Raw genomic sequence first — 230,686 nt, 5'->3', positions numbered from 1 at the left:
AATAGAACATCTTTTAATAAATGGAGAGAAGCATATTGGATAAATAGAAGTAACGATTTTTAATTTAGATTTATGGACATTTATAGTAAAATAAAATTATTAATTAACAATAATGCAAACATTGTTGATTTTAGTGAGTTTGGTCATGGTGTATCCGATGAGTGGATTGAAAAGGCAGAAGCTAGAATAGGTATTAAATTACCTCCTTCCTACAAGTGGTGGCTAAGGAATTATTCAGGAGGTCAAATCTGTGGAGAAGAAGTTTATAGTATATATGAAATAGATTTTGATGAAGTTGTTGGAGGAGATATAGTTTATATGCATGAAACTAATCTAAGAAATGGATTGATTAATAGTCATCAGTTAGCTATATGTGAAAATGACGATGAAACCTTCTATTTTGATTTACTTAGTATTGATAACAATGGAGAGTATAGTATATACTCAGATATTCAAGGACAATATGCTATTAATTTTATTGAATTCTTAGAAAACAGAATTAAATACTTTAGCTTATAATTCCATGGGCTCTCTCACCCAGATAGTCCAAGCGTGCACGAACCGCTGGTGCGAGCGCTCCACTCCTATCCATTTTAAAAGAAAATAATGTAAACACAACCCGCTTGCAGCAATGTGAGTGGGTTTTTGTGTATTAAAACTTTCTCTTCTTAAAATATATCATAAATTTGTTAACGGTATACTGGAAACCGAACGAACAACTGTTCACATTTCTGATAGCCTGTCCCGATTTTGTATCGGGAATAAAGCTAAAATTGCCACAGTTGACAAAAAGACAGTAGACCAAAGTTCTTTGATAGAAAATCCAACTGCTATAGTTCGATATCAATTGGATAATCACCTTGGTTCTGCAAGCCTGGAATTGGATGAAAATGCTGATATTATTTCTTACGAGGAGTACCACCCTTTTGGAACTACCTCATACCGAAGTGGCCGAAGCGAGACCGAAACCTCTCAAAAGCGCTACAAGTATGTAGGTAAGGAAAGAGACGAGGAAACTGGACTCTACTATTATGGTTTCCGTTATTATGCCGCCTGGATTTGTAGGTTTGTGAGTGTGGATCCTTTGCAGTTTGATTATCCGCATTATAATCCTTTCCAGTATGCCGGGAATAAACCGATTTCTTATATTGATTTGGATGGGTTGGAAGAAGCAATATCCGATAATAAAATAGATCCGGTTGATAACCCACGTATTAGAAATAATAGAGCAAGTAATCTAGATGTTCCCAATCGAGTTAGGTTAGATGGAACAACCTATACACATACTGGTTTTGATTATGTTGCACCTGTTGGAACAAATATTAAATCAATTAATTTCGGTAAGGTTGTTAATGTATATGATAACTCAAAAGGAGGAGATTATGGAATGTCTGTAATGATTGCTCATTACAAGATTGTCCAAAAAGTAAGAGAAGTATCAGTCTTAAATGAATTTGGAGAGACTGAACAAGCTCTACAGATATATGATAAAAAAGAGATTGCTTATTATTCTTTCTATTCTCATTTGAGTTCAACAGCTGTAGAGGTTGGCGACAATGTAAATCAAGGTACTATAATTGGACAATCTGGCATGACTGGAAATGCTTATACTACCGATGTAAGTCAACAACATTTACATTTTGAGACATCAACTGAAGTATATACATCAAGTAGGGGCCAAATGATCCCAACTAGATCTTCAAGGTTTAGTCCAAATAAGGTGGTTGCGACGGAGTTTTATAAATACGGCAATGGTAATTCAGGTACTTCAAGTGTATTTTCAGTTAATAAAAGTGGAGATTCTAAATTAATTAAGTACTGGCCATATAAATATGGGGAAAATAAAAATATGACTAATTTCAAGGTACTTTCTCCACCTAAAAATACAGCAAAATTTTTATGGTATCTTTCAAGTGATTATAATCCTACCCATGGAGATGAACCTTTTAAATAGAATGATATCAATTATATATTATGCAATCAGAGATAATAGTTATGAACAAAAGCTTACAATTACTTATACTCTTGCTAATGTCACAAGTATCATACTCACAAGTTGACATTATAAAGAAGTTTCAGAAAGGAGATACAATCAGATTAGTATCACATGATCTATTAATTAGTCTTACGGATAAGGTTGATTTTAAAACGTCTTATGATGATCAAAAAGTACGTGATTCCTTGAAAATATATCATAATAATCACCACCAAGCTGCTATTGCTTTTGAGAATTATAAGTTAAAATTTGACTCAAACTTTGTAAGTCGACGCAATGATAGCTTGTTTGTAAAATTGGAAAATAAAAGGTGGCATTCTGTTCATGTAAACTCTGGAGACGGATACGAAGAAGTAAGGTACAATTATGAGAACTATTTTTACAGACAAGGTTTTTATTTCATTAGAATTCAATACCCAGAAGGGAATGGATATAAATTAATAGATAATAAATCAGGAGAATCAACTTATCTGTTTGGAGATATCTATTTTAATAATGAAGCAAGTTTGGCAGTTTCGATAAATTGTGATATTGAAACTGGGTGCTCCCACAACGGAATACAATTATTTGATTTTTCAAATATAAAGCCTGACTTAATTCTAAAATATTCACCTGAATGGTGGGGGCCAACAAAGGTAAATTGGCTATCAGATGACGAATTGATTGTAGAAATTGAGGCCATGACATATGAAAATAAAATGTGGATGACTAAATTAATATATATAAAATTAAAGTTTTTGCCCAGATAGTGCCCCCCGCTGCCGCACGAATCCTTTCGTGTGGTTATAGCTAAAGTAAAACAAATACAGCCTGGCAGAAATGTCAGGCTTTTTTGTATTCATGAATTTATGTTACTTTAATACTCTAATTGTTTCCAAACTAAGTCATGTAATGAGTAGAAATTATAAGTTCAAAAACCCGGAAGGAGTTTATTTTGTAAGCTTTGCAGTAATTGAATGGATGTAATTAATCTTTTCATCTATAACCACCCTGTTGAAGAAGGACTGGTAACATTTCAGGAAGAATACATCTTTAGCAGTGCTAAAGATTATAGAGGCGAAAAAGGAACATTGGAAGATATTATTGTTGTAATGTAACAGCCACACGAAAGGATTCGTGCGGCAGCGGGGTGCAGCACAGCAAGCTGGCTTAAAAAAGATCCCGTATAAAATTGTTAAACCTACTGATATAATGCCTGGATCTAAAAAAACTTGGGCCGAAGCTTTTAAAAAGCGTTTTAATGACGTTAGAAATGTTGAAGCAGGTGGTATTGTACCTAATGGAGGTCTAAAATCTCAACCAATAATAAAACAATAAAATCATTCTTAAGATGGAAAAAATTTTAAACTTTGTAGATAATTTAGAGTGTCCAGCAATAAATGGAATAACTTATAGTGATGGTAGAGTTATACCTGTTAAATTAATAGTTGATTGGGAATCTCCTATCAATTATAAAATTGAGTTGGAGAAGGAATCATCAATCAAAAAAATTGCTAAAAACAAGGGTCTAAGATGGAATGATTGTGCTGTTCTAAGTAACCTAACAAATATTGAAAAAGGGATTGAAATATTTGCAGGAGAAGGAGATTATGGAAGTGATGGATTTTTGGCAGTAATCAACTTAACTAATAAAAAACTAAAGTGGATAGCATTTTTTGATTTCTCAAATCCATTTAATCAACTTAGTCTGAATGGAGATGTTATTTATGCAGTTAGTACGAATAATTGTATTTGGAAGTTCCCTTTAAATTCCCCTTCACAATTTACAATTGAGAGTATTTAAAAGATATTTTTTTTATTATCTCCCCGCTGCCGCACGAAACAAAGTTCCATGAAATCTGCTTTACTCATTGACAAGAGATCTTTTTGTGACGAATTTGCCTCAGCACACTGACGAGAGCATTTTTTTTGTATCAAAATTGTCATTACCGATTGACGAGAGCAAATTTTTGTCGCGAAATCGGCTTTACCCATTGACGAGAGATCTTTTTTGTGACGAATTTGCCTCTGCACACTAAAGAGAGCATTTTTTTGTATAAAAATTGCCATTACCGATTGACGAGAGCAAAATTTTGATGCTCTGAACCGCTCCCGAGTCTGAATTTTCAAATTCTTGATAGGCTGGCGCAAGAAAAAGGATCAAGCGAAAAACTTGTGGGGACTATATGTTTTATGCATAAATTTTAGAAAGCCTGAACAGGAAAAATTCAATTTCTCTCACACCTCTAAAAGCAGTTCTGAAAGCCTTAATTTTTGCATTAAAAGATTCTGCTGAAGCATTTGTACTTCTATTTTCAAAATAGTTCAAGATTCCGATATAGTGAGTTTTAATAGAGTTTGATACTATTCGAAAGGATTTCATTCCAGCCTTTTCGACCTGGTCATACCATTTTGCTAACTTGGCGTATGCTACACCTTTATCCTTTGTTCTTGAAAAAATGTTTTTTAAGGCCTGACTCAAATCATACGCTTTCTTTAGTTTAGGATATTTCTCAAATAGAATGCTGGCCCTAAATCTTTGAGAATCGCTCCATTTGTAAGGGGATTTGAACAATAGAAAACGACTACGAACCAACAACTGTCTCAAAGTATCTCCATTGGCAAGTAAAGTATTCTGATAAGCTACACCTTTGGTTTTGGCATATTTTATCGCCTTATTTTCTTTGTCAATGGCTTTCCATCTGTAATCAATTCTTAATTCCTGAACAGCATCATTGGCTAGTTTTTGAACGTGAAATCGGTCGATAACCACCACAGCCTTAGGAAAACATCGACGTACAACTTTATTCATTGAAGCAGCCATATCCAAAGTGATTTCTTTAACCGAACATCGCTTTTCCCACGGGATTTTGTGCAATATTTTTATGATATTAGCTGACTCCGTGCCTTTGATCATGGCAACCAGGCAACCTTTCTTGCCTTTGGCAGCCTTGTTGGTCACAATGGTATAAAGCTCTCCATTGGAAAGAGATGTTTCATCAATGCTTAAATACCTTCCAAAGTTTTTAGCAAACAAAACCCACTCTTTTGCATGATCTTTTTGACCCCAATTGTGATAGTTGCTTAAATGTTTTTTGTACTGATGTTGTAAATGTTTTCCATCAAGATGATAGTATTCACCAAGACTTCTACAACTCACAGGTTTAGATTCCAAATGCCCCTTTTAAAAAAGACGCGAACCCTTTGGTTAGTCGCGTGCCTGAGGCAACCAGTTGCCAATCTCTGCTTACAATATTTCCTGTGGAGTGATTCATCCAACGACGACGCTTCAAATGAAGTAGCAATGCCTTATCTCTCAATGGGAAATCCTGAACTGTAATAGCGGGTAAGAAACCTTTGGACTCTAGTTTATCCTGAGCATATTCTGAAGGAGGAAGATTGCTTTCTTCTAAATGAACATTAACAGCTTCTCCATCAAGTATGATGTTAGTGATATTAAAATAATCCAGTAATCCTTCAGGAAGAAATAAACGAACAAGTTGCTCGTAGTTTTCGTGATCAGTCATCTTATGTACTTCAATTGTGCTGGCACAAAGATGTGTGTTTAGAATTTTTCCCACAAGTTTTTTGCTTGATCCCAAGTTTTTTGCTTGATCCAAGAAAAATATCCTGGCTCAACAATATCCATAAAAAAAATCCTTCCGAATATCTTCGAAAGGATTTTTTTAGTACCCAGGGCCGGGATCGAACCGGCACGGGTTGCCCCACTGGTGTTTGAGACCAGCGCGTCTACCAATTCCGCCACCTGGGCATTGCTTTTGAATGCGATGCAAATATAGACCTTTGTTTGATTCTCGCAAAACAAAAACTGCATTTTTTTGAAAAAAAATGAATAAAAAAATCTCAGCACCTAGGGCGGAAAGCCCTACTAGTACTGAGATTCATATTTTTACACTCAAAATAAATATTTCATTTGAGCAGCAATTTTTTTTGAAATTTTATTGCGGCATGCTGTATTCGAGGCCTGCTCCTGGTCCCAAAGGCAATCCAAGAAGAATCCAAACCATCAAAACAATTACCCAAACCACAAAAAATGCAACCGAATATGGCAACATGGTGGCAATAATGGTTCCGATACCTGCATTCTTTTCGTATTTCTGGAAATAAGCAATGATTAAAGCAAAGAAACTCATCATTGGAGAAATTACATTGGTAACACTATCCCCTATTCGATATACTACCTGCGACAATTCCGGCGAATAGCCCATCAGCATAAACATCGGGATGAAAATTGGTGCCATAATGGCCCATTTTGCCGATGCCGATCCCATAAGCATATTAATAAGTGCCGATAGAAGCACGAAAAGAATCATTAATGGAATCATACCAATTTCGGCAGCCATAAGTGCTCCTGCCCCTTTAATAGCCATAATTACCCCTAAGTTCGACCATTTGAAATAGGCAACAAATTGGGCTGCAAAAAATACAAGTACATAGTATCCGGCAAGGGATTGCATCGATTTTGCCATTCCCTTCATGATATCTGCATCGTTTTTGAAAACTTTGGCTCCAAATCCATAAGCAATACCACATCCTCCTGCTCCTAAAAATAGCAAGGCTACTACCCCTTTAATCAGCGGAGAAGTTAAGAATCCACCATCAGCACCTCTAAAGAATCCGTCTTGCGGGATCAATCCCCAAAGAGTAATGGCAGTAAGGAAAATAACCACATACAAAGCCCAACGCAATCCGCGACGTTCCAAGTCTGTTACATCGTGAATTTCTTCCTTGTGTAAATCGGCATCTTTATATACACCCAAACGAGGTTCAATTAATTTATCGGTAACCAAGGTTCCCACAATGGCAATTACAAAGGTTGAAACCACCATGAAGTAATAGTTGGCGGTAGGATTTACCGTAACCGTAGGATCCACAATTCGAGCAGCCTCTTGCGAAAGACCTGCAATCAGAGGATCGATGGTCCCCAGAATTAAGTTGGCCGAGAATCCACCAGATACACCGGCAAAAGCAGCTGCCATACCCGCAATCGGATGTCGATCAACCGCTACGAAAATGATCCCAGCCAAAGGAATTAAAAGTACATATCCAACATCCGAGGCTGTGTTCGATAAGATACCTGCTAGCACCAATACAAAGGTTAGCATCTTTTTAGGAGCCGACAGTACCAGTTTGCGAATTAATGTTCCAATTAATCCACTACTTTCGGCAATTCCAATGCCCAACATGGCAACCATTACAATTCCTAAAGGAGCAAATCCGGTAAAGTTATCTACCATTTCTATCAGAATGCGATGCAATCCTTCAATGGATAATAGATTTACCACCTCGATGGTTTCTTTGGTGCCTGGATGAACTGCCTGCCATCCGAATAGGGATGCCAATCCCGATAATAAAATTGCCATTACAGCAAAAATTGCAAATAAGGTAGCTGGATGCGGTAAGGCATTTCCGAATTTCTCTGTTACATTCAGAAACCTATCTGTCCAACTTCTCTTTTTCTCTACACTCTTCTCCATTTTAATCAGTTAAGGTTGGTTTAGTTTGTTGTCAATTCATGTGAAGCCACAAAAAAAGAGAAAAAAGAATAAGGCTGCAAGAAGAATTGCAAGCTTGGTATTGTCATTCCTGTAGTAGTTTTTTATTGCCAACTTCGAGCTTACATCCTGATTTTTAGTTTAAAACTTAATTTAAACCGGCAAATACAGAACAATAATATCAGGATTTTCTATCTTAGTATAAAGATTATTGATTTGTAATAAACTATTTCCCCAATTAAATTTGATAGGAAATCAATAAAATCACACAAACAAAACTTAACTGATATGCCTAACTTAACAACAAACTACCTAGGACTTGATTTAAAAAATCCAATTATTGTTGCCAGCTCTGGTTTAACTGATTCGGTAGAAAAATTAGTGGAATTGGAAGAAAATGGTGCAGGTGCCATTGTTCTAAAGTCTCTTTTCGAAGAAGAAATTATCATGGAAATGGAAGAACAAATGCATGCCATGACAAGCCGTCCTTACGTTTATCCTGAGACTTTTGACTACATGCAGGAAGAGCCACATGAAGACATTCTTCGCAAGTACTTAAGATTGATTGAAGAGGCCAAAGCCGCCGTATCGATTCCTGTAATTGCAAGTATCAACTGTGTTAGCGCCGAAAAGTGGACCTATTTTTCGAGAGAAATTGAAAAGGCTGGAGCCGATGCACTAGAGGTTAACTTGTTTGTTTTGCCAACAGATATGAACAGATCTGGTGAAGAAAACGAGAAAATTTATTTCGATGTTTTGAAAACAGTTAAAGACCAGGTTGCCATACCTGTTGCTCTAAAAATTAGTCCTTACCATTCAAACCTGGCCAATATGGTGAAGAAGTTGGATGATATGGATGCTGATGGAATTGTAATGTTCAACCGTTTTTACAGTCCTGATATTGATATCCATAACCTTGGTATCACCAACGGACAAATTCTTTCACATTCGGATGACTACAAGAATTCATTAAGATGGATTGGCATCATGTCGGATAGAGTGAAATGTTCATTGGCTGGAACTACTGGAATTCATACTTCCGAAAGCATTATCAAGCACATTTTGGTTGGTGCTGATGCCGTTCAGTTGGCTTCTGTTATCTATAAAAACGGACCAGAATACATTGATATTTTATTAAAAGAAATCTACTCTTGGATGGAAGACCAGGGATTCGAAAACATTCGCGACTTTAAAGGAAAAATGTGTCAGTCGAATGCTAATGATCCTGCCGCCTACCAAAGAGTTCAGTTCATGAAGCATTTTAGAAACTTCATTATGCACTAGAATCTTTGATTTTCACATTAAATACAGCATGCCCGAATCCATTTATTGGTTCGGGCTTTTTTGTGAGTTGAATTCCTTAAAAACCACATAAATTTCCTGTATTAAGGATTAAATCCTGAAACTTGTAGCTTCTTATAACAGAACACATAAGCAGCTTTCCCTGTTGATATGCTTAGCATCTCGAAGATGCTTAGCATGTATAAGCACTATGAATACAACGGCATTTCAATTTTTATACCTTTTGAGAATAAAAAGACAAACCAATTGAAATTCGTGAACTTAGAATCGAACACTGATGAAATAAACTGATAAAAATCATTACTATTTAGATTTAGTTTTATTAAATTGTATTCTTCTCAAGTTTAACCCTTAATACCACAATAAATTCATAATCAAATGGAAATTACAACTTCACAAGAACTCAAAAAGAATTTCGGAGTACAAGAAACACTAAATCGATTAGGCATAACAGAGATAAATGCCGGAGTATCAACTGGAACAGAATGGTTCGATTGTAAGGGAGATATCACAGAATCCTACTCTCCTATTGACGGATCGCTTATTGCAAAAGTTAAAAATGCCGATAAGGATGATTATGAAAAAGTTCTGATAAAAGCTCAGGAAGCATTTAAGGTTTGGCGAAAAATGCCAGCTCCAAAACGCGGTGAAATCGTTCGACAAATTGGAAATGCACTACGCGATGCCAAAGAGGATTTGGGCAAACTGGTTACACTTGAAATGGGTAAGATTTACCAGGAAGGTTTGGGCGAAGTTCAGGAAATGATTGACATTTGCGACTTTGCAGTGGGACAATCAAGAATGCTTTACGGATTTACCATGCATTCGGAAAGACCAGATCACAAAATGATGGATCAGTATCATCCCTTGGGATTGGTTGGTGTAATTTCTGCATTTAATTTTCCGGTTGCCGTTTGGGCCTGGAATGCAATGATAGCTGCAGTTTGTGGTGATGTTGTAATTTGGAAACCCAGCTCGAAAGTGCCGCTTTGTGCCATTGCCTGCCACAAAATCATTCAAAATGTACTAAAAGACAATAACGTTCCTGAAGGTGTTTTCAACCTGGTAGTTGCGAAATCATCGGTAATGGGAGATAATTTTATTGAAGACAAGCGTGTTCCGTTGATTTCCGTTACCGGATCGACTGCCATTGGAAAGAGAGTTGCTGAAAAAGTAGGTGCTCGTTTGGGAAGAACCATTGCAGAATTGGGAGGTAATAACGCCATTATTGTAGCTCCTACTGCCGATTTGGATATGGCCATTCCGGGCATTGTGTTTGGATCGGTTGGAACAGCCGGTCAGCGTTGTACTTCAACTCGCCGTTTGATTATTCACGAAAGCATTTATGATGAGGTGAAGAACCGATTGCTGAGTGCCTACAAACAAGTTGAGGCCAAAATTGGCAATCCACTTGATGAAAATACTTTGGTGGGCCCGGTAATTGATGAAGGAGCGGTTGAAGTATACCAAAATGCCATTGCAGAGGTAAAGAAAGCGGGTGGTAATATTGTATTTGGCGACAAAGTATTGGAAGGAAACTATGTATTACCAACATTCTGTGAGGTAGAAAATCACTGGCAAATTGTTCAGGACGAATCCTTTGTGCCCGTACTGTACATCATGAAATATAGTACGCTTGATGATGCCATTGAACTACACAACAACGTTCCACAAGGTTTATCCTCATCGATATTTACCCTGAACATGAGAGAAGCACAAACCTTTATTTCTGCCGTAGGTAGCGATTGTGGTATTGCCAATGTAAACATCGGAACATCGGGTGCCGAAATTGGTGGTGCTTTTGGTGGTGAAAAAGAAACTGGTGGCGGTCGTGAGTCGGGCTCCGATTCATGGAAGACCTACATGAGAAGACAAACCAACACCTTGAACTTTGGAACTGATTTGCCTTTGGCCCAGGGAATCAAATTTGATTTATAATTCAACCATATTAGATTTTCAACATTTAGCCTCGACCTATGTCGGGGCTTTTTATATCAAAAACTCTGGCTTTCGCCTAGCAAAATCATAAATTCACGAAATATCCAGGTATTGACTCAAAAGCCTTTCACATAATTTTTTAAACACTGCATAAATTCTTATTTTTGAAGCAACACTATACCTTGCAATCTGTTTACTATGCTGAAAAAAATACTTACCTCTTTCTTCATTGTTTTGCTTTTGGCAATCATTGTTTTAGGCTACCTATATCTTCAAAAACAAAAGGAATACAAAGGCGTTGATCCTTTTTCAGCAATTCCTGTGAATTCGGAGTTAATCGTTCAGTTTGAAAGTTTAGAGCAACTCATTTCAAAATTGGAGAACAATACTGGCATCTGGACAGAGTTAAGCAAGTTCGAAAAAATTGCAAAAATCAACGAGAATCTTCAGTTCATAGATAGTTTGGCAAGTAAAATTGATTCCGATCATCAATTTACGCTGGACCGATCGTTTACCATGGCCAGTCATCTGCAAGGAAAAAATGACATCGAATACCTATACATTCTGCCAATTCTGGATTATCTGGAAGAAAAGAAACTACAAACAGCAGTTTCGAATTGGATTGGGCCAGATCTGGTTTTGCGAGAACGAAACTATCAAAACACAACCCTATACAGCATTCCTGCAGCCAGCAAAAAGGAAAAAGAATTGCACTTTACCTTCTCAAAAGGCTTGTTTCTGGCGAGTAGATCGATGCTATTATTGGAAAACTCTGTTCGCCAGTTAAGCACTGATAATTCTATATCTAAAACCAAAGGATTTGAACAAATCAGAAGAACTATTGGTAAGAATGTTGATGCAAATATCTTCTTGAATTTAAAGACTTTCCCAAAACAAATTTCCTTTTCATTAAACAAGGAGCACAGCAAATTTATTCGCAATTATACCAACATAGGGAACTGGACTGAACTTGATTTGAGTTTCAGAAATAGAATTATCCTAATGAATGGATTTACCTATAGTGATCCAAGTCAAGGAAACCTGATGAACCTGTTTTTACAACAAGAGCCTGTAAAGATGGAAATGGAATCCATTCTACCAGCTACAACTGGTATTTTGGCTGTGTTGGGTATTGATGATCCACTGCTTCACAAAGGGAAATACCGCAAATTTTTAGATCAGATGGGAAAACTTTCAGACTACCAGAAAGATATTAATGATCTGAAAAAGAAAACAGGCGAAGATTTTGAAGAGATTATTTTTTCAATCATTTATAAAGAAATTGGCTTGGCCTTTGCCGAAGGAAATGTTGATAAAAAGTTTACCATTATCCGCACAAAGAGTGCCAGTATTGCAAAAGAGAAGATGTTAAAACCAATTCTTGGTTTTGCAAAAAAACAGGAACGGACCCTATCCTACTACAAAAGGACTTACAAGCTCGATTCTGAAACCTCTTTTGATATTTACAGATTGCCAGAAGATCGACTGCCAGAAAAATTATTTGGGAGTTTCTTCAGCGATGCCTCATCGGCTTATTTTACCTTTATCGACAACTATTTGGTAATGGGTCCAAGCATTAATGCACTGTCTGAGTTTATTCAGGAATCTGTTCTGGGTAAAACTTTGGATAGCAATCAAAACTACCAGGAAAACAAAGAATATTTATCAAATAAAGCGAACTTTTTCTTTTACACTTCAACTCCGAAGGCAAACCAATTTATCACCAGTTTTCTGAACGAGGAACTACAGTCAGAGATTCAAACTCATAAAGAAAGTGTAAATAAATTTCAGGCAGTTGGCTTGCAATTGAGCTCGAACAGAAATCTGGTATACAACAACTTGTTCATTGAATATGATCCGGTTCTGGAATCTGCTCCTCAAACCGATTGGGAATCGAGAATTGATACTTGTTTCCGTCACAAGCCGTACCTGGTTAAAAACCATTATACAAAAGAGAATGAAATCTTTGTACAAGATATCCAAAATCAAATTTACCTGGTAAATCCAGCAGGTAGAATTCTTTGGAAAAAACCTTTGGATTCGCAGATTATTGGTAAAGTTGAACAGATTGATCTATTTAAAAACAATAAGCTGCAATACCTTTTTGCAACCAAAAATCATCTGCATTTAATCGACAGAAACGGAAACTACGTTAAAAATTATCCGGTTCGCTTAAAAGCGGAAGCTGCTCGTGGCATTGCCATTTTCGATTACGACAAGAACAAAAACTACCGCATTTTTATTCCTTGTAAGGATCAGCGTGTTTATGCTTATTCAAAAGAAGGTAAGATTATTACAGGTTGGAATCCTGCGAAAGCAGAAAATCCAATTACTTGTGAAATCCAACATTTCAGGATTGGTGGTAAAGATTACATTGTTTATGCAGATAAGTTTAGGGTTTACATCTTAAACCGTCGTGGTGTTGAAAGGGTGAAACTAAAGAAGCAATTCTCTAAATCAGAGAATAATCCTTTTTACCTTGAGAAACAAAGTAACCGACTGGTTACTACTGACAATAACGGAACCATTCATTATATCTATTTAAATGGAAAAGTAGAGTCAAAATCTTTTACTCAACTATCGGAAGCACATTATTTTTCGGCTGCCGATTTAAATTCCGACGGAAAGAACGAATATCTATTTGCTGATTACAACTTCCTTAAAATTTTCGATGCTTCAGGAAATCAAAAGTTAGAGAAGAAATTCGATTCAGGAATTAGCTACAGACCCAATGTTTACAAGTTCTCGAGAAGAAAGATTGAAATTGGCATATGCACCGAAAACGAAAACAAAATCTACTTAATTGATTTAAAAGGAAATAATCATTCCGGCTTCCCGTTAAAGGGCAATACCGAGTTTTCAATTGGCTTTGCTAAATCGGGCGACAAATCGTTTAATCTTTATGTAGGTGACAATCGCAACTTCTTATTAAACTATTCCGTACACTAGGCCGTTTGTCAACAATATCAATGAATTAATGTACCAAATCTATTTCTTACATGTATTAATTGATTTTTTTGACCCAGATAAAATTTAACATTAAAGATAGGGTTTTATGAGTTGAATTCGGTTCAAACTAATATTGCCTATTTAATTATATTACTATGATATTTAAATCACGATTTCTGATTCCACTTATACTATGTGGACTTTTGGCCGTTTCAACACAATCTTGTATCGATTCTGACGATTACGATATGGATCGCTTATCGGATAAAGTTGAATGGACTCCAAACATGATTGCTCCTGTTGGATATGGAACCTATACGCTTTGGTACCTTCTAAACGAACATGAGTTAGATCCAAACGATCAAACCATATTCTTGGAAGGAAACAACCTCGTGATAAGACATCGCGAAAATGATATTTTCACTTATGCCGTAGATGAAGTCATAGACTTTCCGAATCAGGTAAGTCAGAACCTTGCCATAACACTTGGTACCTTCCCGGGTATTCCGCATTCATCGATCCCTACTAATCCAATACCTTTTTCAGAAACATTCTCTGTTGATGCCGGAAATCCTGATATCATTCTTTCTAATTTACAGCTAAACGCAACTATCGATTTCAGCCTAAGCAACCCATTGAATACCGATGTTGATTTAACAGTTACATTCCCTGGAATAAGCGAAAATGGAACTACGGTAACCAGAACTTTTCGCGTAGGGGCCAACGCAAACAATCAACCTGAAAGCATTACCCTTAGCAATGCTACAGTCAATTTTAAAGCTCCATTCACTACCGGTAACGAGATTGATATTGATTTTTCCGTATACATACGAGACAATGGAACTACTATCAGCGGAAGCGGAGATTTAGGAATCAACTTAACGGTGCAGAATATCGATTTTATTACTGCATCAGGTGATTTTGGCAAGCAAGCAATTAACATTGGAACAGGCAGTATTGATCTAGGTGTTGACTTTTGGGATGATGTAGATGGTGAATACCGTTTTGCAGACCCTAAAATTCATGTTCACTTGCGCAATTCGGTTGGTGTTCCTTTTGCCATAAACGCAAATATTACTGGTTACAGCTCAAGCGGATCTACACAAAATTTAAATCCGGATGTATTACAACCTGTTAACTATCCTAAAACCATTGCTGATGTTTTAGACACTCCTAATGAAGAGACCATTACATACGATAAAAACAATTCTGACATTGTTGATTTAATGGCATTGCCTCCATCAGACAGGTTGGATTACTTTGGCAATGTAAGTTTAAATCCTGATCCGGTAGACATTTCCACTCAGCCAAACATTGTCAGCAATACTTCAAGAATTGATGCGGATATCGAAATTGAAATTCCGTTAGAATTTACCGCAACAAACCTAACGCTTAAGGATACAATTGATGGTGTTGATATTAACGATGCCGATAAAGTAATGAATGCCGCAGTAGTAATTACAGCCAAAAATGGTTATCCACTTGATGTTACCGTTGAAAACATCCAGCTTACTGATGCCAGCTACAATGTAATTGATGAAATTAAAGACAATGAAGTAATTGATGCTGCTTCAGTTTATACTTCGGGAGCAAATGTTGGTGTAGTTGATCCAAATTCGATTAAGGAAGTTTCCCACGAAATAAAATTAACGCAATCTCAGATTGCAAATCTCAACAAAACTGAAAACATCATTATAAATGCAATTGTAAGTACCCAAAATGGAGGAATTCCGGTGAAACTAAAAGGCGATTACGAACTAAAGTTCACCATATCGGTACAAGCACAACTTGACTTAAGCAATTAAAACCAGCACTTTAAAACATCCTATAATGACAAGATTTTTAACCAAAATATCTCTAACAGGATTACTTTTTGTGATTGTGACTATGAGCGGTGTGGCTCAAAAACTGAACAACACCTTGTATTTGATGCAGAATGTACCTCAATCAAACCAAGTAAATCCAGCCATACAGCCAGAGTGTAAGGTCTTTGTTGGCTTTCCAGCTCTTAGTTCCATCTACTTTAATTACAGCAATAGCAGCTTTGCTTACAATGATGTAATTACCGATGGAACAGGCATTAGAAGCGATTCTTTGGTAGTAAATGTGAATAGTTTTCACGATGCATTAAAAACCACAAACTTTCTTTCTCAGCAATTCGAATTGACTCTTTTTGCTTTGGGAATTAGAGCGAAAGACTTTTATTTCACTCTGGATGTAATCGAGAAAGAAGACTCGCGCTTTAGTTTCGATAAGGAGATGATTACCTTTTTAAAGAATGGTAATTATGACTTTAGAGGAAGAACTGCCAACTGGGGTGGATTAGGCGTTGATGCCAACACATATCATGAAATTGCCTTGGGAGTTTCAAAGAAAATCAACGACAAGTGGACTGTAGGTGTAAAAGGAAAAGTTCTTTTCGGTATTGCCAATCTTCATATGGAAGAGTCAGACATGTCTGTTTTTACGTCCTTAACCGGTGACCAGGTGATACTGAACTCCAAACATCGATTGAGAGCATCCATTCCGATCAATCAAATTACTTACGATGCCAATGGTTATGTTGAGGATATCAATTTTAACAGTGATGATTTTGATGAAGATTTCTTCTTGAATACCGACAACAAAGGTTTTGCTGTTGACTTGGGTATGACCTACAAAATGGATGAGAAAACAACGCTTTACGCAAGTGTACTTGATATTGGTGCCATTACCTGGAAATCGAACGGTTATGAGTTTGTTCAAGACGGATCATTCACCTACAATGGTGCAGACTGGTCTCAATCTGGGAACTCAAACGATCCGAACTACAGGGAAATAGAAGATGTTTTTGATGATTTGGTGGATGATATCGAAGATGAGTTTCGTGTGTCAGATTTGACTGGCACCTACTCTGTGGGCTTACCAACCAAAATTTACTTGGGAGGTTCGCACCAAATTCATAACAAAGTGAATTTAGGAGCTTTAAGTCGTACTGAAATTTTCAATGGCAAGGTTCAATCATCGCTTACTTTATCGGCAAATGCAAGATTTTTTAGAAACCTTAGTACAAGCTTAAGTTATACTGCTGTAAACAATTCCTACAATAATTTAGGATTTGGAGTAGCTGCTAAACTTGGTCCAGTGCAATTTTATACCATTACCGATAATGTAATAGCAGCAATTCGACCTAACAGCGCTCAAGTTGCCAATGTGCGCTTTGGCTTTAACCTGTTGTTTGGCTGTAAGGATAAAAACAAAAAGAAGGATGAATGTTCATGGTCTGAACCTTTAGGAAATAAAAAGAAACCATTATACAAATAAGTTGTAACTTTATATTGCTCTGTGTAAACAGAGTGTTTACATCAATTTAAATTCCGGGCTACCTTCTGTGGGTAGTCCTTTTTTTTTATAATTAAAAGTGATACAACATTACACTTTTAAGTTTCATTAACTTTTGTTTAAACCATTTAGCACATTTACAAGCTACATTTGTAATGTACAAAACAGAGAAGTTTTTTCATAGAATTAGATTTAGGTTAGTAAATAGTGGTTAGAGAAGATCCCGAGCTGAACAAGTTCGGGATTTTTCTTTGGTATAAACTGAGCACTGAAATGCACTTTTAAACTTTATTAACTTTTGTTTAAACCATTTAGCACATTTACATCTTACATTTGTAATGTACAAAACAGAGAAGTTTTTTCATAGAATTAGATTTAGGTTAGTAAATAGTGGTTAGAAGAAAATCCCGGGCTGAACAGGTTCGGGATTTTTCTTTGGTAATCCTTTAGTCTTCAGCTAAAGCAAAGAATAAAGGATAAGCCAAGGTGTTTATTAAGGCATAGTGGACTAGTGCTTACAACTTCCTTATAATCCCCTTTACCGTTTCAAGTATATGAAACAGTTCGTATCATAGGCTTGAAACGCTCCGTATCAAGTGTATGAAACAGTTCGTATTAAGTGTATGAAACACTCCGTATCAAGCTTATGAAACGGTTTGTACCAAGTACTTGATACGCTAAGAACATTTAGGTATATTTTCCTTCAATCTTAAGCCTATGGAACACCATTTCCTCAGCTCTCATTTACTCATTCGTTATAATTCTGTTATCTTTGTCATTCAAATTATAAGAATATGGCATTTATAAAGTTTATCATTATTGCTGTTGGTATTTATTACCTGCTAAAATTGATCATTCGTGCAATGTTCCCTTTTTTGGTGCAGAAAACTTTTGATAAAATGCAAAAAGAGGCCAACAGACAGCAACAAGAACAACAAAAGCGAGAAGGTGAAGTTACAATCGATAAAAATCCAAACACCAAATCTAATCCGAATAAAAAGGATGTAGGTGATTATGTGGATTTCGAAGAAGTAGATTAATTTTTTAATCTTCTGCTATGCAAACGATAGTATCACACTATCCGGCAAATAAATTATCAAAAACACTAGAAATTAATGATATGGAAAAGCCAACCAATGGCTTTTTTTGTATTTTTGTGTTTCGTTCAAATTAAAATAATAAACTCAAAATATAAGATTTATGGCTCAGGAAGATGTTTTCAAGAAACTGGTTGCCCATTGTAAGGAGTACGGTTTTGTGTTTCAATCATCAGAGATTTACGATGGTTTAAGTGCTGTTTACGATTATGCACAAATGGGTGTTGAATTGAAAAACAACATCAAAAAGTATTGGTGGGATTCAATGGTATTGCTTCACGAAAATGTAGTCGGCATTGATTCGGCTATTTTTATGCACCCAACCATTTGGAAGGCATCGGGCCACGTTGATGCTTTTAATGATCCTTTGATTGATAACAAAGACTCCAAGAAACGTTACCGTGCTGATGTTTTAATCGAGGATTTGATGGCAAAATTCGAAGCCAAAATCGACAAAGAAGTTGAAAAGGCAAAGAAGAAGTTCGGCGAATCGTTCGACGAAGAGCAATTTAAAGCTACCAACCCACGTGTAAAAGCAAATCAGGAAAAAATTGATGCTGTACACAAGCGTTTTGTAGAGGCTTTGGATAAAAATGATTTGGAAGAATTAAAGCAAATCATCATCGATAACGAGATTGCTTGTCCAATTTCAGGAACTAAAAACTGGACAGATGTTCGTCAGTTCAATTTGATGTTTTCCACTGAAATGGGTTCTACTGCTGATGGAAGTAGTAAAATCTACCTTCGTCCTGAAACTGCGCAGGGTATTTTCGTAAACTACCTAAATGTTCAGAAAACAGGTCGTATGAAGATTCCTTTCGGAATTGCACAGATTGGTAAAGCATTCCGTAACGAGATTGTTGCTCGTCAGTTCATCTTCCGCATGCGTGAATTCGAACAAATGGAGCTTCAGTTCTTTGTTCGTCCGGGTGAGGAAATGAAATGGTTCGACAAGTGGAAGGAAACTCGCATGAGCTGGCACAAAGCCCTTGGATTTTCTGAAGACAAGTATCGTTTCCACGATCACGATAAGTTGGCTCACTACGCTAACGCTGCTACCGATGTGGAATTTAAATTCCCATTTGGATTTAAAGAGGTAGAAGGAATTCACTCTCGTACCGATTTCGATTTAAGCCAACATCAGGAATTCTCTGGTAAGAAAATCCAGTACTTCGATCCTGAATTGAACAAGAGCTATGTTCCTTACGTAGTTGAGACTTCAATCGGTGTTGACCGTATGTTCCTTCAGGTAATGTCTGAAGCTTATACAGAAGAGAAAATCGAGAAGGAAGATGGTAAAGTTGACGAGCGTGTGGTATTGAAATTACCAGCTGCTTTGGCTCCAATCAAGTTGGCTGTAATGCCATTGACCAAGAAAGATGGTCTTCCTGAAAAGGCTCGCGAAATCATTAACGATTTGAAATTCGATTTCAACTGTCAGTACGATGAGAAAGACTCTATCGGTAAGCGTTACCGTCGTCAGGATGCTATTGGTACTCCTTTCTGTGTAACTGTTGATCACCAATCATTGGAAGATAACACAGTTACCATCCGTTACCGTGATACCATGGCTCAGGAGCGTGTTGCTATCGACAAGCTTTATGATATCATGAAGAAAGAAGTAAGCATGAAAGAGCTTTTCAAAAAAATGAAATAAGCTGTTTTTATAGATATTACATGGCCATTCTATTTTTAGAGTGGCCATTTTTATTTTATAACAGTATCCCTCTTGTACAAATTCCTTTGCAAACACCTACCCTCTTTGCCTTCTGCACATTCCCTATGAGAGGAAGAAGCTACGCGAGCTAAAATCTTAGAAGGAAAATATCAACGGAAAGAGGGAGGTAAAAAAAATCACATTTTCCTCATCACTAATAATTCATCATTTATAATTATTTTAGGGCCTCCAATTGTTTTGATTGGAAAAGACAACTAAACCACTAACTAACAAATGAAACATTTAGTAAGCCTACTGCTACTTGCAGTGGTAAGCGTATGGCAATCGCATGCCTGCACAACTGCCGTAATTTCCGGCAAGTACACAAAAGATGGTCGACCAATCATTTGGAAACTTCGCGACACGGAAAGCTTTGAAAACAAGATGATGTATTTCACCGATGGCAAATATCCATACATCGGATTGATCAACTCCAACGACAAAAATGGGGAACAAGTTTGGGGAGGATCAAACTCAATGGGCTTTGCGATCATGAACTCTGCATCTTTTAATGTAAACATGAAGGACACCACTTCCTTGAAAGATCAGGAAGGACGTTTTATGAAGTTGGCCTTGCAACAGTGTGCAAACCTTGAAGAGTTTGAACAATTATTGAAGGACACTCCTAAACCAATGGGTTTAGCGGCTCACTTTGGGGTATTGGATGCCGATGGTAACGTTGCTTTCTACGAGGTAAACAACCATACATTTACCAAGTTCGACGCTAACGATCCGGCGCAGGCTCCAAATGGTTACATTTTAAGAACCAACTATTCATTTACAGGAAAGAAAGACATTGGATATGGTTTCATCCGTTTCCAAACCGCTCAGGATATCTTCTATCAAGCTGATGCTTGTGGTGACATGAGTGCAAAGACTGTAATCCAGAACTTCTCAAGATGTTTAAAACATCCCGTACTAAAAAGAGATTTTAGAAAAGAGTTTGAAACCATTCCATACGGTGAAAATTATGTGAATTCAGGTGATTTAATTACTCGTCATGGTTCTTCATCAATGATCATGATTGAAGGCGTGAAAGATGGGGAAGACAAAGACATGGCTACCATCTGGACTCAGGTTGGCTTCCCTAATACATCAATTGCATTACCTGTTTGGGTAAAAGGTGGTAAGAATTTGCCTAAAGTATTATTGGCTGATGGAAAAGAGAATTGTCCATTAAATGAGATGGCTATGGAACTTAAAAACCGCTGCTATCCTATTTCTCGTTCGGCTGGATACAAATACTTAAAAGTATCAGAATTGATTAATGCTGAAAAGACAGGTATTATTCAAAAACTTGAAAAAGCAGAAGAAGAACTTTTCAAAAACACAGAAGAGCATCAAAAGAAATGGCGTTCAGCTAAAATGAATAAAAAAGAGATTGAAGAATTCTACCATTGGCTGGATGATTACACTTACAAAACTTATAAGGGGATGCTTGATACCCAAAAGTATCAGAGTTTGTAAGGAAATAAACAATCGGAAAAACATTAAGTGAAGCACAGGGCAATATTGTTCTGTGCTTTTTGTATTTTAGAGCCTGAATTTTAAAATTACGAATGACCAATTATGAATTACGAATCAGGAATATTCAAAATTGGTTTGCCATAATGCTTAATTCGTAATTCGTAACTCGTAATTCGTAATTGAAATGAACTTTAAGTCGATATTTAAGTCCGCATTGCCTCACCTGGTATCAATCCTGGTATTTTTAATTGTAGCATTTATGTACTTCCAGCCAGTTTTGGAGGGAAAACAATACAAAAAGGGTGACTCAATCCACGCTTGGGGAGCTAAAAAAGAAATTATTGATTTTCGAGAAAAGACAGGCGAAGATGCCTTGTGGACCAACTCCATGTTTGGAGGAATGCCCTCTTACCAAATTAATGTGGATTATCAAGCAAAAGACATGTACACTTTTAAGCAGATGATGGAGCTTTATACTCCAGATCCTGTGAAGTATATCATTCTATACATGCTTGGTTTTTATATCCTTCTCATTAGTTTACGAGTTAATCCATGGCTCTCCATTGCGGGTTCCATCGCATATGCTTTTTCCACTTATTTTATCATTATCATTGGAGCAGGACATTTATGGAAGGTAAATGCATTGGCTTTCATCCCTCCAGCTCTTGGTGGAATTTTAATGGTTCTACGAGGGCGATATCTTTGGGGTGGAATTATTGCTACATTCTTCCTGATCATGGAATTGTATTCCAACCACATACAAATGACTTATTATTTCGTGTTAACGGTTGTTTGTATCCTGATCTATGAATTCTACCATCAACTTAAAGAAAAGAATCTGAAACATTTCTTTAAAGCCATTGGGGTACTTGCCATAGCTTCAATCATTGCTTTGGGCGTTAACTTTACGAACTTATATAGCTCATACGAATACAGTAAATCCACAATTCGAGGTAAATCGGAATTGAGCTTGGGTAACAAGGACAACCAAACCACTGGTGTTGATAAAGATTACGGAACCATGTGGAGTTACGGAATCCAGGAAACATTAAGCTTATTAATTCCTAATGCCAAAGGTGGCGGAGGATCTCCACAAGAAGGAATTCAGGTTTTGAACTATGTGAATGGTGGTCAGATTAAATCGGTTGCTGATTATTACAATATGGAACAGGTGAAAAACCACCATTACTGGGGGAATCAATTGTTTACAGTTGGACCTGTTTATGTAGGAGCATTTATCTTGTTTCTGTTTTTCTTAGGATTAATTATTGTGGCAGGTCGCCTAAAATGGGGATTGTTAACTGCTACCGTTTTGGCAATCATTCTATCCTGGGGACATAACTTCCCTGCCCTTACAAATCTGTTCTTCGATTACATACCACTTTATAATAAGTTTAGAGCAGTATCATCCATCCTAATTATAGTTGAGCTGTGTATTCCACTATTGGCTATTTTAGCACTTAAAAAACTAATAGATGAACCAGAGGTACTGAAGAAAAAAGTGAAGTTTGCTTCTCTGAATCTGAATGTATTGGTTCTGCCATTTGCATTAACAGGAGGTATTGCCCTGCTTCTTTATCTTATTCCAACTTTTGGTTTGGATTTCTTAAGCGATGTGGAACAAAACTATTTTACTCAAATAAGCGCTTCCAACCCCAATGCAGTTTCATTCATCTCTCAAATTCAGAATGATTTGGTCAATGCTCGCATCGACATGTTCAGAGCTGATGCTTTAAGAAGCTTCCTGTTCATTTTATTTGGTGCAGCTTTGGTTTGGGCATATTCTAAAGATTATCTGAAAGCAAAATTCTTTATTCCTGCGGTAATTATTTTGGTTTTAGCCGATTTGTATCCGGTAAACAAACGCTTTACTACCAATGATGCATTTGTAGAAAAGAAAGAACTGAACCTGGCATATATGCCCAACATGGCAGATTTTCAAATCCTGCAAAACGAGTTAAAAAACAATCCTGAATTAAGGGCAATTACCGATCAGGCAGTAAAAGATTACACCAGAAAGAACAGAAAAGCCAGCGATTACGAAAAAGTAGCAGCACAACTTTGGGCCGTTACCTACAACACCAATTACAGGGTGTTTGAACAAATCGGTGGTCCTTTCCAAAATGCACGTCCATCCTACTTTCACAAATCCATTGGAGGTTATCATGGTGCAAAATTGCGTCGTGTTCAGGAATTGTACGAATATCATATCGACAAAGGCAACTTGAAGGCTTTGGACATGTTGAATGCAAAATACATTATTAGCCAGGGAGAAAAAGGAGCTCAGGTAAGTATTAATCCTAATGCACTTGGAAATGCATGGTTCGTTGATTCTTACAAATTGGTTAAAGATGCCAATGAAGAAATCATGCTTTTAAATGAATTTGATCCGGCTAAAGAGGCAATTGTTGATCAGCGTTTCAAAGATCAATTGAATGGCTTAAATATTATTGCAGATTCAACTGCCAACATTCAAATGACAGAATATTCGCCAAATCAGATTAGCTACCAATATCAGGCAAAAACCGAACAACTGGCTGTTTTCTCTGAAGTTTATTATCAACCTGGTTGGAATGCTTATATCGATGGAAAACCAGCAAAACACTTTAGAGCAAACTATGTTCTTCGTGCCATGAAATTACCAGTAGGAAACCACAAAGTTGAATTCAAATTTGAACCTAAGGGATACTTTGTGGGTGAGAAAATCTCATTGACCAGTATGATTCTTTTCTTTGTGGTAGCAATTGGAGCAATTGTGTTTGGCATTAAAAACCTGGAAAAGGAAAATGAGTAGCGGATACACTAAAACACAACAATTTGTAAACTTTATGCAGAAAATTGTTTTTCTGCATATCGTACTGTTTTTTCTACGTTGGTTCTATTTCTTTATAGAAAAATTAGTACCTAAGAACAAGAGAATTGCACTTTTCTTTTTGACTGAAAAAAACTATTTCGACAACTCGAAATACCTGTTTGAATACATGAGGGTGAAGAACGATTTCAACAGCATTTTGTTCACGCCACACAAAGCAATATACAAGCAGTTACAAGAGAAATTTCCGGGCGAAGTAGTCTACGCCTGGTCTTTTAAAGGTTTTATACTGTTTTTACGAAGCAAACATGTAATTATTTCCTATGGAATTAGTGCTGCTGCTTTTGCTCCATATTACCTGCATACAAAGTGTAAAAACATCATCTATCTGGGACATGGAACTCCAATGAAAAAGATGGGTTTACAAACTGCCGTATGGAGAAAATATGGAAAGCAAAAGCAACTTCAGGGCTATTCCTACATGGTGGGGAGTTCGCCTTTAGAGCAAATCATACATGCTGCCGGATTTAATATGGACATGAATGATGTTTGGGTAACAGGATTGCCGCGAAACGATTACCTGACTGATCCGGAACATTTAAATACTGATTTGCTTCTTAAAAATCCATTTTTGGATCGGAAAATTATACTTTACGCTCCAACCTGGCGCGAGGAAGGACACAAAACTCACTTCTTCCCTTTCGAAGATTTTGATGCCGATCAACTTTCAAAGTTCCTGGAAGAAGAAGATGCATACATTCTGATTCGTGGCCATAAAGAGGATATCAAACGCAAATCCGTTCAAAAAACACATGATTTCTTTTCAATCGAAAGAGTGATAAAAGCCGATCAGGATAGATTTCCTGATGTATATGATTTACTTCCTTACGTGGACATTCTGGTTACCGATTATTCATCACTTTGGATCGATTATCTGTTGCTTGATCGACCAATTGTTTTTCTTCCTTACGATTTGGAAGAATACAGTCAATACAAAGGGTTTTTCATCAATTTTGATGAGAATAGCCCTGGTGCAAAATCTGAAAGTCAAAAAGAGTTTACTACTCACTTGAAACGTTATTTCGATCAACCAATGACACATGCCAAGTGGCGCAAAAAAATTCGCGACATGTACCACACTTATCAGGACAATGGCAGTTGCGAAAGAGTTTACAACGAAATTCGAAAATTGAATCAATAAATGAACCTAAATAAACATTCCAAACCTGTCATATTCTTCACCACTCTTTTGGGGTGGATTTTTCTTGTTCCTTTAAGTTATCTGATTCCCAAAAAGAAAAATCTGATGGTTTTAATGGGCGCCAAAGATGGATTCTTTAATGACAATGTAAAATTCTTCTTTCTCTATTTGGCCGAGGAAAAACCAGATCAGGAATTCTATTTGCTAACTGCAAACAGGGATGTTTTCAACGAATTGAATCAGAAATACGACAATATTCTTTACTATCCTTCATGCAAAGCCTATTGGATTATGCTGAGAAGTAAAGTGTTTGTTGTAGATAATTTTTCGTGGATGGACAATTGTCGTTTTCAGTTGTTTTGGAGAGCAAAAATTGTACAAATATGGCATGGCATTGGGTTCAAGAAAATTCAGCGCAACAACAAGTTTTTCATTCAGGAAACCAGTTCATTGTACCGCAGATTCATTCTTAACTTTGTGGGTAAATTGCCAAAATATCAGGCGGTAATCTCCACAGGTGAATTTTTCACTCGTGAATTTTTTAAACCCGCTTTTTTAACTGATCATTTTATTGATACGGGTTATCCTAGAAACGACATCATTGTAAATCCAGAAAAGTATAAAAATGCACTTTTAAACACAGATGTAGAAACCATCAGTAAAGTAGCGGAAATGCGAAAAAATGGAATCAAATCGGTTTTATATGCTCCAACATTTCGCGATACGGGTGGCGATGGGATTTCCGATGGAATTCTTGATTTAAAATCGTTAAATGAGTTCGCTTTGCAAAACGATTTGGTATTTGTGTTTAAACTGCATCCACTGCCACAATACCAAACCATCAGCGATGATTTTGAAAGAATTCTATGGTACGATAATGTAAAGGATGTTTATCCTTTCCTTCCGGAAACGGATGCCATGATTAGCGATTATTCTTCCATTTACATGGATTATATCTTGTTGAATCGACCTATTTTCTTCTTGCTTTACGATCGTGAAAAGTATGAAACCAAAGATCGGGAACTTCATTCTTTCTTCAACGACTTTATTGTTGGACCAATTTCTACCAACCAACAAAAACTTCAGGAAGATTTGATAGAGAATTTGAGCAACAAAGATAGCTTTACAGGCAAACGAGAAGAAATTATTCAAAAATCATATGATAACATTGATGATAAAGCTTCTGAGAGAATTTTTAATTTCATTCAAGAACACTATCTTCGCCAGTAAACAATGAACAGCCAACAAAAGACAAACAACATTCATATGAAACGCGTAATCACTTTTGGTACTTTTGATTTATTTCACATCGGACATTTAAGAATTTTAGAACGTGCCAGAGCACAGGGTGATTACTTAATTGTTGGGATCTCTACTGATGCTTTAAACTTCTCTAAGAAGCAAAAGAATCCTATTTACACCGAGAAAGATCGAATGAGAATCATCGAATCTTTAAAGGTTGTTGATGAAGTGTTCTACGAGGAATCTTTGGAGCTAAAAGGCGAGTATATTAAGAAATACAATGCCGATGTTTTGGTAATGGGTAACGATTGGGAAGGAAGATTTGATGAATTCAAATCGCTTTGCGAAGTCGTTTACCTGGAGCGTACTCCATCCATCTCAACCACTGAGATTATTGAAATCATTAAAGAATAAAGATTTTCAGGACATATTAAAGGAAAAATTCCTAGCTCATTTATCCCTGATTATATCAGGGATAAGCTAAATTCCGATTGCTTTTTTCACAAACTGGTTAAAATCTTTCGATATGCCGAAAGCAAAGGATAAGAGCAAATAAACTCCTCCAACTATTGCTGACCTGATGGCAATATCGAATACAAACCAATCCATTTTTGGTAATAAAGTTCCTACGTAATAAGCTGCGGCGGCAACCAGCATTACCATAAAATATCGGTAATTAAAGGGTTGAAATTTATACTTCTTTAGTAAAAACAGATATTTGGATAAGTTAAAGAAGAAAGTTGCTGTTACTGATGCAACGGCAGCTCCAGTAATTCCCCAAATCGGTATCATGATTAGATTGGTAATAATTACCAGAAAACCATATACAGTCATGAATACAGCTTGCATTTTATAGTATGGCGATGATTGAATAATTACACCACTCACTCCTGATGCCATCTGTATTACATGCCCGATACCAATGAAAAAGATAACGTACTTCCCATCAATAAATCTATTCGTTACAATTTCAATTACGTTATCAATATTGATCCAAATACCTACAAACAAAAGGCAACCCACCATAAATTGATGCAATCCGCTTTGAGAGTAAATCTGAGCAATTGTTTTCAAATCTTTCTTTTTCCATGCCTCAGCAATAACCGTACTTGCTATTTTCTTTAGACTTCGGGCAGGCATTGAAACCAAAACACCAAAATTTGCCATTGTAGCATAAATTCCATTAGCACCCAAACCTACATAACTCACAATCATCACCTTGTCAATATGGTTTGCCAATTTATCGCTCAAGCCATTTAAAATCCCATAAAGAGAAACACTTATCATGGATTTCTTAAGTGTTGGACGAACAAACTTTAAGTCTGATTTAAATGAAATTTTTCCTCTAAACCAAAGCAGTAAAAATAGTAATACGGTTGGCAAACAATAGGCAATTACATACAACAGAACAAATTCTGAAAAATCCAATAAACTTATTGAGAACAGCAGAATAATTGTAAGATTCAATACTTTAAATACGATATCTCTGAAAAAAGTACCTGAAACTGCATCGTATAAAACCCGATTATAAGCATCAAATAAATTGAAGAAAATGGTAAAAAATACTAACGGAATTAGATATACCAAATAATCCAGATATAATGGAGATTCATCCTTGTAAGCATCAATAGCAAAGGGATGCAGAATGAAATAACTGATTAAAGCCAAGGCAAATCCTGCCATCCCTACCCAAAACAAAATAAACAAGTATCCATTATGGTTCCGGTTTTCATTTCGGAAATAAGGAAACAATCGTGCAGTAACATTATTAAATCCTAAGGAAGAAAACTGTGCAACAATGGCAGCCATCGGTCCTATCCAATTGATCAATCCAATCTGATCGGCTTCTAAAAATCTAGGAAAAAGAATCCCTGTATTTATAAATCCTAAAATCGCTCCGATATACGAAACGAAACTTCCCTTAATGGTTTGTTGTCGAATAATTCCCAATGTATAATTGTCTATTTGGTAGTGATACAATCACAAATTTAACAAAAAAGACTTTGCGAATGAGTGAATGTGTCATTTTGTGAAAATGTATCTCGCAATACTCAATTGTTAAAAACCATTTCTCGGGCTTGAAACTTGTAACTTGTAACATGAAGCTTTTCATCAAAAAATTGTATTTTCGCAAGTGACCAATTAATGATTGATTCTAATCGGTTTAAAACAAGCTAACATATGGCACAAAAAGAAAAAGGCTCAAAGCGCCGCTTGCGCTCCTCTTATATCACTTCTGTTATCAGTATTTCTCTGGTTCTTTTCATGTTGGGACTAACAGGTTTGCTCATTTTAAATGCAAATCAGCTTTCTAACTATGTGAAAGAGAATATTGGTGTTTCCATCATTCTAAAAGACAACGCGAAAGAAGTGGATATAAGACGTTTACAGAAAAACCTAGATGCCACTGAATTTGTAAAAGCAACCGAATTTGTTGACAAAGAAACTGCAGCAAAAGAGCTACAGGAAGAGTTGGGTGAAGATTTTATTTCTTTTTTGGGCTACAATCCTCTTCAGGCTACAATTGACGTAAAACTATATGCCGAGTATGCCAATCCTGATAGCATAGCCGTTATCGAAAAAGATTTTACCAGATACTCGCAAGTGCAAGAGGTTTACTATCAAAAATCATTGGTTCATTTGGTAAACGAGAATGTAAAACGAATCAGTTTAATCCTTTTGGGCTTTAGCGCCATTTTATTTATCATTTCGTTTACACTGATCAACAATACCATACGATTATCAATCTATTCTCAGCGTTTGATTATAAATACCATGCAATTGGTTGGTGCCACTAGAGGTTTTATTCGTAAACCATTTATAAGCAAAGGACTTCTTCACGGATTTTTAGGTGCTTTAATTGCAAATGCAATGCTGTCTGGTGTTATTTATCTATCGCAACAAGAACTTAGACAAGTAATTACTTTTAACAATACCGAGCTGGTAGGAGTTTTATTTTTATTGATTATTCTAACAGGTTTATTCATTACTTGGATTTCCACTTTATTTGCGGTGAATAAATATTTACGATTGGAATCAAGATCATTGTACTAAAGATTAGGAGTTAACAAAACTTAAGACATTTAAATGCTGAATCAGTAAAATTTATTGTAAATTTGGCATTGATTTCCGAACACGGATAAATTTTTGAACACATGAACAAACAAAATAACAAACCAGGCTTCGCTCTTGGCAAAGAAAATTACAAACTTCTTTTGATTGGTTTTGGAATTATCATTATTGGATTTTTGCTTATGATGGGTGGCGGATCTGATGATCCTAATGTATTCGACGAAAGCATTTTTAGTTTTAGACGAATTACACTTGCTCCATTGGTTGTATTGTTCGGATTTGCTTTCGAAATTTATGCCATCATGAAGAAACCAAAAGAAGACAAATAACACATTACCTATCTGATTCCGAATTAACTATCGGAAAAACACACTACTTAATTTTATGAATTGGATTGAAGCCTTAATCCTTGGATTACTCCAGGGACTTACTGAATTTTTACCAGTTAGTAGCAGTGGCCATCTTGAACTTGGAAAAGCTCTTTTGGGCGTTGACGCTGAAAATAATCTTGCATTTACTGTAATTGTTCATGGCGCAACAGTACTCAGTACCATCATTGTATTTAGAAAAGATATCATTTCACTGCTTAAGGATGTTTTTCATTTCAAATGGAATGAATCTACCCAATATCTTTTTAAAATAGCAGTATCAATGATTCCAATTGGAATTGTTGGTGTTTTCTTTAAAGATGAAGTATCAGCACTTTTCGATAACAACGGCATTTTGCTTTTGGTAGGTTGCATGTTATTGGTAACCGCAACTTTGCTGGGATTTACCTACTATGCCAAACAAAAAGACAAAGAAATATCTTTCAAAGATGCCTTAATCATTGGGTTGGCTCAAACTTTTGCCATTTTACCTGGTATTTCACGTTCAGGAGCTACTATCGCAACAGGATTATTGCTTGGAAATAAAAAAGCAGATATTGCAAAATTTTCCTTTCTAATGGTATTGGTTCCTATTATTGGTGAAAATATTCTGAGTCTGGCAAGTGGCGAATTTACTTCTCATGGCAACATTGAAGTCACACCTTTAATCGTTGGTTTCTTTGCAGCTTTTATCTCTGGACTACTTGCTTGCAGCTGGATGATTAAGCTGGTTAAGAAAGGAAAACTAATCTATTTTGCCATTTATTGCCTGATTATCGGAGTAATTGCTATTTTTGCAGCCTAATTGTAAAAATGGCAAATCACTTCTAATGATTCAATTCGAAACTGATAATGACTTTCAACAAGGGGCTTTTATTCTGCTGAATAAGCCATACAAATGGACTTCGTTTGATTTGGTGAACAAGGTAAAGTTCAAAGTCAAACACAAGCTTCGTGTGAAAAAAATTAAGGTTGGTCATGCAGGAACATTGGATCCTTTGGCTACAGGATTGATGATTGTTTGTGTTGGAAAATACACCAAAAAGATTGATACTTATCAATCGCAAGTGAAAGAATACATTGCTACTTTGCAATTGGGAGCAACCACTCCTTCCTTCGATTTGGAAACAGAAATCGATCAGGAATATCCAACAGAACACATTACTCGTGAACTGATAGATGAAACATTAAAGGGTTTTATTGGAAGTATTGAACAACGTCCGCCAGATTATTCGGCTGTAAAAGTAAACGGAAAACGCGCTTACGAATACGCCAGAAAAGGTCAGGAGGTTGAAATCAAGAAGAAAACTTTAGTGATTGATGAAATCGAAGTTCTTGAATTTGAAAAAAATGTTCTAAAGATTAGGGTGGTTTGTAGTAAAGGAACCTATATCAGAGCTTTAGCACGCGACATTGGTCAAGCTTTAAACAGTGGTGCTCACTTAACAGCTCTGCAACGCACTCAAATCGGCGATTTCAAAATCGACGATGCTATTGAAATTGAAGATTTTATAAAATTCTTAGAAAATTTATAACTATCTTGCAACTTTTTCGTAAAAAGGAAAGCTTCGCTTTTTGCAGTAACAAAAAAATATATTTTAAAAGTCAGTCAGCCTTATGAAGTTATCTAAGTTTAAGTATAAATTACCTACAGAACTTATTGCTTTACATCCAGCCTATAACAGAGATGAATCTCGTTTAATGGTACTTCACAAAGATACAGGTAAAATTGAGCACAAAATCTTTAAAGATTTAATCGATTATTTCGAAGATGAAGATGTTATGGTGTTCAACAATACCAAAGTATTTCCTGCTCGTTTGTATGGTAACAAAGAGAAAACAGGTGCCGAAATTGAAGTATTTTTGTTACGCGAATTAAATCGCGAACAAAGACTTTGGGATGTTTTGGTTGATCCAGCTCGTAAAATCAGAATTGGTAATAAATTGTACTTTGGTGATGACGATTTGTTGGTTGCCGAAGTTATTGACAATACAACCTCAAGAGGTAGAACACTTCGTTTCTTATACGATGGACCATACGATGAATTCAAGAAAACTCTTTTTGGATTAGGAGAAACTCCACTTCCAAAATTCATCGATCGTTCGGTTGAACCTGAGGATGCTGATCGTTACCAAACCATTTTTGCAAAACACGAAGGTGCAGTTGCTGCTCCAACAGCAGGTATGCACTTTAGCCGTGAGTTAATGAAGCGTTTGGAAATTAAAGGTATCGATTTTGCTGAGGTAACACTACATGTTGGTTTGGGTAATTTCCGTACTGTTGACGTAGAAGATTTGACCAAACACAAAATGGATTCTGAGCAAATCTTTATCGAAGAAGAAGCGGTTGAGAAAGTAAACTCGGCTAAAAAGAAAAAGAAAAATGTTTGTGCAGTTGGTACAACTGTAATGAGAACTCTTGAAAGTTCGGTATCAACTATGGGAACTTTGAAACCATATGAAGGATGGACCAATAAGTTTATCTTCCCTCCATATGAATTCCATGTACCAAACAGAATGATTACCAACTTCCACTTGCCACTTTCTACTTTAATGATGATGGTTTGTGCATTTGGAGGTTACGAAAATGTCATGGCTGCTTACCAAGAGGCAATTAAAGAAAAATACAGATTTGGAACTTATGGAGATGCAATGTTGATCTTATAAGAAAAATCTAATATATAATTTTAAAAAGCTGGTGATTCATTAATCATCAGCTTTTTTTATGTAGCATTAGCATTGGATGTGATAATTTTTGCTATTTTGTATATTCGTTTAACAAATTAAAATTTAACTATGGAAGTTGTTGTAGAAAGAAGCGACAAGAATTTTGTTGCAATGATACTATTGTGTCTTTTCTTAGGAAACCTAGGAGTTCACCGTTTTTATGCTGGTAAAATTGGAACCGGAGTATTAATGCTATTAACCTTAGGTGGATTAGGAATCTGGACTCTAATTGATTTAATAATCATTGCCGTAGGAAGCTTTAAAGACAAAGAAGGACGCTACATTAAGAACTAAATAGTAAATAACTAAAAAGAGATCTGAAAAACAGATCTCTTTTTTTATTCCTCGGTATTTACCATCCAAGTTGAAAACACATTCAGATAATCCCAATAAGACATTAAAAGTTCATCTGAAAGTCCAAGTTCCGGTAATAATTTCTGATAGCATTCAAGCCAGATTTTCCTTCCTTCAGTCGTAATTTTAAATGGTTTGTGACGACGCACCAACATAGGCTCTCCTCGATTCTGATTGAAGTATTGTGGTCCACCTAAAATTTGAATGAAAAAATCTGATGAGCGTAACTTGGCTGCTTCAAACTCTTTGTCATCAGGAGGAAACAGAGCGCCTATTTCACTTTCGCGCAAAAGATTGTAATGATCGTCTACTAATTTTCTGATTCCTTCTTCTCCCAGAATCGTTAATATTTCTCTATCAGGTCTGGTTACCTGTGGACGTTCACCAAATTGATATTCCTTTATTTCCAGTTTCATATTATTACTTGATTTAAACTTAAAAGTATCAAAGATTTTCTAAATCGCTACTTCTTTATTAAAAAAAAGACCAATCACTCTTAAATTTCAAGAATCCTGATAAAATTTATTTTTCTCACCCGTCATAATTTGATAAATTAGATAGTCAATTAAAAGATCCTATACACTCTATTGGTTGCCACTCGACAACTTGTACATTTTTACTTTAAACCACGGCATTTGTCCACAATTCAACTATCATGAAAAAGATATTTTATCTGATTCTTATTCTATGCTTGAGCATTGATATTATACTTGCCCAAGAATGTACCATTTACATTCCCAACACGGTTGGAACCGAGTTGCACTATGAAATGTCTAATCTGAAAGGAAAAGTAATAGGCTCGTATTCCCAAAAACTACTATCGATTAAAAATAAAGGTGGTGAAACCATTTACTCCATGTTACAAACTACAATGGATGAAAATTCAAAAGACAAAGTAATTTTATCAGACACCATTACATTCCGTTGTAAAGGCAATGAATTTTACATTGATATGGATCAGTACCTGAATCAAAAACAAATGGAAGCTTTCCAGAATATGGAAGTTAAAGTTACCACGGATGATTTGATGTATCCACCAGATTTAAAGCCTGGACAATCATTAAAAGATGGTTCAATTACCATTTCGATTGAAGGTGGAGTAATGAACATGAATATGACCACCAATATTGTAAATCGAAAGGTTGAGTCTTTAGAAAATATAGATACACCAGCAGGTAATTTTAAGTGCTACAAACTTTCCGAGGAAGTTCAAAGCAAAACTGGCTTTGTGAATGTTACCATCCGTAATGTAATGTGGATTTCGAAAGATATTGGGACCATTCGAAGTGAATCCTACAACAAGAAAGGAAAGTTAACAGGAATTACACAGTTGGTGAAGATTATAAAGTAAAAAGTTCAAAGTATAAAGGAGAAAGTATTACTACATCTTACTTCCTCCTTTTTACTTTATACTTAGTTAGTTCATTATATTTCTTGGTTTGCCTTGTAACCACAATTTTATATTTTCCATTACGATATCAATTCGTTTTTCGAATGATTCGTTGGTTGCATAGGCAATGTGCGGAAGCATAATTAGGTTTGGTGCAGTAAACAAAACATGTTCTTTATCCAATGGTGGTTCTTTTTCGTATACATCAACAGCTGCTCCTGCAATTTCTGATTCTTCCAAAGCCCAACACAAGGCATCGCTATTCACCACAGGGCCACGAGCTGTATTAATTAGAATTGCGTTTGCTTTCATTAATTGGAATTCTTCCTTGCCCATTAATCCTTTTGTTTCCTGTTTTAATGGCACGTGCAAAGAAACAATATCCGACTTCTTCAACAAAGTCTCCTTATCGACGAATTTAAGGCCCTCTACGCTCTTTTCGCTTCGGCTATAAGCAAGAACCTTACAATTGAAAACTTTTGCAATTTCGGCCACTCTAAGGCCTATTTCACCAGCTCCAATTATTCCCAAAGTTTTTCCATTAAGCTCCGTTCCTAAAAATCCAGCTCTATCACCACCAAAACGAGTCATGGCATCGCCACCAACAATCTTACGGTATACCGATAAAATCATACCAATGGTAAGTTCGGCAACGGATTCATTAGAAAACCCGGCAGCATTGGAAACCAGAATATTTCGATCATTACATGCCTGCATATCGATATGATCTACGCCAGTAAAAGCTACTGAAATCATAGAAAGATTTGGACAGGCATCGATAAAGTTTCTTGTGATTGGAATATTACTGACAACAATTGCATCGGCTCCCTCTGCTCTTTTGATTAGCTCTTGTTCGTCCTCATTTCGATCTCCAAAGAACACCAACTCATGTCCCAATTCTTCGAATTCTTTTTTAAGCTGACCATATTTGCAGGCGGTCATTCCTATTGGTTCAAGTATTGTGAATTTCATATTTTGACAGTAATCAGTAAGCAGTGATCAGTAAAATTCAAAATTATTTGGCTAATCTGAACTGACATCCACCTACAGTTTGATAAAATTTTAAAAATTAAACTGCTAAAGTAAAGATTTCATTTTTCAGAATCAACGAATTAAGGGCTGATATCCTGCCATAGCTGTGCAAAAAATGCATTCAGCAGGCAATTATTGGTTTTGAACGATTTAAATTTCATGCTTCGGATATTTTTCTCAATTTGTATCAGTAAATGAACAAATTACCAGATGATTGACCACACAAAAGCATACAACAAGTTTCTAAATCAATTCATAAACAAATGGCTAAATTGCATGGAAGAATTCCCTGCCAATAAGCCAAAGTTCTCTTTTATTGAGAAATACATTTGGGAATTAAAGTGTGAACGATTTCTCAGCTTTGTAAAATCGAACAGCGAAAAAGAGAACCTCGAAAATGAATTGCTTTTTAAAAAGTGCAAATCCTTCTTTAAAGAGGAGTTATCGTACTCCAATGATCAATTACAACTGATTTTTTCGGATGATATGATTCATGCCACTAAAGATTTTATCCGAAAAGCCCTTCAATTTGACCCAAACTTAGGCAATGAGGAACTTTTTCAAGCACTAAGAAACCAGTGGATTGTTTTTGGTCTTCAATCCTTGTTTGGACATCCCGTTCAAACTACTTCATCAACATTGGCCTATAGTCTTCTTTATCCGTATACCGATAATTTTATCGATTCCAGAAGAATCTCCCATCAAGATAAAATTGAATTTTCGGAACGTTTTGATCTGCGATTAAAAGGCGAAGAAGTAATTGCAAAAAGCGAAGCGGAAGAAAAAATCTATCAATTGGTTGGAATGATAGAGGACGATTATGATCGAAGCAATTACCCCAAAGTGTACGAAAGTTTACTGGATATTCATCATGCCCAAACCAGAAGCATTGCATTGACTAAAAAAACACTCATGAGTGATATTGAATGTTTCGAAATTGCGGTAAGCAAAGGTGCAACATCAGTTATTGCCGATGGATATTTAATTGCAGGAGAATTGAGCTATGATCAGCTTCATTTTCTTTACGAATATGGTGCATATTTACAGATATTAGACGATTTACAAGATGCCAGAGATGATTTGTATGAAGGAGTTTTTACCTGTTTCTCTAAAAACCTGCATTCACAATATCTCGATAGAATGTTGTGTAAAACCTACCATCTGGGAAAAGAAGTTTTGGCAACAGTAAAGAAAGTTTATCCAAACGAAATTGCATTCCAGGGATTGATTAAACGTAGTTTTGGATTGTTATTCGCTTCCTCAGTAATTGCAAACCCAAAAGATTTTAGTCCAGAATTTAAAGACTTATGCGAACGCCACTCCCCTTTTCGTTTTTCATTTGCAGATAAACACAAAGCCGAACTGAGTAATTTCTCGGTACTATTCGAAAAGAAGTTGGTAGAGTTTAAGAAAGAAGGTTTTTATGCAGTTTAAAGATTTCGATTGGCTTAATTCATAGCTAGGATTGATAAATCATGCTTCGGATTGGCTTTTTTATTGGTAGGATCGATATATTGGATGGTAGAATTGATTCCGCAAGCTCAAAATTGACAAATCTTATGGTAGAATTGGCAAATTAATCGGTAAAATCGATAGTTTACCTCTTCGAATGGTCTCTACTAGGTTAGATTCGTTTCCGCGAATGGTTTTATGACTCCGCATTTGGTTTTATGCCCCCGCAAATAGTATTAAGCCTTTTCTTACGGTTTTAGGCACTAAAAAACGCCTCCATCCATACAAAAGGAAGAAGGCGTTTAAATATTTTGTATTAAGCTTTAAATAAGCCTATTTAAATCACTAGGCATGTAGACCACATTCTCTGTTTCCTAGAACTTTTGTTGGATCAAAATATTTGGTTTCAATTCCCAAATTGTTCTCAGCAAGATATTTGTCCATTTCTTCATCGCTCCAGTTGTAAAACGGGCTTACTTTAAGCATTCCGTCAGCCGATAGAGAAAGAATATCAATTGAATCGCGGAAAGCTGTTTGACCTTTTCTCAAGTTTGTGAACCAAACATCTGGCTTGTGCTCCTCCATAGCTCTGCGGAAAGGCTCCAATTTTACCTGTTCGGTAAATTCTTTGTGCTTAGGATCGTTGATATCAGGAATACCCATAACCACATCGCGATGTGCGGCTGTTTGCTTAGGCACATACAATTTAACATTTAGGTTCAATTGCTTAATGGTTTCTTCAGCATGACGATAGGTATTAGAAGTATTGTATCCTGAATCACACCAAATTACAGGAATATCCTTTTTCACCTCTGCACAGGCATGCAAAATAACGGCTTCGTAAGGTCTAAAGTTTGTGGTAACCACAGCCTTTTTACCATATGCAATTGCCCATTCAATAATCTCTTTTGGAGATTTTCCTCTTAATTCCTCATTAAGTGCTTTAATATCCATATCTATACTATTAATCGTTTATTTTCTGAATTATAGGGACGAAATTATAAAAAAATCTGCTTTTAATTGTTAAAACAAGGATATTACTCCTTTTAAAACTTATCCATTGCAACATGAAATGAATCAGGTGTTGTTCTGTGAACTTTCAGAGAATTGCAATCATTAAAGTCCATAAAGGCTTTCAATTCTTTTGATAAGGCTTCGGAAAAAGCATCTGTTTTCTTCAGATTGGTTTCTAATACCAAATGATTGACATGCAATACTGATGTCTTTCTATCAGCCTTACAGTCCATTCTGGCCACCAATTTTCCATCCCAAAGAATTGGCAAGGAAAAATAACCAAATTTTCGCTTGGCCTCAGGCAGGTAACATTCAATCTGGTAATCGAAATCGAATAAGGTTTGCATGCGCTTTCGTTGAATTAACAAATTATCGAATGGTGAAAGAATTTTTAATTTGCTACGAGATAAAGGCTTATTCAACAATTCGAGAACATTGGGCAGAGCATAATAATTCATCTCTCCTACTTTTATTTGCAGTAACTCTCCGCTTATGTGCATTTCTTTCAAGTATTTTTCCACTAAAGATTTGGTATTTTTCAACAGGTATACCATTTCCGATGCCAAGCCCAAGCCATTTGCCTCCAGGTAACGAACAATCAGGACACGAATGTATTCCTCTTCCGTTGGCATGGAAACATCAATATCATTTGGAATCACCCTTTCGGTAAGGTCATATACTTTATGGAAATTGTTTCTGCAAGGAATCATTAAATCTCCCTGCATAAATAAGTTTTCCAAAGCTCTTTTTGCAGGTTTACTCGACCAATCTCTTCTTTTTTTGTCGGTATTCTCAAAATCTTTTGCCATTAAAGGCCCTTCTTCCTCAATTCGCTTCATAATGGCTTTCATCAATTTCTCATCTCTTTCGTACCAGTGATTTTGAGCTCCACTTGCTATTGCATGCTTTCGTACTAAACTAAAACGAAAATCGCGCATGGGTAGATATGCCGCTGCATGCGACCAATATTCAAATACCTTTTTATCAGCAAGCAACTGGTCGAGATGTGAAGCTTGATATTTAGGATTTCGAGCCCATAAAGTATGATGATGTGCACGTTGAATGACCGAAATGGTATCAATTTGGATATAGCCCAAATGCTCGATTACATCAAGCGTATTTTGAATTGCTCTTACCTTTGTATTTACAGGTGGCAACTTTTGAGACAACAATACCAATTTTCTTGCTTGGCTTTTAGAGAGATATTCCATCATTACATTATGGGTATGCTTGTTATATTTTCTTGTGAAATGTAATAATATTTTACCGTTTACAGAAGATCCGTTAATGCCCTGCCAAAGCAACACCGCAATTATCAATCCTCACATTCCATTATTTAAGAAGATTCCGTGACCTAACTAATTATCGTGACATTTAAAAATTTGCACAAAACTCTCACTTTAATTAAATTAGATGTACCGCACAACAAAATTAACCATAAGTTATGAAAGCAATTTGGTTGTTTACACAAAACACAATTCATCAATTAAAAAATCTAGGTTCTTTTTTGATTTCTAGCTATCTAATTACTTTCATAATTCTAATAGCTATTACAATGATTGGAAACCATTTCAACATTCCTTTATCTAAATTTACACGTGATCCAATACATATACTTAATGGCCACCCTTTAACAGGAATAATCTCAAATATTGGCATCTTATTTTGGTGTTCCACAGTCGCTATCTGTTTCTTTAGCTCAGCAGTTTGTTGGATGAATAAGAAAGTCTTAAATCCAAAATTTCTATTCTATTCGGGATTAATTACATTAATGCTACTCTTAGATGATCTGTTTATGTTTCATGAAATCATCTACCCAAAATATTTCCATATTCCTGAAATAATAGTATACCTCATATATCTAACGCTCATTGCAAGCTACCTGTTAAAATTCAGAAAAGATATTTTAGATACTGAATATGTCTTACTTCTATTGGCTTTAAGTTTTTTTGCCCTATCCATATTAATGGATGTTTTTATTACCGAAAATGAATTGGTTTTTCTTTTTGAGGACGGATTTAAATTATTCGGTATTGTAAGTTGGTTTTTGTTCTTTGTAAGGACTTGTTTTAATCAATTCCTTGAGATACTAAAAAGCAAACATGATCTTAAGCTTAATCAGATATATGGTATTAAGGAAGAACTCACAGAAGTAGAGATTGAAAACTAATTTCTTGAATATGTCAGAAAGTAAGAAAAGGTATAAAAACAAGCCAAGAAAATGCATTTTCTGCGGTTCAACACGCATAGCAACCTATGTGTATGGATATCCTTCTTCCAGTATTTTAAAAGATGTTGAGGCAGGTAAAATAGCTATTGGAGGGTGTTGCTTAGGAGAAGATAACCCCAGATGGAGATGTTCGGGTTGTGGACACCAATTTTACCTTAAAGCCCCGTGGGAAGAATAAAACTCCAAGAAATATATTGAGGTTGATAAATTATCGAACACCAAAATTAAATACTTTACTTGAGATTTCATCCAGTAATCTAGATGATTTCGGAAGGTTAAAACAAAAAACAAGCTGACAAAATTGTCAGCCTGTTCGGTTAGGTAGCCCCACCAGGACTCGAACCTGGATCTATTGTTTAGGAAACAACTATTCTATCCCTTGAACTATGGGGCCATATAAGTCATGCAAATGTATTTAATCAGCATGGAAGATCAAAACAGAGCATAAAAAAATTTAAGAATTAGTCGTCATTAAAAAGCTCTTCAATCACTGAAAGAGATTTAAGAGAAGAGAATCCTTGGCTCTGAAGCGCATAAAAATTCAAAATCCCTCTAAGAAGTATTTTTGACGTATAGTTACTAATTTTTAATTCATTAAGCTTATCAATTGAAGTATTAAACAAATCAAACAACACTTTACTTTCTTCTTGTTTTAAACAATGAGCATGCGAATTGTATACTGATACAAATCTTCCATTGTCCATATCGAAACAAGTATCATCTTCAGACCAGTTCGTTTGTGGGTAGAAACCCAAAAAGCGCGTAAGTTTGGTTAAGAAATAAAGGTGAAATAATTCAACCGATTCATCAGACAAATCGAGGTAACGGATACTATTATACAGGAAAACAAACAGTTCCTGATTGGCTTCTTCCTCGCGTAACACTTTCGAAAGGACTTCGGTTAAGAAAAGAGCAACAGAACTTTTGTGCACATCAAAAATCAAGCTATTTAAGGTTTCTGCAAGTCGTGCTTCTTTTAATGATTGGATATTTTTACCCTCGCGGTGATACACCTCCATATCCAAAAGGAAAAATGGCCGAAACAAATTACTTTTACTTTTCGATTTTTTTGAGCGACCACCTTTTACCATATAGCTTTGGCGACCAAACTTTTCGGTATAAATGTGTACAATCAGACTAGTTTCTCCATACTGAACACGATTCAACACTATGCCTTTGGTTTGATACAGCATATTGGTTTAGTTGATGAATAACAGCTTAATGACCTTAGATTTTGATCCATCAGCATTGGAACAGAATATCAGATACACTCCTGTATGCACCCTTGATCCACTAAAGTTTTTACCATCCCAAATAAATTGGCCTCCCTCCGATTTGCCTTCCCAAACCAAATTCCCGCTTACATTGGTAATTTTAACGGTCGAATTGCTCATTAATCCACTCACAGTGATATCTCCTCTGTAAGTCTCTCTAACTGGATTTGGGTACACATATAAATCGTTGTAATTCTCTGTTCCTTCGGTAACCTTTCCCCTGTATGATACCATACCTTTATCGGTAACAAAGAAAACCTCACCTGTTTCAGGATTTACCGATATTTTTTGGATATTATTTGAAGGTAGAGGACTATTCAAAGTATTAAAATGAGTCAACTGCTTATCTCCATTTTCTGAGACCAAAAAAGCCCCGGAATTTTCTGTTCCTAGCCATTTCTGATTTGCTCCATTTACTTCAACACATTGAACTTTTTCGGTTGAAAGCAAATATTGAGTAGAGCCATCAATAGTAATAATAGGTCGATAAGCATAAAAATCTCCTGCTCTAAATAAGGTGCTCGGATCAGAATAAACTGCTATTCCACTCGAAGTTCCAACCCAAACACTACCCTGTTTATCCTCCTTGATATCGTAAATTTGTGAACTAATGCTGGAATTATTTTCATCTCGTACAGAGAAGCTACTGCTAACGTCGTCATCATTATTAGCAATTGTTCCATTTACATTAAAGGCAAATAATGAACTTCCAATACCCCTTAACACCCATTTATCACCATTTTGCAATGCTATAATTTTTCGTAAATCGGTTCGATTATCCAAACTACTATAGGATAATGAAACCCAATCATTCTCATAGGTTAAGGCTTTAACTCCATGATTAGAGTTTGCATCTAAAATCCAAAGTGTTCCATCCTTTTCAGTATCCATAGAAACGATTCCTGAATTATTTATAGGAGAGTTTGACGAGTTATAATAACGACTTAATTCCAAATTTTCGAATTCAAATATACCATCGCCCCAGCTCCCTGCATAAACTCTTGACTCATTTCTCTTGTTACCTGTTATGCAAGTGATATCATTTTTGCCATTAAACTCTGCAACATTGTTTTCTGTAAAATTTTGCCATTTCGAATCTACAAAATCATATAACTCTGCTGGTATATTCTCATTGGAAATACCAGAACTGGCCCAAGTGTGTTTTCCAACAGAATAAACTGATGATATCATTGATCTTAATGGTCCATCAGGCTTAATCTGAATAAATTCGCTTCCTTTTTGTTCCAAAAGAGATTGCTCATAATCGGCAATAAAAACTCGATCATTTGTTAATAAAACATTTCTGAAATTACTTGTTTCAGAACTGGAAATATTCCTAATTTCAACCCCCAATTTACTAAACTCTTTTATCTCCTCATTTAAAACTACATATAAACTATTACCAGAAGATAAAATTGAATAAATAGAGTCTACATTTGAATAAAATTCTATCCAATTATCATTGCTGTATTGATATATTTTACTACCTGATCCAATTGCATTTCGTAGCACAAACACTTTGCCATCAAAAACACTAAGATCAACACAAGCCCTTGTATTATTTGCAATATTGGTAATTCGAGACCAGTTGTTAAAATCAGCTAGGTTGCTTGAATTTAAATTGGCTTTAAAAATTCCATTTTCTGTTGCTGCCCAAATACTCGTTTCGTCGGTAATTATATCATTTACTTGAATCTGGGATCCATTATCTCCAATCAAGTAGGTGTCTGAAATTTCTTGCTTGCTTATATTGAGAGCAATAATTCCAAAACTTGCTCCCAAATAAGCAATACCATTTCTTACATGTATGGACCTAATTTGTTTATCAGCAAAGCCAGCAAAATTCTTAATGTCATCAATATTTATAAGCTTGTTATATCTTAATAAATCAACATTTCCATTTTTATAAGCCACAATAAGAGTCTCATGATCTTCGGACCAGGCCATTGATGACACATCTGAATCAGATAAAGTATTTGTTTTACTAAATGACTTTATTTCATTATCAATTAATGAATAAGAGAACAGACCTGATTCCGTAAGACAGTAAATATAATCAGAAGACGCTACCAATTGTTTGGCTTTACGATAAGGCAAATGCTCACTCCATCCTACAAAATTTTGGGCTTGAATGAAGCTAAAGTAAAAAGTCAAAACAAAAAGGATAGCAATCTTTCTCATAGCAACTTATTAATTTTTGTAATCTAATAAAAATTGAACCAGTTTCTGAACAGCCAACCCTCTATGACTAATTTTATTCTTCTCACTCATTTCCATTTCAGCAAAGGATACCTCATATCCTTTAGGTTCAAATATTGGATCATAGCCAAATCCATCCTTTCCTCTCTCCGATTCAAGAATATTACCATCGACAATTCCTTCAAACTGGTACTCTTTATTATCTAAGAACAATGAAATCACCGTTCTAAATCTTGCCGATCTATCTTCGACTCCTTCCAGTTTAGCCAACACCTTTTTCATATTGGCTTTGGCATCCTTGTCTTCTCCAGCATAACGAGCAGAATAAACACCTGGCTCATTATTAAGTGATTTTACTTCCAAACCTGTATCATCGGCAAAACAATTCACATTGTATTTTTTGTATATGTATTCTGCTTTTTGAGTTGCATTCTCTTCCAAAGTTTCATAATCTTCCGGAATTTCATCATTACAACTGATATCCTTCAAACTCAGCAATTCAACTTTTTCTCCAAGTAAATGCTGTAACTCATTTAATTTGTTAATATTATTGGTTGCAAAAACTAATTTCATCTTTCTTTATCATTTATATCAAACAAAAAACAACGGCTAAATAACCGTTGTTCAAATATAGAGATTAATAAGATAAGCTTTAGTAAAAACTACCGTATTTAGATAAATCGGTTCTTGGGTTTACACACATTACCGGAATATGAGCCGAATTAGCAATTACAAACTGTTCGTGTGCACCAAGCATATAATCCTGGAAAGAGATATTTTTAGTGGTCATAATCAATATAATATCTGCATCAATTTTCTTTGCAAAATCAACAGTTTCCATCGCAAAATCATTACCTCCATCTGCAGTATCAATTTCATAATCTATCCCTCTACTTTCCAGATACTTTTTAGCAAAAACTAAATTGGCTTTTGTTCGTTGTAACATTTGTCCTTCAGGCATTTTAGGCGTGATAATGCGCATTTTAGCTTTAAAAAACTTCCCTAAAAATTCTGCCCAACTTAATTTCTCCTTATTCTCTTTCTTAAAATCCACAGGTAAAACAACCGAAGAGTATTTTTTCTGAACCGGTGGGGCCTGAACAACAACAAACGGAACTCTGGATCCTACAATTACCTTTAAGGCCCAACTTCCAGTAAGTTTTTGCATGCCCTTAATTCCATGAGTTCCCATAAGAACAAGCATGGCATTCATTTCTTTGGCAACATCATTAATAGTAGTAAATATGCTTCCATCACGAACAATGAATTCAGGTCGAATATTTTTTTCCTTGTAGATTTTCTCAACAGCCTCCGCCATTTTGTCTTTGGCTTCTTCTATTTGAGATTCTTTCTTAACAATATGAACTAAAACAACCTCAGCTTCAACATTTTCCGCAAAAATAGTTGCATGATCAAGTGCATATTCAGCAACAGTTGAAAAATCCCATGCTACAAGTAAAGATCTTTTTGTACTTTCCATAGTTTAGATTAAAAGGGGGAACAGTAAAAATATGTATTAACATAACTGGTATCAATTTAGGTATTTTTTGTTTAAACAACAAATTTATTACACCAGTTAAAGTTTGTTGATTATTTTCTGTTTCAGTCCGATAATTAAAAATTCTTGCCTATTTTTAGTCTCATCGTTTATATTTGGTTAACAATCGTTCTGGAATGACTTATTACACTCTCTGTTTAATTCTTGTAAAATCTAATATGATGTTGCACACATTGAGTCAAGTAGAAATTGGTTTATTTTCACAGAATATAATCCTATTTGGCTTAATTCTTTCAATAATTATAGTGTTTCTTTTTCTGTGGTTCAGAATTGAACTTCGAAGACAAAGAAGTGAGATAGAAAGAGAATTTTACAGTAAGAATCAAGAGTTAATTTTTAAGAAAGAAAAAGCAGAAAAACTACTGGCAAACCTTCTTCCCAAACAAACTGCAGAAGAATTACAATCCAAAGGAAAAGTGAGTTCCCGAAGATTTAGAATGGTCACCGTACTTTTTTCAGATATTCATGGTTTTACAAAAATTGTAGAACAAATGAATCCCGAAGATCTAATTGATGAACTAGATAAATTTTTCATGCATTTTGATACAGTTGTTGAAAAATACAATATCGAAAAAATAAAAACTGTTGGCGATGCCTACATGTGTGCCGGAGGTATTCCAAATAAAAACAGAACCAACCCTATTGAGGTAATTCTAGCTGCATTGGAAATTCAACAATACATGAATAATATGAAGATCAATTCGAAAGATGGGAAAAAGGCCATTTGGGGATTGAGAATCGGAATTCATACCGGACCTGTTATTGCTGGTGTAGTTGGTACAAAAAAAATCAGTTATGATATTTGGGGCGATACGGTAAATACAGCCAGTCGAATGGAGTCTTCCGGTGCTGTTGGAGAAATTAATATATCAGGAATGACATACATGCTGGTAAAAGACTTTTTCATTTGTGAATATCGCGGCAGAATGCCTGTAAAATACAAAGGAAACATTGATATGTACTTCGTAAAAGGATTTTTACCAAATATGTCGGCAGATTTGAAAGGCTTACTTCCCAATGAGTATTTCCTAACCAGCTTTCAAATGCTTCGTTACGATGATCTGGAAGAAACCATTCTCACAAAAATGGAAAATGAACTTCCTAAGAACTTGTATTATCACAACTTGAAACATACAATCGATGTGATTACAGAAGTAGAGATTATTGGCCGAAAAGAGGGAATTACAGAAGCAGAAATGCTTATTATCAAAACTGCCGCCCTTTTCCATGATACAGGCTTTATTCTTTCTTACAACGACCACGAGGAATTCGGTGTGAAACTAGCAAGACACATCCTTCCAAAATACAAATACAGCGAAAAACAAATTGATGAAGTTTCAAATCTGATTATGCATACCAAGCATCCACCACAACCAGAATCCTTATTGGAAATGATCATTTGTGATGCAGATTTGGATTACCTCGGAAGAACAGATTTTATTCCTGTTTCGGGAAATCTGTACCGAGAACTTAAAGAATATGGAAAAATTAAAAGTATTGATGAATGGAACAGACTGCAAATCCGATTCATAGAAAATCATCAGTATTTTACAAAAACAGCCAGAAATATGCGAAATGTTAACAAAAACAAGCAACTTGAGAAACTAAGAGAGCTGATTTGATTGTTTTAAAGTTTTAAATGCATATTTATTATAAATTGTCATTTTAAAATCCCATTTGTTTATAATTCTATGGTTTTACCGCTATAAAAACGTAAATTTATTAGTGACCAAAATGCCTGATTTTCAAAAAATCATAACATAAACTAATCAAAAGGGAGATCAAAATGATAACTAACTTAGAAAGCATTCTTTCCGACAGTGCAAAAGGAATGAAGCGGTCGGTAATCAGAGAACTGTTAAAATTAACCCAGCGAGATGATATCATTTCGTTTGCAGGTGGTTTACCTGATCCAAAATCTTTTCCAATTGATGACCTTAAAAAGATATCCTGTAAAATTCTTGATGAGGAAGGAAATTCAGCACTTCAATACGGTGCAACAGAAGGCGATAGTAAACTTCGTGAGATCCTTACCAAACGTTATCAAAATCAGGGTCTGCAAATTAGTACAGATAACCTTGTAATCCTGACTTCATCACAACAAGGTTTGGATTTGGCTGGTAAGATATTTTTAAATCGAGGCGATAAATTTATTTGTGGATTACCCAGCTATTTAGGTGGTTTAGGCGCGTTTTCAAGCTATGGAGGAGTTCCGATAGGAATTCAATTCGATGAGTACGGTATGCGATCTGATTTATTGGAAGAAACACTAGAAAAAATGCAGGATAAAGGTGAAATGCCTAAATTTATCTATGTTATTCCCGACTTCCAGAATCCTGCCGGTATCACGATGCCAGAATTTCGTCGATTGGAAATCATAGAATTAGCACGAAAATACAATATTCTAATTATTGAGGATAGTCCATACAGAGAATTAAGGTTCGAAGGAGAAGCACAAAAAATGATGTATGAACTTGATAATACAGGCCAAGTAATGAGTTTGGGAACATTTTCAAAAATCTTTGTCCCTGGCTTTAGAATTGGTTGGGTCGTTGCCCACGAGGCAATCATTGATAAATTTGTAAAAGCCAAACAATCAACTGACTTGTGCACAGCATCTTTCACACAAAAGATTGTTGCAGAATATATTGAAGAAGGTTTGTTCGATAAAAACTTGAAGAAGATTATCGAAATGTATCACCGAAAAAGAGATGTAATGCTTAAAGCTTTTGAAGATTTTATGCCCGAAGGTGTAAGTTGGACTAAACCAGAAGGTGGATTATTTTTATTCTTAAAATTGCCTGAAGGTATGGATGCAGAAGAGCTTTTTAAGATTGCAATCGAAAAAAATGTAGCTTTTGTTCTTGGTTCGGTATTCCACTGCGATGGAAGTGGCAAAAACACCATGAGAATTAATTTTTCGTTCATGGATGAAGAACAAAACAGAATTGGTGTTGAACGATTGGCAGAATCAATTAAAGCATTAATGAACAATCGAGTTGAAATTTAAAAGCAATTCATTAATTTAGTAACATCGTTTGAGTTCATATTGAACCAAACATTTAATAGATTATAAATCTTAAATCTCACCTTACAATGAGAAAACGAGTACAATTCAGTTTGTACTCGTTTATTTTTTTACCCTTCCCCAACTTTCTTTCAATCATACAAACGCCTATGAATAAGGGAATTGGTTTATTCTTATTGATTATTTCTATGGTTTTAGAATTATTATCTATTTGATTTATATAAAATCGAAAATTAGATTTGCAGCAGATAAAAACAAAACAATAAAATAATCACATAAAAAACAAAGTATGTCACAAATTGGAAAACAAGTAGTAGATTTTGAAGTGCAAGCATTTGCAAATAATGATTTTAAAACAATTAAGAAATCAGATTTATTAGGAAAATGGTCTGTCTTTTTCTTCTACCCTGCCGACTTCACCTTCGTGTGTCCAACTGAATTGGAAGATCTTGCAAATCTTTATCCTGAATTTAAAGCTGCAGATTGCGAAATTTACTCTGTATCAACCGATACACACTTCGTACACAAAGCTTGGCACGATACTTCAGATACCATCAAGAAGATTCAATATCCAATGTTAGCAGATCCAACAGGAGTTTTATCTCGTGGTTTTGATGTAATGATTGAAAAAATAGGTTTGGCGGAACGTGGAACTTTCATTGTAAATCCAGAAGGTGAAATTGTTGCATACGAAGTAGTTGCAGGTAACGTAGGTAGAAATGCAGAAGAATTGCTAAGAAGATTAAAAGCTTTACAGTTTGTTGCAAAGAATCCATCAGAAGTTTGTCCGGCTAAATGGGAAGAAGGAAATGAAACATTACAGCCTAGCATCGACTTAGTAGGCAAAATTTAAGAATAACACCGATAAGTTGCTTAAATACTCACTTATATCGTTACACTCATAATTGAGTGTTAGCAATCTATCAGCATTATACCAATGTATAAATGACATCTAAAATGGTATAAAATTACCCGGGTCTGCCTTGAAGTAGTTTTAAAATAATCCGATTAAAGTTACACTACCTTGAGGCAGATTTTCTCAAAATCAAAAAAACTATGCTGGAACAAACAATAAAAAATCAGGTAATTGATTTATTTTCATCGCTTAAAAACCAATATACATTTCAAATACAAGTAGCATCATCTCATTCTAACAAGCAAGAATTAATTTCGCTTTTAGAGGATGTTGCATCATGCAGCGATAAAGTAAATTTAGAGATATCAGAATCAACTGGTTTAGCATTTACTATTCTAAAAAATGGAGCAGAAACCAATGTTCATTTTAAAGCTGTTCCTAATGGACATGAGTTTACAACATTGTTATTGGCAATTTTAAACCTTGATGGAATTGGGAAAAACTTGCCCGATGAAATGCTAACACAAAGAATTCAAGCCATTTCTGAAAAAGTTGAATTCAAAAGCTTCATCTCTCTATCGTGCACCAATTGTCCTGATGTTGTTCAAGCATTAAACATTTTCGCCTTTCTGAATCCAAATATTTCACATGAAATAATTGATGGAGCCATTAATCAGGAAGAAGTAGAACGCTTAAATATTCAAGCTGTTCCAACAGTTTATGCAAATGGCAAACAATTGCACGTTGGTCGTTCTTCACTAGGTGAATTGCTAAGTAAATTAGAAGACCAATTGGGAACTAAATTTACACCTGCCTTGCAGCAAAAAAAAGAGTATGATGTTATTGTTGCTGGTGGTGGCCCAGCTGGAGTTTCTGCCGCAGTATATTCAGCACGTAAAGGTTTCTCTGTAGCCATTGTTGCCCAAAAAGTAGGAGGCCAGGTTACTGAAACGGTATCCATTGAAAATATGATTTCTGTTCCAAAAACAAGTGGAGCTGAATTATCAGGGAACCTAATGAAACACCTTCATGATTATCCTATTGATATCTTGGAAAATCGTGTAATAGAAAACATGGAGCTTGTTGATGGTATTAAAACCATTACCACTTCATTGAATGAAACAATCACTGCTCCTGCACTTATCATTGCAACTGGCGCTAGCTGGAGAAAATTAAATGTTCCTGGAGAAAGCGATTATATCGGTTCGGGAGTAGCGTTTTGTACGCACTGCGATGGTCCATTTTACAAGGGTAAGAAAGTAGTTGTAATTGGAGGAGGAAATTCTGGATTGGAAGCTGCAATTGACCTATCATCTATCGCTTCAGAAGTACATGTGCTTGAATTTATGGATGAATTAAAAGGCGACCAGGTTTTACAAGACAAAATCAAAGAATTATCGAATGTTAGCATTACCACCAATGCACAAACTTTAAGTATTGATGGTGATGGCAATAAGGTACACTCTTTAAAATACAAAGATCGAATATCCGAAAAGGAAGAAGTCTTAACAACCGATGGCGTTTTTGTTCAGATTGGTTTAAATGCCAATAGCAAAGTGTTTGCCGATAAGGTTAAAACCAACCAAATTGGTGAAATTGAAATCGATTCACACTGTAGGACAAACCAAGCTGGTATTTACGCTGCTGGAGACGTTTCTATCGTTCCTTACAAACAAATAGTGATAGCCATGGGAGAAGGTTCAAAAGCTGCTCTTTCGGCTTTTGATGATCGAATAAAAGGATTGCTTTTAGCAAATTAATTACGAAATTACTTACAACAACGAAAAAGAGCATCAGGAAACTCCTGATGCTCTTTCTATATTTATAAAGGAACGAAATTATCGATTAAAACTCGATGATTGTATTCCAATTGTGTTTGTCTTCAACAGTTCCGTACTGAATGCCACGAAGCGTTTCGTATAGCTTAAAGCTACGCTCTCCTGCCTCTTCACCATACTTGTATTCGATATTGTTATCAGCATCAACAATTTTACGGATTGGAGAAATAACAGCAGCAGTACCACAAGCACCAGCTTCTGAGAAATCTGACAATTCTTCAACAGTAATAGGACGACGCTCTACATTCATTCCTAGATCTTCAGCGATCTGACACAAACTCTTGTTTGTAATGGATGGAAGAATAGTATTTGATTTTGGAGTTACGTAAGTGTTATCTTTAATTCCAAAGAAGTTAGCTGGACCACATTCATCGATATATTTCTTTTCCTTAGCATCTAAGAACAATACTGCAGAAAATCCTTCAGCATGCGCTCTACTACCACCTCTTAACGAAGCTGCATAATTACCACCAACTTTATAGATACCTGTTCCTTGAGGAGCAGCACGATCGTATTCACGATAAATCACATAGTCAGTTGGCTTGAATCCTTCTTTAAAATATGGTCCAACAGGCATAACAAATACTACGAAAGTATATTCTTCTGAAGCCTTAACTCCAACCTGTGCACCATTTCCAAATAATACAGGACGAATGTATAGAGAAGCTCCTGATTCATAAGGAGGAATCCATCTTTCATTCAATTTAATAGCTTTGATTACCGCCTCACGGAACAAATCTAAAGGCATTTCTGCCATCATAATACCATGAGATGAGCTTTGTAGACGTTTACCATTTTCGTCAATACGGAAAACTCTAACTTTTCCATCAGGACCTTTAAATGCTTTTAATCCTTCGAATGCTTGTTGTCCGTAATGCAAACCTGTTGATGCAATGTGAACATTGATTTGATCAGAAGAAGATACTTCTAATTCTCCCCATTTTCCATCACGATAGTGACAACGAACATTGTAATCAGTTTTAGTATAACCAAAACCAAATTCTTTCCAATTAATGTTTTCCATTTCAGATATGAATTTAGCAATAAGTGTTTTGTTTCTTTAAGTTTTTCAAGTTTATACAAATGTATTAAGAAATTTGCTCTTTTTACCTACAATTTCTTGCGTTTTTTATCAAATTACTTTCAATTCGATAAGATATCCGTTATGTTTTCGAATATTTATTACTTTTCCACCTTCGAAAATCAAGTATTGACCTTTTATTCCTTTCAGAACTCCTTCGAATTCTTTCATTTTATCAAAACCAAAGCTGGTAATCTTTTTAGGCAACTCATCTACAGGATAGTTAATGCTGTAAATTTCATCCTCATCACATAGGTATTGTTTCAATTCGGGATGAAGTTTATTTTCAGCTTTCCTTTTCTCCTCCAAAAGGTCAATATCGGTTGTACCATCCTGTTTTAACATTTCGCGCCAGTTGGTCTTATCAGAAAAATACTCCTTTAAAGCCACCTCCATAACGCCAGCAATATGTCTGTTTGGGGTTTTAGCAAGCTTTATTGCCTTGCTAGCTCCCTGATCAATCCATCGTGTTGGCACTTGTGATTCTCTGGTTACGCCCACTTTTAAATTGCCGGAATAAGCCAAATAAACGTAATGAGGTGTAAGAGAATTCTTTTTTGCCCATTCCATATCTCGCGAAATTCCCAAATAAGATAAATCTAACTCAGGATGTACAATGCTGGGATCAGTTTGAGGTAATGTGGTAAAGCATGAATAACAATATCCTTGCGAAAAGGATGTTTTGGTTTTCTTGCCACAATGGATACAATTGATCTGATCCAAAAATTTCAAACTGATGTTCTTACCAATTAGTGAGTTCATTTCAGTTAAATCATCACCAATAGGCAATTGATACTGCACTGGCTCCCCTAGATTGGTACGCATTTTTCTGATATTTCCTTGCATGGATTATAAGTTTTCCTGAATGGTTTTGATCATTTGTTCCAACTCTTTTTGATCGAATCCAACCCCTTGCCAAATGATCTTTCCTGTTTTATCGACAATAAAGTTACGAGGAATGTATTGACTAGCAAATTTTGAATAAACTTCGCGCTTAGGATCTGGTGCAATTGGGAAGGTAAAAGCTTTCTTCTGATTCCATTTCTCTAATTCATCCTTTGTATGTTCGCGACCAATTGAAACCATTGCAAAATTTTCATTCTTAAATTTTGGCCACAATTGTTTTTGAACTTCTGGCAATTCTTTCATGCAAGGTCCGCACCAAGTTGCAAAAAAGTTGATCAATACCACTTTTCCCTTCAAATCTTTTATCGAAATTTCTTTTCCATCGAGTGTAGTGACTGTAAACTCCGGCACTTTATCCCCATTTTTTAATAATGAACCTTTGAAATCACTAGCCTTAAGAGATAACACAGCGAACAAAGCAATAAATGTTAGAACAAATTTATTCATATTTAACCATTTTTATAGACGTACAGCCGTACCTCTTTACATTAATTATTATTGAATCAAATCATTGGTTACCTCAACAACCTTGTACAATTTGTCCGAACGACGAATCATAGTATCCAAAGCAATCGAGAAACTATCTCCCTTTACTGCTTTTTCTACTGGTTTAAGGTCTACCCTAATTTCTTTTATAGTAGTTTCAACCACGCCAGTTGTAGGTCCTGTAATCAGGATGTTATCCCCAACTGCAAGTTCGTTGGATTCTAACAAAAATTCAGCAACCTTAATCTTGGCAAAATAGTTTGTTCCTTTACCAATAAGCACTTTACGCTTGGTAGCACGGTTTCCATATTCGTTACTCCACTCACCTAGTTTTTGTCCAAGGTAATATCCATCCCAAAATCCACGATTGAATACTGTAGACAAACGCTCCATCCAATTCTCAATTTTCTCCTTATTGTAGGTTCCATCAAGGTAAGAAGCAACTGCTTCGTTGTAACAGCCAACTACAGTTTTCACATATTCCGGTGAGCGAGCACGACCTTCGAATTTAAGAACTCGAACACCTGCATCCAACATTTTATTTAAAAATCCAATGGTACACAAGTCTTTTGGCGACATGATGTATTCATTGTCAATTTCCAATTCATTACCCGATTCTTTTTCGGTAACCGTATAAGCTTTTCTGCAGGTTTGCATGCATGCTCCACGATTTGCTGATGAATTCTTCTCGTGCAGACTTAAGTAACACTTACCAGAAACTGCCATACACAAAGCTCCATGAGCAAACATTTCGATCTGTATCAATTCACCTTTTGGACCACGAATATCCTGCTCCACAATCTGATCGTAAATGACTTTTACCTGATTCAAATCCAACTCACGCGCCAATACAACAACATCTGCAAATTGCGCATAAAACTTCACCGCTTCGATATTGGTAATATTACATTGAGTAGATATATGTACCTCAACATCAATCGATCGCGCATACATAATTGCCGATACATCTGATGCAATAATTGCAGTTACACCACTTTCTTTGGCAGCATCAACAATTTTATACATCAACTTAATATCATGATCAAACAATACCGTATTAACGGTAAGGTAAGATTTTACATTGTTCTCTTTACAGATATTGGCAATTTTCCTTAGATCTTCGAAGGTAAAGTTATTCGCTGATCTTGAGCGCATATTCAATTGTTCAATGCCAAAATATATCGAGTTAGCTCCCCCTTGTATGGCCGCCATTAAAGATTCATATGAACCTACTGGCGCCATTAATTCTATATCACTTCTTTTCATTCAATTCCTGATATCCAAAAAATACTTATTTAGAATGCATGTATAGGCTGTTAAATTATGTATTTAACCCAATTATGCCTTCTTCCTGATCCTCAGCAAAAGTAATCTTTATCGCTCATTCCTGCAATATAAATTAGAGAGTGTATAAAGTTAAATCTACCACTAATACAAACACTTAACTGTAATACAAGCTTGTTTAAAATTTTTAAATATTATACATTTGTGCCACAGCTATTTGATACGCTGGGACATTAGTCTTCCTTTACAGCTGACATTGAACAGTTTATGTGGAAAATGTCCCAATTTTTCCCTAACTTGAATCTGGGGAATCTCATTTGTAGCCTTTAACTCTGACGAGTTACACACATACATCTGCGCTACCATATCCTAATAGCTTGATTTTGAACATGTAATTACAACCAGGGGGAGTAATCGTATTCACACGCGGTTACTTGTTTAAACATCAAAACCAGATATTAGCCTATGAAGTATAGAGCTTACACACTGAAGACCTTTAAGAATATTCCTCAGATTAGTAAACTGAGCGAAGAGCAGATTTTTGATATTGAAGTTGTTGGAGAGGTCCTTCCTTTTAAAGCAAACAATTATGTAGTTAATGAGTTGATCGATTGGGACAATTTCGAAAATGATCCGATTTTTATCCTAACTTTCCCTCAAAAAGATATGCTTTCAGCCAAGCATTACGACAGAATGGCTGAATTGATTAGAAGCGGTGCTTCACGTCCTGAAATTACCAAAGCTGCCAACCAAATTCGAATGGAATTGAACCCAAACCCGGCAGGACAAGTTCACAATGTTCCTGAATTAAACGGTGTAAAATTGGTTGGTATTCAACACAAATATGCTGAAACCATGTTGTTTTTCCCTTCACAAGGACAAACATGTCATGCATACTGTACTTTCTGTTTCCGCTGGCCGCAGTTCACAGGTATCGATGAGCTGAAATTTGCCATGAAACAGGTTGATTTAATTATTGAGTACTTGCGTCAGAATCCATCAATTACCGACTTGTTATTCACCGGTGGAGATCCAATGGTTATGAAATCGAAAGTATTCGAACAATATATCGATGCCATAATTGCTGCTGAGATTCCAAACTTGAAGACCATTCGTATTGGAACCAAAACATTAGCTTACTGGCCATATCGTTACACTAGCGATGATGATGCTCAGCATTTGTTGAATGTATTCAAAAAAATTAGTGACAATGGCTTGAATCTATCCATTATGGCTCATTTCAACCACATAAACGAAATGAGTACTGAAGCTGTGAAACAAGCTGTGAAAAATATTCGTGCTACGGGTGCAGTAATTCGTACTCAATCTCCATTAATGAAACATTTGAACTTTGATGCAGATATGTGGGCTCGTATGTGGAGAAAGCAAGTAGACTGGGGAATGATTCCTTACTATATGTTTATTGCACGTGAAACTGGTGCTCAAGAGTATTTTGCTGTCACTCTTGAAGAAGCTTGGAATATCTTCCGAAAGGCTTACTCTCAAGTTAGCGGTGTATGTCGTACAGTTCGCGGACCAAGCATGTCAGCTAATCCTGGAAAAGTGCAGGTTGCTGGTGTAAGCGAAATTAATGGTGAAAAAGTTTTCGTTCTAAACTTTATTCAGGGAAGAAACTCTGATTGGGTTGGACGTCCTTTCTTCGCAAAATATGATCCTAAAGCATTTTGGTTAGATGATTTGAAACCAGCTTTCGCTGATAAATTCTTCTACGAAGAGGCATAGACCATCAAGACATTTTATTTCAAGACCTGCCAGTTTTCTGGTGGGTCTTTTTTTTCTCAATTCAACATTTCCATCACCTCATTATAAGAATGTGGAAGATTCTTAATCAAAACCTCTTGGTCTCTACTTACAAGAAAAAATACAGGAATGCCTCCTATGTAGATCTTTTCATTCGGGAAATTGGAGGAGAGAAACTGTCTGATACCAATGGATTGAAACTTGCCTTTATCAGGTCCGATAAAGTCCAGAAAATAAGAATGGTTGCTTAATCCACTTGCGCTTACCAAAGAGTCCACCTCTTCCCTGTTTTTACTAACAGCAATCAACAATAATTGGTATTCTTCCCCATTGATATCTTGCATGAGTTTGGGTAATGTTTGCTCCAGGTTTTTGCGACAGCCACTGCACCATGTAGTCCAGATGTATACCAGTGTTTTGTCTTTCTGCGAGATAATCGTATTGAATTTCCTCGAATCGATGATTCTTTTCTCATCAACAGAATTGCTACATGAAAATGAAAGCAGAAGTAATGTTAGAATTAATAAGTATCTCATGGTATTTCGATTATGATACTTTAAGTTACAATTTGTTCTTGGCTTCACGAAAATTTAATTCAAAAAATAGGGAACAACACATTGCCATTCCCCTAGTCTGTGTGACTTTACTAATCCTAACTATTTCTTTAAGTCATTTAAGAACTTTGTGATTGCCATCCAGTACTCCTCTCCTCCTTGCTGATTGATCCAAAGTGCACGCGAACCATGATGCCCTGGACCTTCTGGAATGAACTGCACTTGTTTTTCTCCAAGTTGATGTTTCTCCAGTAATTCCTTCACATATTTCGCTTCCGATTTTGAACTGGTTAAAAACATTGGCTTTTCAAACCCTTCCAGCTTATCAGTTAATGAGCCTTTTTGATCTGCAAGATAGTTTCCCGGACTAAAAGAGATCACTGCTGAAACTTCATCTAATTCTACTCCTAGATATAAAGCCAAAGTAGATGAATAACTCGATCCCCAAAGAATGATTTTTTCAGCAAAGTTTGAATGAATGTATTGAATTGCTGCACGAATATCGGGCTCTGCTTCTACATAATCAATACCCAATCCCTTTGTAAGGGCACGTAAATAGGTCTCGTTTTGTGTTTTTCCAATTGGTCCACCCGAACGCTGATCAATTGCCATGCAATTAAAGCCCATTTCGTTCAACTTCTCAGCAATTCCCGAATACTCGAACTTGTTGAATCTGGCCTGGTGACAAAGCAGAATGAAAGGAGATGTTTCATCAATTTGATACAAATGAGCTGTAATGGTCAAGGAATCCAAAGATGGAAATTCCACTACTTTCGGATACTCAACTTTCTTTTCAGTTTCAGATGCTTTAGGTGTAGTATCATTTTTTGTGGTACTTTGCTGACAAGATACCAGGAATACTCCTAGAACGATCAGAATAATAGGTAGTCTCTTCATCATTTTGTGTTTAGTGTGTAATACTATGATGATTAAATGTAAGAATACCCTATGTGAAAATGAATTTTATTTTGAATTGTCAGTAGGCCATTGCAAGGAATTATTTAGACGCAGATTCATATGATGGTATATAATTGGTCTGATTCCTTTCGGATATGGATTCGTTGCTAAGCATCTACAGATACTTAGCAACTTACTGAGCTACTCTTTATTTTGCTTTCTCTTTCTTCTTAGTTTTTTAAAGAAATAGATGATCAAGACAACTATAATCCAGAATGGCCAAATCATAACCAGATCTAACAGGAAGTCAACAAATCCAAACCATCCTTTCGATAAGGATTGCTTGATTCTTTCTGAGAATTTGTCACGTTTATCCGGGTTGTACTTAAAATCTTTTTTCTTGTGAATGTTTAATTTAAGTGTACTGTAATCAACCAAATCGTTTAAATATTTTAATCTACCTGATGTACTTTCAATTTCCTCTTCAATATGGCGTATGTTTTCTTCTATTTCCAGAATTTCCTTTACACTTTTGGCTTTTTTTAATAGGTCCATATATTTTTGAGCATAAGTTCTTTTATTCTGAAGCCTTGTTTCTAAATCAATAAACTGTTCCGTTACATCTCTGGCATCAATTTCTTTATACAATACTTCTCCCTTACCCTGTTCAATTGCAGTTATAAAACTTTCAAAATGCACAAAAGGTATCCTAAGCGTTAAATTATAAGAAGTTTCCCAATCAGTATTATTTAGTTTTTCACTTGAATAATATGCCCCATACTCTTTCACGATAGAATCAACCCTCGCCTTAGCAGCTTCAACATTACCAACCTTTAGGTCTATCCTTCCATCCTTAATGATTTTCTTTTTTACCACTTTCTTATTGTCAATTGGCATTAGTGGTGTTCCGCCTTGCTGTCTTGTAACTGGTATCATTTCCTCATCTGCCATTTCGGAAAAAGCTAAAATTCCATTTGATTTATCCGCTTGTTGACAGGAAGTTATCATTATTACGAAAAGCAATAGTAAGAATACAGATTTCTTCATTGTGTTTTGTTTTTGATTAGCAAATTACAAACATTACATGATTTATCTTACAGTCATGATGATTAAATGAACCGAGTTGATTTGTTGATAAGCATATTAGAGGTGCTGAGCAACTTACTTCTACCACTAATGTGGGTTAGGAGAAAACATCATGCATTCCAAATCTACAAAACTATAATCAATTATTCCGTCTTTTTTTGTTCTTATATTAGATATAATATATCATTATGAATATAAGATTCCTAAAGAATCAACCTGTATATTCATGGAAAAAAAAGAGACGCACATCTGTACGTCTCCTCTACTATATTATTTTATTTATCCTCTATTCATTCGATAATGGAATCATTCGTGCTGATAGGTCAGGATTTTCCATATCGGCATCGAGTGGGAACATTGGGCGTTTAATGCGTTTGTGCCCCAAACGTATTAAATCCTGATCGACCCCTCCTGGCGTAAGAGCCATTAGCCAATCACCACGCATGTTGTATAATTCTGGTACTAGATATCCTATTTTTACCATTACAATATCCGATTGACGTGGATTTAATCCCAAGTTGGTAAAATCAGCTTCGTGATGGTATGGTTTACGGATTTTGGTTAGAATTACATGTATGCTTCCAACTTTCACCACCACTTCGGTTTCAGCGTGCTTATCACCATGTCTTATCTTTTCTATCTTTCCTTTCAATTTCACTGGACCCGAGTAACGTGAGTCTACATTCGCTCCAGCTTCTGCTTCAATCATGGCTCCCTCGCCTAACTTCACCGCCTTTTCAACGAATTTTGGTCCAGGAATGGATGCGTATATCAAGCTTGGACCATTCGCCTTCTTGAATTCAGGTCTTTTTAACAACTCAGCTAAAGTCCAGGTTACATCCCCAGCTCCTCCAGCTGTTGGATTATCACCCATATCACTAATAATAAAAGGCTTTTTATCGCTCTTAATAGCAGCATTCAAACTTTCATCCAGACTGGCTACAGGAGCTACAAATTCGAATTCTTTTCTTACATCCCAAAAGCTTTTTGCCAAGTATTCAGCAGCTTTTGCAACTTCTTCCTTGCTGTCACCATAAGCGGTAACTGTAGCGGTGTTTCTTGGCGCATCACCCCAGGCATATCCAACCCAAATAGCAGCATCAATCACACCATCCTGCTTGGTTAGTGGATCGATTTTAGCATACAGGCTTTTTCCTGGTTCAATGCGGGTACTGGTCTTCTCACCCGGCAACAGAACCGGAACCGGAATCCAGGCTTTGTATTTTGGTTTGCCCTTTCCACTCTCTAAACGATCCAAAAGGTTCTTCACTGCTCTTCTTCTGGTCTCCATGGCATCCTCGTGTGGAGCCAATCGGAAACAGGTAATCAAATCGGAGTGCTTTACCAATTCAGGAGTCACATTGCCATGCAAATCCATGCTTGTAGAAATCATACAATCGGTTCCAACAACCTCTCTAATCCTGGTAATTAAATCCCCTTCCGGATCATCCATTCCCTCAACACTACTTGCTCCGTGAACATCCAAAAACATGGCATCAAAAGGCCCATTTATCTTTAGTTTTTGTAATATCTCGCTCACGAAAGTTTCATAGGTTTCCTTGGTAACTACTCCGCCAGGAATGGCTCTAGCTCTAAGGGTTGGAACCCATTGGGCTTGCTTTCTTAATAAAGAATCTTTTCCAAAGAATGGGTAATAATCAAAGATCTCGTCCCCCCTTAATTGCTTAAAGGAATTCACATCGCTCTTAGCTGGCGAAAAGGTACTTGACTCAATCCAGAATCCTGCGATGGCAATTTTAGGCAGATCTTTCTTTTCTTTTTTTGCACATGATGAAATCAAAAGCATGCACAATACAAAGATCGCGATAACAGACTTGTTGTTCATTAATTTGAAATTTAGGTACTCAGATTTGGCTTTTGGGATACCTTAGTCAATTCAAACTTTGGTAAAAATAGTGATTAATGCGATTCGATGGATGAAATAAGTTCATATTAGATGGAAGTTATCCTTCTCTCTAACAACTATTACTCATTATTAATTGATTTACTTCATTCTTTCGTATTCCTCTTTCTCCAACTGTCTTCCATTCCTGCAAATCGGACAATAATAGATATACCTGGTTTTAATTGGAAAAACTGAAATAAAGAATAAACTGGCATAAGTAGCATTCTTTTCCAATATCCAATTAGACGTATTATTACAATTGTAGCAATGCTCTTGTGCGTATTGTTGTTGTTTTTCAACTACTTTATCGTTAGCTCCGAAGATGAAGATCATATTCTTATTAAATTAATCTATTGTATATCTCATTAAACATTTGTTGTTTCTCACATAGAAATCCAAACTATTGGAATCCTTCTTTATTGAATCTCCCTTACATATATTCTCATAAAAGTCCTTGTTATCTTCTCTGGTAATATAGATTTCTATGTAATCGTTCTCTTGATTAATCCCAACTACTCGAATGGCATGATCATGATAATCAATATATGTATTAGACACCACTCCTTTTAACTCTAAGGGTAACAATACTCTTTCAGAATAAGGTGTACAAGCAAATGAAAAAAAACAGATCAATATTACTAATGATATTTTAAATATTCTCATTTCGTGATTCAGTCTGTTCATATGTAATCCCTTTATTTATTTTTTCCATTTCACCCTTTAGCCTGTCGACAGTTTCCCTTAAAAGGGAAACACTCACCTTTTAATTGGTCATTGTTCATTGATAACTGATCATTATTAACTGTTCACTGTCTAAATGTCCTTCAACAAAATCTCCCTTCCTTCCACAGAGAATGACTTTCGATACTCTTCGATAATCAATTTAAGGTCGGCATAAACCTCTGTTTCCAGCACTGGAATCTTATCAGACCCCCATTTTTCCAACAAGTCAATTACCTTGCTTACGGTCATTTCGTTAATATCAAACGCTGGTTGATACGCCATCTGTTTGTCTTTATCGGTTGTCAATTCTGAAATTAATCCTGCATTATTGAGGTTATACAATATTTCGCGTACCAAGCGAATTGGCATTTCTAGCTGGTGTGATATTTCTTGAGAACACAATGGCTTATTATCTTGTTTAAAATTTTGAACGATGAGGTTCAAAACATACAAACTCAAGAGTCTTTTGTAATCGTATGAAATCTCTGTGGTTTCAGCTTCGTACTCGTAGTTCTCCACGTTTTGCTCGGCAAATGAAATTTCTGCTCCAAACAACACCACCAACCAACTTAGTTGCAACCACATCAAAAACAAAGGCAAAGCTGCAAAACTACCGTAGACTGCATTGTAAGTAGTTACCATTCCCTGAAACTCGATGTACAATACCTGGAACAATTGATAGATGGTTCCTGCAATAATACCAGCAATCAATCCCGATTTGAACTTTACATGCGTATTTGGCATGAATGTATAAAGGAGCGTAAATAATACCCAAACCAAGAAGAAAGGTGCTAAATTGATCAGGAAAGTGAGAAAAGGACCAACCGTTTCCATTAAACTACTTCCTTGTGTAATTTCTTCAATCATGGTTTTTAAAACCACCGTAACCCCACTCGATCCAATCAACAAAATCGGAGCAAATATCATCAAGGCTGTATAATCACTAAACTTTCGTCCCCAAGTTCTCGGCTTTTTAATACGCCAAACATCGTTAAACGATTCTTCGATGTTGCTTAAGACCTTTACTACCGACCAAAACAAAATCACAAATCCCAAACCTGCAATTAATGATCCTTTGGTATTCTCCAACATCTTATTAGCAAACTCAATTAACCAGGTCAACACTTCTTGCTGACCAGCCAAATTGGCTTTCAGTTCTGCTTCAAGTTTTGCTTCCAAATTGAATCCTTTTGCAATTCCAAAACCCATAGCCAATACCGGAACCACGGACAGCAATGAGTAAAATGTTAGCGCCGAAGCCCTCAACTGACATTTATCTTCGTAAAATCCTTTTACTGCCAGAAGGTAAATTCGCAATTGCCTAATCAAGAAATAACGGTGTCCCGATAAATCTTTCAAACGCATGTTCCATACTCCCCTACTCAAGAAGTTCATTATAAGATCAAAATATTCGCGAATTTTACTCATCAGTAAAGCTTTTTATAATAGTTTTTATAGTTCGCAAATTAATCAAAAGCATATGATTTGACAAATGCGAAACATAACTTAAACAGTACAATCATATTTGAATTATTTTATAATTTTAACTCATATCCACCAAAACTAAACTTATGAAATTCTCAAAATCTGTACTGACATGCCTTTTTGTTCTTCTTGTATTATCATGCCATAGTCAAAAAGCAGTGTATGATAAACCTATTGAGCAAGCCATTGAATTGACAAATGACTTTATTGCAAAAAATCAAATTCCGGGATTGGCAATTACAGTTTCGGTGAAAGGTGAAAATGTTCTTTCCAAAGGATTTGGATATGGAAATCTGGAAGCACAAACAAAAGTAGATCCTGCTAAAACAAAGTTTCGTATTGGTAGTATCTCAAAACCTGTGAGTGCAGATGCGCTTATACAATTGTGGGCTCAAAACAAACTTCAATTGGATTCGTCCATTCAATACTATTTACCCGATTTTCCTAAAAAACAAGCTAAAATCACCAGTCGAATGGTAGCTGGTCATTTGGCAGGCATTCGTCATTACAATGGAAATGAATTTTTAAGTGCCAAACATTTCGACAATATTGATGATGCACTTGAAATCTTCGAAAATGATCCTCTGATCTCATATCCTGGTAAAGAGTACCACTATTCAAGCTATGGTTGGAACTTATTGAGCCGCATTGTCGAGAAAGCTTCCGGAGAAGAATTTCTTTCCTATATGCAAAAGCATGTTTTCAATCCATTGGAAATGCACAATACCATCGCCGATCATACCGATAGTATTATTCCCAATCGAACAGGTTTTTATCAAAGAAGTAAGAATAACGAAATTATAAACGGACCTTTTGTTGACAACAGTATTAAATGGGCTGGTGGCGGCTTTTTGTCTACCTCAGAAGATATCATGCGATTTGCCAAAGCTCATTGCAAAGCCGGTTACCTGAGTCAAAAACAAATTGATGAATTAACTCGTTCACAGAAAACAACAAAAGGAAAAGTGACAGAGTATGGAATTGGTTGGGCAAGTGGAAAAGATCGTAAAGGTCATTATTATTATGGTCATTCAGGTGGATCAATTGGAGCAAGCACTCACATGATCATTTATCCAAAAGAAGAAGTCTGTGTAGTGGTTTTAACGAATCTTTCAGGTGTAAGATTCAGAAACTTTAGTCATGAAATTGCCAATCTGTTTATGGAATAGCAATATTTAAATCGAATTCATGTTTATTTGCAGTATCATGGCTCCATTACTTAATTTGAACCCCTATGAATAAAAAAATTTTACTGATTGAAGATGACCTAACTTTACAACAAACCATTGCCGATTTTTTAAATTCTTCAGGATTTGAATGTATCTGTGCATCAACTGTCAAAGAAGGAAAGCAATTTTTCGATAAAACATTTTATCCTGTTATTTTGCTTGATTTGAGTTTGCCTGATGGTGATGGTCTGGATTGTATTTCTTTTATCAAGTCCATTTGGAATGACAGTGGGGTAATTATCATTTCGGCACGTGATAAACTGGAAGATCGTGTGGATGGATTAAACCTGGGTGCCGACGATTATCTAGTAAAACCATTTCATTTATCTGAACTATATGCTCGCATAAATGCCCTTTTACGTAGAAATTTTCATCCACAGGCAAGCATTATCCATTTCGAAAACATTGAAATTGAAACACAAGATAGATCTGTGAAAATTGCAGGAGAGTATGTAGATTTCAGCAAAAAAGAATATGATCTCTTGCTTTATTTTATTGAAAATAAAAATAGGGTTCTAACCAAGGAGAGCTTATTTGAACATGTATGGGGCGAAAATTCAGTTTTCATGGACAACTCCGATTTCATATACACTCATATTAATCGTCTCAGAAAAAAACTTCAAAAGCATACTGGCGAAAATTACATTAAAACCGTTCATGGCTTCGGATACAAACTTGAAATTCATTAAACATGAAGTTGCTTACCAAAATTAACCGTACTTATTTAAGATATGGCATCCTTGTATTTTTAATTGCTGATGTTGTAATCATTCTGTTAAGTAATTTTATACTGAAAAAAGAGATTGATCAACAATTATTACTTGAAGCAGAGGTAATTGCTGAAACCGTTAAGAAAAATAATAATTTCCCTAATGTATATCCAACCGATATCGTTAAAGAAGTTTCTCTTTCTGAAATTGGAAATACAACAACAAAAGACACAGTTATATACGAAGATGTACATAACGAACTTGTTCCATATAGGGAATTAAGCACTTATAAATCAATTAATGAAAAGCACTATCAAATTATCACTCGCCAGATGTTAATGGAGTTTGATGATATCTTTTCTCTTTATACGGCCTTAATTTCTACCGTTCTGGGATTAATATTCGTACTGGTCCTCCTTTTTACTCAAAAAATGAACACAATACTTTGGGGCACTTTTAATACAAACGTTGAATTGCTAAAAAAATATTCTTTTAACTCCAATAATCAATTGAATTTAAAGAATACTGGTATTGATGAATTTGATGACCTGAATCAAGTGATCACAAAAATGTCGTATCGATTAGAAAAAGATTACGCAGAATCAAAAGAATTTTCAGCCAATGCTGCTCATGAACTACAAACACCACTAGCAATTATCAGAAACAAGTGCGAAAATCTATTTTCTGAAACTGACTTAAATGAGAAAACAATTCAATCAATTCGTAAAATCTATCTTTCGACAGATCGTTTATCAGGAATTGTGAAAGGGCTTCTACTTTTGGCTAAAATTGATCATGGGCAGTTCAATGAAACGGAAGAACTATCATTACGCAAACTATTTACATTGCGTATTAGTAATTTAGATGATATTCTACAGGATAGAAACCTAAGTGTAGATATAAGCGCCTCAGAAGATTGTAAAGTAAAAATGGACAAACGTCTGGCTAACCTTCTAATCCAAAACATTACAGCCAATGCGATAAACCACAGCCCTATAAGTAAGATTATTGAAGTTAAAATATCTAAAAATCAATTCAGTATTTCAAACCATGGTGAAACTGCCATAAAAGAGCCTGAACTCATATTCAAGCGTTTCTATAAGGAAAGTACAAACCCCAATTCTACGGGCATTGGCTTAGCCATTGTAAAAAAGATTGCAGATCACTACGGAATGAACATTCAATACTCATTTAAAAATTTTAAACACACTTTCACCTTCATACCACTCGACTGTTAGATTTTTGTTAGATTTAATATATACTTTCACTCCACATTCCCTAGAAATAGAAAAAAATATTAAATCATGAATTTACCGCCCCCTAAATTTGAGCTAACCATTGTGGTTCCAGTTTACAATGAAGAAGATAATCTTGAACGTGTTAAAGAGGAATTTAATTCTTATTTTTCAGTCTCTCCTTATCCCTCTAAGGTCTTATTTGTGAATGATGGATCATCAGACCACAGCCAAATGATGATTGAAAAAATTTGTAATGGATCTGATCGTTTTCAATTCATTGAGCTAAGCAAAAACATGGGCTTAAGTGCCGCACTTAAGGCAGGTATTGATCATGCAAACACAGAATTTGTAGGCTATATTGATTCTGATTTACAGACAACTCCTTTCGATTTTGATCTACTAATGGAATTTCGCCACGATTATGCTTTGGTGACAGGCTATCGAAAAGACCGAAAAGATAGTTTTGTAAAAAACATGAGCTCCACCATAGCCAACAACTTTCGTCGCTTCATGACCAAAGATAATGCCATTGATACGGGTTGTCCTTTAAAGATTATGCAAATCAAATATGCCAAGAAAATTCCATTTTTTACTGGCATGCATCGCTTTATTCCAGCTCTTATCATGCTTCAAAATGGAGAAATTAAACAGATCCCAGTTCGTCATTTCCCACGAATTGCTGGCGAAGCAAAATACCATCTGTTCAACCGCATGATTGGTCCATTTAAAGATTGCTTTGCTTATCGTTGGATGAAAAAAAGATATATCAATTATGAAATATCAAACCAGGGATGAAAGAAAACTTGTACATCTATGCCGTTGGATTCTTGGCTCAAGCCTTATTCTCTGCACGACTAATTGTTCAATGGATAAAATCTGAAAAAGCGGGAGATTCTCTTTCTCCTGCAATATTCTGGCAGTTAAGCATATTGGCTTCCTGGCTTTTATTTGTGTATGGATTATTACGTAACGATTTTGCGATCATCTTTGGTCAAATCATTGCATATACGATCTATATCCGTAATCTTCAGTTGCAAAACCGCTGGAAAAAATTGCCTTTAATTTCGAGAATTCTGGCACTAGGCACACCAATAATTGCCATTGCTAACATTTTACTAAACTGGGAATTACATCACACCCTATTGTTTAAGAATAAGGACATTCCATTTTTACTCCTGATTTGGGGTATGGCAGGTCAAATAACATTCACATTCCGATTCGTTTATCAATGGATTTATTCCGAGAAAAAAGGTGAATCTTGCCTCCCTCTAGGATTTTGGATCATAAGCATCATAGGTTCATGTATGATTTTGTCCTATGCAGTCTATCGAACAGATCCGGTATTATTCGTCGGACAAGGATTTGGAATGATTGTTTACGCTCGAAATATCATTTTGATCCGCAAAAAAAAACTCACAGTAAAAACTGAAAAATAACAATCAATGAATTTTGAATCAATACAAGATAACAATAGATATGCACATGCCATTTTGCTAATTATTACTTGCTATGTATCGTTTTTCCTTTTCAATGAAGAGTTCTTTGTGAATATCATGGAGGCTAGAAACTTTGTTACGGCCCGTGAAATGATTGAAAAAGGAAACTGGCTTGTGCCAACGATGAATGGAGAATTGCGCCTGGCTAAACCTCCACTGCCTACATGGATTACAGCAATATTTGGAAACACATTTGGCATGGAAGATTTAAGCATGCTTAGGTTTCCAGCTGGAATAATGGGTTCTCTAATGGTTTTCTTTATGTATCAATTTACCAATAGTTTAAGCGGCAATAGAATAAAAGCATTAACTAACAGTCTTGTCCTTGTTAGCAGCTTTTATGTACTTTATATGAGCAGAACAGGAACATGGGACATATATTGTCACAGCTTCATGTTAGGTGCCATCTGGATCATTCACAGCGCCTTTAAAAATCATAACAGCAAAAGTTTATGGATTAAGTTTTCGTTTATCGGCGTTTTGTTAGGATTGTCCTTTCTAAGTAAAGGTCCAGTGGCATTTTTTGCTCTCCTTCTACCATTTTTAATTGCTTATTTTTCAGTTTACAGACCAAAAAACCTAAAACAATACTGGAAACCCATTGTACTTTGTTTGTTCATATTTGCAATCATTAGTTTTTGGTGGCCAGTTTACATTTCAATTGCGCATGCTCAAGAGGCTGCAGCAGTTGCTAAACTTGAGTCTGGTTCGTGGATGAATCGCCATGTGCGTCCTTTCTATTACTATTGGAATTTTCCGATTCAATCTGGAATATGGACACTCGTTATATTTACAAGTTTATTATTCCCGTATGCACTTAAGAACTTTAAGGCAAAAAAGGAATACAAGTTTGCATTGATTTGGACTTTATCTTCAGTAATTCTTCTTTCATTGATTCCTGAGAAAAAAGACAGATATCTTTTACCTGTATTGATTCCTAGCGCTTTATTGGCAGGGCAATTCCTTCATCACCTATATATTGTTTTTAAGAATGAAAGTGCTAAAAAAGCAGACCATATTTTATTTGGAATTAATATTTGGACCATTATCATTATAGCTTTTTCGATTCCTATTGTTACCTTTTTTATGTTTCAGAGACAAAATTTAATGTCTGTTCCCTCTTTTGCACTTTTCTCAATCTTTTCAGAACTCGTTGCAATGAGTTTAGTCATCTGTTGGATCAATCGAAATGTAAGAGGTATGGTATTAAGCACAACATCATTACTCTTAATTGTGGTGATCTTTATTATTCCACATACAGGAGGAATTCTAAACAGAAATCCTGATTTCAAGAGCATATCCGAGATTAGAAATATACCGGATTTACATAAATACAACTATTATAGCATCGGGAAACATGATTTCAGAATTGAGTTGGTATATGAAATTGGAAAAGAAGTAACACAATGGAATACAAAAGAAAAGATTGATTTACCGGAGAAGAAGCCATTCGTGGTCATCTCTACAGAAAACCCCAATGATGTATTCACCAAAGCTCAATTGAGTAAAATTAAACTTGAGATTATCAGTCGATATGATAATAACATGCAAAGAGTTGGAAAACGACGAAACAAGGAACACTTAAAAAAATACGTCAGTTTGGTTACGCCCATTTCAATTCCTGACAAAACCTATGAAGAAACTGTGATTTTGGAAAAGAATAACTCAGAAGGCCATGAAAATTGAACAAAAGAATAGAAAGAAACCGAGCATCCTTGTAACAGGATGTGCGGGATTTATAGGTTCTCATTTGTGTGAAAAGCTTATAAATCTTGGATATTACGTAGTAGGTCTTGATAATTTTGACCCCTTTTATTCAATCGATATAAAGATTAAAAATATGGAGGGATTCAAACGAAACAAGGCGTTTAAATTTTACCAAATAGACCTTTGTAAAAGTGGTAGTTTAAACATGATAGAGGAAAATGTTTCTCTCATTGTTCACTTGGCGGGAAAAGCTGGTGTAAGACCATCAATAGAAGCTCCTCAAAGTTATATTGACAGCAATATTTCAGCTACGCGAAACATCCTTGATTTCATGAAAGAAAGGGGAATTAAAAAACTAGCTTTCGCCTCATCCTCATCGGTATACGGAAACAATTTAACAGTTCCTTTTTCGGAAGATCAGAATGTTGATCATGTTATTTCTCCCTATGCCTTTTCGAAAAAGTCTTGTGAGGTTTTGAATCACTCTTATCATCACCTTTACAAGCTTGATATCATTAACCTGAGATTCTTCACCGTTTTTGGTCCTCGCCAACGACCAGATTTGGCAATTCACAAATTTCTGAAATTGATGATGAATGACGAGCCAATTCCTGTATTTGGAGACGGAAGCACAGCAAGGGATTATACTTATGTAGACGATACCGTTGATGGAATTGTTAAAACTTGTAATTACCTTTTTAAAAACGAGAATGTATTTGAAACCATAAACCTTGGCAACAGTTATCCTATCACCTTAAATCAAATGATAGAAGCCATTTCTAAAGCTTCAGAAATAATCCCAAAAATCAATCGTCTTCCAATGCAAGCTGGCGATGTATATCAAACTTTTGCGGATATAACAAAAGCAAAAAAACTAATTGGATATTCTCCTAAGGTTTCATTCGACCAAGGAATAGAACTATTTGTTCAATGGTACAAGAAATTAAATACTAAAGAAATAGTCATATAAAATTTAGTTTGAGAACGCTTTATTTTATTATTTATATTTCTTTTTCCTATTTTGGTAAAGAACAATCCACATTAGTATGTTCATACTAAATTTGAAGAGATAATTGAATTTTGGGATTTTGTAGGGTTAACTGGATGTTTCAATAGAACATTATTTAAAAACTCATTTTATTGAGGAGTTTTTAAAGTTTTTTAATATTCTTTTTCAGACTTTTAAGCCAGATGTTAGATTTTTGTTAGAACCGTATTGTTTTTTTGAATTAAATTTGAAATCCCACAATTCAAAAAAATTATGAAATTCAGAAACATCCTACAAAGTCGTTATGGCGGCTTGATCATATTTAGCTTTATTTTTATCGCCTTATCATTTTTGGTAAGAACCATTTTGTTAATTAAAGATTTTCAGAATGTTGAATTAAGCATCATCAGATTCTTTCAAATCTATGCATTTGGTCTGTTCTACGATTTGGTAGCCATCTCCTATTTCATCATTCCATTTGTATTCTACCTTTTAATCGTTCCGGATAAAATCTTCAACAGCAAAATACACCGTTGGATATCTTATGCTTTCTTTATCGTAAGCATTGGAATTCTTGTGTTTTCAGGAATTGGAGAATGGTTTTTTTGGGAAGAGTTTAGTGTAAGATACAACTTCATTGCAGTGGATTATCTGGTTTATACACACGAGGTAATCTCCAATATCAAAGAGTCCTATCCAATGCCAATTATCATTTTTGGAATGCTTTTGCTTTCGGGAGGAATCTTTGCATTGGTTAAGAAGCAATTTGACTCATCCATTAACTCTCAATCCAAATTTGTGAGTCGATTAATCACCAGTGTTGTACTTTGGATGATCCCAACAATGGCCTTTCTTACCATTGATAAAACCTCGGCTGAAATTCAAGAAAACACCTATTCCAATGAACTTGCACACAATGGAATATATCAAATATTTTCGGCTTTCAGAAATAACGAACTAGATTACAAATCCTTCTATCAATCGATGGATGACAAGGAGGCATTCACTAATTTGCGAGAGCTTATTAAAACTTCAAATAGTGAATTTATTAGTAAGGATGTGTTTGATGTGACCCGAAAAATCAATTATCTAGGTGAGGACAAGAAGTACAATGTAATGATGATTACAGTAGAGAGTCTGAGTGGATCTTTCTTTACCCGATTTGGAGGAACTTCCAATATTACTCCAAACATGGATACCATTGCCCAACAATCACTATTTTTTACCAACTTTTATGCAACGGGAACCAGAACTGTTCGAGGCATGGAAGCTCTAACGCTTTCAATACCTCCAACGCCTGGATATTCTATTGTGAAACGTCCAAATAATGAAGGGATGTTTACTTTGGGTAATGTTCTGAAATCAAAAGGATATGACACTAATTTTATATATGCAGGTAATGGTTATTTCGATAACATGAACTATTTCTTCGGAAATAGTGGCTATAATATAGTTGACAAGAAAAATTTTGAGAAAGATGAAATTACATTCGAAAATGCCTGGGGTGTTTGCGATGAAGATCTTTTTGCCAAAGCCATGCAGGTTGCAGATAATTCATATAAATCAGGGAAACCATTCCACAATTTTATCATGACAACATCAAATCATAGGCCATACACCTATCCTGATGGTAAGATTGATATTCCTTCTCATAGCGGAAGAAAAGGAGCTGTGAAATATACAGACTATGCAATTGCCAAATTTCTTCGTGAAGCAAAAAAACATGAGTGGTTCAACAATACCCTATTTGTAATTGTAGCTGATCACTGCGCCTCTAGTGCTGGTAAAACCTCTTTACCTGTAAAAAAATATCACATCCCACTTATGGTTTATGCTCCAGGAATAATTGAAGCTAGAGAAGTAAATACGATGGCCTCTCAAATTGATTTTGCTCCAACTGTTATGGGGTTATTAAATATGGATTATACATCTAAATTTTTCGGTAAAGATATTCTTCTAGATCAACCAGATAGAGCTTTAATTGGAACTTATCAGAAAATTGGATTGCTTAAAAATAATTCATTAACCCTTCAATTGCCAACCAAACGAATTGAATCCTATTCTATTGATAATGATGATCAAAAATCGTGTGAACTAAACAAATCTGAGTTAAGAGAAGCAATTACGTACTATCAAACGGCAAGCTATTTGTTTCACCACAAGGGATACAATTTTAATAATTAAATGTAGAAATAGATTTCTTTAGGAATCAAAGTAGGCTATCGCATAAAAACCTGAAAATCGCATTTGAATAACAGTATGCAAAACAAATTAAATACACTTGCCATTATCAATCCAATTTCTGGTAATGGCAAACAAAAACATATTGAAAGTTTACTGAAGAAACATACAGACAAGTCCCGATTTCAATTAACAATTAAAATGACCCAATATGCTGGTCACGCATCAGAGCTTGCAAAAAAAGCCATAGAAGAAGGATTTGATCTTGTGATTGCAATTGGTGGCGATGGTACAATCAATGAGATAGCATGCGCCTTAACTTTCTCTGATGTTGCCATGGGAATTGTTCCTTGTGGATCAGGGAACGGATTGGCTAGACATCTTGGAATACCTATGAATGCAAAAAAGGCAATTCAACACCTTAACCAGGCCAAAATCAACTCAATGGATACTGCTTGCATCAATGAGCACCGTTTTGTAAATGTGGCAGGTATTGGCTTTGATGCGCTTATCGCTCATCAGTTTGCGAAGATGAATTCTCGAGGATTTACATCCTATATTAAGGCTGTTTTAAGTAGTTTCAGAACATTTGAATGTCAAAAATTCAAATTGACAGACAATAATAATTTTTTCACAGAGGAAGGCATGATGCTTAGTTTTTGCAACTCTTCTCAATTTGGGAATAATGCATACATTGCTCCTTCAGCTAAAATTGATGATGGAAAATTAAACCTATGTTTGTTGAAGAAGCCAAAGTGGTATCAAATCCCATCTTTAACCTTAAAAACTTTCACCAGAAAAATCGAAAATTCCTCTTTGTTCAAAGAGTTTAAGATTGATGAAGTAGAAGTTGTTCAAACCTCACAGTTGGGACATGTAGATGGAGAACCCATTGTTATTGGTGAAAAAATCAAATTAAAGGTAGATTCAAAAAGTCTAAAGATACTTTCCTAGATAAAAGAAAAGAGCTCCAAATTGGAGCTCTTTTTCTTTATAGTAATTTCTTAATATCTTCTTCCATGCTTTCAGGAGTAATATTTGGTTCAATTCTCTGAACCACCTTCCCTTCTCTATTGATTAAGAACTTTGTAAAGTTCCATTTAATACCATTTCCTTCGTATATTTCCGGAAATTTTTGGCTCAGAAAACCTTTAAATTTTTGACCAGATTCAGAATCATCAAATCCTTCAAATGATTTTTCCGAAGTCAGCATTTTATAAAGTGGATGAGCATTTTCCCCTCTCACTTCAATCTTCTCAAACATTGGGAAACTTACACCATAGTTTTTCTGACAAAACTCTTCAATTTCCTCAGCTGTTCCAGGTTCCTGTCCCAAAAATTGATTGCAAGGAAAACCCAAAACCACCAATCCTTGGTCTTTGTACTTTTGATACAAGGCTTCCAAACCTTTGTATTGTGGTGTTAAACCGCATTTACTTGCCGTATTAACCACCAAAACCACTTTCCCTTTATATTTCTTTAGTTTTACCTCTTCGCCCTGCAGAGAGTTCATTTTATAGCTGTAAAAATTTTTGCTTTCACATTTCTTTTTGGAACAGCACTCCTTCTTACATTCTTTTTTCTCTTTGTTTTCGGCAATTGCCTGACTGGTATAAACTCCTACTAAAACCATTAGTAGTAATGCTAATTTTTTCATGAATTCTTGTTTTGATTTAAAAACTAAGATATCATTAAAAATACGAAGTAGGAAAAATTAAAATACTTATTAGTCTGATTTAAGATTCCATTAACATTTTCACCTCATCAGCAAGCCACTTAGGAGTAATATCAACCATACATTGCTGGTAAATATTCATCTTACATTTACCTGATCCGTCCTTTGTACATGGGCGACATTTCATATCAACTTCAAGGGTTTTAATGTGATCTCCTGTAGTAAAACCAAATGCAGTTGGCCCCATCAAGGAAAGTGCTGGTATTTTAAATTTATCTGCAGCATGCAAGAATCCTGTATCTCCAGAGATTACCAAGTTTGATTTTTGAACCAGGTAACAAGATTCCAACAAATTGGTTTTTCCACTCAAATTTAGCACTCGATCAGGAGCAACTTCCTCTATTTCTTTGCAGAAAACATCATCAGGTCCAGCCAAGATCATAAAATGATAATCTGGAAGAAGGCCCACCAATTTTTGCCAGTGCGAAACCGGCCATCGCTTCATTTGCCAGGCAGCCGATGGCACCAAGGTAACCAACTTGCTCTTCTCTCCTTTTAGATTCTCAAAAACTTGCTGATCCATCTTTTCTTTCAATTCAGCAGGAAAGTACCAATCCTCATTGACCTTGGAATAATCCTTAATTCCCCATTTTTCCAATGGCTTGCGAAATGAGAGCATGCCTTTAAATGGCATTGGGAAACGGTCAATTCTGAATTTGAATAGCAAGATCCTTTTGATTCGATCCTTGCTTCTCATGGTAAATTTGGGTCCTATTCCAAACCAACGCTTCCATCTTGGTACCAAAACCGTTTTCAGAATGATAGAGCGAATGTTTGAGTGCGCATCGTATACATAGTCGAACTTTTCCTGTTTAAGCTGCTTTGCTTGCTCCAGAAGGCCCTTAAATCCCTTTTGGCGATCAAATCCCCAAACCTTATGAATTCGTTGATCCATGGCTAAAAAAGAGGACATATCTTTTCTTGCAATCCAATGGATTTCTGCATCAGGATAATGATTCAAAATACCGTCAACAGCTGTCATACATTGGATGATATCTCCTATGGAGCTAAATCGAATGATTAAGAATTTTTTAGGCATTGTTTTAAGAAAAAGTTTGATGAAAATATAATCAGAATAAGTTACAGGTAATTCCTGTATACTGAATGCATGCAAAAATAATTATCAGTAATGAACTAAAAAAGGAAAGCCCGGATTATATCCGAGCTTTCATATATAATTTGCAATTAAGCTTAATTTTTAACTATCAGCCAATACTGAAATTACATTCTTCTTGCATTCAACTACTCCTCCACCAATCTCGAAGAAAACATCATCTCCTTCGTATGGTCTCAGTTTAATGGTCCCTTTTTCCAAAGTAGATACAATTGGAGCGTGATTTTTCAGTATTTCGAAAGATCCATCCTTGCCAGGAAGCTGAACCAAAACAACTTCACCTGAATAAAGACTTTTTTCTGGTGTTACTATTTCTAAATGCATATTAATGTTTAATGCTTAATGATTAATGTTCAACGCCACCAATCATTAATAATTAATAATTCATCATTAGTTTAAGCTTGTGCTTCAGCTAGTAATTTCTCACCTTTCTCAATTGCTTCCTCAATTGTTCCAACCAAGTTGAATGCTGCTTCAGGATATTGATCCACTTCACCATCCATAATCATATTGAAACCTTTGATTGTATCTTCGATAGATACCAAACAACCTTTCAAACCAGTAAACTGCTCTGCAACGTGGAATGGCTGTGATAAGAATCTCTGAACACGACGGGCACGGTGTACCACCAACTTGTCATCCTCCGAAAGTTCTTCCATACCAAGAATTGCAATAATATCTTGAAGCTCTTTGTAACGCTGAAGAATCTCTTTTACTTTTTGTGCACAAGTATAGTGAGCATCCCCTACAACATCTGGCGTAAGAATTCGAGATGTAGAATCCAATGGATCCACCGCTGGATAAATACCCAACTCAGCAATCTTACGATTTAATACTGTTGTAGCATCCAAGTGAGCAAATGTTGTTGCTGGCGCAGGGTCAGTCAAGTCATCGGCTGGTACATAAACTGCCTGTACCGATGTAATCGATCCTCGCTTGGTTGAAGTAATACGCTCCTGCATGATACCCATCTCAGTTGAAAGAGTTGGCTGGTAACCTACTGCTGAAGGCATACGACCTAGAAGTGCAGATACCTCAGAACCTGCCTGAGTAAAACGGAAAATATTATCAACGAAGAAAAGAATATCGCGACCGCCTGATTTTTCATCACCATCACGCAAACTTTCTGCAACGGTTAATCCTGATAAAGCTACACGAGCACGAGCTCCAGGTGGCTCATTCATCTGACCGAACACAAGAGATACCTGTGACTTATCCAAAGCATCTTTGTCTACTTTAGAAAGGTCCCATCCACCTTTTTCCATGTCTTCCTCGAATTCATCCCCATAACGGATTACTTTCGATTCGATCATCTCACGAAGCAAGTCATTCCCCTCACGAGTACGTTCCCCTACTCCGGCGAATACAGATAAACCATCTTGTCCGATTGCAATATTGTTAATCAACTCCTGAATCAATACGGTTTTACCTACACCAGCTCCACCGAACAAACCAATTTTACCACCCTTTGCATATGGCTCAATCAAGTCGATTACCTTAATACCTGTATAGAAAACTTCAGATTCAGTACTTAGTTCATCAAAAGCAGGAGGAGTTCTGTGAATTGGGTATCCACCTTCCTTGTCTACCTTACCAATACCGTCGATGGTTTCACCAACAACATTCAAAAGTCTACCTTTGATTTTATCACCGGCAGGCATAATTATAGGAGAACCTGTAGCAATTACATCCATTCCACGGCGTAAACCATCCGTTGAATCCATTGCAATTGCGCGCACAGTATTTTCACCAATGTGCTGTTGACACTCAACTACCAAATTTTTACCGTTTTCCATCACGACCTCAAGAGAATCGTAAATCTCAGGAAGTTTACCACCTTCCTTCTCAAAACTTACATCGATTACAGGTCCGATTACCTGTACAATTTTGCCTGTATTTTGTGACATTTACTATTAAATTTTTGGATCATTATTATCGCGTGATGACAAATTTAAAATTTTTTGCGAATAAAGGAGAATCTTATCTTAAATTTTAACACTCTTAAACGGAACGATTTACTAATTTCTTCACCAAAGAGTACAATTCCTTTTTCTTTTCGGCCGGAACATTCACCTTATCCAAATACTCTAAACAAAGGCTAAAATACTCATCGATCTTCGCTTGCGATTCATCTTTCACCTTTAGTTTTTCGTAAATGGCTCTAACGGCATTAATTTTTTCTTCCGGATTAAAATCTTTTGCCGAAATCCATCCTTCCAATTCCTTTTTGTCATCACCTTTTGCCAACTCAAACGCTTTAATCAGCAGAAAAGTCTTTTTGTTGCAAAGAATATCTCCACCAATCTTCTTACCGAATACATCTTGATTGCCAAAAACATCCAGATAATCATCCTGTAATTGAAAAGCCATGCCCAAGTTAACTCCAAAATGATAAAGCAACTCAGCATCTTTGGCATCTGCATCACCCATTACCGCTCCCATTTTTAAGCTTCCTCCAAGAAGTACCGCAGTTTTTAAGCGAATCATTTCCAAATACTCATTGATCTGTACATCCCTTCTGTCCTCAAATTCCATATCAAACTGCTGTCCTTCACAAACCTCAAGAGCTGTTTGATTAAATACGGTAAGCACATCACGCAAGTGGCGATCTTCACAACTTACAATGTATTGATATGCCTTGATAGACATGGCATCACCAGAAAGAATTGCAACATTACTGTTCCACTTTTCGTGAACCGTAGCCTTGCTTCTACGAATAGGTGCATTATCCATTACGTCATCGTGCAATAAGGTAAAATTGTGAAATACCTCTATTCCGATTGCTGGTAGATAAACTTTCTTTAAATCATCTTTAAATAAATTGGCACTAAGTAATACCAAAATTGGACGAAGGCGCTTGCCACCAATCCCAAGAATGTACTTCATGGGTTCGAACAATCCTTCTGGTGGTGTAGAAAACTCCAGTCCATCAATTTCTTTCTGCACTACATCCTGGAGTTCTTTGAAACTATACATGTGAGCTATAAGTTTAGTGTGTAATTTTTACAGCTCACTAAAATATAAAAAATTAACTAGCAGCGGTTTCTTTTTGCTCCTCTTTATTTTCAATTACTGCAATTCGAAGATCATCCAATTCAATATCTTCCTCCTCATCAAAAATTTGAAGAAGTGGTTCTTTGAACGATCGGTTGGTAATTGCCTTTTCAAGAGTCAGCAACAAGGATGGCAATAACACCAAATTTGAAAGCATTGCAGAAAGCAAGGTAAGAGATACCAATACGCCTAATGATACCGTTCCACCAAACTCAGACATTGCGAAAATTCCAAATCCAAAGAAAAGAATAATTGAGGTGTACATCATACTTTGTCCCGTTTCGCGCAAAGCCAAAACAACCGATGAACGAATGCTCCAATTGGTTGCTTTTAGTTCCTGTCGATATTTTGCAAGATAGTGAATGGTATCGTCCACCGAAATCCCAAAGGCAATACTAAACACCAATATGGTAGATGCTTTAATAGGAATGCCAAAATAGCCCATTAGAGCTGCTGTAACGATCAATGGCAATAGATTTGGTATCAACGCTACCATAACCATTCGTTTGGATGAGAACATCCAGGCCATGAAAGAAGCAATCAAGAAAATGGCCAACGCCAAACTCAAAAATAAGTTTTTGATTAGGTATTGAGTTCCCTTAAAAAAGACAATACTCGATCCGGTTACATGCACAGTGTACTTGTCTTTAGGGAAGATCTCATTCACATGTCCTAATATGGTTTTTTCCATTTCGGCCATTCTGGTTGTACCAATATCTTTCATTCTAAAACTCATTCTGGTGACAGATTGAGTAGAATCAACGAAAGTTTCCAACACTTTGGAATCGGCACCTGTTTCGGCCTTTGCCAAATAGGAAAGAATAATATCCTTGGTTTGATTACTTGGTAGTTTATAGTATTTCTCTTTTCCGTTAAAATAAGCCTGGTTGGCAAATTTTGCAGCTTCTACTACTGATACAGATCCGGATATTTCAGGATAAGCTCGTAAAGAATCATTGAGCTTATTTAAACGTTTCAAAGTGGAAGTGTTTAACACACCTGCTTTTTTCTTGGTTTCTACCATTACCTCTAAAGGCATGATACCATCCATGTTCTTTTCGAAGAATTTAAGATCCTGATAAATTTCGTTATCATGGGGCAAATCATCTACCATGTAACCTGTACTCTTCATTTTGATGATACCAAATCCACCAAGAACCAAAAGTGTAATGGCAATGGAATAAACCACACTTCTGTGATTCAATACAATTTTTTCTAATCTGGCTACGAACCAGACCGTTAGCTTATTGTCGAGATGTTTTGTTGCTTTTTGATCTGGCGGAGCCAAAAAACTAAAAATAATAGGAATCAATAGTAGCGATAATACAAATACCACCATGATATTTAAAGCGGCAATTACACCAAACTCTTTCAGAATCTGACTTGAAGTCACAATAAATGTTGCAAAACCCGATGCGGTTGTTAGGTTGGTAAGGAAGGTTGCATTGCCAATTTTGGCAACCACACGCTGCAAGGCTTTTATTTTATTTCGATGTCTGGTATATTCTCCATGATATTTGTTGATCAAGAAAACCGAATTTGGTATTCCAATTACCACCAAAAGTGGAGGAAGCATCGCGGTAAGCAAGGTAATTTTGTAATCGAACAATACCATGGAACCTACCGCCCAAATTACACTTAGCCCAACCACCAGCATACAGAAAAACACCACTTTAAACGATCGGAAGAACATGAACAAAATAACAGCCGTTACCAAAAGCGAGAGATAAATAAACATGTTCATCTCGCCTTTAATCATTTGAGCAGTTACCACTCGAATGTACGGCAAACCTGAATATTTCATGTTCAGACCATACTTCTCGGTAAAAGAATCAGTAATTTCACGAACCTTGGCAACCATTGGTTCACGGGCCTTTGAGTTAATGATTTTTGCATTAACCGTAATCCCCATAAGGTAGGTATTGCTTTCTTTGTTAATTAAGCTTCCGTGGTAAAATGGCAATGATTCAGCTATTGCTGCCAAACTATCCAGCTCGGCTTGCGTTTTTACCTTGTGTGGAAATATGGTCCCAAATTCGAAACGTTTTTCCTTCTTATTCTTATTAATATTCCAGGTATGAGCAATGGATACCACCGCATCGATACCATCCAATGAACCAAGGCTATCACCGAGTGCAATCCAATCGTTGAACTTATCCAACTCATAAAAATCTGGATCTTGCACGGCAAAGAACATCATGTTTCCTTCCTGCCCAAAAGTATTTCTAAACTTCTCATATTCTATAGATGCAGGATCATCATCGGGAAGTAAGGCCGCATAGGTATAGGACATCTCAACAAACTGAGCCTTATAAGCCATAAATGAAGTAATCAGCCCAACTACCACCAAAAGTAAAATTCTATTTCTCAGAATTAATCCTGCAATCCTATTCCACATACTATTTTATTTAATTCCCTGTTTCTTCTAGAGTTCGGCGAAAATACGACTTAAAATCATTTTTTCAAAAGATACACAATGGCTTCAAGCCTTCTTTAGCTATATCATTCAAGGCAATGACATAAAATTAAGGAAAAAGCACCAAACCTTCTGACATTTAAATAATTAATTATAAAATAGTATCATTCTCATCAATTCTCTTCATGATTATTGTTAAGAAAAATATGAGTTTATTTGCTCTTAAATTTGGCTCATCCCTATAGTTTACTGATATACTGCATGATATCGATACGTTAAAAATCCTTAAATCGAACGAATCTAATTACGGCCTTAACGTTTATTTTTCTATTTTTTAACATTTGCTTTACATTGAAAAAGTTTTACTTTTGCCCACCTTATCAAACTAACAAATTGAATACAAACAAAATTAGTCTATTATGGATTACGGATTAGCCGATATTTTAACACTTATTGGTTCTCTCGGATTATTCCTTTACGGAATGAAACTAATGAGTGAGGCTCTTCAAAAAGTAGCTGGAGATAAAATGAGAACGATTCTTGCAGCTATGACTTCGAACAGGGTAAAAGGTGTGTTCACCGGAATTCTGATTACAGCTTTAATTCAATCGTCATCGGCAACTACAGTAATGGTGGTAAGTTTTGTGAATGCTGGATTGCTTTCACTGGTTGAATCTGTTGGCGTAATTATGGGTGCCAATATCGGTACTACCGTAACTGCATGGTTGATCTCAATTCTGGGATTTAAAGTAAGTATGAGTGCCATTTCCTTGCCATTAATTGGTTTGGGTCTGCCATTCTTATTCTCTCAAAATCGTAATAAAAAGAATTGGGGTGAGTTAATCATGGGATTCGCTTTGTTATTTATTGGACTACAGTTCTTGAAAACATCTATGCCTGATATCAAGAACAATCCTGAAATTCTTACATTCCTGACTAATTATACTGATATGGGCTTTGCCTCTACCCTTTTGTTTTTGGGTATTGGTACCTTGCTTACCATCTTGATTCAATCTTCATCGGCTACCATGGCGCTTACATTGGTAATGTGTAATTCGGGATGGATTAGTTTCGAAATTGCAGCTGCAATGGTGTTGGGAGAAAACATTGGTACAACCATTACTGCAAACCTGGCAGCCATGATTGCCAATACATCAGCCAAACGTGCTGCTCGTGCACACCTTATTTTTAACACATTTGGTGTGATCTGGATGCTAATGGTATTGCCTTATTTTCTGGACGCTGTTGCTTGGGTGAATATGAATTTCTTCGCAGGAGGTAATCCTTTTACAAATGCAGCTTCGGTACCTGTTGCACTATCTTTGTTCCATACTGGATTCAATATACTGAATGTTTTGATAATGATCTGGTTTGCCAGATTCATTGTAAAAGTGGTAACTACCTTGGTTCCTGTACGCGAAGATGTTGAAGAAGAATTTAAGCTACAACACATCAAAACAGGTACATTATCTACCCCTGAAGCATCTCTTTTCCTTGCTAAAAAAGAAATTAGCACCTATGCAAAGAGTACCAAGAAGATGTTTGGTTACGCAAAACAGGCTTTTAACGAAACCAACGATAAGTCTTTCAATAAATTATTTGATAAAATCAATAAGCGTGAAGACGAAAGTGATGACATGGAGGTAGAAATTGCAAACTTCCTGACTTCGGTATCAGAAACTCGCTTGAGTAAAGAAAACTCGGAGCGCGTACGTGCTTACTTTAAAATGGTTAGCGATATTGAAAGTGTTGGTGATTCTGCTTTGAACCTTGTAAAAGCAATGAAACGCAAGCGTGAACAAAAAGCATGGTTCCCACAAGAATTACGCGATAATATCAATAAGATGTTCGAATTAATTGACAATGCCTTGGATATGATGCTTGAGAATACCAAGAGAGATTTCTCAGAAGTAAACGTGAAAAAAGCCTGGGAAATTGAGCGTGAAATCAACGACTACAGAAATACTTTAAAGGCTGAACACTTGATCAGTGTTGAAGAGAACAAATACAAGATACAAGCAGGTATCATCTACAACGACATGTTCTGCGAATGTGAAAAAATAGGTGACTATTGTATCAACGTAAGTGAAGCAATGAGCGAAGTAAAATAAATTTTTACTTCTTTAGATATCGAGAATCCTCATCCTACCGGATGGGGATTTTTTTGTGAATATTACTCAAAATACTCTCAAATACTTACTAACGAATAATCCCAACCCTTACAGTCTTATTGATGATCCCTTAGGCAATATTTACTCAGCTTACTTAGTATGATTTCTGTGATTGTCAACATTAGTTTCATTGATAAAACACTCTCATCATTCTTTATAATTAATTTATGAATATTGACTGAAAATTAGTAGCTTGAATAAGCATTAAAATCCTAAAAACTAATTTAAATCAATTAAAATGAAAAAAACTTTACTGATTTCATGTTTAACTGGACTTGCTTTATTAATGTCTAGTTGTGCTTCAATTGTAAGTAAAAGTAGTTACCCAATTTCTATTAATAGCTCCCCATCTGAAGCTAAGATTATAATAACAGATGCTAATGGAGTTCAGGTTTATAGTGGAAATACTCCTGCTACAGTGAAACTAAAAGCTAGTGCTAAATTTTTTAAAAGAGCTCTATATCATGTGAAATTTGAGAAGGAAGGATATGAGACTAAAACTGTACCCATTCATTTTAAGGTAGATGGATGGTATTGGGGAAATATTTTATTTGGCGGTGTTATTGGCTTATTAATTGTTGATCCTGCAACAGGAGCTATGTATAAATTAAAAACCGAATTTTTAAACGAAACGCTTTCAAAATCACCAACTGCCAATATTCAAAAGAATCAACTTCACGTTATGGATATAAATAATATCCCAGACAGTTGGAAAAATCATTTGGTAGCACTAAAAAAATAAGTCTAAATAATTGCATTGGGGATACTACTTGGTATTCCCAATTTTTTAATAATTGATTTCCTTTATTTTGATCAAAATTATTGTAATTAACCCATACTATCGAATTATCCCAACCTTTACAGCCTTTTTAATGGCCTCAGAGGCATTGTTGGCATTCAACTTTTTTAAGATGCTTTTTCTGTGATTGTTTACGGTATACTCGCTGATAAAGAGTCTCTCGGCAATTTCTTTGCTCACATAGCCTTCCGATATCAGTTCAAGCACTTCCCGCTCCCTTTCCGAAATCGAATCGTTTCCCTCGTTTCCATGAATCCTGTAAATAATCTCATTGTTATCAACATGCTGTAGAAAAGAAAGGGCGGGCTTGTTTGCTTCCTGATCCGGATCCAGATCTACCTTTCGCAAGCTCAACCATATGTTGCCACGTTTGTCCATTTCTAAAATAGAGTGCTGAACATAGACACGCATGTATTGCATCGACTCATTGCATATCCTAAAATTGTTTACCAAGCGGTATTTCTTTCTCTCTTCAATGGCCTGACTGCAAATGAACCTTCTGGCCCTACAAATGGAATCAACAATCAAATGATCGCTGGGATGAAGCTGAAAACTCTGCAACAATGCTTCGTGAGAGCAAAATCTTACTCCAAGTTTTCTCTTAATCTTATCCGAAACAAAAAAATACTCGTTTCGGTAATAATCCATTGCAAACAGATAGCTAAGACTTACTTGATTTATCTTTTTGAATAATGCCTGGTATTTTTTCAGTTTGCGCAAATCGATATCGCATTTTCGAATAGGGCATTCTTGTAGTAATCCGATATTTTATCGACAACATTCTTAGTCATATGTGATTTGGTTTTAAGTATGTAGCTGATCTTATAAAAATAGTTAAAAACAGCTATTGATCATCATAACTTGATGACATAATTTTATTTCTGTATTCGTTAACACATTTGTTGAACCCAAAAAATCAATAGGGATGAAGTATTATTTGAAGGAAAACCAACTAACCGAAGAGAACAATTATGCAGCTAGAGTATTAACTGAAGAATCTCACGATTTGGATGCAATTATTCGTCTGATGCTAGAGAAAAGAAATGTGGTGAGTAAAACAGATATTACCGCTGTCTTCACTGCCTTTTTCCAAATTGTAGAAGAATGCATACAGCGTGGCGAGAACATCAACCTTCCCATCTTTAATCTGGGCTACTCTATCACAGGAGTATTCGATGAAGATACGGATGTATTCGATCCGGAAAAGCATCATGTAAATGTGAACCTAACCAACGGAACACAAGTAAAGAAAGCCATTGAGCAAGAAGTTAACCAAAGTAGACAGTGTACAAACCGATCCTGTAATCAACAGCTTTATCGATATTGCTACCCAAAGTAAAAACGATAAACTTTCGAAGAACAGTTTGTTCGAGGTTCATGGCAAAAGACTAAAAATAGCAGGTGAAGATGCTGGTATAGGCCTTTTCTTTGTAGCAGAAGATGGTACAGAAACAAAGGTCTCACTAATTGCTGAAAATGGTCAAAAGAAACTAATTGGCCAAAGTCCAGATCTGCCTGCCGGTAAATACAGAGTTAGGGTGAAGACTCAGAGTACATTTGGAGCATATACAACCAAAGGAATAAAAGAAACGACAAGTAACTTTTCATTAACCATTGGTTAAGAAGCTGTCTACTGAGTGTTTGAGTACATACACTTTGAGTGTCAAAGTGCATGCAGTTGTCGGGTCAAAGTGTATGTAGTTGTTGAATCAAAGTACTAGCAGGTAACAAAAGAAAGTAAATCCTCACTTTTTATGGAAGTGGGGATTTTGCTTTTGATATCCGTTGTTATAAGTTTAATATTGATCCCGAATAATGATAGAAATTATATCTTAAGAAGAAATCCTTCACTAAGCTCAGTATTACTAGACAATTAACAGTCAGACTTTGATTGTTGTACTGTTCAAGATAATCATATAATATCAATCACTCAAATAAATAATGACAACTTGACACCTACTTACACGTATCAAACTTAACAGAAATCATAAATATTTTGCAACATATACTTTTAGTAATCAAAACTATACTTTTGTAGTTTAACACTGAAACTTAAAATATGGAATTGGATAAGATTTTCATCCTTTTATTGGATACCATTGATATGTGGCAAGCCATTTCTGTGGGTTTGTTTCTTTTAATTTTAAACAGTAAAAAGAAGAATTCTTTACTCTTGTTGGGCATTTTTCTTGTGGTTTCAGGATTAAGTGCATTATCCGAAATATTTGATTTCTTCAACGCTTATATGAAGAATCCTTATCTTGATATCTTATCATTTAATTTCATATGGCTTCTTCCTACTCTTTTGTACTTGTATGTAGAGAGAGTATCCATAGAAAAAGCAAAGAAATCCAGCTATTATCTATTAATTCCTGGAGGGATTGATTTTATCCTCAATATTGGCAAGTTTCTATTGCCTCTTCAAATAAAAAAAGCAATTGAAGAGTCACTTGCCTATGCCTTATTCGAATTATTTGGGATTCTTTTTGGGTTGACCTTAATAATACTCATCTTTAGAAAGATTAGAAAGCATTCCAGTCTTATAAAAAACCAATATAGTTCCACTGAAAACAGAGAATTGAAATGGTTGCTCATTGCCATTTTAACCATAATCATATCCTTTATATTTACTATTGTTTCAGAAATCTTATTTTCTGGCTTCATTGCTGATTTATTTCAATCATTACTCGGCTTGTTCATCACATTTTGGATTGCTTACAATGGTTTGTTACAACAAACTTCTATCAATTTGGTTGGTGATGATGGCGGTGTTTCTACCAAAATAAAAGATAAAGCAAAAAGTCTTTCGGTAGATGATAAAACGGAGAAGCAAAATCAAGTGGTAACTAAAATAAAAGACCTCTTACGTGAAGAGAAATTGTACTTGAATTGTGATTTGACTATTGTTCATATTGCTGATAAAATTGGAGAACACCCGCGCCTTGTTTCCGGAAGTATTAATAGTATTTGCAATGTAAACTTCAACCGTTTCATTAATAGATACCGTGTTGAAGAGGCTAAAAACCTGCTGCGATCTAAACATACCTTACAGTTAAAAATGGAAGGAATTGGTTTTGAAGCTGGTTTCAACAGCAATAGCTCATTCTACAGTGCATTCAAAACTGAGCTAAATATCACCCCTTTACAATTTCTAAAAAATTCGAATTCAGGAAAAAACTCTTGATTTCTGAATTCCGAACCCCTCTTTCAGCATTTGGGAAGCCTTCTTTATGCTTTCTCCCTTAATTTGCAGTAACAAATCATCAACGGTAAAAGTGAGCCCCACTCTACCATTGATCTGAATTTGGTTTGATGCAATTAAATTTTAAAAATACCGCAGTTATGAATCGTTTATACGTCGTACTAATTTGCTTGATTCTTCCCTTCTATGTAGCAGCACAGAATCAGAATGAAAAACTAGGTCTTCTTCTTAACAAAGAATGGCAATATAGCTATGAATCAGCAGTGAAACTATCGATAAAAGCTTTTGATAAAATTACACCCTCGTACTGTGCCAATAAAAGAGTGTGGAAACAAGTCCAAAAAGAAAAAAAAGAGTATTTGGGCTACTTAAAAGACGAGATATTAAATTCAAAAGTTATTTATAATGCTGATAGCGTGACCTTCACTTATAATAAAGAAGAAATAACGGAAAAATGGATCTTTGATCCGCAAGAAAATACAATATTCATCAATTCGAAAGAGGACAGCACTCTCATTAAAAATCAAAAAATATTGACCCTAACTGAGGACCGTTATAGTTATATAAACCAAGATGGTTCACAAATAGATATGATTCCGGCACTAAAGAAGTTAGATGCATTATCTTTTCAAGATATCAATGAACTTGGCGTATTTTTTGGGAATCCCAATAGTCATACAGTAATCGTTAATACCCAAGGAGGACCTGTTGACGAACTGTTTGAGGAAGAATTCACAAGCATTATCAGAAACTCCGAATCCAAAGATTTACTATATGTAAATGTGCATCAAGAGCAAACTCAAACTCCTGAGCTCTTTCAAAACCAATCCATAAGTTTTCAACAAGCAATCGACTTTGATAAAAAAAGTGTCGCCAAACTGCACCGAGTGATACAACACTTTAAAAAGCAAGGGAAAAAAGTATATGTACTTGGAATTTCTTTTGGAGCTTTTATGACTCAGGAACTGCTCGCAACATATGGAACAGATATAGCAGATGGTTATTATATCATGGTTGGAAGATTAAATATAGATTCAGAAGTTTGGAAAGCCTTTAGCGAAGGTAAAAATGGGATGTTTATTCATCGAGAAAACAAGCAATCCAAGATCAAAACAAAAAAACAAAAACTTATTGTAGAGCAAAATATGAGCAAACTAGCCGCTGGTTTAGGGCACTATCGCTACACAAAAAAGTTAGAACATATTCAAGATTTATCAAAAGTATGTTATGTATTCGGCACTAAAGACGAGCAAGTTGGTGGACTTACAAATGAAGAGGTGGAGTTTCTGGAATCACGAAAAGCTAAGATTATTACGGTAAAGGATGGAACTCATAGTTCGGCAATAGATGAAGGAATTAAACTTTTAAAAGACCTAAAAACAAATTAAGAAAATGAGCTATTTATAGCGAAAAACACAATAAGATTTCATGAAAAAAATATTATTCATTTTTACAGGAATGTTGATTGCTAACCTAAGTTATAGCCAAGGAAGTTTCAGCAATCAGAATCAAGATTCAGAAAAATTCATAAAAATCACTTCTGGATTAAACATCGTTAAAATGAGAGATATGGCAACATCTCCCCTATTTTACACAGGCGGCTTAAAGCATTTCGAATTGGGATATGTGAAATGGAAAGAGGGAAAAGAAAGAAACCTGTCTTTTTCTACTTCAATAGGAAAAGCAAACAATACAACCAACGATCATACAGCATCAGCGCAAGTTTCTATTTACAACATATCATACTCAAAGCTTTATCCGATTTGGCAGCAAGACAAATGGAACTTGAAAGTGGGTGGCCAGTTGAGTAACTCATTTCATATTCGCAATAACCCATCATTTCAAAATAATGCTACAGGTTTAGAAGTATTTTCAACTCTTTTTGCATCGGGAAAATTATCTTGGAACATTTCTAATAAAGAAAAGAAGAGAGCAAAATTTCTTTTTATCCCTATGAATTTTAAGCCTCGAAAAAGAGAGCTTTCATTTCGAGTAAATTTAGCTGTAATGAACAACACTTACAGAAATGGCTATGCATATAATAACAATTCCGCCATTACAAATGATCCAGATGTTTTTGACGATTATCAACTAAAAATATTTAGTGGTTATCGATTAGGAACAGAATTGAACTACACCGTTTTTCTAAAAAACAAGAATGCCATTCGATTGGGATATGAATTTGATGCCTATAAAACCGGAGGAAATCTTGACAAGTTCGAGATGGCAAACTACAAATTAAAAATCTCCTTACTATTTAAAACCAAGTAGATCATGAGAAAATACATTTTAATACTTATCATCCCATTTTTAGCTTCTTGCGAATCAATCATATTGGATAAGGATCTGGAATCAACAGATGCAAAAACCAACTTTGAATACCTTTGGAAACAATGCAATGAGAAATATTCCTATTTTGATTTGAAGAATATCGACTGGGACGAAATTAAAATCAAGTACGAAAGCAAAATATCCGATAAAACCACAGATGAACAATTGTTTGTTATATTGGGTGAAATGCTTTCTGAATTAAAGGATGATCACACCAACTTAATGTCGAACTTTAATGTTTCACGATTTGGAGTGCAATACCAGTCTCAAGACAATTTTGATTGGAGAATTATTGAAGACAACTATTTGCCTCGAAATTACCTTATCACAGGGCCTTTCCAGCACGATTTTATCGAAAACAATGAAATAGGTTATATCAGATTTCCATCCTTTACCGGGACAGTAGATGATGATCAGTTGGATTTCATTTTAAAGCGATATAAAAATACCAAAGGTTTAATTTTGGATTTAAGAGAGAATGGTGGAGGTGCTGCTACAGATATTTTCAACATTCTAGCTCGATTTGTTGAAAAAGAAACTACTTTGTACTATTCGAGAATTAAAAATGGAAAAGATCATAATGCTTTTGGTAAAGCTGAGCCTGCCATACTAAGTCCTCATGATGGAATCAGATATCAAAATAAGGTTATGGTTTTGGTTGATCGATCAACTTATAGTGCAGGTTCCTTCACTGCTTTGGCTACAAAAGCCATCGATAAAATGACTTTGATTGGAGATTATACTGGTGGAGGTCTTGGTATGCCTAATGGAGGACAATTACCTAATGGTTGGACCTACAGGTTCTCCATTACACAAGCACTTAATTTGGACATGAGTCCTGAGTGGGAAAAAGGAGTTCCTGCTGACATTAAAGTACAAATGGATTGGAACAATAGAAATACTGATGAAATTTTAGAAAGAGCAATACAAGAGATTTTGTAAGTGCTTAATCAATGTTTAGTTCAATCAAAAAAGGCTGTCCATTTGGACAGCCTTTGCAGCAATATAAACCTTTTAAATATGGTCTTTTTGCTTCACCCCCCATTTCTTATTAGGTTCAGGGCCCATTTCAAGCTCTAGCTTTCCTCCTTTGAGTAATTCGCTGGCAGGAAATTTAAAGTCCTGCAGGCGCTTGCCATTGAGTTTTGCCGACTGCACATATTTGTTCAGGCGGGAGGCGTTCTTGGCTTCAATCACGAACTTTTCTCCCCTGCCAAACTGCTTGCCCAAATCTATTTCCACTTTCTTGTAGAGCGGACTGGCAATTTCATATACCGGATCAACGCGACAGCCCCCATCAGTTTGGAACAGGCCAAGGGATGCCATGATGAACCAGGCGCTCATCTGTCCCTGGTCCTCATCGCCCAGGTAGGCATTGGCAACGCCGTAACCGTAATAGCGATCGATGATGGCTCTGCTCCACTTCTGCGTTAGCCAAGGTTTTTGCACCCAGTTAAAAAGAAAGGCAAAGTGCATGGATTGCTGATTTCCCTGTACAACCGGATAGTTCCAATACAGGTCGTTCATTCCGTTAAACCTGGTTTTATAGCTTTCGCCAAATCCCCAATCCAATCGCTCCACAAAGCGATCCTTGCCAATGGCCTCAGCCAAAGCAGGAACATCCTGGGGAACAAAAAAGCTCAGCTGCCACGAGTTTCCTTCCACATAGTGGTGGTTGGCTCCTGATTTGTAAGGATCAAAATCGGGCAACCATTTCCCTTTCGAATCTTTCATTCGTGCAAAGCCCATGTCTGGATCAATGATGTTCTTCCAGTAATAGCCTCGCGACAGGAACTTCTTGTAGTCTGCCTTTTTCCCCAGTGCCTTGGCAAACTGAGAAACTGTCCAGTCGTCGTAGGAGTACTCCAGTGAATTGGAAAATCGTCCCTTATCGTAAGGCACGTAGCCATATTTCAAGTAACTCACCAGGTCACGGTTTCCGGCAAATCCACCACCCACTTTTTGGGCAGGAGTTGTCTGCATCTTGCGAACCGCCTCGTAAGCTTTTTCCACGTCGTAGTCGCGAATTCCCATTTGGTAGGCACCAACAATCAGTGGAATTTCGTGCTCTGCCACCATTACCGGAACATATTCCATTCCGGCAGGACCTTTTGCCAGCCATCCGTTGGAATCGTACATGGCCAGTTGCGATTTCACCCAACGATTGGTCCACTCGGGAGTCACCAGGTTCCAGAACTGATTCAGGTTCCAGAAGGTGTTCCAAAATGCATCGCAACCTAGGGCCGGAGAAGAAGGATCCTCCATCTTTCGTACCTTTTCGCCAGCGTCTCGCCACTCTCCGTTTACATCGCTGAAAATATTACGGCTGCACAATGAGCGATACATGTTGTTGTAAAAACGCATCCTCTCGCGCTGGTCGTTGCTCGATATATTGATTCGCCCAAGCAATTTATTCCACTCAGACACATGATGGGCTCTTAGGGAATCAAAATCCCAACCGAAAGGATTGGAAACCTCGGTCTTCAAATTCTCAGCGGCATTGTCAATGCTCACATAGGAAATCCCCGTACGCACTTGCACCTGGTTGCTTTTTCTGGTGCTAAACTCCACATAACAACCCGCATCCTTAACATCTTTGCCATGAATGGATTTTGCATCGCTAATTTCATCGTTTATCCATGTTCCCATCTTGCCAATGGGCTGATCGAACTCAATCACATAGTAAATGGTGTATTCCTGATCGATTCCTCCGGCCCAGGTATTCTCCGTTAACTGGTGGCTAAAGCCTTCAATACGGTAATCGCTCACCTGCTTCAGCTCTATCTCCTTGTTCTGATAGGTGTATTCACAAGGAATCTGCAGGTCTATTAAGATTCTTGCATCATCGGAATCAGGAAAGGTGTATCGCTGAAAGCCACATCGTGTAGAAGCTGTCAGCTCCGCCTGAATGTTGTAATCGGTCAAATCGACACTGTAGTAGCCTATGCGCGAAGTTTCTCTTGCCTTGTCGATTCTCGAACGATAGCCGCTATCCGGGTCTTTCTCGTCGCCCACCTTGATCTGCAAAGGGCCATTGGTTGGCATGATTCCCAATCCTGCCATGGTCCATTCGTGAATATGGCTAAAACATCCTATTGATTCGAAGTTGGGATCGTAGCCTGCCTGCCAGCTTGGATTCTGGTTGTCGGGACTCAGTTTCACCATGCTAAATGGCATCCATGGTCCGGGAGCAATCATCCAGCGGGAGTGGCCGCTTCCCATTCTCGAATCTACATATTCAGCTGGCGTTCTTTTCTTTTGGGCGGAACGTATCACTTCCCCTTCCTGAATCTTAACGCCATCGGCCCATATCTCGTAGCTGCTCTCTTTGCGAGATTTCACGGCAGGCATGGGCGCTTCAAATTCGTACCTTCCCTGCTCCACGGTCTCCGAAAAGATATCCTTCCCATCGAGAATAACGGTCAGCTTGGGAGTTGCCTGCAGATGCTCCACATCTACCAGCAAGGGCTGGAACCATTTTCCATCGATGTCTAACTCATACTCAGCTGCCTTCACACTTCTTAGATGCACTTTATCATCCGTTATCAAGGTAGCATCCCCGGGAGCTTCCAGCTTAATCTGGTCGAACTTCAACCACGATCCCTGCAGGGTCGTCATGCTAATCTGGTTCCCCCCTTTACGTATAAGGTCGGCAGGCAGAGGTATCTCAATCAGGTATTCCGAAGGATTTTCCGGCAAGGTATCAATGGAAGAGTTCTTGCTGATTTCCGGTATGCTGTATTTCCACGATGTACCGTTTACGGTGATCTTGAAAAGGGGCAAGTCATTCGAATTGCAATCCAGAAGATCAACTGTCAGTTTCCAATCTCCTCGCTTGGGAAGGCTTTCAATTCCAAAGAGGATGTTCAGGGTGCTGGACCTCCACCCGGCTGTTCCCCAGGTGCCACCCCAGGTATCGCTAATGCCCGGGATGATGTATGGCCAATCCTTTTTTTCATCCGATTTTCCAATCAGGAAGTACTTGTCTTCCCAACCAAAATCATTGGCAATATAGTCCTTGTATCCGCCGGGAGCCAAGGCAAATTCAGCACAGGAATTGTCGTTTTCTCCCAATTGCCAAAGAATCTGCTTGTCCTGAGTACAGGCACTAATAAACAAACTGGCGAGTAGGGTAAAAATGGCTATTTTCTTCATACGTCTAATACTTAATGCTTATTTCATGAATGCTTTCACAACCATTATTTCACCTTCCGATTCATTAATGATTTTATAGGATCCTGCAGCAGCAGGGATCACGAAGGTTTCGGCATAATTAAAGCGTTGTCGCATTCCATTCTGTGTCTCAACAATAATACTTTCCCCTTCCACCAACGAAAGGACATTGCATCTGTTCTCCGTTTCGATATCCACTTCAGTGTTCAAATGATAACGATGAACATCGTAGGTATGTTTTTCATGAGTCGGCAGGTGATAGTGTTTCCAGTCTGCTCCTTCGTTCAACAAGTAAGGATGGGAGATCAATTTGTCTTTCACATACTGCCCTTTTCTGTCGAAGCAGAGGTTTTCCATGCCACGCTCAACATTAATCGGACGAGGTTTGCCATCGAAATCTACACGCAACCAATCGTACATCTTAAAGGTAAAGATATAGGGAGTGGTACTGATTTCAAGAACCAGGTTATCAATCCCCGATCCATGAATGGTTCCCGGAGGAATCAGGAACAGGTCATGCTTGTTAGAATCGTGAACCTGCACATGTTTGGTGATATCAATCTCCTTTTTGTTCTGATAGCTGTATTGCAAATCGCTTTCGAATGCCTTCGGATCAATCTCTTCCTGAAAGCCCAAATAGCATTTGGCATCCTTTCCTGCATCCAGAATGTAGTAGGTCTCCTCTTGAGTGAAACTCTCGCCAAAATGCTTGTTGATATATTCTGTTTGTGGATGACATTGGATGGATAGGTTTCCCCCATCGAATGTATCCAGGAAGTCGAAACGAATGGGAAACTCAAAGCCATATTGCTGTGAATGTTTTCCCATGACTGCCTCCGTTTCCTGAAACATGATACAGTCAAAGGAAACCTCGAGAAGCTTTCCACTGCTTTCGAACAACAAGCCATTTTCAGGTACAATCAACTCGAAAGACCAGGCATAATTCACCACGTCCTTGTTCAGCCCGTCAATCTTATCCATCACCCACTGGCCTCCCCAGGCCCCAGGCTCAAACCATGGACGAACGCGGAAAATGTTATTGGCCATTTCGCGTAAGCCATCTCTCAAATCATCTCCCCTCATCCAGGTCACCTCATCCATGCGCTGTTCATCGATTACAATGTCAAGCTTAGGCAAAAGCGCCTGCTTGTGCTTGTTCAGAACGATCCAATCGACAAAGTAGAAGCGCTTGTACATGGGTTTGCTCTCCAGGGCTTTGCTTGCCCCCAAATTGGTTATACTTTGTGCGCGGGCTCTAAATTGCAGCTCATTCTTAGGAAGGTCGATATACAGCAATTTTCCTTCCCAATTGGCCAGGGCAGCTCCCGAACCGTAGATGATATTCAGGTCAGCCGCGGAGTCTTGCTGTAGGTTCTCCAGTTTCTGCTGATCGAAGAAGTCCACAAGATCAATGGTCGCCTTGGTTCCAAATATCGGATCGTCTCCCCCCAGAAAAGGCTCTATCATGGTATCAATATTGGCTTCAGCCTTTAGGGCCTCATCAATAGGCACCCAATTCACCTTCTTTCCCTGGCTTAGGAACTGATCGTTCAGCTTCTCCTTTATCTGCTCGAAGAATACACCCACATATCCATCAATGATAATGGTTTTCTCATTACTTAGCTCTTGTGCCAATGTCTCCACCCCCACAAAAACCTTCCCCTCTTCCATTTGCAAGGAAGGATAAAGATCGTATTTCCCAACTACCGATTCACTTTGTTTAAGGGGTAGCAAATACTGATCTGACTTTCTTTTGTTCTCCATCTCCATTCTATTTTTCAACTGCATCTTCCAACATTTCAATCGCCTTGTACAACACCCCTGCCGAACCACGGAAGGTGCCCGAGCCTTTTGGCTCATTCTTTTCGGTGTACCACTCATAAAAGCCATCATTCACCACCACGCGCTCTGTCATGGGAATCAATTGCTCGTAGGCTTCCTCTACAAATCCGTATTTCACCAATTGCTGAATCATTCTTCCTCCGAACCAGGTCCAGTCTCCTCCATTCTGATAGCCATATGGGTACATGCCCTTGTTTTCGAAAAATCCTTCCGGATAAGGAGGATACATGGTCAGCCCTATGGATCCGGCACCGGAAGCTTTCACATTGGCAATCATCTTATCCAAAGAAACTTTGATTTGATCTTTGCTCAGCAGGCCAGCTTCAATGGCTACGGCAGTTCCCCCGTGATAGAAGATCTCATTCTCATTAAAGTCTTTTGGGAATGGTGAACCATCCAAATAAACATGAGGAATGAACTTTTGATTTTGATTGTCCCACAGGTATTTCATGGTATTTTCAGCCAACTCATCATGAATCGTTTGCCACTTCTGCTTTTTGGATGCATCCAATTCCATAAGATCTGTTATAGCAATCAAAAACATGGCATTGTCGTAGATGTCAAGACAATATTTGGTATCCTCGGTAATATACACGCCCCAAGGGTGACAATGCTGCACATCGCCCCAATCTGAGGTAGTAGCTCCCCAAATCATACCATGCTCCTTGCTCCAACGGTGATGTAAAAGAAATTCCAGGGACCACTCCATTCTGTCAAGAACGCTTTTCTCTCCAATCTTCTCCTGAAGAAAGTCTTTGTCACCAGTTTTCTGAATGTACTTGTAAACCGCCTGCACCAGTGATGCCTCGTGATCGGTTTCCACCGTATTCTTGTGACCACAGTAAGTTGGCTCCAAATCGTTGTAGATGTATGTGTATCCTCCCTCAACATTCACGGCTTTTTCTTTGGGAATGAAGCCATCAATTATATTCCCGTCGTTGCCCTGAAGGCGGAAGAAAACTCTTAAGTTCTCCTTTAGAATCTCTTTCGGATATACTTCTGCCGACAGTTCAATAAAGGTCGCATAATCGCGAATCCAAACTTCGCCATAGCCATCTCCTGCATTAAAGCCTGTTTTCACAACCTCAAGAGCCTTCTGCTTCACAAACTTAAAATCAGTATTTTCCATCACTGACTTCTTCAATTTCTCATTTTTCTCAGAACCAGGCTTACAGCTTACCAAAAGGCTTACTGCAGCAAGAGCAATCATTAACTTTCTCATTCGTATCTCATTTAGTACAGTTCGTTTGTATTCTTCTTTTCAAATTCCAGCTTTGCTCCTTTTATTAGGTCTTGAAAGGAGACTTCGGGTTTTTCCAATAATTTCCCATTCAGTTTTACTGATTTCACCAATAAGCTTTCAGGAGTGTTATTCTTCACCTTAATCTGAATGTATTTGCCAGGATAGTAATCAGGATTTAGCTTGATTTTAATTTCATCGAAGGCAGGACTCCCCAATTGCATGCCTGGATTTTCGCCCGTTAGGCCGGCAACGTCAAACAAACCTATGGAAGCCATAACGTACCAGGCCCCCAGCTGTCCCTGATCCTCATCCTGTCCGTATCCATATCCATGGATGGGATCTGCTCCATAAAACTCATTGCAAATGGTTCTTGTCCAGTATTGTGTTTTTTCAGGTTCCCCTGAGAAGTTGTATAACCAGGGAATGTGCAAACTAGGTTGGTTCCCGTGATTGTAAATGGTTTTTACCCCTGCAAAGGCATTAATTTCCTTTCCTCCACCAAAACCGTTCTTACGGGATGTTAGAAAGATAGAATCAAGCCTCTCATTGAATCTTTCTTTGCCGATCTTGCTTACAAGTTTCCCGGCCTCATGGGGCACATAGAAGCTGTATTGCCATGCATTTCCTTCCTGAAATCCCCGCCAGGGTTCCAAAGGGTCAAAGTCAGAGATGAATTCCCCCATTTCATCCTTTGGTCGAATAAAACCTGTGGAAGAGTCGAATATATTTTCCCAGCTACGAGACAGCTGCTTCAATTGATTTGCCTCCTTGCCTTTGTTTAGTTGGCTGGCAAAGTGAGAAACAGCATGAGCCGAAAAAGAGTATTCCAGCACATGAGATGCTGAAAATGCACTCGCCTCGGGTATCTCCCCCCACTCTTCCTGATGGGGTATCAAGCCATTCTCTACAAAACTTTTCACATCCATTTTACCTGCCCCAAGAGGTCGGCCTTCCCATCCCAATTCATTGTTGAGTGCAGCCTGAAGGGCAAAGTTGGTATCGTAATTTCTGATTCCGCAATTGTATGCCGAGGCAATAATGAGCCCTACATAGTTGGTTCCTACTCCGGAAACATACCTGCTATTGGCTAAGCCATCGCTAAACCAACCAGTATCCTTGTATACCTGCAGGTGAGTTTGAACAAAATCGTTGTAATATTCGGGCCAGGCCAAAGTCCACAGTTGAGTAAGATTCCAAAATGCGCCCCAAACTGCATCGGTATTGTAGAAACTAAATTGAGGAGTTTCATCACTTTTCATAGGTAACTGTCCGATGGTACCGTCGTTTTTAGGATAGGCTCCATTCACATCATTCGCCAATCCCCTGCCCAGCAAGGCATGATACAGGCCAGTGTAGAATTTAGTCTTGTCAGTCTCGGAACCACCTTTCACCTGTATTTTATTCAGTTCTGTATTCCAGATGCGATTCGCCTGCTTTTTCGCTTCAGCAAAAGGCAAGCTTTCGGCTTTCATATTCTCATACGCATTTTGAATGGAAGTATAGGACAAGGCCACCTGCACCTCTATACTTTCAGGCTTTTCCGGAGTAAATGAAAAGTACAATCCCGCTCCCTTTCCTGATATGCTATCCTGATTGGGAAAGATTGAATCACCCTGAAATGATCCAAACTCTTTCATTGCCTTGTTTAGCCTGGCAACAAAGTACATGCTAACCGTTGATCCTTTTTGGTATTTCTTCACGTATTCTGGGGCTGTTTCAACCCATCCTTCCACTGTATGGTCATCCACCCTTTTTACTTCTGCATTCGCAACCGCTCCACTTTCGCCTTGTCGGTTTCCAATGTCGAACAACAAGTTTGCCTTTTTATTGGCAGGATAGGTATAGCGATGAATGGCAACTCGTTTGGTCGAAGTTAGCTCCGCTTTGATGCCGTAATCTGCCAAATCAACCTTATAATAGCCTGGCTTTGCTATTTCTGACTCTTTCAGAAAGCGAGATCGGTAACCCAAATCCGGTTGTTCCAGTTTTCCTGCTGTGGTAAGTAGTTTTCCATTGGTTGGCATCAATACAATTCCTCCCAACTGAAACTCATGCACATTGGCAAAGCCTTCAATGGATTCATGCCTGTCATCGTAACCTACAGCTTCCCAGCCCCACTTGTTTCCGTAATGACCATTGGTAGTAGGTGCTGGCTTAGCCATTCCAAAAGGAAGCGCCGCCGGAGTGTAAAAGAACCACCTGCTATGTGCCGTTCCGATATTTGGATTCACATAGTCAATTGGATTAATCTGCTTACTGCACGATAAAAATAATAACATCAATCCTGTCAGTAAGAAAATCCCGTATTTGTTTGTTGATATGTTTGAACATATATTCATACCCATAAATTTTTAGCCTTTAATTCTTTTCTATAAAAAGGCTTACATGTACTTTAATTGATCCTTAATAGTCGAATAAAAATTCTCTTCCAACAGTACGGCAGCTCCAATAAATGCCGAGTCTTCGAGAAGTTGAGATGATTCTGTTTTCAATTTAATATCCTGCTTTTGTAACTCTTGTTCCAATGGATCCTGGAACAAAGAAAATGCCTTCGAAATGTTTCCACCAATCACCAGTGCATCCACTTCAAAACTTTTGATCCATGGTGTTAAAAACTGGGCCAGTTTCTTCCCAAAATCATCAAATACATGTTGGGCCGATGCATGACTGTTATACAATTCTGCAATCTGTTTTACACCTTGTACCTTAAGATGTGCGCTGGATTCGAAACGGTTTACCAAACCTCTGGTCGAAAAATAATCATCTGCAATTCCACTCTCAAAAGGCAAATGCCACAAACAGCCTTCCTTAGGGACAGTATCTTCTGTAATTACAGGAATTCCACTTGAAAGAAATGCCGATCCAAAACCTGTTCCTAGAGTAATTGCTAAACTCTTTGATGAATTCCTTAACTCTCCATTGAAAAATTCTCCAATTGCAAAAGCTGTAGCATCATTAATAAAGCGAATTTTTTCTTCTTCCAATGCCAATCTAATGCTTAATTCCTTTCGGATATTCACCTGTTTGAGATGAATAAACTTTGCATTCTCACCAGAAAACAGTGCAATCCCATTCACATAGTCAAAAGGACCAGGCATGGCAAATCCAATACCTGCCAAATTCTTCTTGTCAACATCCTGTAAAACTGAACTCAGCAGTTCCTCTATACGATTTAGGATTTCCTCTTTAGTCCCCGAATGATCAATTTTAATGCAGCGAAAAGAATCTTCCAACAATACTCTTTCAGCCAAATCATAAGTTTTACAACTGATATGGCTTCCTCCTACATCTACACCTATTGCATATCTTCTTGTATCCATTATGTATTAATTAGCGTGTGATTGTAATTGAATAGGTAAACTTCTCGGCATTGTAGAAACCCATATTGTATTCTATAGGTTTTCCTCCCGGATCGGAAACAAACCTCTCCCGAACCATTACAGGCTCTCCTTTTTTTATCGCCAACCTCTCTGCTGTAATCTTGGATGCCGATCTTGCTTTTAGATTCTCCTTTGATGTTGTTGGAATAATATGGTAATCATTTTCAAGAATTTCGTACAAAGGACGTGAGAAATCCTCCTTACCAGTCATTTGAATTCTTGGATGGAAGTAACTTTCAAAGTAGACAAATGGTCCGTCCGCTGCTCCTCTTAATCTGCAAAGACATAAGATCTCTGTATTTATTTTCACCTCAAAGAAATTGGCCAACTTTTCATCAGCCTTAACCCATTTTACCTCGATGGCATAATTTTTAAAGCCAACGCCTTTGTCGGACATTTCCTGGGTAAAACTCAACCAGTTGTCCAAATTTGTGGTAATACTCTTCTCGGCCACTTTAGTTCCAATTCCTTTCTTACGTATTAGTAAGCCTTCATATTCCAGTTTGTTAGTTGCCTGACGAAGGGTATTTCTTGAAATCCCCAGCTTTTTAGCTAGATCAACCTCCTTTGGAAGCAATCCACCATTTTGATATTCCGGCATTTCAATCAATTTACGAAGTAACATCTCCACTTGTGCGTGCAGAGGCATTGGACTTTTGTGATCTATTTTTAACTCCATTTGTACATATGTTTGAACATGCAAATCTAATAAAAAAATGATACCTGTGAATGGTTAAAGGAATAAATGAGTAAAAGAGTATCAAATTGGCACCTATACTAGTTTTCCATCCATAAAAAAAGCCTCATCTGTTTCGATGAGGCTTTGCAGCAATATAAATCTCTTAAATATGGTCTTTTTATCTCTTTTAAGCCACTTTTCTGGCTTATTGGGACAAAGCGTTCGCTCCGGATACAATCTCCAAAATTTCGTTGGTAATTGCAGCCTGACGAGCCTTGTTGTAAGTTAAGTTCAAATCTTGTATCAAATCAGATGCATTATCGGTTGCTTTGTGCATAGCGGTCATACGAGCACCATGCTCCGAAGCAAATGAATCCAACATTGCTTTAAAGAATTGAGTTTTCAATGATTTAGGAATCAAATCCTGAACAATTTCTTCTTTATTTGGCTCAAAAATGTACTCAGAATGAACATTGTTCTCCTCCTCTTCTTGCAGAACAGGTAAGAATTGTTCGGTAGTTAAAATCTGTACACCAGCATTTTTAAACTGATTGTACACCAATTCAACCTTATCGTATTTTCCTTCTACAAATTCTGCCATGATTGATTCTGCCAGGGTCGAAACATTTTCAAAGCTCAAATCATCGTACAAACTGTTGCGTTCGCCAATTACTTTATGAGTCTTCTTTAATATTTCATTAGCCTGCTTACCAATACAAAGCACATCAACATTACCTCTTTGATTTTGCTCTGCATAAATACCATCAGTAAGCACATTAACCTGCTTGATTACATTTGAATTAAAAGCACCACAAAGTCCTTTATTCGAATTAATTGCGATTAATAATATCTTGTCGGCTTTTCGCTGCACACCATACAAATTATCATCAGGATTTAAGCTTCCTGTTAGATTCGAAAGAATCTCATGTAATTTATCGGCATACGGACGAATTTGTACAATGGCATCCTGAGCTTTTTTCAATTTGGCAGCAGAAACCATTTTCATCGCTGCAGTTACCTGTTTGGTTTTCTGAACCGATGAAATACGAGTACGAATTTCTTTTAAATTAGCCATTTGATTCAATTGGTAATTAGTAATTAACAATTAGTAATAAAGCCATATTCATTACTAATTGTTAATTGTTAATTGATAATTATTTATACTTTGCAGCTACTTCTTCAGCTACTTTGCGCATGATATTTTGAGCTTCCTGGGTATATTTACCCGAACCAAGTTCGTTCAATACATCTTTGTGTTTCAATTCCATGAATTGAATAAAGTCATGCTCGAATTCTTTCACTTTATCAGTAGGAACATTTCTCAATAATCCTTGAGTACCGCAGTATAGAATCGCAACTTGCTTATCCACTGTAACAGGAGAATATTGTCCCTGTTTCAAGATCTCAACGTTTTTGGCTCCCTTATCAAGTACCGATAAAGTTGCAGCATCCATATCAGAACCGAACTTAGCAAATGCTTCTAGCTCACGATATTGAGCCTGATCAAGCTTCAGTGTACCAGCAACTTTCTTCATCGATTTAATTTGGGCATTACCACCCACACGAGATACCGAGATACCCACGTTAATAGCAGGGCGAATACCCGCATTAAATAAATCTGATTCTAAGAAGATCTGACCATCAGTAATCGAAATTACGTTGGTTGGGATATAAGCAGATACGTCACCCGCCTGAGTCTCAATAATTGGAAGAGCAGTTAATGAACCTCCACCTTTAATAATAGATTCTCCATTTTCATCCTTGGCATTCTTCAAGCTCTCAGGAAGATCGTTCATCTGACGTGCAATTTCATCAGAGTTAATCACCTTAGCGGCACGCTCCAATAATCTTGAGTGAAGATAGAATACGTCTCCTGGATATGCCTCACGTCCCGGTGGACGACGAAGCAATAGTGATACCTCACGATACGATACTGCCTGCTTCGATAAATCATCGTAAATGATTAATGCAGGACGACCTGTATCACGGAAGAACTCACCAATTGATGCACCAGCAAATGGCGCATAGAATTGCAATGCAGCCGGATCTGATGCGGTTGCAGATACAATTGTTGTATAAGCCATAGCTCCGTTTTCTTCCAGAGTTCTGGCAATGTTCGCAACGGTTGAACCTTTCTGTCCTACTGCCACATAAATACAGTAAACAGGCTCACCTTTGTCGTAAAATTCTTTCTGATTGATAATGGTATCTATTGCAATTGCAGTTTTACCAGTCTGACGGTCACCAATGATTAGCTCACGCTGTCCTCGACCGATAGGAATCATCGCATCAATTGCCTTTATACCGGTTTGTAATGGTTCGTTTACAGGCTGACGATAGATTACCCCTGGAGCTTTACGTTCCAATGGCATTTCGTAAGTTGTTCCTGAAATTTCACCTTTACCGTCAATCGGTTCACCAATGGTATTGATAACACGACCCAACATTCCTTCACCAACATTGATAGAGGCAATACGCTTGGTACGTTTTACTACGTCACCTTCTTTAATACCTTGTGATTCCCCCAAAAGTACTGCACCAATATTGTCTTCCTCTAAGTTCAAAACAATACCCAATACACCATTTTGGAATTCAATCAACTCATTTGATTCTACATTCGATAATCCGTAAATGCGAGCGATACCATCACCTACTTGCAATACGGTTCCGACTTCTTCCAGTTCTGCTTCGGTTTTTAATCCTTCTAATTGCTGCTTTAGAATTTCCGAAACTTCTGCAGGTTTAATACTAGCCATATTTAATTCTTATTAGACTGATTTATATTCTGAATAAGCTTTTAGCTATTGGTTATGACCTTTAGCTAATTCTGTTTGTTAGTAATTCTCGTTTGATTTGATTCAATTGACTGGCAACTGAAGCATCCAATTGTTGATCTTCAACACGAATTACAAAACCACCAATGATATCCTCATCGATCACTTCTGTTAATTCTATCTTGGAATTGAAAGATTTTTCAAGTAGATCAGATATTTTCTGCTTGCTTGCATCTTCAACTTTGCTTGCCGAGGTCAATATCGCAGAAAGAATTCCCATATCTTTTCTACAGAGAGCCAAGAAGTTTCTGGAAATATCTTTGATGTAGATTTCTCTTCTGTTTTTCAGTACCAAATCAAGGAAATTCAATACCATTTCATCAATTTTACCAGAAAATATCTGCTTCACTACCTCTCTTTTCTGAAGAGTTTTCACCACAGGGCTTTCAATCATCAACCAAAAATCAGAACTTTCCTTAACCAGATCATCAATGATTTTAATATCTGATATAAAAGTTTCGATCATATTCTTCTCTTTTCCTAATTCGAAAAGAGCTTTGGCATATCGAACCGAGATTTTACTTTCGTTCATATTGTTTTTATTAGATAAGAGATCTGAGAACTACAATCTCATTAACTCTCCCGTCCCGATAGCTATCGGGAGTTTCGGGATACTAATTAAGCTTTACTTCGTCCATTAACTTCTTGAAGTAATCTTTTTGTTGCTGATCTTCGGCAAATTGCTGACGAAGAACTTTCTCAGCAATCTCTACTGAAAGATTAGCTACCTGAGCTTTAATTTCGTTTAATGCAGCTGCTTTTTCGCTTTCAATGTTAGCTCTTGCTGATTCAACCAGCTTATCTGCTTCATGAGTAGCTTTTTGCTTCGCTTCATTAACAATCTTAGAACTCATTTCTTTTGCCTCTTTAAGCATTGCTTCACGCTCTTTTCTTGCTTCCTGAAGAATTCTTTCATTGTCGGCTTGCAATTCAGCCATTTCTTCTTTGGCGCGATCAGCAGAACGTAGTGCGTCTTCAATCGACTCTTCACGCTCCTTTAAGGCATTCAATATTGGTTTCCAGGCAAACTTTTTAAGGATAAAAAGTACGATGGCAAAAGCCAAAAACATCCATATAAAAGTTCCTAATTCAGGTGTTACCAAGCCCATATCATTCTATTTTTTTCACCTTCCGGTGGATTTTAATAATCAATTGTTACCACAATTTGCCTCAGGCAATCCCTTTTTGGCAAATTGTGGATAATGCTATTACAATACGATAGCCAACAAACAGATGATGATAGCAAAGAAAGCAGCACCTTCAATAAGAGCAGCAGCTACAATCATGTTTGAACGAATATCTCCAGATGCTTCTGGTTGGCGAGCAATACTCTCTAGAGCAGAACCCCCAATTTTACCAATACCGATACCAGCACCGATAGCAGCCAAACCAGCTCCGAATGCAGCACCCATTTTAGCAACTGCCATACTAGCTGCAGCCTGAAGAAGAATTGATAATGTAATCATAGTGTTTTTATATTAATGATTAAAAAACTATAAATAGCTCCATTTATGGAGTTGAAAATTCTTAATGATGTTCTTCCGTTGCCATACCAAAGTAAAGCGCAGAAAGAAGCGTAAATACATATGCCTGGATCAATGCTACAAGTAGCTCCAACATATCCATAAAAATCACAAACAGTACAGAGATAACCGATGTTCCATATCCTAACATTGGACTAATTTGTCCAAATATGAAGATCAAGCTCACAAATGCCAATACAATCATGTGACCTGCTGTGATGTTTGCAAACAAACGGACCATTAAAACAAATGGTTTTGTAAACACACCCATAAGTTCAACCAATGGCATCAATGGTACAGGGAATTTTAACCACCAAGGTACTCCTGGTGTATTAAAAATATGAACCCAGTAATTTTTATTTCCACTAAAAGTTGTGATAATAAATGTAAACAAAGCCAATACCATGGTTATGGTGATATTACCTGTTACATTGGCTCCTCCCGGAATAAATGGTACCAATCCCATTAAATTATTCAACCAGATAAAGAAGAAAATGGTTAAAAGGAATGGCATGTATTTTTCGTATTTCTTTTCACCAATAGCAGGTTTTGCAATCTCATCGCGCACAAATAAAATTAGTGGCTCCATTAAAGACTGTATCCCTTTAGGAGCTTGTCCTTTTCTACGGGTATATGCTTTTGCAACTGATATGAAAATCCACATCAGGAAGATCATACTAATGAGCATGGCAATTACATTCTTGGTCATGGAAATGTCAAAAGGTCGAACTTCTTTCCCTCCTATTTTTTCAACAACCTTTCCTCTAAACTCACCTTCCTGAGCAATATAAAACCCATTGTATTCGCTATGTCCGTGATGAAATTTACTCGACATGAACATATGAAAACCTGACTGTTCAGAAATTACAATCACCGGAAGTGGCACTGTCGCATGAAAATCACCTAAAGAAAAAACATGCCAATCATAAGCATCGGCAATATGATCCATGATAAAGTTTCCTGGTTCGAATTTTTCATTTTTGTGAGTATCATGGTGAGCATGCTTGTCATGTTCATCAGATGCAAACGCAGTTACTGCGCTGGCAATAAAGAAGACGATTAGTAGAAATCGATGAATACTTTTCATACGTAGAATGACTTGCTTTAATGTTTTGTCTTTCGAAATCTATCAAAAGAAATTTAAAATGGAATTATTAGGGAAATCCCCCATGTTTATAATTCCAATAATCTATTACTTCGTTCCAAATTTAAAATAAGGATAAATTATAATGTAACTTGAGAAGTTTTTTCTCTTATTTTTTTTGGTCCCTCAAATTTAATAAAAAAAGTTCTCCACAAAACTTTTTTAAGCTATTTAATATTTCCCGACCTTAAAGTCTTAGATAGTGTTATTACTTCAAAGGTTGTGTAAATGACATAACAAAACGCAAAGAAAAGCACAAAACTCAATGCCTGCGCCCTGTTCAGCAAAACGTAAACAATTACGAAACTAAGATTGAGAAATAATTTTATTCCAAACCAAGCCATATAATTGGTATGGAAAATTCGAGGATCTCCCTTCGATAATTTTAATAATTTGAAGTGTTGAAAGGAATTGAATAAAAAAAAGTACAAAATCACGAAAGGGAAAATATAACTAAACCATGGTTTTAGAACTGTTAGGAACAAAGCAATTGACCCAATCAGTAAAAAAACTGATATTAGACTTAGTCTAAGAATATACGATTTGTATTTTTTTTCCATATATCTATTACTTCATTTTCATAAAATCTTTCAGAGCGAAATAGAGGGACAATATCACTCCCAAAAAAGCTCCTATAACGGTAAATAAGGGAAATTCTTTCTGCAGATATTCATCCAATTTCATACCTCCATATAAAACTATCAGAATTACTGCGATCATTTGAAAAGCCAAGCCAGAGTATTTTATAACCCCGCTTAGCTGCTTTCTTTTTTCATTCTTTTCAGAATTATTTTTTCTTTTCATCTTTTGCAGGTGCCGCTTCACCCATTTTACATGAACCGGTAAACTTGGCACCTGGTTCAACAGAAATCTTATCGGTAGTAATGTTTCCTAATATTAAAGCTGTTGATTTCAGATTCACCATTTCTGAAGCAATAATATTACCTTCTACTCTACCTGATACATCAATTGTTTTACAATTAACATCACCTTCGATTTTACCTGTATTTCCTACAACCACCTTTCCGTTCACCTGCATTTTACCATTTAAATATCCATCAATACGGATATCTCTTGATGCTTGCACATCTCCTTTAATTGATGTTCCATCACAAATAAGGTTTACCGCGGTTGGTTGTACGTCGTTGTTTCTGCTCATTTTATTTTTTTTACTAAACATGTTTGAAATCTTATTGATGTGGACAAACGTCATAGGAAATTCATAGAATCTAAATCTAGTATTTACCTCTTTTATTGTCCCGAATTGACAAGTATATCAACTCAATATTTCTAAAAAAAGTATACGAACACTCTCTTTTATCACTCCAATCTACAGCACCCATGTTCGCGGACCATACAAATATAAAAAATTGAGGCAGAAATCCCACTTCCATAACATGTTTCAAGACAAAAAAAAGGCTCCCAAATGGAAGCCTTTATAATATCTTGTAGTAATAAAATTCTATTTAGGATCGTAACCCCATTTTAACAGAATAGATCCCCAGGTAAAACCTGCACCAAATCCTGAAAGAATAATATTATCTCCTTTTTTCAATTGATCTTCCCATTCCCATAAACACAATGGAATGGTAGCAGAGGTTGTATTACCGTATCTTTCGATATTAATCATTACTTTTTCCTTAGCCAAGCCCATTCTTTTAGCTGTAGCCTCGATAATACGATTATTTGCCTGATGCGGAACCAACCAAGCCAAATCATCAGCTGTCATGTTGTGTTTTTTCATCATTTCAACTGAAACATCAGCCATATTAGAAACTGCGTGTTTAAATACGTGGTTTCCTTCCTGATAAATGAAGTGTTCGCGAGCATCAACCGTTTCATGAGAAGCTGGTTTACATGAACCACCTGCTTTTTGATGCAAATGCTTGCGACCAAAACCTGCTGTGTGCAACATTTCATCCATTACACCAACATCTTCAGTTGTTGGCTCAAGAAGTACTGCTGCAGATCCATCCCCAAAAATTGGACATGTTTGACGATCAGTATAATCAACGATTGATGACATTTTTTCTGCACCAACAATCACAACTTTCTTATACATACCAGATTGTATGTATTTTGAACCCGTTGCCAATGCAAATAAAAATCCTGAACAACCTGCATTCAAATCAAAACTAAATGCATTATTAATTCCGGCTTTATCACTGATAATGTTTGCTGTAGCAGGAAATTGCATGTCAGGAGTTACAGTTGCACAAATCACCAAGTCAACTTCTTCAGGAGAAGTTCCTGTTTTTTCCAGCAACTGATTAACAGCTCTCACACCCAATTCCGAAGAACCAAGTCCTTCACCTTTTAGAATTCTTCTTTCTTTAATACCAATGCGAGTCATGATCCACTCATCAGAAGTGTCAACCATGGTACTTAATTCGTCGTTGGTAAGAATATAGTCGGGAACATAAGCCCCAACTCCTGTTATAACTGCATTAATTTTTGACATTGTTTAAGCTTACTTAGTGTTCATCAGATAATTCAGCTTACAAGTATACAGATTTTTCTCTAGCTAATCATGGATTTTAAAGGTTTATATCATACCTCTATCATCAACAAACTGTGATAAAGCAAGAACGATCATGTATAACGCAAATTTGCCCCTAAGAAGAATCTGAGGAGCAAATTTATATAGCTTCAAACCTGAATAATTGTACTCAGGTTATGCTGTAACTTCTTTTTCAATAGCTAATTTGCCTCTGTAATAACCGCACTCAGGGCAAACAGTGTGATATTTAACAGTTGCTCCGCAATTTGAGCAAGATGCTAAAGTAGCAGGAGTTGTTCTAAGATGACTTCTTCTCTTATTTCTTCTCTGCTTCGACGTTCTGTGTTTTGGATGTGCCATTTTTCAACCTATTTAACTAGTTATTATCAATCAATTTTCTTAAATCATTCCATCTCGGGTCAATCTTCTCTTCCTCATTCACCGAGAGGTCATTCAATTTTTGAATCATTTTTTCATTACAAGTGCTGTTTCCTTCTTCATCATCAGGGTGAACAAAGCTTAAAGGTAAACTCAATTCAAACAGCTCATAGATGTATTGCGCCACATTAATCTCGTTTTCCGATTCTGCAAGAACAATTACATCATCTGCCAACTCCTCGTGTTCTTCACCAAATTTCAAATATAAAGAATTTTCAACCTCTACATCAATCTCCAGATCATCCAAACACCTGTCGCAGGCTATGTTTAACTTTCCTTTTAATTCAAACTTTAAAGTGGTTACCAGCGTTTTTTTATTAAAAGTGATTTTTACATCAGCTTCTCCCTGGTAAACATCTTCCTCTTGAAAATACTCAAAGAACTCATGGTCTACTTTGAAATCAAATTCATGTAAACCATCCTTTAAGCCCTTAAAAGGAATCGTATATTTTGTTGGATATTCCAAAATATTCAAATAAAACTTTGCAAAAGTATAAAAATTAATCTTACGAATTCACAAAAAAATACATCTTTTTTGTCAATTTCAAGCAATTACTGATGCCAAACAAGCATTCAATAAGCAATACCGCTTAAAAACGGGCTGCAAAAATAAGCAGTTCTTTTTTTGTTTCAAAACATTTCTGGTGATTTGAAAACCAGAACTTTCAGTTTACAGGTAAAATTATTCTAAAAACGGTACCTTTTCCTAGCTCAGAGCTGGCAATAAATATTTTTCCGCTATGATAATTTTCGATAATTCTTTTCGCCAAAGACAATCCCAATCCCCAACCACGCTTTTTGGAAGTATAGCCAGGTTTAAAAACAGTTTTAAATTGCCCTTTGGCAATTCCTTTCCCGGTATCTTTGATGTCTAATACAATTTTTTCTTTGCCTTCAGTTATAGAAAAACGAAGTTCTCCCTTTCCCTCCATGGCATCAACTGCATTTTTGGTCAAGTTTTCTATCACCCAAGAAAATAACTCTTTGTTTAAAGGTACCAACTCATTTTTCAAATCAGTATGGGTAAAAATAAATTCAATTTTATCCGATGTTCTTTTCTTTAGGTATTCTATGCTTACTTCAAGTATTTGATGCAAATTCTGAGGTTTTAAGATCGGTTTTGAACCAATTTTCGAGAATCGCTCGGCAATTACCTCCAGCCTGGTTACATCTTTCGACATTTCTTCAACCATTGTCGGACTTGGATTTCCAGACTTCATCAATTCCATCCAAGCCATAAGAGAACTAATTGGAGTTCCCAACTGATGTGCTGTTTCTTTCGACATGCCAACCCAAACACGATTTTGCTCTGCTGATTTTGAATAGGAAAAAGCCAAAAATGCAATAACAATGAAAGTAATAATCGCTCCTAACTGAATGAATGGATACCAGGCAAGGCGCTTTAGAATATTTGAATCATCGTAGTAAATGTAATTTTTGCTGTTAACCAAGTCGATGGTAATGAAATGGTTCTCATCCTTCATTTTAATCAACTCCCTTGATAGTACCTTCGCTTCTTGATTCTCTGGAAAATTAATATTCCTGTGAGCAATTATACTGTCATTCTCATCGGCTAAAATCATAGGAATGGTCTCATTGTCTTCCATTATCCTTTTTATCAAGGCAATATCTTGGTTTGGATTGGTATCGAGACTCTTTAATCCAATTGCCCAAAGCTCTACTTTTTTTGCTTCTTCATGGGCCAGTTTTTTCACTAAACTATTGGTATAAAGCAATGACACGGCCACAATCACAATTGCAACAATTAAAAAGTGGTATTTCCAATTCCGATTATTAAGGTAAAAGTCCAATGCTGAATATTAATTGGTTTCTGATAAAGGTAACGACAAATCAATTTAAATCTTATTCAGGAGTCAAAAAATATCTCCTACTATATTTCATTTTACATCCAATCCTATTTTACAATTCCAAATTTAGTTTTGTATTGATCATCTATTATGGATTATATTTGTTTATAAGCAAAGGCTTTACATCCTAATCAAGTATTAACTCCAAAAGTATATCATATGATCAGAAGGTTAATGTTGTTGGCAATGATTATTGGAGGGATTCATTTTACATGTTTATCCCAGAATATTAATACCGAAAAATCCAAAATTGCGTTTCGAGTAGCCAATCTTGGTGCAAACAAGGTAAATGGAAACTTTTTTGGAATGAAAGGAAATGTAAAGTTTGGCCCAAAAGACATTTCCACGGCCTCTTTTGATGTCTGTATTGATGCAACAACATTCAGTACAAAAATGAAGAAGAGAGATCAAGTGGTAAAAGGAGAAAAATACTTAGATGTTACCAATTACCCTGAAATTTGCTTCAAATCAACTGGTGTATTTCGCAATGGAATGAATTACAGACTTATCGGAATTCTTACAATGCATGGCGAAAGTAAAGAGGTGGAAATCATTTTTAACTACTCCCGCCAAACATTTACCGGCAAACTACAAGTAAATCGCCTCGATTTTAAAGTGGGTCCTCAAAGCGGTGTTTTTGTTGGCAAAGAAATAGAAATCACAATTACCTGTGTAATAGAATAGACTACTTTTTAATCGAATTGTAAAACTCAATTACCTTCTGTGCATTTTCTGCAGGATTGTCTTTTTCCAACTCTAAATAATGAATCGTTTGGTCCTCTCGTTTCGCCAAACCATGTCTATAGGCCTTATCGTAGTAGCTTAATGTAATATCCGCAACAGTGGCATAATCTCCTTTCTCTAGACTTTCAAATGCTAATTTTACATTTAATCCTCCTAATCTTTTCCCAATTTTAGAGATCATTTGTGCTAAAATCTCAGAGTCGAAACAAGCATACTCTTCCACCAGTCTTTTTATTCTTTCAGATTTTGGAATAAGAATTTTTACAACATCCGTTTTACGCATTCTGTGAAATAAAGCATCATTAATCCATACTGAACCTATAGATTTACTTTCATCCTCAACCCAAATTGGTTTATTGGAATCCAACTCCAACCACATCTTGGCCAATTCGTTTTCAAAATTCTCATTGGTTGGCTGTTCTGTTTGACCTAAGGCACCAAAAACTGAACCTTTATGATGAGCTACTCCTTCCAAATCCAGTACCTGAGCACCTTGCTTTTGCATTTCGAGTAAAACTTCCGTTTTTCCGCTACCTGTCATGCCTCCCAAAACTACCAATTCCGATTTTTCGGCAAACTGATTGCGTATGTATCCTCGATATGCCTTGTAACCTCCTTTTAGCAAATAAACCTTAAAGCCCGCTGTTTCAAATAACCAAGCCATACTTCCACTTCGCATTCCTCCTCGCCAACAGTGCACCATAATTTCTTTTTGCGGTGCAAACTTCTTAGCCATTTTCACAAATTTGGCCAGTTTAGGACCAACCAATTCAAGCCCCAACAGAACTGCTGCATCCTTGCTTGCTCTTTTGTATTTGGTACCTACCAAAGCTCTTTCTTCATTTGTAAAAATGGGAATATTTAAAGCATCAGGAATGTGTCCTTCTTCAAATTCTGCAGGAGTTCTTACATCAATCATTGGAAGAGTTTTTCCCAATTCAAGGAATTCTTCAGGGGTCAGTATTTTTGCCATTTTTAAATATTCTTTTTTAGCTCTTTCGGTTTACACGGGATGATCATTTTAAATCGAATAGTACCTATGTAAAAAGCACGTAAAAACTACGTGCTGGATTCTATATTTTAACAGTTAACTGTAATCAAATTCTGTATTTACTATTCTCATCCTCCATTACCATTCCCAGGTAACTTTCGTAACGAGTAATACTAATTTCACCTGCTTCAACAGCAGCTTTTACAGCACATTTGGGTTCGTGTATGTGACTGCAATTGTTGAATTGGCATTCTTTCGAAGTATCGAATATTTCAGGAAAAAAGTGCGACATCTCTTCCTTTTCCATATCAATGGTTCCAAATCCTCTAATCCCCGGAGTATCGATGATATAACCTCCAAAATCCAACTCAAACATCTCTGAGAAAGTTGTAGTGTGCTTTCCTTGAGAGTGAGCTTCTGAAATCTCGCCGGTTTTTAGATCCAAACCGGGTTGAATGACATTAATCAATGTTGATTTTCCAACCCCGGAATGTCCGGAAAGAAGATTGATATTATCCTTTAAAGCATCTTTAATAAGATCAATATGAGTCCCATTCTTGGCAGAGATTTCGTAGCACTTGTAGCCTATTTTCTCATAAATACCCTTCAACTCATCTAATCTGTCCATATCATTTGGGCGATATCGATCAATTTTATTGAAGATTAAGCGAACCGGAATACGATATGCTTCGGCGGCAGCCAAAAATCGGTCAATAAAAGTTGTTGTGGTTAAAGGATAATTTACAGTCACAATCAGGAATGCCTGATCAACATTGGAAGCTATAATCTGGCTGTGCTTCGACAGGTTTGATGACTTTCGAATGATGTAGTTCTTCCGATCGTGAATACTTACAATCACTTTCGATTCATTATCATCCTCAAAATTTACTCTGTCGCCAACCGCAATAGGATTGGTAGTTCTAATTCCTTCCATTCTGAATCGCCCTTTGATACGGCAATTGTGAATTTCTCCATCGTTGGTTTTAACAGTATACCAACTTCCTGTCGATTTTATAACCAGTCCTTCTTTCAATGTCTATCTATTTTTGTACAAAAATAGTTGATTTTAAGGAAAAGAGCGCATTTTAAGGAATTTGTTATTTGCCAAAATACAAATATGGTACTTATCTTTACTAAATTGCATTTCGAATCATTCGTTGCTATAAACACACACTAGATACATGAAAAAAATAATTAGCTACAATGTAAACGGTATTAGGGCTGCATTGGGGAAAGACTTGATTGGGTGGTTGAAAGAAGAAAATCCTGACATTTTATTAATTCAAGAAACCAAAGCACAGCCTGAGCAGATTGAATCTCATTTGTTCGAGGAGTTGGGTTATCATTGCTACTGGTTTTCTGCCGAGAAAAAAGGATACAGCGGTGTTGGTATTTTGAGCAAGGAAAAACCTGATGCCATTGTTACAGGAGTGGATAACGACAAATACGACATAGAAGGAAGAGCCATAAGAGCCGATTTTGGAGATATTTCGGTTTTTAGCACCTATCATCCATCCGGAACCACAGGAGGGCCAAGACAGGACTATAAAATGGAATGGTTGGCCTATTTTCAGGAATATATCAATGAACTGAAAAAGGAAAGACCAAATCTTGTAATTGGTGGCGATTTTAACATCTGCCATAAAGCCATTGATATCAGTAAACCCGAGAAGAAAAAAGGCGTTTCAGGATTTTTACCGGAGGAAAGAGAATGGGTAAGCCAATTTCTGGAAAGTGGTTTCATCGATTCTTTCCGTGTTTTCGATCAGTCTCCAGATAAATATAGCTGGTGGAGCTACCGCGCTGGTTCCAGAGCCAAAAACCTGGGTTGGAGAATCGACTATCACATGGTAAGTGAAAGTTTGCAGGAAAAACTTAAAGGCGCCTCAATTCTTGCCGATGTTGTGCATTCCGATCACTGCCCTATTGTTGTTGAAATGGAATTTTAAACTATTTTTCGATTATTGATGCTCTCACTAAAGTGAGGGTATCAATTTAAACCAAATTACAGGATTTTTAGCTTTTTTCTTCACAAAGAACATCATTGGAAGTGATACACCCATGAGTGAATCGATTGATTCCATATTTTCATAGCAAAGAGACACAAAGCACAATGAAAAAGACAGAAATAAACCCTACTCTTTAGTCTTGGACAGAGAAAAACCTGTCTTGGGGGCTTTGGCTAAATGTCTTGGAGCAGTTAACTCTTGTCTTGGAAGAAGTTTTTATGTGTCTTGGAGCTCTTTACCTTGGTCTTTATGCGCTTCTTCCATGTCTTGGAACATCTTCCACCTTGTCTTGCTAATAATGCTTTTTGTCTTGTTGATATATTTTCTAGTCTAGCACCCAACTTTACAGCATACTCAGTATCTGTACACAAACAATTAAAAACACCATTGCAATGGGATAAACCGTTGCATAGGCTATGGATTGTGCACTGGAATCTGACATGCCATCAACTGCAGCCAAACCTGGAGTACTGGTCATACTGCCTGTTAATGCACCCAGTAAATTAAGAATGTTCATTTTTAATACGAAGTGCCCAATTAGGGTGGTAAGAATCATTGGCAATAAGGTAATTGCAATACCTATTGCAAAAAGTGCCAAACCCGATTCCTGAAAGGTTTGTACCAAATGAGCTCCCGCACTGGTTCCCACTACGGCTAAAAACATGAGTAATCCAAGCTGTCGAAGCAATTGGTTTGCCGACCCCGACATGGTCCAAAGGATAGGCCCCGTTTTTCCTATTCTACTTAAAACCAAGGCTACCATAAGTACACCTCCGGTTAGTCCAAGGCTGAAGGTAAATTCATCGGAAAAGGAAATTTTTAACTTCCCTACCAACACACCAAGCACAATTCCTGTCGCAATTGGAAAGAAATCCGTATCAGATAACTTCTTACTATCGTTCCCAAACAGGTGACGCACGTTGTTGATATTAGCGGTTCCACAAGCTACAACCAATTTATCACCAAAACGGATTTCTGATTTTGAACTGGCTACCATATCAATACCTGCTCTACGGATACGGGTAATGCGAGCATTGTAATTGGCCAAAACGTTTAACTGCCCAATGGTTTTATTCACCACCTGCTTGTTGGTTACCAAAACCGACTCCACCACATAATCGCGGCTTAAAGGGATCTTTTCCTCTGTCTCTTCTCCAATGATCATTTTGGCTCTCTCCAAAGCCTGTTCGGTACCAATAAGCTTCACAATATCGCCAGCTTCTAAAATGGTATTTGGTGTAGGAACAATACTTTCCCCATTGTGCATGATTCTTGAGATATTGGCTTGGGTCATCGATCGAATTTTAAGCTCGGCAATGCTTCTGCCAACAATATTTTCATTCTCAACTACAAAGTTTTTATTGAATAGTTCAGGAAAATTCTGCTGAGCCTCATCTTCCAGCTTTTGTGCTTCTTTTTCAATATCCACTTTAAACAGTTTCGGATACATTCTAACAAATAGAATCACTCCAATAACTCCGAAAGGATAGGCAATACCGTAACCAATGGATGCCATTGCTGATTGGGTAGATTCGATAGCTGCAGCAAGTCCGGGTGTACTGGTTAGCGATCCCGTTAACAATCCTATGGCAATAGCGGTATCGATTTTAAAAATCAAGGCAAGTAAAATGGTAATTAAGGAGGCACTACCAACCAAAATAAAGGCCAAAACAATCAGCTCTCTCCCATTCTTTTTAAAGGATTCGAAAAAACCAGGTCCGGCCTGAATTCCAATGGTAAATATGAACAGGGTAAGTCCAATATTTTGGATATCCTTAGGAATGCTTACTCCAAAGTGCCCAAAAACCAAGGCAACAAAAATAACTGCTGAGACATCTAAAGAAATTCCTTTTATTTTAATGTTTCCAACAATAAATCCGATAGCAACAATAAGAAATAGAACAAAATAAGAAGATGAAAGTAAGTCCATGAGTAAGTGTTTGTTTAAACTTTTATTTCGGCCACAAAGGTAGAAATTCAAAACAAAAAAAGCGATTAAGTCTCCCTAATCGCTTCTTTATATTTTAGAAATGATCTTATTTCAACAAGAAATTGAAATCGTCATCTGCACTTAGTTCGTAAGTTTCAATGCCGTTCTTAAAGATTCTACATTGTCTGTCACCAATTAACTTGATGTTGTCATCCTCTACCAAAAACATTGTTGCTTCTCTCAAACCAGCAATGTATACATCAGGATTCAATACCATAAATTCGTTGATACGATCTTCACGAGTTTCTCCTCCATGTCCTTCAGGATTTTTGTCCAAATAGTGTGGGTTGATCTGGAAAGGAATCAAGTTTAGTGCATCAAATCCCATAGGGTCGATAATTGGCATATCGTTGGTTGTTTTGATGGTAGGACAAGTTAAGTTTGATCCTGCACTCCAACCAATGTAAGGAGCCTTTTCGTTGATCACTTTATTGCGAATTGGCTCAGTAAGGTTGTACTTGTGAATCAAATGAAGCAGGTTCCAGGTACTTCCTCCACCAACAACAATAGCCTCTGCTTCTTCCACTGCCTGTATCGGATTTTCGAAATGGTGAATCGAGATGATATCGTGTCCCACTTCGTTGAATCTTTCTTTTACTTTGGCTTCGTAATCATCGAAAGATACAGTTACTCCTGCGTAAGGAATAAATAATGCTTTAACTGGTTTATCTCCAAGAAACTCTTTGATATTGTGTTTTGGATAATCCAGATACGCTTCCCCTGGATTCGTAGAATTACTGATCAGTAATAATCTCATTTGTATTTAAATTTAGTTTATGCTAATGTGTATTTCAGCTCTAAATTTAATTATTAATCAAGAAAAGAAGAGGCTCTTTTTCTACTAATTCCAAATATTTTTCCTGATTCATTGGACGTCGTGGAATGATAAAAGCAAAAGTACTTCCCTTATCCACTTCACTACTGACAAACATTTTACCATGATTTTTATTCAAGAAATCACGACACAGAGTTAAACCTAAACCAGTTCCCTTCTCAGCAGCAGTTCCATCCGTGGTTTTACCATCGTAAATGTTATCTATTTGGTCAGGTAGCATTCCAATACCATCATCAATTACCGATATCTTAACAAAGTGTTCCCCTATTTCTGATTTAATCTCCACATTACCACCTTTATTGGTAAATTTAATGGCATTGGAAATCAGGTTTCTCAAAACGGTGTTAATCATGTTCCAATCAACAAACACCTCGATATTTGGGTTCTCTGAAGTAAAGAGGTTAATGGATTTAATTTTAGCCAAATCACTCAATAAGCCAATGTTGGAATTAATGATTGAACAAGCATCAACCATTTGTTTATTGGCTGAGAGTGACGATGTTTGATTTTTTGCCCAATACAAAAGGTTTTCCAGAAGTTCATAAGCATTATCTGAAGAATGAAACAGAGCTTGTAAAAACTCCTCCTTATCTTCCTCTGTAAGGTCTAAATCCTCCTCGCTAAGGTACATTCTTAAGCCATTACTGATATTGCCAATTGCTCCTCGTAAATCGTGCGCTATTAATGAAAACATCTTATCCTTGGTATCATTGGCAACGCGCAGCTTATCTTCACTTACTTTAATTCTCTTCATGGCTTCAATCAGTTCTTCTTGATGCTGATGAACCAAGCTGTTCTTCAAATGCAATAATTCGTTGTCTTTCAGATTATTTCTGTACCTGATAATCAAAATAAATATCACCGAAATAAATACCATTAAAATCAATAGTCCAACAATATACTGGCGAGTAATTTTTAATTGCTGTTCCTGATTTTCATCCCTTAAAACCTGATTTTCCTGGTTCTTGATGCTAATTGCATGGCGCGAATCCAACTCTTCAATCTTACTGCTTAATTTATCATCCGCAATCGAATCCTGGTATTGTTGCAACTTTTGAAAAGCCAATACAGATTCTTTTTGTTTGCCATTTTTGATATGGTAATTGGCCAAAATTCTGTAATAATCACGATATAAGCGTTTAGATTTAAGATTCATCGCAATGGTGTAACCTCTGTCCAAATGTTTTTTAGCTTTGGATAACTCTCCATTTTGAATGTACAATTGAGATAAATCTAACTCGAATGCTCCACTTTTAAAGGTCGCTCCATTTGATTTATGGTATTGCAATGCATCTTGGTAAATTCCGATAGCCTTATCCGTTTCACCAATTTCTGCATACATTGATCCTAAGTCATTTAAAACGGATTGTATTATTCTTTCACGAGATAATTTTTTACCAATTTTAAGTGCTATTTCAAAATGCTTTTGAGCTTCATCGAATACACCAATCCCTTTGTAATACAATCCCAACAAGTTCTCACAACCTGCAATTCCTCCCTCATCACCAAAGGTTTCGTAATAATTGAAGGCTTGAATGGTATAGGAATATGATTTATTCAATCGGTTGGTTTCATAATAAACCGTTGCCAATTGCATGCTGATATCAGCTATTTCTTTCTTGAAGTTATTTTTCTCGGCATAATGGTGTGCTTGGAGAAGATAATCTAACGAATTATCAAGTTGGTTATCATAGTAGTATGCAGTCCCAACATAAAACATCGCTTTTATAATTTCAGGAGTACTCTCTAGTGATTGTGCTGTTCCCAGCGCATGTTTAGATTTTTCTATTGCTTGGGCAGGATCGATGTTCCAATAAAATTTACTAAGATCCAGTAAAGCATTCAATTTATTTTGACCTGCCGAAGAACCATATCGCTTTTGTAGGCTGTCCAAACTAACTTGAGCTTTGAAGCTGTCAAAACCAAAGGATGGTAAGCATAATATTAGTAATATATATAGGGGAAATCTTTTCATGCCCCTAATATACTATTTTATGCTAAAAATATCAATATTGGTCAAAATTGCACAGTTGTAGAAACAAAATAGCCAGACTTCAATAAAATCTGGCTATTTGTCTAAGTTAGAATTTTAATCTTAAAAGCTAACTAATGTGATCCCTACTGTAAACGGTGTTAAATCGGGACCTTTACCACCTTCAAATAATTCGGTTAATCCGTAAGTTGCAAAAAAGTTTAAAGAACGATAACCAATACGAGCGTGTGCTGCATATCTCAAAGTCTTCAATTTAAAATCATCATGATCTTTTACTTTATCGCCTCCATGTTTGATTTTAGTATGTGAACCTAGTCTTAATCCTCCTACAACACCAGTAGACATGTGAATTCTTCTCTTCTTATATTTTACAGGAATTTGAAATTCCATTAACAGTGGAACCGTAAGGTATAAGCTTGTTAGTTTTGTCTTTTTAATATTCCAATCAGGATGTGCAACAGATAAATCTAAAGGTTGTATCACTCCATTTACTTTTTGCAAAGTAATATCGTTATCAAACCTGTAATTGTTCCATTCCAACCCCAAACCTGTAACTATACCTATTGTATTTCTCTCCTTTTGTAAGCTGATATCGTACTGCAAGAAATTCAGGTTAACGGCAATAGATTTTGCCATATCCAAATCCATAAAATCATAGGAATAACCTGTATAATCTTCATTTGCAAAACCATTTATACCCATTTCAAACCCTGCCCAGTGTCCTCTGAAATCAGGTTCTTTTTCCATAAAGAATTTATCTTGGTCCGGATCCCAAGGATGCACTTTCTCAATCTTAATTCTGGTTCCGTGCCAACCATCTATAATGTTAATCTGCTTTCCTCCAATTCTGATTTTAGTCGTATCCCGGCCTTCCTGATAAGCAAATTTTCCAATCCTACCAACTTTAACCTTGCCTCCTTTTTCGTTTTGCACAGCCTTAACTACATCTTTGTTCATGAACTCCACTTTCATGGTATCCTGGTGCTCAATCTGCTGAAAAGTTTTCTTGGTTTTGGCTTTTTTCTTTTTATTGGACCAGCTATCTTCAATTAAGATTTTTTTCTTCTTAAGTGTATCTGTTTTTAAAGTATCGATTGTATTCTGAGCGTAAGCACTACATCCAATTGCAAGTGCAAAATACATTACAAGTAATTTCTTCATAACAATGTTTTTAGATAATTCTATGGGTAAGACGAATCAACAGCCCATTAGTTACACGTAATTTTTATTTTATTGAGGTAGAAAAGCCTAAACCTTTGGTATTGAAGTTTAAACGTGTTTTTTCTGTTTCTGAATCGTATTGCTTTTCCAACTGTACTTTTTTTCCAGCAATCTCTCCTATCTTGTCAACTCCCATTTTTGCAACTGCATAAAGCAATGAATTGCTTTTTCGTTTAGCTTTTACACTTGATTTCCAAGACATGCCTAGATTTGCCAAACCCGTGTTAACGGGAACCTCATTCATTTTCTTATTCTGATTTTCAATTTTTTGCTCAAACACTTCAACATTGGCCAAAACTTCAAGTTCAGCTGTTTTAATAACTTCAGGCAAACTGATTTTTTGAGCCTCGGCTTGCTGATTTTTTGATGGGTTCTCAACAACTGCATTTGCAGTAACAATCCTATCTAATTTTTTTTCTAATGGTTGGCTCTTTGCAATCACTTTTTCAACTTCCTGATTGACTGTGCCGACTATCTCTTGCTTTGCTGTGTTAGGTTCAGACTTAATTCCAACCAACTTTTCGAACCTATTGGAATCTTTAGCTGGTGCAACTATCACTTTTTTTACAGAATCATTGTAGGCAACTTTTTTAGCTGAGTCATGTTCTGCACTTGTATCTGAAATGGAAGTATTCCAAACCGAAAAAAGAAGCAATACCGATGCAGCAATTCCCACTCCGGAAATCATCCAATAAGGAATAATCTTACGTTCCTTTCTCTTGAGCTCTTCCTTATCGGGATAAATAATATCAAAATCAGCTGTAAGCTTTGTTTTTTCATACAATTGATATTGAGCTTTGCCAATAAGATCATCGTTCAAATATTTCGTGAAAGCAATCTCTTCTTCTTGCTCTAAGTCACCTTCCAATTTGGCTACACAGAAATCCTCAAAATCTGTTTCAAAAGGAATCTGTTTCAATGATGATTTATCGAAAGTTATGTTCTCCTCCTCCAACTCTATCAGACACATTTCGTCCAATTCCTCCTTTAAATCAGGATTAATAGCAAGGAAACTTTCCAGATTTTTCTTCTCTGAATCGTTTAAATTTCCTTCCAAATAATCAAGAAAGAATTCTTCGTAATTGTATCTGTCTATTCTTCTCATCATCAATCTTGCTACACCAATGTTTCTAAACTACCAATGAAACTTTTCAAATTTTTCCTGGCTCTGTAAATGTAAACTTTCACCTGCGATTCACTTAAATCGGTAATCTTGGCAATTTCTGCATAGGAATATCCTTCATAATCCCTCAATAATATTACAGATCTTTGAATATCTGAAAGTTTCTCCAATGCAATATTTAAAACCTCTTTTAAATCGCTATACTGTTCCGAATGTGAATATTCTTTTACATCAACTTTCTCAAAATCTTCTTTTCTTTTCTCTCTTCTTATCACATCTATCATGGTATGATAAGCCGTTGTGAAAAGATATGACTTTACTTTCTGATAATTTACATTCTCAATATTGCGCCACAACTTCTCGAAACTGTCTTGTACGATATCACGCACTTTATCCTCATCTTTAATGTTTTTGAGGATAAAGCGAAACATGCCATCGGCATACTTGTCTACGCTTTTATTGTACTCTACAGTGTTCATTTAGGCCAGTTTCATATCTAGGACGCACAACATATTTGAAATGTTACAGCTATTTTTTATTATCTTCGAATTTAAACCATTTATTTTTCCTTTCCGTGTAAATCCGATCACCAAAAACGAAGGTGAAAGTTTAAAATTATAACACAAACTCACATGAGAAAAATATTTTTTGCGATTCTAATCGCTTCTGGCCTGTTTGCTTGTCAGCAAAATCCTGCAAACAAAAAGGATTCACAAAACCCAAATGAACATTTGGTAATGGCTACTCTATGGTATCAGAGAGCATCTGAATGCAGAGCATTATACTTTCAGGCATTTAATGCGGCCAAACTATCTTTAGACAAACAGTTGGCAAGTTATTCGGGTAATAAGGCGAAAGCGGTTGTGGTTGATATTGATGAAACAGTTTTAGACAACAGCCCTTTCGAAACCAACTCGATTAGAACAGGAAAATCATACTCATCTGCAGCATGGAAAGAATGGACCGATATGGCAAAAGCTCAAGCAACACCAGGGTCCTTGGAGTTTTTAAAATATGCAGAATCAAAAGGAGTTGAAACTTTTTACATCTCAAATAGAGATACGACTGCAACAAAGAAAACATTACAAAACCTTAAAGAACTAGGTTTTCCTTTTGCAGATGAAGCACACATCCTGCTTAAAACACAAACTAGTGTAAAAACTGTAAGACGAAATAAAGTGAGCGAAACTCATGACATTCTGATTCTTGCTGGAGATAACATTGGAGACTTTGATGAAATCTTAGAAGATCGATCGGAAAGTTATGGTTTTGGAAAAGTTGATGCCATGAAAGATCTTTTTGGAGGAAAATTTATTGTGCTACCTAATCCGATGTATGGTTCATGGGAAAGACAAGCACTGAAGAGCGACAAAAAGCTAAATGCTGATGAAAAAGAAAAGCTCAGAGTTAAACGCTTAGTTGGATACGAAGAAATTTAAAACCAAAAGCCCGTAAGAAATTTGCGGGCTTTCTTTTGCTTCATGTAAGAGCTCAATAAAATAAAATTATCTTTGTAATCAATTAGTGGTAATGGTACACGAATTATAATGGCTTTCATCAACTCATCAGTCTCCCCCGTTCGTAAAACGGCATTTCAAGATTCTTCTATTCAAGTCAATTTTAAGCTAGATAGCTTAAATAATGGGAAAGATACGACTGATCAGACAGCTGGCATTATTGCTGATAGTACAATAACAGACTCTATTCATCTGAATCCTATCCCTCTTCGAGATTCAATTCTTACTGATAGCATTGAAAGACCATTAATCAAAGAAGGAAAATTAATTGAGAGCTCTCAAAGTGATTGGATGGTTGGTGTTAGTCTTTTTGTGGTAATTCTGATGGCAATTATTCGATTTTCATTCAGCAAATACCTTCAACGCCTTATTGATGCGATTATAAATTATCAAGTTTCAAACAATTTGTTTCTTGAAAAAAATATGAGAAACCTTCGAGGAAACATTTTCTTGAACGGATTGTTCTTTATTAACGTTTCTTTTTTTGCAGTACTTTATTACAACTATTGGTTTAGCGGTTCTGATAATAAAACAAGCTTGCTTACCTTCGTTTACACCTTAGCTGTTTTTCTGCTGATTTATTTCGGAAAATTTGTTGTTATAAGGACATTAGCATACATTTTTGATGGTGCAAAAGAAGGAAAAGAGTACCTACACACCGTTTTTATCTACAATAAAAACCTTGGAATTTTTCTTTTACCGGTTACACTTAGTGTACCTTTCATAGCTGATTTTGCTGCATATTTACTACTTAACGCAGGTTTAGTTATTGCTTTAATATTTTATTTGTTTCGCCTATTTCGAGGGATTAAAATATTATTTCGCAAACATGTTTCAATATTTTATATGATTTTGTACCTTTGTGCCTTGGAAATTTTGCCCTTACTCGTGATTTACAAACTGTTAAAATCATTGGTATAAGGCGGTGTAATGAATTGTTGAACTAAACTCTAGTGTTTTGAGAATCAAGACTATACTGGTATCGCAACCTAAGCCCCAAACTGAAAAGTCACCGTATTTTGATTTGGCAGAAAAATACAATTTGAAAATTGATTTTCGTCCTTTCATCCAAGTTGAAGGTGTATCAACCAAAGAATTTAGACAGGAACGAATCAATATTCTGGATCACACAGCTGTTATCTTTACAAGTAGAACAGCAATCGACCATTTTTTCAGAGTTTGTGAAGAATTAAGAATTACAGTTCCAGATGACATGAAATATTTCTGTATTTCTGAATCAACTGCATTCTATCTTCAGAAGTATATCGTTTACAGAAAACGAAAAATCTTCTTTGGAGAAAAACGCTTCGAAGATTTGATGGATATTATCGTGAAGCACAAATCAGAAAAATTCCTGATTCCACTTTCAGATATTCATAAACAATCAATCCCTGCTTTACTTGATAAAAACAAAATCAAGTATACGAAAGCAATTTTGTATCGTACTGTAAGTAGCGATTTATCGGATTTAGCAGATGTAAATTACGATATTCTGGCTTTCTACAGCCCTTCAGGTATTGCTTCTTTGTTACAAAACTTCCCTGATTTTGAACAGAACAATACCATTATTGCTGCATTTGGCCCTGCTACTTCAAATGCTGTTAATGAAGCGAACTTAAGACTTGATATTCAAGCCCCAATGCCTCAAGCTCCATCGATGACAATGGCTTTGGATCAATTTATCAAGAAATATAACAAAGACAATAAAGACAAATAGTCTATTGTAACATAAAAATAAAAAGGGGAATTTGTTTTCCCCTTTTTTTGTCGATTTTTGTAGTATAAGCCTGAATAGAATGACACGTAAGACACGTTTTACTTTTGAAAAAGCTGAAAGACTCACTCACAAGATTCTTATTGGCAAACTATTTTCCGAAGGAAACGGATTTACCTGTTATCCTTTTCGTGTGGTTTGGAAAGCTGCTGATCTTCATTCTGATTATCCAGCACAAGTAGCCATAACAGTATCGAAAAGAAACTTTAAACATGCGGTAAAACGAAATCTTTTAAAGAGACGAATTCGAGAAATTTACCGTTTAAATAAGCACAAGCTTTACGAAGAACTAGAGAAAAAAGAAGTTCAAATTGCTTTTATGATTGTATATCTTCCTAAAAAAATCATGGAAACAAAGGATATAGAAGAACAATTGAAGAAAGCAATGCAACGAATTCCACGAGAATATGAAAAACATTCTAAACCTACTGAAGCAGGCAATTCTGTTCATCATGATTCTGCCGATTAAGTTCTATCAGTATTTTATTTCTCCCCTTACTCCTTCTGCTTGTAGGTACACTCCTACCTGTTCTTCCTACGCCATTCAAGCTTTAAAAAAACACGGTCCTTTTAAAGGATCCTATCTTGCCATCAAAAGAATTTTATCCTGTCATCCCTGGGGCGGACATGGTCATGATCCGGTTCCTTAAAAAAAGGAATAAGATATAAGCAGAATAATCATCTACAATTAGAAAAAACTATTTAGCCCGTTAATCGTAAGCTTATTAGGAATTATTCTGGCACATTCATTGTAATTCAATGCAATAGGGTTAAGAAATGTTAAAGGTGTTAGATTTCCATTGGGATTGCCTATATTTGTTATTACCTACTAATAAAAAGATACTGCTAAGTAATTAGTGTGTGATAGGGAAATCTCCGCAAGGGTTAATTAAAAATATCAATTAAAAAAGAAATATATGAAGCTTCGAGGAAAAAGAGGAGCCATTTGGATGCTGGCTATTCTACTGTTTTGTAGTGCAGCATTTTTCGGGTTCAGCAGGGATGAGAGAAATTTTGAAATCAGTAAAAACCTGAATATTTACTACACCATGTTCAGAGAATTGAACTTGTTTTATGTAGATGAGATTGATCCTGGTGATTTGGTAAAAAAGAGTATGGATGCCATGCTTAAAACTCTCGATCCATATACCACATACATATCCGAATCGGAAATTGAAGATTTTAAATTGATGACCACTGGTGAGTATGCTGGAATTGGAGCTTTAATCAGCAAACATAAAGGTGAAGTCATTATTGCAGAGCCTTATGAAGGATTTCCTGCCTACACATCTGGCTTAAAAGCAGGTGATGTGATGCTTGAAATTAACGGAACTTCTGTAAAGGATAAAAGTACGGATGATGTTAGCAATCTTTTAAAAGGACAACCAAACGTTCCTCTTACCATTAAAATTAAGCGCCCGGGTGTAAAGAAAACCATGGAGAAAAAGTTGGTTCGCGAAAAAATTCAGTTAAAATCGGTTCCGTATTATGGCATGCTTACCGACTCAATTGGATACATTCATCTAAACCAATTTACTAATAAGTCGGCAGGTGAAGTTAAAAATGCATTGAAAGAGTTAAAAGAACAAAATGCAAAATCAATTGTACTGGATTTAAGAGGAAACCCAGGAGGTTTGCTTGATCAGGCGATTGAAATTACCAACCTATTTGTGAATAAAGGTGAAGATATTGTAAGTACAAAAGGAAAAGTATCGAAGTGGGACAAGAGCTACAAAGCAACAAAGTCACCTGTTGATTCAGAAATTCCTATCGCCGTATTGGTGAACAGAGGATCGGCTTCAGCATCTGAAATTGTTTCTGGAGCAATTCAAGATCTTGACAGAGGCGTTGTGATCGGTAACAGAACATTTGGAAAGGGATTGGTTCAAACCACCCGAAATCTTACTTACAACACCAAATTAAAGGTTACTACAGCCAAGTATTACATTCCTAGTGGAAGATGTATTCAGGCTTTGGATTACAGCCATAGAAACGAAGATGGAAGTGTTGGTAAAATTGCTGATTCCTTGATTACAGAATACCATACAAAAAATGGCCGCTCAGTATACGATGGTGGAGGTATTCTTCCTGATGTAAAAATAGATCCTGAGACCTATAGTATTTTAAGTGTAAATATGATACGTGATTTCATGTTCTTTGATTTTGCGACCCTTTATGCAAACAGAAATGAGAGTATTGCATCAGCTAAAGAATTTGAGGTTAGTGATGAACTTTTTAATGAATTTGTAGCGTTTGTGAAGGAAAGTAAAGACTTCACGTACAAATCAGAAAGTACTGAGATCTTAAAAGCTTTGAAGGAATCGGCCAAGGGAGAGAAAAACTTTGATATCTCTACTGATGAATTTGCAGCTTTAGAGGCGAAATTAGCACCAAATTTAGATCGTGATATAGAAAGATTCAAAGACGAATTAAAAGAGCTTCTGGCTCACGAAATCGTGAAGAGATATCACTACCAAAAAGGTGGAATTGAATTCAGCTTGCGTGAGGATAAGGCTTTATTACGTGCCATCGAAGTTCTTGAAAACAATAGCGAATACACAGGTATTTTGAATGGCAGTATTGGATTACATGCAATTAATAAGTAAAAAGTAGATAAGGCAAAGGATAAGATAATTTCCTGAAGCTAATAGAATTGATATTTAAAAAGCTCATTCTTTCTGTAGAAGGAATGAGCTTTTTTTTTAATATTTTATCGACTAAGATGAACATCTTTTTATTTGTAAATGCTCCATCTTTTTCCCTGCCAGAATCTTTGGGCCAATGATTTCAAAGCCCAAATTTAAATACAATCTTTTTGCTTTTGGGTTATCATTATCTACTAACAAACCAATTGTTACCTGTTTTTTACAAACATATTCGTCAATCAAAAATTGAAGTAATTTAGTGCCTAAACCTTTACCTTGCCAATCAGGATGTACACCTATACAGTCGATATAATACTCTCCATTTTGTGTTTCATCCTCCGGATTGAATTCCCTATTAAACATCATATTTATTTGATCAGCAACAGGTTTTCTAAGATCATATAAATTCCCTCCATCGTAAATATTGGCTACTGCAACTATTTGCTTGTTTTTTTCTACTACCCAACAATTTTCATAAGAATATTGATTTGCTTCTTTGCTAACCAGGTTCTCTATAAGTTGAATTGCCTTTTCAAATGAATTTTCTCCAATAAACTTATAAACAATATCCTCCATTGCCAACATCATATATGTTGCAATTGCTCCAGAATCTTCTACCTTCGCCTTTCTAATCATCATATTTTTAGATTCCATTCTTTAATGCGCTTCCAGCCAGTTCTCTCCTACTCCCATATCTACGATAAGTGGAACAGATAATTGAATTGCATTTTCCATCTCTTCACGAAGGATCACTTTCATTTGTTCCAATTCGGATTTTAAACAATCAAAGTTCAATTCATCATGCACTTGAATGATCATTTTCGACTGCATTCCCTCCTTTTTCATACGTCTATCGATGTTAATCATTGCAATTTTAATTACATCGGCAGCTGATCCCTGGATTGGAGCATTAATAGCATTTCGTTCAGCTACTCCACGTACAATGGCATTACTCGAGTTGATATCTTTTAAATACCTACGTCGTCCCATCAAAGTCTCCACAAATTCGTTCTCACGTGCCTTCTCAATACTGGCTTCCATAAAGGCCTTTACTTCAGGATAAGACTCAAAATAACCATCTTTAAGTTCTTTTCCTTCCTTTCTCGAGATGTCCAATCGTTCAGCCAATCCCCAGGCTGAAATACCGTAGATAATTCCAAAATTGGCAGTTTTGGCACGAGATCGCATTTCCTTGCTTACCTCTTCAATTGGCAGCTTGTAAATTTTTGCTGCCGTTGCCTGATGGAAATCTGCAGCATGATTAAAGGCATCTATCATGTTTTGATCTTTGCTCATGTGAGCCATCAAACGCAATTCTACCTGCGAATAATCGGCAGAAAGAAATACATGATCTTCAGTTGAAGGAACAAATGCTTTACGAATATATCTTCCTTGCTCTGTTCGAATTGGAATGTTCTGCAGGTTTGGATTTGTAGAACTCAATCGACCCGTTGCTGCTTCCGCCTGATTAAATGATGTATGAATTTTGCCAGACACCTGATTAATGTAGGTTGGTAAAGCTTCTACGTAAGTTGAAATCAATTTTTTCAGTGATCTGAAATCCATAATTTTTTGAATGATTTCATGCTTGCCCTTAAGTTTGGCTAGTACAGCTTCGGAAGTTGAGTACTGTCCAGACTTGGTTTTCTTGGCCTTGCTGTCTAATTCCATCTTCTCAAACAACACCTCTCCCAATTGCTTCGGTGATGCTACATTGAATTCCACACCCGCTAATTCTTTGATTTCTGCCTCAATCCCATTTACCTCTTCATTTAGCACTTTGGCGTAATCATTTAGAGTTGGAACATCAATCGATACACCATTGAATTCCATATCAGCCAAAATGCTCATTAAAGGCATTTCTATCTCATTAAACAGCTTTATTAGGCCATTAGCCTCCATTTGCTTTTCAAGCTCTGATTTAAGCTCTAAACCCAGCACAACTTCTTCGCAATACTGATCATGCTTAACAGGTTCTTCATCCAACATCAAACTCAGTTGAGCTTTTTTACCCTTCCCTTTCTCTTCTTCTTGAATTACATTGTAGTTTAATACAGAATTGGCCACAAATGAAAATTCATGCTTTAATTCCGGTTGAATCAGATAATGAGCAATCATGGTATCGAAAATTGGTGCTTTTACTTCGCAACCCAACCAACGAAGTGCCAAAATGTCTTTTTTGCAATCATGTCCAATTTTGATGATTTTTTCATCTTCAAAAATGTATTTGAATTCCTGAGCCACTTTTTTGGCTTCCTCTGAATTTTCTGGAAATGGAACAAAAAAAGACTTGTCACTCTTAAATGAGAAGCACATTCCTCTCAATTTTGAAGTGTTTGGATCGGAATCAGACAAAACTGTTCTAAAAGCAAATTCTTTTTGAACACATAATTCTGCTTTCAAATCAGCTCTTACTTGCTCATTATCAATCATGAAAAACTTACAATTTAATGATTTTACATCTCTGAGAATCATTTCTTTTTCCTCTATCGGAATACTATCCGTAGATTTCTCAGTCTGTGAGACAAAAAGATCAGCTTGATTTTTAAATACTCTTTCAGCAATTGTAAAAAATTCCAATTCCTTAAAAACAGCTCTTAACTTGGCTTCATCGAAATCGATCAATTTAAATTTCTCTTCATCGAAATCTATAGGAGCATTCAATGCAATTTTTGCCAACTCTTTCGAAAATCGAACCTGCTCTTCCGAAGCCACAATTTTTTCTTTCTGCTTGCCTTTTAACTGATCAGTATTCTCATAGAGTCCATCTATGGATTTATACAATCCAATCAATTTTTGTGCAGTCTTTGGTCCAATACCTGGGCAACCTGGAATATTATCAGCAGAATCTCCCATCAAACCAAGGTAATCGATGATCTGATCAGGATGATCGACACCAAAGTTTTCTTTAATCTCGGGAATTCCCCAAACTTCCACCTCTTTTCCTGATCGTTTGGGCTTGTACATGAAAATATTTTCACTCACCAACTGGGCATAATCCTTATCGGGTGTCATCATGTAAACCGTATAGCCTTTCTTTTCTGCTTTTTTTGCAAGGGTTCCAATAACATCATCTGCTTCAAAACCTTCCACATCCAATTCAGGAATATTAAAACCTTGAATTATACTTTTAATGTAAGGAATGGATTTACGAAGATCCTCAGGCATAGGCGGACGCTGGGCTTTGTACTCTTTGAACATCTCATGACGAAAAGTTGGTCCAACAGGATCAAAAACAACCGCAATATGCGATGGTTTTTCTTTCTCCAAAACTTCAAGCAGAGTATTGGTAAATCCAAGCATAGCAGAAGAATTAATGCCAGTTGAAGTAAACCTTGGATTTTTGATAAATGCGTAATACGATCTGTATATCAAGGCAAAAGCATCTAATAAAAATAGCTTTTTGCCGGAATTACTAGCTGATGAGTGCATAAAAAATGTATGTATTAAATGTATTCAAACAAAAATACAAGATAATACTGCTATCGCAATTATCAATGAGTAAATATTAATGAATAATTCCAAGATGGAATGTAAATTAAGAGCAATAAAAAAGCCCGAATCTATAATTCGGGCTCATCCTATGTTTTTTTACGGTATTATTCATTATCGGAAGCATACCACTCTGCAAAAGAGGTTGCTGTTTCATGCAGTTTTAATGAATGAAGCTCCACTCCTTTAGGTAGTCTAGCCCTAATCCTATCTGCAAAATCGGCAATCATATTTTCGCAAGTTGGCTGGTAATCCATCACAAAAAAACGATCGAACATCTGTGGGATATTTAATTGATCAATATTTGGAGTATCCTTACTAAGAACCAATGCATGGTCCAGTTGATCAACAACTTCCTCTGATACTATCCCCTTCAATTCTCCAAAATCCATTACCATTCCCAATTTAGGATTTGTTTTATCAGTAATGGGCTCTCCAATTACTGTAACAAACAAAATGTAAGAATGACCATGAATGTTTTTACACAGTCCATCATAGTTCCATAAAGCGTGTGCCATTTCAAAGCGGAACTCTTTTGTTAATCTAATTTTTGCCATTGTTTATTTCATAAAAAAAACCGGTATCATCCGGTTTTAAATCTTTATCCATGTGTGCAATTGCTGATACAATCAACAATATTACTCAAACTACAGTGTTTTAAGAAATAATAAGTGTTTTTTCCCTCACGTTTTGATGAAAGTACACCTTTATCCTTTAAAATTCCCAAATGATGAGAAGTTGTAGATTGTTCTATTTTTAGTAATTCATGAATTTCAGTCACCGTCAGTTTCTTGCCATCTTCCAGATAACCCAAAATTGCAATTCTCATTGGATGGGCGATTGCTTTTAGCATATTGGCCGCCATCTCTAGTTTTTCAGGTTCTAATTCTTTAATTTTCATACACTAAGATTATTCACGTAAATTATCAAATGCAAATATATAAATATATTCGTGAATGAAAGGCATAATCATATCGAAATATTTAAATTTCTCGTTTTGTATATAATTTATTTGTAGTCTTAATAAAAACGAGATATTTGTATCTGGAAATTTAGATCCAGCAGGTCTTCCATCAGAAGTTTTAATTATTAACTTTGGTTTCTATGAGTTCGAAAAAAAGCAGTATTAGTATTATAAAAGCTCCTATTGAGAAGGAAATGAAACAGTTCGAGTCTTACTTTAAGAAATCGATGAAAAGTAAAGTTCGCTTACTGGATATTATCAATAATTATATTATTAAACGTAAAGGTAAGGAAGTAAGACCAATACTTACCTTTCTTAGTGCCAAATTAATAGGTGATATTCAAGAATCCACGTACATTGCTGCAGCATTAACTCAATTACTACACACTGCAACACTTATTCATGATGATGTTGTTGATGAGGCTTACGAAAGAAGAGGTTTTTTCTCCATTAATGCACTTTGGAAATCAAAAGCTGCGGTTCTGGTAGGTGATTTCCTGCTCTCAAAAGGCTTGTTAGTTGCGTTGGAAAATAAGGAATACGATCAGTTACAAGTTGTTTCGGATGCTGTTAGAGAAATGAGTGAAGGTGAACTTTTACAGCTCGAAAAGTCACGCAAGCTGGATATTACAGAAGATGTTTACTTTGATATCATTTACAAGAAAACGGCAAGCTTAATTGCCTCGTGTACTCAACTGGGTGCTTTATCGGTTGGTGCAACAAAAGATCAGCAAGATAAACTAAAGAAATTTGGTGAATACCTGGGAGTTGCCTTCCAAATGAAGGACGATTTATTTGATTACGAAAAACAAGGCAATATTGGCAAGCCTACAGGTAACGATATCAAAGAGAAAAAGCTTACTCTCCCATTGATTTATGTACTAAGAAATGTAACTGATAAAGAACGAAAGTGGGCTCTTAAAATCATTCGAAAACACAACAAAGACTCTGAAAAAGTTAATGAGTTAATTCAGTTTGTGAAGGAAAAAGGTGGTATCGACTATACTCGTGATAAAATGCTGGAATACAAACAAAAAGCTTTAGATGTTTTATCTGATTTTTCTGAATCTGAAGCCAATATATCATTGCAGGAACTAGTTGAATACACCATCTCAAGAACTAAATAATTAAGGAGCTTTAGGCAAACTAAAAGTGAAAGTACTGCCTACAGCTACTTCACTTTGCACCGTAATGCTACCTCCGTTTTTTTCCACAAACTCTTTACACAGTATTAGTCCTAAGCCTGTTCCTGATTCATCTTTTGTACCCAATCGAGTATAATTGGTATCAATTCTGAATAGTTTTTGCTGATTTTCAGGACTTATTCCTATTCCATTATCCTGAACACTACATAAAACCTGATTCTTATTCTCAGTAATATGGATTTTTATATTGCCATTAGTTTCAGTGAACTTTAACGCATTCGAAACCAAATTTCGAATAACTGTTTCGAGCATATATTTATCAGACAAAACATTGTAACTTTCAGGATCATTTACTTCAATAGAAATATTTTTATTCTCAGCTACTGCCCTATGAAGTAGTAAATTTGATTCAAAAAGTTGTCGTAATTCAATTCTTTCGGGCTTTAATTTAATTGCCCCTGTTTGCGCCCTTGACCATTCCAATAGGTTTTTCAATAAATTGTATTCTTGCTTTACCGAAGAATTGATTAATTCAATCATTTCAGAAAGCTGTTCCCTTTGCATATCCAAATGGTTTTCCTTTAAAATGTGTATGATAGGTAACATCGCATTAAAAGGATTTTTCAAATCATGAGCGATAATGGAGAAGAACTTGTCCTTTGTTTTCACGGCATCTTCCAATGCCTTTTCATTTAATTTTCGAGCAGTAATATCTCTGGCTACAGCCAAAATAGTTTCAGTTTGACCCTCTTCGTCAAACTCAGGAATTAGCTGCCAATCAAAATATTTGTCTTCTCCATCGATCTGAATTGAGAACTCAACAACTTTTAACTTTGAGCTTAGAAAAACTTTTTTCATCTCTTTTTCCCAAAACTTACACATGTGTTCCGGAAAGCCAAGTTCTTCGTGTGTTTTCCCTATAAATTCCTCAGGTTCAATATTCAAAAGTGTCTTCGTTGCAGAATTGACAAAAAGATGTTTATAGTTTTTATCAAATCGCATAATCAGATCCGGAGCATTCTCTACCAAAGTTCTGAAACGCTTTTCGCTTATTTTTAAATCTTCTTCTACTTTTTTGCGTTTTTCTAAATTACGAAGAGAAACAAAAAACAACTTTTCCCCTTGCAACGGGATAAGTGTTGCGCTTACTTCAACAGGTATCCTTACTCCAGATTTGCGAATTAATTCAGTTTCAAATAACAAGTGATCCTTATCCTTCATCTGCTCCTGACGACTGTCAATTTTCATAGAATAACGAGGATCATCAATATCAATTAACGATAGTTTTTTAAACTCCTCCTGGCTATACCCCAATAAAACAGGCAATTTGGAACCAAAATCCAAAATATTACCATTGGAATCATGAATTAAAAATGCATCTCCAGCTGATTCAAATATATTTTTGAAAAACTCTTCTCTTTGTCCTACTTTATCTACAAGTTGATAATAACCACTAATATCCTTACTTTCAATAACCAATCGTTCAACCACACCCTCTTCATTTAAAATTGGGCTGACCGTTTTTTCTTCAAATTTAATGGCATTGTCAAAGTCGTATGATTTTAAAAAGCGACTTGCTTTTCTTGAGCTTATAACCTCTTTAACAGTACATTCTTTACATTCTTTATCCAAATCGTAAAAAGCTTTATAACACTTAGTACCTATAATTTCGTTTCTTTTTTTGGTAAGTTGTTTTAAACGATTTTGGTTCAGTTCAACAACAGTAAAATCAGTATCAATTACAGATAAATACTCTTGCGTTTGGCCTTTAGCATTTCTTAATAAATGTTTTACCAAACCTGATTTTGCTCCAAATGATTGTTTTACAGCTTTTAACTCATCTTCAAGTTCTTTTATTCGTAATAGCAGATGTTCTGAGGATTCTTTGTACATCGAGTTAAATTTAACAGCAGGGTAACTTTTATATTATCAATATTTTTTTTGAAGTTAAATATTTTTTTTGCATTTAACGAAAAGAGTCGGAAAAAGTTTCCGACTCTTGTATAAAATTGTATTCACAATTTTAAAAATATGTGATTGTCTTTTCCTCTCCTGTTTCTAATTTATGAATCTCGGAAAGAAGATTGTTTGCCAAACTTGAAGCACCAATTCTTAGATACTCATTATTTAACCACTTCTCTCCCAAGTTTCTATTAGAAATGGAGTAAAATTCAATGGCATCTTTTGGTGTTGAAATTCCACCTGCAGGCTTAAATCCAACCATTCTGCCAGTTTTCTCGTAATATTCAGCAATTGCCTGAGTCATGATATGGGCAGCTTCTAAAGTTGCATTAACAGGAACTTTACCTGTTGATGTTTTAATAAAATCTGCACCAGCTTCCATTGCTATAATTGAAGCAGTTCTGATATTCGTTGCTGTTTTTAACTCGCCAGTTTCCAGAATCACTTTCAAGTGCCCTTTTCCACAAGCTTCTTTTTGAGCTACAATCTCATCGAATACGGTTTGGTAATCACCTGCAAGGAATGCTCCAATCGAAATAACAATATCAATTTCGTCGGCTCCTTTTTCAACAGCCATTTTGCACTCTAATGCCTTAACTTCAATGTATGATTGAGAAGATGGGAAAACACCGGCCACAGAAGCAATATTTACTCCTTCTGCTTTTAAGTTTTCATTTAATGTTGGCACCTGGTAAGGATATACACAGATGGCAGCAACATTTGGCATGTCAAAATCATTCCGGAAGTTATTTACATTATCAGCAAAACGTTTGGCTCTTTCATGTGTATCTGTAGAATTTAAAGTTGTTAAATCGATTAACGAAAAGTTCTTCTTTAAATTCTCTACACTGTACAATGAATCAAAATCAGAAGCAATAATCTCTTTTACTTGATTTGCTACCTCCTGATCGTTCAATTCCAAATTGTACGTTTTCAAGATCTCTAAAATGTTTTTCTTCATTTTTTGACGTTTCAAAAATGTAATTAATTAAATTTTAACCGGTTGCGAATATTTTCGCTGATTTTTCCATTTCGTACTTTTCAGTACTCTTCGTAAAGCCACAAAACTAAGTAAAAAAACAGTTCTTTGTGCTTGATTTTGATCTTATTTCCTTAATCCGTAGAAAGTTTCGTGTTTTCTTTGTGCCGATTCGCATCTCGATTTGTTTTCTTATCGAGATTTTTAATCAAAGCTTCATTAAGATCAACACCAGTTTGATTGGCCAAACACATCAAAACCCAAAGTACATCTGCCATTTCATCAGCCAAATCAATTTCCTTGTCCTTTTCTTTGAATGATTGTTCTCCATATTTCCTTGATATGATTCTGGCAACCTCTCCTACTTCCTCCGTAAGAATAGCCATATTGGTTAACTCACTAAAATAGCGAACACCGTATTCCTTAATCCAGTCATCCACTCTTTTTTGAGCTTCCTTAATCGTTAAATTATCCATCTATTCTTTGTTTTTAGTATCTATTAAAATCGTAACTGGCCCATCATTCACCAAAGCAACTTCCATATGAGCACCAAATTTACCCGTTTCCACATTCGCAGCAGATTCACTTTTTAATTTATCCACAAAATACTCGTATAATGGAACTGAAATATCAGGTTTTGCAGCTGCTATATACGATGGTCTGTTCCCCTTTTTCGTTTTTGCATGTAAGGTAAATTGACTCACGGTTAAAATATTACCCTTTACATCAAGTAATGATCTGTTCATTACTCCATCTTCATCATCAAAGATTCTGAGATTACAAATCTTTTTACACAACCAATCCGCATCTTCCTTATTATCTTCATTTTCAATCCCAACCAAAATCATCAGACCATCATCAATTTTACCAACAATTTCATTTTCAACTGTTACCGAAGCTTTACTTACTCGTTGTATTACAACACGCATAACTAAATATTTATTAAGATATTTTAATCCAATTTAAATCTTAAAGATAAGTTTCTCTGCTTAAGAATCATTGATGAAATCAATCACATGTTCAATAAAAACAACTTATTAAAATTGAGTCTAAATTAATATATTTAGCAAATATTAATCATATTTGTATTAGAAAATACAAAATCAAAATCATGAATTATTTCATCAGCAATTCAAACGATCCATATTACAATCTTGCCTGCGAAGAATATCTTCTTAAAAACTACGATGAAGATTTCTTTTTCCTATACATTAATCAAGATTCTTTGGTGGTTGGAAAACATCAGAACACACTTGCAGAAATTAATCTTGATCGCGTAAATGAAGAAAATATTCCTGTTGTTCGTCGTTTATCAGGAGGTGGAACCGTATATCATGATTTTGGCAATTTAAATTATTGCCTGATTAAAAAAGGTGAAAAAGGCAAGCTAGTCGATTTTAAAAGCTATAGCTCTCCTATTATTCAAGCCTTGCAAAAACTTGGAGTAAATGCCAAATTCGAAGGCAAAAGTGATTTGACAATAGATGGCAAGAAATTTTCGGGTAATGCATCACATGTATACAAAAACAAAGTGATGCAACATGGAACAATGCTTTTTTCAAGCGATTTAAAGCGTTTAAACCAACTATTGAAGGTAAATCCTTTAAAGTTTACAGATAGAGGCGTTAGATCTATTAGAAGCCGTGTAACGAATATCTCTGAATATCTTTCTTCTCCCATTTCCATTTCAGAATTTGCAAATAAGGTGATTCAGGAATTTGCCCTAACTTATCCGAATTCCAAACTATTTACTTTTTCAGATGAAGACATCACTACCATTGAAAATTTAAAAACAGATAAATTTCAGACTTGGGAATGGAACTATGGTTATTCTCCAAACTATAAGTTCGAGAAAATTTGTAACTACCCCTCTGGTCAAATTTTGGAAATAGAAATGCAGATTGAAAAAGGAATTATCACAGAACTCTATATTTCAGGTAATTGCATTAAAACAAAAGATTTCCATTGTTTTATAGAAACCATAAAAGGCTCTAACCACATTAACTCTTTGATTTACAGTAGACTTAATGATATGGATTTAGACTTATACTTTAATAAATTAGGCTCCAAAGAGCTTTACCAGTTATTTTTCTAAATACTTTTACTCTTCCAAGTGGTTGAAATGGAGTAAATTACAATATAGAAATAGGTTTATATTAATTATTCTAATTAAAATATTTCCAAATACTTAAGGCTTTAGAATTTCCAATTTCTTCTGATATGTCATTTAATGAAGCCTTCTTCACATTTTCTACAGACTTAAACCTTTGAATTAACTTTTGAACGGTCTTTGGTCCAATTCCATCGATTTTATCCAATTCGGAACCAATAAATGCTTTTGAACGTTTTTGTCTATGGAATGTTATTGCAAATCGATGTGATTCATTTCTCAAATGCTGAATGATTTTTAAAGTTTCAGAATTCTTATCAAGATATAGTGGATATGGATCACCAGGGAAATAAATTTCCTCAAGTTTTTTAGCTATCCCAATTACTGAAATTTTGCCTCGCAAATCTAATTTTTCTAAACTATTCAGAGCAGCACCCAACTGCCCTTTCCCTCCATCTATCACAATTAGCTGCGGTAAACTCTGTTCTTCTTCCAATAACCTTTTATATCTACGGTAGATTATTTCCTCCATCGAAGCAAAGTCATTTGCACCTACTACAGTTTTTACATTAAAATGTCGATAATCCTTTTTGTAAGGTCTGGCATTACGAAATACTACACAGGAAGCAACAGGATTTGTTCCTTGTATATTGGAATTATCGAAACATTCGATATGTACAGGACGATCTTTTAATCGCAAATCATTTTTCATTCTTTCCAGAATTCGATCAGAACTGGTTTGCTTCTTAGATTTCTCTCCCTGTTTTAACTTCTCGAGACGGTAATATTTGACATTACGCAAAGACAAGTCCAGTAATTTTCGCTTGTCACCACGTTGAGGAACCAAACATTTCACACCACTGTATGGCAAATCAATTTCGAAAGGAACTAAAATCTCCTTTGCAGTACTAAATATTTTTTGTCGAATTTCAGTAATTGCTAAAAGTAATAAATCCTCTTTGCTCTCCTCAATTTTCTTTTTTAACTCAATTGTGTGAGCTTGAATAATTGCACCATTTACTACTTTTAAGAAATTAACGTAAGCAGATTCATCATCTTCCAGTATAGAATAGACATCTACATTATCAATAGATGGATTTACTATAGTAGATTTACTTTGATATTTATCTAGTAGTTCAAGTTTTTCTTTAATAATATGTGCCTCTTCAAACTTATACACCTCGGCCAATTCAGTCATCTTTTCTTTAAGATGAGAAGTAACCATTCTAATATTTCCTTTGAGTATATTTCGGATAGCTTGAATGGTATCCATGTATTCTTCATTGTCTATCTTCCCTTCACAAGGAGCATTGCAATTACCTATATGATATTCCAAACAAACTTTAAATTTCCCATTTAAAATTCCTTCTGAATTTAAGCTTAAATTACATGTTCGAAGCTTATACAAGGATCGAACCATATCCATAAGCGTTCTTACCATCTTTACACTTGTATAGGGACCGAAATATTCAGAACCATCTTTTACAAGATTTCTTGTTACAAATACTCTTGGAAAATTCTCTTTCTTTATACAAATCCAAGGAAAAGACTTATCATCTTTCAATAATACATTATACCTTGGTTGATGTTTCTTTATAAGGTTATTTTCTAACAACAATGCATCCTCTTCCGAGTCCACAACAATATGTCGTATCTCAGAAATCTTCCGTACCATGATATTGGTTTTAGCATTATCATGAACTTTATTAAAATACGAAGCTACTCTTCTTTTTAACCTTTTTGCCTTCCCAACATATATGATGTTATTATTCTCATCGAAGAACTGATACACGCCAGGTTCTTCAGGTAAAGCTAAAATTAGAGATTTTAGATAGTCAATGTTTTTGTTTTTAATCATCGATATTTGTGCAGAAAATTACTATTCGTTGGTAAATAAATCTACCACTTTAAATTGGTCTACGTCGAACAATCCTTTATCTGATAACTTTAATTTAGGAATCACCAGAAGTGACATGAATGCAAGTGTCATGAAAGGAGATTCGAAATTAGAGCCTAATTCTGATGCAAATTCGAACAATTCCGAGTATTCTTCCAAAAGTTGAGATCCTGCTTTATTTGACATTAAGCCTGCCACTTCAAGTTTCACAAATTTACTCTCGCTATTATTAACAGCAACAATCCCCCCTTTTAAATCAATTAAGGTGTTTATTGCATGAGTCAATTCTTCATCGCTAGTTCCAATGGCAATGATATTATGACTATCATGTGCTATACTTTCTGCAATGGCTCCCTTTTTAAATTCGAAACCTTTAACAAAACCAACTACTGGTTTTCCGTTGTCATACCTACTCATAACAACCATTTTTAAAAGATCATTCTCAACATCAGGAACAAGATTTGAATTCTCAATTTTAGGATCACATAGAATTGAATCTGTAATCAAGTCCCCATCCTTGGCAACCATTACTTTTATTTTACCATTCTTAGGTTGAACAGAAATTTCAGATAGATCTATAGGCTTTCGACTAAAATTATTCAATAGTATTTCATTGTGAACTTCAAAAGAAGGCTTGCCATTATTTAGTATACACTCCCCTTTTCGATATGCTCCCTGAATGAAAAATTGTTCAAGATTATCTACCAAAATAAAATCTGCAGAATCTCCAATTTGAAGCAATCCTAAATCTAACCCATAATGATGAATTGGATTGTAACTTGCTGCTCGAAGTAAATTAAAAATGTCATATCCTTTCTTCAATCCTTTCTTAATTAGGTAATCGATATGTCCATTCTCTGCCATATCATCGGGATGAAGATCGTCTGTACATAGCATTACTTTAGCAGGATGCGATTCAAGTAAAGGACATAGAGCATCAAAATCTCTTGCTGCGCTTCCTTCTCTTATTTGGATCATCATACCCAACGAAATTTTCTCTAATGCCTCCTCGATGGTTGAACATTCATGATCAGCTGAAATTCCAGCAGCAACATATTTTTTTAGATCTGCACCTTTTAAGCCTGGTGCATGACCATCGATCTTTTTCCCTAGATTTTTACAAGCAATAATTTTTCTGAGAACTTCTAAATCGTCCTCCACTACTCCAACAAAATCCATCACCTCTGCAAGGCAAACAACCTCTTCTCGTTTAAGCAAACTTTCCACAATATTACTATCTAAAACAAAACCCGAGGTTTCATGTTTAGTTGCCGGAACACATGAAGGCACTCCGAATTTAATTTCCAGTGGAACCTTCTTTGCATCATTAATCATGAAGTCTACTCCTATCTCTCCTAATACATTTGCAATTTCGTGAGGATCGGTAACTAAACCCAAAGTTCCACACTTCACTGCTTCGGCTGCAAATCGGCTTGGAATTAACAAAGAACTTTCGATGTGCATATGAGAATCAACCAATCCTGGCAATATATATCGATCGGGAACATCTTGTTTTGGAACTATAGATTTAATGTATCCATTCACAACTTCAATTTCACCCGAAATAATTTCTCGTGAAATTACATCTACAATTTTTCCCGATATTTTAAAGTTTTGATCATTCATGATAGAATTTTTATAGCATAAATACACTTATAAAAAAGCCCGAAACTTTCCCTTTGTTTACAACAAGGAGATCGATTTCGGGCGTTTTAAGGAGTAAACTTTTGAAAAATACTCCTTGGTTCCACGTGGAACATTATCGTCCCATAAGCACCAAAAGAACGTTTATATCACTTGGCGACACACCAGAAATACGTGATGCTTGCCCTATTGTTTGCGGTTGAATTTTATCTAATTTTTGTCTAGCCTCGGTGGATAAAGATTGTAATGTCATATAATCAAATCTACCTTTTATATCAATATTTTCCAAACGAGTTAGTTTATCTGCTATCAATTTCTCTCTATCGATATAACCACTATATTTAATAAGAACCTCAGCTGCCTCAATAATTTCATCCTTTCGATTTGGAATTTCCTCTATCACCTCTTTTAATGGTGTAACATCTTCAATGAGATCCTGAATACCAACTTGAGGACGTAAAATAATATCATACAACTTGACCCCTTGTTTCAAAGGGCTCGTTCCTAATTTTTCCAATACTGGATTTAAGAATTTTGGCTTACAACTAAACTCTTTACAGAATTGAAATAACTTATCTCTGTATACAATTTTTTCATTCAGTAAATCCATTCTTTCTTGATCAGCCAAACCTAACTCAAATGCTTTTGGAGTTAAACGAACATCTGCATCATCCTGACGAAGTAAAATTCGATATTCTGCTCTAGAAGTAAACATTCGATATGGTTCATCCACCCCTTTTGTAACCAAATCATCGATTAGAACACCAATATATGCTTCATCCCTTTTAAGAGTAAATGCTGGTTTACCTTGTACCGATAAAGCCGCATTAATACCTGCCATCATTCCCTGAGCACCGGCTTCCTCATATCCTGTAGTTCCGTTGATTTGACCTGCAAAATACAATTTTGAAATAATTTTGGTTTCCAAAGTATGATACAATTGAGTTGGAGCGAAGTAATCATATTCGATTGCGTATCCCGGACGGTACATTTTTACATTCTCCAATCCAGGAACTTTTTGCAAAGCTTTTAATTGCACATCCCATGGCAAACTAGATGAAAATCCATTGATATAATATTCATGAGTATGCTCCCCCTCTGGTTCCAAAAATAATAAGTGTTCATTCTTCTCTGCAAAGGTTGAAAGCTTAGATTCTATACTTGGGCAATATCTTGGACCTGTACTTTGAATGGTACCATTATACATTGGTGAATCTTCAAACCCTTCTTTCAAATTCTCATGAACTTCAGGATTTGTATAAGTAATGTAACAAGGTCTCTGGCGAAGTTCCTTCTCTATATGATTATTAAGATATGAGAATTGATAAAATCCTTCTTCACCACCCTGCTCTCTCATTACAGAAAAATCAATAGTTCTTCCGTCTAATCGAGCTGGCGTACCAGTTTTCATTCTTCCTACTTCGAATCCAAAAGACTTTAACTGCTCACTTATTCCAAAAGAAGCTGGTTCTGCAGATCGTCCTCCTGTTTCTTGTTTTCTTCCAATGTGCATTAATCCATTCAAGAAAGTCCCATTGGTTAATACAACAGTTTCAGAAAATATATCAATTCCAAGTTTGGTTTTTACACCTTTTACAACACCATCTTCAACAATAATTCCAACAACAGCATCCTGCCACATGTCTAAATTGTCTGTATTTTCAACAATCTTGCGCCACTCTGCCGAGAAAATCATTCTATCACACTGTGCTCTTGGACTCCACATCGCCGGTCCTTTCGATCTATTCAACATTCTAAATTGAATGGAAGAACGATCTGTAACAATACCGGTATATCCACCTAATGCATCAAGTTCACGAACAATTTGACCTTTCGCAATTCCACCTATTGCAGGATTACAAGACATTTGAGCAATCTTGTTCATATCCATTGTTATTAAAAGAACAGATGAACCAAGATTAGCTGCCGCTGTAGCTGCCTCACATCCTGCATGTCCAGCCCCTACTACTATTACATCATATTTAGGCAACATACTATTATAAGATATTTGTATTCTTTATTCCTTATTTATCTACAAAGATAAATAAATTAAAACTAATTCACTGAATATCAAAACACTAGAAAGCCTCAGCAAGCTCTAACATTCTGTATTCCAGCAAAATAAATTAAAAAATTTCACAAATTTAAATAATCTTGGAAAGTAATGCTAATGATTCATCCTCCTTTTGTGTCATGATCGCCTGATCTTCATCAGTTTTATCGTCAATGCCTAACAAATGAAGTACGCCATGAATAATAACACGATGCAGTTCTTCAAAATACTCGCATTTGTACTCTTCAGCATTGTCACGTACTGTATCAACACTTATAAAAAGATCTCCCGAGATGATATTAGCAACGGTATAATCAAAGGTTATTATATCTGTATAATAATCGTGATTTAGGTGTTCACGATTCATTTCCAACAGGTAATCATCGGAGCAGAAGTAATAGTTTATCTCTCCTATTTCGCCGCCATTATTAACGACAACGCGATTGACCCAATCGCTAATGCGTTTTTGATCAATCGCGGGAATTTCTATTTCACACGAATTATATGTAATCAACATCTATGCAAATCTAAATTTCATATCAACTAAAGCGCCATTTTCGCAAAATTCAATATCATCAGCTAAATGATTCATAAGAAAAATACCTCTACCATGTGTTTTTTCGATATTCTCAGGTAAGGTTGGATCAGGAATATTTTCAAAATCAAAACCAGATCCTTCATCTTCAATAATAAACTGAATTGATTCTTCATCTATATTGTACTCAACCTTAACGTTTTTTGAGACATCTAATCGATTGCCATGAAGAATCGCATTGTTAACAGCTTCTATGATAGCTACCGAAATTTTACCGTAAATTTCAGAACTTAAATTGTAGGAAGATGAAATATCATCAATCAATCTTTCAACCCTACTTATGTTTTCTAGTTCAGATGGAAATACCAACAAGTTTTCAGATTTAGTCATTATTAAGTTTTATCATATAATCCAAGTACAGCTTATTATAATAGTCGAACAATTTTACATTTGAGTCATAAAATACTCCTTCAAAATTTGTTCGTACTCTTTTATACTCAAATATTTCTCTAGGGTTACTCAATTTTAAAATATTTCCTGATTTACTTTCTCGTTTCTTATCAAAATCTTTTTCTTTATGTGCATTTTCGGCTTCCAATAATTTTGAAAAAATACGATTTTGGCGTAAAATCATATTCGAATTTATTGAAAAATTAGAAATGTCCGACTCCATTTGGTCAAGCATTTTTATCACTTCATGTAAGATTTTCTCACTTTCGTTTCCAAGACCTCCATTTTGGAGCATTTCTTGCAAATTTTGACGATACATTTCTTGCTGCTGTAAAAATTTTCCCAACTTCTCATTGGGAACTTTTCCAAAATTTTCTTTTCTCATCTCGGAAATTAATTCTTCCAGCATCTTTTTTAACGATTTTTGATCAGATTTCAAACCTGAAAAAGATGGTTGACCTCCTTTTTTATCTCCCATTTGATCTCCAGGCATAGCATTTGCCATTTGCTCCATCATCTGTTTTAAAGCCTCCGATAAAAATACACTTAACTCATTAACATCAGTCAAAACTTTTTGTTGCGCTGTTGCTGCCTGTATTGTTCTTCTCTCATTTACTTCGCTAATTACTTTCTCCAACTCATTTTCAATATTAAAAATCCGATTACCGATTAAGGAAGCAACTTGAGAAGATCGTGTTGATAAGGCAATTAAAGAATCTTGTATAAGAGCATACTCCTCTTTTAGATCACCTTGTTTTTCAATCATTTCAGAATACATTGGATTTATATAAGCAATTCTTTTAAAGCCATTTAAAACCTCTTCTTGCTGAAATGAAAATTCGATTAGATTATTCATTAATCGAACCAAATTCCCAATATCAGCACTCATTTGAACTGATGAGCTATTGGCAATATTATCACTCAACTTTTGAGCAAAATTCTTCTGTTTGGATGAAGTGTTTTTCATATTTTTTGCCCCTTTCCCAATTTTGTTATTCTCAAAAAGTTGATTTGATTCTTGTATCATTTCATCAATTTGGTCTTGGAGGTCGTTCAAATCTCCATCAAAATCATATGGCTTTTGGATAGAGGAATTTTTATCAAGTACATCTTTTAAATCTTCTTTCAGCTCGTTCCATTTTTGCTGTCCCAACTTCTGATCTTGCTTTATTTTTTCAGCTTCCTTTCTGTACTTACTAGCCGATATATCCTGATCTTTAGCCAATTTATTTATTCGCTCTGTCAATTGCTTAACACGAACTTCAATTTCATATCTTTCAAGTAATTGCAGGTTTCTGTCCAATTGTTTTTGAAAATCATCAACTGACATTTTTAGTTGATTTCCTAATTTATTGATGTCTTCAGATTTAAGATCTTCTGCCAGTTTGTTAAACTCCTCGAATAATTTCTGCAGATCAGGATCCATTATTTTTTCAAGCAAATCTTCTATTTGCTTTTGCTTTTCCATTAAAAGAGGATCATCCATTCCTGCCGAATTCATCAAGCGGTTTTTACGTTGATTATCCTGAAGCACCTCTTGTAACAAATTATCTAACTGTTTTTTCTTGTTTCCTATTTCCTTTAGCAATTGTTCCTGTTGCCATTTTTCTGCCGATCCATCCAAAGTGTTTTTTTGCATACGCAGAATATCTTGTTGAATGGATTCGCTTAATTGGATACTTTGGTTAATTTTACTTCCAATGCTATCCTGAACAGCAATATTCAAATCATAAAGTTGTTTCGAATCAGGTATGTAGTAATTGAACTGTTGTGAACTTACTTTCTTTACACCATTAATACCATCATTATCGAAAACTTCAAAATAATATTTTACGTTACTTCCCTCTTTAAAATTTTCGGATGCAAAATCGAAAGAGAAGAAAAACTCTTGAGCACTTAAATTTCGATTCAAGGATATTGGAATATAAACCGGAGATAAATTATCGGCTTCGTAAACAAATCTCAATTTTGAAAACCCATAATCATCTTTTATCTGACCACGAAAATAATATCCCGATTCAATTAACGAATCTTGGATACTTGCAATTTTAATTTGCGGATACAAATCTGGAATTATATCAACATTGTATTTTGTATAGGATTCTCTATTAAATTCTTTATTGCTTAGATAAATTCTATATGAATTTTGTTTCCTGATTTTTCGAGAAAACTTAAGTCTATTTCCATCTAAAATTACTGGGTTAGGGTTTAGGGAATCAGAAAAAATCAATTCTCCTGCACTTGAAAAATCAGTTTCGAACATCCACTCTAAACTAGAACCCTCTGGTACACTGATATCTCCGATGTTTTTTTCAATCCGCAAAGGCAATTTTGTATAGGCAGGAGATTTTATTGAAATAGAAAAATTTTTAATGGTTGGTTTCGAAATCACCTTAATTTTAAATTCTTCAGAAATTACTTTTCCTGATTGCAGTCGAAAACTGATATCAGAGTTGATATTTCGAAATAAATAGGAAAATTCTATCGAATTTTCTTTTTTCATCAAAAATCTCGAATTGTCTGTAAGCAAGTAAACTTCGCTTGGAATGTACTTCCCTTTGGTATGAGCTTTTAAGCTGAAATTAGAGCCTTTAACTGCTATTCCTGTCCAACTATCCAACACAAAAGAAAAATCGGCAGGGGGAGTGTATTTCCTGTCGTAATTTACAAGTCTTTCCGTACTATTTGAGTACATATCTGGGATTAAAAAATGCACAAAAACAATAACAGTTAAAATGACAAACAAGTACTTTAAATATTTATAATTCGCCTTAAAAGAAACAGCTGTTCGGAAAGGAATAATTTTGACCGATTCAATTCGTTGATTGATACTGGCTAAGAGCAAAGAATTCTCTTTTTGATCTATTTGTTCGGCCTGCTCTGTTAATTCCAGGGTATTGATTAGCTTGTCCTGAAGATCTGGAAAGTGTGTAGAAATAATATCTATTGCTTGTCGATACGAAATTCGTTTGCCAATTTTCAACAATCCAACAATTGGGTGAATTAAAAACTGATATCCTAATACAATAATTAATACAACAGAAAAAAAGATTAACGTTGTTCTAACCGCTACTGATAGGTACAAGAAATACTCTGAAAATGAAATCAGAAAAAAGTAAGTTAAAAACAATACAAGGCATGACAGAGATCCACGTAACAGCAAATTCTGGTAGTATTTGCGAACAAAGCGATCCAGTTTCGCAATAAAAATATCCCGATTATCTTCCATTACTTATCTTCTACGTAAATAGAATCAGTTACGATACAACCATTGTGCAGGATTTAATTTTGTACTTCCCTTCCACAATTGAAATTTTAGTACGGTTTGGTCCTGTTCATTGTCGGTGTACACAACACCAATTTTTTCTTTTGATTGAACTATGTCTCCCTTCTTTACATTTACACTTGCCAAATTTGAATAAACCGAGAAAAACTCACCATGGCGAATAATCACCACATTATTTAAACCAGGCATTGAAAGAATGTGAGTAACCTCACCTTTAAACACTGATCTACAATCCGACTTGGAATCTGTTGTAATATTTACTCCATCGTTTCGAATGGTAACATGCTTTAAAACTGGATGTGGATGTTCCCCAAATTTTTCTGAAATAAAACCAGTTTTAGTTGGCCAAGGCAACTTTCCTTTATTTTTATCGAACGATAAGGAAAGTGTTTTGTCCTCTGGGGTAATGGAATATTTTCCTGAAGATTTGGTTGATTTTTTTGCCAATCGCGCCTGTTGTTCAATAATCTTTTGAATCTCCTTTTGCAATTTTTGAGCGTATCTTTTTTGCTTTTTCAAATCATCGCGAAGTTGTTTTTCCCGCTTTTTTAACTTCTGAACCAAGGCAGATTGTTGTGATTTTTCAGCAGACAACTTGTTATTTTCCTGTGTTTTTTGTGCCAGAAGATTAACCTTTTCTTCCTTAACCTTATTCAATTCAACAATTTTTGCCGACAAGGAATCCTTCTTAATTCCAATTGTCTTGCCTTGTTTTCTGCTATATTCTGAAAATTGCTGAAGGTATTTATATCTTTTATACGCTTGGTTAAAATCTTTGGAAGAAAGTAAAAACATTAATTTTTCGTAAGAATTCCTTTGTTTGTGTGCATACACAATAACTTTGGCATATTGCTTTTTTAGTTTCTCCAATTCATCTTCCAATTTCGAGATATCTTTATTCTTTTGAAGAATCTGATTTCCAATATAGCCTATTTCAGCCTCAATGGAGCTTATTAAAGATTGCCTTGACTGAATTCTTTGGTTCAGTAAATTCAATCGCCCCAAACTTACTTTCTTGTCTTTTACTGTATTATTAATGAGTGTATTGGTGTATGCAATATCTTTTTCGTTCTGCTCTTTTCGCTTTTTTAGTGATGATATACTTGTCTGCGAAAATCCATCAAGAGATAAAGTTACCAATAGAATAATTATGCACAGCGGAAGGTTAAAAAATCTTTTTATTGACACACCCATAATCTATTTTAAGGATATATTCTTTCGTACTTACTTGAAATTTTAAAAGAAAACTTCAATTCTTCGTCGAAAGTAATCTTATTAAATTTAATGCTACAAGATAATAAATGTTTTGGATCAACCACCTCGAAACTTAATCGCTGCGGGAATTTACGATCCTCATACATTTTAAAATCCCTGTATTTTACACTTACATCCTGTAAATCATCAAAATCCTTAACCAAAACATCTGTAATTCTCATTAATGACGGATCAATATCAACTCTTTGGTATCCAAATCGAGATAATCTTTTTAACTTATCCTTACGAAGTTTCCGATCGACTTTTCGTGATTTTTCGGAAGTAAAAACGTACATATTATCAATAATTCGTCCATTAAAACTACGAATAAAAGATTTTTCTTTTTCTCCATTTGTTGTCTGAAAAACTGAGTTGGTCAGAATTGCTTGAAGCGATTTGAAATCAAAATCTACATTCAGTTTTTCTCTAAAAAAATCATAGTCATCTATAAAGTATTTCTTTTTCAATCTGTCTATCATCTTAACCGAATCCTGACTAATCATTAAACGTGCAACCTCTAAACCACCAACTGGAGCTGTTATTGAAATCCAAATCAGACTATCTTTTTGAATTTTAATTGCACCTTTGAAGCTCTTCTTCACACCGTCAACAGTATAATTAGCAGAGAATTTCTTCACGAACAAGGTGTTGTAATGAATACTACTATCTATTAAATTTCTATACAACTTTGCATCCGACATTGGTTTAGCCTTTATCACACCAAGATCGTAGGTTGTTTTACACGAAAACTGAATAAAAGCCATGATTAAAACCATGGCTCCCAGGTATATTTTTGAATGTAATTTATTCTTCATCTTCTTGTTCTTCAGGAATTGTTCCTGTTTTTACTTTTTCTGCAAGGTTTTCTGAACCTTCTCCCAACTCCATTGCTTTCTTCCACTCTTCCATGGCTTTTTCACCTTCTCCTAACCTGTAAAGAATGTCGCCATAATGTTCAACTTGTACAGCAGAATCATTACCTCCAAATTGCAAGGCCTTTTCCATGGTTTCCTTTGCCTCTTTGTATTCTCCCAATCGGTATAAAACCCAAGCATGAGTATCCAAATAGGTTGGATTTTCCGCCTCCAAGGCAATACATTTTGAACTCATTTTTTTTGCCTTTTCAAGTTGTTCTCCTCGAACCGAAAGGTAATAGCTGTAATTATTGAGTACAATCACATTATCAGGCTCAAACAAAAGAACTTCATCGTAGGCTTTAAACGCATTATCAGCATTACCATTCTGATAATAAGCATCACCCATATAAGTTCTGAACTGGATACGCAACTTTACATTATCACCAATATACATCATTCCATTTTCGAATGCACTAATAGCTGTGTTATAATCGTTCTTTTGAGCCGCTGCTACTCCTTTAAATACATACAAAAGTGGTTGACTTGGGAAGTATGTTAATGCTTCAGTACTTACTTTTAACATACCATCAAAATCCAATAGTTCATTATAAATTAGCAACAATTCCTCCCAAACTACATAATTGGATTTTTCGTCTTCCAATACCTTTTCCAAATGATATTTAGCTCCTTCATTGTCTTTTCTTTTTCTTAAAAAGTCAGCATACAAGGCATGAACACGAACGTGTCCTGGATGTATTTTAACCAAGGTGTCAAGTAAAGATTTCAAATAATCATCGGATAATTCAGGTTGATCAGGGGCCATTAACATGGCAATTAAGTATTGGATTTTCTGATCGGCCTCCACTTCTTCTTGCGCAAATGCTTTTGCCAATGAGGCATTGGCCTTTTCTATTTCTCCCTTTTTCCTATAAAAATCTGCCAGGTAAAAGTGAACCAAACCATTATTTGGATCAATTTTTAAAATTTCCTGATACTGCTTAAAGGCTTTTTCTTCTTCGTTATCAGTCAAGTATAAATCGGCCAACATGCCATAAAAATCAGCACGATATGGATATTTTTTTATCAACTTTTGCACCTCTGTATATGCCGATTTCTTATCTCCTATTTTAATGTAAAGTCTCTCCTTTTCGAGAGAAACACCTTCCTGAATTCCTTCCTTTTTTTCCAAGCGATCATAAACCTCTATTGCTTCTTTAAACTTCTCCACAGAAGCATATAAGGCGGCTTGTAAGTAAAAGAAATCATCTCTTTCCGGATACATTTCAATCAAGTCGTCGTAAACTTTACAGGCATGATCAATCATCCCTTTCTTTTGGTAAATATTAGCCAATTGAATCTGATACCAAAGGTTACGTGGCTGCTGTGCTACAGCACCTCGAGCCAATTCAAGAGCACTGTTGTAGTCTTCTTTGCTTAGATAGATGTTTGCTAATTCGTATCGTACAACAGCACTCGAAGGGTCTATTTTAAGGCAGGAAACATACAAAGAAATTCCTTTTTCTACCTCACCAAGTAAAATGGCCTTGGTAGCCTCGGCAAAAGCATAATCGAATTCCAACCTTTGCTGTTCCGTTAGTTTTACTTCCTTTTGAAGCTTATCCTTTTTGGTAGATTTTACATTCTTTGCATGAGAAGGAATGCTGCATAGAACACAGCCTCCAACCAAGATTGATAACAACAACTTTCTTCCCGCCTTCATCCTTTATCTATTTTGTGAAGCTCGCAAAATCGCCAACATTTAACTCTGCAACATCACCTTGAATATCTACATGATTTCCAATCATAGAATTTTCAAGATTTAAATGTTCCAGGTTCGAATTGCGTTGAACAATTGTATTGCGAACCAATGTATTACTTACTACTGTTCCTGCTCCCACAGATACGTGTGGTCCAACAATAGAGTTCTTTATTTTCACATTTTCTCCAATGTAACATGGAGGAATAACAATTGAGTTCTCAATAATCGATGAACCACATACCAATTCATCATCCTTATGATATTCCAAAATTCTTTGATTTGTATGAACTGTAGCATCCTTATTACCACAATCCATCCACTCAATAACCTGACCCGGCTTAAATACCAAGCCTTTATTCTTCATGTTTTCCAACGCATCGGTTAACTGGTATTCACCATTCACAACGACCTTGTTATCCAACAAGTACTGTAATTCATTTCTTAGGTTTTCACCATCTTTAAAGTAATAAATTCCGATAATTGCCAAATCAGAAACAAACTCCTGAGGTTTTTCAACAAAATCGGTAATTCTATTTTCTGCATCAAGTTTTACTACTCCAAATGCTGATGGATCTTCAACTTTCTGTACCCAAATCACACTGTCAGCCTCAGCATCAAGTACAAAATCAGCTTTGAATAATGTGTCAGCAAAAGCAACAACAACTTTTCCCGATAGTGATTCTGCAGCACAATGAATTGCATGTGCAGTTCCCAAAGCTTCATTTTGGTAATAAATGCTCGACTTTGCTCCAATATTTTCAGCTATCGCGCATAACTGATTCTCAACTTCCTTGCCAAAATCTCCAATTATGAAAGCAATTTCTTCGATGCTCTCATTCGAAACTTTTGCAATCTCTTCAACTAATCGTTGAACAATAGGTTTTCCTGCAATAGGAATTAATGGTTTTGGCACTGTTAATGTGTGAGGACGCATACGCTTCCCCATTCCTGCCATAGGTACAATAATTTTCATTGCTTTGTAGTAGTAATGTTTAAATTAACTAAAATTCGGATCAAATTTAAGATTTAGGCTTAAGAATCAATCCGAATTAATATTTTTTAACGATTAAGCTTTTCCTGTGTGACCAAATCCACCAGCACCACGTTCTGATACTTCTAAATCTTCCACTGGTTCCCATTGCACCGTTTCGTGTGATGCAATTACCATTTGACAGATTCTGTCTCCATCTTTAATTTCCACAACCTGATTGGATAGGTTCACCAAGATCACACCAATCTCACCACGGTAATCAGCATCAATGGTTCCTGGTGTATTCAAAACTGAAATGCCTTCTTTTAATGCCATACCACTTCTTGGACGAATTTGAGCTTCGTATCCTGCTGGTAACTCAATAAACAAACCGGTAGGAATTAATTTTCTTTCTAATGATTTAAGAAAAACTGGTTCATTCAAATTTGCTCTTAAATCCATTCCTGCTGATAATTCAGTGCTGTATTTAGGTAAATCGTGCTTCGATTTATTAACGATTTTTACTTTCATGTGCTATTATTTTGAAGTTTTTACACTTTACTTTATCGATTCGCTAAGATACATTATTCATCTCTCTTATGAAAGATAAATTCTTGATTAAGAAAGTCTGATTCCTATTTAATTTGAGCGTCTTTTTAGCACTCCCCATAATTTTTCTTTATGAATTACAATGCCAATAAAAGCCAATAATAGTGGAGTCTTTGCAAGCATTTTAATCCATTGATTATCAATTTGTATTTGAGAAGCAACTGCAAAAAGAATCATAGCGAAAATGAAATAGAAAAGTATTCTCTTAATATCGTATGGAACTGGGTAATGTTTTTGTCCCAGTAAATACGAAACTACCATCATGATACCGAAACAAAGGAATACTGCATAGGCTGCACCCTGATATCCTATTTTAGGAACAAGAACAATATTTAAGACAATCGTAATTACCGATCCTAGTATCGCCATAATGGCTCCGTACCTTGTTTTATCGCTTAACTTATACCACAGCGATAATGAAAAGAAAACACCGAAGAACAAATTTCCGAGAAGTACATATGGAACAATACTTAATCCCTCATGATAATTGGATTTAATCAACAGTTTTACGATGTCAATGTAGAACATTACGCCCAAGAAAATTAATAGACAAAAAACTGTAAAGTATTTAAGAACATCTGCATAAACCTGCTGTGAGTTTTCTTGTTTTGATTGTGCAAAAAAGAAAGGTTCAAATGCATATCTGAATGCTTGAATAAACAAGGTCATAATAACTGCCAACTTGTAATTCGCACCATAAATTCCGGTTTGATACATCGGATCCATAGATTCTGGAATTAAATTAGGCATCAACATTTTATCCAAATTCAAATTGATCTGCCCACAAACACTTACAACTAATATTGGCCAGGAATAAGATAGAATCTCCTTAAGCAATCCAGAATCCATTTTAAACTTTAAGGATTTAAGATCTGGCAGCAACAAAAGGAAATTAATAACGGATGCTACACAAAAAGCAATGAATATATAGCCAACACCAATATTAGGATTCCAAATTGATTCAATAGGAATATTCTGAAAGTTTTCATGTATCCACGGACATAGAACCAGGAAGAACAAATTGATACCCAAATTGGTAAATATATTAATGAGCTTCAGCCCTGCATAACGAAAAGCTCTATTCTGTAGTCGAAGTTTTGCAAATGGCAAAGCTGTTATGGCATCTAAACCCAATGTTGTGGCCAACAATAATATATACTCCTTGTGATCCGAGATTTTTAAATAATCGGCCATGGGATTCAAAAAAATAAAAATCAATAGCCAAAAAACCAGTGTGGATACACTTAAACTTAAAAAACCAGTTGTAAATGTAATATCTGCTTTGCCTTCCTTATTTGCAAAACGAAAATATCCCGTTTCCATCCCATAGGTGAGTAACACCAAAAATAAGGCTACATACGACATCAGATTGGCAACTATACCATATTCATCCGGAGCAAAAATATAGGTATACAGAGGTACTAATAGCCAATTTAAAAATCGACCAACAATAGAGCTTACTCCATAGATAGCAGTTTCTCCAGCAAGTTTCTTAAGAGGATTCAATTTTGTGCAATATTTTGATTAAAAATGCAAAGATATTAGAAAATATCATTTACAGCATTATTGTAAACCAACTGTAAATGAATCAGAAAAGACCTAAAGAATGTTCCACGTGGAGCAATTTCAATTTTTTAACAAATAAAAGACTTTACGGTATCTAAATTGAAAATAAATAAGGTGTATTCAAACGTTTTCGGTGTAAGTATTTGATATTTTTGACATTATAAGCATCAAATCATTTTTATTTCCGAAATATTTTTCTCACATTTGCTCTTCATACGCGTTAAGGAACGTTTATGTTAGTGTTTGTTGTTTAAGTATTTTGTGATTATCCCGTGCCTCTCCGGCCGGGATATTTCTTTTTTTAGAGCATGTATTCTTAAATACTATCGAATACTTTTACCGAATGGTGTTAGTGCAAAACCAGCCAGCTTAATATGCTGAGCAGCGAAAGGAATTCCGATAATGGTTATTGCAAAGATCAAAGCAAATACCAGATGCGTTAAAGCAATCCACAAACCACCGATAAAAATCCAAATCACATTCAAAATAATACTCAGACATCCTCCTGCATGATCGTTGTATTCAACTTTCTGACCAAAAGGTGCCAATCCCAAAATGGATAACTGCATGATTTTGATACCAAAAGGAATTCCCACAATAGTAAAGCACATTAAAAGACCAGCAATTAAATATTCAAAAAATATAAAAAGGCCGCCAAAAATAATCCAAATAATATTTCCAATAATACTCATAATCGTAATAGGTTAAAGTTTATATGAAACACCAAAATGCAAAACAAAATCTGGTGCTGTATTTACAATTAAATCCTCTGAAAAAGAGAATGATAAATTCAAATTATCCGAAATAAAATAATCGGTTCCCAATACCAATTGAATAGATTCTCTACCCAACTGCCTGGTGGCAGATTTTTTATAAAAACCCGAATGAAAATCAAACTGTAATTTAGGAACCCAAGCCTTACCCAAACTAACAGCGCTCCCCAAACTTCCAAACACAATATTCTTGGTTAAAACATTTGACAGAATTGCACCAGAACCAATATGCATATATCCCGCAGAGTAAAAATAGGTAAATGCATTTTCTTTAACCACAGGTAAAATTCTGCCTGATACATGTGCACCCAAATCATTAGTACCGCTACCAATTAATTGTCTTTTATTTCCCGTTGCGAACTTTAAAAAAGTACCAACGGATATCATATGCTTTTTATTTTTTATTAAAGGCATATCCAACTTTAACGAAAGATCACCAAATTTCAATTTACTCTCGTTCATTAAAATTTGAGTTTCTTCGTTTTCGCGATACAAATAGGTAAGATTAAAATTAGACATAATTTCTCTGGATTTACCAGGTAAACCAAAAGTTTCATGCCAGCCGCTTATAATTGGGTCCATTACACCCGTTGAATGTCTGACAAGAGGAATACACATTTCTATCTGAAGGTTTTCTAATAATCCATATCTGAAAATTATATCATTACGATACATTTCACCATCCAGGTATATGGCCTCAGTAAGAAGTTGAGAAGATGTTGCATTATTTGCAATGCCCAAGTAATTACAAAATACAAAGTCATTTTTAGACAATATTTCTCCTCCATAATGGTTGGGCAAGCCAAAAAAGTGAATTAATGGACTTTGATTATGGGTAGGAAATGGTTCTACCGTTCGTTGAGCATAAGCTTTGCTTATGAATAAAAAGAGAATAATGCTAACAAATCTTAGACTCATCTATTACTGTAACGCTTATTTTAGTAAATTCCAAAGCTACAAATAATTAAACAAGATTCCATATCATAGCTGCAGATCCTAATATTCCAGAATTTCCTTTTACTGAGCTTATTTTTAAAATGGTTTTACCTTTATAAACCGATAGTAGATTCTCTTCCATATAATATTGGGTAGGCTTTAACAACAAATCCCCGGCTTTAGAAAGCCCTCCTGCCAAAAAGATTGCCTCAGGATTGTTAATCGCAACCACATTGGCCAATGCAATTCCTAGTATTTTTCCAGTATATTCGAATGACTCGATAGCAATTTCATCACCCCGATAAGCAGCATCAGCAAGCTTTTTTGCACTCATGCGGCTAAATGGAATCTCTCTTAACTCACTTTTAAAAGAATATTTTGCCAATAGCTTACTAACAGTTCTTTTTATCCCTGTAGCCGAAACATAAGTCTCCAGACAGCCATATCTGCCACAACCGCATTGCCTTCCATCAGGGCGTGCTATTATATGCCCCAATTCACCTGCAAATCCAGAATGGCCATATACAATCTCATTATTAACAACAATTCCACTCCCCAAACCAGTTCCTAAAGTCAACACCATAAAGTTCTTCATACCAACCGCACCGCCGTAAATCATCTCTGCCATTGCTGATGCATTTGCATCATTCGTAACCTTTATCGGCAAATCAAAATTATGCCTTAGCAAGTTTCCTAATGGCAAAATCCCTTCCCAAGAAAGATTTGAAGCATTTTCTATAGTCTGATTCTTATAGTCAGCATTGGGTGCACCTACGCCAATACCTATTACTTTATAGTTTCTTTGATTTGGTATTTCCAGAGATTTAATTCTTCTTGATAAGGTGGAAACAAAATCGGAAAATGAATCAAAATCCTTGGTGTACAATCGGTTTTGAGCCAAACAATTTCCAAGTTTATCCACTAAACCGAAAACTGTATGAGTTCCACCAATATCAATTCCAACTACAAGTTCTTTCATATCACCGATTTAAATTCTCGGGAGTGGAACTTACAATCGTTCTTTTAACAATGCGCGTATTGGATTAAAAATACGTTGCAGCAATCTTAGGTTTTCTGTAATAATCTCTGCTGTACCTTCGCTATCTTGAGCAAACTTTAATTCGGTTCCGATATTCGTAACTAAACCATTTGACAAGTTAACATCCAGAGTATATTTTTGATTCTCTGGCACCTTTGAGATAGATTGTATCGTCCCTTCAAGCATCCCGTATTCAAGATAAGGATAATTATCGAGTTTTATATTCACTCTTTGCCCAACTTTTACTTTACCTGCATCGCGCATCCCTAATTCAACTCTTGCAACTATTTTTGTTGAATCATTAGGAAGTACAGTAAATACCCTTTCACCAGATTTAACATTCTGATTTGAGCTATAAAACTTATTGAAAGTAACCTTACCATCTATTGGAGTTTTAATCAGGTATTTTTGCTCCCAAATATCAATTTGTGCTTTTAACTGATCGAAAGAGTGAATCATTAAATTTTGAAGATCTTTTCTTTCTCTCTCCTTTTTTAATTCAAGATCGATAATTTGTTGTTCTACATTGGAAATATTTATTTGGGTTGAAGCCAATGCAGATCTGGCACCATGAAAAGAATAGGAACTCTCAAGATACTTTTTCTTTGAATTCTGGAAGTTTTGATGGGCTATTACGCCTCTTTGAAATAATGAAGAATCCCTCTCGTATTGTTTCTTAGATATCTCTAATTCACTTTCCAATATTTTCTTTTGCTGATATTGGCGATCGTAAAACATATTGTATTTGCTGATCTGCTTCTTGTAAGAGTCTATTTTTCTGTCATAATACTCTAACTCGAAAAAACGTTGATAATCCACACAAGACTTTAAAAAGGTATTGTAATAGGATTGCACCTCACCAAGTCGAAATGTACCCTCTACAATGTTAGCATTCACATTTTCGGCTCCTGTTAAATGTCCTTGAAAAGTTTCCAGCTTTTCTTTTAGTTCAAAAATATCCTCATTAAAAGCTGCATTCTCAATAATAGCTAAAAGACTTCCCTCCTTCACTTCTTCATTATCTTTCACATACAGTTGCTGTATTTTACCACTTGATCGGGCTACCAATTCAGCAGGAGGGTTCAATGTTGTTAAAACCAACCTTGATCCAATAATATCCGGATATCGGAAAAAATAACTACCAATAACCACTGTAGCAATTACCAGAAAAAACAAAGTAGTTCCACTTCTAATAATCCAGTTTGGAACTCTTCCAAGTATCTCTTTTACTTCGTCTGATCTTAATTCTATATTGGGATCCTTTTCCATGTTTTTGATTCTTTTTAGACTCAGTGTTTTATTTGTTAGAATGATTATTTATGATTTCTTTTTTGAATTGCTAAAGACTTTTCTTTTGAATTGTGGCTTAGCACCAAAGTTTAATAACAAACCAACTTCAATATCTGTAGCACGCAAATAATTTACCAATTGAACTTCATGTTCGAACCTTAAAGATTCAATAGCTTTTAGTTCGATAATTACACAATTATCAACAATGATATCTGCATAAAAATCCCCAATTATTTTCCCATCGTAGTATACCTTAATATTCTTTTGCTTCTCAAATTCAAGTAAGCGTTTATCCAATTCAATTAGCAATGCATTTTCATATACTTTCTCACAAAATCCAATTCCAAGCGCATTATAAACTGCATAAAAAGCCTCAATTATCTTTTCAGTTATCTCTGAATGTTTATAATTATCGCTCATATTTCAAAATTATTTTAGACGCAGATTTTTATGTTTCTGTATGATAATTTATGATTTTTTCAGTTAGTTGCAGAAGTCTTTCTCAAAACTACAAGTTCGCTCAAAATTGAACAATTCACATAAAAAATACTTTTATATCTTTTTTACAGCACTGACCCAATCATAAGAAATCATATCAATCTTATCAAATCAGCGTCTAATTACCGAGCTCTAACTGATTTTTAACCAACTGATAATATTTCCCTTCAAGAGAAGTAAGCTCCTCGTGAGTTCCTTGCTCTACAATTTCGCCTTTCTCCAATACTATGATTTTATCAGCATTTCTTACTGTACTTAATCGATGTGCCACTACCACAACCGTTCTGCCTTTATTAAATTCATCAAGGTTTTCCATAATGGCCAATTCATTGTTTGCATCCAAAGCATTGGTAGCTTCATCGAAGAATAGGAACTCAGGGTTTTTGTATACCGCTCTCGCAATCAATATTCTTTGCTTTTGTCCCTGACTTAAACCATGACCATTGGCTCCAATATTGGTATTGTAACGCAATGGCAAATTTTCAATAAACTGATCGATACAAGCTACCTGAACCGCATACAACAATCTCTTTTTATCGATATGCTCAACCCCAACTGCAATGTTCTTGGCAATGGTATCCGAGAAAATAAAACCATCTTGCATCACCACACCACAGTTTTGGCGCCACATGGCAGAGCTGTAATTTTCTATCGTGGTTCCACCCAACGAAATTCTTCCTTTTGTAGTTGGATAAAATCCCAACATCAGCTTAATTAAAGTAGTTTTTCCACTACCCGATGCTCCTACAATTGCAGTAGTTTTGCCCTCTTCCACCTTTAGGTTTACACCATTCAAAACCATTTCAGAATGAGGTCCTTCATACTGAAAACAAACATTTTCGATATCAATGGTTTTCTCATCAGGAATCTCTGTAAGCTTTTGATCATCGGCATTCTCCTCCTCTTTCATCTCATGAATCTCACCCAAACGTTCCAAGGATATTTTTGCATCCTGCCAAGAGTGGATTACCTGCACCAAATTATCAAGCGGAGAATTCAACTGACCAATGATGTATTGAACAGCCAGCATCATACCCAAGGTCATTCCACCATCTAAAACCGCTTTTGCTGCCAAGAAGGTGATAATGATGTTTTTGGTCTCATTAAAGAATACCGATCCGGAAACCTGATACTGATTTAAAGCCAATCCCTTGGTTCGAACTTTGAACAATTCTGCCTGAATTTGCTCCCACTCCCAACGTTTTTGCTTCTCACAGTTGTTCAGTTTAATTTCCTGCATTCCCGTGATTAACTGCACCAACGAATTCTGATTGCTCGACATTTGAGCGAATCTTTTTCCATCCAATTCTCTACGTTTTCGCAAAAACAGATTTACCCAAATAATATATAGGCCTGATCCTAAAGCAAAAACCAGGAATATTTGCATATCGTAAATTGCCAATACAATACCAAAAATCACCAGGTTGATCATGGAGAACAACACGTTTAATGTTGATGACGTAAGGAAGTTCTCAATTCGCGTATGATCTTGAATTCTTTGCAACAGATCCCCAATCATTTTAATATCAAAGAAGCCAATTGGCAGCTTCATTAATTTGATCAGGAAATCGGATATCAGAGAAATATTAATTCGAGTTGAAATATGCAATAGAATCCAGGAACGAATAAACTCTACCGACATTCTGGATACGAACAATACCAGCTGGGCAATCAATACCAGGTAAATAAAACTCAGGTTTTGGGTATTGATGCCAATGTCAACGATGGATTGGGTAAGAAACGGAAAAATCAGCTGTAGCAATGAACCAAACAGCATCCCTAATACCAGCTGAATCATGAATTTGCGATAAGGCTTCAAATATTTTAGCAGAAAACCTATGCTTTTCTTTTGTGAAACGTCCTCGCCATTTGAATTGTAAAAATCAGGGGTTGGTTCCAGCAACAAGCACAAACCTTTCTGTTCTCCTTGACTTTGAGTGCTAGCCCATTGTTTGATGAACTCCTCTTTGGTAAATTTTAGCAAACCTGATCCCGGATCGGCAACATGAACAATGGTTTTGTTGCGCTTCTCCTCTACCTTATGCACCACCACAAAATGGTTTTGTCCCCAATGGCAAACTGCAGGTAGTGGAGCTTCTTTGGCCAACTGATCGTAAGAAATGCGAACTCCCATACTGCGCATTCCAATACTTTCGGCAGCATCGGCAATTCCCAACATCGAAACACCTTCACGTGTTATGTGCGATTTATCGCGTAATGATTGTAAAGTGTAATTCTTGCCATAGTGCTTAGCAATCATGCGCAAACAGGTTGGGCCACAATCCATGGCATCCAACTGACGAAAGTGTGGAAATCGTTTTTTCAATGTAAGTAGGAGTTAGATTTAGTTCCAAGCCTAAAAATAAGGAAAAATGTTGGAAAGGCTAAATTTAGATTATTAGGTAGAGACCTAGTATGCTACATCTATCTTGCTCTGAAAATAAGTACGAGTTTAAAATACTCACACTAATAGTTCATGTAAACTGGGCTATCTTAGTGAATTTGATTTTAAGGAATTTTTTGCAATTTAGGCTCATACATTTTCTTTGCAATTTCCGATTTGTAGTATCTGTATAAGAAATCATAGATCACCATTTCATGTAAACGTTGTTTTGATTTAAACAACCGATTCATTAACATGTGAATATAACTTCCCATTAAATCATTAAGTGGTCGCTGTAACATGTTTTTTTCTGCAAGAAAAAGTATCTCATCAGAGATATGACTTATTCTTGATGATTTTTGTTTCAATAACTCAAACAATGGTTTCATCTTGTTTTGAGAATCATATTCTTTATTCATTACATTATTTATAGATTCCCGCTCAGTCCTAAATTTCTTATCAAGTTGTAATTTTAAAAGCCTATTCATACCAAATTCTCTTCCAAAACCATCTTTAAGATTTTGCAACAATATTACTTTTTGTTGATCATCAAACTTGAAATCATCTAATAAATTATCAATTGCACGCAAAGAAAATAACCAACGAACCGTTTCTCCTTCATCACCTTCTATTAAATTAATCGTATCAACGATCAGTTTACTATCGTAAAAAAATAATTCTTCCGACAATTCAATTGTATTTTCTCCATATCGTTCTATCTCTCTCTTATATGAATCTATTTGAATGTTCCATACTAAATCATCATCAACATAGGTTTTTAATGTGGTATTAACAGCAGTAATAATAGTCAAAATACTTTTCTGATTACTGCAACGAAACCTTAATCTCAGGTGCATTTTAGGATCGGCATATCGTATAAAAAACCATTTATCAATGATTTTATGCTCGATTAGCTCATCAACCAATGGCTTTATTGCATTAATAAGTACTTCATCAGAAGTTTTTGGCCCACAATATAATTTATAATAAAGCCACTCATCGCCAATTATAAAAGTACGTTTCGATATTTTTTGCACCTCTTTCATATTGCACTTATTATAATTGCTAATTATTTACTGACTTGAAAAAAGAAAATACAACTTGATTGGTAAAACTATCATTCCCCCTTTTCGCTATAGCATCTTTTGGATCAAACAAAAATTCTTTTAATAGAAACTTAGGTCGCTTTTTCACCAATGATATTAATGTTTTTATGCACAACATATTATTTAATTGAAGCAATAATTCGTTATCTCCATCTGCTAATAATACATAATCAGGTAAATTATATTTCTTCATCCATAATTTTATTTCTTTTTCAATATTTGCGTCACCCTTAGCTTCTATTACATTCCTAAACTCATCTCTTTTAATATTCCAAGTTGCCTTGGATAATATAATGTTTTTATAATTTACTCTTGGCAAATAACTATACTCATTTGATAATGCTCCCCAATTAAATCCAACATTAGCTCTTAAATCTTGAGTTTGCAAATCACATAAAAACTGGTAAACGGGTAATGCATTATGAGAAAAATTATGAGCATTACTTAATCTTGGAATAATTTCTTTGTTTAATGACTTTGACCTTAAAACTACTTTCTTCCCATTTTTAACTGATACAACTATATCTTTTATGGAAATTTGATAATCTTCAGAAAACGAAGATTTAGCCAAATAAGGTATTTCAAAATCTCTTATTTGAGGTCTTAGCAATATGTTTCCTGTTCTTGACTCCGGTAAATGAACAATCTCTGCTAAAACAGAATCTTGAAATGTATCTTTTTCAGTTTCTGTAATTTTAGTTACATAGTCATATAAATCGGAACTGCTATGACAAAACCTTCCTAATAAATTGGCAGCCGAAGATCCTCCTGCAGAACTAAAACTTATTTTTAAATCCCCATCATCCCCAGATGATGAAATAATCTCCACCATTGCGCTAAAAGTTGGGGGTAAATCATCCCAATTTGCATTAAAATCTTTAACATCTTCATCGGTAATTTCTATTTCGCTTAATCCTTTCGATAAAGTTTGATTATATTTTTTAAGTAAAAAAGACTGTAATTGATCCCATTCTATATTATAACTATTTTGTAGTACACCTACTGGTAAAGCAATATCATCAACTAATGGATTTAGATCTCCATTGCCTGTATTTTGAATATAACCAACTCCTGACTCAACATCCAATGCTTGCGATAAAGGCACTTCCCGCTCTTCATATCTTTCGTAAAATGCTTCTTTGAACTTTAATAAATTTTCTTTAACTCTCCTGGGAGTTAATTTGTTCATTAATTCAATAGCTTTCAATACATCGTTTGAAATATCGGAATTTAGTTTTATTTCCTTCGCAGAAATTACTAAATCAGTTTGAAATAAATATTTTATATCATACTTCGTTTCAAGAGTTGACAGTTTCTCAGTTATTTTTTTATAAATATTTGCAGATATTCCTATTGCTTTATTTCTAATATTAACAATATCATTATCAAATTGATGAAGTAGATCAATAATATTCTCAATATTTTTAAGAGGTTTTAAAATACCAATTATTTGATCAAGAAACTCTGCACCTGTAACTGATGGCTCCAATTCGCTAATTAGCAATTGGCTATCAATAAGTTCTTCTATAAAAGATTTAGCTTCATCAAACGAAATTTCATCATCAACTAAAATGTTTGTTAAATCCTTTATTTGAGCACCTTTTTTTGAAGCATTAAATACTTTTTGTAAATATTCAGAGTCTTCAACAGCTACTATAAAATGATTCCTTTTACTATTATTGTAACGATATTCAACATATCTTAATTTATTTCCCGATTTATAGATGCTTGTATTAGGAAAAAATCTGATTTGTTCTTTAATCTCTTTAATTTTAGACAAATCTATAGCCAATGCGCAAAGATAGTTCATATCTAATCTCAGATGTGCATAATACTTTTGGTCATCGTCTAATTCAATTTTATTTATATCACCAATTTTACCCAAACCATAACCGGCAAATAACCCAAATGGTGTGCATCGGCTTCCCATTCTTAATAAATATTTAGTAAGCGATTGTTTTAATAGCTCAATATCTTTTGCACTTGAAAGTTCATTATTTAGCCATTTTGCCAACTTACTATGTAAACTTGGAGATGCAAGGAAAATTGCTTCTTGTATTATTGAATTTTCGTAGATCTTTTTTAGATCTTCGTCAGAAGTGTTTTTATTTGCGAAAATTGACTGAACATAATCTAATGACAGCAAAGGCACCCTTAGAACAAAATTATCAAAACTCTTATAACTAAATTTTTTCATGTTATATTCTTCAGTATTGAAATGCAAATTGAATACTACAATTATGACAAAAAAAGACACTCATCCCATTCGGGTTCAATATTTGAAATAGCACTTATAAATGCTAAGCCAATCCCTGCAATTCCCTCTAAAAATCCATATTCATTTTGAAAACCTCCACGTTCTGGTGTTTTCCAGACTTTATATCCTGCCAAGCCATCTTCAAATTTTGCCATTTGTAATGTTTGTTCAAACCAATAAGTTGCAGCTTCACTAAACTCATATATACCTGTGTAGTAGTACATTCTGTTATACATGTGGGCAATTCCAGCGGTACCATGACACAAACATGCATCAACTACTCCTGTAACTTTTTCTTCTCTTCTTTTTGTAGAATGTAAAACAACTTCTATACCTTTTTCTTTCCAGTCTTCATTATTAGCATTTAATCCTGCTACATACAATGCTGTTCCAATTCCCAAATCACCATAACACCATGCAAGACGGCTATAAGAAGAAGGTTCTGTTTCGCACACATAAGAAGGAAAGTTGGAAATATTTTCACTAGTATCTTGTTGTTGATTTAATAAATATTTTACAGCACCAGACAACAACTCGCCTGTTTTATCCCTAACAATACCTGCCGAATAAACCTTACTTAAAAAAACAATAATACTTGCTAAACCATGCGATAAGCTAATATTAAATCCTTTGATTTGTTTCGTGTTTTTTAAAAACGATAACCATCTAATGCCTTCTTCGTCTTTTGTAGCAATTGTATTCAATTCGTGTATGAACTCAGCCAGATAATTTTTTGAATCTTTTGTATTTCTTTTTAAGAAGTAAAACCCTAAACCAACTGCTCCATGTAAGAAATCGTAATTGCCATTACGAATTTCAGATATCATTAAAGTATACAAGTATTCATCTAGCCCATTTAAAATCTCGTTTAAGTCAGCATCTAACAAATCTGCTTCTGTAAGTAAAGTTAATATTGCACCAATACCTGCCAAACCACCTGCATGAGTATGATAATTAAAACCATTATTTATATCATCAAATACTTTAGATATTAATTCCACTCCAAAATCATATGGCTTTTGCCTATTTGTCATCTTAGCATAATATAGAAAAAACAAGGCAATTCCCAACTTACCCCCCATAAGCCCTTGCCCACTCTCAAATGCTTCTTTTTGCGATATTAATATTTCTTCGATCTGGGAAAGTTTTGATTCAATTTCTGTTCTATTTATTTTTTGTATTTTTCCCCAATCCATAAAGATTTAATTTAAGAGAGGCTATCTCAAGATTTAGAAAATTAATATTCTCGCAGTATAAGTGAGAGGGGTAAAATCCTATGAGACAACCTCCTAATTTAGTAATTAATCGTTTTCCGAATATGTATTTAACAAACACCATTTTTAGTTGGTACTTCTGCTATTTCACAACCCGTCTGACAAGAATTGGTACACAATGCATCTTCAGTTGCGCAAGCATTAACATTTGAATTAAAAGTAGGTTTATCACAAGTACCAACATTATAACTCCAGGCAGTGCCTCCCTTTACCTTACTCATGTTTAAATTAGAGATTGTTTCTTTTTTTAAAACCAATTTTTTGTTTAAATTTTTCTTTTTCATAATAATGAAATTTTAAATACCTACTCTATTTAAGGCTTTTCGGTTTCCGCCGTCAAACTCTATATTTATGCATAAAGTTTACACAATTTAGTACGCTTGAAAAATACAAGACTTAAATAAAATGAGTAAAATATTGACTCTATTTCCGAAATATGAAAAACGTATCACTGTATCTTAAGAGAAAAAGTTTAGACAGATTGAAAGAATTGCAAAAATTCTGAACATTTTTTATGTATATTTTCGAAAATGATTCTAATATAAAATAGTTCACCGCCAAAATTGGCGGTGAACTATTTTTATCACTTTCTTTTGAGTATAAAATCAATCTAATATATAAGATTCGAGAGTTCTGGAGTAAGCAATATTTATTCCTTCATTTCTCATATCTGCGATTATACGATTAATCGTTCGTCCCGAACATCCTAATTTAGAGGCTAATTGTTCAGGTGTGCCGCTTGCATGGTTTTTAGCTAATTTTAAAATCCTATTTCTAACTTCTGGGTTGTCTGAGGTCTTCATTCTTTAATATTGTAGTTTGGTTAGTATATCCCTTTATTCCAAAAAATGACAAAAAGTAACCCCTTAAAAATAAAAAATTAATTTGTGATGTTCAGTTTGTAAAGCCGTAGCACGCTACGGCTCTATGGGTTCTTCGTTATTATATTATGTCCCTCGCTTATTTAGGTCATCCCCTCGCAAAAAGAAAGCTCTCCCTCGCATTTGAGAGGGTTCCCTCGGGAAAATGGAGCTTTCCCTCGCCAATTTGATGCTCCCCTCGCCTTGGGCATCAACCCTCGCAAGGGGTTCAGGCGTTTTGTGTTTCTTCTTGTTCACTGCGATTTCTCATTTCGCGCATATAAGAACTGGCATACTGCTCGGCTCTTTTCTGATTTTTCCAGAAAACAAATTTACCCGCATCACGAATGGTATCAATCGCCTGTTTTAGGTATGTATAGGCACGATCGCGCATTTCTTTCTCAGGATGTATCACATTTCTACGATCACCATTGATATCACCAAGTAGCAATCCACCTTCGGTAGCTATTTGTTCTGCTCTATCAAGCTTTGTGGTATTAAAACCAACTCCGTCCATTGGAGTAGGATCATCTTTTCCTATAACAGCTAAATCAGATAAATCTTGTATCATATCGGCATTACTAGCTCCTTCTTCAATTCGCTTCAGAGCCCTCATAATAGATTCATTTTCACGATAGGCATATTTAGCAAAATGCATAATTTCCTCTTTCAATTCAAAACCTTCAGCTGCAATAGCTTTCCACTGATTCTCTTTTTCCGATTTGTTATCAAGAACTTTATTCCAAATTGATTGTGAATATCTCAAAGCTGATACTCGGTTAGGTATATCATCTATTAAAGATATGTCAAGGCCTGATGTAACAAGTTGATCTTTATCTTCACTTGCTATATCGAAAAGAAAAACAGCTTCATCATTGAAAATTTTAACAGGCATATTTGGATCTTTAATATCATCCTGTTCAATTAACAAATACTTGGGTTTTAGGGCTTCAAAATTTTCTTTATCACTCATTTTTAAATGATTTTTGGGTTAATAAAATGGTTAGATTTATTATAATATTCTTTTAAAAACGAGAATTAAGTTAATTTATTTTACAAGCCATACCAAAATTCAAGTGTTAAATATTGTTAATCTTAATTTCATATATTGTTATAACTAAGTGCAACACCTAACTTTTACAGGCTATTCAGAAGAATTTATTTTATGAAAGATTATTTATTGGTATCCGCGACTATCCTTTGTCTGATTTTGGCACTGTTTGTATCATTCCGAATACCCGAAACCGATGGTTATATAGCATTCGCAATATGCTCGATAGTTTTTATTGTATTATTTTGCGAAACGGTAAAGCACCTGTGGGAAAAGTACTAAATACACTCCTAAGAAGAGATAATACCGATTACCTAACCTGTACAATAGAAAATTTGACTGTTTGACCATTCGACCGTATGACTATTAGACTGTTAGACTGTTAAACCGTTCGACTGTATAACTCTTGGACTTTTCAAAACTTTCGGAAACAAAAAACCCGCTCAAATCATTGAACGGGCTCCTCACAACAATATCTTATTTTCTAAATCAAACCGCCGGTTTTTCGCAGCGATTCGCTATTTAATATCTTTATCTTTCTACCGTTTAGTTCTATCAGTTTATCCGATTTAAACTCCGATAACAATCGAATTACCGATTCGGTAGCTGTTCCAACCATATTGGCCAATTCCTCGCGCGTAAGCGATATTTTTAAGGTTCCCTCTTCACTTAGTCCGAAAGTATCCTCAAGATGGATCAGCACCTCTGCTAATCGCTCTCTTACCGTTTTTTGTGCGATATCAGTTATGTAATTGTTGGCTTCACCCAATTCAGCACAGGTAACTTTCATCAACTGTAAGGCAAAATTCGAATTTTCCTGTATCAGTTTCGTAAGTACATTAGCAGGAATAAAACATACCACAGCATCTTCGATAACCTTTGCAGAAGTACAAAAACGTTCATGGCTTAATACCGATCTAAATCCGATTAAATCGCCCTCTTTTGCAAAACGAATGATTTGTTCTTTTCCTTCCAATCCTGTTTTAAAAATCTTTAAAATGCCCGAATAAAGGAAAAAACACCCTTTGGCAAAATCACCCTCTTTATAGATTACACTTCCTCGTTTAAAGAAATGTACATCTTCATCCCAAAATAAAAGATTTTGATCATCGACACCCAGATCAGGAAACTTAACACTGAATTTCTCAGACAACTGATTGCAGTTTGGAAGATTATTATTTTGCTTCATTTCAACGCTTACTGAATAAACTTGTTATAAAATAGCTTTGCTAAACATCCTCCAAAGCGGCTTTTTTTCGGATGTTTTTAATTATTTCTTAATTCTAATTTCACCAACTTTAGAATCAGGTTTAAATATAGTAATTTAAGTTTTACTTCTCCAATAGCTCTTTACACACTTGTATGATTTAATTGTTGGTAATAAATCAGCACCTTTTCAAAGCTTCACATTACAAGTTTCAAGCTATAAGATTTTTTAATAATTTTGATTGAGCACAATATTTCTTAGAATTACATACACATTAGTTATAAGTTGTGGCTTTTATAAACTTGAAAGAACCACTTGTAACTTGCAATTTCTTAAACAATGAAACACAAAGTAGAAATGAGCTGGCAAGGTAAACTTGCCTATAAAGCAAATATGGATGGACACGAAATTATAACCGATGCCAGCACACAAGTAGGTGGCGATGGCTCAGGTGTTAGTCCCAAAAAATTAATGCTAACAGCATTAGCTGGCTGCACCGGTATCGACATTGCCATGATTCTTAAAAAAATGCGTGTTGAAGTTCGTGATATAAAAGTTTCGGTTGAAGGCGAATTGACTGAAGAACAACCAAGTTATTATAAAAACATGCATATCATTTATGAATTCTTTGGCAAGGATATTCCTCATGCCAAGATTGAACGAGCTGTAAAACTATCGGAAGAAGAATATTGCGGGGTAAGTGCTCTTTATAAAAAAGTAATTCCTGTTACTTCGGAGATTATTTATCACGAAGAATAAATTGGATAGAGACGCACGGCCGTGCGTCTGTACATTACAAAAAATATAGATGCCTTCCGTAATGGAAGGCATCTATATTTTATATCGTTGTGATTTTCTTAGAATCCTGCTGCAGTAAATTGCTCAAGGAAACGGATATCGTTCTCGAAGAACAAGCGAAGATCTTTAATGCCATATTTCAACATGGTAATACGCTCAATCCCCATTCCCAATGCAAAACCTGAATATTTTTTGCTATCGATACCATTTAATTCCAATACATTTGGATCAACCATACCACAGCCTAAAATCTCAAGCCAACCGGTTCCTTTACATACATTACATCCTTTTCCACCACAAAGCGAACAGGTAACATCTACCTCAGCCGATGGTTCTGTAAATGGGAAATATGATGGACGCAATCTAATTTCAGTTTTCTCACCGAAAAACTCTTTTGCAAAATATGTAAGTGTTTGCTTCAAATCAGCAAAAGAAACTTTCTCATCTACATATAGAGCCTCAATTTGGTGGAAAATACAGTGTGCACGAGCCGAAATTGCTTCATTACGGAATACTCTACCAGGAGTTAAACAACGAATTGGCAATTCCATTTCCTGTAAATCATGAACCTGTACCGATGATGTGTGAGTTCTTAAAATCACATCCGGATTTTTCTCAATAAAGAAAGTATCCTGCATATCACGTGCCGGATGCTCTTCAGGGAAGTTCAATGCAGAGAAGTTGTGCCAATCATCTTCAATCTCCGGACCTTCAGAAATGGTAAATCCTAAACGAGCGAAAATTTCTGTAATCTCATTTCTTACCAACGAAAGTGGGTGACGAGAACCTAATTTTACAGGATCGCCAGACAATGTCAAATCCAAACCAGACTTGCCAAATTCAGCACCGGTAAAACTTTCCTTTAAAGCATTTACCTTATCCATAGCCACTGTTTTAAGCTCGTTTAAAGCTTGTCCAACAGCTTTTTTCTCCTCGTTTGGAACAGTTTTAAAATCGGCAAACAACGAAGCAATGCTACCTTTTTTACTAAGGTGTTTAATTCTGAACTGTTCTACCTCTTCCAGTGTTGTAGCTGAAAATCCATTCAACTCATCAAGCAGGTTTTTTATTTTGTCAAGCATGATATAACTTCTTTATTTATTGCAACAGTCGGCAAAGTTACAAAAACTTTTTTCTCATTGGCTAAAAGCAAATGGCTAAATACCAAAAGCCTTTAATACTTTAATATTTTTACTTTCATCTTAACATCAGTATAAGGTCGATCATTGGAATCTGTTTTTAGCTTTACAATTTTATCTAAAACATCTAATCCGCTAATAACCTCTCCAAAAACAGTATAATTATTGTCCAAATGTGGTACTCCTCCTATTGTGGTATATGCTTTTCTTTGTTCAGGCGTGAACTCCAATTTTTCAGATGATGCATTGTAATCAAAATCAATTGATTCTTTTATTTGTTTTGCAATTTCACGAAACTCTGACACCTTTTGGGCCTTTTTTAAAGAATCCAAAATCTGTCTTTTTTTCGGAGTCAAATATCTCTTTACAATCCTTTTTCTTAATGGAACATTAACCTCTTTTTCCATGGCATCCAATTCTTCATTAGTAAATACCCTACCGTCTGCGATATAGAACTGCGATACATCCGATTCTTTAAAGATATTCACCTTATCGGGCTGACGCGGCGAAGCAAGTGCTCCCTTTTTATGGAAAAACATTTTATTAAACTCCGATTGTATGGTTCTATTTGCATCCCCATATCCAATGGCTTTACCAGCTGGTGCATTTCTCGAATCTTGAGATCCTCCTTGGGCAACAAACCCTTTTATTACACGATAAAAAAGAGTGCCATCGAAATGATCATTCTCGACCAACTGCAAAAAATTCTGACGATGCTTAGGTGTTTCTTTGTAAAGCATAACTTTCATATTACCCAAATTGGTTTCAATCAAGATTATAGAATTGGTTCCCTGGGCAAAAACATTGTATGCAGAAAATTGAAATAAAAATAAAATCAGAAGTATGGTTAATTTTCTCATTGCTATTCCTTTTAAAAACCGAATTAATACCGATTATCATTTAAATAATTATATAGTTCGTAATACTTTTAAATGATGTTTAGATGTATATCGGCATTTCACCTTAATGATAAAAAAAGTTTCAGTGGTGTAAGATAGATATCATTAAAATTCATCACAAAAAAAGCTCCGAAATAATTTCCGGAGCTCCCATATTCATATTATTCTTTTATTGAACAATCTTAATTTTCATTGATACATCCTTCAATGGGCGATCAAATTGATCCTTTTTCACTTTAGCAATACTATCAATAAACTCGATACCTTCAATTACTTCCCCGAAAACAGTATAACTACCATCCAAGTGAGGAATTCCTCCTAATGTAGTATATGCATCAATTTGAGACTGTGAAAACTTAATTTGCTGAGTAGTAAAAATGGAGTCAACTTCAATTTGGATTTTATCAACCAATTCAGAAACCTTATCCATGTCTCCTTCTGATTGATATTTCATAATTTCCGTAGCCATATCTTTTTGAACTTTCTCAAAGATTCTGTTTTTCACTCTATCATTCAATTTTATCAACAATGTATCCAATCCTCCATGAGTATATACTACACCTTGAGCCAAATAAAATTGCGAACCAGATGATTTCTTCTGTGGATTAACCGCATCTCCTTCTCTTGCTGCTGCAATTACACCTCTTTTATGAAATAAAGCAGGATTGAACTCTGCATCAATTTGATATCCAGGACCGCCTTCACCTAACCTAACTCCAGGTTTAGCTGCTTTTGAATCAGGATCACCTCCTTGTATCATAAATCCATCAATTACTCTGTGAAATAGAGTTCCATCAAAATAATTTGCATGAGCAAGTTTCACAAAATTATCACGATGTAATGGAGTTTCATCATAGAGTTTAATTTTGATATCTCCGTACTCTGTTTCTATTTCAACAATTCTGTTTTTCTTCCCTAATTCCAATTTTTGTTGGCAAGATACCATTCCAAGTATTAAGGCCAGGTAAAGTAGTTTCTTCATTTTTAATGTATATAGGTTTGTTATTTAATCATTCAAATATCCATTGTCCTTAAAGTACTCCACAATCGATGACATTAACAATTGATTTTCTTTGTCCTTTGAAAAGGGAGGAACCATTTTGTTCTTTACAAATATAGGCCAATTGTCATCATCATATCCTTCGATAGAATAGTAATTCCATTTCATAAGCAGTGTACATGTTGCTAAATCGATGTGGTCCCACTTTTCCTCTTTTGAATAACTTTCCTGAAAGCCTAAACCTCGCTCTTGTATGCCAATTAAAAGTAAAGTTCCATTTAAATCGGCATCCACATTAAATTCTTCAGAAATTTTATATAACAAACTATTCCAATCTCTCTCTAAATTATTATCCATAGTATCAATTTTTTACGAGTGATAAAATTAAAGCTTTCCTCGAATATTAGGGTCATTCAGAAATATTTTTTTCATTTTTTTGAAAATTATACTTGCAGATAAAAATATTCCACCTTATATTTGCATCGCTTTTAAGGGCAAGGGCGATTAGCTCAGTTGGTTCAGAGCACTTGGTTTACACCCAAGGGGTCATAGGTTCGAATCCTATATCGCCCACAAAAAGCAAAATTTTCCAATAACAAGGGCGATTAGCTCAGTTGGTTCAGAGCACTTGGTTTACACCCAAGGGGTCATAGGTTCGAATCCTATATCGCCCACAAAAATCGGTTTTCATTTGAAAGCCGATTTTTTTGTTTTGTATAAAATCCCAATTATACATTTGCTCTTTGTCGAATACAATTAATAATATTCCACTATATCCAAATTACTATAATCAATCAGGTCATTTATTGTCCAATTAAAATTTCAAGCATAATTATTCTACTAGACTCTGACATATTAAGGTATTCACATCATCTTTTTGAACGCTTACATGTTTTTTTTACTCTTTCATCATTAAATAATGAGCTTTTACAGTAACCTAATTTGAATATTAATAGTATATTGCTTTGGTTTATGATAATAAATTCAAAAAAAACAAAAAAAAACAGTTTTTTTTCATCTTTTATTTATTTAATTTTCAATTACTTACGCACGAAGTTGATATTTTTTTAATTTTTTTTCACTTTTTGAGGGTTACCTTTTTGCCATAAGAGGAATAAAGGGATAGAAAATATGGATTACACTACTGAAGCGATACTTGAGGGAATAAGTATGAGTAACAATGATGTATTAAATTACATCTACAAAAAATTCTTTCCAAGTATTCGCAATTTTATCGAGAACAATAATGGGAACGAGGAGGACGCACGCGATCTTTTCCAAGAAGCTATTATTGTAATCTATCGTAAAATGAAAAAAGAACCATTGGTTCTTAGTTGTAACTTTAAAACATACATCTATTCCATTTGCAGACTTTTGTGGTTAAAGCAACTTGAAAAGAAAAAGAACAGTAATGAAATCAATTCGGAAGGAGTTCTGGATAACAGATTAGACGAAGCTTCTGAGACTTATGACCAAACTGAGAGGTATCGACTATATCAGAAACACTTTCAAAAACTTGGTCCGGATTGCAAGAAAGTTCTTCAACTTGCTTTAGACAAAATCTCACTAAAAGAAATTGCCGATATAATGGGCTATAAGAGTGAGAAGTATGCAAAGAAAAGGAAACATCAGTGTAAACAAATGCTGATAGAGAGTATTAAAAGTGATAATGAATTTAAAGAAGTATATGATGAGTGATATGAATTTTGACCGTATTGAGGATTTCCTAGATGGTGGTTTATCTGAGGACCAGCTAAAGGAATTTGAGAAAGACCTTCTGAATGATCCGGACTTACAAATGGAGTTGGATTTACATCAAGAGGTTGACGAGGCCATAATGGAAAATGACATTATGGACCTAAGAAGCAAACTAGAGGCGATAGAAACACCTCCTAAAGAACAAGAGAAGCGTAAATTTAAATATCTAACCAAATGGAATATTGTTGCAGCTTCATTAGCTCTATTTATTGGTTTAGGTAGCTTGATGTTCCTTGTAAATAACAAGAGCTCTTATTCGAACGAAAAAGTATACAGCAATTACTATAAGCCATATAAAATGGTAGTAAATACTCGTTCCGCTGATGCTAATATAGATAATATGCTTGTTACAGCATTAAAAAGTTACGAAGCCAGAGATTATCATACCGCTTTAGCGCTTTTTAAGCAAATTTTAGACAAGGATAGTACAAATATCACGAGTAACTTTTATTCAGGTATTTCTAACTTGGAAATTAACGAATATGGTAAAGCGAATAAGAATTTTACAAGAGTTATAAAGCACAAAAACAACTTGTTTATAGAACAATCCGAATGGTACTTGGGCTTTTGTTACTTAATGACTAACGAAAGAGATAAAGCCATTAAGCAGTTTAATACCATTGCTCGAGGAAATAGTTTCTATAAAGCAAAAGCTCAGGAAATTCTAAGTAAGTTGGAATAGATTACACTCATTCATTAACACATATACAAAGCCGTTCAATTAGATTGAGCGGCTTTCCTCTTTTTGTATAAAATGTACATTAATACAGTAAGTATTCATGAATCTAACAATCGCATTTGGAGTACCGCTTAAATATTTTTAAGTTATAATCAATAAGAAAATTCTTCCTCTCTTCCAAAAGTCCACTTACCTAGAAATAAATTACTAGTACCTTGATTTAAATAGCAATTTTAAGGAAGATTGTGATAGGAGTAAAATCTCATTAATTCTCGGCATAAATCAAAATAGTCGATAACCTGGATAACTATCTGCCTCTTAAAATCAAAAAAGTCTGAAACAGTGTCTCAGACTTTAAAAATATCTTATTAAGTAACTTTTCTTTTAATTCTTCTTCTGAATACAACAAGAACTAATAATACTAAACCTCCAAGTCCCATATAAACCAAATTATTTTTAAGATCGAAATCGTATAGTGGCTGAACATCACCCATGGTTACATATCCCGACCAAAAATACGGATGAGATTTAAGTGGATCTGCAGTTTCTAAATACTTTAATTTAGCCTGGCGCAAAGATTCATCCTTATCTAATCCTTTTGATAGATATGAATAAAAATTGGTCATCAAATTAGACCCTGTCTGGTCTTCAACTGTCCATAAAGTCATAATAATACTTGGACAACCTGCATAGAAGAATCCTCTGGCCAAACTCATAACCCCTTCTCCTTTTAGAAGTTTACCATCACCGGTATTACAAGCACTAAGAACTACCATTCTAGCATTAAAATTCATGTTATAAATTTCATGCGTATTTAATAATCCATCCTGAACTGTATCATTTGTTTGAGTAAAAACCAGTTTTGAATACATTGGATTCTCATCATCTATAATTGTATGCATTGCAAGGTGTAGAACATCATAACCATTTGCGTGATCCTTAAAATTTTGTTCGGTTGCAAGTTCATCCAGGTATAAATCACCTTCCATTACATTCGAAATATTATTGACTTCTTCTTTAGTGTATGGCAAAGGATATAATTTATCTCTGTATGCTCTTTCCGTGTACAAAATTGAATCATCAATTCCATTGTATGAGGGTGCAAAAGCCAAAACTGATTTACTTGTAGTGAAACTAAATCCTGCAGGTTCTATTGAAAAACCAATTGTTGCCGAGTTCTGATAAGTTATTGTATTAGATTTTATTAGATAATCTAAATCCCTATAATTCATCCGATTAGTATCAGCTTCATGTCTAATTAAAACACCAAATGGAACATAAGCCATTTTTCCATCCGGAACAATAATTAGTTTCTTATTTTGTATTTGCTTACTATGAGGAGCTATAAAAGTTTGATATAAATTAAAAGCTGATTTAGTATATCGTTGATAATACTCAGAACTATTCTCTGCAAAATCATTGGTTTTTAAGGCACTCCTAACCTCTTCAATCTGAAAGTCTAAACTATCAGAATTGATCTCTTGTTTCTTTATCTCAAACGAATCTGAGGTAATAATGAAGGTAAAAAGAGAAGAATCCGAAATAGAATACTCAATTAATATGTCATTTGAAGATAATTTTGATTGAAGCTCTGACATTTCAATTGTACTATTCTTATATTTAAGTTCGTAGTACTTGGGATAATCTTTCTCAAAACGAAGTACCATTTGGTTATAACTTTCATTCAATTGGAATAGTTTTCCTTGCCACTCAGAGATCTTATCTCGATCTGATTTTATCTTTTTTCTTTCTTCGTAGATCTTTTCACGATAGTTAGCAATATCCTTTCTTAACTGTTGTTCTTCCTCTTGTAATTCTACAGGAATTCCACCGATATTCTTAGCATTAATATCATTTAAAGAAGACATTAAACTGGCAGCTTTAGAGCGTTCTGCATATTTAAAGGCTCTTTCTTTATAGCTAATATCTTTAGTTAATCCGTACAATTGCACTGCAATTTCAATAGCAACTGTATAAGTATCTTTTTCATTCTGCGACAAAGCAAACTTACTTTCTTCATCTTGGTAACCAATTCTTATTTTATCTATGATTTCCATACACAAATCATAAGTATCTAAACTAAAATCAAGATCACTGATTTTTTTATTTTCATCATACAATTCTGAAAAACTCTTTGCTTTCCCCTTTAATATTCTTAATAAGGATATTTGCGGTTCTATTCTATTTACATCTGGATTGCGATAAATCGAACTATCTGAAAAATTTTCTAATTCTGATACTAATGCTTTTTGATAGAAATATAGAGATTTTCTATTTTGCCTTTGCTTTCCATAAAATTCACCTAAATTCTGTAAGCAATTAGCAACATCAGGGTGATTTTCACCATAATTGCTAATATAAACTCTTAATGCTAGTTCTAAATACTTGAGGGCATTATCCTTCTTTTTAATTTTACTTTGAAAAATACCATAGTTTAGGTACAAAGTACCTAACTTATAATGATTATCATCTCCAAAACTTTTAATGTCATTAATACTTTTAAGATAATACAGATCCGCTTCCTTATAATTTTTCAATTGCTTATAACAGTTAGCAATTCCATTAAGTGTTGATGATCTATCTTTTTCATGAGCATTTTCTTTAATTAATAATGACTCCTTGTAAAAATTTAAAGCTACAGTATATTCATGCTTACCATAATGTATATTACCAAGATTATTATTTATTTGAGAAAGATATCGAGAATTACCATCGCCAATTAATGATAAAGCTTTCTCATAATAACTTTGAGCTTTAAATAAATCCAATAAATCATTATAAATATTTCCACTATTAACAGAGATTGGTACAAGCTTTTGAGAACCTTCTCCATAATGATTAATTGTGAACTTCTCGGCAAGATTAAAATACTGTAATGCATCCCGTCGTTTACCAATTCGTCGTTTTATTACACCAAAATTTACATAGGTTCTGTATATCATGTTTAAATCTTTAACATCACCTTTTTCAATTGTCTTTATCGCATTTTTAAAAGATTGCTCTGCATAAATAAATTCACTGTTTCTATAAAATTCCAAGGCACGATTAAATTGCTTAACTAATAAAGAATCGGCAACTAAGAGTTCTTGATTACTGTCATCAGAATTTATTGATGCAAGTGCTATATTCTTGTTTTCGCCTGCCAGTAAAACAAGTAAAAGAGAGAAAAGCAGAATTTTTTTTATTGTTTTTTTCACGCTCAAGTAGTTTTTCTTAATCTTCTTAGAAACAACGATTTATATACGCAATCTTTCCTAAAAGGATTTAAATATATACAGTTTTTTTCACTTTTTTTAAAAAAAACTTTCAATCTCAGGGTTACCTTTTTCTAAAAAGCGGAATAAAGGGGTGTAATTATTTCCTTAAACAACTAAAAAAAGACCCAATAGCAATGAAAAATTTCGAAGTATTAAACACCGAAGATTTAAAGAACATTAAAGGTGGATATCACGACAAAGTTATCAGTGAAGATATCTTGGTATAACCATCCTCGACCCATAGTAATCCAAATTTTCAAAAAAAGTATTTTCCTAGTTATTAACGACCAAATAAAATAGCAATGAAAAATTTCGAAGTATTAAACACCGAAGATTTAAAGAACATTAAAGGTGGATATCACGACAAAGTTATCAGTGAAGATATCTTGGTATAACCATCCTCGACCCATAGTAATCCAAATTTTCAAAAAAAGTATTTTCCTAGTTATTAACGACCAAATAAAATAGCAATGAAAAATTTCGAAGTATTAAACACCGAAGATTTAAAGAACATTAAAGGTGGATATCACGACAAAGTTATCAGTGAAGATATCTTGGTATAACCATCCTCGACCCATAGTAATCCAAATTTTCAAAAAAAGTATTTTCCTAGTTATTAACGACCAAATAAAATAGCAATGAAAAATTTCGAAGTATTAAACACCGAAGATTTAAAGAACATTAAAGGTGGATATCACGACAAAGTTATCAGTGAAGATATCTTGGTATAACCATCCTCGACCCATAGTAATCCAAATTTTCAAAAAAAGTATTTTCCTAGTTATTAACGACCAAATAAAATAGCAATGAAAAATTTTGAAGTATTAAACACTGAAGACTTAAAGAACATTAAAGGTGGATATCACGACAAAGTTATCAGTGAAGATATCTTAGTTTGAAAAAAATTTGAATAAGTAGATGGTATTTTTTATATTTACTATTCTCTTATCTTATTAACTATGAATACCTTTGAAGAATTAACAATTCAAGAATTAGATAACACATTAGGAGGTTATCACGATAAATCTATAAGCGAAGACATCCTTGTCTAACCAGTTTCCATAATATATTTTCACAATACTATCTATTAAAGATGTATTAGATTAAGTCTTGTTGTATAGGCTTAATAAAGAACTGTTATAAGTTAAAGACAAATTCATTTAAATGGAGAAACGTCCTACATATAAAGAATTGCAACGACAATTAGCAGAAGCACGTGCTCAGCTTGAAAAGACCGAAAAGCTGAAGGATGCATTTCTTGCCAATATGTCGCATGAAATTCGAACACCTATGAATGCAATTGTAGGAGCATCGGAACTTCTTCGTGATGATTCCCTTTCGAAAGAGGATCGAAATGAATTCACAAAAATACTGTCATCGAGCAGTAAAGAACTTTTGGATCTATTCAATAGAATCCTTGAACTATCGCAATTAGAAAGCGGTGCATTGGAATACAACGAATCGGAAGTTGAAGTACATGATTTATTGGTTACGCTGTATTCAGCCTACGGGCAAAAAATTAACATGAGCGGTAAAAATTTGGTATTAAATTATACCGAAGATTTACATGAGAATAAAATATTTACTGATCAGAAAAAATTAACCAAAGTCCTGTCTTATCTTCTGGATAATGCACTAAAATTTACAAATTCAGGAGAAATTGATTTTGGCTGTGCAATTCAGGACAGACACAATATTCTTTTCTATGTAAAAGATACTGGACCTGGAATAAGCGATCAGGAACAAGCTAAGATATTCAATAAATTTACTCAGGTAGACAATTCATATACCAGAGAACATTCAGGTGCTGGTTTAGGATTAAGTATCAGCAAAGAATTAGTTGAATTTCTTGGAGGCAAATTGTACATCGATTCAAATTTAGGTGATGGTTCTATTTTCTATTTTACCATACCATTTAAATTCTCTGAATCAAATCTTGTACTAAAAGAAAAAATTGAAGCTATATTGAAACAAAATATTAACGAAATATATTCTTCGTCTAATACTCGAAAGAATATTGCTATTTAGGAAAATAACTAGGGATGTTAAAAGGAGCTTGCTGGTCACAAGCTCCTTTTTCTATTTTGTTTTGAGAAATATTTCTTTGTAATTGATAATAACATCGAGTACCACTGCTAAAATCATCAAGTTGTACTTTTGATCTGATTTGGTAAAAATCAACATACAAGCTACAAACATGAAGAGAATTCCAATAATTTTTACAATTTCTGAAAATTTTAATTGCTTGACTTTTTCTAAGTTCAAATTAAAAATCCTGTAAATTATATTTAAACCAACACCGAAAGCCAACATTGCTATTCCATATGATTCGGCTTGTAAAATAAAAAGAGCACCAACAATAATTAAAACTGTTGCGAGCGTATAAAGAATTGATAAAAATCGTTTCATTTTTATGTATTTCTAGAAAAGTAATTCAGGATCATTGAAATTGTTTTTCCCAAGATGCGAATAAGCTAATGGAGTAACTTCTCTTCCTCTAGGAGTTCGCTTAATAAATCCTTCTTTAATCAAGAATGGTTCATAAACCTCTTCAATTGTTCCACTATCCTCTCCAACTGCTGTCGCAATTGTTGAAATTCCAACCGGTCCTCCACTAAATTTATCAATAAGCGTATTTAGAATTCTATTATCCATCTCATCTAAACCATGCTTATCAATGTTTAAAGCTTCTAATGAAAATTTGGTAATTTCTATGTCTATAGATCCATTTCCTTTTACCTGAGCAAAATCTCTTACTCTACGTAAAAGTGCATTTACAATACGCGGCGTTCCTCTACTTCTTGACGCAATTTCTCCAGCTGCTTCATGTGTTATCTCAACATCCAGAATACTTGCGCTACGCTCTACTATTTTTGATAATACAGGTAGGTCGTAATATTCAAGATGACAATTGATACCAAATCGGGCTCTTAAAGGTGAAGTTAATAATCCGGAACGGGTAGTTGCACCAATTAAGGTAAAAGGATTTAACTCCAATTGAATTGATCGTGCTGCAGGCCCTTTATCAATCATGATATCTATTTTGAAATCCTCCATTGCGGAATATAGATACTCCTCAACAATTGGACTTAACCTATGAATTTCATCAATGAATAGAACATCATTTGGTTCCAAATTGGTTAACAATCCGGCAAGGTCACCAGGTTTATCAAGAACTGGCCCAGAAGTAACTTTTAATCCAACGCCCAATTCGTTGGCAAGAATATTTGATAAAGTTGTTTTTCCTAGCCCAGGAGGTCCATGGAGCAAAACATGATCCAATGCTTCCTCGCGCATTTTTGCAGCTGCAACAAATACATTTAGATTCTCAACAATTTTCTTTTGCCCACGGAAATCTGAAAACTGAAGTGGTCTTAGTTTATTATCTAATTCTTTTTCTTTATCCGAAAAATTATGACTTCGTATGTCCAGGTTATCATCCATGCGACAAAAATAATCTGAAAATCTTTAATTCGAGTAGAAAACTTTACTCAAATGCAAACAATGCTTGTTAGAAACTTTTGAAAATATCCCGAATTGGAACTTATAAACCTAGATTTGTTAAAACCTTAAATAAATGGTCTACATCGAATGGTTTTGACAAATGGGCATCCATACCATTCTCTAAACACTTTTCTTCGTTAGCGACCATTATATCGGCTGTAAGAGCAATAATTGGAACATGTCCTTGACCATTTTCAATTCCCCTTATGATTTTCGTGGCTTCTAATCCATCCATTTCTGGCATCATGACATCCATCAGAATAAAATCATAGTTTCCCTCTTTATACATATCGACAGCTTCCAAACCATTATTAGCAACATCGATTAAATAACCATATCGCTTTAAAGTAAATTTAACTACAGTTTGATTCAATTTGTTGTCTTCAACAAGAAGTATCGAATAATTTTTACTTTCCCAACTCATTCTCTTCAGTGTGGATTTTCTATAGTCTGCAAGATAACAAAATCATTGAAATAATTAAGTAAACATACCTAACAATTCACAGTTGAATTTTATTCCTGAATTTAGACCTTATTACAATTATCAACACTCATATTATTAATATAAATTTTTTAAAATTTCTAAAAAATAAGATGATTATTATATCCTGTTAATAATGTTGGTAAGAGAGCATGAATTTTGTTGTTTTTTTAGTAGAAAAAAGTCTAATAACACGATATGAACAGGTATTGTTAATATAGGAAATCTATAAATCAGTAAAATATATACTTTATAAACTTCTTGTTAATAACTTTGGTTTTTGATAATTTAATTATCTCTGGATATTAACAGCTTGTTGAAAACTGGTTGAAACCTTTAATAACACTGGTAAAAAATAAAATTGGTGGCTGAGAAATATTTTTCTATACGGATATAATTTTGTTAGTTCCAAAGAATACTTTGTAAATTTTAATAAGGAAAAATCAACAGTATGTTAACTGAATGTGAACAAATCTGTTCATAAACGAAAAGACTATAGCTAAATTATTCTTTTATAGATAGATGTGTTTCAACAATTAATTTAATAAATGACTTTAGATAAAATGTGGGGTTTTGAACTTGGAAAATTGGACATTTTGAAAACAACTCATATAATTTACTTAGTTTTGTACTCCAAAATTAACTTGAACAAAAACCACATAAAGGCATAATGTCTTTAATAATTTTAATAAGATGAAAAAACTAAGAATTGCATTGGCTGCTGATCATGCAGGATTTCAGTTTAAAAATGAATTGGCTGAAATTTTGAAGGCAGAAGGATATGAAGTAAAAGATTTTGGTACTAATTCTGAAGAAAGTATGGATTATCCTGATACAGCTCATCCATTAGCTGAAGCTGTTGAAGCAGGTGAGTTTGATTTTGGTTTTACTCTATGTGGAAGTGGAAATGGTATTACCATGACTGCTAACAAGCACCAAAAAATTCGTGCAGCTTTGTGTTGGACCGCAGAAATTGCAGGTTTAGCAAGATCGCATAATGATGCAAATGTGTGTGGTATTCCTGCTAGATTTATTTCATTTGAAGAAGTAAAAGAGATTGCTAAAACCTTTCTAAATACTGAATTTGAAGGAGGCAGACATCAGAAGCGAATTGACAAGATTCCTTTGTAAACTTAGGCTTCTTGAATAATAAGAATCATAATAAATAAGGAATTAAAGAATTAAAGATGCGTAATTAGTTGTAATTATTGTTATCTTTGACCTGATTGTTAGATAAATGTGGAGTAAAAATAAAAATTAAAGATGTTATCGAATACTTGTAAATATGCAATTCGCTCAGTAATTTATTTGTCGATAAATGCAAAAGAAGGCAAAAAAATAGGAATAAAGAAGATATCAGAGGAGCTGGAAATTCCAACACCATTTTTGGGTAAAATATTACAAAGCCTTGCAAGACAAAAGTTACTTACATCAACAAAAGGGCCTCATGGTGGATTTGGAATGGGTAAGGATCCTAGTGAAATCACCTTGATGAATATTGTTGAAATAGTGGATGGATTGGATATGTTTGAAAATTGTTTAATTGGAATTCGTCCATGTAAGTCTGATGATAAAGCACAAGCTGCTTGTCCTGTTCACAATCAGTTTGGACATATTAGAAAACAGATTTACGATTTGTTTAAAGGAAAAACAATAGGTCAGTTGATTACCGAAATGGAAAATGCGAATGAGTATATTACTTTATAAGATTTTCTTTAGAAAAGATATTTCACTAAAGGGCTTGCGATTCATTAGCAAGTCCTTTTGTTTTTTTATCCAAGGATAAAGTAAAATAGCAACAATTCCTCCCAAAATATCTGCCGCTAAGTCCATATAATCACCACTACGATTTATAAAGTAATTTTGCTGTAAATATTCTATTGCACCACCATAGACAGCAACCAAAAATACTATAATCAGAATTATTAGAGATTTTTTCAGTTTGGTTTGAAAACTTAACTCTGCCATCAAAAAAATTCCCATAATAAAGAACATTCCAAAGTGAACAAGCTTGTCGAAATGGGGAATATGAATGGCAGATGTTTTAGGTAAATCATTGCCTGGAATAGAACACAAAATAAATATAATTATTGCCCAAATAATATTTCGCCAGAACAATTTTCGCTTCATAAATTTATGCATATCGATAATAGTTGCTCAAAGTTAGCAAGCTATTTTTAGTTTTCAAGTTTATGGTATAAATATGTTTGAATCAATACGCTATTGATCTATTTAGCAGAATTTCGTAATTTGAATATTATTTGAAATTTTGTTAAACTGAATTCTGTCTGTTATGACTATGATGGCTACTGAAATGATGGAGATTTTGTGTTCTGAAAACATTAAAACATGGTTTGATTTAGGATTGTTTATAGATAGATTTAAGGAAAACAAACCCATTCCAGCTGTTGAGTTTAACCAAAGTTTTGAAGCTTTTAAATCTGAAATTCATAAAAAGGGAATTGCTTTTTCTACTTTCTATTATTCAATTGATGGAGTTAGTATAGAGGTGGAGAAATATGCAAAAACCTTTCGATACAATTTTGGAGATGATATTGCAATACATTATATAGCTGGTAAATTTCATTCCGAGGCTTCTAAAATTATCGATCCAAGAACCAAAACCTGCACTATTGAAGAAATGCAGGGATTTGATGATTGGACACTGTATAAAGATTTCTACTTTACCAAATTGGAGCGTGGCAGTAAGGAATATAATGCTCTGATTAAAAAATATTGGAAACAAACTCTAACTATCTGTGAAAAATTAGGTTCGTATATCGAAAATAATAATATTGGCTTGTTATACCTCATTAATTTGTGTTCAAACCCAGGAAATGTAGCTGCTGCTTTGGCTACAGTTTTGGTTTCAGAATATATGGGTATTCCTGTAATCAATAATAATCATGATTTTTATTGGGAAGGGGGAAATTCTGAAATCACCAAAGAGGTAAAAGGATTGAAAAAAGGTCCGCGTGATTTCTTTTTTCTGAACTCACATTTGGGTGAATTTTTTTCACAATTAGAGGTACTATATCCATGGGAATCTCGTTCTTGGATGAATGTAAATATTAACAAAGAACAATGCGATTATCTGATACATTATAAAGGACATAACCCTGCAAATGTGACTGAAATTGGAACTGCAGTAGATAGTGTAGAATATAATAACATTAGTAAAAGAAGAAGGATTGAATCTCTTTTTCAAATGGAAAAGATGTTGAGTCGTTATCACAAAAAAGCACTTGTTAGTTATTCGGTAAGAGATGTATTGGAATATAAATTGGTGAATAGAAATGACCCGGAACCCATTTATATTGGTTACAAAACAAAAGCAATGCACAAGTTTTTGTCTGAGAATATTATTTTTCTGCAACCAACCAGAATAATTTCAAGAAAAAGGATTGAATTGGGATTTGACCTTGTGGGTAAGATGTTGCATGTTGAGAGTTTAAAAAAGAAAATTAGAGAATCGAAAGATTTAAAAATTACCATATTAATTACAGGACCAATTCCATTGGGGCAATATGCTTATTTTCAAAAATTGTTAAAAAGATTTCAGGAGCTTTTAGAGAAAATAGATCTCGAATTTAGAAAGAGAGTTTATTTGGGATTTTTATTTAGTGAGATGGATAAAAAAAGGTTTAGGAATCACTTCGAAAACCCTATTGGTATTCCTGAATTGTATAGCATTTCTTCTTTAATATTATTGCCATCTAAAACGGAGGGCAGAGGCTTGCCTATCATAGAAGCAGCAGCTGCTGGGGTACCTATTTTTTGCCGAAGATACCAACCAGAAAATGTATATGCAGAAGTTATTGGAGAACATTTACCAGAGAAGGATAGATTAAAAGTAATTGAATTTACAGGCAGAAGAATACACGATTCACATGTGAATGAAACCATAGAAAAGGTATTCTTTCCTCACATTCATCACCGAAGTGTGAGTCATAATAAAAAAGTGATAGAAAAGCGTTACAGCATTAACTCTTTAAACTTGGGCATAGAAGAAATTGTAAGGAAACTCTTTTTGCAGTTACAATCAAATAAAGAAATCTTAAACGAAGTTGGTCAATTATACAAGTACTACAAGTCAAAAGTAAAGTTTACAAACAATGATGTAAAAGCCTTGTTGAATACTGAGAATAGACATTATTTACCAGGATATGGCAGATTGGGTTTTATGCTTTATTTAAAATCATTAATTGATCCGAGTTCGTTTAGAATGGAAGAGCAAGAAATTAGAGGAGGTACCTTTTATTTTGCAAAACGACAAATTGAAGATCATCCAGATTCAGAGAATTTAGACTTGGAACAGATTCATAATTTTTACAATTCAATTGACAATCTTTTTGCAGTTCGAAATGGTGAAATTTCAATAAGACACGATCATTCTTTTACCTATCGACATAGAAATAAAAACCATTATCTGTTTCATGATTTTACTCATCAAGAATTATCGGGTATGGTAAATCTTCTTAAATCGAAATATTTACCTCTCGGTATTGGCAGAAAAGTAAGTGGTACATCAAGGTTTTTTATAGATAAAAATTTGGCTCTTTCTCAATTAACTTCTTCTTCTATAATTTCTATTGATGATAGAAATTTCCTTTTCAAGAAGATGAAACAGAATATTCCACTGGCATATTTTCCGGGTAAGTATGTGAAATATGAGCTTGAATATTTTGTGCTGAATTCTATTAAAAGTCGATTGGGTATGGATATGCATGATCCGATTACGGAAGAAATTTTAATGGATAAAAATATTGAAAAGGTGTATGTATTTGCTCCGGAAGAAGCATTAACCAATTGGACAACTGCTAGCGATATTCGTGAATTTATTGAGTGTGGTTCTGATCTGGAATTGAAACTTTTGTATGATAAAAAAATTCTGCAAGTGGTTTCTATTGATTCCTTAACTGTGGGAATTCATATTCCTCAAATGGGGAAGAAGGCTTTATCGATTTTACGAAAAGTAATGGATAAGAATGGTTACTTAATATCGAATAGAAGAAATGCTGCTTTTATGACCGATATATTGAATCTGGATAGATTTCATATTGGAAAAGTAACAACCGAATTGGCTGCAAATATTATGGGAATTCCAAATAATACTGGGTACATTCAGTTTGTTCCTGCAGGAGTTCGGTCAACTTTAGCTTACCCAACTCCCATACAAACGGCTAAGGATTTTTCGGATTTACTGCATTCAGATTTATTTAATGAATTAAGCGAAAAGTTAGGCGAACAAGAGTTGCTACAATTGATAAAGCAAGATGCCGAAACCAAGGGATCTCCATTAAAATTGATATTGGAAAACATTTCAAAATCCAACAATCAAAAAAAGGAAGTTGAATATTCGAATGTTACCGGAATTTATGAAGATGGATATCCATGGAATGGAATTTTGGCCAAGGCAAACGTGCAAGATGATAATGAAAATTGGGAATTTACTGCAGTTAGTTCATTCCAGACAAAAACGGTAACAAGTTTTGTAAAAGAGTTTGAAGAAACTAACAAATGCCAAGCTAAACTAGCGTGGAATGGTGGTTATATATTAAATCCTGAATTGGTTGGTAAATTGGGCTTACCAGAATCCTACATAGGTTCTCCTTTAGGTTTACTAATCTCAAACGGAAAGTGCTTAAGTACGCCTCTCTTTAATAAGCCGGCATTGTTAATTTATCAATCAGGTAAGCTTGATATTGAAAGAGTAAATTGTAAAAGCGGCATTCGAATCAAAACGAGTGATGTCGAATTGAAATTTGATGCCAAAAATTACAATCAGTTTGAAGCTGGAAAATGTGCTTACTTTGATTTGATGTACGAAGAAGATATGATTCCAGCGAAGGATTGTATTGTATATCGATTAGCAGGTAATACCGTAAAAGAAATCATTTATAATGCTGACAAAGTGAAACAAATTCCTGTAGGATTAACCCTATGTATCCCATTATCACTAATGCAATCAGCAATTGCAAATGTTGGTGACCAGCTTGAAATTATTGTGAATGGTATGGAGGATGTACTGCATGCAGTTGAAGCAGGTCCGATGTTGCTAAATAAAGGAAAGCAATGTATCGATATGGAAGTGGAAGGATGGAAGAAACAGAATTCGATAAAAACACAGGCTGCCCGATTGGACTTTACAGATATGAGAGGTCCAAAAATTGCCGTAGGTATAGATGAAAAGAGAAATTTATACGTTCTAACCATTAATGGTAGAATTCGTGAATCGGTTGGTGCTACTCATATTGATATGGCTAACATTCTGGAAAAGTATGGTATTCAAAAAGCAATGGGATTCGATCCAGGTGGAAGTTCGACTTTGGTTGTGAACGGTGAAACATTAAATATATCTCCATACAATTCGAATTATGAACGAAACATCTTCTCTTTGCCACCAGAACCACGTGCGGTTTCCAATGCCGTGATAGGTTTTAAAAAAGAATAGTTTTAAAGTAAAGGCATTAATGCATTCTCTATAATGAAAATTAAACTTAGTCTCATAAAACAAAAGCCTGCAAACATGCAGAGCTTTTGTTTTATGAGACTTTATGGGATACTACTCTATAAATTTCGTAAGGATTTAATTTTAGTATTTCTTCAAGCTTCCAAGGAATGAAATATCACTGGTTACCTTAGGATCTCCCTTATATTTTACCGAACCAATTCCTGAGATACTAACTCTTAATTCATCTAAAACATATACTTTTCCGCTTCCAACACCACTAATATCTATTGTTCCTTTTAGCGCTTTCATATCAACTGCATTAACACTACCTGCTCCCGAAATATCAATGTTAATTTCTTCTGATTTACCGGCAAGTTTAATTGTTGAAGCACCACTGTTGTCAATACTTAGACTGTTTGCAGTTAGTTCTAAATCTGCAGATGATGCACCATTAATTTCAATTTCCAACTCGTCAAATCTTAAAACCTGATCAGATTTTAATGAAATTGCACCATTTGCTTTTATTTCACTTAAATGTTTAAAACCAATGTACAGTTTTAATTCTGTTGATTTGTATATGCTTTTTTCAGTAGTGATATACAAAACATCACCTTTCATTTTACTGGTAATAACATCCAATAAATTTTCGTCGGCAACAACTTTTAAGCTGTAATCATCATCTTGTGACAAGTAAATTGTGAAAGCTCCATTTACCTTAATGGTTTCAAAATTGCCAACTTCTCTCACTTCCGATTTTACATTACCATTTCCTTTAATACCATCGGCAAAAGTTGGTAAAGCAGTGGCAACACTAATTAATAAAATTAAAATCGGTGAAATTATTTTTTTATATCCTTTCATAGCTCAATGGGTTTATATTTTTGTTCTTTGTATTAAAGACTTTAGTGTATTGCAAAGTGTTGCATGAAAATTAAACTAGTGCAACTTGGGTGTGATATAATACACGAAAGCTTGTCTAAATTAAAATCAAACATGGAAAATAAAAGAATTGCTTCTACCTTGCAAGAAAATTGATTTTATATGTCAGGAATTTATTTTCATATCCCTTTTTGTAAACAGCTTTGTCACTATTGTGCTTTTCACAAGAGTATTTCGCTGCAATCTACCAACGATATGCTTGAATGCTTTAAAAAGGAGTTGGAATTACGAAAGGATTATCTAGATCAAAAATCTGTTTCGACCATATATTTTGGTGGAGGAACACCTTCGGTTTACAAGCCAGAACAGATTCAGATGCTAATTGATGAGTGTTCGAAATATTGGAACATTGATACGGATGTTGAAATTACACTAGAAGCCAATCCTGATGATTTAAATAAGAAATACCTCGCACAACTTCGAAATTCATCCGTGAACCGGTTAAGTGTGGGAATACAATCATTTCATGATGAAGATTTAATTTTAATGAATCGCCGACATACTGGTAAGGAAGCATACGATACTATAAAAAGAGCACAAGATTATGGTTTTGATAATATCTCGGTAGATCAGATTTATGGTGTCCCAGGATTGAGTATGGAAAAATGGATTGAGAATCTTGATTTGGTTTATGATTTGGATATTCAGCATATCTCTTCCTATCATTTAATGTATGATCCGAATACGGTTTTTGCTAAAAAACTGGAGAAAGGTCAATTGATTGAAGTTGAAGAAGAGGAGAGTTTTAATCAGTTTAAATATTTAATTGATTCGGCTCGCAAAAATGGTTTTACTCATTACGAGATATCTAATTTTTGCAAAGAAGGATACATATCAAGACACAATTCGAGTTATTGGAAACAGAAACAATATCTTGGAATAGGACCTTCGGCGCACTCCTACAATTTAAAAGAAAGAGAATGGAACATTGCACACAATTATAAGTACATGAAAGCCGTTCAAGAAGGAGGAGAATTTTCGGAGAAAGAAGATTTAAATTTCTTTGATCGATTTAATGATTTAATTCTTACATCGCTTCGAACCTATTGGGGATTGGATTTAAACTTGGTGAAAGAACAATTTGGAGATGATTTATATAGACATTGTGAAAAAAAAGCAGCAAAGTATATCCAATCAAATCACATTCGTAAGGAAAATAATGCTTTAATTTTAAGCGATGAAGGTGTGTTTATTTCCAATGATATCATGTCTGACTTCTTCTTTGTTGAAGAAGATTAACGAATAAGTAAATGAAATATTTGAAGATAGCACTGATCGTATTTTTTGCACTAATTGTAAATCAGAATGTATTTGCACAAGTTGATACGGTTCAGGTATTAAGTCCAAAGCAATTTTTAAGGGTTGCCAAGTTAAATCCGCAAGCTGTAGTAATTGATGTTCGATTAAAAAAAGATTTTAAAAAGGGGCATATAGATGGTGCCATGTTAGCTGAAACATCAGACAAATTGTATCAGATAATCGATTCGTTGGGAGAGAGGAAGACCTATTTACTTTACTGCAAATATGGTGAGAGAAGTATTGCTGCGGGCAAAATGCTATTTAAAAAATATAAGATTAAGGTTTGTTCTTTAGAGGATGGATTGGATTATTGGAAAGAACTGAAAATGGAAATTGTGAAATAGCATTCGGATTTTTATCCACGTATGTTTTGTGATTCAATAATGCCTTCGGATTTTCGTCCGAGGCGATTTTCAAAATATAAAATGTACTTGTATTTTCATCCAAGCCCCCTTTGTGTTGCACATACCCCCTTCGGATTTTCATCCGAGCTGATTTTATAATTATAAAATGTGCTTGTATTTTCGTCCGAGCCCTATAAGTGTTACACACATACCCCTCGGAATTTCGTCCGCACCCCCTATGTGTAAGCCAAAACACCGGTAAAATGGGGAAATCTTATAATAATAGATGGTTAAATTACATCACATAAAAAAAGCAGACCCATTTGAGCCTGCCTTTCTAAGTTTATATTTGATTTATTTCTATTTCATTCGAAATAAAATAGGAATTATTGAACAATTGTTGTTCCGTTGTATGATGTATTTAAAGCATCAGATAACCAACTTGGCTTGTTTTTTCCATTACCAGCACCTGTTGCATTTTCATTTTCAGTAACAGTTAAACCATCAACAGCTTTTACAGTATTACCAGTTCCCATATCGATGAATTTAGCATTGGTAATTACAATATCACTTGCAGTAATTCTTGCTGCTGCATCGGTATCGCTTGATGAAGTATAAAAGTAAGCCTGAGCCTTATTGTCAGCTAAACCACCAATTACAATATCATCAATGTTTTGCTTACCGGCACCTTCTTTTAAGAAGAATGGTTTTTCACCCATACCGTAAACAGTTAACTTTTTTAATGTAGCATTGGTCATCGGAGTAGCTGCTCCGTTATCACCATTGTTCGATCCTTCAATTCCTGATTTAGCAGATTTTAAAGCCATCCAGTATTCACCTGTTCCCGACCATCCATCAGCAAAGTCGATACCATCGTCGCCACTTTCGTATGAAACGATATATGATGCATTTACAGTTCCTCCAAAGAACTCGATACCATCATCACCACCTTTGTATGAAACTACATATTCGATAGTTGTACCAGAACCTACACCGAAAAGAGAGAGACCGTTGAATTCTTTTTCGTTTGTGTACTTGTAACCAGTGTATTCTAAGCGTAGGTACGAAATACTACCTGAATTATCATCAGATACATCACCACCATAGGATAAACCAGAAACTTCGGCTCCAGCACTACCAGCATCTGCTTTGTTGGTAGGAGCTTTTCCACAAAGAACTAAACCTCCCCATGATTCTGCTTCTTCAGTTTCAGCTGTCATTACTACAGGATTTTCAGCAGTACCATTTACAAAAATTTGTCCACCTTGGGCAACAGCAATGTAGCGAACATCGGTATCTTCAGAAGTTACATCAGTTGCAATAATAACTGTTCCGGCAGGAATGGTTAAGCTAGCGCCATCTTTAACAACAACAGCACCAGTTAATTTGTATTTGTTGTTTGCATCTAAAGTAATATCAGTTGTGATATCACCTTCGAAAGCTACTTCAGCAACAACTGGGTCACCAAATACGGTAGTAGAACCATCAATGGTATTTAATGCATCTGGCATCCAATCTGGTTTGTTAATACCATTACCAGCTCCTATGGCTTCAACATTTTCTGTAACAGTTAATCCATCAACAGCTTTAGTTTGGCCTGACTTCATATCAACAAAATTTGCATTTGTGATCACAATGTCACCCGCATTTATTCTTGCAGCAGCATCAGTATCATCTCCTGAAGTGTAGAAAAATGCCTGAGCTTTTTCAGCTGCTAAACCTCCAATAACAATATTGTTGATGTTTTGTTTACCCGCACCTTCTTTCAAGAAAAATGGTTTTTCGCCCATACCATAGATGGTAATGTTTTTTAATGTAGCATCAGTCATTGGTGTAGCTGCACCATTATCACCATTGTTTGATCCTTCGATACCTGATTTTGCAGAATTTAATGCAATCCAATGCTCACCTGTACCCGACCATCCATCAGCAAAGTCAATACCATCATCACCACTATCAACAGAAATAAGGTGAGATGCATTTACAGATCCGCCAAAGAATTCGATACCATCATCACCACCTTTGTATGAAACAACGTAGTCTACTATAGTACCAGCACCAACACCAAAAAGAGACAGACCGTTGAATTCTTTTTCATTTGTGTATTTGTAACCAGTATATTCTAAACGTAAATATTCAATTACACCTGAGTTGTCATTTACTTCGTTACCACCGTAAGCTAAACCAGATACTTCTGCACCTGCACTACCTGCATCAGCTTTATTGGTTGGAGCATTTCCACATACTACCAATCCACCCCAGGCTTCTGCTTCTTTTTTATCGGCAGTCATTACAACCGGAGCTGTAGCAGTACCGTTGATAAAAATTTTTCCACCTTGAGCAACAGCTATATAACGAACATCAGCATCGTTAGCAGTAGGCGAAGTAGCTTCAATTCTAGTTCCTGCAGGAATTGTTAATTTACCACCCGATTGTACTACCAATGCTCCTGTTAGCTTGTAAGTTTTACTCGCATCCATTTTGTATTCTTCACCATCTTTAATCTCACCTTTTAAATTGGTAGGATCAAACTTGCCATCCGGAGTTGGATCTGGAGTTGGAATTGGATCATCATTATCTGAACAACTTGAGAAAGTTATTACAGATATAGCTAACATTGCTAATAATAATTTTTTCATTGCTTTAAAAATTTAATTATAAAATGAAGTTGTTTTCTATTTAAAAAGTGTAGGATAAACCTAAACTGAATTTGATTCCTTTTTTGTATGACTTAACCAGCCAATCTTGTGTTTCGTTTTTCTGAAATCTTTCAATGTCTTGATCAAGAAGATTTTTTGCTGAGAAACTTAATCCCCAATTGTTGAGTTTCGATTTTAAGACAAAATCCAAATTGTGTACCTCGTCATCCACCTGATTTCCTAAACTTGAATATCCGATTAGGTACATTCTTTCCGATTCGTATCGATATACCAAAGAAGAGGTGATTGAATTTTGTCCGTCTTTCCAAGAATATTTGTAGTTCAAATTGGTATTGGCAATAAAAGATGCCGAACCTTGTAAATCTTCCTCTTCTTTATTGAAGTTTGCAGTATATCTACCTTCCGTTTCTTCTTTTAGTTTTTCTGCATCCAACTCTTGTTTGGTATCCATAACAGTAAAATTGAATGATGCATATAGTTTCTTTGAAGAGTTTTCGCGGCTTTTGGTCCAGATGTTCTTTTTTGTTTCAAATTCAAGACCAAATACATAAGCCCAATCACCTGTATTACCGAATGTGAACTCGTTACCAGCTGATGCCCTTACAAATCGATTTATAGGATTTGTAATATATTTGCCAAATATCGCTACCGATAACAATTCGCTTGGTTTTGGAAAGTACTCCCATTTTAATTCAGTATTGTAATTGGTAGAAGGTTCGATATATGGATTACCTATCGATACATCAGTTATTCCTTCGAAAATAAAAGGTGCAGTTTCTTTGAATTGAGGTAATGTATAGGTGATACCAGATGCAAATCGAAGGTTAGTTTTTTCGGTTAATGAGTATTTTAAAGATAAACTTGGTAGTACCTTCAATTCAGTAAAATCTTCTTTTCCTTCTCCTAATACGGTATTGTATTTAATTTCCTGAAATACATTTTCAGCACGAACGCCTAATAATGCTACAAATCTTGAACTAAAATTATACTCTAAGTTTGCAAAACCTGCATTAATAATTTGTTCTCCATCGTAGGTTGAAAGGATTATAAAATTGCTCGATAATACTTTTAAATCAAACAGTCCGTTTTGCAGATTTTCATTATTGAAATAGGAATCAATATTATTGATATCGGTAAGTTGATTTGAAATAATTTTATGGTTGAACTGCGTAGATTCAAAACTTCTGTTTTTGAACTTTCCATTGTAACCAACAGTTAGTTTTCCTTTGTAATTAGCATCTTCAAATCCTTCTCCGAATTTATAATCCCAGCTGATATTTGCTGCAATCTCATCCTCTTTTAAATTATGGAAATAACGATTGTTGTTGGCTTGGTCGTTGGTAGCAAAAAATTTCTCAGTATCGGTTCCATTTTCCATGGTGTTGTGACGACGGTCTGGAATAATATTTTTAACCGTATTATAAGCAATACCCCAGTTTAAGTTCATTTTAGGATTTAACTTGTGTTCTCCTAAAAGTTGATTAACCAATACTGTATTTCTTTCGTATTCCGATCTTCTTACGAAACCACCTTCTTCAGCCAAATCGAAAATAAATCCTCTTAAATTTTTAAGTGATTGCTCCGAAGTATTCAGAAATATTGAGTTTAAATAGATATTGTTAGAATTCCAATTGTAATTAAAATTCAACATACCTGTTGTTTGGGTCATGTATTTGTATTGTTCCCCTGAAAGGTCTTTTCTAAAAAAATCACTACCATTTATCTGGCGTTGTAACAAATTGCTGTATTGATATTCATTATCAAAAGAAATTGTAGCAAATGTATTTAGTTTAGAATTTTCAAATTCAAACGTGTTTCCGGCTGAAACAGAAATATCTGTAAATGGATAAACGTTTTTGTCTTCAGGATTCCAGTTGGTTTCAAAATCATAAATATCCAAGTTCTCTTGATAATCAAAATTATCGAACCCTAACATTCCAGGTCCATCACCTAAATAAAAGTTATCTGCATCAGATAAACTTGAGTTGTAGCCAGTTTTTAAATCTATTTTCAAGAATGAATCTCCATTGTGAATTTTGGACACTACATTTACATTTGCTCCTGCAAAATCTCCATATAATTGTGAATTAGGAACTTTTTCTATATCAATAAATTCAATGATATCAGTTGAAAACAATTCCAAATCGATATTTTTAAATTCAGCATTGTTGGAAGGTAAGGGTAATCCATTAAGGGTTGTTGTGTTATAACGATCACCTAATCCACGAACATTTAATCCTTTTGTGTCGTTTTGCTTACTAACTCCAGTAATTTTTGTTGCCGCTGCTGCTGCATCCGAAACGCCTTGAGTGGCCAATTCTTGTGCACCAATTGATTGCTTAATACCTACAGATTTTTTCTGATCCAATAATAGAACAACTTCCGATTCTCGGTTTGCTTTGGCAACTACTTTAACATCTTCAAGTGCAACTGTTGATTCTCCCATTACAAAATCAACAACCGCTGAATTATCTTCAGCTACATTTACATTTTCTTTTGAAGAGGTTTCGTAAGAAATAAAAGAACATTTTACTGTTACTGTTCCAACAGGAACATTAGGAATGGTATAATTACCATCAAAATCGGTTACTGTTCCTAAAGTAGTTCCATCCACATAAACCGAAGCTCCAATTAATGCTTCACCGGTTTTTCCATCCTTCACATTTCCAGTAATGCTTCCCTTCTGCGCATATAAACCAAATGAAGAAAGAGTTAGTAATAAAACTAATAATACTTGTTTTGTCATTTTTTTCCTTAATAAGTCAATACGATTTTTACTTTCAAATCACATTGCGATGTTAGGAATGATATATGATCAGAATAATAAGATGGCTTTAAATAAAAATTATAAAAATTGGCTGCGGTGTTAATTTCAAGTTAATGTGCATTAGGAATGTTAAAGCTCTGTAAATACAGGGTTAAAAATGGGAACCTATTTTTAATATTCTTGAATGGTAATTCTGTGTATAACAGTGAATAAAGAATATTAGTTACAATAACATGAAGGAAAAATTACACAATTATTACAGACTTTAATTCTTTTAAAAAAGTAGAAAAAAAATGATTTTTTACTTGAGATATTTAGCAAGTAAAATCTTAAAAAAGAACTCTGCTTTTTACATCATTTAAAGTTCCTGAATACTTAAGGCAATATTATTGAGGAAATGTTAAGATTTAATTAAGATTCAAGCTTCTGAAATACAATAAGATTAACGAAAAGTTAACTTCTATTTCAGAAAATATCCTACTTTTATTTAAATATTTGCAACGCATTATAAAGTGTGAAACGCAATGTTATTGACAGAACAAAACACCTGGAGATTTTTATTTTCAGGTAAGATAAATAGAGAAATGAAAATTATTTCATCAACAAAAGTTAGTCTTTTTGTTAGTTTACTAGCTGGAGGTATAGTAATGGTATTTTGTGCCATATGTTTATTCTTACCAATTCAGCCAAGCTATATCATAGTTTTTGGAGTACTTTCTACTTGGATTATTTATAGTCTGAGTAAAGTTTTGGTAAATCGATTTTTATACTCCAAAGTGAGAATGCTATACAAAACCATTCATGATACCCAGATAATCGATAAAGAACTAGGAGATAAAGTTAAAAGTACTGACATTTTAGTTGAAGCAGAAAAAGAGGTCAGAGAATGGAGTGAGAAAAGAGGTTCTTTGGTGGCACAACTTAAAAAACAAGAAAAGTTTAGAAAGGAATTTATTGGGAATGTATCACATGAATTAAAAACTCCTATTTTTAATATCCAAGGATATATACTAACACTGCTTGATGGTGGTTTGGAAGATAAATCTATAAACCGAAACTATCTGGAAAGAACCGAAAAGAGTATAAATAGAATGATTACCATCGTTAAGGATTTGGAGGTCATTTCTAAATTAGAGTCGGGAGAGTTAAAGTTAATGCTCGAAAGATTCAATATTGCAGATTTGATAAATGAGGTTTTGGAAATGCAAGAAATGAGAGCTCACAAGAATGGAATAAAGCTAAACTTTATTCAACGTGTCGATGCTCCAAAATTTGTATATGCCGATAAAAAGGAAATCTTTCAGGTTTTAAATAATTTAATAGTAAATTCGATAAAATACGGTAAAGATAAAGGTACCACTACAATTGAAGTGATGAGCATGGATAATAAAGCACTCATTGAAGTAAGAGATAATGGTATCGGAATAGAATCGGATAATTTACCTCGTATTTTCGAGCGATTTTATCGTGTAGATAAAAGTAGAGCAAGAAATATGGGAGGTTCGGGCTTAGGCCTAGCAATTGTTAAGCATATTATTGATGCTCACAATCAAAGTATAAATGTAAGCAGTACTTATGGCGAAGGTACGAGTTTTACTTTTTCACTGGATAAATCAAAATAATAAGAACTAAACAACCAATACCAAATGGAAAGTAGTAATTACAAAATTTTATTGGTAGACGATGAGTCGGATATTCTGGAATTCTTAAGTTATAATCTTAAAAAGGAAGGTTTTCAGGTGTCAACTGCCGGCGATGGCAAAGAGGCAATTGAAAAAGCTAAAAAATTGCATCCACATTTAATTATTTTAGATGTAATGATGCCCGAAATGGATGGAATCGAAACATGCGAGAAAATTAGATCGTTGCCTGAGTTTTCAGATGTACTGATTTCTTTCTTAACAGCAAGAGGAGAGGACTATTCTCAAATTGCAGGATTCGAAGCTGGTGCTGATGACTATATCAGTAAACCAATAAAGCCAAAAGTTTTTATTAGTCGTGTTAAAGCATTACTAAAAAGATCGGGAAGAGTTTCTGAGGAAGGAGGCAATACTAGTAATGGATTAATAAGCATTGGCAATATTTCAATTGATCGTGAGAGATATTTAATTATTCAGGATGGAAAAGAATTCTCATTGCCACGAAAAGAGTTTGAATTATTGATTTTGTTGGTATCTCGTCCACAAAAAGTTTTCACTCGCGATGAGATTTATTCTTCAATTTGGGGTGAAAAAATTATAGTTGGAGATAGAACAATTGATGTTCACATCAGAAAACTTCGTGAAAAAATTGGTGATGATTACATTCAAACGGTAAAGGGAGTTGGTTATAAATTTGTTGACGCAGCAAATTAAGCATATGCCAAGGTAGCAATACTTACTTTGCTACCTTTTGCTTCTAAAATTGCCTGTGCGCAGGCTTCCAATGTAGAACCTGTTGTGACTACATCATCTACCAATAAAATATGTTTGTGTTCAAATAGGTTTGTATCACGAAGCTTAAATATATTATCGACATTTTCCCAACGCTCCAATTTGGATTTTTTGGTTTGAGATTGGGTATGAACTGATCGATAAAGGTTTGAACCATTTACCTCAAGTTTCATAATTTCTTTCATTCCATTGGCAATTACTTCTGCCTGATTGTATCCACGAATTTTCTTTTTTTTGGGATGCAACGGAACGGGAACAATTAGATCAACATCATCAAAGAACTTTGAATTTCTTAATTGGTGGGCAAGTTGTTTACCAAGTTCAATACCGATATCAGTTCGGTGATGGTATTTTAGCTTGTGAATTAATTTTTGGAATTTACTTCCCTTAGAAAACGTAAAATAGGAAGATGCATATTCTATTTTTACTCTCCCCCAAAAGAGAATCGAAACAGGATTGTTTTTTTGTAAATGAAAATCAGTTTTTGGAATTTGGTACAAGCAGCGACTACAAATGGCAATCTCGTTTTTAAATAAAACATTGCCACACGACTGACAAATATTGGGATAAAACAGATTGATAAAATCATCCCATAGTCCAGATATCCTGTGATTTAACTGAGAAATCATCTTTTTGTAATATTATCTCAATAAAAAGTTAACCAACACTTAAGGTTTTGATAAGCTTCTTATAATCAAAGCTAAAATATGTCACCTTATTTTTGTAGTGTTAATCAATATGAATAAAAAATCAAATTTGATCTCAATTAAAGATAGACAAATTAAGTTCATTATTGAGAATGAAATTTAAATAAAAATTAGAGGATTTATTACTAAGACAAAAAATTAGAAACAATGAAAAAGCTTGTTTTCCTTTTTATCGCATTACTTGTTGTTGGACTAGAAAGTCAGGCAATCAACGTAGTTACACCTAATGGTGACAAAGAAATAGAAGCCACAGAATTGGCAGCAATTGAAACGACTAGTCTTTCTGGTGTTGTATTGGATAATGAAACCGGTGAAGCATTGGTTGGAGTAGCCATCCGTTTTGAAGGATCAAAAGAAACAGTGTATACCGATTTTGATGGTAACTTTAAAATTGACAATGTAATTCCTGGAAAGTACAATGTTCTGTCTAGCTACATTTCGTACACAGATAATAAAATGAAGGAAGTAAATGTTAGCGGCAAGAACAATGTTATTCGCCTTGTACTTAAAAAGGACTAATTAAGAGTAAATGATAAAAAGACTTGGAGTAATCTTAGGCGTACTATTTTGCCTGATTGCGAATCACTCTTTTTCTCAAGCCATTGAAGAAATAGAGGGATTATATTACACTACAAAAGGAGATTTATACACCGGAACATATACAGAATTTTATGAGAGTGGTGTAAAAAGAATTGAAATGAATATTGAAGAAGGAAAGAGAAATGGTAAAATTACTCTTTACTTCGAAAATGAAAAAGTTCAGGAAGTTAGATCCTATGTAAATGGCTTAATGGATGGAACCTGGATCACTTGGAATGATAAATCAGTAAAAATTGCCGAAGCAAATTATAAAAAGAATAAAAAGCATGGCAAGTGGTACATTTGGGACGACAATGGTGTAAAACGTTATGAAATGGAGTATTACGAAGGAAAAAAAGTTGGAACATGGTCCATTTGGGATGCTAAAGGCAATTTAATTAAAGAACGGAAGTTTTAGTAAATTCAGATAATAGAAGTTCTCTTGAAAGTCGCTTAATTTTATTAAGCGGCTTTCTTTTTTATACAATCTTTTTTAATTGTATTTGATGCCATATATATTTCTTAATAATTTTGAATAAGAATCGTTAATATTGCAGAAGCTTTAAGAAATTACCGTAAAAAATGAAGTCTCTTTCTGAATTAGGAAAAATTGTTGTTGAGCAAATCAAAGAATTTGTTCCTTTTGTGATATCTGAATTCAGAGGTTTTTTAAAAAGAAACAAATATGGTGTGATGGGGACATTAGCCTTTCATATGATACTTTTGATTCTTTTATTTTCATTTAAACTACATACAAAGAGAGAGTTTCTCGAGGCAGAAATTTTCATTGATATTCCACAAGAAATAGTCGAACAAATTCTCGAAGAGAAAGAAGAGGAGATTAAAAAAGAGATCGAAGAAAAAAATTCAGAAATAAACGAAAGTGTAGACAAACTTCTGCGATCAATTGCCGTAAACCAAGACGTTAAAAAATCAAATTCCGATCCAAAACAAAAGGTTGAGGAGATGATTGATGAGATTAAGAAGAATTTGGATGAATATGGATCTGACGATGCATCGGGTGGTGATGATGGTTTAAATGAATTTAAAAAAGACAGTTTAAGCATAGCCGAAGAGAGAGAAAAACAGCGTGTTTTGGACTCATTACAAAGTATAGAATATAGTGGTCCAAGTAGTGTTTATTATAGTCTCGAGGGGCGTCATAAGATCTATTTACCCATTCCAGTTTTTAAGTGCGAGGGCGAAGGTAAAATAGTTGTAAAAATAGGTGTTAGCCGTAGTGGAAGAGTAGTGGAATCTAAAATTGTGAAAGATCAGTGCAGTGTTCAGGACGATTGTTTGTTTGATGCTGCTTTGGATGCAACCAATCGATCAAGATTCAATGTAAGTACTACAAGTCCACAAACACAGTTTGGAACAATTACCTACAACTTTGTAAAGCAGTAAGTAACAAAGGCATTCTTCTATTCAAACCAATTCGGATTATGATTATTTACTGATATTATCTAAATTGGCATTCGTTTTTATCCTAAAGAATTAAAAAAATATGGGCTTTTTTTTAGCATCAAAACTTCGTAAGGCATCAAATACTGTTGCTATCGAGAAAAAAAGAGATGAGCTTAGAAGTGATTTTGAAGAATTTGAGCAATTCTCGAAATCGGATGAATTAAAGCAATTTAATGAACTTGAATTGTTGGTATTATCTGACGAATTCAAGAGAAATAGAAAAATGATAGAGAGCAAATCCTTTAAAAGGAGTGAGCTGTATCAGGAAGAGAGAGCTTTTAAAAAGTATCAGCAATCAAAAAAGTTTAAAACCTATTTTCGATTGAAGGATTCTTCAGAATTATCTACTTTTAATTTGGTTGAAGAATCAAAAGATTTGGAGCGCTTTAAAGAATTGGAAGCGCTTATGAAATCATCCAAACTGAATAAAAAGGAAAATGCTGAAGAAATTTCGGAATTCAAAAGACTAAAAAGCTCTGCCAGATTAAAAGAGTACTTTAAGTTTAAAAAGTCCAAAGCATTAAAAATCTACAATGAAGTAGATAAATCATCCGATTTGCAAAAATACTATCAACTTGAGGAAAGAATAAGCTCGGAAGAATTTAAAGAGGAGAAAGCGTTTCTTTTGGACAAAAAACGATTTGAAAAAACAGAGGATTTTAAGAAACTTCAAGAGTATAATAGCTTAAAATCATCAGAGAAATTTGTAAAACATTTCAAGTTAAAAGATAAAAATCCATTTGAAGAAATTAAGAAATGGGAATTAACTTTTGCGGAAGAATTTGATACTGGAAATTTGGACACCAATAAGTGGATTACACGTTATTATTGGGGAGATAAATTAATGGATAAAGGATATTCATTAGATTCGGACTTGCATACATTTACTGATGGAGAAAATGTTAAAGTTTCAGGATCATCAGCTTGTCTGTTGGCAAAAAAAGAATCAAAAGAAGGATTGGTTTGGAATCCAAATTAGGATTTGTACCTAAAAGCTTTGATTATACTTCAGCCATTATTAATACAGGTGATTCGTTTCGCCAAAAATTCGGAAGATTCGAAGCTAAAATTAAAGTGAAGAACCCTGCCCAGGTTCAGAATTCATTCTGGATGGTTGCAGACAAAAGCTTACCGCATATCGATATTTTTAAAACCTTTAATGGTGGAAAAATAATGAATGCCAATTTTTGGGGAAGTGAAAATTCTCCTCAGAAGAGTGAGTTTAAGGTAAAAGGTATTGATTTGAGTAAAGGATATTTTATATATTCACTTGATTGGAGTGCTAACGAATTGGTGTGGAAAATAAATGATGTTCCTGTTAAAACTCAAACAACAGGAATTCCTCAAGATCCAATGTATTTGAATTTTAGCCTTGCAGTAAAAGAGGCAAGAAATGACTTAAATGCAGAAATGGAAATTGATTGGATAAGATGCTACCAAAGAAAATAAATACAATAAAAAAAGTGCCTTTTGGCACTTTTTTTAGTTTAAGGATGTCCCTACGTTGAACACACTAAAGTAATTATCTATGGAATCGGCCAGTTGATCTTTTAAATCATCCAACTCTTGTTTTTCCATTTCATCTTCGTCCCAATAGGTAAGAACGATGTTTAGATAATCCTTTATCTGTTCCGGAGAAGTTTCCAATCCCAAATCTTTTCGGAGCAAAACATTAAACTCGGCAAACCACAACAAAGCAATCTTGTGCTCGTGTACTGTTCCTTCAACAAAAGAACTTAGAGATTTAAATTCTAAAAACTTCCGAATGGTTAGTTCCGAAGCTAAATAGTACAGTCGCGTTCCAAGCTCCAAAAACTCTTTTTGAAGCCTTTTAAAGTTGCTCTTGCTCTTTTTTTCACACAAAATCTTCATAAAAAAAGCATTGATTCGAAGAAATTCTTCTCTCTTCTCATCGGAAGCAGCAAGTGAGTTTGTGGTTGATTCTTTCACTTTTGTTTCAGCTTCTTCTACATTTGAATTTGCGGCAGCATTCCTTTTTTCCTGAATTAAAAAGGAAATGATGAAAGCAAGGGCAGCTAAGATTAAAATTTGCAGTATTACCGAGATGATTTCCATGTTTAAAGGTTTAGTGAATATGATTAATTTGGTTGATTGGAAATAACAAACTCATCTTTAAAAATTTACGAATTATTATGTTTTTGCCCAAAATCAGTTTGGTTCATTTTATTTACTTTTGATTTTTGTGGATAAACAAATCATATTTAATGATGAAAAAATCATTTTAATTTTTAATAAATAATTGTATAAAATTGGTTAAATCAGCATGTTATCAATTATGGTTTAAGATACATGAAGATAATGAATGTAAACGAAATATGACAAATGTTTTTTTCAAACAACACATATTGTTTATATGAAATAGATCTGAAATATCATGATTATTAGGATAATAAAAAAGCCGACTAATTGTCGGCTTTCCTATTTTTGTTGTATATGTTTATTTCTTTGAGAAATAGTCATAAAATCGATGTTCAATTTGTGTTGAAAGTCGGAACATCACAGGTGCAATTACCAATGTTAAGAAAGTTGCAACGGTTAGTCCAAATATCACAGTCCATGACATCGGTCCCCAAAAGGCAGTACTATCACTACCAAACGAAAGGTGTGGATTAAATTCGCTCAATAGAGAGAAAAAGTCGAAGTTCATTCCAACAGCAAGTGGTAATAAGCCAAGTACCGTAGTAATTGCAGTTAACAATACCGGACGTAAACGTGTTTTACCTGCTTTTGCGATACAATCAATCTCTTCTGGTGAACTCAGATACTTTCTATCACTCATATCGGTTTCCTTAATCTTTCTTTTTCTAAGCAAATCAATATAATCGACCAGAACAATACCATTATTTACTACAATACCAGCAAGGGATATAATACCAATTCCTGTCATTAGAATTACAAATGGCATTTGGAAAATACCCAAACCTAAGAAAACACCAATTGTACTAAATAGTACTGTAATCATGATAATAAGTGGCTTAATTGCAGAATTAAACTGAGAAACCAAAATTAAAGTAATTAAGGCCAATGCAATCATAAGTGCCTGAGTAAGGAATGCCTGAGTTTCCTCTTGTTCTTCCTGCTCTCCTGTAAGTTTATAAGAATAACCTTTTGGCATTTCGAAATCGGCCAACAATTCTCTTACCCTTGTGTTTATGATATTAGCATTAAATCCTTCCTTTACGTTTGAGTATATGGTAACAACACGTGTGTTTTCGATACGATTAATTCTTTCATAGGTTGAACCGTAAGAGTAATCAGCAACCGCCGAAATTGGAACTTGTACCATTTCGTTACTAATTGGACTCATCACACTTATTTTCTGATTCATTAATGCTGGTACATCATATCGATATTTGTCATTCAATCGAAGCATGATATCATATTCATCTTCACCATCTTTAAATTTAGATACCTCCAAACCATAAAGAGAGTTACGTAAGGCTCTTGCAACCTGGTTTGTAGATAATCCAAATCGACGAACTTTATCGCGATCGATATTAATTAGCATTTCAGGTTTACCTTGATCCAAATCTAACTTCAACTCTTCAATTCCTGGAATTCTATCATCATCAATTAATTGCTTAACGCGATTTGCCTGAATCAATAAATCCTCAAAGTCATCTCCCGAAACCTCAATATTGACAGGATATCCAACCGGAGGTCCCTGATCATCTTTTTCCACGAAAATTTTAGCACCAACAAAACCTTCAAAATTTGCAGTCAATTCCTGCATAATCTCAGAAGTGCTAATGCCGCCACGATCTTTAAATTCCACAAATGAAATTGTGGTTAATGATTTGTTTGCTGCACGACTTGATTCAAACATTCCACCTTTACCAGAACCAACGTTGGTTGATTTCGATCGGATGATGTCCTCATATGGTTCCATGGTTTTATTCACAATTACCTCAACACGTTTTGTAAGCTCATTTGTTTTGTGAATATCGGTTCCCAATGGCAATTCCATGGTTACATAAATGGATTTTGGATCATTATCCGGGAAGAAAACGAATAAAGGTTTTGTGCTAAAGTAGAATACAATTGATAGAATCATCAGAACAAATGTTCCTACAAAGAACAAAAGTGGCCTAATTCCTTTTAATGCAAATCGCAGTGTTTTCTCGTACCTGTTTTCAAGTATTACCAGTAATTTGGTTTGAAACCAGCGAGCAAATGGTTTTAAAGCAACCAGGTTGAACAATACAATAACACCAATAAGCATCAAAAGATTGGCAATAAAGAAGCTTTCTATTGTACCAAATATCTTCATTAAATAAAATGGCATTGATACAACTAGAAATGAAGTTCCAATTAGGATGAATTTCTTCTTGTTCATTTTTTTATTTACATCATCTAACTTCACAAAAGTCGCAGTAAATACTGGGTTAAGAATCAGTGCAACAAACAATGAAGACGACAATACAATAATCAATGTAATTGGAAGGTATTTCATAAACTCACCCATGATTCCACCCCATAAAAGCAATGGGAAGAATGCAGCCAAGGTAGTTGCTGTTGATGAAATGATAGGACCTGCAATTTCACTAACACCTTTTTTGGTTGCTTCCAATTTCGATAAACCCTCTTCGTGCAGGCGGTATACGTTTTCGACTACCACAATGGCATTATCAACAAGCATACCTAGTGCCAAAATCAAAGAGAACAATACCATTTGATTTACCGTGTAACCAATTTGGTTTAGGATGATGAAGGAAATTAACATTGACATAGGAATTGCCAAACCAGAGAACAATGCATTTCTTAATCCCATGAAAAGATAAAGAACAATTATTACAAGTAGCATACCCATGATGATAGAGTTCTCCAAATCGGCAACCTGACCGCGAACATCTTCAGAGGTATCATCTGTTACGGTTACGATTAATCCCCTTGGAAGTGAACCATTTTCTTTTTCCTCACCAATAATTTTGTAGATGGCATCGGTTGCTGCCAATAAGTTCTCACCAGATTTTTTAGTAATCGACAAAGAAACTACAGGTTGATTATTTAATCTCGAAATGGAAGATAGTTCTTCATAAGCATCTTCAACTTCTGCAACATCTTTCAAATAAACCACTCTACCATTAGAAACTTTAACAATTGTGTTTTCAATTTGTTTCATGCTGGTATAATCGGCACTTGTACGTATACTTCTTCTGGTATTATCAGTAATTAATGTACCAGCACTAACCGTTACATTTTCATCGCTAATTGCCAATTCGATATCATGGAAAGTAACACCGTTTGCTTCCATTTTGTGCAAATCGGCATTGATTTTAATTTCTCTTTCGTCAATTCCTTTGATATCTGCCTCTGAAACTTCAGGAAGAGTTTCAAATTTATCTTGTAATTCTTCTGCAAACTCTTTTAAATCTTCCAATCCAAAATCACCCGAAAGGTTTACGTTTAGGATTGGGAAATCTGCAAAATCAACATCTTCAACAATTGGATCTGTATCCAAATCATCAGGCAGTTCACTTAAAGATTTGTCAACCTTGTCTTTGGTGTCTTGAAGAGCTTGCTTAACAGGTACATCTGTGTTAAACTCTACCACAATTAAACTCATGTCTTCGTAAGAAGCCGAACTTAATTTCTTAACTCCTTTTAATGATTTTAATTCCTTCTCAATAGGCCTGGTAACCAGGTTTTCAATATCGATAGGAGAGTTTCCCGGATAAGGAGTTGTAATCATGATATTTGGTATCACAACTTCAGGGAAATATTCTCTTGGCATGCTTTGGTACGAGAACCATCCAAAAAATATAAGAATGAAGGTCAGAATAAAAATGGAGTTTTTATTCTTTAACGCACCAAATGTGGGTTTAAACTCCCGCTGAACTTGCTCGGCAGGAGTATTATCTTTTATATGATCCATTTTCTGCGAATTACTTTGTGCTAATTAGTGTTCCGTTTACAACTTGTGAATAACCTTCTGTAATGATTTTATCACCTAATTGAATTCCTGATTCGATTAAAGAAAGGTTGTTGTAGGTTTTCGATATTTGGATGTAAGTTTTTTGGGCAATCAAATTTTTACCCTCTTTTTTAGCAAGGTACAGATAGCTGCCTTCAAAATCTTTCTTCACAATAATAGATGGAACTACAATGGCATTGTCAATTTCGAAATCTTTAATTTTAAGAACAGAAATAAGGTTTGGCTTAATTTTATGTCCTGGATTGTTCAAATTGACACGAACTTTAAAACTTCTATTTCCAGGATCGATAATATTTGATGTACGATAAATCGATGCATTGGTACGAAAATCGATGGCTGGAAATTCCAATTCAGCTTTTTCCCCAGCTTTAATATAGTTCAGGTAAGTTTCAGCAACATCAGCTTCAACATATACTTGATCGATATTTACTAATTGAGCAAAAGGAATGGTTGGCCCTGCCAACTCACCTTTCTTTTGGTGAATTTCATCGATAATACCATTAAAAGGAGCAGTAATAATTGCCATATCTTTCTGAGCTTCTAAAGCTTTTCGTTTGCTTTCCAAAGCCTCTTTATTGGCTTTTGCCTCCAAGTATTCAACTTCCGAACCAATTTTTTGATTCCAAAGTCTTTCTTGTCTTTCAAATAGAATTGTAGATAACTTCAGATTGGTTTTTACTTCATCAATGCTTCTTTGAATCTGAGCAGTATTTAATTTTCCAATTACATCACCTTTTTTTACTTTTTGCCCTTCAATCACATCAATGGAAATGATATTACCATTGGTTTCAGGAGTAATTGTGATATTCTTGTCGGCTTCAACATTACCAGTTACCTGTATAAAATGCTCGAACTTAGAATTTGTGATTTCTGTAACAGCTACACTTATTGCTTCATCGGTATTGCTTTCACTCTTAATTTCTTTTTCAAGTGCAGAGATTTTCTTTTTTAAAGCAGAAAATTCCGTTTTATATTTTTTCAATTGATCTTCCTTGCTCAATTCATTGTCTGCATTCTTGGCAGAACATGCAAATAGTAGAGGAATAATTGCTGCAATTAATATTTTTTTCATCTGTTTATGGTTTTTGTAGGATGTTTCTTAATTATAATTTTCCAAGAGCCTTATCAAAAGCAATTTTCGTACTCAGCAATCCAAGTGTTGAATCAATGTAATTCGAATGTGCATCCAGGTACTGCTTTTCATTTTCCGATAATTCCGTGCTAGTCGAAATCCCTTCGTTGAATTTGATAATGGTTTTGTCGTATATTCTTTTTGCGATATTTACAGCTTCCAAGTTGTTTTCGTAGGTTTCCTGAGCATTTAGCAAATTCGAAAATGATAAGCTCAAATCCTTTTTTAGGTTTTGTTCTGTACTGGCCATATCATTTTCAATTTTCATATATTCAATTTTTTGCTGCTTTACCTTTGATCTTTTTTGGCCGGCTGAAAAAATCGGCATACTTAAACGTAAACCAATAACTGAAGATTTAAACCATGGAACTTCTGATTTAAATACGTTTCGGAAATCCGTACTTGTATTTTTCCCATAATTATAAAAAGCAGATATGGTTGGTAAATACTGAGCTTGCTCATTTCGAATCAGCAACTTTTGCGATTTTAATTGTGTCTCTAAAATTCTGTAATCAATATGAGAAGAAAAGTCATAACTACTTACTTCAGGAGTTGTTGAACGAATTGGATCCACAAGGTTTTCAAGATTGTTGCCTAATTCAATTTTTTTCTCAATATCCATTCCCATGGTATATTTAAGAACAGTTAAAGAAGTAGAAATAGCCCTTTTTGCATCTGACAATTGAGTTTTGTTTCGATTCAGATTCAATTTGATCTGATCTACATCCAATTCTTCACGAAAACCATTTTCCCAATAGGCTTTGGTTTCATTCAGTAACTTTTCATTGATGGCCAGATTTTCTTTAACGGTTTTGTAATTGTCTTTGGCAACCAAAACGGCATAATAAGCCTGAGCAACTGCATCTTTAATTTCAATTTCCGTTTTCTCTTTCTGATCTTTTGAAAGTTGTACGAAAACTTTAGCTGCCATTGTACCCACAATATACGAGCCGTCAAAAATTTTCTGATTCACGCTAATTGAAGCGGTACTTCCATATTGCTGACCAAATTTTACAGGAGTATAACTTCCGGGTTCACCACCAAAAAATTCAGCAGGTAATAAAGACACAGCTACATCCAAATTGTTACTATAGTCTGCAGAAAAATCTACCTGTGGTAACCCATCGGAAATGGTTTCCCACACCTTTTTTCTGGCTACCTGTAGGTCATAATCGGTCCCCTTTACCGTATATGAGTTTTCCAAAGCGTATTCCTGTGCTTCGGCAAGAGTGAAATTTACTTTGTCTTCAGTTTGAGCTTGTGTGGGATAACTGAACACAAGAAAAATCACTACAAATGATAGTAGGATGTTTTTCATTATTTCTGATCTATTTAAAATTATTTTTAACGTATTCCATTCCTTTAATTGTACAAACGCCATGTAAATGGTAAAGCCCGAGTTCTCGGTGATACTCAATATTTGAGATATCTTCTTTTTCGAGTATAAGAGTATCTGATTCTGCCATATTCATATAAAAGCGAGCCATGGTTTTGCTAATCCATTCTACATTGATTTCTGGTCGAAACAAACCTTCCTGTATTCCCTTTTCCAGGTTTTGAGACAATTCATTTTGAAAGGTTGTAAGTTTTGTTAGATGAAACTTGTTCCACAACTTTGGATAATATTTTCGCAAGTCATAGCGCATAGATTCACATGAATTTGCTATCTGATTTACAATAAACTTGTAAAATTCTATGTATTGATCAATTGCATTTAAATGGCTGATTTCCTCTGATTGAAATGAAAAAAGAGGATGGTTGATTTGCCACTCTATCGCCTGTTCAACCAAATCATTTTTGTTTTTGAAATGCTGGTAAATGGTTTTTTTTGAGATGCCAAGTTTGCTGGCAATATCATCCATGGTTACACTTTTTATTCCAAATTGAAAGAACAGTTCCCAACTAATTTCAATTATATCTACCTTCTGATTTTTCATCTTGCAAAGATAATCACTTAACACTAAGGAAACTTTAAAAGTACTTAAAGTTTCCAGTAGTTTCTGTTAAATTTTGTTAACATTCAGCATTTCAGTATATCAAAGCGATTTTTGGGATAAAAATAGAACTTGGAAAATGCATATTATGTCATAATTAGGTAATTGTTTCAATTTTATCGGTAAGTGGTATTTTTTATTCGGTTTTAACATTTTCCAAAAATTATTTCGATTTTATAATAAATTGAAGAATTTTACGCTTACTATTTAAAGCTATAACCTATGAGAAAGTTAATTTTTTTATTCCTGGTAAGTACTTTCTATATATCAGCGGCATATGCTCAGGTGCCGTTAGTTGGAGGAGAGAGAATTGATTATTACAGTTCCTGGACAGATAGAGGTGCAAAGGTTGTTCCAATGGGCGAAATACACTTAAGTGTTTTGGCCAAAAGTAGGTATGGTAATTATCCCAAAACTGAATTGAACTCGGAATTATTACTTTTTCCATTGGCACCAAATATTGGATTTAAACATCAATGGTTTGGGAAGAATACCATTTTATCGAGTCAGCATACCTTCTATTATCCTACTTTAGGACTAAAATGGGCAAAAAGTTTAGGTTTTAAGGATCAGATACCCAAAACTGCCGATATTCCGCATATTTTCACATTTAGAAATGAATTGATATTAAGTCGAATACTTAACCCACAACCTGAAGATTGTTTTATTCGTACACCAGATTTGGTATTAACAGCTCGTGTTGGTTTTGATTTCTCTTTGAAAACTGGCGATGATAATTTTCCAAAGTTGGATTATTATTTCCTGTATCAACGATCGGCTTCCTACTATGATGACCAAAAAGTATATTTTGCAGGTTTAGAGTTGGCAGGAAATATTTATCGAAATTTTAACTTTTCAATTTCGGCCGACTATTACAATATCGATTTTGGTGGAGAATATGCAATAGAGAGTCAAGGGAAAATACATTGGCATAGAGATAGTAAGTTTTCAGTATCGGCAGGATACAAAACTTACTATTTAAATAACGATACAAAAACACAATTGTTCTTAATGCCTGTAGTTGATTTGGTATTCAAATTAAATCATCGCACAAAATTGCAAAGAGGATTGCTTAAAAAATAAGCCGATCTAAACAGATCGGCTTTCTTTTTACTCGCGATACAAATTTGTATACAAGTATCGTTTAATATTTCGCTTAGGAGTTTTCTTAAATTCTTCAGGGAACAGTATGATTCTCGAAACCTTCATGTAAGCAGGCAAAGACTTGTTAATAATCTGCTTGTCTTTATCTAAAGCTTGTTGAATTTCATCTTTGTTCAATCCTTCTGCATCACAAGCTTCATAATCCGGATAGATTAAGGCAATAAGCTTGTGATCTTTATCATCGGTAACTATGGATTCCTGAACAAATGGCATATTATTCAAAGCCGCTTCAATTTCTTCAGGGTAAATGTTCTGCCCCGATGGTCCTAAAAGCATGTTTTTACTTCTACCACGTATATATATTGTATCATCGGCATCGATAATTCCCAAATCGCCGGTGCGTAGCCATCCATCTTCGGTCATGGCTTCGGCGGTAGCTTCAGGATTTTTGTAATAGCCTTTCATTACATTGTCACCTTTCACCTGAATTTCACCTACAACCTTATACGGATCCTCTGAATCGATTCGCACTTGCATGCGATCAACCACCTTACCACATGAATGAGATCGAAATTTTTGTGTAGGACTGTAACTAATTAACGGACCACATTCTGTCATTCCATATCCAACAGTGAAAGGGAATTCGATTTTCTTCAGGAAATCTTCAACTTCTTTGTTTAAAGCAGCACCACCAATAATTACCTCAATAAAATTACCTCCAAAGGTTTCGATCAGTGAGGTTCTGATTTTCTTATAGATTTTCTTCTCCAACAGAGGAATCTTAAGCATTAGTTTTACCCTGCGGCTTTCCAGTACTGGAAGAATTCTTTTCTTGTAGATTTTCTCCATAATCAGTGGAACCAAACAAATCAGTTTAGGTTTTACATCCTGAAAAGCTTTGGTAATGATTTGTGGAGTAGGAACACGCGATAAAAATACCACATGGCATCCACAGCAAAACTCGGTTAAGAATTCGAACAAACAACCAAAAACGTGAGCCAAAGGCAGAAAAGAAACTACTGTATCTTGTGGGTTCAAATCAATATGATCAAAACCTATTTTTACGTTTGAGTATAAACTTTTAAAAGGCAACATTACACCTTTCGAGAATCCGGAAGTACCCGAAGTATAGGAAAGAACCGCAATGTCATCCTTTTTAGGATCGGCAAAGTTTAATTTATCCTTACTTACCTCTATTTCCTTCGATTTCTTATTTGCTTTTTCTATCGCCTTATTTAGTTTATCGCATGAAGAGCAAAGAGGTTCAAATTCTCCAAGAGAAATGATCCCCATCAACTTTTTCATTTTATCATCATCAATTTTATTGAAAATGTTCTCGGTGGCAAAAAGCAATTTCGACTCAGAGTGAGTAACAATATGGTGAATGTCACTTGAATTAAAATCAGGCAGAATAGGAACGATAACCGCACCATAAGTAAGGGTGCCCAAATAGGTAACAGCCCAGTTGTTTAGGTTACGACCAATAACTGCAACCTTATCGCCTTTTTTAATTCCGAGTTCTTTAAACAGAAAGTGCATCCATTGAATTCTTTGGGCTACTTCCTGAAATGTAATCGTGTCTTTTTGGTAGTTTGTAAACGCTGGGTGTTCCCAGTTTTTTTGAATCGTTTCCTGAATGGAACTGACTAACTTATTTTGAATCATTGATTTACTTTGATTGATGCAAACGCTAAAGTTAATAATCTCGTTAAAAAATCATAAACCCCAAATATGATATTTTATAATTCTGACACTAAGATTTCAGAAAATCAGTTATTTACACAATTGTAAAAAATCTTGAAAAAAATATTTATTTGATCCCTAATCGAACTAGTGGCTTCCAAATAAGCTTATAAATTTCTTTCTAGTATTGTATTTTATCGAAATTTTAAAAGCATAGATTATTCACAATTAACACGCTCTATTCAATTTTTGTGAAATGCAGATTTTGTAATTCCTTTTTCATTCTTACACTAGGGCGAAAAGCCATTCTTACTCCTTTAATATTGTGCCTGCCTAATTTTTCAGGTGTTTCGGCTCCTTCAGATTGAATATGTAGTGAGAATGTACCCAAATCGCCAAGTTCTATACTACAGTTGCTTTTTAAATTTTGGGAAATGAGAATGACAAATGCCTCCAGTACGCCAACAACATCGGCTGTACTGTGTGTTGAAAACAAGGAAATTTGCTCAGCAATATCTCGAATATCTTTTTTAATTCGCTTGGTAACTCGTGGGTAGTAACAATTTACCTCTTCCTCTTTTTTACTGGGAGGTACAATTTTAACAGCTCGGTATTGAATAGTCATAGGTTTTAAAATTTAATTAGGTACAGATGAAATTGTTTTGATTTCCTGGTTAATAGCGCCTAAACAAGTTAATAATTTTATATCATGGTAAAAAATTTATTATACCATGGTCAAAATTAGAAATTACCATGGTTAAACTTTAAAGAAGAAGTTATGCCAATTTACTAATGTACTCTGGCTGAAAATGTCATAGCGAAAGACCTTCATATTTGGGTTTGTACAATCAATTGCGACTTAAAGTCATAGGATCGTTTAGAGTTCAATCAATATTTTCAATTGTTTTGATAATGATTTTTGGCAAGGAGTTGAAGTTCGATATCTGTACCTAGAATCTGTTTCGTCTTTTTTTCAATTAATTAGCACAGAGTAAACCGTATTGCAATCAATTTTTATATTTTTGTAGTTCGATTTTGCGCAAAGTGATTTTTTGATGCATTATCGTTCACAAATAGAAATATTTAGAATAAGTTATTCCTGTTTGAGAATGGGAATGGCTGAGAGCTGACAGCTTGTGCTGCCAGCTAAAAAGTCTCATTAAGTATTAATTAAAATGGAACAGAAAAGAATTAAGATCAAAGATCTGTTGGCTTCTGCAGAAGCAGGCAGTACGGTGAATGTGAAAGGATGGGTAAGAACAAAGCGCGGTAACAAGCAAATTAATTTTGTGGCTTTAAATGATGGTTCTACTATTCAAAATCTTCAGGTAGTTGTTGATGTTCCTAATTTTAATGAGGACTTGTTGAAAAAGATCACAACGGGTGCAGCCATTTCTGTTGATGGAGAAATTATTGAATCGCAAGGTAGTGGACAATCAGTTGAGATTGCTGCTAAAAATATTGAGGTATTAGGTGTTGCTGATCCTGAAAAGTATCCATTGCAACCTAAAAAACACTCTTTAGAGTTCTTAAGAGAAAAGGCGCACTTGCGTTTCCGTACCAATACATTTAGTGCAGTATTCCGTATTCGTCATGCAATGGCTTATGCTGTTCACGAGTTCTTTAACAAGAAAGGATTCTATTACATGCATACTCCATTAATTACAGGTTCGGATGCTGAAGGTGCTGGCGAAATGTTTAGAGTATCAACACTTGATCCTAAAAATCCACCTTTAAACGAGGATGGAACAATCAACTATAAAGAAGATTTCTTCGGAAAAGAAACCAATCTTACCGTTTCTGGTCAGCTAGAAGGTGAGTTGGGAGCTATGGCTTTGGGTGAAATTTACACTTTTGGTCCTACTTTCCGTGCCGAAAACTCAAATACAACTCGTCACTTGGCAGAGTTCTGGATGATTGAACCTGAAATGGCATTCTATGATATCAAAGATAACATGGATTTGGCTGAAGAATTCTTGAAGTATATGATTAAATATGCTTTAGATAATTGTATGGATGACCTTCAATTCTTAAGCAAACGCCTGCAAGAAGAAGAAAAAGGTTTGAAAGAGGAAGATCGTTCAATGGAGTTGATTGAGAAGTTGAACTTTGTATTGGAGAACGATTTTGTTCGTTTGACTTATACAGAAGCTATCGATATTCTTCGTAACTCTAAGCCAAACAAGAAGAAGAAATTCCAGTATTTGATTGACGGCTGGGGAGCTGATCTACAATCGGAGCACGAAAGATATTTGGTTGAGAAGAAATTCCAGAAGCCAGTGATCCTGATCGATTATCCTAAGGATATCAAGGCATTCTACATGAAGCAAAACGATGATGGAAAAACTGTTGCTGCTATGGATATCTTGTTCCCAGGTATTGGTGAAATTGTTGGTGGATCACAACGTGAGGAAGATCTTAACAAATTAATGACCAGAATGAAAGAAATGAATGTTCCTGCAGAAGATATGGATTGGTACTTGGATACTCGTCGTTTTGGATCTGCAACTCACTCTGGTTTCGGTCTTGGTTTCGAAAGAATGATGTTGTTTGTTACTGGTATGGGTAACATCCGCGACGTAATTCCTTTCCCAAGAACACCTAAGAATGCGGAATTTTAGTAGAGATGTAGCATGCTACGTCTTTACATGAAAATATATAAAGCCGTGTCACTAAAGTGATGCGGTTTTTTGTTTCACGCAAAGGGAGCAGAGATTTTAATTTAAAAGAACGCAAAGATTAAGATTGGTGTTTTGTAAATTAAGCACTAGCGGTACGTAATAGCCCAGAGAAATGAATTTTGGTTTCCTGCGACGAAAAAAGGTATACCTATATATGGTATTGCAAAATCTTAATACATCATGAAAATCATTTGCATTCATCTTAATCATCATATTTAATCTGATTCCTAATCAATAATCCAATAGGGGATTTATTAGTACCCCGAAATCAAGTTGAAACACGAAATTCATAAGATTAGAGGCAGATACCTGTGAGCTAAAAGCTGATTGCTATTTTCCTTTAATCTTTTTTAACCTTTTCGTTTTGGCTTGATATTTGTTAGTTCAGCGGAGATTATGTACCTTGCTTCGACTAAACCAGAACATGAAACAGAATGCTAAAGCAAAGTTTACAGCAAAAGTTATTACAAAAGTTATCGCCGCAGCAAATACAGGTGATAAAGCTGTTGGAACTTCCAACTTTGCAGCTTGAGGAGAGAATCAAGAAGGAGCTGGAAGAAAATCCGGTTCTTGAAGAAGGCGAAAAAGTAGAAGATTTTCAAGAGTCAGTTCAAACAGAAGATAGCAACGATCGTGATGCCGATAAAGAAGAATTTACTTTAGAGGATTATATGAACGAAGAGGATATACCTTCTTATAAATTATCGGCACAAAATTATTCCAAAGACGATAAGCACGAGGAAATTCCTTTTTCAGGAGGAACTACTTTCCACGAATTGTTGATTTCTCAATTGGGATTGAGAATATTGGAGCCTGAAAAAGCTGCATTAACCGAATATCTGATTGGGAATATTGATGAAGATGGTTACCTGAGAAGAGATATTGATAGTATTGTTGATGACTTGGCTTTCTCAACAGGAATCGAAACTTCGTTCGAAGAGTTGGTAGAGCTGCTTCGCGTAATTCAGGATTTCGATCCGGCAGGAGTAGGTGCGCGCGACTTGCAAGAATGTTTGTTGCTTCAGATATCCCGAAAGGGAAAACACAATCCTGATGTAAAGTTGGCTCATCTTATTTTGAAAAAGCATTTCGACGAATTTACCAAGAAGCATTACGATAAAATTCAGAAACGCGTTGGTGCCAATGATGAAGATTTCAAATGTGCAATTGATGAAATTTTGAAATTGAATCCAAAACCAGGAGGAGCTTTCAATAATCCGATGATTAAAGCATCGCCGACCATTATTCCTGATTTTATCCTGGAAGAGGAAGATGGTGATTTGCGATTAAGCCTAAATGCGCGTAATGTTCCTGAATTGCATGTTAGTCGCACCTATTCTGAAATGATTCAGGATTATGCTGGCAACAAAAAAAATCAAAGCAAAGAGCAGAAAGATGCAGTAATGTTCGTGAAACAGAAACTGGATTCTGCAAAATGGTTTATTGATGCCATTAAGCAACGCCAAAATACGCTGATGGTAACCATGAATGCAATTATTGAATTCCAGCGCGAGTATTTTATGGAAGGTGATGAGAGAAAATTGAAACCAATGATTTTGAAAGATATTGCTGATATCACAGGATTGGATATCTCAACCATTTCTCGTGTGTCGAATTCGAAATACATTCAAACACATTTTGGTATTTTTTCGTTAAAATATTTCTTTTCGGAGGGTTTGCAAACCGATACTGGTGAAGAAGTTTCTACTCGTGAAATCAAAAAGATTCTTCAGGAATGTATTGACAATGAGGATAAGAAAAAGCCATTGACCGATGATAAGTTGGCGGCCATTTTAAAGGAAAAATCCTACCAAATAGCACGTAGAACAGTGGCGAAATATCGTGAGCAATTGAATATTCCAGTGGCTCGTTTAAGAAAGGAATTGTAAGATCGAAGTATAGAAAAAGTATAATATTATCAGAGACTGCTGCAAAAAGAGTTATTTTTGCAGCTTTATTTTGTTTGATAAATAAGTAATAACATCATTTGTTTCCCAGCACAAAAGTAATAATATGAATCTTTCAAGAATAATTTCAGGAGTAGCGCATCCAATGTTAATGCCTTTGTATTCAATTTTTGTAATATTTCACTCAGGTACTTTTCTTGATTTTACTCCACCTCAATTGATTCGTGTTATATATCTGATAGTTGGAATTTCAACCATACTTCTTCCAATAAGCGTACTTCCTCTTTTAAAGGTCCAAAAATTTGTTTCGGATTATGGCTTAAGTGAAAGAAGAGAGAGACTAGTGCCATTGGCCTTTACCATTATTTTTTATTCTCTGGGGTTTTACCTTTTAATGAAATTTCCAATTACCAGAATTATTGCTCATCTGCAGTTAGCGGCAATTATTTCTATTGGTGTTATTGCTCTAATCTCAACCAAATGGAAAATTAGTATTCACATGGCTGGTATTGGCGGATTTATAGGAATGGTATTAAGTTTTACCATTCTTTATGCTGGTTCGTTAAGAGTATATTTTATTGCAGGAATTTTATTGGCAGGATTGTTGGGATACTCCCGATTAAAATTAAACCTGCACACTCCTTTACAGGTATATGCAGGTTTTATGCTAGGTTTGGTTGTTATCTTTTCAACAGTAATGCTTCTTCAACTTTATTGACGAAGCAACCACAAATCAGGTTTTTTATTCAGCTTTCTCAAGCGTTTCAATTCTTTTATTGCCGATTCTTTGTTATTAAATGATTGAAGCACTACTCGAAATTTTCCGTTATTTTCCAATACAATGGAAGGATAACCTTTTTGATACAATCTGTCTTTAAAGGCATCTGCCTGTTTTTGATAATTGTAGCTGGCTGCAACAATATGATAGTCGAAAATTTCACGGTTCTTGGCAATTTCAGCACTACTTAATTTAGGTTCTGGTTTTTCAGGCGGAGGTGTTAACTCCGGAACCTGTCTTTTAGCTGTTTGCTCAACAACATTGTCCTTACTAACAGTAGTAACCTTTTTCTCATCTTTACAGGATATCAGTAAAAGAAAAAGGGGAATGAATAGATAGCTTAGTTTTGCCATGTCCTAAAAATTATCGTTTGATATATAGCCAGGTGTCTTTGTGTTCTTCAGTTGTTCGAACAGATGCCAATTCCTGAAATGCTAGTTTTCTATCCGAAAAAGCTTTGTAAGAAACTCTGAAGAATCCATTTTTTGCATTATGAATGTCAGCAACATAGCCTTCCGTCTTTAATTTCGATTGAAGTTTCTCAGCATTAGCTCTGTTTTCAAAACTTGCAACAATTAAAAAGTACTTGTTTGGAACTTTTTCAACAACAGGTTCCAATTTTTTCTTTTCAACAGGTTTTGGAGTTGTTTTTTTAACCTCTTTCTTTGGGGCAACTTTTTTAGTTGTTTCTTTTTTTACTGGTTCTTTCGCCTCTTTCTTACAAGAACTTAAGCCAATTCCACATATTAGAACTGACAATAACAGTATTTTAGATAGGTAGTTCATATTGCTAGCATTAATATAATATTAACAAATTTACGATTTTATTACTGATTTGAAGAATACTTTGTTTATTTGTTGTACTAATCAGAAAAATACAAAAAACTTAATTGAATAGATAGAGTTCTTTTAACAAATGCGTTTTTTTTTGATTTCATACACTTGTACTACACTATAGATTTTAAGTATAAGATTAAAAATTAATAAGAGATTAGATATGGAAAGTAAAAAAACAATTGCCTTAGTTGCGCATAACGAAAAGAAGAGTGTGATGCTTGCATGGGTAAAAAGACATCTTGATGAATTGAAAAAACATAAGCTTATAGGAACCACAAATACGTCTGAAATATTGAACTCAGTGCTCGATCTTGAGGTTGAAGCTTTTGGTCATGGACCCAATGGTGGTGATATTTTATTGGCGGCTCAAATTCTGGAAGGAAAGGTTGATGAAGTAATATTTTTAATAGATGCCGAAACTCCTCATGGTCACGAACATGACATTCAAACGTTAATTAGAACATGTGTAATTAACAATGTTCCAATGGCTTTAAATGTTGCTACTGCAGATTATTTAGTTAAGCTTAACAAATCTGAAGAATAAAAAAAGTTAACACAGAGTTAACACAAACGTAATAAAAACGAAACATTTTAGTCTCCATGTGTTAGTATGTTTGCGATGAATTTACGAACTTAATAACATGGAGAACTTTTATTTACTAATTGTGGTAGTGCTATTTGCGCTAGCCATTAGCGATCTTATCGTGGGCGTGAGTAACGACGCCGTTAATTTCCTAAACTCAGCATTTGGCTCTAAGGCCGCCCCTCGTTGGGTAATTATGACTATTGCCAGTCTTGGGATTTTGATAGGAGCAACTTTCTCGAGTGGTATGATGGAGGTAGCCCGTAAAGGGATTTTTCACCCAGATCAATTCTACTTTGCAGAAATCATGATCATTTTTATTGCGGTAATGCTAACAGATATTATTCTGTTGGATTTTTACAACACCGTAGGTCTGCCAACTTCAACTACAGTATCCATTGTATTTGAGTTGCTTGGAGCTGCTGTTGCAGTTGCCGTGGTTAAGATTATGAACTCTGCCGATCAAAGTTTGCTTGATTTAGGAAGTTACATTAACTCAGCTAAAGCACTGGCAATTATTACTGGTATCCTGTTGAGTGTTGTTATCGCTTTCTTATCCGGTTCATTGGTGCAATGGGTAACACGATTGGTTTTCACGTACAAGTATGAGAAAACATTCAAGTATTTTGGTGCCATTTTTGGAGGTATTGCAATTACAGCAATTACTTACTTTATCCTGATTAAAGGTGCTAAAGGATCCTCTTTCATTACCAAAGACACTTTGGCTTGGATTAAATCCAACACTTTAACCATTCTTGCGGTTTCATTTGTTGGATGGACAATTTTATTGCAAGCTTTGGTTTTGTTTGTTCGTTTAAATATTCTTAAGGTAATTGTACTGGTTGGTACATTTGCTTTGGCAATGGCCTTTGCAGGTAACGACCTTGTAAACTTTATTGGTGTGCCATTGGCTGGTTTCAAATCGTTCCAGGCATTTGCAGCTAATCCAGGAACAGATCCTTATGGAATGACAATGGGTATTTTGAGTCAAAAAGTTCAAACGGAAACTTACCTACTGGTGATTGCTGGTATAGTAATGACCTTAACACTATGGTTGTCTAAAAAAGCAAGAACTGTTACCGAGACAGAAATTGGCTTGAGTAGTCAAAATGAAGGAGAAGAAAAATTTGGATCATCATTCTTTGCACGTTTATTAGTTCGTCGTTCATTATCAGCGAACAGCAATATTAAACGCATGATGCCGGCAGGAATTCAACAAGGAATTGCTAGTAGATTTGCTAAGCCTGAAGAAGTAGCCATTCCAGGAATAGATCCTAAGGATAAGCCTGCTTTCGATATGATTCGTGCATCGGTTAACCTTACCGTTGCTAGTATCCTGATTTCGATTGGTACTTCCTTGAAATTGCCATTGTCAACAACCTACGTGACATTTATGGTGGCTATGGGTACCTCATTATCAGACAGAGCTTGGGGTAGAGATTCTGCTGTTTACCGTATTACTGGTGTACTTACCGTAATTGGAGGATGGTTCTTTACTGCATTTAGTGCCTTTACTGCTGCATTTATTTTCGCGAACCTGATTAATTGGTTAGGAGGATTTGCTATCCTTGGATTGTTAACTCTTGCAGTAGTCTTCGTGGTTCGTTCTCACATGTTCCACAAGAAAAAGTCTCAGGCAAAAGAGCAACAAATCACAGAGGATGACGATACGATCATCATTAAGGGTGGAATTTTTGAGCAGCTAACTTTTGCAGTTTCTGGTATTACAGTTAAGATTCCTAATCTATATGGAAAAATCATTAACGGATTGGCTTTCGAAGAACGTTCTAAATTGAAGGAATGCAATAAAAAAGCAGGCAAGTTAGATAAGGAAGCGAAACAGATGAAAGATCAGGTGCCTATTATGATGAAGAAATTGAGTGAAGATAGTATCGCAACAGGTCCTTTCTACGTTCAGTTGATTGATTACTTACGTGAAATTGCGCACTCGATGAGCTTTATTGCTGGTCCAGCTTTCGATTACGTTGATAACAACCATAAAACTTTAATTAAGGAGCAGGTGAATGAATTAAATATCATTCAAACCAATCTTGATGATTTCTTCAGAACAATTAATCGCTTGTTGAAAGACAGCAATTACGAAACTGCTGAAATTGAAAGAGCCCTTGAAAAGCAAAAAGATTTGTTGAAATCTCTTCGCAAATTCAGAAAAGAGCAAATCAAGAGAATTAAAGCTGAAAAAGTTGGTACAAGAAATTCGGTTCTATACTTAGGTATCTTGAACGAAACCAAGAACCTTACTTTACATGCTGGAAATTTATTGAAAGCTTCAAGAGACTTCTCTGGTTTTAATGGAGAAGAGGTTGATTCAATGATCGAAGAAGAATCTATGGATGATTAATCTAAACCATTAATTATATAAGAAAGCCGGAATATTACATTCCGGCTTTTGCTTTTTATAATGGAGTTCAAATTATTCGAGTTCTAGAATCTCGAAGAGTTTTTCCATTCCTACACTTGCTATTTCTGTGATAAAAGCGATGTTTTTTTTGGAATGAATAGCAGGTTGATTTGGATCAATGATGTAAACAGGAGTATTGTTTGGTGCATAATCAATCAGTCCTGCAGCAGGATAAACATTTAGTGAAGTACCTATAATTAAGAAGATATCTGCTTGGGCTACTATTTCAGCAGCTTCGGATATAGCAGGAACACTTTCGCCAAACCACACAATGTGCGGACGAAGTGGAGATCCTTTCTCACATTTATCTTCTAAACCAAGCTCCCATTTATCAAGTTCATAAACCAGGCTTGAATCAACTGTACTGCGTGCTTTCTTCAATTCGCCATGCAAATGCAAAATTTTTGAGCTGCCAGCTCTTTCATGTAAATCATCAACATTTTGAGTTACAATGTGCACATCGAAGTGTTTTTCCAGCTTTTTTATTAGATGATGGCCTTGGTTGGGTTCACATTCAAACAATTGCTTTCTTCTTTCATTGTAAAATTGATGAACCAGCTTAGGGTTATTATTCCAGGCGGTAGGACTTGCAACTTCCATAACATCGTATTCTTTCCACAATCCTCCCATATCGCGAAAAGTTCTGATACCACTTTCGGCACTCATTCCTGCACCGCTTAATACAACTAGTTTTTTCATGAGTTTAGATTTATCGGGCTATTCGTTTAAAATCTTTTTCTAAAAATGAATCGCTTTGGTTCTTCTTGATCATGTGATAGTCAAAATAATAAAAATCAGAATCACTGGCGCCAACCAAAATCTTAAAACATCTGGCTTTTATTTTTGAGCTTTCTGGTCCTACTTTGTGCAGAAACACTACATTTTCTTTTTTACCATTAATTGCCTCTTCAACCTCTTCTTTTGTAACAATTTTTACCTTGCCGGGATAAATTTTTCGGATTTTAGCCAAACTATTCACCTCTTTTTGCAATTCTTCTTTAATAAGGTACAATGTTTTGCCTTGAAGCAGGGACGCATTTTTATTGTAGTATTTTAATACATTGGCCGATATAATTTCAGGATTTTTACTTACCAATTTCACATGATTTTGCATGAATCTGATGAAACAAGGCAGTTTGTAGGAATAAACATCTTCGTGAACATGTTTGTACGATAAGGGAACCGAGCACAAATCGGGCATGTTGGCTATTCTTTTTTCCTTACTACCCATAACCAGGCTTAGAAAGTTATACCTGGCTTTGGTTTTATCTTTATTAAAAGTAACAATGCTATTAATAATAAAGGAATATTTGGGATCGAAGCGTTTATTCTCGAACTCTTTATTCGAAATGAATCCATATTCAGTAATTGTCCAATTGTTTTTAATTACATCTTTTATCCTAAAGTTGTATTCGCTCATAGGATTATCATCTAAAACAATTAGGGTTTTGGTTTTTGCAAAAGCAGAATAATCTTCAATAGCTGGCAAATGTTCTTGTGCTTTACCAATAAAGCCTAAAAGGCAAATGAAAATTGTAAGTAGTAATGTTTGTTTCATTATTTCGATTTGTTAAAAATTCAATTTACGCATTATATATGTACTAGTTGAAAAAATAGGAATACTAAAGTACATGATTATAAAACTTGCTAGCCTTGATTATAGTGTGTTTGTTTTAATCAAATTTTAAAAGTTTTTAATCGGTGATCGAATATCAATCTTGTTTTCTATTTTTGTTCGTATGATTGATCAGTCTACGATATCAAGAATTTTTGATGCTGCAGAGATATCTGAAGTAGTTTCGGATTTTGTTACTCTTAAAAGAAGAGGTGTAAACTATTTGGGTTTATGTCCCTTTCATAATGAGAAAACACCGTCATTTACAGTATCTCCAGCAAAAGGTATATATAAATGTTTCGGATGTGGTAAAGGGGGAAACTCGGTAAACTTCATCATGGAGCATGAGCATCTCGATTATGTGGGTGCATTAAAATATTTGGCAAAAAAATACAATATCGATGTAATCGAACAGGAATTATCGCCAGAACAAGAGAAGCAAAAGAACGACAGGGAAAGTATGATGATTGTAAATTCTTTTGCCCAAAAAACTTTTACCCACAACTTGCACCAGCATCCGCAGGGAATGGCGGTTGGAATGAGTTATTTAAGAGAGCGTGGTTTTCGTGATGACATCATTAAAAAATTTCAGATAGGATTTTGTCTTGAAGAATGGGAGGCATTCTCAAAACAAGCCTTAGATAGTGGATACAAGAAGGAATATCTTGTAAAAACAGGTTTGAGTATCGATAAGGAGAATCGCTTAATTGACAGATTTAAGGGAAGGGTAATTTTCCCAATTCATGGAATTGCGGGAAGAGTATTGGCATTTGGGGGACGCACACTTCGAAATGATAAGAAAGTGGCCAAGTATCTGAATTCTCCAGAATCCGAAGTATATCACAAAAGTAGAGTACTGTATGGTATTTTTCAGGCAAAGAAATCAATTGTTCAAAACGACAAGTGCTTTTTGGTTGAAGGATATACTGATGTAATTTCTTTTCATCAGGCAGGAATCGAAAATGTTGTTGCATCTTCTGGTACTGCACTTACTCCAGATCAAATCAGGTTGATAAAAAGATTTACCAATAATGTTACCATTATTTATGATGGTGATGCGGCAGGGATAAAAGCATCTTTGCGAGGAATTGATTTGGTTTTGGAGCAGGAGGTAAATGCCAAAGTTTTGTTGTTGCCGGAAGGTGAAGATCCAGATTCTTTCTCGAAAACTATGGGAGCGACTGAGCTTACCAATTATATTGAGCAAAACGAAACAGACTTTATCGTTTTTAAAACAAATCTTCTTTTAAAAGATGCGCAGGATGATCCGGTAAAACGTGCAAACCTAATTATTGATATCGTTCGTTCCATTGCAATTATTCCCGATGCCATTGTGCGTTCGGTTTACGTAAGAGAATGTAGTGGTATTCTGAATGTAGATGAGCGAGTTTTATATACCGAGATTAATAAAATCATTCACAAGCGCAAGGAGGAAGCCTGGAAAAGAAATCAACGACCACATTTTGATGAACCTGAACCCGCTAAAAGAATGGCGGAGAATTCAGGTTTCCTAAGATCGGGCAACGAATGTGATCTGGAAGAGCGTGCATTGGTTCGCTTTCTTTTGAATTTTGGTACCGAAGTATTGTTTAGCGATAAAAATGAAAATGGGGAAGAGGTAATTACTCTGGTTGGTACATATATTATATCCGAATTGCAAAATGATGAACTGGAATCGATAAATCCATTGTATCAATTGGTTTTTGATCAATACGGTTCGAATATGAATAATCCAGAATTTAATGCAAAAACTTTTTTCCGTGATCATGCCAATGAAAAAGTAAGTCAGCTTGCCGCCGATATTTTAAGTGAACCTTACGAGGAAAGTAAAATTTGGACCAAAAATGGAAGTTTTGTAGAGTCTATAATTGAAAAATTAAAAGATTTGGTTCCAAAAATGGTGAACGAATACAAGGGCAAAAAGGTGAGAATCTTAATGAAGGAGGTTTTGGAGGAGATGCAAAAAGCCCAGGAAACGGGTAATGCTGATCGTATGATGGAACTGATGCAACAAAAAATGGTGCTTGATCAGATTAAAAATGCAATTTCAAAAGAATTGGGAAACCGAACAATACTTTAAACTAATACTAACCTAACTGTAATTGGTTTCCGCACTGCTTACAGAATACTTGATACTAAAAGAATGAAAACAATATTTATAGAAGACAAAACACAGATTGATGAGATCATTCGTTCGTGTGAAATCTGTAATCTTGGAGTTATTGATACTGAAAACAGACCATATGTTGTACCAATGAATTTTGGATACCATGATGGTTACATTTACATGCATGGTGCCGATTTTGGTAAGTTAATAGATGCAATGAAAGCAAACCCACAAGTTTGTGTTACTTTTTGTACGCCTGTAGAACTTGCTGCGCAAGATGCTCATATTGCTTGTAGTTACAGAATGAAGGGAAAAAGTGTGGTTGCCCGAGGTAAAATAGAGTTCATTACCGATTACGATAAAAAAGTTGATGCACTAAATATACTTATGGCACAATATACCGATCGTAAATTTACTTATAACTCTCCGGCTGTGAAGAATGTTGAAGTTTACCGATTAAAACCAGAAGAACTAACTGCAAAGGAATTTGGTGCTCCACATGGAAACAATTTCCCTTGGCAAGTTGAAAGGGATAGAAAAAAATCAATGAAAGACTTATAAATAAAGCATGCCTTCTCCTAAGAGAGGGCTTTTTTAATAAACCTTAACAAATGTTTTAAGAGCTTAACCAAAATGAATGCTACTTTTGAAGCGACATATTTAAGCAGTTAAAAATTCGGTTAGAAACGAAAACTAAGGTTGGAACCATCTCAAAAGTTTCAGCCTTTCTTTTTCTCCAAATTTTTTCTCACGGGTTATGAGGAAGTTAGGTTGGTGTAAAGAAAAAGTTTGCATTTTGGATTTGGAAAGTAGAAAAAGTATGTGTTATCTTTGCAGCCGCTTTACAAGGGTAAGGTGATAGAGAAGACATGATGGAAAGGGTGGTTTATCCACGGTTTTGGTTAATGTTTTTTCATTTTGAAATTTTTAAGATTTTTTTTCGAAAGTATTTGGAATTGTAAAAATAAAGTGTTTATCTTTGCAGCCGCTTTTGATGGGGATAAGATTCTTTGGAGCACTAGTATCTATGAGGCTTTCGAAGGGATTAAATCTTAAAAAAGTTTTAAAAATGACTTGCAATTTTAGATAAAAAGTATTTATCTTTGCAGCCGCTTCTCAAACGGGAGGAGTTTAGAAAAAGTTTTGGGAGTGAGTTGATGATTTGATGGAAATCACGGCTGAAAAAAACTTCAAAAATATTTCAAATTTTATTTGGAATTTGGGAGGAGTTTTATTTATCTTTGCACTCGCTTTTCCGCCTGATTTTTTCGGGTGAATTAAGAAGGAAAAACAGAACGATACGTTCTTTGAAAATATTGAAAACAAGAAGTTAGGTAAATACAAGAATAATACCTTGTCAATTAAAAATTACCATTAAACTTTGATAATCTGAATGAGACAGAATTATAAAAACTTTTATACAACGAAGAGTTTGATCCTGGCTCAGGATGAACGCTAGCGACAGGCCTAACACATGCAAGTCGAGGGGCAGCATAATAAAAGCTTGCTTTTATTGATGGCGACCGGCGCACGGGTGAGTAACGCGTATGCAACCTGCCTTACACAGGGGGATAGCCCGGAGAAATCCGGATTAATACCGCATAATGATCAAATTTCGCATGTTATTTGATTTAAAGCTTCGGCGGTGTAAGATGGGCATGCGTAGCATTAGCTTGTTGGTGAGGTAACGGCTCACCAAGGCGATGATGCTTAGGGGGTCTGAGAGGATAGTCCCCCACACTGGTACTGAGACACGGACCAGACTCCTACGGGAGGCAGCAGTGAGGAATATTGGTCAATGGGCGCAAGCCTGAACCAGCCATGTCGCGTGCAGGATGACTGCCCTATGGGTTGTAAACTGCTTTTTTACGGGAATAAACCTTCCTACGTGTAGGGAGCTGAAGGTACCGTATGAATAAGGATCGGCTAACTCCGTGCCAGCAGCCGCGGTAATACGGAGGATTCGAGCGTTATCCGGATTTATTGGGTTTAAAGGGTCCGTAGGCGGGCGATTAAGTCAGTGGTGAAATCTCACAGCTCAACTGTGAAACTGCCATTGATACTGGTTGTCTTGAATTTAGTTGAGGTGGGCGGAATACGTTATGTAGCGGTGAAATGCATAGATATAACGTAGAACACCGATTGCGAAGGCAGCTCACTAAGCTAACATTGACGCTGATGGACGAAAGCGTGGGGAGCGAACAGGATTAGATACCCTGGTAGTCCACGCCGTAAACGATGATTACTCGTTGTGCGCGATACACAGTGCGCGACTGAGCGAAAGCATTAAGTAATCCACCTGGGGAGTACGTTGGCAACAATGAAACTCAAAGGAATTGACGGGGGCCCGCACAAGCGGAGGAACATGTGGTTTAATTCGATGATACGCGAGGAACCTTACCTGGGCTTAAATGCAGTTTGACCGGCTTGGAAACAAGCTTTCTCTTCGGAGCAAATTACAAGGTGCTGCATGGTTGTCGTCAGCTCGTGCCGTGAGGTGTCGGGTTAAGTCCCATAACGAGCGCAACCCCTATCGTTAGTTGCTAGCAGGTAATGCTGAGGACTCTAGCGAGACTGCCACCG

At 35.2% G+C, this 230,686-nt stretch carries 203 protein-coding genes, 4 tRNA genes and 1 rRNA gene (2 of these 208 only partly in view); 93 read left to right on the top strand and 115 right to left on the bottom strand.

The window, feature by feature from the left end:
- The 7 genes from ACKPCA_RS15995 to ACKPCA_RS15965 all read left to right on the top strand — a co-directional run.
- Positions 1–63 carry the end of a SpvB/TcaC N-terminal domain-containing protein gene (locus tag ACKPCA_RS15995; protein ID WP_321279999.1) on the top strand. It extends 7,044 nt beyond the left edge of the window, so only the last 63 of its 7,107 coding nucleotides appear in the window; its start codon lies beyond the left edge, outside the window; its stop codon occupies positions 61–63.
- A 9-nt stretch (positions 64–72) separates the two neighbouring features.
- Positions 73–519: an SMI1/KNR4 family protein gene (locus ACKPCA_RS15990; protein ID WP_321279998.1), complete on the top strand. Its 447-nt coding sequence runs from the start codon at positions 73–75 to the stop codon at positions 517–519.
- A 292-nt stretch (positions 520–811) separates the two neighbouring features.
- A complete protein-coding gene (locus ACKPCA_RS15985) occupies positions 812–1,954 on the top strand; it encodes an RHS repeat-associated core domain-containing protein (protein ID WP_321279997.1) in 1,143 nt (380 codons plus the stop codon).
- 77 nt (positions 1,955–2,031) lie between these two features.
- Positions 2,032–2,745 carry a hypothetical protein gene (locus ACKPCA_RS15980; RefSeq protein ID WP_321279996.1) on the top strand — a complete coding sequence of 238 codons (714 nt, stop codon included), beginning with the start codon at positions 2,032–2,034 and terminating at the stop codon, positions 2,743–2,745.
- Between the two features lie 207 nt (positions 2,746–2,952).
- Complete coding sequence (locus ACKPCA_RS15975) at positions 2,953–3,093, top strand: hypothetical protein (RefSeq protein WP_321279995.1); 141 nt, start codon at positions 2,953–2,955, stop codon at positions 3,091–3,093.
- Between the two features lie 94 nt (positions 3,094–3,187).
- Positions 3,188–3,313, top strand: coding sequence for a hypothetical protein (locus ACKPCA_RS15970; RefSeq protein ID WP_321279994.1), 126 nt, complete (start codon positions 3,188–3,190; stop codon positions 3,311–3,313).
- A 13-nt stretch (positions 3,314–3,326) separates the two neighbouring features.
- A complete protein-coding gene (locus ACKPCA_RS15965; protein WP_321279993.1) occupies positions 3,327–3,779 on the top strand; it encodes a hypothetical protein in 453 nt (150 codons plus the stop codon).
- 387 nt (positions 3,780–4,166) lie between these two features.
- Here the strand turns inward: ACKPCA_RS15965 and ACKPCA_RS15960 are convergent, their stop codons facing one another.
- The 4 genes from ACKPCA_RS15960 to ACKPCA_RS15945 all read right to left on the bottom strand — a co-directional run bounded on the left by ACKPCA_RS15960 (position 4,167) and on the right by ACKPCA_RS15945 (position 7,473).
- Positions 4,167–5,135: an ISAon1 family transposase gene (locus tag ACKPCA_RS15960; RefSeq protein ID WP_321279992.1), complete on the bottom strand. Its 969-nt coding sequence runs from the start codon at positions 5,133–5,135 to the stop codon at positions 4,167–4,169.
- Between the two features lie 4 nt (positions 5,136–5,139).
- The gene (locus ACKPCA_RS15955; RefSeq protein WP_321279991.1) at positions 5,140–5,502 is read right to left on the bottom strand and encodes an ISAon1 family transposase N-terminal region protein; all 363 of its coding nucleotides are present in this window, start codon (positions 5,500–5,502) and stop codon (positions 5,140–5,142) included.
- Between the two features lie 163 nt (positions 5,503–5,665).
- Positions 5,666–5,747: transfer RNA gene (locus tag ACKPCA_RS15950), tRNA-Leu, on the bottom strand.
- A 187-nt stretch (positions 5,748–5,934) separates the two neighbouring features.
- The gene (locus ACKPCA_RS15945) at positions 5,935–7,473 is read right to left on the bottom strand and encodes an AbgT family transporter (protein WP_321279990.1); all 1,539 of its coding nucleotides are present in this window, start codon (positions 7,471–7,473) and stop codon (positions 5,935–5,937) included.
- A gap of 306 nt (positions 7,474–7,779) precedes the next feature.
- On the opposite strand from ACKPCA_RS15945, the gene ACKPCA_RS15940 reads away from it, so the two are divergent.
- From ACKPCA_RS15940 to ACKPCA_RS15885, 12 genes are all read left to right on the top strand, one after another.
- Positions 7,780–8,775, top strand: coding sequence for a dihydroorotate dehydrogenase-like protein (locus ACKPCA_RS15940; protein WP_321279989.1), 996 nt, complete (start codon positions 7,780–7,782; stop codon positions 8,773–8,775).
- Between the two features lie 396 nt (positions 8,776–9,171).
- Positions 9,172–10,731, top strand: coding sequence for an L-piperidine-6-carboxylate dehydrogenase (gene amaB / locus ACKPCA_RS15935; protein ID WP_321279988.1), 1,560 nt, complete (start codon positions 9,172–9,174; stop codon positions 10,729–10,731).
- 198 nt (positions 10,732–10,929) lie between these two features.
- A complete protein-coding gene (locus tag ACKPCA_RS15930; RefSeq protein WP_321279987.1) occupies positions 10,930–13,680 on the top strand; it encodes a DUF3352 domain-containing protein in 2,751 nt (916 codons plus the stop codon).
- Positions 13,681–13,835: 155 nt separating this feature from the next.
- Positions 13,836–15,485: a hypothetical protein gene (locus tag ACKPCA_RS15925; RefSeq protein ID WP_321279986.1), complete on the top strand. Its 1,650-nt coding sequence runs from the start codon at positions 13,836–13,838 to the stop codon at positions 15,483–15,485.
- A 25-nt stretch (positions 15,486–15,510) separates the two neighbouring features.
- Positions 15,511–16,983 (top strand): DUF5723 family protein, encoded by a 1,473-nt coding sequence (locus ACKPCA_RS15920; protein WP_321279985.1) that lies wholly within the window; start codon positions 15,511–15,513, stop codon positions 16,981–16,983.
- A gap of 812 nt (positions 16,984–17,795) precedes the next feature.
- Positions 17,796–18,041 carry a DUF4834 family protein gene (locus tag ACKPCA_RS15915; RefSeq protein ID WP_054715275.1) on the top strand — a complete coding sequence of 82 codons (246 nt, stop codon included), beginning with the start codon at positions 17,796–17,798 and terminating at the stop codon, positions 18,039–18,041.
- Between the two features lie 160 nt (positions 18,042–18,201).
- Positions 18,202–19,755 (top strand): glycine--tRNA ligase, encoded by a 1,554-nt coding sequence (locus tag ACKPCA_RS15910; protein WP_321279984.1) that lies wholly within the window; start codon positions 18,202–18,204, stop codon positions 19,753–19,755.
- A 294-nt stretch (positions 19,756–20,049) separates the two neighbouring features.
- The gene (locus ACKPCA_RS15905) at positions 20,050–21,282 is read left to right on the top strand and encodes a carcinine hydrolase/isopenicillin-N N-acyltransferase family protein (protein WP_321279983.1); all 1,233 of its coding nucleotides are present in this window, start codon (positions 20,050–20,052) and stop codon (positions 21,280–21,282) included.
- A 184-nt stretch (positions 21,283–21,466) separates the two neighbouring features.
- Positions 21,467–24,076 (top strand): YfhO family protein, encoded by a 2,610-nt coding sequence (locus tag ACKPCA_RS15900; RefSeq protein WP_321279982.1) that lies wholly within the window; start codon positions 21,467–21,469, stop codon positions 24,074–24,076.
- Positions 24,069–25,295, top strand: a complete 1,227-nt coding sequence (locus ACKPCA_RS15895; protein ID WP_321279981.1) for a CDP-glycerol glycerophosphotransferase family protein — start codon at positions 24,069–24,071, stop codon at positions 25,293–25,295. The genes ACKPCA_RS15900 and ACKPCA_RS15895 overlap by 8 nt, the downstream gene beginning before the upstream one ends.
- Complete coding sequence (locus ACKPCA_RS15890; RefSeq protein WP_321279980.1) at positions 25,296–26,525, top strand: CDP-glycerol glycerophosphotransferase family protein; 1,230 nt, start codon at positions 25,296–25,298, stop codon at positions 26,523–26,525.
- Positions 26,526–26,561: 36 nt separating this feature from the next.
- Positions 26,562–26,951 carry an adenylyltransferase/cytidyltransferase family protein gene (locus ACKPCA_RS15885; protein WP_268191305.1) on the top strand — a complete coding sequence of 130 codons (390 nt, stop codon included), beginning with the start codon at positions 26,562–26,564 and terminating at the stop codon, positions 26,949–26,951.
- Positions 26,952–27,017: 66 nt separating this feature from the next.
- On the opposite strand, the gene ACKPCA_RS15880 is transcribed toward ACKPCA_RS15885, so the two are convergent.
- Positions 27,018–28,487: a lipopolysaccharide biosynthesis protein gene (locus ACKPCA_RS15880; RefSeq protein ID WP_321279979.1), complete on the bottom strand. Its 1,470-nt coding sequence runs from the start codon at positions 28,485–28,487 to the stop codon at positions 27,018–27,020.
- Positions 28,488–28,718: 231 nt separating this feature from the next.
- On the opposite strand from ACKPCA_RS15880, the gene ACKPCA_RS15875 reads away from it, so the two are divergent.
- From ACKPCA_RS15875 to ACKPCA_RS15850, 6 genes are all read left to right on the top strand, one after another.
- Positions 28,719–29,591, top strand: coding sequence for a cell division protein FtsX (locus tag ACKPCA_RS15875; RefSeq protein WP_321279978.1), 873 nt, complete (start codon positions 28,719–28,721; stop codon positions 29,589–29,591).
- A 101-nt stretch (positions 29,592–29,692) separates the two neighbouring features.
- Positions 29,693–29,938, top strand: a complete 246-nt coding sequence (locus ACKPCA_RS15870; RefSeq protein ID WP_321279977.1) for a DUF3098 domain-containing protein — start codon at positions 29,693–29,695, stop codon at positions 29,936–29,938.
- Positions 29,939–29,993: 55 nt separating this feature from the next.
- A complete protein-coding gene (locus ACKPCA_RS15865) occupies positions 29,994–30,782 on the top strand; it encodes an undecaprenyl-diphosphate phosphatase (RefSeq protein ID WP_321279976.1) in 789 nt (262 codons plus the stop codon).
- 25 nt (positions 30,783–30,807) lie between these two features.
- Positions 30,808–31,512 carry a tRNA pseudouridine(55) synthase TruB gene (truB, locus tag ACKPCA_RS15860; protein ID WP_321279975.1) on the top strand — a complete coding sequence of 235 codons (705 nt, stop codon included), beginning with the start codon at positions 30,808–30,810 and terminating at the stop codon, positions 31,510–31,512.
- A gap of 82 nt (positions 31,513–31,594) precedes the next feature.
- Positions 31,595–32,644, top strand: coding sequence for a tRNA preQ1(34) S-adenosylmethionine ribosyltransferase-isomerase QueA (queA, locus tag ACKPCA_RS15855; protein WP_321279974.1), 1,050 nt, complete (start codon positions 31,595–31,597; stop codon positions 32,642–32,644).
- A 129-nt stretch (positions 32,645–32,773) separates the two neighbouring features.
- A complete protein-coding gene (locus tag ACKPCA_RS15850) occupies positions 32,774–32,998 on the top strand; it encodes a TM2 domain-containing protein (RefSeq protein ID WP_110362590.1) in 225 nt (74 codons plus the stop codon).
- A gap of 44 nt (positions 32,999–33,042) precedes the next feature.
- Here the strand turns inward: ACKPCA_RS15850 and ACKPCA_RS15845 are convergent, their stop codons facing one another.
- Positions 33,043–33,474: a globin domain-containing protein gene (locus ACKPCA_RS15845; protein WP_321279973.1), complete on the bottom strand. Its 432-nt coding sequence runs from the start codon at positions 33,472–33,474 to the stop codon at positions 33,043–33,045.
- Positions 33,475–33,713: 239 nt separating this feature from the next.
- On the opposite strand from ACKPCA_RS15845, the gene ACKPCA_RS15840 reads away from it, so the two are divergent.
- Positions 33,714–34,409 carry a TapB family protein gene (locus ACKPCA_RS15840; RefSeq protein WP_321279972.1) on the top strand — a complete coding sequence of 232 codons (696 nt, stop codon included), beginning with the start codon at positions 33,714–33,716 and terminating at the stop codon, positions 34,407–34,409.
- 66 nt (positions 34,410–34,475) lie between these two features.
- Here ACKPCA_RS15840 and ACKPCA_RS15835 read toward each other — a convergent pair whose 3' ends face one another.
- Positions 34,476–35,420, bottom strand: a complete 945-nt coding sequence (locus ACKPCA_RS15835) for an NAD(P)-dependent oxidoreductase (protein ID WP_321279971.1) — start codon at positions 35,418–35,420, stop codon at positions 34,476–34,478.
- Between the two features lie 270 nt (positions 35,421–35,690).
- Here ACKPCA_RS15835 and ACKPCA_RS15830 point away from each other — a divergent pair, with 270 nt between their 5' ends.
- Positions 35,691–36,914, top strand: coding sequence for a hypothetical protein (locus ACKPCA_RS15830; RefSeq protein ID WP_321279970.1), 1,224 nt, complete (start codon positions 35,691–35,693; stop codon positions 36,912–36,914).
- Positions 36,915–37,277: 363 nt separating this feature from the next.
- On the opposite strand, the gene ACKPCA_RS15825 is transcribed toward ACKPCA_RS15830, so the two are convergent.
- Together ACKPCA_RS15825 and ACKPCA_RS15820 are read right to left on the bottom strand one after the other, a co-directional pair.
- A complete protein-coding gene (locus tag ACKPCA_RS15825; RefSeq protein ID WP_054715227.1) occupies positions 37,278–37,886 on the bottom strand; it encodes a phosphoadenosine phosphosulfate reductase domain-containing protein in 609 nt (202 codons plus the stop codon).
- A gap of 92 nt (positions 37,887–37,978) precedes the next feature.
- A complete protein-coding gene (locus tag ACKPCA_RS15820) occupies positions 37,979–39,160 on the bottom strand; it encodes a winged helix-turn-helix domain-containing protein (RefSeq protein WP_321279969.1) in 1,182 nt (393 codons plus the stop codon).
- Positions 39,161–39,390: 230 nt separating this feature from the next.
- On the opposite strand from ACKPCA_RS15820, the gene ACKPCA_RS15815 reads away from it, so the two are divergent.
- Positions 39,391–40,116, top strand: a complete 726-nt coding sequence (locus ACKPCA_RS15815) for a hypothetical protein (protein WP_321279968.1) — start codon at positions 39,391–39,393, stop codon at positions 40,114–40,116.
- A 10-nt stretch (positions 40,117–40,126) separates the two neighbouring features.
- Positions 40,127–40,354 (top strand): hypothetical protein, encoded by a 228-nt coding sequence (locus ACKPCA_RS15810; protein ID WP_054715223.1) that lies wholly within the window; start codon positions 40,127–40,129, stop codon positions 40,352–40,354.
- Between the two features lie 144 nt (positions 40,355–40,498).
- On the opposite strand, the gene ACKPCA_RS15805 is transcribed toward ACKPCA_RS15810, so the two are convergent.
- The 5 genes from ACKPCA_RS15805 to ACKPCA_RS15785 all read right to left on the bottom strand — a co-directional run bounded on the left by ACKPCA_RS15805 (position 40,499) and on the right by ACKPCA_RS15785 (position 45,129).
- Positions 40,499–40,570: transfer RNA gene (locus tag ACKPCA_RS15805), tRNA-Arg, on the bottom strand.
- A gap of 67 nt (positions 40,571–40,637) precedes the next feature.
- Positions 40,638–41,369 (bottom strand): DNA repair protein RecO, encoded by a 732-nt coding sequence (gene recO, locus ACKPCA_RS15800; RefSeq protein ID WP_054715220.1) that lies wholly within the window; start codon positions 41,367–41,369, stop codon positions 40,638–40,640.
- A gap of 6 nt (positions 41,370–41,375) precedes the next feature.
- Entirely contained in the window at positions 41,376–43,631 is a 2,256-nt protein-coding gene (gene porZ, locus ACKPCA_RS15795; RefSeq protein WP_321279967.1) for a type IX secretion system anionic LPS delivery protein PorZ, read from the bottom strand.
- 9 nt (positions 43,632–43,640) lie between these two features.
- Positions 43,641–44,222, bottom strand: coding sequence for a non-canonical purine NTP diphosphatase (locus ACKPCA_RS15790; RefSeq protein ID WP_321279966.1), 582 nt, complete (start codon positions 44,220–44,222; stop codon positions 43,641–43,643).
- A gap of 79 nt (positions 44,223–44,301) precedes the next feature.
- On the bottom strand, positions 44,302–45,129 hold the full coding sequence (locus ACKPCA_RS15785) for a universal stress protein (protein WP_054715211.1): 828 nt from the start codon (positions 45,127–45,129) through the stop codon (positions 44,302–44,304).
- A gap of 239 nt (positions 45,130–45,368) precedes the next feature.
- On the opposite strand from ACKPCA_RS15785, the gene ACKPCA_RS15780 reads away from it, so the two are divergent.
- From ACKPCA_RS15780 to ahpF, 4 genes are all read left to right on the top strand, one after another.
- Complete coding sequence (locus tag ACKPCA_RS15780) at positions 45,369–46,829, top strand: adenylate/guanylate cyclase domain-containing protein (protein ID WP_321279965.1); 1,461 nt, start codon at positions 45,369–45,371, stop codon at positions 46,827–46,829.
- Between the two features lie 164 nt (positions 46,830–46,993).
- A complete protein-coding gene (locus tag ACKPCA_RS15775) occupies positions 46,994–48,217 on the top strand; it encodes an aminotransferase-like domain-containing protein (RefSeq protein WP_321279964.1) in 1,224 nt (407 codons plus the stop codon).
- A 307-nt stretch (positions 48,218–48,524) separates the two neighbouring features.
- A complete protein-coding gene (gene ahpC, locus ACKPCA_RS15770; protein ID WP_321279963.1) occupies positions 48,525–49,088 on the top strand; it encodes an alkyl hydroperoxide reductase subunit C in 564 nt (187 codons plus the stop codon).
- A 203-nt stretch (positions 49,089–49,291) separates the two neighbouring features.
- Positions 49,292–50,851, top strand: coding sequence for an alkyl hydroperoxide reductase subunit F (gene ahpF / locus ACKPCA_RS15765; RefSeq protein ID WP_321279962.1), 1,560 nt, complete (start codon positions 49,292–49,294; stop codon positions 50,849–50,851).
- An 85-nt stretch (positions 50,852–50,936) separates the two neighbouring features.
- On the opposite strand, the gene ACKPCA_RS15760 is transcribed toward ahpF, so the two are convergent.
- The 4 genes from ACKPCA_RS15760 to ACKPCA_RS15745 all read right to left on the bottom strand — a co-directional run bounded on the left by ACKPCA_RS15760 (position 50,937) and on the right by ACKPCA_RS15745 (position 54,668).
- Positions 50,937–51,953, bottom strand: coding sequence for a branched-chain amino acid aminotransferase (locus ACKPCA_RS15760; protein ID WP_321279961.1), 1,017 nt, complete (start codon positions 51,951–51,953; stop codon positions 50,937–50,939).
- Positions 51,954–52,061: 108 nt separating this feature from the next.
- A complete protein-coding gene (locus ACKPCA_RS15755) occupies positions 52,062–52,856 on the bottom strand; it encodes a DUF2797 domain-containing protein (protein WP_321279960.1) in 795 nt (264 codons plus the stop codon).
- A 3-nt stretch (positions 52,857–52,859) separates the two neighbouring features.
- Positions 52,860–53,363, bottom strand: a complete 504-nt coding sequence (locus ACKPCA_RS15750; RefSeq protein WP_321279959.1) for a TlpA family protein disulfide reductase — start codon at positions 53,361–53,363, stop codon at positions 52,860–52,862.
- Between the two features lie 48 nt (positions 53,364–53,411).
- Positions 53,412–54,668 (bottom strand): peptidase U32 family protein, encoded by a 1,257-nt coding sequence (locus ACKPCA_RS15745; protein ID WP_321279958.1) that lies wholly within the window; start codon positions 54,666–54,668, stop codon positions 53,412–53,414.
- 483 nt (positions 54,669–55,151) lie between these two features.
- Between ACKPCA_RS15745 and ACKPCA_RS15740 the strand changes: the two genes are divergently transcribed.
- Positions 55,152–56,429 (top strand): KamA family radical SAM protein, encoded by a 1,278-nt coding sequence (locus ACKPCA_RS15740; protein WP_321279957.1) that lies wholly within the window; start codon positions 55,152–55,154, stop codon positions 56,427–56,429.
- A gap of 56 nt (positions 56,430–56,485) precedes the next feature.
- Here the strand turns inward: ACKPCA_RS15740 and ACKPCA_RS15735 are convergent, their stop codons facing one another.
- From ACKPCA_RS15735 to ACKPCA_RS15705, 7 genes are all read right to left on the bottom strand, one after another.
- Entirely contained in the window at positions 56,486–56,983 is a 498-nt protein-coding gene (locus ACKPCA_RS15735; RefSeq protein ID WP_321279956.1) for a TlpA family protein disulfide reductase, read from the bottom strand.
- 120 nt (positions 56,984–57,103) lie between these two features.
- Positions 57,104–57,898 carry an alpha/beta hydrolase gene (locus ACKPCA_RS15730; protein ID WP_321279955.1) on the bottom strand — a complete coding sequence of 265 codons (795 nt, stop codon included), beginning with the start codon at positions 57,896–57,898 and terminating at the stop codon, positions 57,104–57,106.
- A 201-nt stretch (positions 57,899–58,099) separates the two neighbouring features.
- On the bottom strand, positions 58,100–58,945 hold the full coding sequence (locus ACKPCA_RS15725) for a DUF4349 domain-containing protein (protein ID WP_321279954.1): 846 nt from the start codon (positions 58,943–58,945) through the stop codon (positions 58,100–58,102).
- 325 nt (positions 58,946–59,270) lie between these two features.
- Entirely contained in the window at positions 59,271–60,830 is a 1,560-nt protein-coding gene (locus ACKPCA_RS15720) for a M81 family metallopeptidase (protein ID WP_321279953.1), read from the bottom strand.
- Between the two features lie 159 nt (positions 60,831–60,989).
- Positions 60,990–61,223 carry a zinc-ribbon domain-containing protein gene (locus tag ACKPCA_RS15715; RefSeq protein ID WP_268190185.1) on the bottom strand — a complete coding sequence of 78 codons (234 nt, stop codon included), beginning with the start codon at positions 61,221–61,223 and terminating at the stop codon, positions 60,990–60,992.
- A gap of 12 nt (positions 61,224–61,235) precedes the next feature.
- Complete coding sequence (locus tag ACKPCA_RS15710) at positions 61,236–61,574, bottom strand: hypothetical protein (protein ID WP_321279952.1); 339 nt, start codon at positions 61,572–61,574, stop codon at positions 61,236–61,238.
- Between the two features lie 129 nt (positions 61,575–61,703).
- On the bottom strand, positions 61,704–63,041 hold the full coding sequence (locus ACKPCA_RS15705; protein ID WP_321279951.1) for a YihY/virulence factor BrkB family protein: 1,338 nt from the start codon (positions 63,039–63,041) through the stop codon (positions 61,704–61,706).
- Between the two features lie 143 nt (positions 63,042–63,184).
- On the opposite strand from ACKPCA_RS15705, the gene ACKPCA_RS15700 reads away from it, so the two are divergent.
- From ACKPCA_RS15700 to ACKPCA_RS15660, 9 genes are all read left to right on the top strand, one after another.
- Positions 63,185–64,267: a serine hydrolase domain-containing protein gene (locus ACKPCA_RS15700; protein ID WP_321279950.1), complete on the top strand. Its 1,083-nt coding sequence runs from the start codon at positions 63,185–63,187 to the stop codon at positions 64,265–64,267.
- Positions 64,268–64,332: 65 nt separating this feature from the next.
- Positions 64,333–65,016, top strand: a complete 684-nt coding sequence (locus ACKPCA_RS15695; RefSeq protein ID WP_321279949.1) for a response regulator transcription factor — start codon at positions 64,333–64,335, stop codon at positions 65,014–65,016.
- 2 nt (positions 65,017–65,018) lie between these two features.
- On the top strand, positions 65,019–66,275 hold the full coding sequence (locus tag ACKPCA_RS15690; protein ID WP_321279948.1) for a sensor histidine kinase: 1,257 nt from the start codon (positions 65,019–65,021) through the stop codon (positions 66,273–66,275).
- Positions 66,276–66,341: 66 nt separating this feature from the next.
- On the top strand, positions 66,342–67,070 hold the full coding sequence (locus ACKPCA_RS15685) for a glycosyltransferase (protein WP_321279947.1): 729 nt from the start codon (positions 66,342–66,344) through the stop codon (positions 67,068–67,070).
- Positions 67,067–67,711 carry a lipid-A-disaccharide synthase N-terminal domain-containing protein gene (locus tag ACKPCA_RS15680; protein WP_321279946.1) on the top strand — a complete coding sequence of 215 codons (645 nt, stop codon included), beginning with the start codon at positions 67,067–67,069 and terminating at the stop codon, positions 67,709–67,711. Before ACKPCA_RS15685 ends, ACKPCA_RS15680 begins: the two co-directional genes overlap by 4 nt.
- Positions 67,712–67,717: 6 nt before the next feature.
- Positions 67,718–69,457, top strand: coding sequence for an ArnT family glycosyltransferase (locus tag ACKPCA_RS15675; RefSeq protein ID WP_321279945.1), 1,740 nt, complete (start codon positions 67,718–67,720; stop codon positions 69,455–69,457).
- Positions 69,447–70,448: a GDP-mannose 4,6-dehydratase gene (locus tag ACKPCA_RS15670; RefSeq protein WP_321279944.1), complete on the top strand. Its 1,002-nt coding sequence runs from the start codon at positions 69,447–69,449 to the stop codon at positions 70,446–70,448. The genes ACKPCA_RS15675 and ACKPCA_RS15670 overlap by 11 nt, the downstream gene beginning before the upstream one ends.
- 291 nt (positions 70,449–70,739) lie before the next feature.
- A complete protein-coding gene (locus tag ACKPCA_RS15665) occupies positions 70,740–72,650 on the top strand; it encodes an LTA synthase family protein (RefSeq protein WP_321279943.1) in 1,911 nt (636 codons plus the stop codon).
- A gap of 75 nt (positions 72,651–72,725) precedes the next feature.
- Entirely contained in the window at positions 72,726–73,601 is an 876-nt protein-coding gene (locus ACKPCA_RS15660) for a diacylglycerol/lipid kinase family protein (protein WP_321279942.1), read from the top strand.
- Between the two features lie 37 nt (positions 73,602–73,638).
- Here ACKPCA_RS15660 and ACKPCA_RS15655 read toward each other — a convergent pair whose 3' ends face one another.
- From ACKPCA_RS15655 to ACKPCA_RS15630, 6 genes are all read right to left on the bottom strand, one after another.
- The gene (locus ACKPCA_RS15655) at positions 73,639–74,304 is read right to left on the bottom strand and encodes a glutathione peroxidase (RefSeq protein WP_321279941.1); all 666 of its coding nucleotides are present in this window, start codon (positions 74,302–74,304) and stop codon (positions 73,639–73,641) included.
- Positions 74,305–74,383: 79 nt separating this feature from the next.
- Positions 74,384–75,421: a glycosyltransferase family 9 protein gene (locus tag ACKPCA_RS15650; protein ID WP_054715132.1), complete on the bottom strand. Its 1,038-nt coding sequence runs from the start codon at positions 75,419–75,421 to the stop codon at positions 74,384–74,386.
- A gap of 159 nt (positions 75,422–75,580) precedes the next feature.
- A complete protein-coding gene (atpC, locus tag ACKPCA_RS15645) occupies positions 75,581–75,820 on the bottom strand; it encodes an ATP synthase F1 subunit epsilon (protein ID WP_321279940.1) in 240 nt (79 codons plus the stop codon).
- A 71-nt stretch (positions 75,821–75,891) separates the two neighbouring features.
- On the bottom strand, positions 75,892–77,403 hold the full coding sequence (gene atpD / locus ACKPCA_RS15640; RefSeq protein WP_054715126.1) for a F0F1 ATP synthase subunit beta: 1,512 nt from the start codon (positions 77,401–77,403) through the stop codon (positions 75,892–75,894).
- Between the two features lie 94 nt (positions 77,404–77,497).
- Positions 77,498–78,472 carry a polyprenyl synthetase family protein gene (locus ACKPCA_RS15635; RefSeq protein WP_321279939.1) on the bottom strand — a complete coding sequence of 325 codons (975 nt, stop codon included), beginning with the start codon at positions 78,470–78,472 and terminating at the stop codon, positions 77,498–77,500.
- A gap of 52 nt (positions 78,473–78,524) precedes the next feature.
- A complete protein-coding gene (locus ACKPCA_RS15630) occupies positions 78,525–80,948 on the bottom strand; it encodes an efflux RND transporter permease subunit (RefSeq protein ID WP_321279938.1) in 2,424 nt (807 codons plus the stop codon).
- 437 nt (positions 80,949–81,385) lie between these two features.
- Here ACKPCA_RS15630 and ACKPCA_RS15625 point away from each other — a divergent pair, with 437 nt between their 5' ends.
- Together ACKPCA_RS15625 and ACKPCA_RS15620 are read left to right on the top strand one after the other, a co-directional pair.
- Positions 81,386–83,077, top strand: coding sequence for a Na/Pi cotransporter family protein (locus ACKPCA_RS15625; protein WP_321279937.1), 1,692 nt, complete (start codon positions 81,386–81,388; stop codon positions 83,075–83,077).
- Between the two features lie 298 nt (positions 83,078–83,375).
- On the top strand, positions 83,376–83,879 hold the full coding sequence (locus ACKPCA_RS15620; protein ID WP_054715117.1) for a peptidase associated/transthyretin-like domain-containing protein: 504 nt from the start codon (positions 83,376–83,378) through the stop codon (positions 83,877–83,879).
- A gap of 96 nt (positions 83,880–83,975) precedes the next feature.
- Here ACKPCA_RS15620 and ACKPCA_RS15615 read toward each other — a convergent pair whose 3' ends face one another.
- Complete coding sequence (locus ACKPCA_RS15615) at positions 83,976–84,656, bottom strand: helix-turn-helix transcriptional regulator (protein ID WP_321279936.1); 681 nt, start codon at positions 84,654–84,656, stop codon at positions 83,976–83,978.
- A 205-nt stretch (positions 84,657–84,861) separates the two neighbouring features.
- On the opposite strand from ACKPCA_RS15615, the gene ACKPCA_RS15610 reads away from it, so the two are divergent.
- The 6 genes from ACKPCA_RS15610 (at position 84,862) to ACKPCA_RS15585 (ending at position 90,411) form a co-directional block, all read left to right on the top strand.
- On the top strand, positions 84,862–85,275 hold the full coding sequence (locus tag ACKPCA_RS15610; RefSeq protein WP_321279935.1) for a DNA-binding domain-containing protein: 414 nt from the start codon (positions 84,862–84,864) through the stop codon (positions 85,273–85,275).
- The gene (locus ACKPCA_RS15605) at positions 85,193–85,558 is read left to right on the top strand and encodes a DUF4469 domain-containing protein (protein ID WP_321279934.1); all 366 of its coding nucleotides are present in this window, start codon (positions 85,193–85,195) and stop codon (positions 85,556–85,558) included. Before ACKPCA_RS15610 ends, ACKPCA_RS15605 begins: the two co-directional genes overlap by 83 nt.
- Positions 85,559–85,995: 437 nt before the next feature.
- On the top strand, positions 85,996–87,120 hold the full coding sequence (locus tag ACKPCA_RS15600; protein ID WP_321279933.1) for a helix-turn-helix domain-containing protein: 1,125 nt from the start codon (positions 85,996–85,998) through the stop codon (positions 87,118–87,120).
- Positions 87,121–87,278: 158 nt separating this feature from the next.
- Positions 87,279–88,526 (top strand): hypothetical protein, encoded by a 1,248-nt coding sequence (locus ACKPCA_RS15595; protein ID WP_321279932.1) that lies wholly within the window; start codon positions 87,279–87,281, stop codon positions 88,524–88,526.
- Positions 88,527–88,566: 40 nt separating this feature from the next.
- Entirely contained in the window at positions 88,567–89,409 is an 843-nt protein-coding gene (locus ACKPCA_RS15590) for a hypothetical protein (protein WP_321279931.1), read from the top strand.
- A gap of 3 nt (positions 89,410–89,412) precedes the next feature.
- A complete protein-coding gene (locus tag ACKPCA_RS15585) occupies positions 89,413–90,411 on the top strand; it encodes a S41 family peptidase (protein WP_321279930.1) in 999 nt (332 codons plus the stop codon).
- 72 nt (positions 90,412–90,483) lie between these two features.
- On the opposite strand, the gene ACKPCA_RS15580 is transcribed toward ACKPCA_RS15585, so the two are convergent.
- From ACKPCA_RS15580 to ACKPCA_RS15495, 18 genes are all read right to left on the bottom strand, one after another.
- Positions 90,484–93,624, bottom strand: coding sequence for a GH92 family glycosyl hydrolase (locus ACKPCA_RS15580; protein WP_321279929.1), 3,141 nt, complete (start codon positions 93,622–93,624; stop codon positions 90,484–90,486).
- 18 nt (positions 93,625–93,642) lie between these two features.
- Positions 93,643–95,406, bottom strand: a complete 1,764-nt coding sequence (locus tag ACKPCA_RS15575) for a class I mannose-6-phosphate isomerase (RefSeq protein ID WP_321279928.1) — start codon at positions 95,404–95,406, stop codon at positions 93,643–93,645.
- Positions 95,407–95,413: 7 nt separating this feature from the next.
- Positions 95,414–96,706, bottom strand: a complete 1,293-nt coding sequence (locus ACKPCA_RS15570) for a GH36-type glycosyl hydrolase domain-containing protein (RefSeq protein ID WP_321279927.1) — start codon at positions 96,704–96,706, stop codon at positions 95,414–95,416.
- A gap of 11 nt (positions 96,707–96,717) precedes the next feature.
- Positions 96,718–99,066 carry a GH92 family glycosyl hydrolase gene (locus ACKPCA_RS15565; RefSeq protein WP_321279926.1) on the bottom strand — a complete coding sequence of 783 codons (2,349 nt, stop codon included), beginning with the start codon at positions 99,064–99,066 and terminating at the stop codon, positions 96,718–96,720.
- Between the two features lie 42 nt (positions 99,067–99,108).
- Positions 99,109–100,047, bottom strand: a complete 939-nt coding sequence (locus ACKPCA_RS15560; protein WP_321279925.1) for an ROK family protein — start codon at positions 100,045–100,047, stop codon at positions 99,109–99,111.
- Between the two features lie 10 nt (positions 100,048–100,057).
- Positions 100,058–100,786 carry a GntR family transcriptional regulator gene (locus ACKPCA_RS15555; protein ID WP_321279924.1) on the bottom strand — a complete coding sequence of 243 codons (729 nt, stop codon included), beginning with the start codon at positions 100,784–100,786 and terminating at the stop codon, positions 100,058–100,060.
- A 205-nt stretch (positions 100,787–100,991) separates the two neighbouring features.
- Entirely contained in the window at positions 100,992–101,861 is an 870-nt protein-coding gene (atpG, locus tag ACKPCA_RS15550) for an ATP synthase F1 subunit gamma (RefSeq protein WP_321279923.1), read from the bottom strand.
- Between the two features lie 79 nt (positions 101,862–101,940).
- Complete coding sequence (gene atpA, locus ACKPCA_RS15545; RefSeq protein ID WP_321279922.1) at positions 101,941–103,542, bottom strand: F0F1 ATP synthase subunit alpha; 1,602 nt, start codon at positions 103,540–103,542, stop codon at positions 101,941–101,943.
- Positions 103,543–103,603: 61 nt separating this feature from the next.
- Positions 103,604–104,152: an ATP synthase F1 subunit delta gene (gene atpH, locus ACKPCA_RS15540; protein WP_321279921.1), complete on the bottom strand. Its 549-nt coding sequence runs from the start codon at positions 104,150–104,152 to the stop codon at positions 103,604–103,606.
- An 82-nt stretch (positions 104,153–104,234) separates the two neighbouring features.
- Positions 104,235–104,729, bottom strand: coding sequence for a F0F1 ATP synthase subunit B (locus ACKPCA_RS15535; RefSeq protein WP_321279920.1), 495 nt, complete (start codon positions 104,727–104,729; stop codon positions 104,235–104,237).
- Between the two features lie 99 nt (positions 104,730–104,828).
- Complete coding sequence (gene atpE / locus ACKPCA_RS15530; RefSeq protein WP_262493474.1) at positions 104,829–105,086, bottom strand: ATP synthase F0 subunit C; 258 nt, start codon at positions 105,084–105,086, stop codon at positions 104,829–104,831.
- 61 nt (positions 105,087–105,147) lie between these two features.
- The gene (atpB, locus tag ACKPCA_RS15525) at positions 105,148–106,230 is read right to left on the bottom strand and encodes a F0F1 ATP synthase subunit A (RefSeq protein WP_321279919.1); all 1,083 of its coding nucleotides are present in this window, start codon (positions 106,228–106,230) and stop codon (positions 105,148–105,150) included.
- Positions 106,231–106,854: 624 nt separating this feature from the next.
- Positions 106,855–107,091 carry an AtpZ/AtpI family protein gene (locus ACKPCA_RS15520; protein WP_321279918.1) on the bottom strand — a complete coding sequence of 79 codons (237 nt, stop codon included), beginning with the start codon at positions 107,089–107,091 and terminating at the stop codon, positions 106,855–106,857.
- Positions 107,075–107,446 (bottom strand): bactofilin family protein, encoded by a 372-nt coding sequence (locus ACKPCA_RS15515; RefSeq protein WP_321279917.1) that lies wholly within the window; start codon positions 107,444–107,446, stop codon positions 107,075–107,077. Before ACKPCA_RS15515 ends, ACKPCA_RS15520 begins: the two co-directional genes overlap by 17 nt.
- Positions 107,447–107,749: 303 nt before the next feature.
- Positions 107,750–108,748 carry a beta-ketoacyl-ACP synthase III gene (locus ACKPCA_RS15510; RefSeq protein WP_321279916.1) on the bottom strand — a complete coding sequence of 333 codons (999 nt, stop codon included), beginning with the start codon at positions 108,746–108,748 and terminating at the stop codon, positions 107,750–107,752.
- 213 nt (positions 108,749–108,961) lie between these two features.
- Complete coding sequence (rpmF, locus tag ACKPCA_RS15505) at positions 108,962–109,147, bottom strand: 50S ribosomal protein L32 (protein ID WP_083464500.1); 186 nt, start codon at positions 109,145–109,147, stop codon at positions 108,962–108,964.
- Between the two features lie 16 nt (positions 109,148–109,163).
- A complete protein-coding gene (locus ACKPCA_RS15500; protein WP_321279915.1) occupies positions 109,164–109,700 on the bottom strand; it encodes a YceD family protein in 537 nt (178 codons plus the stop codon).
- 190 nt (positions 109,701–109,890) lie between these two features.
- Positions 109,891–110,940 carry a sensor histidine kinase gene (locus ACKPCA_RS15495; RefSeq protein WP_321279914.1) on the bottom strand — a complete coding sequence of 350 codons (1,050 nt, stop codon included), beginning with the start codon at positions 110,938–110,940 and terminating at the stop codon, positions 109,891–109,893.
- Positions 110,941–111,252: 312 nt separating this feature from the next.
- Between ACKPCA_RS15495 and ACKPCA_RS15490 the strand changes: the two genes are divergently transcribed.
- Positions 111,253–111,777, top strand: coding sequence for a YceI family protein (locus ACKPCA_RS15490; RefSeq protein WP_321279913.1), 525 nt, complete (start codon positions 111,253–111,255; stop codon positions 111,775–111,777).
- A gap of 1 nt (position 111,778) precedes the next feature.
- Here ACKPCA_RS15490 and mnmH read toward each other — a convergent pair whose 3' ends face one another.
- Both mnmH and rsgA read right to left on the bottom strand, forming a co-directional pair.
- Entirely contained in the window at positions 111,779–112,810 is a 1,032-nt protein-coding gene (gene mnmH, locus ACKPCA_RS15485) for a tRNA 2-selenouridine(34) synthase MnmH (protein WP_321279912.1), read from the bottom strand.
- A gap of 124 nt (positions 112,811–112,934) precedes the next feature.
- Entirely contained in the window at positions 112,935–113,861 is a 927-nt protein-coding gene (rsgA, locus tag ACKPCA_RS15480) for a ribosome small subunit-dependent GTPase A (protein ID WP_321279911.1), read from the bottom strand.
- Positions 113,862–114,009: 148 nt separating this feature from the next.
- Between rsgA and ACKPCA_RS15475 the strand changes: the two genes are divergently transcribed.
- Entirely contained in the window at positions 114,010–114,777 is a 768-nt protein-coding gene (locus ACKPCA_RS15475) for an exodeoxyribonuclease III (protein ID WP_321279910.1), read from the top strand.
- 403 nt (positions 114,778–115,180) lie between these two features.
- Here ACKPCA_RS15475 and ACKPCA_RS15470 read toward each other — a convergent pair whose 3' ends face one another.
- The 6 genes from ACKPCA_RS15470 to ACKPCA_RS15445 all read right to left on the bottom strand — a co-directional run bounded on the left by ACKPCA_RS15470 (position 115,181) and on the right by ACKPCA_RS15445 (position 122,478).
- Entirely contained in the window at positions 115,181–116,767 is a 1,587-nt protein-coding gene (locus ACKPCA_RS15470) for an aspartate:alanine exchanger family transporter (protein WP_054715062.1), read from the bottom strand.
- 106 nt (positions 116,768–116,873) lie between these two features.
- Positions 116,874–117,584 carry a dipeptidase PepE gene (gene pepE / locus ACKPCA_RS15465; protein ID WP_321279909.1) on the bottom strand — a complete coding sequence of 237 codons (711 nt, stop codon included), beginning with the start codon at positions 117,582–117,584 and terminating at the stop codon, positions 116,874–116,876.
- A gap of 46 nt (positions 117,585–117,630) precedes the next feature.
- Entirely contained in the window at positions 117,631–119,637 is a 2,007-nt protein-coding gene (locus tag ACKPCA_RS15460) for a tetratricopeptide repeat-containing sensor histidine kinase (protein WP_321279908.1), read from the bottom strand.
- A gap of 120 nt (positions 119,638–119,757) precedes the next feature.
- On the bottom strand, positions 119,758–120,816 hold the full coding sequence (locus tag ACKPCA_RS15455) for an outer membrane beta-barrel protein (RefSeq protein WP_321279907.1): 1,059 nt from the start codon (positions 120,814–120,816) through the stop codon (positions 119,758–119,760).
- Between the two features lie 64 nt (positions 120,817–120,880).
- On the bottom strand, positions 120,881–121,981 hold the full coding sequence (locus ACKPCA_RS15450; RefSeq protein ID WP_321279906.1) for a hypothetical protein: 1,101 nt from the start codon (positions 121,979–121,981) through the stop codon (positions 120,881–120,883).
- An 11-nt stretch (positions 121,982–121,992) separates the two neighbouring features.
- A complete protein-coding gene (locus ACKPCA_RS15445) occupies positions 121,993–122,478 on the bottom strand; it encodes an RNA polymerase sigma factor (RefSeq protein WP_321279905.1) in 486 nt (161 codons plus the stop codon).
- 153 nt (positions 122,479–122,631) lie between these two features.
- Between ACKPCA_RS15445 and ACKPCA_RS15440 the strand changes: the two genes are divergently transcribed.
- The 6 genes from ACKPCA_RS15440 (at position 122,632) to ACKPCA_RS15415 (ending at position 127,896) form a co-directional block, all read left to right on the top strand.
- Positions 122,632–123,438: a 5'-nucleotidase, lipoprotein e(P4) family gene (locus ACKPCA_RS15440; protein WP_321279904.1), complete on the top strand. Its 807-nt coding sequence runs from the start codon at positions 122,632–122,634 to the stop codon at positions 123,436–123,438.
- Positions 123,439–123,546: 108 nt separating this feature from the next.
- Positions 123,547–124,437, top strand: coding sequence for a DUF4271 domain-containing protein (locus ACKPCA_RS15435; protein ID WP_321279903.1), 891 nt, complete (start codon positions 123,547–123,549; stop codon positions 124,435–124,437).
- A gap of 37 nt (positions 124,438–124,474) precedes the next feature.
- Positions 124,475–125,233: a uroporphyrinogen-III synthase gene (locus ACKPCA_RS15430; RefSeq protein ID WP_054715037.1), complete on the top strand. Its 759-nt coding sequence runs from the start codon at positions 124,475–124,477 to the stop codon at positions 125,231–125,233.
- A 79-nt stretch (positions 125,234–125,312) separates the two neighbouring features.
- On the top strand, positions 125,313–125,759 hold the full coding sequence (gene rnpA / locus ACKPCA_RS15425; RefSeq protein ID WP_321279902.1) for a ribonuclease P protein component: 447 nt from the start codon (positions 125,313–125,315) through the stop codon (positions 125,757–125,759).
- Positions 125,743–125,940, top strand: a complete 198-nt coding sequence (yidD, locus tag ACKPCA_RS15420; RefSeq protein WP_245625798.1) for a membrane protein insertion efficiency factor YidD — start codon at positions 125,743–125,745, stop codon at positions 125,938–125,940. The genes rnpA and yidD overlap by 17 nt, the downstream gene beginning before the upstream one ends.
- A gap of 267 nt (positions 125,941–126,207) precedes the next feature.
- On the top strand, positions 126,208–127,896 hold the full coding sequence (locus ACKPCA_RS15415; protein WP_054715031.1) for a S41 family peptidase: 1,689 nt from the start codon (positions 126,208–126,210) through the stop codon (positions 127,894–127,896).
- Between the two features lie 111 nt (positions 127,897–128,007).
- On the opposite strand, the gene ACKPCA_RS15410 is transcribed toward ACKPCA_RS15415, so the two are convergent.
- From ACKPCA_RS15410 to ACKPCA_RS15395, 4 genes are all read right to left on the bottom strand, one after another.
- Positions 128,008–128,574 carry a GNAT family N-acetyltransferase gene (locus tag ACKPCA_RS15410; RefSeq protein ID WP_321279901.1) on the bottom strand — a complete coding sequence of 189 codons (567 nt, stop codon included), beginning with the start codon at positions 128,572–128,574 and terminating at the stop codon, positions 128,008–128,010.
- 18 nt (positions 128,575–128,592) lie between these two features.
- A complete protein-coding gene (gene polA / locus ACKPCA_RS15405) occupies positions 128,593–131,367 on the bottom strand; it encodes a DNA polymerase I (protein ID WP_321279900.1) in 2,775 nt (924 codons plus the stop codon).
- 167 nt (positions 131,368–131,534) lie between these two features.
- Entirely contained in the window at positions 131,535–131,984 is a 450-nt protein-coding gene (locus ACKPCA_RS15400; RefSeq protein ID WP_321279899.1) for a 6-pyruvoyl trahydropterin synthase family protein, read from the bottom strand.
- Positions 131,985–132,028: 44 nt separating this feature from the next.
- The gene (locus ACKPCA_RS15395; protein ID WP_054715022.1) at positions 132,029–132,328 is read right to left on the bottom strand and encodes an ArsR/SmtB family transcription factor; all 300 of its coding nucleotides are present in this window, start codon (positions 132,326–132,328) and stop codon (positions 132,029–132,031) included.
- Between the two features lie 203 nt (positions 132,329–132,531).
- Here ACKPCA_RS15395 and ACKPCA_RS15390 point away from each other — a divergent pair, with 203 nt between their 5' ends.
- Positions 132,532–133,518: a polyprenyl synthetase family protein gene (locus ACKPCA_RS15390; RefSeq protein WP_321279898.1), complete on the top strand. Its 987-nt coding sequence runs from the start codon at positions 132,532–132,534 to the stop codon at positions 133,516–133,518.
- Here the strand turns inward: ACKPCA_RS15390 and ACKPCA_RS15385 are convergent, their stop codons facing one another.
- The 4 genes from ACKPCA_RS15385 to dtd all read right to left on the bottom strand — a co-directional run bounded on the left by ACKPCA_RS15385 (position 133,519) and on the right by dtd (position 137,406).
- Positions 133,519–135,429 (bottom strand): PAS domain-containing protein, encoded by a 1,911-nt coding sequence (locus ACKPCA_RS15385; protein WP_321279897.1) that lies wholly within the window; start codon positions 135,427–135,429, stop codon positions 133,519–133,521. It lies immediately after the preceding gene.
- Between the two features lie 130 nt (positions 135,430–135,559).
- Positions 135,560–136,459: a deoxyribose-phosphate aldolase gene (gene deoC / locus ACKPCA_RS15380; RefSeq protein ID WP_321279896.1), complete on the bottom strand. Its 900-nt coding sequence runs from the start codon at positions 136,457–136,459 to the stop codon at positions 135,560–135,562.
- A 152-nt stretch (positions 136,460–136,611) separates the two neighbouring features.
- Complete coding sequence (locus tag ACKPCA_RS15375; protein ID WP_054715011.1) at positions 136,612–136,953, bottom strand: nucleotide pyrophosphohydrolase; 342 nt, start codon at positions 136,951–136,953, stop codon at positions 136,612–136,614.
- Positions 136,954–137,406 carry a D-aminoacyl-tRNA deacylase gene (dtd, locus tag ACKPCA_RS15370; protein ID WP_321279895.1) on the bottom strand — a complete coding sequence of 151 codons (453 nt, stop codon included), beginning with the start codon at positions 137,404–137,406 and terminating at the stop codon, positions 136,954–136,956.
- 182 nt (positions 137,407–137,588) lie between these two features.
- Here dtd and ACKPCA_RS15365 point away from each other — a divergent pair, with 182 nt between their 5' ends.
- Positions 137,589–138,572 carry a lipoate--protein ligase gene (locus ACKPCA_RS15365; protein ID WP_321279894.1) on the top strand — a complete coding sequence of 328 codons (984 nt, stop codon included), beginning with the start codon at positions 137,589–137,591 and terminating at the stop codon, positions 138,570–138,572.
- A 70-nt stretch (positions 138,573–138,642) separates the two neighbouring features.
- Here ACKPCA_RS15365 and uvrC read toward each other — a convergent pair whose 3' ends face one another.
- The 25 genes from uvrC to ACKPCA_RS15240 form a co-directional block, all read right to left on the bottom strand.
- Complete coding sequence (gene uvrC / locus ACKPCA_RS15360; protein ID WP_321279893.1) at positions 138,643–140,445, bottom strand: excinuclease ABC subunit UvrC; 1,803 nt, start codon at positions 140,443–140,445, stop codon at positions 138,643–138,645.
- A 21-nt stretch (positions 140,446–140,466) separates the two neighbouring features.
- Positions 140,467–142,110, bottom strand: a complete 1,644-nt coding sequence (ade, locus tag ACKPCA_RS15355) for an adenine deaminase (protein WP_321279892.1) — start codon at positions 142,108–142,110, stop codon at positions 140,467–140,469.
- Between the two features lie 133 nt (positions 142,111–142,243).
- Entirely contained in the window at positions 142,244–144,121 is a 1,878-nt protein-coding gene (gene mnmG, locus ACKPCA_RS15350; protein WP_321279891.1) for a tRNA uridine-5-carboxymethylaminomethyl(34) synthesis enzyme MnmG, read from the bottom strand.
- 151 nt (positions 144,122–144,272) lie between these two features.
- The gene (gene ybeY / locus ACKPCA_RS15345; RefSeq protein WP_054715000.1) at positions 144,273–144,698 is read right to left on the bottom strand and encodes an rRNA maturation RNase YbeY; all 426 of its coding nucleotides are present in this window, start codon (positions 144,696–144,698) and stop codon (positions 144,273–144,275) included.
- On the bottom strand, positions 144,699–145,106 hold the full coding sequence (locus ACKPCA_RS15340; RefSeq protein ID WP_245625795.1) for an ATP-binding protein: 408 nt from the start codon (positions 145,104–145,106) through the stop codon (positions 144,699–144,701).
- Positions 145,099–148,395 carry a DUF4175 family protein gene (locus tag ACKPCA_RS15335; protein ID WP_321279890.1) on the bottom strand — a complete coding sequence of 1,099 codons (3,297 nt, stop codon included), beginning with the start codon at positions 148,393–148,395 and terminating at the stop codon, positions 145,099–145,101. The genes ACKPCA_RS15340 and ACKPCA_RS15335 overlap by 8 nt, the downstream gene beginning before the upstream one ends.
- Before the next feature lie 24 nt (positions 148,396–148,419).
- The gene (locus tag ACKPCA_RS15330) at positions 148,420–149,640 is read right to left on the bottom strand and encodes a murein hydrolase activator EnvC family protein (protein ID WP_321279889.1); all 1,221 of its coding nucleotides are present in this window, start codon (positions 149,638–149,640) and stop codon (positions 148,420–148,422) included.
- A gap of 14 nt (positions 149,641–149,654) precedes the next feature.
- Entirely contained in the window at positions 149,655–150,521 is an 867-nt protein-coding gene (lolB1, locus tag ACKPCA_RS15325) for a lipoprotein insertase outer membrane protein LolB1 (protein WP_321279888.1), read from the bottom strand.
- Positions 150,511–152,283 carry a tetratricopeptide repeat protein gene (locus tag ACKPCA_RS15320; protein ID WP_321279887.1) on the bottom strand — a complete coding sequence of 591 codons (1,773 nt, stop codon included), beginning with the start codon at positions 152,281–152,283 and terminating at the stop codon, positions 150,511–150,513. The genes lolB1 and ACKPCA_RS15320 overlap by 11 nt, the downstream gene beginning before the upstream one ends.
- A 7-nt stretch (positions 152,284–152,290) precedes the next feature.
- Positions 152,291–153,295 carry a sugar phosphate nucleotidyltransferase gene (locus ACKPCA_RS15315; RefSeq protein WP_321279886.1) on the bottom strand — a complete coding sequence of 335 codons (1,005 nt, stop codon included), beginning with the start codon at positions 153,293–153,295 and terminating at the stop codon, positions 152,291–152,293.
- Between the two features lie 93 nt (positions 153,296–153,388).
- Positions 153,389–153,823, bottom strand: coding sequence for a dUTP diphosphatase (gene dut, locus ACKPCA_RS15310; RefSeq protein WP_321279885.1), 435 nt, complete (start codon positions 153,821–153,823; stop codon positions 153,389–153,391).
- 108 nt (positions 153,824–153,931) lie between these two features.
- Entirely contained in the window at positions 153,932–155,407 is a 1,476-nt protein-coding gene (locus tag ACKPCA_RS15305) for an oligosaccharide flippase family protein (protein ID WP_321279884.1), read from the bottom strand.
- Between the two features lie 383 nt (positions 155,408–155,790).
- Positions 155,791–156,159 (bottom strand): YccF domain-containing protein, encoded by a 369-nt coding sequence (locus ACKPCA_RS15300; protein ID WP_321279883.1) that lies wholly within the window; start codon positions 156,157–156,159, stop codon positions 155,791–155,793.
- A 12-nt stretch (positions 156,160–156,171) separates the two neighbouring features.
- Positions 156,172–157,158, bottom strand: a complete 987-nt coding sequence (locus ACKPCA_RS15295; protein WP_321279882.1) for a DUF3187 family protein — start codon at positions 157,156–157,158, stop codon at positions 156,172–156,174.
- Positions 157,159–157,204: 46 nt separating this feature from the next.
- Positions 157,205–158,155, bottom strand: a complete 951-nt coding sequence (locus ACKPCA_RS15290; protein WP_321279881.1) for an ROK family protein — start codon at positions 158,153–158,155, stop codon at positions 157,205–157,207.
- Between the two features lie 30 nt (positions 158,156–158,185).
- Positions 158,186–159,484 carry an HlyD family secretion protein gene (locus ACKPCA_RS15285; RefSeq protein WP_321279880.1) on the bottom strand — a complete coding sequence of 433 codons (1,299 nt, stop codon included), beginning with the start codon at positions 159,482–159,484 and terminating at the stop codon, positions 158,186–158,188.
- A 48-nt stretch (positions 159,485–159,532) separates the two neighbouring features.
- Positions 159,533–159,925, bottom strand: coding sequence for a GxxExxY protein (locus tag ACKPCA_RS15280; protein ID WP_321279879.1), 393 nt, complete (start codon positions 159,923–159,925; stop codon positions 159,533–159,535).
- Positions 159,926–160,121: 196 nt separating this feature from the next.
- Complete coding sequence (locus ACKPCA_RS15275; RefSeq protein WP_321279878.1) at positions 160,122–162,329, bottom strand: peptidase domain-containing ABC transporter; 2,208 nt, start codon at positions 162,327–162,329, stop codon at positions 160,122–160,124.
- A gap of 182 nt (positions 162,330–162,511) precedes the next feature.
- Positions 162,512–163,432, bottom strand: a complete 921-nt coding sequence (locus ACKPCA_RS15270; protein WP_321279877.1) for a thiopeptide-type bacteriocin biosynthesis protein — start codon at positions 163,430–163,432, stop codon at positions 162,512–162,514.
- Positions 163,433–163,451: 19 nt separating this feature from the next.
- A complete protein-coding gene (locus ACKPCA_RS15265) occupies positions 163,452–165,689 on the bottom strand; it encodes a lantibiotic dehydratase family protein (RefSeq protein WP_321279876.1) in 2,238 nt (745 codons plus the stop codon).
- A 41-nt stretch (positions 165,690–165,730) separates the two neighbouring features.
- The gene (locus tag ACKPCA_RS15260; RefSeq protein WP_321279875.1) at positions 165,731–166,945 is read right to left on the bottom strand and encodes a lanthionine synthetase C family protein; all 1,215 of its coding nucleotides are present in this window, start codon (positions 166,943–166,945) and stop codon (positions 165,731–165,733) included.
- A 128-nt stretch (positions 166,946–167,073) separates the two neighbouring features.
- Positions 167,074–167,307 carry a class I lanthipeptide gene (locus ACKPCA_RS15255; RefSeq protein WP_321279874.1) on the bottom strand — a complete coding sequence of 78 codons (234 nt, stop codon included), beginning with the start codon at positions 167,305–167,307 and terminating at the stop codon, positions 167,074–167,076.
- Between the two features lie 321 nt (positions 167,308–167,628).
- Positions 167,629–167,826, bottom strand: coding sequence for an HTH domain-containing protein (locus ACKPCA_RS15250; protein WP_407660167.1), 198 nt, complete (start codon positions 167,824–167,826; stop codon positions 167,629–167,631).
- Between the two features lie 286 nt (positions 167,827–168,112).
- A complete protein-coding gene (locus tag ACKPCA_RS15245) occupies positions 168,113–168,856 on the bottom strand; it encodes a hypothetical protein (RefSeq protein ID WP_321279873.1) in 744 nt (247 codons plus the stop codon).
- 562 nt (positions 168,857–169,418) lie between these two features.
- Complete coding sequence (locus ACKPCA_RS15240) at positions 169,419–170,123, bottom strand: Crp/Fnr family transcriptional regulator (RefSeq protein WP_054714960.1); 705 nt, start codon at positions 170,121–170,123, stop codon at positions 169,419–169,421.
- Positions 170,124–170,480: 357 nt separating this feature from the next.
- Between ACKPCA_RS15240 and ACKPCA_RS15235 the strand changes: the two genes are divergently transcribed.
- The gene (locus ACKPCA_RS15235) at positions 170,481–170,900 is read left to right on the top strand and encodes an OsmC family protein (RefSeq protein ID WP_321279872.1); all 420 of its coding nucleotides are present in this window, start codon (positions 170,481–170,483) and stop codon (positions 170,898–170,900) included.
- A 98-nt stretch (positions 170,901–170,998) separates the two neighbouring features.
- Here the strand turns inward: ACKPCA_RS15235 and pheS are convergent, their stop codons facing one another.
- From pheS to ACKPCA_RS15215, 4 genes are all read right to left on the bottom strand, one after another.
- Positions 170,999–172,021 (bottom strand): phenylalanine--tRNA ligase subunit alpha, encoded by a 1,023-nt coding sequence (pheS, locus tag ACKPCA_RS15230; RefSeq protein WP_054714956.1) that lies wholly within the window; start codon positions 172,019–172,021, stop codon positions 170,999–171,001.
- Between the two features lie 92 nt (positions 172,022–172,113).
- Positions 172,114–172,938 (bottom strand): peptidylprolyl isomerase, encoded by an 825-nt coding sequence (locus ACKPCA_RS15225; protein ID WP_321279871.1) that lies wholly within the window; start codon positions 172,936–172,938, stop codon positions 172,114–172,116.
- 208 nt (positions 172,939–173,146) lie between these two features.
- Positions 173,147–173,959, bottom strand: a complete 813-nt coding sequence (locus ACKPCA_RS15220; RefSeq protein ID WP_321279870.1) for a peptidylprolyl isomerase — start codon at positions 173,957–173,959, stop codon at positions 173,147–173,149.
- Between the two features lie 24 nt (positions 173,960–173,983).
- The gene (locus ACKPCA_RS15215; RefSeq protein WP_321279869.1) at positions 173,984–174,334 is read right to left on the bottom strand and encodes a hypothetical protein; all 351 of its coding nucleotides are present in this window, start codon (positions 174,332–174,334) and stop codon (positions 173,984–173,986) included.
- A 141-nt stretch (positions 174,335–174,475) separates the two neighbouring features.
- On the opposite strand from ACKPCA_RS15215, the gene ACKPCA_RS15210 reads away from it, so the two are divergent.
- The 4 genes from ACKPCA_RS15210 to ACKPCA_RS15195 all read left to right on the top strand — a co-directional run bounded on the left by ACKPCA_RS15210 (position 174,476) and on the right by ACKPCA_RS15195 (position 176,417).
- Positions 174,476–174,550: transfer RNA gene (locus tag ACKPCA_RS15210), tRNA-Val, on the top strand.
- Positions 174,551–174,576: 26 nt separating this feature from the next.
- Positions 174,577–174,651, top strand: a tRNA-Val gene (locus ACKPCA_RS15205).
- A 457-nt stretch (positions 174,652–175,108) separates the two neighbouring features.
- The gene (locus tag ACKPCA_RS15200; protein WP_054721661.1) at positions 175,109–175,675 is read left to right on the top strand and encodes an RNA polymerase sigma factor; all 567 of its coding nucleotides are present in this window, start codon (positions 175,109–175,111) and stop codon (positions 175,673–175,675) included.
- Positions 175,647–176,417 (top strand): tetratricopeptide repeat protein, encoded by a 771-nt coding sequence (locus ACKPCA_RS15195; RefSeq protein ID WP_054721663.1) that lies wholly within the window; start codon positions 175,647–175,649, stop codon positions 176,415–176,417. The genes ACKPCA_RS15200 and ACKPCA_RS15195 overlap by 29 nt, the downstream gene beginning before the upstream one ends.
- Before the next feature lie 365 nt (positions 176,418–176,782).
- On the opposite strand, the gene ACKPCA_RS15190 is transcribed toward ACKPCA_RS15195, so the two are convergent.
- Positions 176,783–179,611 carry a CHAT domain-containing protein gene (locus ACKPCA_RS15190; RefSeq protein WP_321279868.1) on the bottom strand — a complete coding sequence of 943 codons (2,829 nt, stop codon included), beginning with the start codon at positions 179,609–179,611 and terminating at the stop codon, positions 176,783–176,785.
- Between the two features lie 194 nt (positions 179,612–179,805).
- Here ACKPCA_RS15190 and ACKPCA_RS15185 point away from each other — a divergent pair, with 194 nt between their 5' ends.
- The 6 genes from ACKPCA_RS15185 (at position 179,806) to ACKPCA_RS15160 (ending at position 181,699) form a co-directional block, all read left to right on the top strand.
- Entirely contained in the window at positions 179,806–179,898 is a 93-nt protein-coding gene (locus tag ACKPCA_RS15185) for a bacteriocin class II family protein (protein WP_321279867.1), read from the top strand.
- A gap of 75 nt (positions 179,899–179,973) precedes the next feature.
- Complete coding sequence (locus ACKPCA_RS15180; RefSeq protein WP_321279867.1) at positions 179,974–180,066, top strand: bacteriocin class II family protein; 93 nt, start codon at positions 179,974–179,976, stop codon at positions 180,064–180,066.
- 75 nt (positions 180,067–180,141) lie between these two features.
- Positions 180,142–180,234, top strand: a complete 93-nt coding sequence (locus ACKPCA_RS15175) for a bacteriocin class II family protein (protein ID WP_321279867.1) — start codon at positions 180,142–180,144, stop codon at positions 180,232–180,234.
- 75 nt (positions 180,235–180,309) lie between these two features.
- On the top strand, positions 180,310–180,402 hold the full coding sequence (locus ACKPCA_RS15170) for a bacteriocin class II family protein (RefSeq protein ID WP_321279867.1): 93 nt from the start codon (positions 180,310–180,312) through the stop codon (positions 180,400–180,402).
- Positions 180,403–180,477: 75 nt separating this feature from the next.
- Positions 180,478–180,570 (top strand): bacteriocin class II family protein, encoded by a 93-nt coding sequence (locus ACKPCA_RS15165; RefSeq protein WP_321279867.1) that lies wholly within the window; start codon positions 180,478–180,480, stop codon positions 180,568–180,570.
- Between the two features lie 265 nt (positions 180,571–180,835).
- Positions 180,836–181,699 (top strand): sensor histidine kinase, encoded by an 864-nt coding sequence (locus ACKPCA_RS15160; RefSeq protein ID WP_054721666.1) that lies wholly within the window; start codon positions 180,836–180,838, stop codon positions 181,697–181,699.
- A 51-nt stretch (positions 181,700–181,750) separates the two neighbouring features.
- Here ACKPCA_RS15160 and ACKPCA_RS15155 read toward each other — a convergent pair whose 3' ends face one another.
- From ACKPCA_RS15155 to ACKPCA_RS15145, 3 genes are all read right to left on the bottom strand, one after another.
- Positions 181,751–182,080: a hypothetical protein gene (locus tag ACKPCA_RS15155; protein ID WP_321279866.1), complete on the bottom strand. Its 330-nt coding sequence runs from the start codon at positions 182,078–182,080 to the stop codon at positions 181,751–181,753.
- 12 nt (positions 182,081–182,092) lie between these two features.
- Positions 182,093–183,115 (bottom strand): Holliday junction branch migration DNA helicase RuvB, encoded by a 1,023-nt coding sequence (gene ruvB / locus ACKPCA_RS15150; protein WP_321279865.1) that lies wholly within the window; start codon positions 183,113–183,115, stop codon positions 182,093–182,095.
- A 100-nt stretch (positions 183,116–183,215) separates the two neighbouring features.
- A complete protein-coding gene (locus tag ACKPCA_RS15145; RefSeq protein ID WP_054721669.1) occupies positions 183,216–183,599 on the bottom strand; it encodes a response regulator in 384 nt (127 codons plus the stop codon).
- 750 nt (positions 183,600–184,349) lie between these two features.
- Here ACKPCA_RS15145 and rpiB point away from each other — a divergent pair.
- Both rpiB and ACKPCA_RS15135 read left to right on the top strand, forming a co-directional pair.
- A complete protein-coding gene (gene rpiB, locus ACKPCA_RS15140) occupies positions 184,350–184,787 on the top strand; it encodes a ribose 5-phosphate isomerase B (protein WP_054721671.1) in 438 nt (145 codons plus the stop codon).
- A gap of 132 nt (positions 184,788–184,919) precedes the next feature.
- Positions 184,920–185,363 carry an RrF2 family transcriptional regulator gene (locus tag ACKPCA_RS15135; protein WP_054721673.1) on the top strand — a complete coding sequence of 148 codons (444 nt, stop codon included), beginning with the start codon at positions 184,920–184,922 and terminating at the stop codon, positions 185,361–185,363.
- Here ACKPCA_RS15135 and ACKPCA_RS15130 read toward each other — a convergent pair.
- Positions 185,358–185,786: a VanZ family protein gene (locus tag ACKPCA_RS15130; RefSeq protein WP_321279864.1), complete on the bottom strand. Its 429-nt coding sequence runs from the start codon at positions 185,784–185,786 to the stop codon at positions 185,358–185,360. The two genes, ACKPCA_RS15135 and ACKPCA_RS15130, sit on opposite strands and share 6 nt — an antisense overlap.
- Before the next feature lie 163 nt (positions 185,787–185,949).
- Here ACKPCA_RS15130 and ACKPCA_RS15125 point away from each other — a divergent pair, with 163 nt between their 5' ends.
- Positions 185,950–190,110 (top strand): phosphodiester glycosidase family protein, encoded by a 4,161-nt coding sequence (locus ACKPCA_RS15125; RefSeq protein ID WP_321279863.1) that lies wholly within the window; start codon positions 185,950–185,952, stop codon positions 190,108–190,110.
- A 141-nt stretch (positions 190,111–190,251) separates the two neighbouring features.
- On the opposite strand, the gene ACKPCA_RS15120 is transcribed toward ACKPCA_RS15125, so the two are convergent.
- Entirely contained in the window at positions 190,252–190,971 is a 720-nt protein-coding gene (locus ACKPCA_RS15120; RefSeq protein ID WP_054721679.1) for a head GIN domain-containing protein, read from the bottom strand.
- A 180-nt stretch (positions 190,972–191,151) separates the two neighbouring features.
- Here ACKPCA_RS15120 and hemW point away from each other — a divergent pair, with 180 nt between their 5' ends.
- Positions 191,152–192,288: a radical SAM family heme chaperone HemW gene (hemW, locus tag ACKPCA_RS15115; RefSeq protein WP_321279862.1), complete on the top strand. Its 1,137-nt coding sequence runs from the start codon at positions 191,152–191,154 to the stop codon at positions 192,286–192,288.
- Between the two features lie 11 nt (positions 192,289–192,299).
- Positions 192,300–192,692: a rhodanese-like domain-containing protein gene (locus ACKPCA_RS15110; protein WP_321279861.1), complete on the top strand. Its 393-nt coding sequence runs from the start codon at positions 192,300–192,302 to the stop codon at positions 192,690–192,692.
- A 386-nt stretch (positions 192,693–193,078) separates the two neighbouring features.
- On the opposite strand, the gene ACKPCA_RS15105 is transcribed toward ACKPCA_RS15110, so the two are convergent.
- The gene (locus ACKPCA_RS15105; protein WP_321279860.1) at positions 193,079–195,331 is read right to left on the bottom strand and encodes an autotransporter outer membrane beta-barrel domain-containing protein; all 2,253 of its coding nucleotides are present in this window, start codon (positions 195,329–195,331) and stop codon (positions 193,079–193,081) included.
- A 40-nt stretch (positions 195,332–195,371) separates the two neighbouring features.
- Positions 195,372–198,098, bottom strand: coding sequence for a TonB-dependent receptor (locus tag ACKPCA_RS15100; protein WP_321279859.1), 2,727 nt, complete (start codon positions 198,096–198,098; stop codon positions 195,372–195,374).
- Positions 198,099–198,703: 605 nt separating this feature from the next.
- Between ACKPCA_RS15100 and ACKPCA_RS15095 the strand changes: the two genes are divergently transcribed.
- Entirely contained in the window at positions 198,704–199,741 is a 1,038-nt protein-coding gene (locus ACKPCA_RS15095) for a sensor histidine kinase (protein WP_321279858.1), read from the top strand.
- Positions 199,742–199,765: 24 nt separating this feature from the next.
- Positions 199,766–200,473 (top strand): response regulator transcription factor, encoded by a 708-nt coding sequence (locus ACKPCA_RS15090; protein ID WP_054721692.1) that lies wholly within the window; start codon positions 199,766–199,768, stop codon positions 200,471–200,473.
- On the opposite strand, the gene ACKPCA_RS15085 is transcribed toward ACKPCA_RS15090, so the two are convergent.
- Positions 200,470–201,180 (bottom strand): ComF family protein, encoded by a 711-nt coding sequence (locus tag ACKPCA_RS15085; RefSeq protein WP_321279857.1) that lies wholly within the window; start codon positions 201,178–201,180, stop codon positions 200,470–200,472. The genes ACKPCA_RS15090 and ACKPCA_RS15085 overlap by 4 nt on opposite strands.
- Positions 201,181–201,405: 225 nt before the next feature.
- Between ACKPCA_RS15085 and ACKPCA_RS15080 the strand changes: the two genes are divergently transcribed.
- The 5 genes from ACKPCA_RS15080 (at position 201,406) to ACKPCA_RS15060 (ending at position 204,753) form a co-directional block, all read left to right on the top strand.
- Positions 201,406–201,777 (top strand): carboxypeptidase-like regulatory domain-containing protein, encoded by a 372-nt coding sequence (locus ACKPCA_RS15080; RefSeq protein ID WP_054721696.1) that lies wholly within the window; start codon positions 201,406–201,408, stop codon positions 201,775–201,777.
- A gap of 10 nt (positions 201,778–201,787) precedes the next feature.
- Entirely contained in the window at positions 201,788–202,255 is a 468-nt protein-coding gene (locus ACKPCA_RS15075) for a toxin-antitoxin system YwqK family antitoxin (protein ID WP_157471523.1), read from the top strand.
- A 164-nt stretch (positions 202,256–202,419) separates the two neighbouring features.
- Complete coding sequence (locus ACKPCA_RS15070; protein WP_321279856.1) at positions 202,420–203,244, top strand: energy transducer TonB; 825 nt, start codon at positions 202,420–202,422, stop codon at positions 203,242–203,244.
- Positions 203,245–203,344: 100 nt separating this feature from the next.
- Positions 203,345–204,283: a hypothetical protein gene (locus ACKPCA_RS15065; protein WP_321279855.1), complete on the top strand. Its 939-nt coding sequence runs from the start codon at positions 203,345–203,347 to the stop codon at positions 204,281–204,283.
- Positions 204,268–204,753 carry a glycoside hydrolase family 16 protein gene (locus ACKPCA_RS15060; RefSeq protein ID WP_321279854.1) on the top strand — a complete coding sequence of 162 codons (486 nt, stop codon included), beginning with the start codon at positions 204,268–204,270 and terminating at the stop codon, positions 204,751–204,753. Before ACKPCA_RS15065 ends, ACKPCA_RS15060 begins: the two co-directional genes overlap by 16 nt.
- Positions 204,754–204,786: 33 nt before the next feature.
- Here ACKPCA_RS15060 and ACKPCA_RS15055 read toward each other — a convergent pair whose 3' ends face one another.
- The 5 genes from ACKPCA_RS15055 to ACKPCA_RS15035 all read right to left on the bottom strand — a co-directional run bounded on the left by ACKPCA_RS15055 (position 204,787) and on the right by ACKPCA_RS15035 (position 212,329).
- On the bottom strand, positions 204,787–205,380 hold the full coding sequence (locus ACKPCA_RS15055) for a hypothetical protein (RefSeq protein WP_321279853.1): 594 nt from the start codon (positions 205,378–205,380) through the stop codon (positions 204,787–204,789).
- Between the two features lie 382 nt (positions 205,381–205,762).
- The gene (locus ACKPCA_RS15050; RefSeq protein WP_321279852.1) at positions 205,763–209,200 is read right to left on the bottom strand and encodes an efflux RND transporter permease subunit; all 3,438 of its coding nucleotides are present in this window, start codon (positions 209,198–209,200) and stop codon (positions 205,763–205,765) included.
- 10 nt (positions 209,201–209,210) lie between these two features.
- Positions 209,211–210,332, bottom strand: coding sequence for an efflux RND transporter periplasmic adaptor subunit (locus ACKPCA_RS15045; protein WP_321279851.1), 1,122 nt, complete (start codon positions 210,330–210,332; stop codon positions 209,211–209,213).
- Between the two features lie 31 nt (positions 210,333–210,363).
- Positions 210,364–211,710 carry a TolC family protein gene (locus ACKPCA_RS15040; protein ID WP_321279850.1) on the bottom strand — a complete coding sequence of 449 codons (1,347 nt, stop codon included), beginning with the start codon at positions 211,708–211,710 and terminating at the stop codon, positions 210,364–210,366.
- A 10-nt stretch (positions 211,711–211,720) separates the two neighbouring features.
- The gene (locus ACKPCA_RS15035; protein ID WP_054721708.1) at positions 211,721–212,329 is read right to left on the bottom strand and encodes a TetR/AcrR family transcriptional regulator; all 609 of its coding nucleotides are present in this window, start codon (positions 212,327–212,329) and stop codon (positions 211,721–211,723) included.
- A 279-nt stretch (positions 212,330–212,608) separates the two neighbouring features.
- Here ACKPCA_RS15035 and ACKPCA_RS15030 point away from each other — a divergent pair, with 279 nt between their 5' ends.
- Positions 212,609–213,469 carry a hypothetical protein gene (locus tag ACKPCA_RS15030; RefSeq protein WP_321279848.1) on the top strand — a complete coding sequence of 287 codons (861 nt, stop codon included), beginning with the start codon at positions 212,609–212,611 and terminating at the stop codon, positions 213,467–213,469.
- Positions 213,470–213,496: 27 nt separating this feature from the next.
- Here the strand turns inward: ACKPCA_RS15030 and ACKPCA_RS15025 are convergent, their stop codons facing one another.
- Both ACKPCA_RS15025 and ACKPCA_RS15020 read right to left on the bottom strand, forming a co-directional pair.
- Positions 213,497–215,155: an AMP-binding protein gene (locus ACKPCA_RS15025; protein ID WP_321279847.1), complete on the bottom strand. Its 1,659-nt coding sequence runs from the start codon at positions 215,153–215,155 to the stop codon at positions 213,497–213,499.
- A gap of 256 nt (positions 215,156–215,411) precedes the next feature.
- On the bottom strand, positions 215,412–215,798 hold the full coding sequence (locus ACKPCA_RS15020; protein ID WP_321279845.1) for an HU family DNA-binding protein: 387 nt from the start codon (positions 215,796–215,798) through the stop codon (positions 215,412–215,414).
- A gap of 550 nt (positions 215,799–216,348) precedes the next feature.
- Here ACKPCA_RS15020 and asnS point away from each other — a divergent pair.
- The 3 genes from asnS (at position 216,349) to ACKPCA_RS15005 (ending at position 220,479) form a co-directional block, all read left to right on the top strand.
- On the top strand, positions 216,349–217,794 hold the full coding sequence (gene asnS / locus ACKPCA_RS15015) for an asparagine--tRNA ligase (protein WP_321279843.1): 1,446 nt from the start codon (positions 216,349–216,351) through the stop codon (positions 217,792–217,794).
- Positions 217,795–218,288: 494 nt separating this feature from the next.
- Complete coding sequence (rpoN, locus tag ACKPCA_RS15010) at positions 218,289–219,743, top strand: RNA polymerase factor sigma-54 (protein WP_321279842.1); 1,455 nt, start codon at positions 218,289–218,291, stop codon at positions 219,741–219,743.
- A gap of 124 nt (positions 219,744–219,867) precedes the next feature.
- Complete coding sequence (locus tag ACKPCA_RS15005) at positions 219,868–220,479, top strand: hypothetical protein (RefSeq protein ID WP_321279841.1); 612 nt, start codon at positions 219,868–219,870, stop codon at positions 220,477–220,479.
- On the opposite strand, the gene ACKPCA_RS15000 is transcribed toward ACKPCA_RS15005, so the two are convergent.
- Together ACKPCA_RS15000 and ACKPCA_RS14995 are read right to left on the bottom strand one after the other, a co-directional pair.
- Positions 220,473–220,892, bottom strand: coding sequence for an SPOR domain-containing protein (locus tag ACKPCA_RS15000; protein ID WP_321279840.1), 420 nt, complete (start codon positions 220,890–220,892; stop codon positions 220,473–220,475). The two genes, ACKPCA_RS15005 and ACKPCA_RS15000, sit on opposite strands and share 7 nt — an antisense overlap.
- 10 nt (positions 220,893–220,902) lie before the next feature.
- Positions 220,903–221,325, bottom strand: coding sequence for an SPOR domain-containing protein (locus ACKPCA_RS14995; protein ID WP_083464730.1), 423 nt, complete (start codon positions 221,323–221,325; stop codon positions 220,903–220,905).
- A 211-nt stretch (positions 221,326–221,536) separates the two neighbouring features.
- Here ACKPCA_RS14995 and ACKPCA_RS14990 point away from each other — a divergent pair, with 211 nt between their 5' ends.
- Together ACKPCA_RS14990 and ACKPCA_RS14985 are read left to right on the top strand one after the other, a co-directional pair.
- On the top strand, positions 221,537–221,920 hold the full coding sequence (locus ACKPCA_RS14990; protein ID WP_054721724.1) for a methylglyoxal synthase: 384 nt from the start codon (positions 221,537–221,539) through the stop codon (positions 221,918–221,920).
- Positions 221,921–222,017: 97 nt separating this feature from the next.
- Positions 222,018–224,321, top strand: coding sequence for an inorganic phosphate transporter (locus ACKPCA_RS14985; protein ID WP_321279838.1), 2,304 nt, complete (start codon positions 222,018–222,020; stop codon positions 224,319–224,321).
- Between the two features lie 72 nt (positions 224,322–224,393).
- Here the strand turns inward: ACKPCA_RS14985 and ACKPCA_RS14980 are convergent, their stop codons facing one another.
- A complete protein-coding gene (locus tag ACKPCA_RS14980; RefSeq protein WP_321279836.1) occupies positions 224,394–225,080 on the bottom strand; it encodes an SIR2 family NAD-dependent protein deacylase in 687 nt (228 codons plus the stop codon).
- Between the two features lie 10 nt (positions 225,081–225,090).
- Complete coding sequence (locus ACKPCA_RS14975; RefSeq protein WP_321279834.1) at positions 225,091–225,939, bottom strand: hypothetical protein; 849 nt, start codon at positions 225,937–225,939, stop codon at positions 225,091–225,093.
- A 181-nt stretch (positions 225,940–226,120) separates the two neighbouring features.
- Here ACKPCA_RS14975 and dnaG point away from each other — a divergent pair, with 181 nt between their 5' ends.
- The 3 genes from dnaG to ACKPCA_RS14960 all read left to right on the top strand — a co-directional run.
- Positions 226,121–228,076, top strand: a complete 1,956-nt coding sequence (gene dnaG, locus ACKPCA_RS14970) for a DNA primase (protein WP_321279832.1) — start codon at positions 226,121–226,123, stop codon at positions 228,074–228,076.
- A 63-nt stretch (positions 228,077–228,139) separates the two neighbouring features.
- Positions 228,140–228,664: a pyridoxamine 5'-phosphate oxidase family protein gene (locus ACKPCA_RS14965; RefSeq protein ID WP_321279831.1), complete on the top strand. Its 525-nt coding sequence runs from the start codon at positions 228,140–228,142 to the stop codon at positions 228,662–228,664.
- 859 nt (positions 228,665–229,523) lie between these two features.
- A 16S ribosomal RNA gene (locus tag ACKPCA_RS14960) occupies positions 229,524–230,686 on the top strand; it runs 367 nt beyond the window's last position.

This window comes from Marinifilum fragile, assembly GCF_963677365.1.
Classification (GTDB): domain Bacteria; phylum Bacteroidota; class Bacteroidia; order Bacteroidales; family Marinifilaceae; genus Marinifilum; species Marinifilum fragile.
The sequence above is the reverse complement of the archived record's forward strand: the minus strand, read 5'-3'. Positions and strand labels throughout refer to the sequence as shown.

Bases quoted from the DNA above. Each gene is read 5' to 3' on its own strand.
- ACKPCA_RS15610 (WP_321279935.1), top strand. From the start codon at position 84,862: ATGAAGTATTATTTGAAGGAAAACCAACTAACCGAAGAGAACAATTAT.
- ACKPCA_RS15715 (WP_268190185.1), bottom strand. From the start codon at position 61,223: ATGATCTTCATCTTCGGAGCTAACGATAAAGTAGTTGAAAAACAACAA.
- ACKPCA_RS15195 (WP_054721663.1), top strand. From the start codon at position 175,647: ATGAATTTAAAGAAGTATATGATGAGTGATATGAATTTTGACCGTATT.
- ACKPCA_RS15300 (WP_321279883.1), bottom strand. From the start codon at position 156,159: ATGAGTATTATTGGAAATATTATTTGGATTATTTTTGGCGGCCTTTTT.
- ACKPCA_RS14985 (WP_321279838.1), top strand. From the start codon at position 222,018: ATGGAGAACTTTTATTTACTAATTGTGGTAGTGCTATTTGCGCTAGCC.
- ACKPCA_RS15700 (WP_321279950.1), top strand. From the start codon at position 63,185: ATGAAATTCTCAAAATCTGTACTGACATGCCTTTTTGTTCTTCTTGTA.
- ACKPCA_RS15450 (WP_321279906.1), bottom strand. From the start codon at position 121,981: ATGAGAAGAATAGACAGATACAATTACGAAGAATTCTTTCTTGATTAT.
- ACKPCA_RS15460 (WP_321279908.1), bottom strand. From the start codon at position 119,637: ATGAAAAGATTTCCCCTATATATATTACTAATATTATGCTTACCATCC.
- ACKPCA_RS15440 (WP_321279904.1), top strand. From the start codon at position 122,632: ATGAGAAAAATATTTTTTGCGATTCTAATCGCTTCTGGCCTGTTTGCT.
- ACKPCA_RS15365 (WP_321279894.1), top strand. From the start codon at position 137,589: ATGAATTATTTCATCAGCAATTCAAACGATCCATATTACAATCTTGCC.
- ACKPCA_RS15510 (WP_321279916.1), bottom strand. From the start codon at position 108,748: ATGTCAAAAATTAATGCAGTTATAACAGGAGTTGGGGCTTATGTTCCC.
- ACKPCA_RS15845 (WP_321279973.1), bottom strand. From the start codon at position 33,474: ATGAAACTGGAAATAAAGGAATATCAATTTGGTGAACGTCCACAGGTA.
- ACKPCA_RS15965 (WP_321279993.1), top strand. From the start codon at position 3,327: ATGGAAAAAATTTTAAACTTTGTAGATAATTTAGAGTGTCCAGCAATA.
- ACKPCA_RS15095 (WP_321279858.1), top strand. From the start codon at position 198,704: ATGAAAATTATTTCATCAACAAAAGTTAGTCTTTTTGTTAGTTTACTA.
- ACKPCA_RS15910 (WP_321279984.1), top strand. From the start codon at position 18,202: ATGGCTCAGGAAGATGTTTTCAAGAAACTGGTTGCCCATTGTAAGGAG.
- ACKPCA_RS15670 (WP_321279944.1), top strand. From the start codon at position 69,447: ATGAAAATTGAACAAAAGAATAGAAAGAAACCGAGCATCCTTGTAACA.
- ACKPCA_RS15660 (WP_321279942.1), top strand. From the start codon at position 72,726: ATGCAAAACAAATTAAATACACTTGCCATTATCAATCCAATTTCTGGT.
- ACKPCA_RS14990 (WP_054721724.1), top strand. From the start codon at position 221,537: ATGGAAAGTAAAAAAACAATTGCCTTAGTTGCGCATAACGAAAAGAAG.
- ACKPCA_RS15575 (WP_321279928.1), bottom strand. From the start codon at position 95,406: ATGGAGAACAAAAGAAAGTCAGATCAGTATTTGCTACCCCTTAAACAA.
- ACKPCA_RS15885 (WP_268191305.1), top strand. From the start codon at position 26,562: ATGAAACGCGTAATCACTTTTGGTACTTTTGATTTATTTCACATCGGA.
- ACKPCA_RS15625 (WP_321279937.1), top strand. From the start codon at position 81,386: ATGGATTACGGATTAGCCGATATTTTAACACTTATTGGTTCTCTCGGA.
- ACKPCA_RS15080 (WP_054721696.1), top strand. From the start codon at position 201,406: ATGAAAAAGCTTGTTTTCCTTTTTATCGCATTACTTGTTGTTGGACTA.
- rpmF (WP_083464500.1), bottom strand. From the start codon at position 109,147: ATGGCACATCCAAAACACAGAACGTCGAAGCAGAGAAGAAATAAGAGA.
- ACKPCA_RS15600 (WP_321279933.1), top strand. From the start codon at position 85,996: ATGGAATTGGATAAGATTTTCATCCTTTTATTGGATACCATTGATATG.
- dnaG (WP_321279832.1), top strand. From the start codon at position 226,121: ATGATTGATCAGTCTACGATATCAAGAATTTTTGATGCTGCAGAGATA.
- ACKPCA_RS15555 (WP_321279924.1), bottom strand. From the start codon at position 100,786: ATGGAGTTAAAAATAGATCACAAAAGTCCAATGCCTCTGCACGCACAA.
- ACKPCA_RS15650 (WP_054715132.1), bottom strand. From the start codon at position 75,421: ATGCCTAAAAAATTCTTAATCATTCGATTTAGCTCCATAGGAGATATC.
- ACKPCA_RS15225 (WP_321279871.1), bottom strand. From the start codon at position 172,938: ATGAGAAAATTAACCATACTTCTGATTTTATTTTTATTTCAATTTTCT.
- ACKPCA_RS15175 (WP_321279867.1), top strand. From the start codon at position 180,142: ATGAAAAATTTCGAAGTATTAAACACCGAAGATTTAAAGAACATTAAA.
- ACKPCA_RS15710 (WP_321279952.1), bottom strand. From the start codon at position 61,574: ATGAACAGACTGAATCACGAAATGAGAATATTTAAAATATCATTAGTA.
- mnmG (WP_321279891.1), bottom strand. From the start codon at position 144,121: ATGTTGCCTAAATATGATGTAATAGTAGTAGGGGCTGGACATGCAGGA.
- ACKPCA_RS15810 (WP_054715223.1), top strand. From the start codon at position 40,127: ATGTCAGAAAGTAAGAAAAGGTATAAAAACAAGCCAAGAAAATGCATT.
- ACKPCA_RS15265 (WP_321279876.1), bottom strand. From the start codon at position 165,689: ATGAAAAAATTTAGTTATAAGAGTTTTGATAATTTTGTTCTAAGGGTG.
- ACKPCA_RS15870 (WP_321279977.1), top strand. From the start codon at position 29,693: ATGAACAAACAAAATAACAAACCAGGCTTCGCTCTTGGCAAAGAAAAT.
- ACKPCA_RS15820 (WP_321279969.1), bottom strand. From the start codon at position 39,160: ATGATGGAATATCTCTCTAAAAGCCAAGCAAGAAAATTGGTATTGTTG.
- ACKPCA_RS15665 (WP_321279943.1), top strand. From the start codon at position 70,740: ATGAAATTCAGAAACATCCTACAAAGTCGTTATGGCGGCTTGATCATA.
- ACKPCA_RS15630 (WP_321279938.1), bottom strand. From the start codon at position 80,948: ATGTGGAATAGGATTGCAGGATTAATTCTGAGAAATAGAATTTTACTT.
- ACKPCA_RS15155 (WP_321279866.1), bottom strand. From the start codon at position 182,080: ATGAAACGATTTTTATCAATTCTTTATACGCTCGCAACAGTTTTAATT.
- rpiB (WP_054721671.1), top strand. From the start codon at position 184,350: ATGAAAAAACTAAGAATTGCATTGGCTGCTGATCATGCAGGATTTCAG.
- ACKPCA_RS15565 (WP_321279926.1), bottom strand. From the start codon at position 99,066: ATGAATATATGTTCAAACATATCAACAAACAAATACGGGATTTTCTTA.
- ACKPCA_RS15125 (WP_321279863.1), top strand. From the start codon at position 185,950: ATGACTATGATGGCTACTGAAATGATGGAGATTTTGTGTTCTGAAAAC.
- mnmH (WP_321279912.1), bottom strand. From the start codon at position 112,810: ATGGCAAAAATACTGACCCCTGAAGAATTCCTTGAATTGGGAAAAACT.
- ACKPCA_RS15570 (WP_321279927.1), bottom strand. From the start codon at position 96,706: ATGAGAAAGTTAATGATTGCTCTTGCTGCAGTAAGCCTTTTGGTAAGC.
- uvrC (WP_321279893.1), bottom strand. From the start codon at position 140,445: ATGATTAAAAACAAAAACATTGACTATCTAAAATCTCTAATTTTAGCT.
- ACKPCA_RS15695 (WP_321279949.1), top strand. From the start codon at position 64,333: ATGAATAAAAAAATTTTACTGATTGAAGATGACCTAACTTTACAACAA.
- ACKPCA_RS15735 (WP_321279956.1), bottom strand. From the start codon at position 56,983: ATGAGATACTTATTAATTCTAACATTACTTCTGCTTTCATTTTCATGT.
- ACKPCA_RS15050 (WP_321279852.1), bottom strand. From the start codon at position 209,200: ATGGATCATATAAAAGATAATACTCCTGCCGAGCAAGTTCAGCGGGAG.
- ACKPCA_RS15620 (WP_054715117.1), top strand. From the start codon at position 83,376: ATGAAAAAAACTTTACTGATTTCATGTTTAACTGGACTTGCTTTATTA.
- ACKPCA_RS15410 (WP_321279901.1), bottom strand. From the start codon at position 128,574: ATGATGATTAGAAAGGCGAAGGTAGAAGATTCTGGAGCAATTGCAACA.
- ACKPCA_RS15905 (WP_321279983.1), top strand. From the start codon at position 20,050: ATGAAACATTTAGTAAGCCTACTGCTACTTGCAGTGGTAAGCGTATGG.
- ACKPCA_RS15520 (WP_321279918.1), bottom strand. From the start codon at position 107,091: ATGAAAAGAAAAAATAATTCTGAAAAGAATGAAAAAAGAAAGCAGCTA.
- ACKPCA_RS15100 (WP_321279859.1), bottom strand. From the start codon at position 198,098: ATGACAAAACAAGTATTATTAGTTTTATTACTAACTCTTTCTTCATTT.
- ACKPCA_RS15070 (WP_321279856.1), top strand. From the start codon at position 202,420: ATGAAGTCTCTTTCTGAATTAGGAAAAATTGTTGTTGAGCAAATCAAA.
- deoC (WP_321279896.1), bottom strand. From the start codon at position 136,459: ATGAAGAAAAACATTTTAGAGATCTTGAAAACGTACAATTTGGAATTG.
- ACKPCA_RS15750 (WP_321279959.1), bottom strand. From the start codon at position 53,363: ATGAATAAATTTGTTCTAACATTTATTGCTTTGTTCGCTGTGTTATCT.
- ACKPCA_RS15170 (WP_321279867.1), top strand. From the start codon at position 180,310: ATGAAAAATTTCGAAGTATTAAACACCGAAGATTTAAAGAACATTAAA.
- ACKPCA_RS15920 (WP_321279985.1), top strand. From the start codon at position 15,511: ATGACAAGATTTTTAACCAAAATATCTCTAACAGGATTACTTTTTGTG.
- ACKPCA_RS15130 (WP_321279864.1), bottom strand. From the start codon at position 185,786: ATGAAGCGAAAATTGTTCTGGCGAAATATTATTTGGGCAATAATTATA.
- ACKPCA_RS15875 (WP_321279978.1), top strand. From the start codon at position 28,719: ATGGCACAAAAAGAAAAAGGCTCAAAGCGCCGCTTGCGCTCCTCTTAT.
- ACKPCA_RS15835 (WP_321279971.1), bottom strand. From the start codon at position 35,420: ATGAAATTCACAATACTTGAACCAATAGGAATGACCGCCTGCAAATAT.
- ACKPCA_RS15850 (WP_110362590.1), top strand. From the start codon at position 32,774: ATGGAAGTTGTTGTAGAAAGAAGCGACAAGAATTTTGTTGCAATGATA.
- ACKPCA_RS15655 (WP_321279941.1), bottom strand. From the start codon at position 74,304: ATGAAAAAATTAGCATTACTACTAATGGTTTTAGTAGGAGTTTATACC.
- ACKPCA_RS15090 (WP_054721692.1), top strand. From the start codon at position 199,766: ATGGAAAGTAGTAATTACAAAATTTTATTGGTAGACGATGAGTCGGAT.
- ACKPCA_RS15690 (WP_321279948.1), top strand. From the start codon at position 65,019: ATGAAGTTGCTTACCAAAATTAACCGTACTTATTTAAGATATGGCATC.
- atpG (WP_321279923.1), bottom strand. From the start codon at position 101,861: ATGGCTAATTTAAAAGAAATTCGTACTCGTATTTCATCGGTTCAGAAA.
- ACKPCA_RS15725 (WP_321279954.1), bottom strand. From the start codon at position 58,945: ATGAAGAAATCTGTATTCTTACTATTGCTTTTCGTAATAATGATAACT.
- ACKPCA_RS15755 (WP_321279960.1), bottom strand. From the start codon at position 52,856: ATGCAAGGAAATATCAGAAAAATGCGTACCAATCTAGGGGAGCCAGTG.
- ACKPCA_RS15030 (WP_321279848.1), top strand. From the start codon at position 212,609: ATGAGAAAGTTAATTTTTTTATTCCTGGTAAGTACTTTCTATATATCA.
- pheS (WP_054714956.1), bottom strand. From the start codon at position 172,021: ATGCTTGACAAAATAAAAAACCTGCTTGATGAGTTGAATGGATTTTCA.
- ACKPCA_RS15240 (WP_054714960.1), bottom strand. From the start codon at position 170,123: ATGAAGCAAAATAATAATCTTCCAAACTGCAATCAGTTGTCTGAGAAA.
- ACKPCA_RS15385 (WP_321279897.1), bottom strand. From the start codon at position 135,429: ATGTACAAAGAATCCTCAGAACATCTGCTATTACGAATAAAAGAACTT.
- ACKPCA_RS15005 (WP_321279841.1), top strand. From the start codon at position 219,868: ATGAATCTTTCAAGAATAATTTCAGGAGTAGCGCATCCAATGTTAATG.
- ACKPCA_RS15200 (WP_054721661.1), top strand. From the start codon at position 175,109: ATGGATTACACTACTGAAGCGATACTTGAGGGAATAAGTATGAGTAAC.
- ACKPCA_RS15110 (WP_321279861.1), top strand. From the start codon at position 192,300: ATGAAATATTTGAAGATAGCACTGATCGTATTTTTTGCACTAATTGTA.
- ACKPCA_RS15865 (WP_321279976.1), top strand. From the start codon at position 29,994: ATGAATTGGATTGAAGCCTTAATCCTTGGATTACTCCAGGGACTTACT.
- ACKPCA_RS15595 (WP_321279932.1), top strand. From the start codon at position 87,279: ATGAATCGTTTATACGTCGTACTAATTTGCTTGATTCTTCCCTTCTAT.
- ACKPCA_RS14975 (WP_321279834.1), bottom strand. From the start codon at position 225,939: ATGAAACAAACATTACTACTTACAATTTTCATTTGCCTTTTAGGCTTT.
- ACKPCA_RS15585 (WP_321279930.1), top strand. From the start codon at position 89,413: ATGAGAAAATACATTTTAATACTTATCATCCCATTTTTAGCTTCTTGC.
- ACKPCA_RS15840 (WP_321279972.1), top strand. From the start codon at position 33,714: ATGAAAAAGATATTTTATCTGATTCTTATTCTATGCTTGAGCATTGAT.
- ACKPCA_RS15040 (WP_321279850.1), bottom strand. From the start codon at position 211,710: ATGAAAAACATCCTACTATCATTTGTAGTGATTTTTCTTGTGTTCAGT.
- ACKPCA_RS15105 (WP_321279860.1), bottom strand. From the start codon at position 195,331: ATGAAAAAATTATTATTAGCAATGTTAGCTATATCTGTAATAACTTTC.
- ACKPCA_RS15340 (WP_245625795.1), bottom strand. From the start codon at position 145,106: ATGACTAAATCTGAAAACTTGTTGGTATTTCCATCTGAACTAGAAAAC.
- ACKPCA_RS15830 (WP_321279970.1), top strand. From the start codon at position 35,691: ATGATTGACCACACAAAAGCATACAACAAGTTTCTAAATCAATTCATA.
- ACKPCA_RS15945 (WP_321279990.1), bottom strand. From the start codon at position 7,473: ATGGAGAAGAGTGTAGAGAAAAAGAGAAGTTGGACAGATAGGTTTCTG.
- ahpC (WP_321279963.1), top strand. From the start codon at position 48,525: ATGTCACAAATTGGAAAACAAGTAGTAGATTTTGAAGTGCAAGCATTT.
- polA (WP_321279900.1), bottom strand. From the start codon at position 131,367: ATGCACTCATCAGCTAGTAATTCCGGCAAAAAGCTATTTTTATTAGAT.
- ACKPCA_RS15185 (WP_321279867.1), top strand. From the start codon at position 179,806: ATGAAAAATTTCGAAGTATTAAACACCGAAGATTTAAAGAACATTAAA.
- ACKPCA_RS15390 (WP_321279898.1), top strand. From the start codon at position 132,532: ATGAGTTCGAAAAAAAGCAGTATTAGTATTATAAAAGCTCCTATTGAG.
- ACKPCA_RS15455 (WP_321279907.1), bottom strand. From the start codon at position 120,816: ATGAAGAAATTACTTGTAATGTATTTTGCACTTGCAATTGGATGTAGT.
- lolB1 (WP_321279888.1), bottom strand. From the start codon at position 150,521: ATGAAGAATAAATTACATTCAAAAATATACCTGGGAGCCATGGTTTTA.
- atpA (WP_321279922.1), bottom strand. From the start codon at position 103,542: ATGGCTAGTATTAAACCTGCAGAAGTTTCGGAAATTCTAAAGCAGCAA.
- rpoN (WP_321279842.1), top strand. From the start codon at position 218,289: ATGCTAAAGCAAAGTTTACAGCAAAAGTTATTACAAAAGTTATCGCCG.
- ACKPCA_RS15970 (WP_321279994.1), top strand. From the start codon at position 3,188: ATGCCTGGATCTAAAAAAACTTGGGCCGAAGCTTTTAAAAAGCGTTTT.
- ACKPCA_RS15055 (WP_321279853.1), bottom strand. From the start codon at position 205,380: ATGGAAATCATCTCGGTAATACTGCAAATTTTAATCTTAGCTGCCCTT.
- ACKPCA_RS15245 (WP_321279873.1), bottom strand. From the start codon at position 168,856: ATGAGTGATAAAGAAAATTTTGAAGCCCTAAAACCCAAGTATTTGTTA.
- ACKPCA_RS15990 (WP_321279998.1), top strand. From the start codon at position 73: ATGGACATTTATAGTAAAATAAAATTATTAATTAACAATAATGCAAAC.
- ACKPCA_RS15415 (WP_054715031.1), top strand. From the start codon at position 126,208: ATGAAGCTTCGAGGAAAAAGAGGAGCCATTTGGATGCTGGCTATTCTA.
- ACKPCA_RS14965 (WP_321279831.1), top strand. From the start codon at position 228,140: ATGAAAACAATATTTATAGAAGACAAAACACAGATTGATGAGATCATT.
- amaB (WP_321279988.1), top strand. From the start codon at position 9,172: ATGGAAATTACAACTTCACAAGAACTCAAAAAGAATTTCGGAGTACAA.
- ACKPCA_RS15260 (WP_321279875.1), bottom strand. From the start codon at position 166,945: ATGGATTGGGGAAAAATACAAAAAATAAATAGAACAGAAATTGAATCA.
- yidD (WP_245625798.1), top strand. From the start codon at position 125,743: ATGATTCTGCCGATTAAGTTCTATCAGTATTTTATTTCTCCCCTTACT.
- atpE (WP_262493474.1), bottom strand. From the start codon at position 105,086: ATGATTACATTATCAATTCTTCTTCAGGCTGCAGCTAGTATGGCAGTT.
- hemW (WP_321279862.1), top strand. From the start codon at position 191,152: ATGTCAGGAATTTATTTTCATATCCCTTTTTGTAAACAGCTTTGTCAC.
- ACKPCA_RS15740 (WP_321279957.1), top strand. From the start codon at position 55,152: ATGAAGTATAGAGCTTACACACTGAAGACCTTTAAGAATATTCCTCAG.
- ACKPCA_RS15720 (WP_321279953.1), bottom strand. From the start codon at position 60,830: ATGAACAACAAGTCTGTTATCGCGATCTTTGTATTGTGCATGCTTTTG.
- ACKPCA_RS15635 (WP_321279939.1), bottom strand. From the start codon at position 78,472: ATGTATAGTTTCAAAGAACTCCAGGATGTAGTGCAGAAAGAAATTGAT.
- rnpA (WP_321279902.1), top strand. From the start codon at position 125,313: ATGACACGTAAGACACGTTTTACTTTTGAAAAAGCTGAAAGACTCACT.
- ACKPCA_RS15925 (WP_321279986.1), top strand. From the start codon at position 13,836: ATGATATTTAAATCACGATTTCTGATTCCACTTATACTATGTGGACTT.
- ACKPCA_RS15815 (WP_321279968.1), top strand. From the start codon at position 39,391: ATGAAAGCAATTTGGTTGTTTACACAAAACACAATTCATCAATTAAAA.
- ACKPCA_RS15590 (WP_321279931.1), top strand. From the start codon at position 88,567: ATGAAAAAAATATTATTCATTTTTACAGGAATGTTGATTGCTAACCTA.
- ACKPCA_RS15215 (WP_321279869.1), bottom strand. From the start codon at position 174,334: ATGGATAATAATTTAGAGAGAGATTGGAATAGTTTGTTATATAAAATT.
- ACKPCA_RS15785 (WP_054715211.1), bottom strand. From the start codon at position 45,129: ATGGAAAGTACAAAAAGATCTTTACTTGTAGCATGGGATTTTTCAACT.
- recO (WP_054715220.1), bottom strand. From the start codon at position 41,369: ATGCTGTATCAAACCAAAGGCATAGTGTTGAATCGTGTTCAGTATGGA.
- ACKPCA_RS15395 (WP_054715022.1), bottom strand. From the start codon at position 132,328: ATGAAAATTAAAGAATTAGAACCTGAAAAACTAGAGATGGCGGCCAAT.
- ACKPCA_RS15825 (WP_054715227.1), bottom strand. From the start codon at position 37,886: ATGGATATTAAAGCACTTAATGAGGAATTAAGAGGAAAATCTCCAAAA.
- ACKPCA_RS15745 (WP_321279958.1), bottom strand. From the start codon at position 54,668: ATGAAAAGAAGTGATATAGAATTAATGGCGCCAGTAGGTTCATATGAA.
- ACKPCA_RS15120 (WP_054721679.1), bottom strand. From the start codon at position 190,971: ATGAAAGGATATAAAAAAATAATTTCACCGATTTTAATTTTATTAATT.
- ahpF (WP_321279962.1), top strand. From the start codon at position 49,292: ATGCTGGAACAAACAATAAAAAATCAGGTAATTGATTTATTTTCATCG.
- porZ (WP_321279967.1), bottom strand. From the start codon at position 43,631: ATGAGAAAGATTGCTATCCTTTTTGTTTTGACTTTTTACTTTAGCTTC.
- ACKPCA_RS15145 (WP_054721669.1), bottom strand. From the start codon at position 183,599: ATGAGTTGGGAAAGTAAAAATTATTCGATACTTCTTGTTGAAGACAAC.
- ACKPCA_RS15760 (WP_321279961.1), bottom strand. From the start codon at position 51,953: ATGGAAAACATTAATTGGAAAGAATTTGGTTTTGGTTATACTAAAACT.
- ACKPCA_RS15035 (WP_054721708.1), bottom strand. From the start codon at position 212,329: ATGAAAAATCAGAAGGTAGATATAATTGAAATTAGTTGGGAACTGTTC.
- ACKPCA_RS15045 (WP_321279851.1), bottom strand. From the start codon at position 210,332: ATGAAAAAAATATTAATTGCAGCAATTATTCCTCTACTATTTGCATGT.
- ACKPCA_RS15235 (WP_321279872.1), top strand. From the start codon at position 170,481: ATGAAACACAAAGTAGAAATGAGCTGGCAAGGTAAACTTGCCTATAAA.
- ACKPCA_RS15135 (WP_054721673.1), top strand. From the start codon at position 184,920: ATGTTATCGAATACTTGTAAATATGCAATTCGCTCAGTAATTTATTTG.
- ACKPCA_RS15560 (WP_321279925.1), bottom strand. From the start codon at position 100,047: ATGGATACAAGAAGATATGCAATAGGTGTAGATGTAGGAGGAAGCCAT.
- ACKPCA_RS15955 (WP_321279991.1), bottom strand. From the start codon at position 5,502: ATGACTGATCACGAAAACTACGAGCAACTTGTTCGTTTATTTCTTCCT.
- ybeY (WP_054715000.1), bottom strand. From the start codon at position 144,698: ATGTTGATTACATATAATTCGTGTGAAATAGAAATTCCCGCGATTGAT.
- ACKPCA_RS15020 (WP_321279845.1), bottom strand. From the start codon at position 215,798: ATGACTATTCAATACCGAGCTGTTAAAATTGTACCTCCCAGTAAAAAA.
- ACKPCA_RS15705 (WP_321279951.1), bottom strand. From the start codon at position 63,041: ATGAGTAAAATTCGCGAATATTTTGATCTTATAATGAACTTCTTGAGT.
- ACKPCA_RS15675 (WP_321279945.1), top strand. From the start codon at position 67,718: ATGAATTTTGAATCAATACAAGATAACAATAGATATGCACATGCCATT.
- ACKPCA_RS15335 (WP_321279890.1), bottom strand. From the start codon at position 148,395: ATGGAAGATAATCGGGATATTTTTATTGCGAAACTGGATCGCTTTGTT.
- atpB (WP_321279919.1), bottom strand. From the start codon at position 106,230: ATGAAAAGTATTCATCGATTTCTACTAATCGTCTTCTTTATTGCCAGC.
- ACKPCA_RS15285 (WP_321279880.1), bottom strand. From the start codon at position 159,484: ATGGAAAAGGATCCCAATATAGAATTAAGATCAGACGAAGTAAAAGAG.
- truB (WP_321279975.1), top strand. From the start codon at position 30,808: ATGATTCAATTCGAAACTGATAATGACTTTCAACAAGGGGCTTTTATT.
- queA (WP_321279974.1), top strand. From the start codon at position 31,595: ATGAAGTTATCTAAGTTTAAGTATAAATTACCTACAGAACTTATTGCT.
- dut (WP_321279885.1), bottom strand. From the start codon at position 153,823: ATGAAAGTAAAAATCGTTAATAAATCGAAGCACGATTTACCTAAATAC.
- ACKPCA_RS15250 (WP_407660167.1), bottom strand. From the start codon at position 167,826: ATGAAGACCTCAGACAACCCAGAAGTTAGAAATAGGATTTTAAAATTA.
- ACKPCA_RS15580 (WP_321279929.1), bottom strand. From the start codon at position 93,624: ATGAAGAAAATAGCCATTTTTACCCTACTCGCCAGTTTGTTTATTAGT.
- ACKPCA_RS15075 (WP_157471523.1), top strand. From the start codon at position 201,788: ATGATAAAAAGACTTGGAGTAATCTTAGGCGTACTATTTTGCCTGATT.
- ACKPCA_RS15400 (WP_321279899.1), bottom strand. From the start codon at position 131,984: ATGGCAAAAATTAGATTAACAAAAGAGTTCCGCTTTGAAATGGCACAC.
- ACKPCA_RS15000 (WP_321279840.1), bottom strand. From the start codon at position 220,892: ATGGCAAAACTAAGCTATCTATTCATTCCCCTTTTTCTTTTACTGATA.
- ACKPCA_RS15915 (WP_054715275.1), top strand. From the start codon at position 17,796: ATGGCATTTATAAAGTTTATCATTATTGCTGTTGGTATTTATTACCTG.
- ACKPCA_RS14980 (WP_321279836.1), bottom strand. From the start codon at position 225,080: ATGAAAAAACTAGTTGTATTAAGCGGTGCAGGAATGAGTGCCGAAAGT.
- ACKPCA_RS15780 (WP_321279965.1), top strand. From the start codon at position 45,369: ATGTTGCACACATTGAGTCAAGTAGAAATTGGTTTATTTTCACAGAAT.
- ACKPCA_RS15255 (WP_321279874.1), bottom strand. From the start codon at position 167,307: ATGAAAAAGAAAAATTTAAACAAAAAATTGGTTTTAAAAAAAGAAACA.
- ACKPCA_RS15445 (WP_321279905.1), bottom strand. From the start codon at position 122,478: ATGAACACTGTAGAGTACAATAAAAGCGTAGACAAGTATGCCGATGGC.
- ACKPCA_RS15315 (WP_321279886.1), bottom strand. From the start codon at position 153,295: ATGAAAATTATTGTACCTATGGCAGGAATGGGGAAGCGTATGCGTCCT.
- ACKPCA_RS15290 (WP_321279881.1), bottom strand. From the start codon at position 158,155: ATGAAAGAACTTGTAGTTGGAATTGATATTGGTGGAACTCATACAGTT.
- ACKPCA_RS15975 (WP_321279995.1), top strand. From the start codon at position 2,953: ATGGATGTAATTAATCTTTTCATCTATAACCACCCTGTTGAAGAAGGA.
- ACKPCA_RS15470 (WP_054715062.1), bottom strand. From the start codon at position 116,767: ATGGACTTACTTTCATCTTCTTATTTTGTTCTATTTCTTATTGTTGCT.
- ACKPCA_RS15435 (WP_321279903.1), top strand. From the start codon at position 123,547: ATGGCTTTCATCAACTCATCAGTCTCCCCCGTTCGTAAAACGGCATTT.
- ACKPCA_RS15270 (WP_321279877.1), bottom strand. From the start codon at position 163,432: ATGAAAGAGGTGCAAAAAATATCGAAACGTACTTTTATAATTGGCGAT.
- dtd (WP_321279895.1), bottom strand. From the start codon at position 137,406: ATGCGTGTTGTAATACAACGAGTAAGTAAAGCTTCGGTAACAGTTGAA.
- atpD (WP_054715126.1), bottom strand. From the start codon at position 77,403: ATGTCACAAAATACAGGCAAAATTGTACAGGTAATCGGACCTGTAATC.
- pepE (WP_321279909.1), bottom strand. From the start codon at position 117,584: ATGAGATTATTACTGATCAGTAATTCTACGAATCCAGGGGAAGCGTAT.
- ACKPCA_RS15515 (WP_321279917.1), bottom strand. From the start codon at position 107,446: ATGAGCAGAAACAACGACGTACAACCAACCGCGGTAAACCTTATTTGT.
- ACKPCA_RS14995 (WP_083464730.1), bottom strand. From the start codon at position 221,325: ATGAACTACCTATCTAAAATACTGTTATTGTCAGTTCTAATATGTGGA.
- atpH (WP_321279921.1), bottom strand. From the start codon at position 104,152: ATGAACGAAAGTAAAATCTCGGTTCGATATGCCAAAGCTCTTTTCGAA.
- ACKPCA_RS15165 (WP_321279867.1), top strand. From the start codon at position 180,478: ATGAAAAATTTTGAAGTATTAAACACTGAAGACTTAAAGAACATTAAA.
- ACKPCA_RS15535 (WP_321279920.1), bottom strand. From the start codon at position 104,729: ATGGGCTTGGTAACACCTGAATTAGGAACTTTTATATGGATGTTTTTG.
- ACKPCA_RS15680 (WP_321279946.1), top strand. From the start codon at position 67,067: ATGAAAGAAAACTTGTACATCTATGCCGTTGGATTCTTGGCTCAAGCC.
- ACKPCA_RS15025 (WP_321279847.1), bottom strand. From the start codon at position 215,155: ATGATTCAAAATAAGTTAGTCAGTTCCATTCAGGAAACGATTCAAAAA.
- ACKPCA_RS15180 (WP_321279867.1), top strand. From the start codon at position 179,974: ATGAAAAATTTCGAAGTATTAAACACCGAAGATTTAAAGAACATTAAA.
- ACKPCA_RS15320 (WP_321279887.1), bottom strand. From the start codon at position 152,283: ATGAAGGCGGGAAGAAAGTTGTTGTTATCAATCTTGGTTGGAGGCTGT.
- ACKPCA_RS15775 (WP_321279964.1), top strand. From the start codon at position 46,994: ATGATAACTAACTTAGAAAGCATTCTTTCCGACAGTGCAAAAGGAATG.
- ACKPCA_RS15900 (WP_321279982.1), top strand. From the start codon at position 21,467: ATGAACTTTAAGTCGATATTTAAGTCCGCATTGCCTCACCTGGTATCA.
- ACKPCA_RS15220 (WP_321279870.1), bottom strand. From the start codon at position 173,959: ATGAAGAAACTACTTTACCTGGCCTTAATACTTGGAATGGTATCTTGC.
- ACKPCA_RS15790 (WP_321279966.1), bottom strand. From the start codon at position 44,222: ATGAAATTAGTTTTTGCAACCAATAATATTAACAAATTAAATGAGTTA.
- ACKPCA_RS15160 (WP_054721666.1), top strand. From the start codon at position 180,836: ATGGAGAAACGTCCTACATATAAAGAATTGCAACGACAATTAGCAGAA.
- asnS (WP_321279843.1), top strand. From the start codon at position 216,349: ATGGAACAGAAAAGAATTAAGATCAAAGATCTGTTGGCTTCTGCAGAA.
- ACKPCA_RS15895 (WP_321279981.1), top strand. From the start codon at position 24,069: ATGAGTAGCGGATACACTAAAACACAACAATTTGTAAACTTTATGCAG.
- ruvB (WP_321279865.1), bottom strand. From the start codon at position 183,115: ATGGATGATAACCTGGACATACGAAGTCATAATTTTTCGGATAAAGAA.
- ACKPCA_RS15730 (WP_321279955.1), bottom strand. From the start codon at position 57,898: ATGAAGAGACTACCTATTATTCTGATCGTTCTAGGAGTATTCCTGGTA.
- atpC (WP_321279940.1), bottom strand. From the start codon at position 75,820: ATGCATTTAGAAATAGTAACACCAGAAAAAAGTCTTTATTCAGGTGAA.
- ACKPCA_RS15930 (WP_321279987.1), top strand. From the start codon at position 10,930: ATGCTGAAAAAAATACTTACCTCTTTCTTCATTGTTTTGCTTTTGGCA.
- ACKPCA_RS15280 (WP_321279879.1), bottom strand. From the start codon at position 159,925: ATGAGCGATAATTATAAACATTCAGAGATAACTGAAAAGATAATTGAG.
- ACKPCA_RS15085 (WP_321279857.1), bottom strand. From the start codon at position 201,180: ATGATTTCTCAGTTAAATCACAGGATATCTGGACTATGGGATGATTTT.
- ACKPCA_RS15685 (WP_321279947.1), top strand. From the start codon at position 66,342: ATGAATTTACCGCCCCCTAAATTTGAGCTAACCATTGTGGTTCCAGTT.
- ACKPCA_RS15475 (WP_321279910.1), top strand. From the start codon at position 114,010: ATGAAAAAAATAATTAGCTACAATGTAAACGGTATTAGGGCTGCATTG.
- ACKPCA_RS15375 (WP_054715011.1), bottom strand. From the start codon at position 136,953: ATGGATAATTTAACGATTAAGGAAGCTCAAAAAAGAGTGGATGACTGG.
- ACKPCA_RS15890 (WP_321279980.1), top strand. From the start codon at position 25,296: ATGAACCTAAATAAACATTCCAAACCTGTCATATTCTTCACCACTCTT.
- ACKPCA_RS15295 (WP_321279882.1), bottom strand. From the start codon at position 157,158: ATGAGTCTAAGATTTGTTAGCATTATTCTCTTTTTATTCATAAGCAAA.
- ade (WP_321279892.1), bottom strand. From the start codon at position 142,110: ATGAATGATCAAAACTTTAAAATATCGGGAAAAATTGTAGATGTAATT.
- ACKPCA_RS15065 (WP_321279855.1), top strand. From the start codon at position 203,345: ATGGGCTTTTTTTTAGCATCAAAACTTCGTAAGGCATCAAATACTGTT.
- ACKPCA_RS15490 (WP_321279913.1), top strand. From the start codon at position 111,253: ATGATCAGAAGGTTAATGTTGTTGGCAATGATTATTGGAGGGATTCAT.
- ACKPCA_RS15940 (WP_321279989.1), top strand. From the start codon at position 7,780: ATGCCTAACTTAACAACAAACTACCTAGGACTTGATTTAAAAAATCCA.
- ACKPCA_RS15980 (WP_321279996.1), top strand. From the start codon at position 2,032: ATGTCACAAGTATCATACTCACAAGTTGACATTATAAAGAAGTTTCAG.